We start from the raw sequence: 230,000 nt of genomic DNA on the forward strand, positions 1-230,000 counted from the left end.
AAGACCCCGTGAACCTTTACTACAGCTTGGCACTGAACATTGAACCTACATGTGTAGGATAGGTGGGAGACTTTGAAGATGAGACGCTAGTCTTGTTGGAGTCGTCCTTGAAATACCACCCTTGTAGTTTTGATGTTCTAACGTTGGCCCCTGAATCGGGGTTACGGACAGTGCCTGGTGGGTAGTTTGACTGGGGCGGTCTCCTCCCAAAGAGTAACGGAGGAGCACGAAGGTTGGCTAAGTACGGTCGGACATCGTACGGTTAGTGTAATGGTAGAAGCCAGCTTAACTGCGAGACAGACACGTCGAGCAGGTACGAAAGTAGGTCATAGTGATCCGGTGGTTCTGAATGGAAGGGCCATCGCTCAACGGATAAAAGGTACTCCGGGGATAACAGGCTGATACCGCCCAAGAGTTCATATCGACGGCGGTGTTTGGCACCTCGATGTCGGCTCATCACATCCTGGGGCTGAAGTCGGTCCCAAGGGTATGGCTGTTCGCCATTTAAAGTGGTACGCGAGCTGGGTTTAGAACGTCGTGAGACAGTTCGGTCCCTATCTGCCGTGGGCGTTTGAGAATTGAGAGGGGTTGCTCCTAGTACGAGAGGACCGGAGTGAACGAACCGCTGGTGTTCGGGTTGTCATGCCAATGGCATTGCCCGGTAGCTACGTTCGGAACTGATAAGCGCTGAAAGCATCTAAGCGCGAAGCAGGCCTCGAGATGAGTTCTCACTAGACTTTTAAAGTCTCTGAAGGGCCGTTGAAGACTACAACGTTGATAGGCAAGATGTGGAAGCATGGTGACATGTTAAGCTAACTTGTACTAATTACCCGTGAGGCTTAACCATACAACGCCAAACGCGTTTTATCATTTACGTCCATGTAAATGACTAAAGCCGCACAAGTGCGTTAAAATCTGTTCCAGACAGATTTTTATGTGACTGTTTAAGCGCAGAAGTTAAGATTGTAGGTCGTGATTTATCGCGACAACTAAAGTAGATTTACTAGCAGCTGTAAGCGATAAGCTTTAAGTTGTAAGAAAACAATTATCAGATTTTCCAGATTTTAATTAATTGGCTCGCAAGAGCGGATTAATACCCAATTTGCTTGGTGACAATAGCGTTTTGGACCCACCTGACCCCATGCCGAACTCAGTAGTGAAACGAAACAGCGCCGATGATAGTGTAGCATTTGCTATGTGAAAGTAGGTCATCGCCAGGCTCCAAATTTAGTTGAAGAACTTTAACCTTAAAAATTAGAATAAGAAAATCGAAAAGAATTTTCTTGGTGACAATAGCGTTTTGGACCCACCTGACCCCATGCCGAACTCAGTAGTGAAACGAAACAGCGCCGATGATAGTGTAGCATTTGCTATGTGAAAGTAGGTCATCGCCAGGATTCAATTAAAAGAAACCCGCTTCAGAAATGAAGCGGGTTTTTTGTTGTTCTAGAATAAAGTATATTAAACCTTCAGCTCTCAGCAGTACGGTGTCAACCTAAACACCGTAACGTGAGTTGAGTATCACGCCACGGAGAAAAGAACGCGACGACCCCCTCAGAGCGTAACGTACACCTTTAAACTGCTTTCCTCTTTAACTCTCCTGCATTTTAATCTTGAAAAACTCGAAACTCGAAACTCGAAACTCGAAACTCGAAACTCGAAACTCGAAACTCGAAACTCGAAACGAAAATACTATCCACAGTCCTCAGGGTTAATTTTAACTATTAGATAAAAACACTGTGAGCTTATCACCTACTTTTAAACGGTCGCCTGAAAGGCTGTTCCATTGTTTTAGTTTAGTGATGCTGACTTTATAATGGTTGGCTATTTTCCATAAGCTTTCGCCAGATTTTACCTTGTGCTCTATTTGTGTATCGGCTAACTGCGGCAGTACCAACTTTTGGCCAATACGTATGGTACTACTTTTTAAATTGTTGAATGCTTTTAGTTGGTTCACGCTCACTTTGTAGCGCTTAGCTATCACACTTAAGCTATCACCACGTTTAACGGTGTACTGTTGCCATTGGCTGTAATCGTTGCTTTTTTGGTTTGCGATCATGGTCTCAAATTGTATTTTCTCACTGGCAGGAACGACGAGATGCGGCGCATCAATAATTGCTGGGAAGCGAATAACCCCGTAGTTTAAAGGCTCTAACAGTTGCCATTGACTTTTATTATCTAAAATGACTGAACCAGAAATGGTCACTGTGGCGATTGCATCTTTATTTGCTATGGCAGGGAACGTCATCTTTTGACTTTTTAATAACTGCGCCGCAGCAAGTAACTTTGGTACATATTGACTGGTTTGTTTCGGTAGTTTTAAGCTAAAAAAATCTGTTGGTTTACCTTGTTTTTTATTGTTACTGATTGCTCTAAGTACACGTCCTTCACCTAAATTATAGGCTGCAATAGCATGATACCAATCACCATCAAAGCGTTTATATAAGTACTCCATAAAATCAAGCGCTGCACGAGTGCTGTCGATCACATCTTGGCGACCATCGTACCAAGGGCTAATTTTTACCTTAAAATATTTAGCTATAGAAGGGGTTAGTTGCCAAAGCCCAGATGCATGTTTGTGCGAATAGGCACTGGCATCAAAGTCACTTTCAATCAGTGGCATTAGTGCTAATTCTATCGGTAGATCCCGCTTTTCAACTTCAGTGACTATGTAGTAAAGGTAAGGCTCAGCACGGCGACTTATTTCATCCATGTAATTTGGGTGGGATAAATACCAAGCAATGCGCTGCTGCACTTCTGGGTGACTAGAATTGGCAAATGTTAGCTGGGCTCGGATACGTTGCCAAACATCATCAAGCTCCTGAGGGCTCAAGGGGGCTATTTGTGCAAGATCTTCGTTTTGTTCACTAAAGATCGTTTTAGGGTTTGCCTTAACTTTCACTTCAGGTTTAGGTTGTGAGGCTGGTTCTTCTTGTGTAGTTTCACAACCGGTTAAAATAATAACTAAAGGCAGAATGCGGATAAATTGACTTGAAAACACGTACTACACTACTCCAAAAATATGAATGTGGCTAACCTAAAGCAGACTAGCTTAACATAGAGTGATTTATACCCAAACGGCAGATGAATTAATCTGTCCCTTAAATTGCTCTTTGTAGCGACGGGATAGGTTAAGTACTTTTCCTGTTATTAACTTTACTTCGCTATCGCCACTGGATAAAGGCGTTATTGATTCAATCGCATCGAGTCTAATAGCATGAGAGCGATGAATCCGGCAAAAGCCTTGTGGCTCTAACCGAGATATAAGATGGGTCATGGTTGCACGTAGCGGGTAAATCCGAGTGCCAATATGCAGGTTTACGTAATTGCCGCTAGACTCAAGCCAGTCAATTTGATCAGTACAGATAATAAATTCTTTACCTAGTTTTTTAACGAGTAATCGGTCGAAATTCAAGTCCTGCGGTGCGTCCTCTGCATGTGTGATTGGTGTGGCTTGACCGGTTAATTGGCCAACAACATATTGATACGTTTTAATAACCACGATTAAAAACAAAAACCCCCATAGGTCTTTACGGTATTCATAGAGTAGCTCAAACCACACTAACCCAAAGTCATACTGCATGCCTTGTACGTTATAAATGATCTTGCGAATAGCGACCATGATCCCTACATGTAGTAATGAAAAAATAACACTCGCAATGAAATAAATGAATAATGAACGTGTTATTTTTTGCCAATTAAGGGGTTGGGCTTGTAATAACCAAACTAAAGCAGGAAACAACAACAAGGTGCCAATAGCGCTGGAATATTCCCATACAAACGGCTCCCAGATCATAAATGGGAGTTCGCCATCGCGCTGAGCTTCCATAATGTTTGAGCTGGCATTAATCGTGTTGTTGATAAAAATATAACTAGATAAAAAAAATGCCGCATACCAAGTTTGGTAGCGTTGAAAGTGCGTTAAGGAGATCATTATTATTGTTACTCTTTAAAAGCCTTATTATCAGATTACCAACATAGTGAACAATCACCAAACTTATCATCCCTGTTATCCACCGTTTATCCCTACTGACTGTTTTCTCAGCCTTTTTTTATTGTAATACGCAGTGTGTTGTTCATAGTTGCTATTAATTAGTCGCAAGTTAAATCTAATATGAAACTTAAAATAGTCATTAAAAACACAGCCCGTATGCTATTACAGCCATGGCTACATGTGTTTAATAAAACCGTTGAATTGCCACTGCGTCGCTATGATTTAGATTGGCTGCGAGTACTTGCCTTTGGTCTACTAATTTTTTATCACACCGGCATGTTATACAGTGAAAACTGGGGTTTTCATTTTAAAAGCCAGTATTTATCCAGCAGCATTGAAAATATTATGCTCTTACTGTCGCCATGGCGGATGGGACTAATTTGGTTTATTTCAGGTGTGGCGCTGCGCTTTATTGTTGCGCGTTTTAACCTAGGTATGTTTTTAACTACGCGCAGTGTAAAAATATTACTGCCTTTATTGTTTGGCATTTGGTTTATTGTGCCTATCCAGCTTTATGCGCAAATGAGCCAAGAAGTTGGTTTATCCATGAGCTTTTGGCAGTTTTATAGCCAGTTTTTTGATTTAACCAATCCGTTATTTGAGCACTACCAAGCAGGTATTTGGCCACACGTTGATGTAAACCACCTGTGGTATTTACGTTCCTTATGGCAATTTACTTTATTGCTGGTGTTAGTGCTGCCGTTGCTTCATCACGCTACAGTGCAAGCAGTTATCACGCGTTTGTGTAATCGCTCGTTACTGATGATTTTCATCACCTTGTTACTGCCGCTGTGTATTTTAAAGTTGAGCTGGCCAAGTGATACATTCAGATACCCCATGGGCGCGCTGTTTTTACTATACGGTTACTTGCTTGCGTGGCAGCCTGCATTTTACAGCCAGCTACTTCGCCATTGGCGAGTGTTACTCGGTGCATTTATTGTTGCTTATTTGCTTGTGGTAGTGGGGTATCACATGATTTGGCAAAACCCTGCTGCTAGCCAATGGCAAATTACCAGCATGGACATGCTGTATACAGCGCAAAGATTAGTGGGGGTGTTATTGATGCTGGCACTCGCACAACGCTTTTTGAATCACGATCACCCTAAACTGGCTTTATTAAACTCAGCCGTATTTTCGTTTTATCTTTTACATCAAAGTGTAATTATTGGTCTTGCGTTTTATTTATCGAAGCTGCAATTAGGTGGTTTTGTGGAGCCATTGCTTATACTGAGCCTCACTTTCATTATTTGTTGGCTAGTATTTATTTTTGCGCGCCGTGTCGACCTATTAAGCCCATTGCTAGGGATTAAAGTCACAGGGAAATATAAAGCATGGCAAGTTAAAGCAGGCTTTTGTTGCGGACTAATATTGGTAAGCCCGCTGATCTTTAGGTTGATTTAACTATCTGTATTACAGACTAATTGTCGCCGTAAACGACGACCCACGAGATATGCTGTGCAATTTTGTAGGTCGTGTTTTAGCGCGAAAGTGCCAATGCTAATGAGTCATCATCTTAAATGGTGCCTACACTCAACCAAACACACATCTAAAGCATGCGCCTTGTGGCTTTTGCACATAAATTAAATCACCTCCGTGGTTGAGCATAATTTGCCTAGATAGGCTTAAACCGATGCCGGAGCCTTGTTGCTTGGTGGTAAAAAATGGCACGAAGATCATATCAACCACATGTTCGCTGATGCCTGGGCCGTTGTCGCTGATTTCTATATAAAGTTGTTGGCTGGTGTTTTGTGCCAAGCTAATTTCAATCCTTGCTTGAACTGCATTCTCAGCGCTGTATTTTTGGCTACTCTTTAGTACTTCAAGTGCATTTTTTATTAAGTTTACTAATACCTGCTCTATTTGGCTGCTATCAAGCATTACTAGCTGGTGATTTTTAATCGACAGTTCAATATGGGTGTGTTGATCGTGTGCTTGTTGCTGATGTAAAGCGACTATGCGCGATAGCATATCAGCTAAATTTGCGGGCGCTAAGTTGGGCTTAGGTAAGCTACTCACTTGGCGAAAACGAGCAATAAAATCACCTAAATGTGCCGTTCTTGATGCTAACGTGCTTAGTGCAAGCTGTAAGTCTTGTTTATCTTCAAGCTCATCAAAACATAACTCTTGTGGTAGTAAATTGCTACAGGTATCAGCTAACGATGAAAGTGGCGTAATAGAGTTGGCAATTTCGTGAGTGAGCACTTTAGTTAAGCGTTTATACGCTTGTTGTTCTTTGAGCTGTAATTGGTCGTGAATTGACTGTAAGCTCACTACACGGCGAACTTTACCTTGTATTTCAGCGATACTAAGTTGAATTGATAGGGTGTCGTGCTGCTCGCCATTTTGCCAGTAGGTAGTGCTGCGGATACTATGTTCGGCGTTTAAAATTAACTCTCCAACAGCGCCTAACTCATGTAAGTGTTGAAAACTCTTCCCCAGTAATTTACTAACGGCTGGGTTTGATTCGATTACCTTACCATTGTCATCACATACCAATACGGCTAAATCCACATGGATGAGTAAAGCTTGTAAAAACTGCGCTTGTTGCTCGGCATTAAACCGTGCTGTTTGCATTTGTGTTTTTACTTGCTCAAATTGCTTAAGCATAGGGTGGTGCTGGCCAAGTCCCAAAGTGCTGTCGCCATTGGCAAGGGCACGAATGACCATTTCAGCTTGTTTTTGTTGGCGCTTAAACAGCGTAAAAATATGCGCTATTAACGCCATGGCGACTAAAATTATTAACAATGTCGTCGCTGAAAAGCCATGTGTTTGTAATACATAGCTAAGCAACGCACTTGCACTTATAAGTGCGATAATATTAAACGAAAGCAATAAATTAGCACGCATGATTACAACCCATATTTTTCAAGGCGGCGGTACATAGCACCGCGGGTTAAACCGAGCGCTTTGGCGGCATGACTAACATTACCTTGATGGTGCTTAAGTGCTGCGCGAACTGTGCGTTGTTCAAGTATCTCTAAATCGAAAGTATCGTACTGCACCTCACTGTTTAATCGCCCAGAGCTTTGCTCTATATTGTTGGCGTTAAGTACTGCTATGTTGCCAACCACTGAGTTTATATCTAGCCTATCTCCTTCAGTTAAAATAACCGCTCGCTCTATTGCGTGGGCTAGCTCTCGGACATTGCCTGGCCATGAATACTGGCAAAGTGAAGTCATGTCATGATCGCTAATGGCTAAGCTGCGTTTATATTTTTGGCAAAAATGATTAAGGTAATAATTTGCTAAAAGCGGAATATCATCACTTCGCTCACGTAATGCTGGTAGGCGAATTTCAACGGTGTTTATTCGGTATAACAAATCTTGGCGAAAACGTCCTTCAATAACTGCTTGTTCAAGATTATCGTTAGTGGCACAAATTAGGCGGATATCAATATCAACTGCTTTACTGCCGCCAACAGGCGTAATTTGCCTATTTTGTAGTGCGGCCAGTAATTTAGCTTGATGCTCTAGGGGTAAATTACCCAGCTCATCTAAAAATAAACTACCGCCTTGGGCAAGTTCAAATTTACCAATTCGATCGGCTTTTGCATCGGTAAACGCGCCTTTTTTATGGCCGAATAGCTCGCTTTCAAATAAATTCTGCGCCACTGCGCCCATGTCTAAACTCATAAAGGTTTGGCTGTGCCGCTTGCTTGCTTGATGAATGGCGTGCGCGGTGAGCTCTTTACCTGTGCCGCTTTCACCGGTTATTAGTATATTGGCATCAGTTTGTGCGGCTTTTTCTATAGTGCTAAATACCTGTTGCATAGCCGCACTTTGGCCCAAAAACTCGAAGCTTGGTGTGTTTAAAGCTTGGTTTAACCCTTGCTTTTGCCGCGTTAATTGACCGACTTGCTGCTTGTCTTTGGCGTGTGAAAATGCGGCGGCGACTGCGCCAAGTAATTGCTCGTTTTGCCAAGGCTTGGCAATAAAGTCAGAGGCCCCCGCTTTAATTGCATCGACTGCCAGTTGAATATCGCCGTAGGCAGTCATTAACAAAACAACGATATTAGCGTCTTGCTCGATGATTTTTTTTAGCCAATAAAAGCCTTCTTTGCCACTGATTGAGTCTTGAGTAAAGTTCATATCAAGCAATACTATATCAATTGGTTGATCAGCTTTGCGTTGCTCGTCAATGATGCCTGCAATCTCAAATGGGGTGTCAGTGGTTTTAACACTTTGATAGTGCTGTTTGAGCAATAACCGTGCAGCAATGAGGATATCCGGGTTGTCATCAACAATTAAAAGTGAGCCTGTGTGTTTCATGATTATTATTTTTATAGGGTTTTATTTAGCCTAAAACAAAAAAGGAACAGTGTCCATAAATGGACGTTCATAAAATAACAAAGTGTTCTATTAGCGGACACTATGAATATGTGAATAATTAAATGTAACTTTAACTAATTGAATTTATTAGTTAAACAAAGTTGGCACAGTGATTGTAATAACTATCGGTAATTAGTTATTAAACCTGTATCAAGGTAGCCAACATGGACAAAAAAATAGAACGCTCATTTACTCAAAAGTATTTAAAAAAATTCACCTTTGCAGCGCTGGCTTTAGGTGTTGCTGCCGCTGCATACGGTTTTACGCAAAGCAGTGATACAGGTCGTAGCCAGAATATTGATCGTAGCAGCCTTACGGTTAGCACGGTTAAACAAGGTGCCTTTAAAGATGCACTGAGCCTACGGGGTCAAGTGGTACCAAAAACCAGCATTTATCTCGATACTATTGCTGGTGGTCAAGTAGAAGAGCGCTTAGTTGAACAGGGCGAGTATGTAGAAAAAGGCCAACCGCTAGTGCGCTTAAGCAATACTAACCTGCAACTAGATGTAATGAGTCGCGAAGCGCAGGTAACTGAACAGCTTAATTTTTTACGCAACACGCAAATGACCATGGAAACCAGCCGTTTAAATTTACGTCGTGACTTATTAGAAATCGAGCTAAAAATAACTCATTTAACACGTCGTTTAAAACAAACAAAGCCCTTGGTTAAAAGTGGCGTATTGGCGCAAGACCAACTTGCAGAGCTAGAAGAAGATTTAAATTATTACCAAGCGCGTAAAGAGCTCACCCTTGAGCGCCAAAAACAGGAAAACTCAATTCGTGAGGTGCAAGTGGCACAGCTTTCAGACAGCGCTAAAATGCTGGAAAAAAACCTGCAGTTTGCGCGCAGAAATCTCGACAACTTATTAATCAAAGCACCCGTTTCAGGTTACCTAAGCGAGCTTGATGTGGAAATTGGTGAATCTAAAAACAGTGGCGCGCGGTTAGGCCAAATAGATATTCCTAATGAATATAAATTAGTGGTGCGCCTTGATGAATTTTATTTAAACCAAGTGCAGCGTGACATGACCGTGATGATTGAACTTGAAAGCGGCACGGTGAATGCCAAAGTGAGCAAAATTGATAGCCGCGTACAGCAGTCACAATTTCAAATTGAAGTGGATTTACCCAGTAACACCAAAAGCATTAAGCGCGGCCAAAGTATTGATATTGAGTTAATGCTGGGAGGCGATAAAAACAATGCCTTACTGCTTAAACGTGGCGCCTTTTTTACCAATTCTGGCGGTAACTGGGTTTATGTAATTGACCCTAATGGTGACAAAGCACTGCGTCGTGATATTCGCTTAGGCAAGAAGAATCAACACTATTTTGAAGTGCTTGAAGGGCTAAACGCGGGAGATCGAGTAATTACCTCAAGCTACAGCAACTTTGATAAAGCACAGCAACTACAATTTTAAGGATAATAACAATGATTAAATTAACTAATTTAAGCCGCGTATTTCGTACTCAAGATGTTGAAACTACAGCGCTCAGTAATATCAATCTAACTGTAAATGAAGGTGATTTTCTAGCGATTATGGGGCCGTCTGGCTGCGGCAAATCAACACTACTTTCTATTTTGGGTATGTTGGACTCACCAAGCTCTGGCAGTTTTGATTTTGCGGGAACTGACATTGCAGGGTACAGCGAAAAGCAATTGTCGGAGCTTCGCAAAGCCTCTATTGGTTTTGTATTTCAAAGCTTTAATTTAATTGACGAGCTAACCGTTTATGAAAACGTAGAGCTGCCATTACAGTATCAAAAAATATCAAAAAGTGAGCGTAAGCAACGCGTTGAAGCGATTTTAAAAAGAGTAGGTATTGATCATCGCGGTGAGCATTTACCTCAGCAGTTATCAGGTGGTCAACAGCAGCGGGTAGCCGTTGCGCGTGCATTAGTGATTAACCCTAAACTTATTTTAGCCGATGAGCCAACTGGTAACCTCGACTCTAAAAACGGTGATGAAGTGATGGCCATGCTACGCGAATTGAATAAAGAAGGCACCACGGTAATTATGGTGACTCACTCAGAAAAAGAAGGTGCCTATGCTGACCGCCTAGTACGCCTACTAGATGGCCAAGTGATGCTTGATAAGGCGAATGTTGTACAGCAAAGTGCTGTTGAGGTTGCTTAACATGTTTATTAATTATTTAGTAACCGCCTTACGGGCATTCAAACAGCAAAAACAGCACTTTTTACTCAATATAATTGGCTTGAGTGTTGGCTTAGCTGCGGCAATTTTAGTGGCTATGTTTGCCTTTAATGAAGCCTCGTATGACGAGCAACAACCTCATGCGGATCGTGTGTATCGTATCTATCAATATTTTCCGTCACTGGGTATGGGAGCACCAGTGGTCAATAAAGATGTGATCGCGTCTTTTAAAGACATGACTGAAATTGAAGACATTATGTCACTTGAAATGGTCCCGCCTGGCTCTGAATTTGTGCGTGATGGCGTTGGCTTTAAATTAGAAAATGTACTCGCGGCGAGTAGTAATGTGGCTGATTTCATCAATATCGATATTGTAGCTGGGGAACTGGCAACAGTACTTGCAACGCCAAATATGATTGCACTCAATGAGCAGTATGCAATACGGATTTTTGGTAGCACAGCGATTATTGGTGAAACTTTAATTCAGGGCAAGAAGCGTTGGCAAGTTGGTGCGGTATTTGCTGATCTGCCAGATAATACTCACTTTTTCTTTCAAGCGTTAATTAAAGAGACTCCTGCAAATAATTACTATCAGAACAATAATGGTTATTCTTACATTCGTGTTGCGCCAGGTACTAAGGTAAATAAATTGGCTAGCACTCTTGAGCAGCGTTATACAGAGGTTGCTTATAATGACTCAGAATATGATTCCACACAATTGGCTCTGCACCCATTAACATCTTTACATTTAACGGCAAGCTCTAGTTATGAAATGAAAATGAATGGTTCACTTTCAACGCTGCGTATTTGTATTGGTTTAAGTATTTTGTTGGTGCTGCTAGCGGCTTTTAATTTTATCAATATGAGTATTGCGCAATCTGCAAAGCGCGCAAAAGAAGTGGGGGTGCGTAAGGCGCTTGGTGCGAGCAAATCACAAATTGTTAGCCAGTTTTTAGTTGAATCACTGCTTATTACCATTATTGCAGCACTGATAGCGTGCATGCTGGTTGAGTTACTTACACCGACTTTTAATCAATTAGTTGACCGTCAGCTAGCGCTTAATTACAGCTCAGCTTTAGGGGCAGCAATAGCCTTTGTTGTCTTGTTGGTAGGTTTACTAGCTGGGATTTATCCAGCGATGTTTATGTCGGCTTTTAGTGCTAAGCGGGTGCTCAGTGGCGATATGCAACGGGGACGAACAGCCATTGTCGTTAGAAAAAGCTTATTGGTTTTACAGGCTGCATTATCGGTTGGGTTGATTATTTCGGCACTGCTATTGCAACAGCAACTAGCGCATTTACAGTCGCTGCCAATTGGATTTGCTAAGGAAGGTAAGTTGATTGTCAGTGATATCGATGCGGGAGATATATTCTACAACCAAAACAATGTGCTGTTAGATCGCATTAACGCTATTAATGGTGTGAAGCAAGCTAGTGTTATAGACATTTCTTTAACGGGTAACTATAACTCATACCGTATGTTTACTGCAGATAATGGTCAGTTTAGTAATCAAACATTACCATTTGTTGCCGCCGGTACAAATATAGTAAGTGCATTGGATTTATCACTAATTGCAGGGCGTGATTTTAGTAAAAAAATGGCAGCTGATTGGTTTAATAAAGTCAGTGATACTCAAGCTACTGCGTCTGCAATATTGACTGAATCTTTAGCTAAGCAGGCGGGTTATGCTACACCCGAAGATGCGATAGGTAGTGTTTGGCACACAGACACGGGCTTTGGTCAGCAACTAACAGTCAACGTTGTTGGTGTGGTTAAAGATATTAAAGTGGGCAGTGTCAAAGATGCGCAACCAGCGACTATTTTTATTTGTGGCTATACCAGCAGCTGGATGGGAAGAATTGTTATTAATTTAGATTTAGCACAGCTCCCCCATGTTAAAACGCAACTTGCTACTATTTTGGCCGAAACGCTTGATATTTATGACCCAAAAATAGAAATGATGGCGGACAACTACCGTGCACTTTATCGTAATGATGAACGTGCAACTGAGTTTGTCACTTTATTCTCCGGCTTAGCTGTATTTTTAGCGTGTGTTGGCACATTTGGTTTAGCATCATTTTCGGTATTACGCCGCCAAAAAGAAGTGGCGGTACGTAAAGTGCTTGGCGCATCACGCATCAGCATTATGAACCTACTGGCAAAAGAATTTTTAATTTTAGTACTGGGAAGTGTAGCCATAGCATACCCGCTAACCTATTGGCTGGTGGGTGATTGGCTTGCCAATTTTAACGAGCGTGTTGATCAAGCGCTGTGGGTTTATTTGGTTGCTGCTTTGAGTGTTGCTGCAATCACTTGGCTGACTGTTGCAAGCCTTGCGTTTAAAGCCGCCAGTACAAGACCATCGCTGACGTTACGGTATGAGTAATTCTGCTTTATTGCTATAACATTCGTGGCGGAAATTAATTTTTATTCCGCAAATCTATTACTTTAATCAGTGAAAACATTATTAATTCACAAGGAATAAAAAGTGCTCGTAAACTATTTTAAAACGGCGATTGGTGCCGCTAAACGTCAACCGTTAATCTACAGTCTCAATCTATTTAGTTTAAGTGTGGGTTTAGTCGCTGTTTTTTTTATGGCGTTATACATTAATTATGAGTTTAGTTATGACCAGCAATGGCAAGATAGCGAGCATGTTTATCGAGTTGAACTACATAATAACCAACAAGGTACTCACTCAGCCTTTGTTAACGCATTGCTGGCTAAAAGCTTTGAGAGTATTAGTAATATTGAATCGGTACAAAAGTTAGCGCCAATGGATTATTGGTTTTGGTTTGAGCAGCAGGTCTCTATTAATAATAAGTCGTTTAAATTAACTAAAACGATAGCCGCAACACAGAATATTACCGATATATTTTCATTCACTATGCTTCACGGAGAATTATCTACAGCATTAAGAAAGCCAAACAGTATTGTTTTATCAAAATCGGAAGCTATCCGTTTATTTGGTGAAAGTAATGTTGTGGGTAAGCGCTTACAACGTGATGTGGATACTTTAATAGTAACTGCTGTTTTTGCCGATTTAGCGCAGAATACGCATCTCGATTTTCGCTCTATAGTGCCGCTATCTGAACGATACCTTGGTTATATTCGAGAATATCATGACGATAGTTTTGTGTATGTAAAGCTCAATGCAAGTGCACAAATTAACGTCATAGAGCAGTCGTTATCGCAGCTTATGAATCAGCGTAAATTAGCAAAAGAGCCTCAGCTAACCGTTAAGCTTAATCATATTAGTAATATACATTTGCAAGGTGCAGGAACCGAAGAAATGAAAGCAGGTGGCGCGATAGAGTCGGTATTGATTTGTATTGCGGTGTGCGTGGTGTTGTTATTAGTTTTAGCTATTAATTTTATTAATATGAGTGCTGCAGCACTAAGTAAGCGCGGTCGAGAAATAGGGATTAAAAAGGCGCTTGGTGTTACTTGGGGGCAATTGTTTGGTCAATTTTCGGTAGAGTCATTTTTGTTGGTAGCTTTCACTATATTATTGAGTGTAGGCGTATGTGAGCAATTGCTTCCTTGGTTTAGTGATCTTGTTGGACGTCCTTTGAGTATCAGTCAGGCTTGGTGGCAAATCGCTATCATCGCATTTTTTACTTTGTTTTTTGGGATGTTGCTCACAGCCTATTCGGTATTTATTGTTGCGAAAAAGCCAATAACCTACTTATTAAGCGGCAGTATGAGCAGTGGTAGAAAAGCATCAAAACTCAAATCAACCTTGATCATATTGCAAACAAGCTGCGCGATTGTACTTATTATTGGTGCAGTTAACCTTAATAAGCAGCTTGATTTTTTACAAAATCTACCTGTTGGTTATGATAGTCAAAATCGCTTGTATATTCCTAATATAGATAGATCCGCCTTTGAGCCACAGAGTTCATTACTCGCTAGAATAAATACGTTACCTGATGTTGATAGTGCCACTTTTGTTGATAGTGATTTAACGAAAGAAATGCCTATTTCTATGCCTATTAGTTGGGTTAATAAGCGAAATAATGAAGCATCAGTGCATTTTTCTGGTGTGGGTTATCAAGCTGCACAAGTATTAGGTTTATCGCTAATAGCGGGGCGTGACTTTTCTGCTGAATTTGGTGGCGATTGGTATCATAAAGTTACCAAGGTTGAGGCTGATAAAAGTTACGCCGCCAGTGTTATTGTTACCCGTAGTTTAGTGGCTCAAATGGGAATAGAAAGCGCTGAGTTGGCTATTGGTCATTCTTTCACGAGTGTTGATTCAGGTAGATTAAACACTTTTACTATTATTGGCGTGGTGAATAACGTAAAAATAGGAAATGTTCGACAAAGCACTAAGCCTTTATTTTTTGCGTGTGGTTTGTCATGGATGGGCAAGGTTGCTATTCAAACACGGTTAAAACCAGCAGCCAGTTATGCTGTTAAAGCCGAAATAAATCAGTTAATAACCAAAAAATTAGCTATGGCCGAGCTATCAATTGAAAATTTGGCTGATAATTACGGCGCTATTTATCAGCAAGAGCAGTTTTTAGGGCGAGTTATTAACCTATTTACAGGGCTATCGATATTACTAAGTTGTATAGGCGTTTTTGCATTAGCGGCTTATGGCGTAAGGTCACGGCAAAAAGAAACCTCAATACGAAAAGTATTAGGGGCTTCGCGCTTAGGTTTAATTAATTTATTCGCACGTGAATATTTATATTTAGTGTTAGTTAGTACTGTTGTAGCCTTACCGATAGCTTACCTCTTTGTTACCGATTGGCTTGCCAATTTTAACGAGCATGTTGATCAGTCGCTGTGGGTTTATTTAATAGCAGCCCTTAGTGTTGCTGCGATTACTTGGCTCACGGTTGCAAGCCTCGCGTTTAAAGCCGCCAGTACAAGGCCGTCGCTTATCTTACGTGATGAATAGATAAGTCATTATATAAAATTAGTTACAATTTTCTAACTAAGGCCTTTCGTTTACCGAGAGGCCTTTTATATTATAGTCGCCATGAATGGCGACCTACGATATAACTCTTTAAATATCTTTAATTTTTACTGCAGGGTTACCAGCAACTACTGTATTTTCGGCAACATTTTTGGTGACGATAGAGCCTGCGCCCACGACAGCATTATCACCAATGGCAACCCCCGCTAAGACTATAACCCCCGCGCCAATCCACACGTTATTGCCGATAGTTATTGGCGCTGCAAAGTTTTCTTTTTGTAGTCTTTGCTTAGGCTCAATTGCATGAGAAACGGCCAATAGCTGAACGTTTGGGCCAATTAAACAATCGTCGCCAATGCTTATTGCACCCTCATTAATTGGTGCATCTAACACAGTGCAGTTAATGTTTATAAAAGTACGATCACCAATTTGCATTTGCGAGCCATAATCACAATGAAAGCCAGCTTCAATGATCACGCCTTCACTACATATTGCAAACAAACTCTTAATACGTTTTAAGTTGCCTTTACTCGGGCTTTTTGAAAATAACCGGCAAGTCTCATGAGCTGTTTTGCGCAGCTCTAAATATGATTTATCAAGGTTGTTGAATTTAGTATTCATTATTACCCTTTATTATTTTTCGTCAGGCAAGCCAATATGGGCGTGGCCATTTTTGTAATCAATAGTTATCAAAAAATGCTTTAGTACATCATAACCTATCAAGCCTTGAACCTTACGTCCTTTAATACGTGACCCTGTCGCTTCGTATTGGCTTTCTAGATACGCTTTTTGTCCTTCAGCAGGTATACTGACTAAAACATTTTCAAGCTCAAAAGGGCCAAACTTTAAAGACGGTATTCGAAAACTTTCTGTTGTTGCTATTGAGTTTGCTCCCATGCTAATGCCTGATGTGATATCTAAATTATCCAACCAACCCATTTGCCGAGCTACTTTACGCTCAATGACTAGACCGCCGTTATTCCCAGTATCAAGTAGCAACCAGACAGATTGACCATCTTGCAAGCCAACTTCGACTATGGGCATGCCTGACCCTTTCTGCGTTTGCATTTTAATATTTTCAAGGTCGCGTAACTTAATAGAATCATGGGTTATTAAACGCATTTTTTGGTTTGGGTAATCAAGCTGCATTACAAACTGATTAAAAAAGCCTGCGCCAAATAGTAGTGAGGTAGTGTGAAATCCCAAATTAACTTCGGTTAAATTATCAAGTTCAGTATTAATGCCAAAAAAGCTAGTTGGTACGTTATTGTAGGATTTCTTATCTTCAATACCATAAATCCCCTTAACCCTGACTTTTTTACCTTTATCAAAACTTAATTGGTGTTTATTGATAAAGCGCGGGTTAATAGCATTGAGTTGCGCACCTGTGTCTAATAGTGCGTAGCCATCTATACCTGCCACAATAACGGGTATTTTTACATGACCACTTTCGAGCGTAAAATCAATCCACTGCGTTGCGCCGGCAATACTATTTACACTGTAGAACAGCATGCTTAATAGAAGTAGCAATTTCATTTTAGTCCTTTAAATTATTGTTATTTATACTAATGAGTGTATATAAGTTACACCCTTAAATCGAGAGTAGTTTGGTAAGATCTGGGTATCAATATCAAAGAGTTTGCTTCTAGTTAGATTAAATAAGCCGGATTTTTATACATTTACTTGCCATTTACTTAGTTTCGTTTAAAATCCCCTAACTTTCGAAACGAAACTTAAATGGTTCACTTAATGACTAAACGAAACACCCAGCAACGTCGTCACCTTATTCTTACTCAAGTTAATGAGTTAGGTGAGGTAGCCGTAGATATTTTAGCTGAACAGTTTCAAACCTCTGAAGTAACCATTCGTAAAGACCTAACTGCGCTTGAAAAAAGCGGCTTACTATTGCGCCGTTATGGCGGTGCAATTGCGTTGCCACAAGAAATCGTTAGTGATGATATTGATTCAAAACGCAAAGTAGCGATTGCCAAAGCCGCAGCAGCACTAATCAAAGATCATAACCGCATAATAATCGACAGTGGCCGCACAACGGCGGCGATGATCCCAGAGCTGGGAAATAAGCGCGGTTTAGTGGTGATGACCAATGCCATTAAGGTCGCCAACCGATTATTAGCGCTGGAAAATGAGCCAACTCTTTTGATGACCGGTGGTACGTGGGACCCGCATTCAGAGTCGTTCCAAGGCCAAGTTGCAGAGAATGTTTTACGCTCGTATGACTTTGATCAGTTATTTATTGGTGCAGATGGCATTGATGTTGAAAGAGGGACTACCACTTTTAACGAGCTGGTGGGTTTAAGCCAAGTAATGGCTGAATCTGCTCGTGAGGTAATTGTACTGGTTGAGTCTGAAAAAATAGGTCGTCGAATACCCAATTTAGAATTGCCTTGGCAGCAAGTCACTACACTCATCACAGATAGCAATTTGGCGCTTGATACCCGCCAAGCAATTGAAGCGTGTGGCGTACAGTTAATTTGCGCTGAGCTATAGATTTTACAAATTCGTGTTTATTGCAGGCCGACAACACCTGTGATGGACCTTTAAATATTAAACAACACATACAAACCCAAAGTTAACGCTTTGGCATGTGCAAAAGGAGAGACTATGTGTGGAATCGTTGGGGCTGTTGCAGAACGTCCAGTAAATAAAATTTTAGTAGAAGGCTTAAAGCGTCTTGAGTACCGTGGTTACGACTCAGCAGGTGTGGCACTTTTAGAAGGTAATACGCTAAATACTGTTAAAGCGGTTGGTAAAGTCGTAAACCTTGAAAACGCGCTAAATGAAGCAGGCGTTAAAGGTACTACCGGTATCGCGCATACACGCTGGGCAACCCACGGCAGCGTAACTAAAGCAAATGCACACCCGCATATTTCAAATAGCGAGATTGCTTTAGTACATAACGGTATTATTGAAAACCACGCAAGTTTGCGCGAAGCGCTTAAAGGCGACGGCTACGAGTTTTTATCAGAAACTGACACAGAAGTAATGGTGCACTTAATCCATCAACTTCGCCAGCAACATACAACTCTATTGGCAGCAGTACAAGCAGCCGTTAAACAGTTTGAAGGCGCCTTTGGTACTGTAGTATTTGATAAAGCTAACGATAACGAAATCATTGTAGCTCGTTCAGGCAGCCCGCTTGTTATAGGCTTAGGCCTTGGTGAAAACTTTATTGCCTCTGATCAGTTAGCATTATTACCAGTAACTCGTAGCTTTATTTACCTTGAAGAAGGTGATGTCGCGCGTATTACTCGTGATAGTGTAGAAATCTTTGATATAGATGGTAATGCCGTTGAGCGTGAAGTGATCGAATCAAACATCACTCAAGATGCATCAGGTAAAGGCGAATACCGTCACTACATGCTTAAAGAAATTTACGAACAGCCACTTGCTGTACGTAATACACTCGAAGGGCGTTTAAATGATGACCGCGTAGCAATTGATGCTTTTGGTGACAGTGCACAGCAGATTTTTAAAGATGTAAAACATGTACAGATCATCGCCTGTGGTACGTCTTATCACTCGGGTATGGTTGCCCGCTACTGGCTTGAGCAATTTGCAGGCGTAAGCTGTAATGTAGAAATTGCCTCTGAATTCCGCTATCGCGAGTCTTTCGTACATGAAAACAGCCTACTTGTGACAATTTCACAATCGGGTGAAACAGCCGATACTTTAGCAGCCCTGCGTTTAGCGAAAGAGCAAGGCTACATGGCCTCAATGACCATTTGTAACGTGCCTGGTTCATCATTAGTACGCGAATCTGATTTAGCCTTTATGACTAAAGCTGGCGCTGAAATTGGTGTTGCGTCGACTAAAGCATTTACCACGCAATTGGTTGGTTTGTTAATGCTTACTGCGTCTATAGCGCAAGAGAAAGGCTTAGATCAAAGCGTAATCGTTAACGCGATTAAAACCTTACCAAACAAGCTAGAAGAAGCATTACTGCTTGCAAATGGTATTGAAGACTTAGCAGAAGAGTTTGCTGACAAGCACCACTCACTGTTTTTAGGCCGTGGTTCACAATACCCAATCGCGATGGAAGGTGCACTTAAGCTGAAAGAGATTTCATACATTCACGCTGAAGCTTATGCAGCCGGTGAACTTAAGCACGGCCCATTAGCGCTTATTGACGCCGACATGCCAATTATTGTTGTAGCACCAAACAACGAATTGCTTGAAAAGCTTAAATCAAACGTAGAAGAAGTACGGGCTCGCGGCGGCATCATCTATGTATTCGCAGATAAAGATTCACACTTTGAGTCAGACGACACAATGCGCGTGATCAACGTAAACCACGTAGATGACGTGATCGCCCCTGTTGTATATACAATCCCACTGCAGTTACTTTCGTACTATGTAGCAGTGATAAAAGGCACCGACGTTGACCAACCACGTAATCTAGCAAAATCGGTTACAGTTGAGTAAAATCAATAGATTGGTAATTACTGTTGTGGGTGAACAATAAAGATTCACCCCATACAATAAAGTATCATACCAAACAATAAAGATTCATACTCAAAGCGCTAGACTAGAGTAGTCATACCAAATGTGCTCTTAAAGTTTTTTCTATGATTACGAATATGAGTTATAAAGACTCAGTGAATGGTTACTTAGCCGGCAAACAATTGCCAGCTAAGCTGTGGTGTTAACTCTGTTAGGAGTAGCGCCGTAAACTTTTTCAAGAATCTCTCCCTTCGTAGGACCTTGTCCGTGTGGGTAAGTTGCCACTTTTAAAGTTTCCCCATACTTCAATTTCAAACTATTGATAACTTCTATGTCTGTTTTATTTGCATCCCGACTGTCAGAGCTGCTTGGATAAAAGCGCCAATCATTATCTCCAAATGCAGCAATAACTCGGCCTTTTACCTCAAGCACAGTATGTTGGTGCACATGGTTTTGGGCGTTTATTTGCTGCTGGTAGTCTTCCATGCCATGCGGTTGTAGTTCTGATACTTTTTTCTTTATATCAACAAGCTCATCTGAAGAAAGCTTTCTTATTTGAGTATACTCAATCGGTATAGGTGTCGAGTTTGCGAGAAAAATAGCCATAAGTTTGTTCCTTTTACTTTATAAAGTAGATAGCAAAGTACATACCAGTTATTAAAAGTTAACAAAGGTCCTTATTCTTTCATAGGATGAGGCATTATGTCTTAGTGGTCATAATATGCTCTCAGTCAGCTTTAAGTCTCGAGTTTTACATTCCTATATTTTCTGGAGCTTTCGTTGCTCCTTTCAAGTTTAAGATTGTTCACTAAAATTGAAAGTCTTGCCCCGAGAGTTATACGCAATATGTTTGGAAAAAGGTGAGCTAAGTTAATTGTATTATTATTAGGGATGGATTATTCTTTAAACACTTAGGGGAGTAGTCTCTTGCATTTAGCAAGGAAACTGTCAACAGTCTCCGAGCAACACCGCTCGTGGCAGTTTCGAACCTTATCAGGTTTTGACAAGACTTAAGGCAATGGATCATTTCGGGCAGAGATGGTTTGTTGTCTTTTTAGTCTAGTCTGCCCTAAGGGTAAATAATGAAACTACGTCACTGCCAAAGCTCACTTCATTTTGCAAATAGACCAGACAACTCTGTCATACGCCTTTCAGGTATTGATATCGTGGGGGTTCAGTCATGCTCTTAGCCATAGCCGCTATTATTGCGGGGTTTATCTTACTCGTATGGAGTGCAGACCGCTTTGTTGAAGGAGCGGCATCTACGGCTGGCCATGCTGGCTTACCTTCAATTTTAATTGGTATGGTCATTGTTGGTTTTGGGACTTCAGCCCCTGAAATGGTCGTATCAGCAATGGCGGCAAGTGATGGAAACCCTGACTTGGCGTTAGGCAATGCTCTTGGGTCCAACATTGTAAATATCAGCTTAATCCTTGGTGTAACAGCCATCATTGCTCCTATCACTGTTCAATCTAAAATTGTTAAAAATGAGCTTCCCTTACTATTAGTTGTCGTACTTTTTTGTGGGTACTTGCTGTATGACGGCGCTTTATCAGCGATTGATGCAAGTCTGTTGTTGGGCGGATTAGTCTTCTTCTTAGCATGGTCTGTCTATTCAGGTATGAAATCACCGAGCGATACCCTCGAAACAGAATTTGATACTGAGCTTAAAAGTCACGCCATGTCTTTAGGGAAAGCAATTTTCTGGCTCATCGTGGGTTTAACATTACTCATAATTAGCTCTCGTATACTTGTTTGGGGAGCGGTTGAAATTGCAACTACGCTGGGTGTCAGTGACCTTATTATTGGCTTAACTATCGTTGCATTAGGGACATCTTTGCCAGAGCTTGCAGCTTCTATCATTGCAGCCAAAAAGGGAGAGCATGACATCGCCATTGGCAACGTTGTGGGTTCGAATATGTTTAACATCTTAGCTGTGATTGGTATCGCCGGTATTATTGAACCTATACCTCATATTTCTACAGACGTATTTTTCAGAGATTGGAGTGTGATGCTTGTACTTTCCGTCATGTTGTTGGTTATGGCTTACGGTTTTGGCCGACAAGACAGAATAAATCGTTGGGAAGGTGGTGTCTTGCTTACTTCCTACATTGCTTACAATGGTTACTTAGTTACCAGTATCATTAGATAGCATTAGTTGTTACACCGTTTAGAGCAAAGCACATACTTTATTTATATTAAAAGGGAAACCACCGATGGAAACCATCATAAACTTTTTTTCTGAGCATCAATTACAACTCATAGCGATAGCCAAGAATACGTTGCTTACTATTTTCATCTTTATAGGAGCTAGTATTTGTTCAAAACTACTTAAACGAGCTGTGCATAAGGGGGTTTACCGATTGAGCAAGCACGATGAAATCATTACAAAGCTGCTTACCACGCTATCAGGCTATGTTGTTTATTTAATTGCTATTGTGATTATTTTAGATTTATTTGGAGTCAACACGGCCAGTCTTGTCGCACTCGTCGGTGTCGCTGGCTTAGCTATTGGTCTAGCGTTAAAAGACACACTCAGTAATGTGGCTGCGGGGGTCTGCTACTTTTCTTAAAGCCACTAAAAAAGGCAGAGTTTGTTGAAGTATCAAGCTATACAGGGAGTGTAAAAGATTTAGGACTATTTACCACAGTTCTTGAAACCGCCGATGGTGTTTTTGTATCAATCCCAAATAGCACGGTTTGGGCAAATGCGATAAAAAACTTTACGAGAAATGAAAAGCGCCGTATGGATATAACTGTGTGTATTTCCTATGGTGATTCAATAGAGGATGGGCTTGCTGCATTAAGGGAGCTTGTCAGTGAAGAATCTCGAATTTTGATTGAGCCGGCCCCTCAATATCTTGTACACACATTAGCAGATAGCTCTGTGAACTTGCAGCTTCGTGCTTGGGTAGCAACGACACATTATTGGGATATATATTGGCAAACACAGCGTAAAATTAAAGATAAAGTACAGAGCAAAGGAATTACTATCCCGTTCCCTCAACGTGATTTACATATTATTGAGTCAAAAAATAACGCTTAAATTACTTACCTCTACTCAGAGCTGTGAGATTATTGCAGGGGCATGCTCCTGCAGTGATTAACACATAAATGGTTAATGAGTTCTAGGATCACATTGGTTTGGATTTAAAGTTCTCTAGTGATTACGACAACTATCCCTTGAACGAAATTATTCAGCTTTAAGTGCTACTATATAGTAGTAAAATGTGTCTTTGTTATTATATGGTAGCGTTGTAGGGGAAGTTTAAGAGGTGGGAATGAGTTTGTATGACGGTCAGTTGCTAGCCAGTGCACGAAAAAAGATGTCACTAACGCAGGAGCAAGCGTCAGAAATTATAGGTTTAGGTAGAAGGCAAATATCTCAAATGGAAAATGGGTTTTTTGATGGGGGAATTAAATATTTCATTCAATACCTTAAACTTTTAAATCTGAAGATAGACATAATATCAACTACTGGGGACATTTGGCGTGATACAAGTATTCTGCAAGATTCTATCTTTAAAGATGAAGATACGTGTAGCACGTGCATTTCTGAAGCTGAGAGAGAAGTGCTCAATAGAAAAATTGATGAGCTGTTTCTAAATAATCAGTAATATTCCACTTTTTGCATAACTAAGCTCAAAGCCTTAATAGCTCTAAAGCTGCCCTTGTAGTCTATGACTATATAAGATTTTGTGTAAAGCAAAACTAACTAATCCACTTGTCATCTGTGAGCTTCTTTTACAAATTTTATAGCGAAATTATCAGTCGGTTGTAACTATGTTTCTTATAGTGTGAGTGGGGGCATGAAATTTCCTAAAATGCTTATACCAAAATAAGTTTGCCAAGGTTATTGTTAATAATTAGGATTTGGGAACTTGCAGCTATTAATTCGGTTCCCAATGGGTTGGTGGATGTAGATAAATTACGGGTATTTTGCATTACTGATTTGATTAGTCTGTGCGCAGAGCCAGATTCAATTGTGCTTGATATTAGTTTTGATAATGAAGAAAAGGTGGTCGTTGGACTGAAGGTAGGTGTGAGCTGGCTGAAATAGCAGACGACTCATATCCTATATAAGTTACTTATAAGAGACGAAAGCTAGGTTACTAACACAGGTAAATAACTAGCGCTGAGATAAACCAAACCTGGGGAGCCCTAAGGTTTAGGTATAAAATTAATGCCACTCCTTCTTTAGTGAGTGGCATTATTGTGGACTCGTAGCTTTCATTTTGAGTTGAGCTGTACTGATCTTCCAACTGAATTAGTCTTCGACATTTTAAACTGCTGCTCTTGTTATGGCAGTGCTTCCTCTCTGGCTAATTCCTGAACTGGTTGTTGTTCTTGTTGAACTGCTGTGAGTGCACGATTGAGCCATAGCAGCCCAGATAAAGACGCAATAACACTGCCAACTACAATAGCTACCCAGACAGTCCAAATTTCTAACGCGAATACGTTAATGGTAATAAAGCTGATAACGAGAGAAATGCCAATTCTTGCAAATGTAATCCAGAAACCTGGCCATGACTTACCTATACCTTGAAAAATACTGGCTTCAATAAAGGCAACGGCAAAAAAGAGATAGCCTAATGGTACGATACGAAAATATTGCAGAGCATACTCTGTGACAAGCGGATCAGCTGTAAAAATGGCTACGATATAAGGAGCAAAGATTAACACGAGCAAGCTAAACAGCAAGGCGGAGCCTGAGCCGTATCGTACAGACATATTTAAAACTGCACGAACTCTGTCGTGATTACCTGCTCCGATATTTTGTCCAATCATCGACATTGCAGCAAAACCAAAGCCAATAGCGGGAATAAAAGCAAAAAACTCTATTCTAAAACCGATAGCAAAAGCGGCAGCCCCAGCTTCTAAAAAAGTGGCTGACACAAGAAACATTAATGCAGAAAAACCTAATGGATTAAGCACTTGATTGAGCGATGCAGGCAATCCAATATCGATGACTTTTTTTACCGACGACCAACTTAGCTGTAAATACTTTAGGTGTAGTGGCACCATCATAGTGGGTTTCATCAACAACCTCAAAGCTAGCACGATAAAAACGGCTTGAGAGATTAAGGTTGCATACGCAGCACCTGCAATCCCCAGCGCTGGGAAACCTGCAAAGCCAAAAATAAAAATGGGATCAAGCACCATATTAATCATAGTGGAAAGGGCGAAGAGTTTAGTCATGGTAAAATTATCACCCTGAGCATTGTAAGAAATCGAGATCATCATCATTAAAAATGTCAGTATCGATCCCGCAGTAATTACAGTGAAATAGGGGGTTGCTAGCGGTAATATGTCGCCAACTGCGCCAGAAATAATCAGAAACTCATTACGGAAACTAAAAATGATCAGGGTAAAAAGCAGTGCTGCAATAACGGTTAATAGAAAACCTTGACCGAGCACTCGCTCAGCGGAGGCTATTCTTTTGGCGCCAATATTTTGTCCAACTAAGACAGATGTGCCAACAGAGATGCCCATTGCCAAACTTATCATTATAAATAAAATTATTTGTGAAATTGATACTGCGGCAATGGCAGAAGCTGAAATTTTCGCAACCCAAAATGCATCCACTAAGTTGTAGAGGGAATGAAAAAACATTGAGAGCATCATAGGCCATGCCAAAGACCATAACTGCTTTGGAATAGGGCCGCTTGTTAGGTTTTGTCCTTGCATTGTTAAACCTTCCTTAATTTAAATGATAATAGATTTTCTACTTAGTCGTATGAGCAGGCGTGCATTCGACATCGTTAAATACTAGATAAGTTTTAGATCCGGCTAAAGCATTGTATTCATTATTATCGTTTTTGTCTTATTTAGGTACATTTATATTGAGGTTATGCGGCATTTAATATTTTGATACATAAACATTTATAAATTATGTAGGACTGATAAAAAGAGATTAGTTAAAACGGCGCGTAGTTTTATTGCTACGCGCGTTTGAGTTGGTTGTTTAGAATATTGCGCGAACGCTTAGCGCGTAACGTCGGTCTGTAGTAAAGCTAAGTGCTTCAGTTTTTGTTCCGTCTTGATCTAATTGATACTGAGTTTTTGTTTCTGTATCGAGTAGATTGCTCGCTTCAAAGCCTATTTTCCAATGATCATTGATTGTGTAGTATAAGCTAGCGTCCATCATGCCTGATGCTTCAGCGTAAGCTGGTACGTATTCTTCAGATTCACGTAGAGTCAACAGATACTCTGAGCGCCAAGTATAAGCGAGACGAAACGAAATGTTTTCGTATTCATACATACCAATAATATTTAAATTTTGGTCTGAATACCCTTGGAGCGGTAAATCACTAAATACACGGAAAGTGTTGCGATTATCTGCGATAGGATTACCATTTTCATCAAAACCAAGAGTACCAGCGGATACCTCGTTGGGGTCTTCTAAACCATCTTGATCTATATAAGTGTAGTTAAACTGCAAACCTAAGCCGCTAAATGCGCCAGGTAACATGTCATAGAATTGAGAATAAGAAAACTCAGCCCCACGGATGGTGCCAGAGCCCGTATTTGCAGGGCCATAAGCAGATACATCGTAGGTTTCATCATTGAATGTCACGTCCAAATCGAAAGCTCTGTTACGAATAATGTTACTTAGTTTTTTATTAAACAATCCCACAGTGACATAGCCTGCTGGAGCAAAATACCACTCCGTTGATAGGTCAAGGTTTATTGATTCTTCAGGTTTTAAATTTGGATTGCCTGATAATGCTGACAGCTCAATATCATCAAGTGCAACAACGGGGTTATTGGCTTCGTCGTAGTCTGCGCCTGGAGTTTGTAGGCGGCGTGTATAATCTAAATTAAGAATACTGATGTTACGGGCGTCTACTAAGCTTGGGTAATAAAGTGCTTTCGATGCACCAAATCGCACAACGACATCTTCGCTTACGCCAAAACTTAAGTTTAGACTAGGTAAAATAGTGTTGTAGTCGGTGCCGTCAACGGTACTTAATTGAGATTCACCATTGGCAATATCGTAGTAACGCTTATATTCATCTTGTTGCATCACTTGGTTTAATGACGTGCCTGGCTCACCGCGTTTAATGACTTGTGGCTGTACAAAGGCACCTGTTGACTCCAATTGATAGCTAACATAGCGCAAGCCAATATTACCAGTGACTGGAATCGCTAAATCTATAAAGTCAAAATCGCTGCGAATATAGAACTCACTTCGCTTTTCATTAGTTGAACTAATGTTATGCGCTGCAAAAGGTCCTTCAACCCGGTTTTCTTTATCTGCATAGGGCACGTAAGTACCGGAGCATGTACCACCGTTAGCTGCGCTATTGGTCGCATTATGCCAACCATCTTGACAACCTTGGCGCAAGGAATCAGCGTAGTTTCTTACTAAATCCATGCTAGGGAATAGAAAGTTATTTACATTACCTTGTAGTACTTGACCATGGTAATAGTCTGAAAAGTCGACACGCTCAAATAGCTCTGGGCGATTAACTGCAGCTGCAGCATTGCGGTCTGCTTGTATCCAAGGGGTACCGATTGCCGACCATCCCTCATAAGCTGTGTCGCGTACTGTTAGGTCTTTATCTGAAACATAGAAACCTGCTTTAATATTTGTAAAATTACCATCAAGTTCATAATTTACATCAAATTTAAAGCTATTTGCCGTTGCTGTATTGTGCTCTTCTTGCTCCATACCACTGCCTAGAAATAAATTAGGCACTGGACCGTCCCAGTCTTCATTTGGCGACCAACCTGCAGTCATTATGTTATCACTGAGAAACTCAACGGTTGGCCTATCGCCGCGCATATCAAGGAAATACGGTGATACAGCATGAACATGATTGCCTCTAGTTTGACCTGACATGCTGTAATTGTGGACTATTTTTTCTGAGTCTACATGTTGGTAATCGAACTCTAAAGTTAGTCTATCGATAGGTTTTAAAACAAGGTTAAAAGAGGTGTCTTCTACGGTGCTTTCATTGTAGTTCCAACGGCTACGGTAAAAGAAAGGTGTTTCAGGGCTAACGCCAAGTGCAATACCTGATGTGACAAAGCCATTCTCTGTCGTTAATGGATAGCCATTTTCTGAGTCATCTTGCCAATTTTGCGATGATCCCATAAAGCCTCTAAAGCCCTGTGCAGCCTGTCCTATTTGACGCTCATCCCACTCTAAAGATGCTTTTGAATTGATGTGCTCAACCGTTGCGACAATTTTGTCATCATCACTTGCCCATTGTAATGAACTGGTTAAGCCCGTTCGTTTTCGGTCATTTGTTGCTGTGCTCATGTGGATCGCTGCAGGCACATACCAGACACTATTTGCAGGTTGACCAGGAAGTGCAGCACCATCTACAGGTGAGCTTGGGTCCACGCCAGTGATGCCTCCCCATTGATCAAGTGTCGGTATGAAGGAGTCACCACGAGCATGAAAGTTACCTAAGCCAACGCCATCACCGCGGGTTTTATATTCGGATTGAGATGCGGCAATTAAAAAGCCAAACTTACCCGCATTGGTTTCCCAATTATCAGAAAAAAGCGCTGAGAAAGAAGGGGTTGTTTCTTCGCGAAAATCACTATAGTTTGCTTTGGCGTTAAAAGAGATGATGCGATCGGTGGAATCAAAAGGTTTACGGGTAATTAAATTTACAGTCCCTGCAACACCACCAGAAATAAGATCGGATGTTTGATTTTTCACTACCTCTACGGCACTGAGTAATTCGGCAGGAAAATCTTCATAGCTTAAGCCACCATTTGGGTTCGCACTGAATGCGTCACGGCCATTTACTTCAGAGCGCACTCGGTCTAAGCCGCGTACCAAAACGCCAGTACCTTCATCAGCATAATGCTTTGGATCACTTGATGATGCAAAACGTTCGATTGTGACACCTGGTACACGTTGTAAGGCCTCTGTTACAGATTTATCAGGCAATGCACCAATATCTGAAGCAGTAATGACATCTTTTACGGTATCGGCATAACGTTTAAGGTTTTGTGCGCTATTGATACTACCTCTGATCCCTGTTACTTCGATGACTTCCATAGCTTCGTCTTTACTTTCAGTGATGACATCGCTGTCATTTTGTTGCGAAGTTTGAGCCGCAAGCAGCAGTGGGCATAAGCCCAATAGCGCATAAGAAATCGCTAAGCTAAGCCGATTTTTAGTGCGTTTTATATTGTTATAATTGCTATCGATGACTAATTTTGACATGGTTTAATCTCTTTTGTTTCTTTTTATAACCAGTGTTAGCTTGACCGACTAAGAGCCAGAGAAGCTATTCCCTTTAACCGACATTACGACCCTAATATGCCCAGTATTTTGTACCATTTTACGAAATGGGTTGTTCACATAAAGGTACAAAAGTAACATTTTATTAAAAATGAACTGTTACTTTTTAACATAAAACAAAATAAAGTAAATGTTTTCGGGTAAAATAATTTAAATAGTACGTGTTGATTATTTAGGCGAGTACAAGAGTTTTTGGTGGTAAGGGAGAAAAAACAAATTACGCGGTGGAGGCTAATTCCGTTTGATCATGAATAATGTTTTGTATTAGTAAACGCAAAACGCCAGCAGATGCTGGCGCTTAAAGTTCGGTTTTAAAGCATGTTACTGTGCTTTTGGCCCTGCATTTTTAATTTCGTCTGACACATCGTATTTAGCGAAGTTTTCAGTGAAATCGGCTGCAAGTTTAGCTGCATATTCAGCGTATTTAGCTTTGTCAGCCCATGTATTAATAGGGTTAAGTAGCTCGCTGTCAACGCCAGGAACTGCAACAGGAACATCGAGGTTTAGAACGTCGATGTGTTGAGTTTCAACACCAACAAGTTTGCCAGATACAATAGCATCAACAACGGCGCGTGTTGTTGGGATATCAAAGCGTTTACCCGTACCGTAAGGGCCACCAGTCCAACCAGTGTTAACTAAGTATACTTTAGCGCCAAACTCACGTACGCGCTTCATAAGAAGCTCAGCGTAAACGCCTGCCGGGCGTGGGAAGAATGGAGCACCAAAACAGGTTGAGAATGTTGATTCAATATCACTTGTTGAACCAATTTCAGTTGAACCTACTTTTGCTGTGTAGCCACTTAGGAAGTGGAATGCAGCAGCTTCTTCGGTTAATACAGATACCGGTGGTAATACACCACTTACATCGCATGTTAAGAATACAACAGCCTTAGGTTCACCAGCGCGGTTTTCTACTTTACGTTTTTCAACATGCTCTAGTGGGTAAGCTGCGCGGCTATTTTGAGTTAGGCTGGTATCGTTAAAGTCGGGTACGCGATTTTCGTCAAGTACCACGTTCTCTAAAATAGTACCGAAGCGAATGGCATCCCAAATAACAGGCTCGTTCTTTTGCGATAAATCAATACATTTAGCGTAACAACCGCCTTCGATGTTAAATACACTGCCAGGTGCCCAGCCGTGTTCGTCATCACCGATTAAAAAGCGAGTTGGATCTGCTGATAAAGTGGTTTTACCTGTACCAGATAAACCAAAGAATAATGCTGTGTCACCAGCTTCACCTACGTTGGCAGAGCAGTGCATTGGTAATACACCTTTTGCTGGTAGTAGGAAGTTCTGTACTGAGAACATTGATTTTTTCATTTCACCGGCATAACGCATACCTGCTAGCAATACTTTACGTTGTGCAAAGTTGATAATAACTGTGCCATCGCTATTTGTGCCATCACGCTCTGGATCACAAACAAACGAAGGTACATTCATTACCTGCCACTCGGGTAAATCAGATGCATTATAAGATTTAGGTTCGATAAACATGTTTTTGGCAAATATATGGTGCCATGCAGTTTCTGTTGTAACAACAACAGGCAAATAGTGCTCAGGATCAGCGCCTACTTCAAGGTGAGAGATGAAGTGGTCATTGCTTTGCACATGTGCTTCTACACGTGCCCATAAAGCGTCAAATTTATCTGCATCGAAAGGGCGGTTTACGTTACCCCATTGAATATCATTTTCAGTGCTTGATTCTTGAACAATAAAACGGTCTTTTGGTGAACGACCAGTTCTGTGACCAGTCTTAGCAACAAAAGCTCCATTTGCGGCTAAAGTCCCTTCGCCACGACGGATCGCGTGTTCGACAAGTTCAGCTGCAGTTAGATCGACAAAACGAGTAGCGCTTGAAGTCATGTTTATACCTAAATTGTGTGAGATTGAACGGGATAGCTCTGGGGTTCTTGTTTCCCTTTAAGCTGTAATTATAGTAACAGATGGATTAAGGATATTCGAGCCTATGAAAGGCCTAAAAACACATATATTTAGTAAAAAACATGAATAATTTCAATGATACCGGTGTCATAAAAACCATTAAATTCATGACACCGGTATCAATTTAATGCACAAAAAAAACACAACAAATTTGCTTGTAGATTATTGAAAAGGTCTAGGTACAAACCTAGGCTTTTTATCACTATCATTATGATGAAATCTGTTAGGCGGTATTTTGAGGGGTTGGGTGTTACCTACCTTTTATAGCATCTACCTTCGCGCTGCTTTGGCAATTTAAAGTAACCTAACTGATCTTTAATTGTTTTTGTAACTAAGCGAGCATTACGCTCAATACGCTTTTTTTGTGTCTAAAAGTCTGTTAGCTTAAGTAACTTATTTTTCTCTAAGGGATTAGTTATGCGGTTATTTGCTGCCATTTGTTTTATTAGCTTTAGTATTTTTATTTTTAGTTCACAAAATGTCCTTGCACAATCTGATACTAAACAACAAAGTGCTGATTACTCTGTGCACACGCATACATTTAAATCGGCTGTTTTAAATGAACAGCGCACAGTTGTCGTTCAGTTACCGAAGAGCTATCAATCTGAGCCAAATAAGGTATATCCAGTTATTTATCGCTTAGATGGCGCGGGTAATATACCGCTTGCCAGTGCGGTAATTGAGCGTTTACAAAATGATAATCGTGCGCCTGAGGTTATTATTGTCGCTATTGAAAACACTAATCGGCTCAGAGATATGTATCCTACAGTGAATAAAGAGCCGCAGGGTCCTGTTGGTGAAGGGGGCGGCGCAGCAAAATTTTTAGCTTTCTTTGAGCGAGAGCTTATTCCTTTAGTAAATAAGAACTATCGTACGCATAATTATAAAGTGATTGCTGGCGCCTCTGCTGGTGGTGTATTTGCGCTGTATGCGTTGCAGGCAAATCCAGAGTTATTCCAAGCGCATATTGCGTATAGTCCTGCGGTTTGGTGGAACTATGGCGCAATGGTAAAAAGCACAAAATCATTTATAACTAAAACTAAAGAGCTTAATAGTTACGTTTATATGAATATCGGCGAAGAAGCCGGCATCATGCGAGAAAGGTATGATGAATTGCTGCAAGCTATGCAATCGCTGCGGGGATTACGCTTTTTTAATGATGCGTTTGATGGTATTTCGCATGGCTTAACCACTGCTGCAGGCGTATTTAATGCCTACTACAACTTATTTTTACCTAAACAAATGCCGATAACTGCTTTAACTGACGATGTAGCCTCTATTGATACTTATTACCAAAACTTATCTCAACAATGGGGCGAGCAGATATCGCCACCAGATCGCGCTGTTAGATCACTAGGTTATAACTTAACGGGCAGCAAACAGTTTACCCGTGCAATTGAGGTGTTTAAGTACAATTTAAAAAACCACCCAAATTCAGTCGATGCGCTTTCAGCCTTATCTTATGGTTATGAAATGCAAGGTAATACTCGCCAAGCACTCGAACAGATGGAATCTGCTTTAGCGATTGCAGACGACTCATATCCTTATATAAATTACTTAAAAGAAACAAAAGCTAGGCTGCAAGCAGAACTGAGTAAGAGCTAATAATATAATGGCTTCAAACTCTATTAAAGCTCAGGATAAACCTGAGCTAACAAATACACAGACATGCTCGTGACTTGCAGATCGAAACTCGTAGCTGTTATCTAAACCACATTAAAATCACTAATCTCTACTTAACGGGCAATAAATACGCTAAAATTGCAGGCTATTTTTAGTAATGAGCCCGCACCTTTTATGACCTCAGCCGCAAACCCTAGCAATTTCAACGAACTTGGCCTTATCCCAGAGCTAATTGCTCGATTGTCTGATCTTGAATACACGCAACCTACGCCGATTCAGGCAAAAGCAATTCCCAGTATCTTGGCGGGAAGTGACTTAATTGCAGGGGCGAATACCGGCTCGGGTAAAACGGCCACGTTTGCATTACCGATGCTACAAATGCTGTTTTTAGCGCAAGGTGCGAATAAAACACCGAGCAAAGGTAACTTTGTTTCAGGGCTTATTTTAGTGCCTACGCGCGAGCTTGCTACGCAAGTGGCTGATAGTGTTAAATCATACTCAGCGAACTTTAATGGCGCGATTAAAACGGTAGCGGTGTTTGGTGGTGTGTCGGTTAATACGCAAATGCAGGCACTTCGTGGTGGTGCTGATATTATCGTGGCAACACCAGGTCGTTTGCTCGATTTAATCTCAAGCAATGCCATTAAGCTGGATAAAGTGAGTACATTGGTGCTTGACGAAGCTGACCGCATGTTAAGCCTTGGCTTTACTGAAGAGCTTGCTGAGCTATTGGCATTAATGCCAGCTAAAAAGCAAACCATGTTGTTCTCAGCGACTTTCCCTGAGCAAGTTAAGCTATTAACGCAAGAGCTGCTAAACGACCCTGTTGAAATTCAAGTGCAAAGCAAAGACGAAAGCACTTTAGTACAGCGTGTATTTACGGTAAATAAAGGCGAGAAAACCACAGTTTTAGCGCATTTAATTAAAACTCATCAATGGCGCCAAGCATTGATTTTTGTCAACGCCAAAAAAGACTGTGAGCATTTAGCGGGCAAACTTGAAAAGCGCGGCGTGAATGCGCAAGTGTTCCACGGTGATAAAGGCCAAAGCGAGCGTACCCGAGTAATCGAAAAGTTTAAAAACGGTGAAATAGACGTGCTAATAGCCACTGACATTGCCGCCCGTGGTTTAGATATTGCCAAGCTGCCAGTAGTTATTAATTTTAACCTACCACGTAGCCCCGCTGATTATATGCACCGTATTGGCCGAAGTGGCCGTGCTGGTGAAGTTGGTTTAGCGTTATCACTGATTGATTATGAAGATTTTCATCACTTTAAGGTGATTGAGAAGAAAAACAAACTACGTTTAGAGCGCGAAGAGGTAGCAGGCTTTGCTGTAAACCAAGCCAACCTTGATGCGGCAGAGGCGCTTAAAAACGACAAGCCAATGGCCAAGCCAGAAGGCACTGGTAAGAAAAAGAACAAAAAAGCCAACCAAGAAGACGATGTATGGAGCGGCTGGCGCCGGAAATAGTTTTTACGTTGTTGCTTAGTAATTATTTGTTAGCTGTTTAATTGTTGACGAAATAGTCATTTTTGACTAGTATTGTTTTTAACAACTAACCCTACTTCCACGCGTAGCATTGAGTCTCCTGGATATAGGGGGGAAAAGCCGACCTTAGTGTCGGTTTTTTTGTCACTAAAATTTAAGGATAAATTTTGAAGACTCGCATATATATTGATGGATATATTTAGACTATTTGACAGCTTTATTCTCCCCAGCTCAACAAATGAAATCCATACTAGTGATAATCTAAGTATTAAGTTTTTTACTGCTGATATTATAGAAAAAGCAGCTATGTCAAAAGATTCATTAGCTGATCAGCAGGCATATCATCGAGCTTTAACTTTTCATAGTCTCAAAAATCAGTTAGAAATCATTAAAGGTTATTACTCTATAAACCCAACCCGCGCATTTAAAATTGACGAAAAAGAACCTAAAAAGCCCCCAAATGAATGTGAATATGTAGATATTTGGAAGTTAGAGGAAAAGCAAACCGATGTAAATATTGCCGTTGAGGCATTATTTGATGTGTTAACAGATGAGTCAATTGAGCAAGTCGTATTCGTCACTAATGATACTGATTTAGAAAGAGCTCTCGAAAAAATAAAATCTCTTAATAAAGTTAAAATTGGGTTAGTGATCCCTACAACGGATAATGTTCGCTACCCTAATGAGAAGTTAGATATACACGCTGACTGGACTCGTAAGAATATTCTTATTGATGAGCTAAAGCTGTCGCAGTTACCGCGAGTGATTCAAGGAGGTAGAAAGCCAGTTACCAAACCTATAGGCTGGTTTGGTCAGCCTGAAATTCTTGAGGAAATAATGCTAACTTTATTAAAAGTTGAAGCTAACCGGACTAAGTGTTGGCGTTGGTTGGAAAAACCATTACCTAGCTTTGATGATTTACCGCCATTAGCTGAGCCACCAATTCAATTACTCGATAATGAAGAAACAGCAAAAATAGTACTGAGTTATGCCAAAAGATACACTCAGTTATTTAAAAGCTAGGCATATAAGACTTTTCGAAATATTCTCGATATCACCTAAATAAAAAATGCCGAATAATAAAATATACTATTCGGCATTAGACTCTTATAATTTAAGCGTTTAATTTAACGGTTAAATATGCTACAAGCTTAATGATCGTGGTCGTGATCTTCTTCCTCTTCTGCAATACCTAACCAAGTGATAGCAGCTGGTGGGAATGTAAGTTCTAGTTCACCTTCAATCTCTAAATCTTCTAGGTGTACTTGTACAACATGTTGAGCGATTGGGTCGGCTACATAAGCAAATTGACCATTTTGCGCTACAGTCATACTAAACTTCATGCCTTCAGGCATGGTTGTTACGTCTTCTTCAGTGATATCAACTTGGCCTGCTAATTCCCAGTGGGTATGGCCGTCGTGTTCATGCGCCTCTAGTACGTTTAAAAAGCCTAAGCTGTCTAATACTAAAAAGTGCTCGCCATTTGCTGAGAAAGAGTAAGAAACAGCACTTGCGCCATCGGCTAGTTGCCATTCTAATTCTTCCATTTCAGCGCTTGCTGGATCTATACTTAAAATCACTGCAGGGCCGCCACCGTGGCCTGATGCAACGCCAATAAAGGTCTCGCTGTCTTCATGACCGTATATAGTGCCAATACGTAAATCACCAACCGCGTCGATATTTGCTATTTTTTCAGCTTCGTACTCGTCATCATGTTGGTGTGCTAATAATACGCCGTCACTACAACCAAAGATTACGTAATCGTGGTTTTGTGCTGCACCATGTAAATCTGGGCAGGTAAGTTCTAAAGTTTGTTCTAGTTCGTATTCGCCATCATGAAAATGATAAACACCTACTTGATCAGGCAAAACTTTAGCAACAGATGTGCTGTCTGCATCATCACGACGAATGGTTGATAGTAAATGTTCGCCACGAGGCTCTGCAACACCATGCATATTTATATCGTAAGTGATGCCAGGTAACGTTGCTGTTGCACTTGTGATGTCGCTATCTGTCAATACTTCAACAGATGCAACTGTGCCAGACGTTGCATCACCATCGTAAAAAATGGCTAATTTACCATCGTGTTTAACAAGGTGGGTTGGGCGGCTACCGTTGGTTAGTTCATAACTACTTGCAGCAGGGCTTTGCTTGTAGTCATGTAAATGCTCACCGTGATCTTCACGCCATAAACCACCATCAATAAAACCTAGGTAGTCTTGTGCGCGGCTAGTAATCACTGCATAACGAAAATCAGGTGATGACGACAACGTGTTTGAATCATTGGTTAGTGTAAATGTGTCAAGCAACGCATTGTCGTCTAAGTCAAAGAAGCTTGCTGTGTTGCTGTCACCTGCAAGTACTACAAGTCGACCTAATGAATCAATGGTGTATTCATCGCCATGGTCGTGATCGTCACCATCACCGTGATCATGGTCATCAGGCACTTCAATAGGATCTTTCTCAACGATATTTGTTTCTGCATCACCACAGGCGGTAATTAATGTACTGCTTATTGCCAGTGCTATGAGTTTTAATTTGAATAGTTTAGTCATGTTAATTTCCTTAATTTATAATTGTTTTAGCGCTTAAAAATAACCGCGAATACCGAGTGCAAAACTACGTCCTGGACGTGGTGCAATATCTTTCAAAAATGAGCTATGTACGCGTGCTTCTGTGTTTGTTAGGTTGGTACCGCGCAGATACAGAGAAAGATCTTGATTTAGCACTGATAAGTCATATGAAACACTGGCATCAAGCATGGTGTAACCGTCTGTAGAGGTTTCTTCTGGTGCAGTACGATCTTGCTCTTGATAGCGAGTTACGTGCAGGTGTGCGCTCAGCTTTTCAGTTTGATAGCTAAGCTCAGTACCAAAACGAAGCGGTGGTGTACGTGGTAAATCGCCACCATCTTTTAGACGAGCGCGAACGTAATCTGAGAATAGATCTACTTTAAACTCATCGGTTAACTGCCATGCAAATTGTGCTTCAAAACCATGTAAAATTACGTCATCTGTTTTAAATAAATAGACAGGTAGTTCAGATGAGTGGTCATGTTCGTCACTATGATCATGGCCGTCTTCATCGCCATGACTATGGCCGCTTTCTGCGTATAACCCGGTGTCGACTTGGTAATAATAGTTATCTACTTGGTTGTAAAAGGCATTAAAAATAAAGCCAATATCACCCTCTGTTTTACGGAAGGTTAAATCAATATTGTTGGCTGTTTCTAAATCGATAGGGTTATCAGATAGTTCAAAATGGCCATCATGAATATCAAATAATGTGCCCACTTCATAAGTACCAGTACCAATGTGTGGACCAAATGATAATAACTCAGAAGCCGACGGCGCACGTTCAGAACGTGAAACTGACAGGCCTAAGTTATAACCAGGGGTAAAGTCCCATACGGCACCTGCTGATAAGCTGACAGGGGTAAATTCTTGCTCAACATCAAATACACGGGTGTACGAGCTTTCAGAACCGTGATCATGCCCATGGTCATGTCCATGACCATCATCGTCATGAGGGTGAGCATCAATGTCTGGCAATAATACATTGTCAGCATCAAGGGTTACACGTTCTACACGGCCACCTAGTTGTACTAAAACGTCACCAAAGTGTTTTTCTTCCATTAATGCGATGGCAATGCTTTCTGTTTCAGATGGAGGTGTGAATGCTTCTGAGCCTTGAGCTTCTACATCACTGTTTTTGTAATGAAAACTTAAACCACCATTCCACTCACTAAATGGGTTATGCATTAAGTCTACGCGGAGCTCGTTGGTTTCGTTTTTAAAGGTTGTACCTACCGCGCCATGTTCAATTTCGGCATGTTCGTAATCAGTGTGACCAACACGTAAGTTAATTTTATTAAGCCACTCATTATCAAAGTTATATTCAGCTAAAAGCTGAACTTTTGTTTGATCTAGGTCAGCGAATACCGCTTCTTCTTCGCTGTGTTCTTCTTCGCCACCGTGAGTGTGGCCTGGGATGCCGTATTGACGGTTGAATTGCTCAACAGCCATGCCCACATAGCCTTGGTCGAAAAAATAGCTGGCACCGACAGTAAAGCCCTCAGATTCTTCATTGCTGTTTTCAACAACGTAATCGCCACTGTGTTCTTCGTGGTCATGATCATCGTGTTCAACTTCAGGGGCTACAGGTACTTCATAGTCATCAGCTTCACGCCAAAATGCATCGGCATAAAATGCGAATGAATCAGTACCAGTGGTGGCATTAAACGAAGCCACTTTTTGATTATCAACAGAGTTGTGTTCAAGATTCCATTCGCCACGAGTTGTGCTGTCTGTTGGTACACGGTTATCAACCACATTAACAACACCACCAATTGCGCCACTACCGTAAAATAATGTTGCAGGACCACGTAAAACTTCAATTTGTTGTGCTGTTGATGCTTCAGAGGCCACAGAGTGATCAGGTCCGACTCGTGATACATCACTGACATCAAGGCCATTTTGAGTAATAAGTACACGGGGGCCGCTTAAGCCACGAATAATTGGCGTACTGGCTACTTTTGCATGAAAGTTGGTATTAACACCAGGCAGCTTTTCAAGGCTGTCGCCAAGAGTTGCAGCTTGTTGACGTCTTAATTGTTCGCCAGATAAAACACTAACAGGAGACGCTGATTCCATTGCAGACATATGAATTGGGGTGGCTTCAATGTCAATCACTTCGATTGGAGAACGTTTTAAATTAAATGTAATAGATTGTTTTTCATTGTTATTTATTGTTATGTTGCTATGGAGGTGAGCATAACCTGGTGCAACAATGTGAAGCCCTTTTAAGCCATTTTTTAAATCTGCGATGACAAATTTGCCGTTTTCATCTGTGGTGACTGTTATATCTGTTCCTTCCACTTCTACAGTTGCGTTGGTGACAGCATTTCCTTGATTGTTTAGAACAATCCCTTCGATGGTTTTTGCAAGCACACTTGCAGGTAACAAAGCTGCTATGAGCACAGCTAATTGAGATCTTCGTTTCATTTGACTACCTTGTTGGATGTTATACTATATCAATTGTGCTTGAAATGTTATATTGTATCAAGTAAAAGTTGAGTGTTGTTAACAAAGGCACCAATCAGGGCTTTAAAAGAAGTATTTAAAACGGCTTATGAGCTCATTACAAAGGACAAGGAATGGGGAAAATAAATTCAAGAAACTCCGATTTAGTGTGGCTTCTATGAATCAACAGCAGTTAAAAAAAACAATTCGTTTTGCAAATATAAAGTGTGCGACTGCTGGAGGAAAGTTCACTGAAAAACGCCAGCAGGTTCTAGAAATTTTATTAAAAGCAAATAAGCCGTTATCTGCTTATGAGCTGACAGAGCAATTTAATAAAGTAATGAGCGTGCCTATTTTGGCTATGTCAGTTTATCGAATTTTAGACTTTTTAGAATCAGTCAGTTTAGTGCATCGCTTGAAGTCAGAAAATAAATTCATGGCGTGTACGCATGTAAATGATGGCTGCTCACATCAATTATCAATGTTTTTAATATGCAGTAAATGTAACAAGGTGATTGAGATGAGCGATGTCGACGACAAAATAAAAGCATTGTTTGCACAAGTAGAGTTATCAGGCTTTTCGCCAAGTGAAACACAATTAGAAATTTCAGGGCTGTGTCGCCAATGTAAGCCAACTATTGAACAATTAGAGGAAAAACAATGAAACCAACGCAAAGTGTGATGGATAAGCTCGCCATAGGGCTGTCAATAATGTGCACAATCCACTGTTTTGCAACACCTATTTTACTCACACTGTTACCTAGCTTTGCAGCACTACAGCTAGATAACGAACAGTTTCATATATGGATATTAGCGGCCGTTATACCGACCAGTGTACTTGCATTGAGTTTAGGTTGTAAAAAGCATAAACGCTTTCGTTATATGGTGTCAGGGTTTGTTGGTGTGATTTTAATGGTACTCGCAGTGACTGCTGGTGAGGCGTTATTCGGTGAGTTGGGTGAAAAGTGGCTTACGCTTGTTGGTGCGGCTTTTATTGCTGTTGCGCATTGGTTTAATTATCGACAATGTTTAGCTAAAGATGATGAAGAGTGCCCATGCACTGGTAGTGTATCGGAGCAAGCAAATTGAATATGACTTTGCCTGATGTTACATCAAAACAACTGCCAACGGCTTCGTTACCTTTAAAATGGGTGGGTATGGAAGGTATTGCGCTGCCTATCACACTCGTTGAGCAACCTAGTTCATCACTATCTGCTAAAGCGAATGTGTTTGTGAGTTTAGATAAGGCGGATGCTAAAGGCATTCATATGTCGCGGCTTTATTTAAAGTTAAAAGAGTCATTAACCAATGAACCTCTCACGATGGATGCTCTAGCAACGTTATTACAGACCTTGGTGAGCTCACAAGAGGGATTAAGTTTAGCTGCAAGGCTACAATTAGACTTTGAATTAACTATACGTAAACCTGCGTTATTGAGCGGCCAGTTTGGTTATCAAACTTATCCGGTGAGTATTCGCTGTGAATATATTAATGAGCAGATAATTACTGAGTTGTCGTTGAGTATTCCCTACTCAAGCACTTGTCCTTGTTCCGCTGCATTATCAAGACAAGCGATGAGTGATGCAATTGCCGCGCAATTTAGTGAAGAAGTCGTATCAAAAGAGGCACTGTTAGCGTGGATCAGTTCGCAACAAGGTTCAGTTGCAACACCCCATAGTCAACGTTCATTTGCTTATTTAAAAATGCAATGGCAGCGTAATACTCTACCCAACTTTTTAGCGATGATTGAACACTTTGAAAGCGTTATTGGTACGCCAGTGCAAACGGCGGTAAAGCGCGAAGACGAGCAAGCATTTGCTAAATTAAACGCCGAAAACCTAATGTTTTGTGAAGATGCCGCAAGGCGGATAAAACAAGCGCTGGAGAATAACGAGCAAATCTCAGATTACTGGTTTAAAGTAGAGCATCAAGAGAGTTTACATGCTCACAATGCAGTGGTGGTTGATCATAAATTTCCACATGGCTACGCAAAGCTATAATGCTTTAAAACACGGCTAAGCAATACTATGTCATACAAATGACATGATCTTGCTATAAATTTATCATTCTTTACGTTGTGTTTAAGTGATATGCAAGGCCGAAATTCATTGCTTGTAAGTAAGTATTTGCTGACTTTTATTGTCTTTAGTATAGCTATTTTGGGGCTTTCAAAGCATCAAGTAAAAGATATTACTATTGGCCAATTATATGTTCAGCAATGCGATGTAGTTAATGCAAAAGGCGACCAGGATTTTAATGTTTATTTACCCGTTAATTTGCGGGTGTCTGAGCTTGCTAAACAATTATGTGAAGACACTTTAAAAGGGAGTATTTATAGTAGAGTCAGTATTTCTTGGCAGCCAAGAGAGTCCCTTACGAGTGATCTGATCATCTCTCAACAGTTTAACCTGATGATGCATAGAGCGCATGCGATCACTGGGTTACTGCCAAACTGGAAAGATTTTTATTTGCAGAGCATAAGCTTACCAAGCTATGAAACTTTTTGGTTTTCGCATAATAAAAACATTAGTGTAACTCCTGACTATTTTACCAATAAGCGTATAGGTTTATTAGCAGATAAAAAAAGTGCCTCCGGGTATTTAATGCCAATGAGTCAGATTACTCAAGCCGGAGTCACCCTTACCAAAGAACAATTACATTTATACCCGAACAGAGAGGTATTAATAGATGATTTTCTTAGAGAAAAAATAGATCTAATGCCTAGCACAATGCATATACAGCAGTTAATGGAATGGCCTGTAGAAAAAAGGCTCTTAATTACAGAACCAAGCGCGCAGTTAAGTTGGTTCATTAGCAATAACACACCGCAAAATCTATCAACTGCACTCACCGTTGCCATTAAAGAGTATCAAACGAAGCTATTTAGCGGGTTACCCAGAACAACTTACGCAAAGCCTAAGGTTAATACGCTATGACATTAAAAGCAGTAGCGATTTATTTAGTGGTCAGTCTTTGTTTGAGTTTGCATGCATGGCACAGTGCATCAAGTTCCTTAAAACAGCTCTTAATGACAGAACTACCTACCTTAACAGATGCATCTTTAAGAAATTCACTAGATGAACAGCAGGAATTAAATCGTATTAGTAAACAGCTAGTTACTACTTTACAGTTTGTAGCTGTAGACAACATATTACCGATTAAATTAATTGAAAGACTTCAAGTAACTCAACTTCAATTGTTAAAAGTCACTGAAAGAAATAGCTATGACTCTGCCTTAAAGTGGACATTCAATGGGCAGAAAATTGCAATGCAAATTAGTACTAAAGCAGACTTCAAGTTGGTAAATATAGCGTTGGTAAGCTTGCTACTAACTTTTGTATTTTGGCAGAGTCAGTTAGTGCTCAATAGACTTTGCACACTAATTAGTAAAGATAGGGATATGACTAAGCACAGTAACAGCATAGATGCTAAAAATAATCTGCAACATGACTGTGCTGCATTTAAATTACTATCGAGTAAAACAACGTTGCCTGCAGATGAACTAAAAGCAATATGTGAAAAAGGTGACGTCAAAATGCTTTCAACCAATCAATTACATTGGTTTAATATCGCTATAAATAATGATTTAAGTATTGAAAGTGCGTTAACGGTGGCTAAGCAACCTGACTCCTTAGTATTTGATCTTGAAAATCAATGCGTCATTATTCATGGCTTACATATTCGCTTAGCTAAAACACCTTTATTTTATTATTACTGGTATGCGCAACGCGAAGTAAATCACCTACCTCCTTATTTAAACCCACCATTAAATAAACCTGATATGGAAAGCGCCCAACAACTATCAAAATTAATGTCTAAATATAAAGGTCACCAAAAAGCGATTAGAGATTTACAAGAAGGAGGCTTAAAAGGAAAAACGCTAGATCAAAACCGTAATAAAATAAAAGCGGAATTACAAAAAGTATTGGGTGAATTAGCTGATGAATACCTTTTTATCAGTGAGCGCGATATTAAAACTGCACGTTATAAGTATCGATTAAATGCACAGGGAAAAAGCATAACAATATAATAAATATATGCTTTTAATTTTAAAGACATCTCTAAAAAGTCAGAGATATCTAATTCACTAAAATGTCATAAGTGCTTTCTATGGTATTGGCAACTAAACCAAACTCAATGGAAGTATCATGAAAACTTACTCTTTATTAGCCGCAGCAATCACAGCTGCAACATTATCAATGCCAGCCAGCGCACTTAATATCGTGCTAACAAATGACGATAGTTGGAGTACTGGGAATATCCAAACACTATTCACTAAACTGACCGAAGCGGGGCACAGTGTGGTGATGTCTGCACCATGTACAGGACAAAGTGGTAAAGGTGGTGCAATTCACTTTATGAAGCCTGTGAATGTTGACCGTTCTAAAGTTGAACAAAATCAGGTTTGTATTGGTGATACAGATGAAACAGTCGCTTTTTCAGACTTTGTTGAAGGCACGCCAGTCATGGCTGCACTTTATGGCGTTGATGTACTTGCACAGGAAAAGTGGGGGCAGTTACCCGATTTAGTTATTTCGGGGCCAAATGAAGGGAATAACTTAGGTTATATGACGAATAACTCAGGTACGTTAGGTGCAGCTAATGTAGTTATTGCACGTGGTATTCCTGCAATTGCAGTAAGTGCATATGATGCAGATGAAGCCAAAGCGCCACTTGTAGCAAACGTGGTTGTTGAGTTAGTGGATGAATTGGTTAAAAACCAACAGCCAAATCAACCCTTACTACCTAAGTTCACGGGCTTAAATGTTAATACTCCAGAAGATATGAGTAATCACCAAGGCTATAAGTTTAGTCAAGTTGGTTGGAATGCGGGTGGCCTTGAAGTGAAGTTTGCAGGTGATATGTCACAAGATCAGCTGGCTATGGGCTATGTAGCACAAGGTATCTTAGCGCAAGGCTACGCGGCAACATTCGAAGAAGCTTATGCCATAGCTCAAGCGCAATATATTGGTAAATCAGGGGTTTCAATCGCTCAAGACCAAGGTTTAGTGAATGATGAAAATGAGCTTAGTGAAGGTGTTTTAATTGAGCAGGGTTACATTACGATCAGTACAATTGAAGCGAATGTTCAAGCTAGCCGTGCAAAAACAGCGCTTAGCCAAATCAAACTTAATAACTTGATTAAGTAGGGCGCTGAAATGAAAAAATTATTATTTTTAAGTGCTATTGCATTGTCACTATCTGGATGTAACTTAGACAATGATCCGACAGAGGAGGAGCTTACACATGAATACCTCTCTGATCACGTAGGTCTATATGAAACAGCCTATGAGCTTGAAGGACACGCAATGTTAGCGCGCCTTGCGGTGAGTGATTTAGGTGCTACTTTGGTGTTAACAAATGATACGGAAGTTTCAATTAGCCTATCCGCAGAAGTTGTAGATCAAAATTTAGAGTTTGCTTCACAGCAAAGTTGTACTGATGTTGGTTCCGGCTTTAGCTGTACTCTTACTTCGCAAACAATTAATTTAGCACGTATTGATACTCGCCATTATACTGCGGTTAACCAATTAGCTGGAGATTACAGAGTTATTGCTGACGAACAAGTAGTCGATATAAACCTTGATAGCCAAGGTACTTTCGTAGCTCAGTTTCAAGGTTGTAATATAACGGGAACAATTAGCACTGAAAATACATTTTTTAGTGTTACCCCAGCTGCCAACTCTTGTGGATCGGAGCATGCTGTTGGCGTTGCTTTCAGTAACAATTATGAGTTTGATCCAACAAGCTTGGAAGTGTATTTACCGGGTAGTGTTTTGTCTGGTGAATGGGTGAAAATGTAATAGCGATAAAAAAGCCGACGCAAGTCGGCTTTTCTATCTAAGTAGCTATTACTTATAAAAAACTTCTACAGTGCCTTTTACTTTCATAAGTAAAGGCTGGCCGCGACGGTCAAGTGCTTTAGGTGCTGCGATTTTGATCCAACCTTCGCTGATACAGTACTCTTCCACGTCAAAACGCTCTTTGCCATTAAGAGTTACACCAATTTCATGTTCGAAAACTTCTTCTACATAAAACTTGCTGCGCGGGTTGATAGATAATTGGTCTGGTAACTCTGGTTTATTTGTATCAGTCATAATTGTGATCTGCATTGAATAGATTGTGCGCTATTGTAGGCAATACAAGCCTTAGGCTCAATATACTGATTAAAATAAATTAACTGCAGACTTGTTCCGATTGCTTGATGCAGTGGTTAATTATTTCATCACGAGTGAGGTCACTTTCAAAGCAGTAATCAAAGCGCATAGTGAGATTAGTTGCTTGTTCTTGCTCAGGCCAATGCCATTTACGCACGAGTTGTCGAGTGGCTGTTTGCAGTTGGCGACCATAACGTTTTGGATCAGTATTATTTATTTTAATATTTTTCACTGTGCCATTTTTTGAAATAACAAAGCTGGTTTCTGCACATCCTTTCCCCTGAATATTTAATAGTTCAAGTGGGTATTCATGATTGGGGATCTTCTGTAGCCGGTGCCACACACCTTGTTGATCTAGGAATTGAGCTTGGATGTCTGCAATGGGCCTTTTATCAGAAATATCATTGCTTTGTGAAGAAGCAGCAAATGAAAAAATTAAGCAGGTGGAGTACACGATAGTTTTCATAATCATCCTTAAATATTGCTCAGAAGTACAACTTTAGCGCATTCTATTTATGATTAATAGCTTGGGTTTTAGGCTGATTTATTTCTTTAAATTGAATGTTATAGTATATCATTAACGTTGCAGTATGTTATATTATATCCAAATTAACCGAGCAATTATAAAAGTGGATCATGAAGTACTCAGCATTAACTCTCACATTTTTAGCAATTTCTTACGGCTCCGCTGCTTCTGAGTCAGATATAGAAACCATCACCATTGCACATAAGCAAGCCTTTCGGGGTGATATTCCGCTTAAAGAGCTACCGCAGTCAATTACCACATTAAGTAAAGAAATGATGGTTGATAATGGCATTACCAAGTTTAGAGATGCTCTGGATTTTTCAGCGAGTATTTCTCGTAAAAATAACGGCGGTGCACTGTGGGATAGCTATTCTATTCGCGGTTTGTCAGGTAATGAAAATATGCCGTCGGGTTACTTAATCAATGGCTTTAGTGGTGGTAGAGGGTTTGCGGGTCCACGTGACGTGTCAAATATTGATTATATTGAAGTACTAAAAGGGCCCGGTTCGGCTTTATATGGTCGCTCTGAGCCTGGCGGCACAATCAACATTATTACTAAAAAGCCGCAGTTTTATCAGCAAGGCCAATTAAAAGCAGAGCTTGGTAGTGATAATCATAAACGTGTGCAAGGTGATTACACTAACGGCCTTACAGATGATATCGCTTTTCGAGTCAACGGGGCATGGCAAGATAGCGACAGTTTTCGTGATTACGTACATCACGATAAGTTTGTGATTACGCCTTCGCTTTATTATCAACTTAACGACAAGTCATCATTAACATACGAATTTGAATATGTTGATCAGCAACAAATGTATGACCGTGGCATTGTCGTTCTTAACGATAATTTTGATACTGTGCCTGAAAACCGCTTCTTAGGTAATCCAAACGATGGCCCTACTAAGGTTCATTCACGTGGTCATCAACTAAGTTATGACTATGATATTAGTAGTGATTGGACATTATTACTGGGTGCAAACTACCGTACAGCAACGTTAAATGGCTATTCTTCTGATGCGGAACTTTCGCCATCACGTCAATCATTGTTTGATGATGGCCACACCTTAACCCGCCAACATCGCTATCGAGATTATGAGTCTGAGGATTTAAGCTTGCGTTTTGAGCTCAGTGGTAACTTTGAGTTAGCGGGTATCACTAATCACGTTTTGCTTGGTGCTGATGCTTATGATTACGAACTTCGTACAGGGCTGTATCGTTATCGTGGTGGCAATGGCACGTATACCATTGATATTTATGAGCCAAATTACAGTACTGGCCCTGGTCCTGATGTTGAAATGCAGTATGAAAACAACGAACAGCAAAACGCATACGGTATCTACATGCAAGATCAGCTAGATATTACCGAGCGCTTTAAAGTGATGGTGGGTTTGCGTTTTGATGAGATTGAACAAGACATCTTCGAAACTAAGTCAGGTGTTGCCTCAAATAGTAAAGAAAACAGAGTCAGTCCTCGCTTTGGTATGGTGTATGAGCTAAACGATGCGATTAATCTTTATACCAGTTATTCAGAAGGTTTTTTGCCATTAAGTGGCACTGACGCACAAGGCGAACCGTTTGGTTTTGAAGAAAGTGACTCGTTTGAAGTGGGCATGAAGTTTAGCTTTGAAAAAATTAGCGGCACTATTGCATTATTCGATGCCAGTAAGAGCAATATGTTGGTTGCCGATCCGGTGAACGTTGGCTATTCCGCACCAGTAGGTAAAGCGACAAGTAAAGGTTTTGAAGTTGATGTAACAGGTAATTTAGGAGCTAATACTGAGTACACAGTGTCTTATGCCTATGTAAAAGCTGAAACAGCGAACGATGTAGTTAATGTTGATTGGTTAGTACCAATTCCCAAAGGCAGCCCTTTAGTTAATGTACCTGAAAATAACTTTTCGCTTTCACTAAATCATGATGCCCGTGTATTTGAACAAGACATCAAAATTGGTGGGCATTATCAATATATTTCAGACCGACTCGGCGACCCTGCTGATTTAACGTTCCGCTTACCGAGTTATCAGTTAGTGGGTTTATTTGCTAAATGGCAAGCAACCGATCGTACGGCAGTGTCACTGAATGCTGATAATGTATTCGATGAAAGTTATATCGCCAGTAGTTACAACGCTTTATGGGCTTATCCTGGTGCGCCAACCCAGTTTAAGCTAGGTTTATCTTATGACTTCTGAGCAAATTAAAAACCGTATTCATAGTATCGACATCATGCGTGGTGTGGTTATTTTACTAATGCTTGTTGACCACGTTCGTGAACGGTTCTTTTTGCATATGCAGGTGTCTGATCCTATGGATGTAGACACCACCAGCCCAGGGCTTTTCTGGAGTCGCTTTGCGGCGCACTTTTGTGCGCCCACCTTCATATTTTTAACCGGACTTTCGGCGTGGCTTTACAGCCACCCAGCGAATGGTGTTGCGCGCTCAGCCCGTAGCTTTTTGATTAAACGGGGGCTGTTTTTAATCGCACTTGAAATCACGGTTATTTGTTTTTCATGGATGGGCTACTTTCACACTATTTGGTTGCAAGTCATGTGGGCAATTGGGTTGTGTATGCTCACGCTCGCGCTGCTTATTAACTTGCCGCAACGGGTGTTATTGATGTTAGGTTTACTCATTGTATTTGGTCACAACTTACTTACACCAATTAGTTTTAGCCCTGATGAATGGGGTTATACCCTGTGGACTATATTGCACGATCGCGGTTATATTTCTCAGGGTGGCTTAATTGATGTAAAAATTAGTTATCCCGTATTGCCTTGGATTGGGGTTATTTTATTAGGTTACTGTGCAGGCCCTATATATGCTCCTAGTCGCGATAGCGATGATAGAAAGCAGTGGCTAGTCGGTTTAGGCTTAGCTTGTGTGGCACTGTTTGCTATTTTACGTGGTTTTAATATTTATGGTGAAACTTTGCCTTGGCAACAGTTTGCAAGCAGTTCTGAAACCTTAATGTCAGTATTTAATGTGACTAAATACCCGCCATCGTTAAGCTTTTTACTTATAACGCTCGCAATGATGTTTTTTGGTTTATGGCTATTTGAGCGACCGTTAAATCGCTTTTTAAATGCACTGCGTACCTTTGGCTCGGTGCCAATGTTCTTCTATATTGTGCACCTTTATGCGTTACTTGTACTTTATGCAATTGGTCATGCCATTTATGGTGCTAATCAAGGGCGTTATTTTGGGGTGGATCACATTGGCTGGATTTGGCTTATCGCCGCCTTATTAGCTCTAGCACTTTATTGGCCCACTCAATGGTTTAGTGCCTATAAACGCAAAAGTAAAAAGCCGTGGTTAAAGTATTTATAAATTACCCGCAATCGTTATAACGCAGCATGTTTATCCATGTGCTATACCTTAGCTTCGGATTAGCCATAACAAGGATAATTAACATGAAGAAATTAAGCCTAAGCTTCGCATTACTGCTACCGTTTGCTGTTAATGCGGGTATTACTGACCCTGATTGCACCGCTGAAAAAGCGGTAAAAAGTGCTGCGACTAAAGCCGCTATTGGGGTGGGTGGGCGTTGTAATCCTGCCGAGACTGCAAAAGATAGCGCTGGCAAAGTGATAGAAAATGCCCTACCAGATGACGGTGTTGCAGGAAAAGCAGTTGATAAAGCAACTGGCCGTAACGACACGCTTAAAGACAAAGCGGCAGATGCTGTTGATGAAAAAGTAGACGAAATTGTGCCAGACAAGCTGCAAAAAGACAACGATGGCAAAAACATCAAAAAGACAGTAAAAAAGAAAATAGAGTAAGCGGTGTTAACACCGCTTAATTTAAACCTTACTGACAAAGCCTTCGTTAAGCACTCTAACTTCGCGTTGTGGGAATGGAATTGCAATATCATGCGCTTTGAGAGTTTCTAATATGATTAGCAATAAGTCGCCACCAACGCGATTTTTACCATCATCTATGCCTTGCATCCAAAATTCCACAAACATATTAATCCCGTTATCTCCAAAGCTATCTATTTCGCAATCAGGGCGTTCTTCAAATGGCACATCAGGGCCACTAATAACTTGAGGGTGCTCAGCAACCGCGTCTTTAATAATCTCGACCATGGCGCGAACATCAGTGGCGTATGCCACACTAAAATCGACACGATAACGTTGTTTAGGATCTTTGTGCGTCCAGTTTGTGAGTAAAGACGAAATGAATGTTTCGTTAGGGACTAGTATGTCTTTACCGTCATAGGTTTCAAGAATAGCATGGCGCATCTTGAACTCTCTTACAAAGCCACTTTTACCGTTTTCTAGCTCAACAAAATCACCAATGGTGAGAGATTTATCGAGCAAAATAATAATACCAGAAATAAAATTAGAGGCGATTGATTGCAGCCCTAAGCCAAGGCCGACACCTAGCGCGCCGCCAAACACTGCCAATGCAGTAAGATTTACTCCCATTATATTCAGTAGCAACAATGCGATAATGCAAAATAAGCCAACTTCAAAGAGTTTCGTAAATACTTCGCGGGTACTGATATCCAGTGTTTGCTGATTACGAATGATAACTTTACCAACATTACTAGATGCTCGGCCTAGCCAAAATAAAATAGCGCCAAAAAATAACACCCGAGTCAGCCCATATAAACTGACTTGAATATTACCTAGGTTTATAGAAACTCCTTCAAGAGCTTTAATAAATACCGGTAAAAAGCCAAGTAAGTGCAATAGTAATATAGGCAAACCAACCAGCTTAAATAGCGCTGACATAAAGGGGCTATTAACAAACTCTTTAATAATAGAGTAAGCAAACAATAAGATGGCAATGCTGAGTGCAGTATTCATTAACCATACTTGCAGATCCGCAGTGAGACCTATAGAAGTAAATATTTTCAGTAAAATGATTGCTGCCAGCGGGTAGACGATATTACTGAGTCGAAACAGCATAATGTTGATCGGATGTTCTGACGCTACTTTAGTATGCTTATCGACTCGCTTCTTTACTGTTTTTGAATAAATCCAGTAGGCTACAGCATAGCTGGCGATGATCACCAGTATCTGTAGATAGGTTGCTGGTTGGCTAAGCATTGATTGGATCAATAACCAAACAGACTCAAATTGTTTGGAAAAAAACTCACTATCCATAAAAAAGACTTTTTTAGGTAAATTCAGATGCTTTACTATGGCTGATAAGTTTGAAAATTTACAGAATAATTAACGACACTTTTAAAGCTTATTATGTTAACTAGATGGCGTGTTTAACAAAACACTGATAAATGACTTAGGATTATAACGCCAGTATTTCATCGCGGTTACTCGGTGACCACGCTTTCTCTGCTGCTTGTTGTTGTGTTAGCCAAACAAAGTCAGTGTGCTCATTAGGATCTAACACAATAGTGATATCATCCGGCACGCAAATACTAAACACATGTTCAGTATTGACTAACGCGTTGGCTTGATAGCGATGTCGCCATGATTCCCTAATCGTATATTGATTCGTTTTTTTGTGATCTTGCATAGTCAGACCCAGCGCGCGGGCATCTATCCCTGTTTCTTCTAAAAGCTCTCGATACGCTGTTGTTATAGGCGTTTCGCCTTCATCAATCCCCCCTGTTACAGATTGCCAAAAGTTGGCATCATCAGTGCGTTGGATCAGTAAGCAATCTTTATTTTTTTTATAAATAACAACCAGTACAGAGAAGGGTTTGCGAAGTGGTTGATTATCTAACAAAGTGGAACCTCAAAGACAGTATGTTCCATGAGTGTACCTGAGCATGAATTATTTAACTAGCCAGATCACTTAGCTAATAACCAGATGCCTAGTAGCAGCAACAGGAAATTCATCATTCTTAAGAACTGTGCGGTATTGAGCTTGCTTTGTAACCAAATCCCTAAACGGTTGCCTATAAAAGCAATAGGCAAGCTAGCTAGGGCTATTAATACCCATTTTACTTCGATTAAACCAAGGCTAATAAAGCCAATTAGTTTGATGGTATTCATCATTGCAAAAATAATCGCAACAGTGGCTACAAAACGTTTTGGGGGGAGTTGAATGGTACTGAAATACATAATCAGTGGCGGTCCTCCCGCATGTATTAAAGTGCTGGTAATACCGGCTAAACCACCCATAGATAACGCACCTATACGGCTATTTAGGGCGCTTAAGGTAAATTGGCTAAAGGCTAAGCTGCGAATAGCAAACACAATACATAAAATAGCAATTGTGGTTTTTATAAACGCCGCATCAAGCCAGCCAATTAGAATGTGAGCCGTTATAACACCAGCTAATAAACCTGGCAGTAAGCGTTTAAGTTGTTTTATATCCCATTGTTGCCAGTAACTTTTTAAGCTAAACACATCGGCAACTATAAGTACGGGCAGCATTAAACCAATTGCAGCCACAGGTGGCATAATAAGCATAAGGATAGGCACAGAGAACACACCAAGCGCACCGGCAAATCCAGATTTAGATACGCCGGTAAGTAATACCACAAATGCGATGATCGCGAGGGTTGTAGCTGTCATTAACTTCCTTATTTAAGCTGGTAAATCAAACCATAATGCCTCTAGCTGGTCTTTAGCTGTGAGTGTTACGCGCTGTTCACTATTTAAGGCAAATGCATCGCCTGAGCTAAAGGTATCAGCATCGGCCTCAACAGAGCCTGATATTACATGAAAATACCCTTTACGATGGTTGGTTTGCAAGTCATATGTTTGCCCAGCAGTTAACTGTAAACGGTATAAACTGGCATCTTGATTTATACTAACGCTGCCTTGTTCGCCGCTTGGTGTGACCAGTGGAGTGAGGGGCGCAGTTTGAATAATGCTTTTTTGTTCATAACTTGGCGTGATACCGCGCAATTTAGGTTGGATCCAAATTTGTAAGAAATGCGCTGTTTCTGAGTTCGAAGCATTATACTCGCTATGCATGATACCACTGCCTGCGCTCATGCGCTGAATGTCTCCTGCGGGCACGCTGTATTCATTGCCTGTGCTGTCTTTATGTTTTAATGCACCCGCAATGACATAAGAGATAATCTCCATATCACGATGCCCGTGAGTCGCAAAGCCTTGACCAGGGCTGAGCTTATCTTCATTAATTACTCTAAGAGTTGAAAACCCCATATGTTTTGGATCAAGGTAACGGCCAAATGAAAAGCTATGCTTACTTTGCAGCCAGCCAAAATTTGCTTGTCCACGTTCGTGTGCTTTGCGTATATAGTGCATAACTTAACTCCTGATCAGATGCTAACTTTAATAACAGCAGTATAAGTTTTATGTGAAAGATTAAAATCGCTTTTAAAAGGACTATTCATTCTATTTAATAGAATGAAAGCCCTTAGTTAATTAACAATCAAGTTCAGCCTGCATTACTTGATAGCGTAACTCACCAATGAATGTACGAGCGGCTGGGCCGAGACGGTCACTGTCTTTAAAGAGCAAGTGAAGCATGGCACTGCGTTTGCTATTGTGGCTAAGGTTTAGGGGTTTGAGTTGATTTTGAGCTAATTGATTGACGATCGCTGTGCTAGGCAGCCAAGCAAAGCCCAAGCCGTTGCTGATCATGTCGATAGAAGTACGCATATGACTGACAGTCCAGCGTTGGTCAGCACCTAGCCAGCCACCGTCTTGCTTATTATGTAAGGCTGAATCGCGGACCACAATTTGCCGGTGCGATTTCAAGTCTTCAAGGGTGATAGGTCGGGTGATGCTATGTAGGGCATGATCTGGGTGTGCAACAGCCGTAAACTCGATATTGCATAACTCTTCACTAAATCCGGCTTTGCCAGTAAACCCCGATATTGCAATATCTACATTGGTGTTCTCTAGTAATTCATTCGCGCCAGTTAACACTGATTCGTGTAGTTCAATGCGTAATAATGGATACATGGCTGAGGTGTTATTGAGCACTTTATAAAGTAGTGCTTGGGGAAATATTTCATCGACTGCAATACGTAGCTTGCTTTCAATCCCTTCACTTAAAGTATGGCCAACGGCTTCGACTTTTGCGGCTTCCTCGAGTAGATAATTGGCGCGGCGAAGTATCATTTCGCCAGCTTCGGTGATCACCGTTTTTCGGCCTGCGATGGTAAATAGTTTGACCCCTAGCGCGGTTTCAATTTTACCAACCGAATTATGAATACTCGATTGGCTTTTATGAATCTTTTGCGCCGCTTGGTTAAAGCCACCATGCTCCACAACGGCTCTAAACATACGCCACTGTTCTAAAGTTATTCTAAGCATTTTTATTATGGTCCTCGCAATCGCCTTGATCACAGGTATTTAATGATTGGCGTGCTTGTTTATCTTGGTTGAGTACTTGCTTTAAGTCTTCAGTACGTTGGCGTACCGCTACACCATAGCTGTGGTCGTCGCCCCATAGTTTGGCCAGTTGTATAACAGAAGCACGGTCATGCTCTCTAAATAAGTGCCCAGCACGTTGTGCATCTTGCGTTGAATTACCTAGCAGTTGCAACGTTTCAACGCCTAAGTTGATAGCTGAATCAACGGTTTCACGGTTAAAGGCGTCGACTTCTAATTGTAGTAACTGATAAGCATGGCGGCGGTCAATTGCACGAGCAACAATTTTTAATTGTGGGAAATGTTTACGCGCAAGTTTCACTATTTCGAGGGTTTTATCCGCATTATCGATAGCAATTACTAATAATTGAGCTGTATCAGCACCTGCTGCTTCGAGCAGCTCTTTACGCGCGGCATCACCATAATGTACGGTGTTACCAAAGCGGCGCAGCAAATCAATTTGGCTCGGACTGTGATCAAGCACGCTGATATCATAACCTTGGGTACTCAATAAGCGTCCTATAATTTGCCCGAAGCGACCGTAACCGGCGATGATCACATGCTTTGCTGGGCTGATTTGCTCAGGTTTATCAAAATCAGGTTTGGTTGTTGTGTTGTGGCGCTTTTGGAGTGTGTCGTAAAGCATTAAAAGTAATGGCGCGATCAGCATGGAAATTGCCACTACCAAAGTAGTTAAGCTGCTTTGCTCTGGCGTTAATATTTGCAATGTATTAGTCATAGTAAGGAGTACAAAGGCAAACTCACCGCCTTGTGCAAGTGCTAAGGTAAATAACAGCTGGTGGCTGTGATGAATTTTAAAAATACGTGCCAGTGTATATAACACCGCAGCTTTAACTAATATCAGAGCAACAACAAGCAATGCCACTATCGCAAACTGGTTAAATAACAAGCCAAAATCAATCGATGCGCCCACTGCTACAAAGAATAAGCCTAGTAACAAGCCTTTAAAAGGCTCTATGTCGGCCTCTAACTCGTGACGAAACTCACTTTCAGCTAACACCACACCGGCTAAAAAAGTACCAAGAGCAGGTGATAGACCAACGTTTTGCATAATAAGCGCAATAGCCACTACTAAAAATAACGCAAATACGGTGAATATTTCCCGCATACGGGTTTCAGCAATGTATCTAAATAATGGCGCTGAAATGTATTTGCCAGCGAGTATTATGGCTGCAATTACTGTCACTGAAGCGCTAACTTGCCCCCATACCGGCCAATCAGCAGTTAGTGAGTGGCTCATATTGGTGGTGTTTAATTGTGGCTCAAACGCCAATAGTGGCAATAAAGCTAAAATGGGAATAACCGCAATATCTTGAAATAACAATACCGAAAATGCGTTTTGCCCAGCTTCATTCTTTAGCCAGCCTTTTTCTTCAAGGCTTTGTAATACAATGGCGGTTGAAGAAAGCGCCAGCATTAAACCGATTGCCAAAGCACTTTGCCACTGCATTGCAAGTAGCCAATAACTTATTGCAAAAATCACGGCTGCAGTAAGAATAACTTGCAGGCCACCAAGTCCTAAAATTGAATGGCGCAGTTTCCATAAACGAGCAGGCTGTAATTCAAGGCCAACGAGAAACAGCATCATCACTACACCAAACTCAGCAAAGTGCATTACTGAAGTTTGATCGCCCACTAAACCTAATATAAATGGGCCGATTAAAATACCAGCTAGTAAATAGCCAAGCACGGAGCCAAGCCCAAGGCGTTTAGCGATTGGCACCGCAACAATGGCTGCAGCTAAATAAATTAATGCAATTTCTAACATGGATATCCTTTGATAATGCAGGCTAACTTATTCCTAGTATGCCTTAAATTTTGCAAAGAAATAGAGCCCAGTGTGGTTATTGCTCTGGACTCTTATTATGTGAAAGGTTAAGACGGACGGTTTAACAATAGATGATCAATACTAAATTTGCCCGCACCGTGACTTGCTAATGCTAAGAAGCCACCGGCTATAGTGATATTTTTATAAAACATTAAAAACTGTATTTGATCATCCAGTTGAAAGTGAAATAACAAGGCACTTACAACACTAAAAGCGGCAAAGGCAATGGCGGTTAGTTGCGTTAAAAACCCCAGTACTATCAATAGACCACCAATTAGTTCAAAGGCGATAACCAGCGGCAACAAAAATTCAGGTAAGCCCGCGGTTGTCATATACTGAGCTGTAGCATCAAAATATTGTATTTTGCTAAAGCTCGTTAAGATAAATAAAGTTGCCAGACCCACACGGGCAAATAAGCTGCTAATATTAGTGAGTGTTGGGTGTTTTGTAATAAGCGTTAAAATGTTCATATTGTTAATTCCTGTTGTTTATTATGCAGTACTACTGCGATGAATTAAGTTTATGTTCATTCTATGAGGATGAAAATTAGTTATTTTATTGTGTATCATTCTGTTTAAGAGAATGTTGCTGGTAAGGGATTAAAATGCACACTACGTTATTTTATAAAATCATACTGATAGCTATGTTTATGCTGGTTGTCTTAACGCAACCGATAAGTGCAGGGCAGCATCAGGTTGTGTTTGATCCTGAGTCCAGTACTCAGCGAGTAGAATTTGAGCAGCAGATCACAGGGAATGAGTTTAACGATTATTTAGTAAGCGGTAATGCTGGTGATATTCTTAATGTAACTCTTACACCTTCAAATTTAAGCAATAATTTTAATATTTTACCCGCAGATAGCAGCCAAGCTGTGTTTATTGGCTCAATTGAGGGGCATTATGTAAAGCATCAACTTGCTAAAGATGGTGATTATATTGTGCGAGTTTATTTAATGCGTAATGCGGCTCGACGTAATGAAAGCAGCAATTACAAACTCACAATTATCAAACATGTGGATGGCAATATGCCCACAAAAACCATGCATCCAAGTTGGGACGGGGATGGTGATGGGATGAATGATTGTGAGAATGATGGCAGTTGTGACCACACGATTGATTACACCAAAGCGCGGCCACAAAAAGGGCTGTAAATTAGTCTAGCTTTACTGGGCCATTGATGTTGTCGATGCTCAAATCACCAGAGCCATCGTCAATAATGGTTAAGCCTTTGGCGTGATTAACACGAATACTGCCAGAGCTATCCTCAATAGTGACTAGGCCATTTACATGTTCAACATAAATATCACCTGATTCATCTTCAATGTTGATGTAACTGCCTAACTGTTCAGCAGAAATACTGCCCGAGTTATCGTCAATATCTACGCTGCCAGTGATATTGGTAAGGGTTATATCACCTGAGTCATCTTCAATAGTCATATTGCCAGCAACGTTACGTGCAGTAATACTGCCAGAGTCATCACTGATCTCGACATTGCCAGTAATATTTTGCAGGTCTATATCGCCTGAATCGTCATCAATCGTGACGTGATGACCTTGATCAATACGAATGCTGCCTGAGTCATCATCGATATCAATATTACCCTGTACACCAGCAATATTGATATCACCGGAATCATCATCAATATCTAAATTAAATGAACTTGGCACAGTAATAACTAAATCAATACTAGGTGAATTGCCTTGGTACACCACCATACCTGATGGGTTGTGGTTTTTGGCGACTAATATTGCTTTGTCGCCTTTGTGTTCAAGAGTTAGCGTATAAGGGTCATCACTTTTTGCTGAATAAATCGTTGCATTTACTGTGATTTCAGTCGCAGTGCTTGAGCCAATGACTTTAAGCGAGCCTGCTTCAGCTTCAATGTCGAGTTGTTGTAATTGTACGGCCGATATTGAGCGTTGCTGCTGTTGCTGCATATTGGCTGATGAGGTTGAGACATGCACAATACAGCCACTGAGTAGTAGTAAGCTGGCGGCGATAGGTAGTGATTTAGTTAGTAAAGACAGAGATTTATTCGTCATTTTAGCGCACTCGTTTTTAGTTAGACATTCCATATACGCTAGTAATAGCAAAAACGAAGCCAAAATTTAAGTTTTTGTTTTATAATTGGTTTTGTTATGTAGATAAAACTTACTGACTATAAAGTAGTGTATAGCGCTAACGAGTAGTGAAAATGAAAGTGGTTAGCAAGCGCTAACCACTCGGTTATAAGTTAATTATTCTGGCGCTACATCTAAGGTAGTAAATAATGAATAGCGTACGCTATCGATACCTTTTTCAGATGAATCTTCGCTCACGCTTGCTTCAATCAGGTATAAACCTGGGTGTTGCCATGTATTAGTGAAAAAGCCGTCTTTATCTGTGGTTACTTTAACTTCGCCACGCTCATTACGGTAACGAGTGTCACCTTTTAAAATAGCAAGTTCTACGTTTGCTGCAGGTTTGCCATCTTTTAATAATTGAAAACGCGCCTCTTCACCAACAAATAAATCATTAGGGTGAGTTGGGCCGCTGATCTCTAAGCCCTGACCAAGTAGCGCTGGTTTTGAAGTACCGTTACGACTTACAAATGTATCTACAGTTGCGATTGATTTTGTCGTTCTAATATCAGTGGCGCCAGCTGGTATATCTTTGCTGTCCTTAGGACCAAATACACGACCGCGCTCGCCTTTTGCATCTTTATAAAAAGTCATTATGCGTGGCTCTTGGCTCATCGCAATATGGTAAGTACCTTCGCTGCTTAGTTTAACTGCAGCAGAATTTTTACGTTGTAGGTAGTAAGCGCGAATTTTATCACTGACAGGCTGACCATCAGGACCAAGTGCCATGATCAGGTTATCATCATATTCTGCGCCTTTTTGCTCAGGGCGATATGCTTTGTCTGGCGCAAAAATTTCATTGGAGATACTGGCATCAATCATTACATAATGGGCTTTATCACCAGAAAGAGATGTATGCGACGGCACTAACCAGCGAGCATGAGCATTAGCATAACTAGATGCGAGGGCAGTAAACGTAAGTGCGCCAATAAAAGCGCTTTTTAGTAAATTGATTTTCATGATCTTTCCTTATTTAAATAATGTGTAGCATTTGTTTTACTTGCTAGTTATTTAATGCTGCTATTTAGCTTTGATAGTGACGAAGCTTTGTGAAAACTCTTTAGTGCCATCAATGGTAATTTTGCCATCTTTACTTAAATCAAGCTCAACACGGGTGTAATCTCGGCCTCCTTCTTCACGTACAACTTCTAAATTAAGTAGGTATGTTCCAGCAGTAACTGCTTTGCCTGCTAAGTCAGTGCCATCCCAGTTAATTGTGTATGTTCCTGGGCGTTTTGTAGCGCCAGTGACACCGTCAAAGTTAGCGTCGCTTTTTCCTGCTTTACGCCACCATTGACGTAGGTCTTTAAACCATTCTGCTTTCTCAACCCATAGTGCAACTGTGGTGACGTGTTTGCGCTCAGGTGTTTCTAACCATACAGCCACATAAGGGCGATGATAAGGCTGTACGTCTAGATCAGGTAGAGTAAGTTCAATTTCAAGCTCTGTAGCATGCGCTTGATGTTGAAATAAAGCGGCTGTAAATAATACAACAGCAGCAATTAGGGTATTAAGTTTTAGCATTAAGACACTCCTTTTAGTTGCGGAACCCAGCATAAATAAATGACTGCCGGTGTCGCGATCCCAAGCACTGTTAGCCATATTCCTACTAAGCGTTTTTTTCTATTTTGAAATAAGATAATCATGCCGGTGATAGCAAATAGAATCATTAATATTGCAGATATATCAATGACCCAACTCCATGCCTCGCCGGTATGGCGACCTTTATGTAGATCGCCAATAAGGCTTAAAAAACCACCTGTTTGATATTCGAGATTCAATTCACCGCTAATAAAATCAAGTTCAGCAAAGGCAAAACCTGCAGGCAGTGGGTAGTCGAGCATTACCAGCGCATCTTCTTTTTCCCAATCAATACTTTTTACTTTTGTTAGGCCATGTTCAGCAGCTAAATAAGCCTCTATTTGCGGGTATAAAGAGGGAAGCGTGTCTATATTTGTTTTTGCTTGTGCGATTAGTTCTGTTGGCAGTTGGATGGTGAGTTGACCATCATCTTTGTCGCCTTCAAGCCAATCTACATGGTTAAGAACAATGCCACTTACACAAAATAAGATCAGTAAAAACAGCAGTGCAGTTGATAGGTAAATATGTAACGCACGGCTGGTGCTATATAAAGTTCGTTTATTTATTAACGGCATAAATAATGTAGTTGCTAAGCTATAATTGCTATATGGTAATCATTTGCATTAGCTATAACAACTTTATTTACGAACTTTACATTTGTGTTGCTATACATACGTTGCTATGTAATAGCGCCAGAGACTGGTTTATAGATGATAATAGCGATAGTAATACCATGGATAAGCACAGCCATAAAAATACACAAAAGTTTAATTTGTTTTTGTTTCATCACGTTACATTGCGGCTGTGTGAGAGCCGAAGGGCGCGATATCAAGTAAATCATCACCACAGACTCGATTACTGCGATAAGGTAAATAACCCAACCCGCAGGATCTGACATGAGTAACAATATAAAGCCTAATGACATACCTAAGCCCGCATACCACTTTGCTTTGGTGGGGACAATTTTGTGATCCTGCCAATGTCGCAATGTTGTGCCATAACGAGGATGGTTCAGCAACCAAGTCGCAAGTTTTGGCGATGAGCGGGTAAAACACGCTAGTGCCAAAATGAAAAAAATAGTGGTGGGCATAACAGGTAAAACAATGCCTACAATACCAAGCCCAACAAGGATTAAACCAAGTAGTTGGTAGCCAATATTTTTATACGTGACTAAAGTTGCCTTTAAATTCATAAATAGACTTAAGCCTGAAAAGTTAAAAATGGGACGATGCGGTTAATCAATAGTACAAGATGACGACATACACTGTCACGCCAAGCCCTCAACACCATAAAGCCACCCTAGAGCTGTGGTAAAACCACAGTCAATACTCAGTATTGGTGTAAATGCACACATTGGCAACGGTTGATTTTTGTGGTTCGAGTTGGATTAATATATAACGGCAGCAATGCTTTGCTGCCGCATAATGAAAATTACAGTTTGATTTCTAAGCCTATGGTGACAGTACGTCCAGGTTCTGGGACAGCAACAATTGAGCCTGCAGAAACAGCGTAACGGTCGGTCACATTGGTGATTGAGGTATAAGCACTAAAGCGTGGGCTAAATGTATAGTCTAAATACATATCAAGCTGATAACTAGCAGGAATATACGCTAGTACATTGGCTGCACCTGTGCCTGACAAAAATCCGCCTGGATGAGACTTATCTGAATGTTTTTTATAAATAAAACCAGCATCAAGAGCATCATCAAAGAGGGTGAAGCCAAGTGTTGCTACATAGTTTTTTTCTGGTGGGATACGCAGTGGAGTTAAGCTGCCTGAAAAACCTAAGTTATTACAAGTTGCTACGCCAGCAAGTTCCGCCATTTGTGCAGAGCAAATTTCAATATTCTGATATTTAGTAATGGATGCCGAGGCATATACGTATTGACTCGTATAGTTAAGCAATACCTCTATACCCGGTAAAGTAAAGCTATCGTAATTGGTAAAGGTTGAGGACGTTTCAAGCCACTCAGGCGCCGCAGGATCTAAGTTGGGTAGATTGGCCGTGGCAATCATATCTTTAATTTGCGTATCAAAATAGTTAGCGGCAATGGTTAATGAATCTGTTGTTACTAGCGCTCCACTGAACTGGCTTTCCACACCGACTTCAAATGAATTAGTTTGCTCTGGGGCAACTGGGTAATAAGGAGAGTATGAGAATACCTCATTTGAAACTGTGGTCTCATACACACTCGGCATTCTATAAGCGTGGCTGTATTTTGCTTTTAAGGTCGTATTGCTAAGTAATTGATAATAAAGCTGCGCAGTAAAATCAGTTTTCTCATCAAATTCTTGGCTCAAGCCGGTTTGATAATCTTCAGTTTCAGCATTGTGGATATTGGCATTAAGTACTAATTCTAGCGCGTCGAAGTCTAGCTGCGCATTGGCAAATAAGCTTTGGCTGGTTTGTTTACCGTTACGTGACGTTGTCGTGCCTGACCAAAAGTTGTCTTCAGAGCCTTCTTTTGGTGTGAGCTTTTCATCTTGCCACGAAAACCCCGTTGTTAGTACGGTAGGAATGGAATCTGCAAGTTTAAAAGTCGCTGTATTATAAACACTGACACCGTGACGTCGGTTTGAGTATTCGTGTAAATACTGCAGTGCATTTGGGCCTAAATTCGATCCTAATGCATTGTATTGTTTAAGCTTTGCATTGGTACTCCACAGATTAACCTTTAAATCAACCTTGTTATTATTGGTGGGTAAATAATGGTAAGTTGCGCTGGCGCTATTTACATGGGCAGTACCTGGCTCCCATTGTGGCATGGCTTCAATGCCTTGTGGAATAATACCAAAAGTACCATCGGGTAAGCGCCAGTAATCACCCTCTGTATATTTTAACCAATACGATGCAAGCATTTCACCGGCTTCTTGTTGATGGTGGCGAGTATTTACTTCTACGCTGTGCTCGTCATTAAAAGCGTAATTAAACTTGGCAAGGTAAGACTCACTGGCAAAGCTGGTGTTAACCACTTCTGCACCTTGATTGACGGGAGGCAGTCGTTCAAAGCCGCTATCGGTTACATCAACAAACTGATCATAACCATGACTCCCAGCAAAATAATTGCCGGTTTCTTTTTTACTGTAGGCAAGTACCCCGCTAAAATCATCGCCTTTGTAAGCTGATGCCAGTACCAAGCCGCCATTTTCAAATTGGCTACTGTCTTGATCTTGAGTTACTTGATAATACTCTTGTTGCCAAGGATCATCGCTTATCTCGGGTGTTTTATTGTTGTTGTAAGTTTTTAATTTCATTAACACACCAAACTCTTGGTTGGCGCTTAAAATATCGCTCGGGTTGAGGGTGCTAATTGTGACCGTACCGCCAATAGCACCTGCACCATAAGGTGAAACTCGACTAGAGGCGCCTTTTTCAACACTGACTGTGCTGATCAAATCAGAATCAATATAGGTTCTGTCAGATGTACCCATATAGCCTCGGTTGGTATGGGTTGACTGCAAACTCCCATCAATAAAAACCGGCACACGGCCTTCCCCCTGTACACCACGAATACCAATATCCAGTGCACCAGCTTCATTACGCAGGTTGTTAGCTTCAATACTGGTATGAGTTGAGAAAATATCAGCGTTGGAACTACCTTTAGTACGCTCTAACTGTTCGCGATTGAGGTTGATTTGATCGCCTTTGACAACAATGACTTCGATGTCGTCAGCGTGTTTTGGCTGCTCTGCTAAATTAGCCTGCAAATCAGCGGGAGCAGTTGTTGTGGCTGTTGTGTTAGTACCTTTGAGAATAATAGTGTTGCCCACTATTTCAGCTATTATTGCCGTGCCTTGCAAGGTTTGCGTTAATGCATCGCGTACTGTTTTTTGCCCATACAAAGCGGGTGCTTGCAAGTTATCAAGTAAATTTGCATCTGCGATTAAGCTCATATCAGCTTGTTCAGCGAGTTGGTTAAGTGCTTGGCTAAGTGGTTGTTGAGCAATATTAAAGGTGACTATATTGCTCTGTGCTTGAGCCGCTAAAGGCTGGCTTAACACTAGCCCTAAAGCAAGCGTGAGAGTGGTTAACTTTGAACAGTGTCGCGAAGTGCTGAGCATTGTAATTGTTCCATATAAAGCAAATTGATTTATATGAAAACGAATGAAAATGAGAATCCCTCAATAAATTTTGAGTTTTTTTAAATTAATTAATTTTCACTCATAACCACATGATTATTATTGTTTTTAATTTCTATAGGCAATACGTGGGGAAGAAGATTTAAAAAATTGTCCAGCTCATTAGCATTAAATGTACCTGAAATCATCATGTTTCTAACGCTGAGTTTGGTAAATTCAAAGTTAACATCGTGATAGCGGGTAAACTCAGCACATACTTCGTATAGGGGCACATTGTTAAAGACTAAGCGGCCGTTACGCCACGCATCGACAAGGTGTGGATTTATATTTTGCACCTCGACTCCTTGTTTTGTCAGTACGGCTTGTTGCCCCTGAACTAGTTCAATGAGGTGCTGTGAGTTATCAGTGCTCTGAACTTTTACACGGCCATGATCAACGCTTATCCGCGTGCTATTGCTTTTACTATCAACACTAAAGCGAGTACCTAACACGGTAATATTTGCGCTGTTAGTATTTACAATAAAGGGGCGCTGTGGATCTTTGGCAATATCAAATAAGGCACGACCTTGCTTTAACTGGCTGACTCTTTGCTTAGCATCAAACACTAATAACAGTTGGCTTTGCGCATCCAAACTGAGCTGACTACCATCGGGTAGTTCAAAGTCGATTTGTTCTCCCCGCGCTGATTGATATTGAGCATGAAAACTTGGCAAGTCACTGTTTGGCCAATACTGATAACTGATAAGGCTGATCACCATCAGTGCTGCACAGGCGGCGATAGCCCATATTTTACTCAAGCCTGAGTGCTTGGTTGCATCATTAACTTTGGCTGTTTGTGCATCGTCAAATTTTGCCAGTAGTAGGTTTACTTGCTGAGTTTCTTGATAAGCTGCGTGGTGTGCTGGGCTTTCATTTAGCCAATGCATAAATGCTTGTTGCTGGGTTTTATTTAAACCAGTTCGTTGTAGCTCGAGCCAGTGGTTAGCCTGCTGTTGAAGTTGCAAAGGTGTTTGATGACGGGTCATGATTGTTATTCTCGCACTTATTTCTTTATTGCATCACGGCATGCAAGCATGGCTGTCGCTAAATGTTTTTCCACCATACTTACTGAAATACCCATTTGTTCGGCTACTTGTTGGTAGCTTAGATTTTTAAATTTATACAGCGTAAAGGCTTGTTTAGTTTTCAGTGGCAGCTGATCAATGCAAGTATAAAGTAATTCGAGCTGTTGTTGGCTAGCTAATTTTGCTTCAGGCTCATAATCACAGGGGGCAACGAGTTCGCATTCTATGGGATCAACGAACTTCTGGTTGCGGCGATAATGATCGATCACAATATTTTTAGCTGCGGTAAAAAATAGTGCCCGTTGGTGATTTTCATCGTAGTTTGTTTGATTAATGCGCCCACGGAGTAATCGAGTATAAGCTTCTTGTACTATGTTTTCGGCTTTATCACGACAGCCCACAGAGCGAGAAATAAAGCTTAGAACTTCAGCGTAATGTCGTTCCAATGTGTACCATCCGTTTCCAAAAAAGAGCCAGATGTTAGCGGTTTATTTAGTAAATAGCAATTATTATCGTTTATAAATATTGTGAATTCTCGATTGTGTGCGGTTATTACTGTGCAGAATGAAAGTAAGCGTAGGTGAGAATGCACCCAGCAAACACGCTGGGTGACTGAATAAGCCTAAAAATAATAGCCTATATTGATATTAAAGCGACGTTCTGTTTCATCGCTATCGCCTGCGACAGAGCCGCCAACAAAAGCTTGGTTTCGAGCATGCACTAAATCAAAGTAGGTAAATAAGCCACCTGCAGCAACGGATACGCCGGTCACATTCATCCAAGTATCTGCGGTATCATCAGACTTGTTATAAACAGCGCTGTAATCATTGTAAAATTGCAGATTGCTCACAGGCCCCCATTCTACCGGTAAACTATACGCGACATTCAAACTGCTGGTGGTTGCATCGGCTGCAATTGAGTCATAAAACGCATAGGCGCCTACCGCGATGCGGTTGGTGTCATCAATGTTGTAATCATATTCTCCATGCTGTAGCTGAATATTCCAGTTATTAATATTGCTATTTACATGCAATGCCCATGCATTGTAACTTCCGGCACGCTCTTGGCCGTCATGTAAGCCCCCAGCTAAGCCAGATACACCCACTTCGGTGATCATGCCTTCACCGTGTTCAAAGTAATAAGCGTAGCGCCCTGTAAAGGTATTGTACTCACCAAGCTCTCTGGTTGGTGTAGCATAAATACCTTCGTCGGCGGTGCGGCTGCCGACAATATCGTACGAATAGCGGTGGCTACGATCTTCTACGTAACCATCAATCCCACCGAGTTCATCGTTTTTGAAAAACCCTAAGTCTAATTGCCAGTTATCAGCCACTTTGCGTTTAAACATTATCCCTAAATCATGGTCATCTTCGAGGCCAAGGTAGTAGTTTGCGCTAAAAAAGTAGTTATGCGAATTATATGGATCGTTACCAAATGGGACTTTTGTTATACCTACCTGCATTTGCCAATCATCAGTAAATTGATACCCTGCCCAAGCTGATTTTATCGCGGTCATGTAATCAAAAAAGCGAATTTCGCCGCCTATCAACACGCCGCCGATATCACCAGAAACATTTAAACGGAAGATATCAAAATCAAAATCGCCACCGCGATTTTTATTACCGTCATCGTAAGAAGTATGGCTGTAGTTGGTACGAATCGCGCCACCAAACTTTACCCCAGATAACGCTGTTTCAGTATTATCCTGCGCTTGCTTTGCAATGATCTCGTTTTGCTGCTCAAGCTGTTGGTTAATTTTTGTTTGTTTGGCTTTTTCAGCGGCTAACTGCTGTTGTAGTTGCTGCATTTGTTGTTGCAGTTGATTTAGTTGGGCTTGCATAGCTTCAATGTTCGAAGAAGCGTATGAGGCGCTAGTTGTAACGCCTAGCATAGTTGCGACAGCAAACTGAGATAGTTTGAGCATGATATATCGCTAATCTAGAAATGGATATAGATAGGATAGACTAATTGTACCTCAAACCCAAGTTGGTCATTTATAAACTATGCTTAAATGTATATTTAATATATTTATTCTGTTATTTTTCCTTCAGCAGCTCGGGTAAGCAGACCCACTTCTAATAATGGTGCCGCGTCGATACTTTGTGCATCCATCATAGTTGCAATGCGCTGCATTGATGAAAGTAACTGGCTTTGTTCCCACTCTTCTAAAGCACTAAATTGTTCGATAAAGTGCTCTTGCAAAGGTTGTGGCGCTGCTAGCAATATAGACTTACCACTTTGTGTTAAATACAGACTGACTCGACGCTTATCTAATTGGCTACGCACACGAGTCACTAAATCCCGGTTCTCTAAGCGGTCTAAAATATTGGTAACAGTTGCGGGGCTTAAATTAACATTTTGCGCGATGCGACTAGCGGTAATACCGTCTGTTTGAGCGACTTCTGTCATAATTAGTAGCTGTGGACCGGTCAGACCTGACGTTTTATTTAACTGCTTAGAGTGCAGATCGATCGCGCGGATCACTTTACGTAAAGAAACCAATAACTCGTCATATTTTTTCATTTTTATCTCATTAGCAGCAGGTTTGCAGTTTAGGTGTGATCGCAACTAATAAATATTACACATCTAATAAATAGAGTTCAAATTAATGAAGAGGATTAATACTGTAATACTGGCTTTACAGAGTGGTTTATATTATTTGAGTTGAAATCAATTTTCTCTAAAACATCGTTGTTAAATTACACGTTATTATCAGATATTTTGCTAATAAGAAGCGACAGAGTGAAAAATTATAGAATTTGACACAAAAACTCACTAAATAATATTTACTAACAGGCCGAGTATTGGGTAAGGTGGGTTAGGCTTTTCATTTTTATGGGACGTATTATGAAGTTATCTCCATCTGTAAGCATAGAACAAACAGACACAGGCTTAGAGTATATTAATGTTGCAAGTGAGTTTTGTAGCGCGAAAATTTTCCTACAGGGCGCGCAGCTCACTGAATTTACACCAACTGACAAAAAACCTTTAATCTGGGTATCAAGCGAAGAAGATTACCAAGAAGGCAAAAGTGTACGTGGTGGTATTCCCATTTGCTGGCCATGGTTTGGGGTTAATGCAAATCCAGATTGGCCAATTCATGGTGTCGCGCGCACAAGCCTATGGCGTGCGAATGAAGTATCTGAGCAAGATGATGAAATACGTGTCAGTTTAACTCTGCCGATGGCTCAAGTGGATGAGACTTATTGGCCGCATAAATCAACGCTTAAAGTGGAATTTATACTAACAACTAAGCTTGAAGTGCGTTTAACAACAACAAATCTAAGCGATCAAACGATTACGTTTACGCAAGCACTGCACACCTACTTCCCAACACCAGCAATTACTGAAACTCAGGTTGATGGACTACAAGGCTCAAAATATATTGAATTTGCTGAGGGCCCATTTGAACAAAATGAACTGGTTGGTTTTGCTCGTGAAACAGACATGGTTTATACCCAAGCTGCTGCGACACAGCGTATCATTACCCCTGATGGTATTATTGAAGTAGGCCGCGAAAATTCAACATCGTGCGTACTATGGAACCCATGGATTGATAAATCAAAACGTTTATCTAATTTTGCTGATGACGAATACCACACGATGTTGTGTTTAGAAGCCGCAAATGTAATGGATGACAGTGCTGTTGTAGCCCCAGGTGCAAGCCATACTTTAGCGACGACCATTCGTTGGGTTTAATACATAGGTTATAGTGGTATTATAAATTGAGCCAACGCCTTACTACGTTGGCTTTTAAGGAATTAAAGTGTTCGAAAACCACCAATTAGACGCCTTGCCTCAACATCAAAAAATTATTTTTAAGCCGCTTGCAGAAAAGGCGTTATTACACGCTCAGCTAAGTTGGCTATTGTTTTATATTCCATTAATGGCTGCCTTAGCGGTGGTTTGCTTTTTTAACCACGCTTTTGCTGCTATTGCGCAAACACCGTTACTCATTGCTTTACCAAGCATTTTGGTTATCTCCTTACTGTATAATATCGTAAGTATACGATTGAAAGGAATTGCTATGCGCGAGCATGATATTGCGTATCGTAAAGGGGTTATCTGGCAACAAGTGACTGTTTTACCGCTGGCACGGATACAACATACTGAAATTCATCGTGGGCCCCTAGAGCGAAAATTGGGCTTGGCGAGCTTGCGATTATACAGCGCGGGTGGCATGAGTGCAGACCTTAATATCAGTGGCTTAAGCCATGACGATTGCAAAGACATTCGTCAATTTATTCAAAAGTACACCGAAGCGAGGCAAACATCTGTCCATAGTTCAGCGCCGCTTAGTGATAATAATGAGTTAGTCGGATGAATAACTTAGTGTGGCAGCGTGTATCGCCCTGGGCGCTTGGTTATTTTGTATTACATTTTGCGTTTCGATTTGTAAAAGACGGTATTTTTAATTTACTGCCAATTTTGGTGGTGTTTGTTACCCAAGTGCAAAACAAGCTGTTTTGGGGGCAGGTAGCTGTCGCAATAGCGGTTGTTGCGTTATTGGTTTATTCGTTTGCCTATTACGTTAACTTCCGTTTTTGTATTTCTGATGAGCATGAGATCTTGCTCAATAAAGGGGTGTTTAAAAAAGAGCGCTTAACGCTTAACTTTTTAAGGGTGCAAAACGTTAATATTACAGAGCCGTTTTATTTTAAACCACTTGGCTTAGTTAATTGTATTTTTGATGCCGCAGGTAGTGTGGGTCAAGAGGCTGTACTACCAGGGGTGACAACTCAATATGCTGAACAAATACGCGAGCAGGTGCTGGCTTTTAAAGAAACGCAGCAAGCAGATGAGTTGCAACCACGTAATGAAGATACACGGCCAAATGCTATGGAACATCACTTAGCGCTAACGAATAAAGAAGTTGCGAAGTTTGGCTTGATGTCGAACATGGCGATTTTAGCGCTGGCTGCGCTTGCGCCATTTATGAATGTGATGCTGGATTTTCTAGAAGAAGTCGTGATCAACCGCCTTGAATCTTTTTATCAGCAAGAAGTTGGCATGTTGGTGGATGCAGCGGCGTTAGCTGTTTTTTCGCTACTTGTGGTGATCGTTGTGATTGCGGTTTTGTTATCGATATTGATGTCGTTAATTCGCTTTTACAATTATCAGTTGTACTTTCAGGGAGGAAAATTTAAACGCATTGCAGGGTTGTTAGAACGTCATCAACTGTCGGTCAGTTTTGAAAAAGTGCAATCGATTGTGATTAAGCAAAACTTAATTGCGCGATTATTAAAGCGTTATACCGTGCAATGTTTCCAAGCTTCTAGCGGTGGCTTTGCGGGCGCTAAGAGTAAACAAAGTTTAGTAATGCCCGTGCTTGATGTTGAGCAAGTTAACCAGGTGTGTCAGTGGTTGTATCCATGGCTTGATTTTAAGGCCCTTAATTTTAAAAGGGTTGAAAGAGCATTATTAATTAAAAATATGTTCGTATACGCCTTAATTCCTAGCTTACTCTTTGCTGGGCTGTGCATGATGAGCGACACGCTAACACCTGCTTATGGAGTATTAAGCTTTTTGCTGTTAAGCGTTTTAGTGTATTTATCATATAGTCGTTATGGTTATTACTTTTACCAACATGAAGGCCGCTTTTATGGAGTATTTCGCAGCGGTATGATTGGCGTACAATATAGAGTCTTTGAGTTATATAAAGCACAAAGCACACACAGTACGAGTACTTTCTTGATGCGTAAAGCGAAGTTGAAGAGCTTGTCTATACAACTTGCAGCAGGCATAGTGTCCTTGCCTTACCTCACGACAGAACGAGCTGATGAGATTATCAACTTTACTTTGTACCAAGCTGAATCAGATCTACGAAGTTGGATGTAAAAAATATGCAATTGCAAATAATTATCAATTGCATTGATCTATTTTAAATTCACTTTATACTTAATCTCATCTTATCTCATTCAATGCGGGGTTATGATGGCATTAGTACTTTGTTTAATCGCCTTTTGTTGTGTATTGCTATTAATGTGTAACATACGTAGCCAGAAAAAAAAATTCACAGTCTTGTATACGTTGTGGGGTGTTTGTTATTGGTAGTTTGATTACCCTTGCTATGTATAGTGCGGGCCTTGGCGTGTTACGTACTATATTGGTATTTGTCGTTTCAATATTCATAGTGAGTTTGTTGATCACTTTAGTACAGCCGTTGGATCTTGACTAGCAAATCAGTTGCACACGCTTTCTTACATTTTTATGCTCTCTTTTTATGCTTATTTATGACCATAATAGTTATAAATAAAATATCAGGGAACATGATGAAAAAAACACTACTGACTTTATCGTTATTCTTAGCCTCCCATGTGCAAGCGGCACCACAATGGCAAACCATCCATACAGAGCATTTTAATATTCATTACAGCGAAGAGAATGCTGATTGGGCACGCTCAGCTGCAAATGAGTTAGAAATAGTGCGCGCTAAGGTGCTCGAGCAACAAAATCGTGCGTTGGATGAAACAGTTGATGTGGTCGTGTTTGATCCGCTCAATGCAGCGAATGGCTTTGCTTTACCTGTGTCTAATAAACCCTTGATGGCACTTTTTACTACACCACCGCAATCAGATACGGTAATTTCTAATAGTAGTGGTTGGCAGCAGTTACTTGTTTTACATGAGTACATTCATTTAGTGCACTTGGCACAACCAACACGCAGTCAATGGCGTCAAAAACTGCGTAATATTTGGGATCTTTATGATATTAGCTACAGCGATATGCCGCGCTGGGTAGCCGAAGGTTACGCAACGTTACTCGAATCAAAAATGACAGGTCGTGGGCGCTTATTCGATAACTACAGTGAAGCAATTTTAACTGAGTTTGCTCAGCAAGGGGCTCTGCCCAGCTATAGCCAGTTAAATAGCACTGATGGTGGTTATTTAGCTGGCTCTATGGCTTATCTAATGGGCTCACGCTTTTTAGATTGGTTAGAGAAAAACAGCTCAACACAAACTCTTGATGCAGTTTGGACCCGCATGCAAGGTGTAAAGCAGCGTGATTTTGATGAGGCTTTTACAGGTGTATTTGGTGACTCTGCAAGTAAGCTATATAGACGTTTTATTGCCGAATATACCTATCAAGCAATGAATAAAGAGCAAAGTGAGCAGTCACTTACTAGTGAGTTGTGGCTCAAATTAGATTTATATGCCAGCAACCCAACATTATCACCTAATAATCAACAGCTTGCAGTTGTGGAACGTGATAAAGAGGGGAAAACACAGTTATCCTTGTATAGCACAGAAGATAACCTCGAGGCGGCTGAAGAGTTTCAAAAAGCACAGCAAGAGTTACTTGCAGACGATCCTAAAGATATAGCCGATAAGCCGCCAGTGATATTTAAACGTAAGCAAAAGCAGCTACTTAATCAGATCAATCGCGCAGGTTTGCAAAACCCTCAGTGGCTAAATGACGAGGTGCTATATTTTTCGGCTTATAGTCGAGTCGATCACCTTGAGCTGCAACGATTATCTGACATATTTAGCTGGCATACAAAAACTGGTGAAGTAAAACAGCTTACCGAGTTAGCAGGATTGAGGCGTTTTACTATTGCTGAAAACGGACAAGTACTTTACGCCGAACAAGTTAAGGGCGGTTACTCGGAGTTAGTGCGAGTTGACTTACAGACAGGACAAAGTCAGCCATTATTTGAAAAGAGTTTAGCAACGGTTTACGACTACCCTGTACTTAACCCAAATCAGCAGCAACTCGCGTTCCTCAAAACGGAGTTTAACCACAATTGGCAGTTGTATATACAAGGTTTGCAAGGGCAAAAAGCCTTGGCTGTGCCTATGCCAAAGGGTTATCAGTATTTATCCCAACCGAGTTGGAGTGAAGATGGTAAGCAGCTCTATTTTGTCGCGGGACTTACTGGTTCTACAGATATTTATCGTTATGATTTAACTTCTCAGCGTTTATTTAAACTAACTCAAGGACAGCAAGCAGTCGCTAATCCGTTACCATTGACAGAGCAAGAGTTGCTGTATTTCTCAATCAGTAGTGATGGCCCCGATATTATGAAGCTACAGCTAAGTGATAGTGAAGAAGTAACAGAGTTTGCAACGACGAGCATTGCACCACTATTACTCGTTAATGAGCACACTTTGCCAAAAGCTAAAGTCTATCAACAGCCTATCGGGGAGCAAATGAGTTATGATTTATGGCAGCAAAAAGCCACGTTTGCGCTAGGTGAGCAATATCACTCTGCTGCTGCGGCTTTACTTTCAGCCAGTGTTAAAGGCAGCGATCTGCTCAAGCAGCTTGATTGGCAACTCGGCTATAGCATTGACTTACATGACACAGCCTTAAAAGGCATTTATGCTCAGGCGCGTTACAGTGCGCTCGCGGTGAAGCTCGATAGTCAGTTATTTTCTTATGACTTGGATGCTAGCAAGCAGTATCAACAAAGCCTATTCGCAGAACAATCAGTACAAGGTGGTTACTTTGCTGCAAGTTTACCGCTGCGTTTTGGTGAATTTAAAGTACAACCAGAGTTGGCTTATAATTACTCTGAAATAGATGATGTAATTTATGACCAAAAGCAAAGTTCACAATGGCTTAGAGTCGCTGTTAAGCAATCGTGGAGTTATGACATACAAGATTTTGCAATTGGCCAGGCGGTTAATGCACGCTGGTACAGTGGTGACAATGAGATACAAAACTGGCAGGGCTATGATCTTGCTGCACAGCTGTTCGGCAAAATATTCGATATTCCTTTATACGCCAATTTCAGCCAACAATATCGAGATGACAGTGAGCTGGCATTGGGTGGGTTTAGCTCGTCTTTATTATCAAAAAACACTCGCAGTGACTATGTTTTTGCACCAGAACTCCCTTTTTATAGCGCGCTCGGTAATCGCTACCAAGGCTATGGAGGGGGGATTAGTTGGGAAGAAGGCATGCCATGGCTTTATTACCAACAACATCAAGTTGATCAACACGTGTATGGCCAAAGTTACGGTATTAAGTGGCAAGGTCCGTTTAGTTTTGGCCTTGGTCCTGCAGGGTTAAATGATCTGCAGTTTGACTTTGGCTTGGTCAAAGTTGAAGGTGATAGTTTTGCCGATGAGCTCAGAGGCTGGCTCGGGTTTTATTATTCGCTGTAAATGTTAATAGAGGCCAGCTTTGCAGCGTAAACATTGCGTTGCTGCTGGTCTTTTTCAAGTTTTATTGCTTGTTTTAATAGTTTGTGAGCATCATTTAAATTACCTTGTTGATAACGAACTTTGGCAAGCGCGACATAAGGTTCAGCTAAATAAGGTGCTTTTTCTATCGCGTCAGTGATGTGCTTTTTAGCACTCATTAATCGACCTCTTAATGCTTCGTTTTCACCCAGCGCAATTAATTCGAAAGGATCTTTTTCTTGTGCGCTTAATAATGAGTCAAGTTGTGCAACTAATATTTCATTCCCAATATCCTCAGCAAGAACTTTATAATTACTCAATAAGTTTAAACTTTGCAGTTGTTGATCGAGTGCCTTTTGATAGATTTGTTGGCTGGTTGTTAAGTCGTTAACACGTCGGTGTAGTATGGCTGCAAGATTAAATAATTCAGGGTTGCTTGGAGTGTATTGATGCGCTTTTAATAGCAAGCTATAGACTAAGTCGTAATCTTGCTTTAGCAAGGCATCAGCTGCTAGATTGCTGTAATACTTAGCAACGAGATCCTCATAACTGGCAGTTCCGACATAAAAACTACCCTGTGAAGGAAAATAATCAATAAGCACGCCTGGTCTAATGAAGTTGATATGACCCTTTTTCTCAATTAAAGGGCGGTATAACTTAGTGCGAAAGTGATTAGCCACAAAGACTAGATTACTTTCTTTACCATAGACCGGTTCACTCGTCATTTCTTGAAAACTAGTCTCAAGGTTAATTAAGTTGGCGTAAGCTTGCGTTAATATCGCTAGGCTTATGCAGTTACCATGGGCTGATTCAATCGTTTGTTGTGCTGTAAGGGTATCACCGTGATAACTAAAATGATTTAAGCTACGCTCAATGTAGTTATAAACAATAATATCGTCGGTTAAATCATTTTGGCGCTGTTTTTCTACATAGGCTAGAAATGTTTGTACTTCATTATTAGCAAGTTGAAAAATAACTTGCTCAGTTGAAACAGGGCGTAACTTAAAAAGCGAGTGATTGAGCAAACTCGTAAGTGATGGAGCTGTGGGAGGGGGCGATTCCGTACTTTTACAAGCCGTTAATAAACATATTAAAAGTAATAAATAGTAGAATTTCATAGTTACCTCAGCGTTTCAATCAAAGTACGCTGAGGTGATTATTTAATCAAGCATTTAATTCGTTTGTTGCGCGCCTGTGCTTACGGTTTTTTTGAGACTGTTTTTTACGATTACGGCGACTCAGCCATAAGTAAAATCCCGTGCCAGCAAGCCATACTGGGCTTAGCCCAATGACGCACCATAAGATTTTACTGAGTAAACCTGCAAAGTAGCCAAAGTGGAGTTTTCTAAAACTATCAATTACTTGCCAACCAATGCCCACTTCGCGAATATCCCAGTTTGCCATATGTTCACCGGTTTGTTTGTTATAACTAACTGTGTTGGCGTATTCGCTTGCCAGCGGGTTACGGCTATCCACTTCGCCGAATAGCGTGATATTTTCATCAGGTTCAAGTGGCATTACTAAAAATGTGCCGTTAAAAGTGGGGATCTGCTTTTTGCTATCATCAAGAATAGCTTGAAAATTAATGTTCTCGCTGTATAAGTTATTAGTGAGTATAAAATGCTCTTCTTCAGCGTGCTCCACGACTTCGTGGTACCACACAGCCCAATTGAAGTAACCACCAGTGATCGCCAATATCAAAATAATCGGTGAACCCAGTACGCCGGTCATTTTATGTATATCACTGAGTACAATTTGCAGCGTTGCACGCCAGCGCACTGAAAATAAACGCTGCCAGAATTTACGATAAATAATTAAACCGGTTACACCGAGTACGAATAAAAATATTGCAAAGAAGAAACCCAAAACAGTACCCGTTTGCCCTGGTAAAGACTTTAAATCATTGAGTAAAAAGGTGTAATGCAGCTCTAAAAACCAATCGGTAAAGTAGTGGCTGGTACCAACGGGTTGCGACAAAACCTCTCCAGTATATTGATTTAAATGAAACTTATACCAAGAGTCAGTACCGCGTTTTACTAAATAAACGCGATCGGCGGTGTTATCATTAAAAATCTCCCAACTACCTACGACATAATCCGGAAATGTGTTTTCTGCCACTGCGATCAGGTTATCAATAGGCTGTCGCTCTAAGGAATTGTTAACAACAAAGTGGCTATCAGGCATCAGCAGGCCATCAATTTCACTTTTAAATACTAATACACTACCAGTAATACTGATCACGATGAGTGGCACTAAAGCGCAAAGGGCAATCCAGCTGTGTATTTTAAAAAGTGTTTTTCTCATGGGCCAACTAGCTATTAACGTAAATTTACTGGCATGATAACAATTCTCAGTGTTATTTCAATTTTAGACGGCAATTTAACCGTCGCTTTTTAGCCGACATAAAAGCATTTCAACTTGGCAACTGTAAGCTTATCTTGCCGCGTTGTACCTGAACTAATTTTGTACTGTTGGTTGCTTGTTTACGTTAGATCTTTACAATGCCGCCCCTTGTATAAAGCACGTAAAAACAGTGCTTTACAATAATTTTCTGTTTTATTCATACATTGCTAACTTATTAATCAATTACTAACGAACGAGGTTTACTTTGGCGCATTACCTGCCTATTTTATCGTCATTTATTTTGGTGTTTAGTTTTTTACCGCTACTCAATAAAATTAGAAAAAACCGCAGTGTATCAGGGTTGTCACTATTGATGATGAGCTTTGGTGTGGCGCAAAGTATTTACTTCATTACTTATAATTTGTATTTTTCGCGCTTTTACATGGTATTACCATTTGTGGTGACGGGGTGTTTGAGTGGATTAATTTTGTATTATTTTGCGCGTTATAACGCAAAGCGTGAAGAGCGAGTGCAACTAGCAGCTATGCTTGGCTTCTCCCTATTACCATTCTTACTGCTGCTCAACCCAGCTCTTGAGGTTGCAACAGTACTTACGTGGCTTACTTTTGTAGGGTTAATTATGAGTTCAGTAAGAGTGATGCCACAAACCTATAAAACATTGCGCAGTGGTGATATTAGTAACCTAAGTGCCCGTTATTTCAGCTTGCAGTTTATTGCTGGTGTTTGTGGCTTATTTGCAGAGCTTGCAATGGCAGCGCCTAGTACTTCGCATATTTTAACGTTTGTAATGATCTTACTCACCAATGCCGCTCAACTTGGTTGTATTCAATATTATAAATTACGCCCTGCTATGATTTAATTTACCTGAATAAAAAACATTCAATTTAAAAGTTACTGGTTTTATGGCAAATTACTCTATCAAAACAAAAAGGATAGAGTATGAACTGGAATCAGCTCGGCTATTTATGCCGATTATTTTTGCCATCAAGTAACCTTACATCAGCGCAAAAAGCTCAATTAAGCAGTGCTAGGCATTTACGTATTTATAAGTGTGGGCAGCCAGACAGTTCACTTGCTACGCAATTATCGGCACATATTATAAATAGTAGTACGGAGCATGAGCAGCAAAAGCTGGCCCTATGCTACGAGCAATTACCCAGTACAATTGACTATCGCGGCTTTGAATACAAAAATAAGGTAAGTTACTTGGCGGTTGTTTTTGCCATTTTTATCGCGATTAATGTTATTTATCAGCTTTACGTAATACCAACCTTTGTAGTTGTATTTAATGACTATCAGGTGCAGCTGAATAGCTCATTTAGTTACGTAACGCAGTTTTGGTACGTATTTGTATTATTACTAGGATGCCTTTTTATAACCACTTGGCTCAGTGCTATACGTTTAAGCCAAATAAGTAATTTACTTAAAGCTGATAACTCCCCCAGTATATTTGATTTTATAATTCCACAAAAAATTAAGCGCCAGCATATTGCCCTTATAGCAATACTTGAGTTTCCAATTAAAGGCTTGAAAGAAAATTCGGATATTCCCGAGCTTGATCACTTACACAGTTGCCAACTACACGGCTTAGATATAAGTAAAGAGTTTGCCTTTTTAGTAAAACAAAAAGCGTTAGAGTTAAAGCAAGATGCCAACGCGCACCTTAATAAACTTATCAGTGTTCTAACTATTGTGATGGTTCTTGTTATCGCACTATTTTTAAAAGACGCTTACCAGCCTATTTTTGCACTTGGAGAAATATTATGAGATACAAGGGATTTACCCTCATAGAGCTGATGGTGGTTATAGCTATAATAGGTATTCTAGCCTCTGTAGCATTGCCGCAATATAGTAAATACATTCAACGTAGTGAGCTTGTAGAGCCACTAGCCATGGCGGCAACCATTCGCGAAGATGTCGCTGCATTTTATTTAGAGCAAGGGCGGTTTCCTGTTAATAATGAACAAGCGGGCGTACCGAACGCTGAGCTTTTGATTGGTAATAGAGTCACAAGCATTACTGTTGAAAGTGGTGCTATTCATATTAACCTTGGTAACAAGGCATCAACCCCATTACAAAAAACAATATTGTCATTTCGTCCAGCGGTTGTGACCGGCAGTCCAACGAGCCCGATCACTTGGTTGTGCGGGTATGATCAGCCAGTAACAGGTATGCAGGCGGTGGGTGAAAACAAAACTAATGTACCCAAAGAACTTTTGCCGTCATCATGTATTAACCGATCTTTTTAGAATTAAAGGACAGCAATGCAACTAACTATCCACCAAATAGATGCGTTTACTAACGAGTTATTTAAAGGTAATTATGCGGCGGTAATCGATTTAGACACTTGGCTTGACGATGAGCTGATGCTTAAAATCGGCGCGGAAAATAATGTCTCAGAAACAGCGTTTACTTGTCGACAAGCCGATGGCAGTTATGCCATTCGTTGGTTTTCACCGTTAATGGAAATTGACTTTTGTGGGCACGCCACTTTAGCGGCTGCTTTTGTATTGTGTGAACAGCATGATTTATCGCAAATTCGTTTTCAGGCAGCTGCAGTAGGCGAGTTAATCATTAATAAAAATAATGATGGCAGCTTTGCTATGACCTTTCCAAAGCAAGCACCGATTGAGGCTGAAAATATACCCGTTGAACTATTAAACGGCTTGTCTATACAACCATGTAAGGTGTTGAAAAGTAAACAGGCTTACTTTGCAGTTTATAAAAGCGAGCAAGATATAATTAATCTTAAAACGGATTCTAAATTACTTAAAACCTTATTCCCACTGGATGTAGTGGCTACAGCGCCGGGCACAGAGTACGACTTTATCTCGCGTTACTTTTGGCCTGCCAGTGGCGGCGATGAAGATTTTGTAACAGGCTCTATCCATACTGGCCTTGCACCTTATTGGGCGCACGTGCTGGGTAAAACCTCGCTTAACGCTTACCAAGCTTCTAGCCGCGGTGGGAATATTTACTGTGAAGTCGCTGATAATACGGTAACGTTAACAGGTCATGCGGTACGCTATATGCAAGGTACACTTTATTTGTAATGTGTTTAAAGATACCGCGGCGGGTTTTAAATACTTGGCTTTGTAGTCAATAACCAGTGTGTCATCGCAAAAAATTAAAGTAAGCGTGTTGTTTCTGTAACAGTTGCTTACAAATGTCACCTTAATGTTTCATCTAGCTCTGGTATTATGGCTCAAGTAGAAAATTAAGGGGTAGTAATTATGCGAACAACGATATTGAAGTGGGCGCTTCCATTTGTTGCGCTAAGCTTAGGGGTTGCTGGTTTTGTAGGGATCAACGCGATTGCCCAAGAGCCAGAAAAAAAGAAGTAGTTGATACACGGCCGGTGGTGAGAGTTGAACCCGTTGCAGCAAATAACCATCAAGTCGTTATAAATAGCTACGGCGAAGTTAAGCCACTGGAGAGCACTCGGTTATCAGCACAGGTGTCAGGTGAAGTTGTCAGCTGGCACCCTAATTTTGTTGCTGGTGGTATTGTTGCTCGTGGTGAGATCTTATTCACAATAGAAAAAGATAACTACCAAGCGGCTTTATTACAAGCGCAAGCTGAACTAGCTCAAGCTCAAGCGCAATTAATTGAAGAACAAGCACAAGCTAAAGTAGCTGAAGATGAAGCTAAGCGCTTTCCAGATAAAGAACGCACCGCACTTTTTTTACGTAAACCACAAGTGCTTAGTGCCGAGGCGTCAGTTAAGTCAGCGCAAGCTAGATTAAAACGCGCGCAACGTGACCTAGATAACTGCGAAGTAACAGCCCCTTATGATGCACTTGTTGTGAGTCGTGAAATTGGTGTGGGCCAATATATCAATATGGGCACACAAGTGGCTGAGTTAAACAATATTGAAACTGCAGAAATTATTATCCCTATCGCTGGTTTTGACAGTGTATTTTTACCAGAACGTGTAAAAGGTATAAAAGCAACTGTTATGAAAACAGGACTGCATGGTTTTAGCCGCGAAGCTAAAATCGACCGTGATTTAGGTGTGGTAGATAACGCAACCCGCATGAGCAGTTTAGTGGTGCGTATCGATGACCCATATGGCCTAATAAACAAGCAACATGCGATTAAGTACGGTACCTATGTGCAAGTAAATTTTGCTGGTGCTATGTTGGAGAATATCTACCGTTTACCGCAAGAGTTAGTCAATAATCAAACTGTGTGGATTGTTAACGCAGAGCAACAGTTAGAGCCTCGTAAAGTAAAAGTGATCCGTGAGGAAGGGGAATATTTTTACATTAGCGATGGTTTAGAAGCGAATGATCAACTCGTACTTACCTTACCTGAGTATCCGCAAAAGGGCATGGCAGTAAAAGTCGCTGGTGTTCAGGATGTTAAAAAAGTGGATGCACTAGATAGTGCCGCCACTGAAAAACTATAAAAGGTAGATTACGTTATGACTAACACTGAACTGCCTAATAATGAAAAACAAAGCGGCCTGATCGCTTATTTTGCTAATAACTCCGTCGCGGCAAATTTAATGATGGTTTTCATTATTGCGATGGGGATCATTAGCTTTTTAACCATTCAAAGGCAGATGTTCCCGAACATTGAAATTAATTACATTACTATAAATGCCAATTACCCAGGGGCATCGCCGCAAGAAATGGAAGAAAGTATCTTAATTAAGATTGAAGAATCTTTAAAAGATATTACTGAAATTAAAAAAGGCACCTATCGGGCATTTCGAAATGGTGGCAGCGCGCAGTTAGAAATTAATACTGATGCTGAGTTAACAGAGGTGCTGGATAAAATTAAGTTGCGAGTTGATGGTATTGCAACTTTCCCCGCGGGAATGGAACCGGTCACTATAAGTCAGATTGAGTTTCGCCAAGATGTAATTGGTATGACGCTTGTTGCCGATTTACCTCTTGATGAGCTAAAACCGATAGCTAACCGCATAGAAGATGAGCTATTGCAGCTATCAAATGTGTCATTGGTGGTTAATGATGTACCTTTAGATGAAATTGCCATTGAGATAGAGCCTGATACATTACGCCGTTATAATCTTACTTTGAGTGAAGTCGCAGCTGCAGTACGCCGCTATTCAGCAAACTTTTCTGCAGGACAACTGAAAACCGACTCAGGTGTCATATCCGTAAGGGTTGAAAACCAACTTTACTCTGGTGAAGAGTTTCGTCAAATACCAGTAAAAATTGGTGCTAATGGTGCAAAAGTATTACTGCAAGATATTGCAGTGATAAAAGATCAGTTCATTGAGGGCGAACGTTACTTTAAGTTTAATGGTGAAAACGCCGTTTACTTATCGGTCAAAGCGACAGAGGAACAAAGTATTATTCCTGTTGCGGATTCAGTAAAAGCATTTATAGATCAAAAAAATAAAGAGTTACCTCCGGGCGTACGTTTAGAGCCATTAATGGATATGACTTATTACTTGAATGCGCGTTTAGAGATGATGCTAAGTAACCTGATCCAAGGTGCTATTTTAGTGGCTATTATGCTGTCGTTGTTCTTGCGCTTTAAGCTTGCATTATGGGTAATGATTGGTCTGCCAGTGTGCTTTTTAGGTGCGATGATGATGATGCCATTGTTTGGCGTCACTATTAATATTTTGTCATTATTTGCCTTTATTATGGTGCTAGGGATTGTGGTGGATGACGCCATTGTCATTGGCGAAAGTGCTTATACGGAAATAGAGAAGAAGGGCGGTGGTGTTGTTAATGTGGTTAATGGCGCTAAAAAAGTCGCCACTCCAGCCACATTCGGTGTACTAACTACTGTGGCGGTATTTGCGCCATTTACCCTGTCTTCAGGCCCTGAGAGTGCATTCTTTTACGGTATTGCAGTGGTGGTTATGCTGTGTTTAATTTTCAGCTTAATCGAGTCAAAACTGATTTTACCAGCACACATTGCACATACTAACTTTTCGCCGATCAAACCAGATAGTTGGCGTGCGCGTTTTAATAAGCGTTTTTTTGGTTTCGTAAATGGACCTTATCGACGTTTTATCGTGCGTTGCGTTGAGTGGCGATGGGCTGTATTTTGCTCATTTATTGCTTTGCTAATTATTACCTTTGCTCTGATTGCATCAAACCAAGTGCGCACTGGTTTTATGCCTAAGATCCCGCACGATTTTCCGCAAATTAATTTAGAAATGAACGATAACGTCTCTGATATGCAAACTATCGAAGCAATACGTGAAATTGAAGCCATGGTGGTGGCGGTCGATAAAGAAACAGAGCGTGAGTACGGGCATAAGTTAGTTCGAGATGTATTAGTGTTTAACCAAGGCCGTACAGAAGCACAGTTATTAGCGCCTTTGGTTGAAGAGGATTTACGTCCTTATAATGCATTTGAGCTGTCTCGTCGCTGGCGTGAACGAATGCCAGTTATTGCCGGCGTTAAGTCGTTAACGATTTATGATGATGTGAACAGTCAAGGCGGTGGTGATGGTGAGTTTGGTTACTTACTGTATGGCTCAGACATTGACACGTTAAATGATGCAGGACGTCGTTTTATTCAACTATTACAGCAACAAGAAGGCTTGTTTGATATTAGTTCGACCATCGATCCTGCCAGTAAAGAAGTGCAAATGAGCTTAAAACCGGTTGCATATGATTTAGGCTTGGATTTAGCGTCGATTGCAAATCAAGTCGGCGCCAGTTTTTACGGTGGTGAGGCACAACGTGTTATTCGCCGTGGCGAAGAAGTACGCGTTATGGTGCGCTACCCTAAATTGACCCGTGAAGCATTTTCATCACTTAAACATGCTGTAGTTACAACACCGCAAGGCAAAGAAGTGCTGCTTGGTGATGTAGTAGAACTGACGGAAACACCTGGGATCAGCTATATTCGTCGCGAAGGTGGTTATCGTACTGTTTATGTTTATGGCAATATTGATGAAGAAGTGATTGAACCAAACGAAGTAATAAATCAAGTCAAAGACAAACTGTTACCGCAGCTTAAAGAAGAATTCCCTACTGTTAAATCGGAGCTAGGTGGCGCAATTGAAGAGCAGCAGGCACAAGCTAATCAACAGGTAATGTTCTTTTGGGGGGGATGATTTTAGTCTATATCTTATTAGCCGTACCGCTAAAAAGTTATGCGCAACCTTTGATTGTGATGTCGGTGATCCCATTTAGTTTAACTGGCGCAGTTTGGGGCCATTACTGGTTTGGCTTAGATCTGACCTTAATGTCTGGTTTTGGTATCATTGCAGCAGCGGGTGTGGTTATTAATGACTCGCTGGTAATGACTGACTTTGTTAATCAAGCGCGCCGAGAGGGGATCGCGATTAAAGATGCGGTAATAGAAGCAGGTTGTGCGCGTTTTAGGCCAATTTTACTGACCTCGATCACAACCTTTGCAGGTGTATTACCGATCATGTTTGAAACCAGCTTGCAAGCTCGATTTGTCATACCAATGGCCGTGGCACTTGGTTTTGCAGTGATGTTTGCAACGCTAATTACTTTAATTTTGGTGCCGTGTTTATACATTATCATGAGTGATATAGGTAAAATGTTTAAAGCTTTTTTTATGAGGGCTGCTCACCTATTAAACCCTAAGGCATATAGCAGTTAAATACTGAGAATTAAAAGCCAATACTTTATGTGTTGGCTTTTTTGTTTTTATAAACCTAAGTATTGGTTTTTATTCACGGTTACATTCTTTAGTTTGATCTTTGTACTGTGTCACATTATACTCACGCTGTTTTGGCAAACTAATCGAAAGGTTAGGACGCAAAGTTTCCGGTCTAAGGTTTTAGCATGCTAAAACTAGGATAGCGGGGCCGTCGCACAGGGTAATATTAACCTCGCTGTGTGTCATTAGCCCTACAACGTATTGAAAAAGTATTTCTTTTATCCAATAAATACTGGATAGTACCTATTAGATGTTCTTAAGGTGTTGCTGTGTTTATGCATACGTCATTGGCCTGTGGTAATTGGATGCCAATAGGTTGTCTAAATCATCATACCCAATTATTTGTTGGTGATATGGTGACGGTGACTTTTTATGATACGCAAGGAGAGCTAGTCGATTTATCATTTAAATATGAAATTATCACTGAGGAACAGGGCGAGCCACATAATTGGCCGCGCTATGTTGCACAGTATATTAATACCCATATACCGCTTGTTGAAGCGGGTAGAATGACAGAGCAAGGCTTGGTTGTTGCTTATCGTTCAAATCAGATTTATGCGCTTGAGGGCTGTGGTATTAACCGAGCTGAATTAACGTTTCAGTGCATTGCTAAATGCGATGACTTTCCTGCTGTGAAGCCCGCATATGATTATATCTACCCTGAAAAATGCAGTACGTATAATGCCGGCGTAAAAGTATTACAGCCGAAAACGGGCTTAATATATAAATGCAAACCTTGGCCTTTCAGTCAGTTTTGCAATGTAAAAGAAGAAAATAACCCGCTTTATGAACCAGGTGTAGGGCAAAGTTGGCACCTAGCTTGGCAGCAAGTTTCCCCTTAATGCTAGTTAGCATTTTCGGCCCACTCTTTGAGTGGGCTTTTTTATGTACTTTTGAAAATTATGGTAAACTCTCGTCATCAAAATTTTTTATTGGTTTTTCTGTGGCTTTATCAAACTTATCGTTGTCTTCTCTTTTAAATGCGCCTGTTGCACGTAAACAGCCGCACGTTTTAACAACGCACCAGCAAACACGCATAGATGATTATTATTGGATGCGTGATGACGAGCGCACAGAGCAAACTATATTGGCGCATTTAGCTGCGGAAAATGATTATTGCGAACAACAGTTAGCACCAATTAAGCCGTTGCAAACGGCTTTGTTTGACGAACTTAAAGACCGCATAGTGAAAGATGACAATACCTTTCCTGTTAAGGATGGTCAGTATTGGTATCACTCTGAGGTTCGCGGTGATGACGAGTACTCTCGTCACTACCGTAGTCGTGAAATAAACGCGACCGATAAGCAATTATTATTAGATGTAAATAGCTTGGCAGCAGGCTTTGAGTTTTATGACTTAGGCGAAGTTGCGATTAGTCCCAATGAGCAGTTGCTCGCTTACTCGCAAGATACTGATGGCCGCCGTATTTATACCGTAAAGTTTAAGACGATTGATAATGATAGGTTACTTGACGACGTATTAGAAAACACCGAAGGTCAGATTGTTTGGGCAAATGACAACAAAACAGTATTTTATGTAAAGAAAGATTTGCAAACTTTACTGGGCTATCAGGTTTATCGTCATGTGTTAGGAACTAAACAAGCACAAGATGTATTGGTTTATGAAGAGCAAGATCGTAGTTTTTTCATGGGACTTGGTAAAAGCCGTGATGAAAGCCTAATTATTATTGATTTAGCCACCACTGAAACTAATGATACTTGGGTATTAGATGCCAATCAGCCTAGCGGTGAGTTTACGCAATTAATGCCGCGTGAAGAAGGCCATGAGTTTGATATTGATAAACTCGGAGATACCTTTTATATCGTGACCAATTGGCAGGCTAAAAACTTTCGTTTAATGACTGCGAGCGCCGCAACAGTTGCTGATAAAACGCAGTGGCTTGAACACACCCCTCACAGAGCTGAAGTACTGCTTGAAGGTGTTGAATTATTTAATGATTTTTTATTGTTAACAGAGCGAGAGCAAGGACAAACCCGCTTTATTGTGATCAATAAGCAACAGCAGCGTATGACCTTAGAATTCGATGACCCCTGTTTTTATGCATCTGTGGCGATAAATCCTGAACCAAACTCTCAATCGGCACGTATCTATTATTCAAGTTTGACTACGCCAGGCTCGCTTTATGAGGTTAATCTAATAACTGCAGAGAAAACCCTGCTTAAACAACAGCAGGTGTTAGGTGAGTTTGATGTTGACAATTACGGCTCGGAGCGATTGATGATCACGGCGCGAGATGGTGTAAAAGTACCGGTGTCATTGGTTTATCGTAAAGAATTATTTAACAAAGACGGCACTAATCCGTTATTTCAATATGGTTATGGTGCGTACGGTATCACCATTGATCCGAGTTTTTCGAGTACTTCACTCAGCTTACTTGATCGTGGCTTTGTGTACGCTATAGCCCATGTTCGCGGTAGTGAAATGTTGGGGCGTCAGTGGTATGAACAAGGTAAAAAACAACATAAGCAAAATAGTTTTAATGACTTTATTGATGTGACTAAGTCACTTGTTGCGCAGGGATATGGTGCGCAAAATAAAGTGTTTGCTTCTGGCGGTAGCGCGGGAGGTTTGTTGATGGGCGCTGTTGTGAATCAAGCCCCTGAGCTTTACTTAGGTGTGGGTTGTCATGTACCATTTTTAGATGTGCTAACCACCATGCTTGATGAGTCTATTCCGCTGACCACTAATGAATATGATGAGTGGGGAAACCCGAATGATCCAGATTATTATGACGTGATTGCAAAGTATTCACCGTATGACAATATTAGCGCTCAGGCTTACCCAAATATCTTAGTTACTACGGGGCTGCATGATTCGCAAGTGCAATATTGGGAACCCATGAAATGGGTAGCTAAAATGCGTGAATATAAAACCGATGATAATATTTTAGTGTTTAAAACCGATATGGATGCAGGGCATGGTGGCGCATCGGGTCGCTTTAAAAGCTTGGCAGAAAAAGCCCTAGAAATGGCATTTTTCATTAGCTTAGCTGAATAACATGGCAGCTGTATGTGATTGAGTTGAGAGGTGTATATATGTTTGAAGTGCATGGAAGTTGGGAATACTCAATAGAGCCGCCAATCATTTATATTAAAGTCATTGGTTGCTTTAACCGAGAAGGGGTCATTGCGTTTGCTAACAGTGTACAAGCCGACTTATCAACATTACCTGCAAACTCAATTGAATATGCTGTAATTAATTTAGCGGAATTTGAATTAACCACCGCAGATAGCTTAGCGGTGGCAACCGAGTATTTTCATGGCGTTAAAGCGCGAGGCTATAAACGCGTTACCTACATACAACCAAGTATTGTAGCTCAAAGTATGTTAGAAAGTGTTTGGCTTGGTAGTGGCATGGATGTGCAATTTTGTATGAATGCTCAGCGTTACTTAGCACAGTACCCTGAGCATCAATATGTAAAAAATTGGCTATGTTAAGTACGCTCTAAAATACTCGTTAAACTATTTTTGTAGCGTCGTGATAAATTTAGCTGCACGCTGTTTTTTAAAGTAATCTTATAATCACCGCTTTCAGTTGCAGCTAACTCAGAGACGGCTCTTTGCTTTACCAGCGTTGAGCGATGAATACGGATAAATCCTGCTGGCGCTAACTGTTGTTCAAGTTTTTTAATCGTTTCACGATGTAAAACAACTTTGTCATGCTCCCAGAAATGCAACTCCACGTAGTTACCAGCACCATTGATCCAAATAATATCGTCAATTTCAATTAATCTTACCTTACCAACATCTTTAATAATTAGATGGTTACGAGCATTAGAGTTTTGGTAGTTGTGTTCCATAGTGCTAGCTAATGGGCATAGGTGGACCAACTTTTCAAAACACTGTCGAATTCTGCTCGAAGGACTTTTGGTTATTAAGAAATCGACTGCGCCAATTTCAAAAGCTAAGTTAGCTAATTGTGCATCATCAGCAATTATCACCAATTTTTTCTGCTTACTTAATTCAATGAGTTGCACTATATGGGCTGGTTCAGGTGTGTCTGTCAACTGAAAGAATATGACATTAAATTGGCTGGTGTCGATTTGACTGAGTTGATCGTAGTTTGCTGAGTGACATCCGTCAAAATGTCGATTTCCAGAAACCTGCATAGTTAGCAAGCTATTGAATTTTTTATCGTTAATGAGCGTTAACGCATTGAAATAAGCAGTAAACATCGGGCAATCCTGTTATACGTGTACAGTAGTAGACCGGAATGTACCGTTTTCTATTTATATTAGATGAAATTAAATTAATTTCTAATTGCGGATTGATGTTGGTCACGCCATACATGCCATTTGTAACAGCTTTTTGGCCACTGAAATCATACTTATAGAGAAGCACTTGCAAGCCCTTTATGTTAGGAGTCGGTAGCAATTTAGTTACTTAAAATAACAATTCAGGGGAATTTCATGAACAGAAGAAGAAAGACAAAAAATAGAGCATTTAAGTATTCAGCGCTTAGTATTGCACTAAGTGGTTCGTTATTAACTGGGGTGTCTTTAAATCTTACAGCAGCAGAGGATGAGGTTAAATCAGTTGAGCGCATCCAAGTTACAGGCTCGCGTATACGCTCAGCTGAAGCGATGTCTTCAGCCCCAATTCAGGTAGTTGATAGTGCAGCAATTGATTCTTCTGGCTCACTAAATATCCAGGACTTATTACTTGAAAACCCAGCCTTTGGTTCTCCGGCAATTAGCCGTACGAATTCTAATTTCAATACCTCAAGCGCGGGCGTGGCGACAGTGGACTTGCGAAATTTGGGCTCAGAGCGAACATTAGTGCTTGTTAATGGACGTCGTTATGTATCAGGTATTCCAGGTAGTTCTGCGGTTGATTTAAATAGTATTCCAAGCCAATTCATCGAACGAGTTGAGATTATGACAGGTGGAGCATCATCGGTTTATGGATCTGATGCAGTAGCCGGTGTTGTTAACTTTGTACTCAAAGATGACTTTGAGGGTATTGAGTTTGAAGGTCAATTTGGTGAATCAAAAGAGGGCGATGATCAGTCTCGTCAGTTTTCATTTACTTCTGGGCTTAGTAGCAGTGATGGTAAAGGCCATGCGATGTTTCATTTGGGCTATTCTGATCAGGGAGCTGTTTTTTCTAGAGATCGTGAGCGCTCCTCAGTGGATCAAATAGCTCAAATTGCGTTTGAAGATCGGAATACAGGTCAAGCAAGTGATATATTTGAAGCTGTTCGCCCGTTCTTTTCATCATTTCCACCACAAGGACGTTTTGATGCTGGAGATACGCGCTTTACTTATGATCAAAATAATAATTTACAAAATGGCTTTAGCACTAATGGTAATGGCACCTTAGGGCCTGATGGATTTAACAGAAATGGTGTTCGTACTATTGCTATTCCAACAGAGCGCTATTTATTTGCCTCCAATGGTAGTTATCAGTTAACAGATAAACATAGTTTCTTTTTCGAAGGCACTTACGCTTCCAGTACAACCAATTCAGAACTCGAGCCATTTCCATTTGCTTCTGACGATATTTATAGCAATGGACGAGTCCCTATTGAATTTTTAGTACAAGATGAAGTACTACGTAACGCATACGTTCCTGATGATATTTATAATGCTGCAACAGACACTGATGGCGACGGATTTAAAGATATATTCTTTGCTAAACGCTTAAGTGATATCGGTAATCGAGGTGCACGAGCAGAGCGAGATACATTTCGATTAGCTATAGGGTTTGAAGGTGAGATTAACGATAGCTGGTTTTACGATACATATTACGTTTACGGTAAAACAAAAGAGTCACAAGTTTCAAGTGGCTTAGTAAATGTGCAAAGTTTTCGTCAAGGCTTAGAAGCCGTAAATGATCGCTTTGATTTAGATGACGATGGTATTACGAATGAAGCAATTTGTATTGATGCGACAGCGCGCAGCTTTAACTGTGCTCCGGTAAATATTTTTGGTTTTAATTCAATGTCGCAAAGCGCAATAGATTTTGTTCGTGCTCCGAGCATGTTATCGACCTCAGTCGAACAAGAAATCATTGGTGGTAATGTATCCGGTGATTTATTTGAGTTACCGGCAGGTGTGATCGGCATCGCAGCGGGCTTTGAGTATCGTGAAGAGTTTTCTCGTAGTGAATTTGATGCGCTACAGCAAGCAGGGTTAAATGCCGGTAATGCGATCCCCGCCACAGAAGGTTCATTTGATGTTACTGAGTATTATGTTGAGGCTAATATACCGTTACTTGATGCTGTAACTATGAATGCTGCAATTCGCCTTTCCGATTACTCTACTGTTGGCAATACAGAAAGTTGGAATGTGGGTATTGATTGGACTGTTACAGATGACCTTCGTTTACGGGCAACACGTGCGCGTTCAACACGAGCCCCGAATATTGATGAATTATTTTCACCACCTTCGCAGACTTTCCCTAGTGGCTTAACTGATCCCTGTGTAGGTGTTGGTAGTACTGGCGGTGGTGCTGCTGATGTTGCATGTCGTGCTGATGTGGGGGTTGCGACTAATATCGCGCAAAATGGTGTATTTACGCTTAATCAATCTGATCTGCAAGGTATCAGTGGTTTTAACCGCGGTAATCCAGAGTTAAAAGAAGAGGTTGGTAACTCTGTTACTGTAGGGATCGTCTATACTCCTGAAGAATTAATTTCAGGCCTTGATATTACTATCGATTATTTTGATATTGAAATTGATGACGCGATTGTGGCAACACCGCGCCAGTTTATTCTTTCACAATGTTATGGTGGGGATGAAAGCTTTTGTAACTTTATTACTCGCCGCAGTGCAGCCGCAGGCAATAATAGCGCTGGTTCATTGGAGTTTATTGATAGTGGTGTATCAAACAGTGGTGGGTTAGGTACTGAAGGTGTTGATTTAACATTGACCTATGCGACTGATATTGGCCCTGGATCATTTCGTACACGTTTAGCGTATACCTATTTAATTGATGGCTATTCAATCCCATTACCTGGTGTAGCTAAAGATACTTTTGCGGGTGAAGTAGGGGCATCAGAACATAAAGCAAACTGGAACTTGGGTTATAAAATTAATGACTTTGATTTTAACTGGAGCATGACTTATACCGGTAGTGCCGACTTTGATGATCAATTTTTAAATGGTTTTGATAATATCCCTGCAGGTTCAGTTGGTGTAGGTTCGGTGACTTACCATGATGTGCAAGCAAGCTACCATATAAGTGACGCTGTTGAATTGTATATGGGGGCAAATAATTTGTTTGATAAAGAGCCGCCGCGAATTATTTCTGGTGTCAGCGGATCAAGCACGGGAACGGAAACTGCTGCTGGAACTTATGATCCAATTGGACAAACTTATTACATAGGGTTTAGAAGTAAGTTCTAATATTGTTAAAAGCCTCATATTAATGAGGCTTTTTATAAATTGTGTCTATAAACAGGCTGCTTACACCCACAAAAACGCCACTTGTAACAGTGGCGTTGCGGTTAGTCGTAGGGTGTTTAATATATAAATTGAATCGCTTATTATTTAACGATTTATCCCTACTTGAGCCCTCTAACGAGGGCTTTTATTTACCTAATCTAAGCGTTGGCATAATTAATTTAAGTATGCTTTTAACATCCAAACTAGTTTTTCTTGCTCAGTGATGTAATCACCCATTAATGATGCAGTACCTTCATCTTGTGCATTACCCGCCTGTTCTAGAATTTCGCGCTGCATGTTAATTAATGTGCTATACCCTGCTAGTAGATTTTCTACAGCAGCCTCACCATCACTAATATTCTTAGCTTCTTTAATTTTGCTGATCTCTAAATAATCAGAAAACGCATGCAGTGGCGCACCATCAAGGGTAAGAATACGCTCTGCTATTTCATCAACTTTTAATAGTAGTAGGTTATAAATTTCTTCAAACTTAACGTGTAACTCAAAAAAGTTACGTCCTTTAATATTCCAATGAAAACCACGAGCATTCATATACTGAATTTGATAACTACTTAGCAGGGTATTTAGTGACTTTACGATATCTTCACTTTTCGCACTGTTAAGACCGATTGCGTTTACCTGTGACATATTACTCTCCTTAAATAAACTGATAAGTTATTTTCGAATGACTGATAGTAAGTATCAGCCATTATTGATGAACTGTAAAATGGTTAGAATCGATGATAGCCATAGCTTTTACCTATCAACAATAAACCACTCAAATAAAACTCGTTACTTTCGTAAGCATTACTGTAATAGAAATGGGTGCCAAACTTTAAAAATCTACCCCTTAGGGGAAAATAACGGATATTTACTTAAAGATAGAACAAAACCATGATCCAGAACAAACTTTATAATTACACTTTTTGACTGTCTACGAGGGTTTGATTTAGGTCAAGAGTTCAATTTTTAGCCGGCGCATAATCAACATAGATTAATTACATGGAGAAAGATCATGCGCGCTAAAACTAACAAAGAGAATAAATTTGAGTTGATAGTTATAGGTATAGCGTTGTTAGCATTTGTAGTTGGCTTGGTTGGCCACTTAGCAGGGGCGAGCTTTGCGAACTTTGCTACGTTTGGTTATATCGCCGCACCAACACCGTTAATCTTGGCAATTATCGCTTTTATTGCTTATAAAATAGCAGCCAGTGCACAAGATTAAGTTATTAGGTCAAGAATATAGCTCATTACCTGGCGTGAGTAGATCATACTGGTGTGGCTTAGGTGAAACACCTTGTGCTCTGCCATGCCATTGAGTTTGGTTTCATCGAGTAACACAGTGCCATCTGATTGACTGCCTTTTGCTATTAGTGGCATCAAGCCTATGGGTAAATCACCAGCAATACTATAAAGCTTAGCATTAAATGGCCAATCGCCATTTTCGGTGAGTAAAAATTCCACACTATTTCTTAAAAACACATCAAAGCCTTTTTGCTGCATCCTGCGCGCAATATGACTGCCTTTGTGAGGAGTGCCTAAGGTAATGACTTTTTCAACGTTTTGACTTTGTGAAGAGTTAGCTGCTAAGTAGGCTCGTGCCACTAGCCCGCCCATTGAGTGGCACACAAGTGCGGTGCTTTTATCATCAATAAAATCATCAATCTGTTTAAAAATAGCGGCACGATCGGGAGACAATGTATTGTAGGAAAGGTTGAGTATGCTCAAGCCTGACTTTTCTAGTTGCGAACATAAAGGGCGCATAACAAAGCCAGACATATACAATCCATGTAATACCACAACTTGCTTAACAGCCATACACCCTCTTTTACTAAATACACTTTACATTAATTGTACTGGTTTTATCTCAATGTTCACTGAATCAGAGCTCACCCATACATCACCATCTTGAATGGTGATCGTCAGTGATATATTGCGATCAACTAATGCCGCCAGCGCTTGAGTTGCAGCAAAGTCTAAACTGAAAATGCTTAGATTTTTAAACTCATACAACTTAGGTTGATGTTTTTGCCACCAAATTGCTTGGTTGTTTTCACCATAAGTGTATAACACCACTTTTTTAGATTTATTACAGGCTTTTTTAACGCGCTTCTCGTCTGGTAAGCCAAGTTCAACCCACAGCTCTATTTCTTCACTGTAGTTTTTATGCCACAGTTCAGGCTCATCATCAGCCGATAAACCTTTTGTGAATTCTAAACCATCACACGCATTGAGTGCATACGCAAGCAAGCGGATCATCAAGCGCTGCTCAGTTTCTGATGGGTGTTGTGCCAAGGTTAAATTAAAGTCTTGGTATACGTGGCGGTCCATATCGCTTAGCGATAACTGCGCCTTAATAATCGTCGATTTAAGAGCCATAATAGTTTATTTGAAAAAATTTGCGCCAGTATAGCGCAATTACTGCCTGAGCCAGTTAAAATAGCGTGAAATTATCTGTAGGAGTATAAAAATGGCTATCCAGTGGTTCCCTGGGCATATGAATAAAGCCCGTAATGAAATTAAAGAAATCATGCCACAGATGGATGTGATCATTGAAGTGCTTGATGCGCGCATTCCTTACAGTAGTGAAAACCCGATGGTGGCTACTTTGCGTGAAGGTAAGCCGGTCATCAAAATTTTGAATAAAGCGGATTTAGCTGATCCTAAAATGACCCAGGCATGGAAGGATTACTTTGAGCAAGAAAATGGCGTAAAGGCGATTGCGTTTGGTAATGATAAAGCAGCTGAGGTTCATCGCATTAATGAGCTGTGTAAAAAGCTAGTGCCGCATAAAGTCGGTGCCGATAAGCAAATTAAAGCCATGATCATGGGTATTCCAAACGTCGGTAAATCAACGCTAATAAATGTGTTAGCCGGTCGCATAGTTGCTAAAACCGGTAACGAACCCGCAGTTACTAAAGCACAGCAGCGTATTAAGCTTGAAGACGGTATTATGCTTTATGACACGCCGGGTATGTTATGGCCAAAAGTTGAAAACGAAAACTCAGGCTACCGTTTAGGTGCGACAGGTGCGATACGTGATACTGCACTTGAATATGAAGAGGTGGCAAGTTATACCGCTGAGTATTTATTGCGTGCTTACCCTGAGCTTTTAAAGGCACGTTATAAAATCGATGAATTACCAGAAAATGATTGGGAATTTGTTGAAATGGCGGGAAAAAAGCGCGGCTGTATTCGCGGTGGCAATCAAATTGATACCTATAAAATGTCGGAAATTCTCATTAATGAATTACGCGATGGCATTATAGGTCGTATCACCATGGAAACGCCTGCGATGCGTGAAGAGGAAGAAATAATGGTTGCTGAGCTTCGTGCTGCAGCTGAGGCTAAAAAAGCGGCTAAAGAAGAAGAGAAAAAACAACGTAGGGCCCGCGCTCGTAAAAATCGCCGTTAATTGTTTTATACCGGTTAGCCTATTAAAATTTAGACATGAAAAAAGCCCGTAAGGGCTTTTTTAGTTTCATATCTACCGTCACCGATATGAGCAATGTAGCAAGTAAAATAGTAGGGCGGTCACCCGTTATCAATATCAAGGGGCGTTGCGATTAATAACAGGTAACCATAGCTTTAACGTGGGCTACACGTGTTTCAGGGTCGAGAAACAAAACAGTTTATTCCGTACAAGCCGTAGTGCTTTATCGTCTTGTTGATATTGATTATCAGTTAGATTTCAAAAAGTGTCAACATCTATTTGAAAATAATTCTCATTAAGTTTGTTTGTTTTATTTTTCTATTAAATTTAGTCGGTTATATAAAAAGTAAATTTTTATATAGGAATTTTTGGCATAAAAAAAGCCCGTAAGGGCTTTTTAGTTTCATATCTACCGTCACCGATATGAGCAATGTAGCAAGTAAAGTAGGGCGGTTACCTGTCACCAACATCAAGGGGCGTTGCGGTTAGAAACAGGAAACCTTAGCAGTTTACGTGCGCCACACGTGTTTCAGGGTCGAGAAACAAATTCAGTTTATTCCGTACAAGTCGTTATGTTTTTCCGTCTTGTTGATATTGATTATCAGTTAGATCTAAATAACTGTCAACACCCAGTTGGAAATAATTCTCATTTATTTGTTTGTTTCTAAATAAATACAAACAAAGCAAAGACTTGGCTGTTAAAATAATTTCTCATATCAAGTAAATATTCATTAGAGATAGGTTTGTTGAATCTATCTCTGGTTGTTGCTATCTAAGCGGCGGTTTATTCGCTTAACTAGCTCTGCATCTGCTTTTCCTTCGCTGCCGACGATAAGTAAGAAATGCTCGCCTTGCTGATCAATAACTTTGATCAGCGTATTATCTAGTTGAGTTTTACCATAAGTCACCTCTATGCTAGTTATATCTTTGAAGTGCTTTAAGTTTGACTCAATTTGCCCTTGTTCATTTTGCCAGTAACTAAATATATAGTTGTCAGTAATGCCATTACCATCACTGCGAAAATCAATAAATGCATCACTATAAAAATATAAGATAGCTTCATCCAGAGGTATTAGTTGCTGACGTTTCATAAATTGCACTTGATATGGCCATAATTTATCACCTTTAACAATTGATGTGCTGGGAATTAAATAGCTCTCTTGGAGTAACCCTAAAAATAAAATAGGTGCCCATATGATGCTGATAATGATGTTTCTTACGCGCCATTTTGAATTGTATGTCAGTGCTTCAGATGAGTGATTTATATGTTGAATATAATTAACCATCGGCAGCCAAATAAATGGAATAATACACAAACCAATCGTTGCATAAGCACTAAAACGCGTTGTCGCGGTAAGCACCATAAGTAGTAACCAGATAATTAACGCCAGCGCATTTGGCATGACTTTATTCTTTTTATGGTGCTCCTGACTGTGCGCGAGGAGCTCTAAAAATAACGAGTAGAAAAAGAACAGTGCAAAAATACCGCGAGCAATTGGCATGATATGACTATTTTGTTGTATTTTAATCGCCCGCCAGTTTCGGTAGCTCCAATAGTTTATAAATAGCCCTAAGGTGAGGATACTATAAAGAATAAACTTAGCATTTGTAACAGGGTAAAACTGTGCATCACTAAATGTCGGGCGTTTTGCTGATTCAATACGCCATGCGACAATAAAAAAGAGCATCGCAAGTAGATAAACAAGTAACACTAAAATGATCCAATCATCTTCTAGCGCAAAGCCGTCAGTGGTATCCGCACTTACATATTTAACAATGCCAAACTGTGTATCGTCGATGAGTTTTGCTCGTTCGCTCAGGTAAAGTTTAATCTGAGCGGCTGGAATATGATCTTGCTTGGCATTAAATGAAAAGTTAAGTGTTAAGGTGTCTTCCACAAAGTGGGTGGTTTTTTTAAAATTAAAAAAAGCATTATCAATTTCGCTTTGCTCATTATCAAAATGCCAATTAGGCTCTAAAAACTTAACCTTAATTACGGTTTCAATATTGTTGGGGTATTTAAAATACAGCGGCGCTGTACGATTAATTTGATCGGGTTCGTAAACGCTATTTTGTATATCTGAGGCATAAAAGTCAGCTCTTAACCCTTCGTCGTCAGGTTGCCAAAAGTCATTAATAAGGTAAAACTCGTCACTTAGAAACTCGCCATTATTTGTGCTTTCAGTCACTGTCATCGGCTTATCGATGGTAATACCTTGAAAATAGCCTTGATAATATTCGTGGTAATCTTTGGCTATTTGATCGAGCCCATTACGGGCTAATGAACTGCGTCTATTTATTGCTTCAAACTGGCTATAAATGTAGCGAGTTTGAAATGTTGCAGCTTGCTCAGGTTCAACGGCGATGGTGTAATTATCATAGCTTTTAATTGCAACTGCATCGACAGGTGGAGTCATAGCCGTGAGACGTGATTCGGAAGGTTTAACTATTAAGGCATAACCATAATTAGGCTGTGCTAAATGTGCTAGGGTTCCGGTTTGATAGTTTATTGTTGGGTCTAGCCAATAGCGTTGCTCTGCATACTCAAGGGTAACGATGACATGATTAAACACACGAGCAGAGGCGGGCAGTTCAATCAGCCGTTTTCCCTCATCTGTGTTTACTAGGGCAGGGTAAGCTTTGATGTCCATTGCTTTTAGTAATGAAATAAGCAGAACGGTTTTGTCTTTACAGTCACCGTAGCGAAGTGCCAGAGTTTCAGAAGCTGAAGTCGGTTGATGGGAGTTTGTGCCCATTTCAAGACCTAAATACCTAACCTCGTCTTGGCTAAATTTTAATGCGGCTGCAATACGGTCAGCAATCGCTGGGTTGTTTAGGGCTATTTCATCGGCAACCTGTGTAATAGAGGGGGTTACTTCTATTGCTGATTCATATAACGGAACTGCCCAATTTGCTACGTCTTGCCATGATTTTAACTCTGAGAAAAATACTTGTTTATAAGGACTATACCAGTGAGGAACTTGGTTTGAAGATGCAACCGTTGGCTGATTTTGCAAACTAATTTGGTAGTCATGCCCGAGCTCTAAAGGGGTGTCGGTTATATCAACTTCGCCATTGACGGTATTGATGTATAAAGGTGCGTCCTTTTGCCATAGCACGCGCATAAACTGCTGCGCCACCGGTACGGACCAGTTTAAGGTGCGAGATGCCGCAAAATGTTGATAAATGGGGTTGCGACCAGTAATAGTGTAACTGTAGTCAAGCTTATCCATCGTACGCATATCATCAACAATAATATTTAACGTTAAACTGCCGTTGTAAATGCGATTAGCTAAATCGGTTTCACGCTGCAATACCTTAAACTGCGCACTGGCTAATTTATCTATGTATTGTCCGTCACGAATAATGCCTAAGCCGTTGAGCTCCAGCGTTTGATAACTTGGATCAAAATCAATATTCAGTTGGCTGATGTAATCAATACCTGATTGATTTACAGCTTGCATAACGGTGCGAGTGTAACGTTGTGAGGGTTGTTGCTCTGTGACCTTTATTTGCGTATCGAGTAATAAATAATAAGTGCCATCTGCGATTTTGTTTGTGGGGATCTCAGTCGTGATCAATGTGCGCTGCTCTATCCAGTCTTCGGCTGGCTGTATTTGGTACTCTTGGCTTGCACTTAAGAAGCTGATCATGAGTAAAAAAGCATAGAACATGCTCGTTGCTAATTGAGTCCATTTCATTATTGTTCTTCTTATTGGTAAAGTTTGAGTGTCCTTTTGGCTACAAGATTACCAAGCAAAGGAATATAAGCCAATAAAATCTAGGGGATTATATTGGCAAACAAATTATGACTTGTGTGCCTCGATCGTGTGGGTTGGCTAATAATTGTAACTGGCCAGCTTGATTACGAATGAGCTCGCGACTGATCACTAAACCTATACCTGCACCTTGGGCTTTAGTTGAGTAAAATGGCACAAAGAGGTTGTCGGAGTTGGCAATGCCTGTGCCGCTGTCAGTCAGCTCAATCACAACGTCATCATTTTGCTGTTGCCAGTTAAGTGTGGGGGGCGTGTTACCGCCCGCTTCAAAGGCATTTTTTATTAGGTTGATAAGTGCTTGCTCAAGCTGACCTAAATCGGCGGTAAAATTCACTGGCTGAGATGAGTGAATTACAAGCTCAGGGAATATTGCCTGTAGCCGTAAGTTCACTTGCTCGCTATTGATTTGCTGTTTGTTTGGCGTGGGGAGCTTTGCAAACGCGCTGTAGCTATTTACAAAATCTAATAAATGTTGCGCTCGCTTTTCAATTACTTGCAGCATATCTTGAGCAAGGTCTGGGCTCGGGGTTATTTGCCCTTGTTGTTTCATGGTTTGTAATGATTGGCTCATGGAGTAAATTGGCGTTAAGGAGTTACGTACTTCATGGTTAAGCACACGAATTAAGCGCTGCCAAATGTCTTGTTCATTTGCGCGCAGCTGTTGTTCGATTGAAAATAGTGTAAGCAGTTCGTAATTTCGCCCTGAGCGCCAAAATGTTTGTGCTGATACGATAAAGCGGCGCTTAAAACGAGACTCTTTCTCTATTTGCCAACTACCGTCGCTATAAACTAACCCTAAATCGGCGCTACTTAACCCCTCAACATTGGGGGCTGTTAAGGTGTTTAAAAATGCTTTATTGGTAAAGTAAACTTGCCCGTGAGGGTCTAAAATAACAATAGGTAAATCAAGCATGCCGGCAAACTCAAACACGAACTCTTCGGTTTGCATATAGTGGCGTTTACTTTGTGCAATTTTGTCACTGAGCTTGGTAAAGTCTTTTTTAAGGTTGGCGACTCGCCCGCTTTGATACTGCGCTAAATGCCAGCTATTACTCTCGTTGTTAGCGTGGGCATCGAGTTGTGTACCAAAGCGCTCGATAACATCAAGGGTCAATTTGTAGCTTTTGACGACTGCAAACAGGCTTACTGCGACGACGGGGAGCATTATACTAATGCTTGCAAACCAATCTAGCTCCCACGTTATGACAAGCAAAATACACAAGGTTAATACAATAAACAAAATTAAAGCGGCATAACCTATTAGGCGCTGTTCGAGCGAGTGAGTGCGAGCCATTAAAAGTCTGCTTCTTTTAAATCAAGTTGGTGTTTGTCGATTCTTCTGTAAATTGCTGACTTACTCAAGCCTAAAAACTCACCCGCGGCAACAACATTCCCATTAAATTGCGCCAGCGCTTTTTGGATCATCTGTTTTTCAAGTTCTTCCAGTGGCAGCAACGGTAATGATTCACTTGTTGCGCTGTTACTTGTATCACTACTGGGTTGTTCAAGAATTAAATCACTGGCGTCAATATTGTCGTTATCGCTCATGATCACGGCACGTTCAATACAATGGCTAAGTTCTCGGACATTGCCCGGCCACGTGTAGTTCGTGAGTGCCTTGGTCGCAGTGGCTGAAAGTGACATGCCTTCACGTTGGTATTTTTTACTGTGCGTTGCAAGTAAGTGATGGGCTAATTCTATAATGTCTTCAGGGCGCTCACGCAGTGGCGGAATATGCAGTTCAATAGTGTTGAGTCTGAACAATAAATCGCGGCGAAATTCACCCGCTTCAATGGCTTTAGCCAGCTCTGCGTTAGTGGCAGCAATAATGCGTACATCCGCTGTTTGGGTGTGGCTTGAGCCTAATACTTCAAACTCTTGGCTTTCTAGCACGCGCAGCATTTTACTTTGTAGCTCTAGGGGTAGCGTGGCTATTTCATCTAAAAACAAGGTGCCGCCATTGGCTATTTCAAAACGGCCAAGGCGGTCTTCTTTGGCGTCGGTAAAGGCGCCTTTTTTGTGACCAAATAATTCGCTTTCAAATAAAGAGGGCGCAATAGCACCAATATTTACGCTCACATAGCGTTGCTCACAGCGATTAGAGTGTTGGTGAATATAGTTTGCGAGTAGACTCTTACCGGTGCCATTTTCTCCGGTGATTAAAATACTGGCGTCGGTTTTTGCGGCGCGTTTAGCGCGTGTTAGTAATTGTTGCATACTGGCTGATAGAGCAATGTAATTAGCATCGCTGGTGCTATGCAATGCTTTTAAACAAGCATTGTCGTGGTTGGTTTTTTTGTTGTTTGAGCTGCTGTTGTACCACCGCCGTTAAGCGCAGGTTGTTCCATGGCTTTTCAACAAAATCAACAGCGCCTAACTGCATGGCTTTTACCGCGACATCGACACTGGCCCAGGCGGTCATTACGACCACGGGAATGGTTGAGCCAAGCGATTGTAGTTGCTTTAAAAATCGCAGGCCTTCTTCACCGGAGGTGGTATCGAGCCTAAAGTTCATATCGAGCAAAATAAGGCTAATTGCTTTACTGTTTATAATTTCGAGGGCTTGCTCAGGGCCTTGTGCTTCAATACATTGCAAGCCAACTTGATTTAAAGCGACGATGGCGGCCATGCGAACATCTGCTTGATCGTCGATAACTAAAATTGAGTCCATTTTGTTCTTCTTGTTGCAAGCAAAAGCAAATTACTTTACTTTTGCTTGGTTATCACATCATATTGTTTAATCGTTACGAAGTGCGGCCATAGGTTTGGCTTTAATTAACAACAAGAGTGGCCTAAAGCAGGCGAACATTGCAATAATCAAAGTGATAAACCATGCCATTAGTTGTAAACGCACGTCTAAAATTAACCACGAAATAAGCTGCTCTTGTAACACTAAGTAACCCGCTAATACGGTTGCTAGGGCTAGAATAAAACCAATGAGTACAGGGATAACAGCTTCTTTACTCATGAGTTTAAATAGGCGTGCTTTTTTAGCCCCAAGTGCCATACGAATACCAAATTCATAACGACGCAGGCCTAAGTTATAGCTAAGTACGCCAAATATACCTATTGCTGCTAATAATAGAGTAAATAATGCCAAGGTACTACACAGTGCAACGGTTAGGTGGCTCATATACAATAAATCATCGTACTCTTGTTGTAAGTCTCTAAATTGCCATAAGGTTAGGTGACTATTGGCTTTTCTTAATAAACTTAAAACGTGCTTGCTGGTAAGCTCAACACCTTGCTCTGTTTCAATAACAAACATATAGCTGCGAGGTTGTGCAGGCCACCATATGTGTCGGCCAAATGATTCGTCGTAGTATTTAGGGTGGTTAAAATCCTCCGTTATGCCGACAATTTCAAACATTTTGTCTTCTAACCCTCTGTAGCTTTTACCGATAATATTTGTATAGTCTTGATCGGGTAGTAGCCATTTTGCGACACTGATAGATACCAATAGCTCGTTAGTTTCACCGCGAATTGCTTGCTCACTAAAGGTGCGCCCAGCGAGTATTTTTGTACCGACTAAAGCAAAATAATCAGAGCCGACCCATTGGCTTGGGAAGAAGATTGAGCTTTTACCTTCAACATCGGTCAAGCTAGTGGCATTTTGCCTTGGTGTCACAGGGCTATGGCCAAGTGCAACATCTTTAATGCCTTCGCTATTTTGTAATACTTTTTGATACTGCTTAACTTGTTCATAGCGCTCAGCTATTGTTGCATCATTATTAGTTTGAAATAACTGTGCAAAGTACAGGTTTTCAGTGTCGCTACCCAGTGGGCGATTAATGGTGTCGAGCGCTTTGCTAACAATCATAATTGAAAAGCTAACTAATAAAGCGGCCACAAACATTTGTGTGCCAATTAGTATACGCACAGTACGTCCAGACACTTGCGACACGCCGCCTTTGCCACTGTTTTGCATTTGGCTGTTTAAAGTTTTGTAGTTAACTAAACGAGCAGTGATCACTGAGAATATATACGCTAAAGCAATACACATAACTACCGCTATCAGCACCAAATTAGTATCAACAGCCAAGCTGTTCACGAGTGGCAAGCGTCCCTCGGCTAATACTTTAAAGAGCCTAATTCCCCAGATAGATAAAAACAGTGCAATACTGACCGATATGCTCATTAAAATAAGAGATTGCAGCAATATACTGTTAAATAACGTTTTACGCTTTGCACCCAGTACAGCTTGTAATGCTAAGGTTTTATGTTGTGCTAACGCGCGCGAGAAGAACAAGGTGCTGACGTTTAGTACAGCGATGATCAATAGCCCCACCGCGCCTGCAAGCATCATTAAACTAAGTTGATCATTATTACCAAGTTCAACTTCGCGATACGGTGTAACAACAGGCTTTACATCAGTTATACCGCCATTATTAAGCCACTCAGATTTTATGCTATCAATTTGGGCTTTTAAGTCGGATTTTACTTGCTCGTTAGTGACGCCAGGTTTTAATACTGCAATTAGTTTTAGGTTTCTAAACGTGTTGGTCCACGGGCTTTGCCAGTTATCATTATGGAAAAACCGACGGTCAGAACTAGTTGGATACCAAACTTCAACAGAGCCTGCTTTAATCATATAGGGGGGCTGAAATTAGCCGCTACAACACCTATTATTATATGCCCATTACCTTCATCTTCGCTGGCTGTTTTTAAGGATTTACCAATTATATCAGGGTCATTATTAAAGTGTTCTTTCCAGAACTTCTCTGAAATGACTACGCTATTATTGGCTTCCTCTATGGTTCCGCCCTTTTTAAAGCCATGTCCGAGTACAAAGGGAGTATGAAGGAGTTCAAAATATTCACCGCCTACATACAGCACATCCTCTTTAGGTTGTCCGTCTAAGTTTGAAAAAACATGTTCAGCGGCATTTATCATAAAGGTGCGCTCAAAGCTTTGATTGTTTTTAAGCCAGTGCACCATCGACTGATAACTTTGAAAGCCAACCGCATCGTAATCGTTATAGGTTAGGCTTTGCTCAACCACCACCATGCGACTTTCATCAAATACATCAAGGGGTTTTAAAAAGTAGCTATTTACTAGGCTTAGTACTACAAATAACGTCGCGAGCGTGAGCGCCAAGGTGGCTACAACGGCGGTAACAAACCCCGGTGCGTTCATCAGTGATGCCCATGCTAAGCGTAATTGGCTGCGTGTTTTAGTTAAACGACTCATGCTAAATTACCTCTGCAGTATCAGCGGGTACGGCGCTTGTATTTTCAGTATGCGCATCTTGGCGTGCTTGCGAATACGAGACAATTTCGCCATCGAGTAGCTTTAGCTGAGTTTTTGCCCGCCCGGCATAACGCAAATCATGGGTTACCATACAAATGGTGGTGCCTTTTTTATTGAGTGCATCGAGTAGGTCCATCACTGCATCACCGTTTTTAGAGTCGAGGTTACCGGTTGGCTCATCGACCAATAAAATGCTGGGTTTACCGGCAAGTGCGCGAGCAATGGCAATACGCTGTTGCTGACCACCAGAAAGCTGGTTGGGCTTATGTTGCGCGCGGTGGCCCATTTCAACTTCATCAAGGGCATGTTTTACTGCACTTTGAATATCAGCTTGGCTCATCGCGGGCTCGCGATAAGTCAGTGGTAGGGCAACGTTATCAAATACTGATAACTCATCGATTAAATTAAATGATTGAAAAATAAAGCCAATATGTAAATTGCGTAGCTCGGCTTGTTGGTCCATATCAAGGGTTTTGGTATCGACGTTTTTAATGGCATATTGGCCGTCTGTTGGGCTATCAAGTAAACCTAATAACGACAGCAAGGTCGACTTTCCGCAGCCCGATGGGCCGCTAATACAAATATAATCCCCCTCATTAATAGTCAGGTCGATATTTTTTAAAGCATAGGTTTCAACATTTTGGCTGCGATAAACCTTGGCGATGTTCTTTAATGAGATAAGCGTATTGTTGTTCATAAACTTTCCTGTTCGATTTTTATAGTTGCCAAATGCTGCCATTTAGTAAGGTCTGAAATGATCAGCTGTTCGCCCACTGTAGCGCCACTTAAAAGTTGAATTTTATTATCACTGAGTGTACCAAATTCAATATTTATCGGGGCGGCTAAATGAGTGTTGGGGTTAAGTTTAAAAAGCATCGCTTTTGAATGAGCTTTTGCTTTTTGCGGTAATTTGATGGTCAGTGCATTCGCTATTACATCGCTTATAACATGGCCTTCAATGCTTAAGTCGGGGCGAGCATTAGCGGGTAATTCACCAATAAGGTCGAGCTCAATCATCACCCGACCATCACTAACAATGGGGTCAATTCGGGTCACTTTAGCTGCCACTTCACCTTGCTTTGAGTTGCTAAAGGTATTTACGCGAGCATCCATATTGAGTGCAATTTTTTCAGCGTCACTTTGTTTAATACTGAGCTCTGCTTTGAGGGCGCTATCAGACCCCACTACCGCTAAACGGGTCCCTGGAGTGAGGTTTTGGCCTAGTTCAACGTTGAGCTCTTGCAGCATGCCATCTATACCCGCAGTGATTTGCAGGTCATCAAAAGCTTGCTGCTGTACCTTATAATTCAACTCAAATTGACGTAATAGTTCTTGTTGGACCTTAATCCTCTGTAAATGCATTTGCGCTAATTGCGCGAGGCGTTTTTGTTCAATCTCAACGCGCTGTTGTAGCTGTTTTACGGTGAGTAAGCTGCGTTTGTAATCAAGGCTTGAGACAATCCCTTGCTCGATTAATTGACTCTCTGCTTCGCTTTTAAGCTGGGCGCTTTCAAGCTCACTTTGTAAAAGGGTGAGGTTAGCTTCGCGCTCTAATAGCTGACTTTGTTGATTGATTTTTTGCTCGCTAAAACTGGCTTGTTGGCGTGCAAGCTCCAGCCTCGCAACCGATAAACGCTGCGCTTGCAGTGGGTTTACTAAGCTGATAATAACCGTGTCTTTGCTAACACGCGTACCTGGATACACATGGATGGCCTCGACCATTGCAACGTCAGTATTGGTTAAATAACGTTGATATTTGGATTTCAATCGGCCAAATCCTTGCACTTTTACAATAAAATCGGCTTGGCTAACGCTGGCAATCTGTAATTGGCTGGCTGGAATTGTGTGCGGTGAGAACCATTGCACTAAGGCGAAGGTGATAAGCATAGCGCCAATGACGACTAAACCAAAAATGAGCTTTTTGGTTGAGACTGTTTTGTTACTACGTTTTAGCGTGCTGTCTATATCCATGATGTGGTTATTGATTTGTAAATAGTTATGGAGACTAAAGCGAGTTATATGCCACATTTAATGCATTGAAAATAAAGTGTATTTTAATTTTGTTTTTATTGCGGCTTCCCATTAATGGGAATATAAGAAGAAAGCGGGAAAGTAAATCGCATAGTAAAGCGGGTTATTTGTTTAGTAATTCTGTTCATTTTATTTATTTGGAAAAACAACGTTACCAGTCTACCTTTTAACTACACGTTGTATCTCTGGTAATGGGCTGCATGTAATTTTTCTTTAATTGGTTAAGTGGTATTTATGAATAGCTTATTAAATAATTTAAGTTTCCGGGCTAAGTTTGCTATCCCAGTAGTGGTTGCGCTGGTGATTTTTTCAGTTTTGTCGGGATATGTTTTATATACTTTTCATTCACAACAAAAACTTAATAACTTTATTAGTTTAGAAGTGAGAACGGTTTTAGATAACTTGGAAGATGGTTATCGTGACTTGTTTCAGGTAAAAACGGCTGGTTTGAGTATGGTGTTGGGTCAGGGGGATCTAGAAAACTACCAAGTGCAGAAACAAGAATATGAAGACAATATAGCTCGTGTTGATGCACGCTTATCTAGTCCACTTAATTTAGTGAAATTGGGTTATATCAGCAATATCAATAATGACCGTATTAACAATATTAAAGCCGATGTGGTGATCTGGGCAGATCATTACAAGCAGTTATTTGCTGATCAAACATTTGCTGCGAGCTATTTAGCATCAAATAAACAAGAGATGGAGGTAGTGCTGGGACGTATTAGAAAAAACGTGACAGCAATGCGTGATGAGATCGATGCTAAATTAGCTGATTCTCTAGTATTTAGTGAACAGCAAGAAGCTACTGCGAGCCGAGTCTTACAGGTTGGTATTATAGTTAGCTTTGTTTTATCGATAGCAGCTACTTGGCTACTATCTAAAATCATATTATCACCGATGATAAAAATGCAAAGCGCACTCGAAGATATAGCCTCAGGGGAGGGGGATTTAACGCAGCGACTGCAAATTGAATCAAACGATGAAATGGGTGCACTTGCGAAATCTTTTAATACCTTTATTAGTAAAATCCATACTACGGTATTGGCTGTGGTGAAATCCTCAGAGCAGGTGCGCAGTGAAACACAAAACCTACAAAGTATTACAGCCAGCGTGCTAAGCGAAGCGAGCAATCAACAAGTTGAGAGTGAGCAAGTTGCGGCGGCTGTAAATGAAATGAGTACCACCAGTGACAATGTCAGTCAAAACGCCAATGATGCTGCAGATGCAACGAGTGATGCGAGTAACGACGCGAATGTAGCTAAAGCGACCATAGAAGAAACAATTAATTTAATTAATGATCTAGTGGCGGAGATCACCAACTCAAGTAATGTAATAAATACGTTAGAGCAAGATGTAGCTAACATAGCAACCGTACTGGATGTGATCCGCGGTATTGCTGAACAAACGAATTTACTGGCATTAAATGCTGCCATTGAAGCGGCTCGTGCTGGTGAGCAAGGGCGTGGTTTTGCCGTGGTAGCCGATGAAGTGCGTTCGTTGGCAAGCCGTACTCAAGAAAGTACGGGCGAAATTAACGATATGATAGAAAAGCTGCAATTAGGCACTAACCAAGCTGTTACCGCTATGATGTCGAGCACTGCCAGCGGCCAGAAAACCATTGAGCATTCTCATGGTGCGGCACAATCGGTGCAACGGATCAACGATGCCGTTACTATTATTAATGACATGAACATGCAGATTGCCACAGCGGCTACTGAGCAAAGTCAAGTAAGTGAAGATGTGAACGTGAATGTACAGCGCATTGCAACCTCAAGTGCAACAATGTTAGAGCGAGTTGATCATGCTGAGCGCTCTTGCCAAGCACTATCAGAGCAGTGTGTGCAATTGGATCAATTGGTGAGTAACTTTAAAGTGTAGTCAAAGTATAAGAACGCACGTTTCAATTTATAGATTGATAGGTAGCCTATGATAAAGCTCGTTGTTTGTTGTTGCTTTTTGGTTAGTTATTCATTATTTGCTCAGTGCAATGCGACGCTGAAAATTGCGATTTTAAACAATTCACCACCTTATAGTTACCTTCAAGGCAGCCAGTATGCAGGAGTCGACGTTGATCTAGCTCGCAAAGCATTACACGCTGTGGGAGTGTGCTTTGAGTTTGTAAAAATGCCGAATGTAGAGCGCGCAAAACGGTATTTAGCGGTGGGAAAAGTGAACATGATGATGGGCATTCAATACACGGACGCATTGAATCGCTCGGCTATTTTCTCATTGAGTTACCGAGATAATGTACAACGGCTGTTTATAAATAAAGCTGAGTTTTTAAAAAAGCGTACTCTGATTGAGTTACTACAATTGCAACCGTTAATTTTATTCGACACTGGTCAATATGCAGGTCCTGAAATTGATTACCTCCGCTTAGAACCTTCCTTTAGCGATAACTTTCAAAGTGTAGCAACGATGCCGCAGCGACTGATGATGTTGAGCCGTAACTACGGTGATATAAGCATCGAAAACGAGTTAGCTGGTCAATACTTTATTCGTGAACAACAATTAACCACTATTATAATGCACCCTTATTTAGTGCATCGTGACCCCGTTTTTTTTATTTTTAGCCGTAAAAAGCCAATTTTAACACAGGAGCAACGCCAACAGTTTGATCAGTTTTTATTGACTGAAACTGAAAAAACACCACGAAAATAGAATAACACTAATTATATCAACCTCTTATTGTGTTCATATTGGTCATGGTTTTTATGGTCAAAAAGCACGAAACGAACATCAATGAAACTTAACTTCTAAACATTTCGTTAATCAAGCGTTAACACTATGCTCGATGTTAGATAGCAGATTGCAGTAGCTCATCTAAACGACAACAAAATTATACACAGGTGTGGAGAAAATAATGAAAGCAAGTAACACACAATTGGCTTTAGCCATTGCCGCAGCACTAGCAAGTACCTCAGCATTAGCTGCCACTGATACTGAAAAATTACAACAGCAACTGGATGAGCTACAAAAAGAAGTCGACTCAATGAAAGGCAATAAAGCCTTCAACCTAGAATTTGGTGGCCGTTTACAAGTGGATTATAACCACTTTGATGGTGCTTACAACGCCGGCCCTAACCGCTCTGGTGAAGATGCCAGCGACTTTTTTGTACGTCGCGCTCGTTTATATGTTGAAAGTGAGCATGGTGACTGGGATAACAAATTGCTATTAGATTTTGCAGATAACAGTGGTGAAATCGTGATGGCACGTTTGCGTTACAGTGGTTTTGGTAATGGCTTAAAAGTGCAAGTTGGTAAATTGCGTGAAGATATCTCGTTAAACGCGTTAACCAGTTCAAAGCATATTGCCACGATTGAGCGTAGCTCATTGGCAGATAACGTATCGCCTTATTTCCAATGGGGTACATCGGTATACCAGTATTTTAAAGGTACCGGTTTACGTTATGCACTAGGTGTTTATAAAAATGAAGCGTTCGGCGCTAATGGTAACAATAATGATGATGGCTCACTCGCACTGTCACTTACTGGTCGTTTGACGTGGCAAAAAGATCTCGATAATGGTGTTCTTCACTTAGGTAGCTGGTATTCGAAACGTGACATGGGTGGCCGTGTATTAACCGGCGCACTGGCTCGTGGCGAAGTACGTAGTACCAATACACGCTTACTTAACTATGCGGCTGGTGGTGAATTAGTTCGTTTGAATAGCTTTGAGCAAATGGGTCTTGAAGCTGCTTACCAAAACAAAGGTTTTAGCGTTGAAGCCGAATACGCAACTCGCGAGTTAGACACATTAGAAGCAAGTTCAGTTCTTAATGGTGAGCGCTTTGATGCTTACGCTGTCACGGCAAGCTACTTTCTTGATGGTTCGCAAAAAAGCTACTCGAAAGGTAGTGCGGTTTTTTCTCAACCTAAAGGTATTAAAAATGCGTGGGAATTGGTAGCACGCGTAAGTGGTGCCGATGCCACCAGTGACTTCCAGGGTACTGAAGTAACAACCTATACCGCAGGTGCAAACTATTACTACTCTTCACAAATTAAGTTTATGGCCAATGTGATCTACTCCGAAGTTGAGGGTCCTGGTGCTGTTGATCTGATTGGCGATGAAGATGATGGGTTAGGCCTTGCAGCACGTATTCAGTATTTATTTTAGGGGTAAGTTTTTATGAAACTATTTAAATCATTTAAAACCACAGTACTGGCGGCATCGCTAGTATTAAGCAGCCCATTTGCGATGGCTGATATTCACTTTTTAGTACCAGGTGGTCCGGGTGGTGGTTGGGATACAACAGCGCGTGGCGTTGGCGAAGGTTTAGTGAAATCGGGTATTGAGGACAATGCTTCATTCCAAAATATGTCTGGCGGCGGCGGTGGCCGTGCAATCGCCTACTTGATTGAGTCTGGTACTAAAAAAGGCGATATTTTGATGGTTAACTCAACACCCATCGTGTTGCGTGCATTAACCGGTAAAATTCCTTACAGCTACCGAGATCTAACACCCGTTGCCAGCATGATCGCCGATTATGGTGCATTCGTGGTACGTAACGATTCACCATATAAAACATGGCAAGATGTGGTTGCCGCCATGAAGGATGACCCAAGCTCTGTAAAAGTGGCGGGTGGCTCGGCACGTGGCAGCATGGATCATTTAGTTGCAGCACAAGCAGTTAAAGCCGCGGGTATTGATGGTCGTCGCCTTCGCTATATCCCTTATGATGCGGGTGGTAAAGCAAAAGCCGGCTTGTTATCGGGCGAAGTTAACCTACTTTCAACGGGTTTAAGTGAAGCGTTAGAAGTGGCCAATGGCGGCCAAGCACGTATTCTAGCGGTCACATCGGGTGAAGCATTACCGGATTACCCAGAAATTCCAACGCTTAAATCATTAGGTTATGACATGGAGTTTATTAACTGGCGTGGCTTTTTTGCCGCACCTAACTTACCTGCTGACAAACTTGCACAATACACCGAGAAGTTACGTAAGTTACAAACGACTCCTGAGTGGGAAGTTGTGCGTGCACGTAATGGTTGGTTAAACCTATTTCAAGAAAAAGATCAATTTATAAAGTCACTTGAGCAGCAAGAAGCACAGCTTAAAGTTGTTATGGAAGAACTCGGCTTTATTCGTACGTTACGTTAATCGAGGCTCTGATGTTGAATCGCGAATTACTAGGGCCAAGTTTATTCTTGGCGCTATTTACACTATACGCCATTGTTGCATGGCAAATTCCATTACTCCCATTTGAAGAGTATGAAACCGTTACCTCCGCCACTTTACCTAAAGTATATGCGGCATTCGGTATTATCGTTTGCTTACTTTCAATTGGAGCTACTTTACTTAAACCAACAGAAAAAACAAATGCGGATGATGTACTTGAAAAATCACATGTATTAAGAACATTTGGCTTGCTGATATTAATGGTGTTGTACAGCGCAATGCTTGAACCAATTGGCTTTTTAATATCAACCAGTGTGTTTTTATTAGTGGGTTTTTTTGTTATGGGAGAGCGTCGCAAGAAGATTTTATTGCTGGCTTCTATTCCTGTTGCGGTAGTGTTTTGGTTCTTAATGACCCAAGTGCTCGGTATTTATTTGGTTCCTGGCAACCTGTGGAGTTAAGTTATGTTTGATGGAATTATGTTGGGTTTGTCGACCGTACTCGACTGGAACAACCTGTTGTATGTGATAGTAGGTTGTTTTGTTGGTACTTTTATTGGCATGCTACCGGGCTTGGGCCCTATTACAGCAATCGCATTAATGATCCCAATTACTTATAGCATCGGTGCCGATTCAGGCATGATCTTAATGGCTGGGGTTTATTATGGTGCAATTTTTGGCGGTTCAACCTCATCTATATTGATCAATGCCCCAGGGGTTGCAGGCACGGTTGCCTCCTCCTTTGACGGTTACCCGCTTGCTAAGCAAGGTCATGCTGGTAAAGCATTGGCGATTGCTGCGTACGCTTCCTTTATAGGCGGAACAGTGGGCGCTATTTTATTGATGGTTGCTGCGCCTTTGTTGGCAAAAGTATCACTGAGCTTTCAATCCCCTGACTATGTCGTACTGATGTTTTTAGGTTTAACAGCGATTGCTGCTTTTTCGAATAAAGGACAATTTTTAAAAGCTATGATGATGACAGTGTTTGGTTTAATGCTTGCAACCGTCGGTATTGATCCATCATCTGGTACAGAGCGATTTACTTTTGGCCAAGCGGATTTACTTGATGGTATTAGCTTTTTACTCGTGGCAATGGCAACCTTTGCCTTAGCTGAGGCGTTAATCAATGTTGTGCGCCCAGAGAAAAAAGAAGTGAAGAGCATTAATGATTCAGATACCCCACAAATTGGTTCAACTAAACTGACTAAAGCAGAAGTTAAAGAGATGGCACCTACGGTGGGTCGTTCATCTATCCTTGGCTTTATTATTGGCGTGTTGCCGGGTGCCGGTGCAACCATTGCTAGCTTTATGGCGTATGCCACTGAGCGCAACTTAGCCCCTAAAGGCTTAAAAGAGAAGTTTGGTAAAGGGTCATTACGTGGTTTAGCAGCCCCTGAGTCTGCTAATAATGCAGCTTGTACAGGTTCGTTCGTACCACTATTAACGTTAGGTATTCCTGGTTCTGGCACTACAGCGATTATGTTAGGTGCATTAATTGCTTATGGTATTCAACCAGGTCCGATGTTGATGCAAGAAAACCCAAGTGTGTTTTGGGCGGTTATCGTTAGCATGTATTTTGGTAATATCGTATTGCTGATTTTGAACTTACCGTTGATCCCATATTTTGCAAAAGTATTAGCGATGCCAAAATCAGTGCTCACTATTATGATTTTGTTCTTCAGCTTAATAGGGGTGTATTTAGTCTCCTTTAATACTTTTGATTTATTTATGATGGTTGGGTTTGCTGTTGTAGCGCTGGTATTACGCTTGCTGGCTTTCCCAATGGCACCATTGCTACTAGGCTTTATTTTAGGTGATATGATTGAACGTAACTTCCGTCGCTCAATGATGATCTCTGATGGTTCATTAAGTTTCTTATGGGAACGTCCATTGACCTTGAGTATTTTTGTAATCTCAATCGTGGTGTTGTTATTTCCATTAAAAGACTTTATAACTCAGCGCCGAGCAGATAAAGTGGCTCTGAAAGAGAAACAAGAGCATGCTTAATTGAGGTAATCATGAGCAACACCAAGAAGCAAAACCCGTTACAAAGCATGGTTAAAAGACCCAAGCGTTTAGAAACGCGACTCATAATTTGGGTAACAGGACTATGTGTATTGCAAGCGGTGTTGTTTGGCGGCTTGGTGTATCAAATTACTGCACAAAGTTTACATAATCACATCGGTGATAAGGCACTTGCTGTAGCGACTAGTATTGCATCAAGCGATGAGGTTGTGAAGGCGTTAAAAAATCCCAGTAACTTGGTGGCAATTAACCAAGAAATAGAAAATCTGCGTCAGCTTACTGACGCAGATTTTATTGTTATTGGCGATAAAAATGCCCATCGGATTGCCCACCCTGATAGTAATAAACTGGGTAAGCGGATGGTTGGCGGCGATAGCCAAGCGGCGTTAAGAGGTGAACGTTATATCTCAGTGGCACAAGGCAGCTTAGGTGAATCTATTCGCGGTAAAGTGCCAGTTTATGATGAACAGCAAAACATTATAGGTTTAGTATCGGTTGGCTTTTTAGTGCAGTCGGTTGAGCCGTTGATCAGAGCGCGCATTGTCGAAATTATGATCTGGGGTTTGCTGTTAGTGGCGTTGAGTATTATTGCCGCTATTTTTATCGGACAGCGAGTACGCAATGCCATTTTTGGTTTGCAACCTGATGAAATTGCACGGTTGTTTTCAGAGCAAGATGCCATTTTAAATACTATGCGCAGCGGCGTGATAGCGCTTGATCCTGATGGTCGCGTGCGAAAGCTAACTCAGCGAGCCTGTGAAATTTTAGATAAACCAGCGGCCTGTAGCAATAAATCACTCACGCTTAAAGATTTACTACCAGAGCATGCTGAATTTTTACTGCGTAACCAACGCCGAAAAATGGTTGGCTTTGAACTATTTGCAGCGGATAAGCGCTTAGTGCTTTCGCGTTTTTCATTGCAAGTGCAAGGACAGGCCGATGGTATTTTACTGACCCTGCGTCCTGCAGATGAGCTTGAATACTTAAGCCAACAACTTACTAAAGTACAAGCCTTTGCAGAGCTTTTAAGAGTGCAAACACATGATTATTCGAACAAGCTAAACTTAATTGGTGCGCTTATTCAGATGGGTAAAAATGAGCAAGCAATCGAATTAATTGGTCAAGAAAGTCAAGGTTCACAAGCGCAGATCCACCACTTGCTAGAGCGCATTCAAGATCCTGTTCTAGCCGGTTTATTAGTCGGTAAATATCATAAAGCACGTGAGTTAAATGTAGTGCTTGAGCTAAATCCAGATAGCTTACTCGGTGCGATAGAGCGGACCGAAATGTTAGAACGGGTAGTGTCAATATTAGGGAATTTAATTGATAATGCCATTGATGCAGCGATCAGAGCCAGTGAAGAACGCACGCCTTATGTACGAGTAACCGTGGATGAAACCAGTCAAACTTTATTGTTTGATGTAGAAGACAGTGGCTTCGGTTTGGGCAGTGATCACGAGGTAATTTTTACCCCGCAATATAGTTCTAAAAGCGGTGCAGAACATGGTATTGGGTTATATTTAGTAAAAACTAATTTGGACTCCTGTGGTGGCAGTTTAGAAATTGGTGAGTCAGATTTAAAAGGCGCTCGACTGAGCGTCTATATTCCTAAGTAACAGCAAGTTATTTAGGGTGATAAGCTGCGACGAAGCAAATTATAACAAAAGTAAATGCGATAGCGCAGCAATGCTAAAAATGAGTAATAAAAAATGACATATTCAGTAGTTATCATCGAAGATGAACTAGAGGTTGCACAGCTGCTTGCGCAATACTTGTTGCTACCTAATGGGGTTGCAGGGAATCAAACTGCGCGACAAAGCTTGCGTCAAGGTCAGTATCAGGTTGTTGGAATTGCCGCTAATCTCAGTACGGCTAACGGGTTATTGCAGGCGATAGAGCCTGATCTAATCTTATTGGATATTCACTTGCCAGACGGTAATGGGCTCGATTTATTAAGTGAATTAAGGGCACGTGCGATTAAAAGCGATGTCATGCTATTGACCGCAGCCAAGGAAGTCGAAACGCTTGAAAAAGCCATGCAGTTAGGTGCTTGTGATTTTTTGGTAAAGCCATTAATGCTTAATCGTCTTGATCAAGCATTAGCACGATTTGAATCACGCCAACAGTGCTTGTCGGATGCCAACGAAGTGACGCAATCAATGGTTGACACCTTATTCGGCTCAAATGAACAAACAAAGGCCCCCGTCAGGTTACCTAAAGGTGTTGATCAACTCACCTTAAGAAAAATTATTGATGCTTTTAAAGAGCATAAAAAAACACCTTTTACAGCACAACAAATGGGCGATTTAGTTGGCGTTAGCCGCTCTACGGCACGGCGCTATCTCGAGTATTTGCTAGAAGCAGAGCAAGTCAGTGCCGACCAAAGCTATGGCAGCATAGGTCGACCTGAGCGTTGTTATAAAATGGGATAACAGTTTATCTATCTGATTTATAGTGTGATCCCTGGTTTTTTTGTTGTTCTAAGTTATGTGAAATTAAGATGTAGAGAACAGCAGTAAAAATATTTTCTAGAATTGATTGCATTTTAAGCGACTTCTATGGTGATGTTCGCATTAAGTAATGCTATACTCCCGCCGAATAATTTTTCGACTTTATTAAGAGTAAAATAATGGCAGATTTATCGAAGTACAGAAACATTGGTATTTTCGCGCACGTTGATGCGGGTAAGACCACGACTACTGAGCGTATCCTAAAGCTTACTGGTCAAATCCATAAAACAGGTGAGGTTCATGATGGTGAATCAACAACTGACTTCATGGAACAAGAAGCTGAGCGCGGTATTACTATCCAGTCTGCGGCTGTAAGCTGTTTCTGGAAAGATCACCGTTTTAACGTTATCGATACTCCTGGACACGTTGACTTCACTGTTGAAGTATACCGTTCACTTAAAGTACTTGATGGCGGCATCGGTGTATTCTGTGGTTCTGGTGGTGTTGAACCACAATCAGAAACTAACTGGCGTTATGCTAACGAATCAGAAGTTGCACGTGTTATTTTCGTAAACAAATTAGACCGTATGGGTGCTGATTTTTACCGTGTAACAGAGCAAGTACGTAAAGTACTTGGCGCAAACCCATTAATCATGACGTTACCAATTGGTATCGAAGATGAGTTCTGTGGTGTTGTTGACGTTTTAACTAAAAAAGCATACATCTGGGACGAAACTGGTCTTCCAGAGAACTACACAGTTGAAGACGTTCCTGCAGACATGGTAGACAAAGTTGATGAATACCATGAAATGCTAATCGAAACTGCTGTAGAGCAAGACGATGATCTAATGGAAGCGTACATGGAAGGTGAAGTACCTTCTTTAGAAGATATCAAGCGTTGTATCCGTAAAGGTACTCGTGACCTTGCTTTCTTCCCTACATACTGTGGTTCTGCGTTCAAGAACAAAGGTATGCAGTTAGTACTTGATGCTGTTGTTGATTACTTACCAGCGCCTACAGAAGTTGATCCTCAACCTCTTATGGACGAAGAAGGTAATGAAAACGGTGAATTCGCAATCGTATCTGCTGACGAACCATTCAAAGCGTTAGCGTTTAAGATCATGGATGACCGTTTCGGTGCATTAACTTTCGTACGTATCTACTCTGGTAAACTTAACAAGGGTGACACTATCCTTAACGCGTTTACTGGTAAAACTGAGCGTGTTGGCCGTATGGTTGAGATGCAAGCAGACGACCGTAACGAATTAACTAGCGCACAAGCTGGTGACATCATTGCAATCGTAGGTATGAAAAACGTGCAAACTGGTCACACTCTTTGTGATCCTAAGCACCCAGTAACACTTGAGCCAATGGTATTCCCAACGCCAGTAATCTCGATTGCTGTACAGCCTAAAGATAAAGGCGGTAATGAGAAAATGGGTGTTGCTATCGGTAAAATGGTTGCAGAAGATCCATCTTTCCAAGTTGAGACTGATGAAGATTCAGGCGAAACTATCCTTAAAGGTATGGGTGAGCTTCACTTAGATATCAAAGTAGATATCCTTAAGCGTACTTACGGTGTAGACCTTATCGTTGGTCAACCACAGGTTGCTTACCGTGAAACTATCACTCGTGAAGTTGAAGATAGCTACACGCATAAGAAACAATCTGGTGGTTCTGGTCAGTTCGGTAAAATCGACTACCGCATCAAGCCAGGCGAAGTTGCTTCAGGCTTCACGTTTAAATCAACAGTTGTTGGTGGTAACGTACCTAAAGAATTCTGGCCTGCAGTTGAGAAAGGCTTCAAGTCAATGATGAGCGAAGGTGTGCTAGCTGGCTTCCCTGTGCTTGACGTTGAAGTTGAACTTTTCGACGGTGGCTTCCACGCCGTGGATTCATCAGCAATCGCATTCGAAATCGCTGCTAAAGGCGCTTTCCGTCAATCGATCCCTAAAGCGGGCGCACAACTTCTTGAGCCAATCATGAAAGTTGACGTGTTCACGCCAGAAGATCACGTTGGTGACGTAATCGGTGACCTTAACCGTCGTCGTGGTATGATGAAAGACCAAGAAGCTGGTTTAACAGGCGTTCGTATTAAAGCTGACGTTCCGTTATCAGAAATGTTCGGTTACATCGGTTCATTACGTACAATGACATCAGGTCGTGGTCAGTTCTCTATGGAGTTCTCACACTATGCACCATGTCCACAAAACGTAGCTGAAACTGTAATCGCTGCAGAAAAAGAGAAAAAAGCAGCTAAGTAATTAGCCTTTTAAATCTTTGAAAAAACCCGCACTTGTTGCGGGTTTTTTGTTTCTATAATCAAAACAAAGCACTCATAAATAAACGGGTACACTTTTTTGATGTTATGACTTTTTGCTGTTGTTATCGCTTAGGTAATTTCTCGTTTAAGCGCTGTAAATGCTACTCAAATATAACTAATCATTTATTCCTTCTTTCTATAATCTGACCAGTTAATAAGTATTATCTGAATGGAGTATTATTCAGAATATTGAAACTAATCGTTTGTACCTAGGGAAAAAGTAGTGCAAATACTTGAATACGATCAACTAAAGCGGGTAAGATAATAGCTTATGGCCATCTTTATGGTTATATAAGGGAAATGGAAGTCTCTCGAAGAAAGAGACATAAACAGGTACTTTTTAGGACGTTTATATGAACGCAATTAAATTGAGCCCAAATTGGTTGTTACAGTTAGTGATAATTTTAATTGTGGCGCTGGTCACTTTTTCATTAACACTTATCTTTACTGTAAATCAAACTGTTTTAGCTTTAGTAATTACGCCGATTATATTTATGATTTCAATTCTAAATATAATCAATTTACGATTTTTGCACTGTTATAAAGCGGGAATTTATTACTCTCAAGGATTTGGTAAGAAATATATCAACGCAGATGAAATAGTTGATATACATTTTCATTCATTCAAATTATTAACTGTGCTTGTCGTAACGTTAGAAAATAACAAGGTCGTTCGCTTTTATAATTGGCAGTTTGATACGCAAACTCAGCAGTCGATTAAGTGTTGGTATAAGAAAAATAAAAGTAGTTGCGATAAACTACAGCAAACACCCTGTAATGCATAAAAAGAGGCCGCTAAATAGCGGCCTTTTTATTAACCTGAACTCTTAAGAGTAAACCTATTACAATCAGAGCTTAGTTCATATTACACTTTTTTACGGCGTAACAACGTTAGCGGCAGTGCTAATAATGTTAGCCAAAATAGTGAGCCGGAGTCATCATCTTCGTCATCTGATTCATCATTGTTGATATTAATATAGACAAGTTGCGCATCTGATAAGTTACCCGCACTGTCTTTAGCTTGTACCATTAACGTGATTTTCTTTTCAAATTCGAAGTCTAAGTCGCCAGCGACGATTAACTGGCCTTGCTGATTAATCGTTACGCCATTGTGACCCTGAACTATAAATTCAACAACCGGTGTGTACTGCGCATCGGCGTCAGTGAACTCCAGCTGACCTATAACTGTACCAATAGCACTGTTTTCTAACACGCTGAAGCTTTGCTCTGGTGATAATACCGGCGCTTGTGGCTCTGGTGTTGGCTGTTCAGCAATAGCAGATTTAATATCTACAATCACAGGATCATGATCCGATGCTCTGTAGGCATCACTAGCATATAAACTTGCTTGTTGTGAATCTGATTTAAACTCAACATTATAGTCTAAGCTGATTGGCTCATCTGCATTGATATGCCAGTCTGTTGCAGCCACTACTTTAGTTAGCAAGCTTGGGCTAGCTACAGCATGATCTAGGCTACCCAGGCGGCCTGAGAAGCTATATGAATAGCTAAAGGTATTGCCGTCTAATTCTGCAACAACATTCTTAAACCCTTTATCAGCAAACGCGCGGATTGGATCTTCCATTGCGTATGCATTCATATCGCCGACTAAAATGATATCTTCATCATCGATACCTGTAGGTGCGGTGTTTAGCCAATCCGCAAAGGCATTGGCACCAGTTACGCGAATTTCATTCCAGCATGCTTGACCATCGCCTAAATCGGCGTTATTGCCATCTGCACTACCGCATCCTTTTGATTTCAAATGTGCAACAGCAACAGTAAACACCTCTTCAGACTCAAGTGATTTGAAGCTTTGCGCGATTGGTGGGCGATTGCTGTAGTCAAATGGATATTCCGTTGTAATTGCAGCAGTGCCGACTTGGGCTACTTTATTCGCGCGATAAATAAGGGCTGTTGTTATTTCATCAGTACCTACTTTATCAACATTGAAATTAACGAATGCATATTCATTAGTGCTATCTTCATCGTTTAACGCATTCACTAAGCTCGCAATAGCGCTATTTGCGCCAAAACCATCATTTTCGATTTCCATTAAACCGATAACATCTGCTTCTAAAGCAGCAATAGCACTAACAATTTTTGCTTGCTGGCGAATAAACTCAGCTTCACTGTCTGCGCCACGACTGGTTGGGAAACCTGCACCTTGGCCATCACCGTTAAAGTAGTTAAGAACGTTAAAGCTTGCAATACGTAGATCGGCATCAGCATGCAGAGCTGGGGCATCTGTGCGCGGATTTGTTGCAATAAAAGCGGGCTGGATTGTTGGGTGAATGCGATAGCGATCAAAGCTGTACCCTAGAACACCTGTAACGGTATTTACAGTATCACCTAAGCGCAGTGTGTTGTATGCGTCCAAGCCTGTACCAGGGTATGAAACTGGATCAAGGTTTTGCTTTGTTGAGCCATCATCAAGTAAAATTTGTTTTTTCTCATTTTCAACTTCTACTGCATTTGCTGCATCCCCAGGTAGGGCTATTTGTGTGCCTTGATATAAACGCTCTGTTGCTAGATCAACTTCACCATAACGCCCTAAGCCATAGTTATTGGTAACAACAAGGGGTTGTTCTAAGGTCACTAGCATGCCTTCATAGGCTTCTAAATCCGCTACCTCAGAAACAGGCAGTGATATTTTTGTTGCAGTGGTTGTCAGGCCCGTAGCACATACTTCTATTTGGCTAACGTTACCAATTTGTGTGGCGTTGTAGTACTCAGCAACACTTCCTTTGATACGTACATGATCACCGACATTGACCTCACTATCAGCAAAGTAAACAAATACCCCTTCAGACGTTAAAGGATTAGTATCAATATCAGCTTCCAGTGATGTAATGAAGAAACCATTTAATTGCTCTGCGCCTTGGAAATCAGCAGTTACAATACCTTCAAGCTCAATTTCTGTGTTCAATAGAGGGCTATCACCGCCTTCACCTTGAATTGCGTTGATAAGGGTTTTAGCTGCACCACATTCAAGTGGTGTAACCGGCTCAGGTTCAGGCTCTGGGTCCGGTTGATTATTTTCCCCATGGAAACCTAAGCCCGAAAAGTCATCTTTATCAAATTGTAGCCATTGCTCACTTGGATCAAATGTCGCAGCGGCATCGGTACGTCCAGACGTGATATCTGATTTACGACGCAAGCTTCTATCTTTAGTGACAACACCACCCGCTGACCATTGACCATTATCAGGGCGCACGCCTATTTGGCCAAAGCTATCAACAATGGTATCACCGAGCGTAAGTGTAAAAGCATCATCACCATTAAAGTTAACAGTACCACTGAATATATTGGCCTTGGCTTTTAGCTCTTCTACAGCTCGATCATCTGACGTGACGATGACATAAGCACTATTTGCGGCAATAGAACCGGATAATTCTTCACTTGTGGAAGGGGCTTCACTGCCGTTTGAATATAAATTGAGGGTATAACCGTCAAGAGATACAGCTGTGGATGTAGTATTATAAATTTCAATTGCTTTATTGTAACCGCCACCTTCAACATATTCTGAGATGATTAAGTTAGCTGAAGCTGGTGCACTGAGGCTTGCAATAACAAGCGCCAATGGCGTTATTTTTGTATTTAACATTATTATTTTTCCCGTGTATTGTGTCCCGAATGGGACAAACAGTTTAAGGGTAATTTATGACAAATAAAATAATAATTGTTAATAAAATGAAAATAAAAAGAGCGTATTAACGCTCTTTTAAAATTAGCGCTATGAGCTGTTATTTATTTAGCCATTGCGCAGCTTGCTTGGCAAAATACGTTAAAATGCCATCTGCACCAGCACGTTTAAATGCCAATAAAGATTCCATTATAGTCGCTTCTTCGGCTAACCAGCCGTTATCAATAGCCGCTTTATGCATAGCGTATTCACCGCTAACCTGATAAGCGAAAGTTGGTACGCCAAACTCATCTTTGACACGACGTACTACATCTAAATAAGGCATGCCGGGCTTAACCATTACCATGTCAGCGCCTTCTTGCAAATCGAGTGCAACTTCACGAATTGCTTCATCAGAGTTTGCAGGATCCATTTGGTAGGTTTTTTTGTCAGCGCCTTTTAAGTTGCCAGCTGAGCCGACTGCATCACGAAATGGTCCATAATAACTTGAAGCGTATTTAGCTGAGTAAGCCATTATACGTGTATGAATATGCCCATTTGCTTCTAACGCTTCACGAATAGCGCCAATACGACCATCCATCATATCCGAAGGAGCAACAACATCTGCACCAGCCTCAGCATGGGATAACGCTTGTTTTACTAAAATTTCAGTAGTGACATCGTTAATCACATAGCCGTCTTCATCAATAATGCCATCCTGACCATGTACCGTAAATGGATCAAGTGCGACGTCAGTGATCACACCAAGTTCAGGGTATGCTGCTTTTAAAGCGCGTACAGTACGTTGTGCAAGTGCATCATCATTGTAGGCTTCTTCGGCTAATAATGATTTTTTGTCAGCAGGAGTAACCGGAAATATAGCGATAGCTGGTACACCTAATGCGACTAGCTCTTTTGCTTCAATAAGGAGTTGGTCGATAGATAAACGCTCTATACCCGGCATTGACTCAATCGCCTCACGACGGTTGTTGCCTTCAAGTACAAATACTGGATAAATTAAGTCATTTACAGTGAGTTGGTTTTCAGCCATTAAGCGGCGAGAGAAATCACTGCGGCGCATGCGGCGCATGCGAGTGTAAGGGAAAAGGTCGAGACCTGATTGGGCCATTATTTGCTCCTAGTCTAAAATTGGAAAGCTAACTACACGATTACGACCACTTTGTTTGGCATGATAAAGTGCTTGATCAGCGCAGCCGGTGAATAATCCAGGGTTATTAATGTCTTCAGCGATGGCGCTATATACACCAGCACTTATAGTAAATTTGATTTCAGTATTTGCAACAGTAATAGCCGTATCCATGATTGCTTGGCGTATTTGCTCTGCTAACTCAATAGCACCACTGAGAACCGTGTTGGGGAGTAAAACGACAAACTCTTCTCCCCCATAACGGACCACTTCGTCGAGAGGTCGTTTTAGGCGGTTTTTTATAATGTCTGCGACAGCACGAATAGTTTGGTCGCCAATTAGGTGGCCATAAGTATCATTAATGCTTTTAAAGTGATCGATATCGAGCATTATGACACTCAATGGAGTTTGTTCGCGACGAGAGCGGCGCAAATCCATGACAAGTTTCTTATCAAAGTAGCGACGATTTTTGATTTTGGTTAATGGATCTTCCATATTGATTTGTTCGAGAGCGCGGTTTTTTTCTTCTAATTCGCGCAGCGTAACTTGTAGCTCAAACGTACGCTCTTCAATATTTGCTTCGAGATCTAATCTGGCTTGTTCTTGTAATGCTAAACGCTCTTGGAGTAAGGCATCATGAGCTTCGCTTTGTGCTATTTTACTTTGTTGGGCGGCGACTTGTGCGTCACGCTCGATTAAGTAATGTTTAATAGTGGCAAAACTTAGACTAAGCGAACAGATTAAAAAGCTAAAGAATACAAATGGTAAACCACGGGTATTAAAATCATAAACATTAAAAACCACGCTGATTAAGTAAAGTAAAGCGGAGAAATACACGATTGCCGCTGTTAACAAAGCTATTAATGGTTGTGTTCGTTTGGTTCTTATATCTAAGGTGATTGCAGTGATATGCATAAACATTACCACTGTCGGAGCTGCTAAGCTGATAATAATCATAGCATTTGGCGGCAGCAACCAAATGAATAACAGGCTGATGCCAAGCAACCTATTACACCAATTATGCACAGGGTGTAGATAAACATTAATATTTTTACGTAGTTGCTCAAGTAACGGCTTAAACAAGTATGCTGTAAGCATTAACATTGTAGGGATTGCAACTTGCTGCAAGGCGGGGACCGAAGGGTGAAAGTAGCGATAGCCAAACCCATATAAATAAATGAGCAGTAACCACAAAGTAATTAAAATGCCACCGCTAAGTGCAAAGTAGTGTTTGCGTGAAAAACCAAACAACACCAAACATGTGATTGCTAACGAGAGAATAAACCCGACGAGCAAGCCGTACATTAGATTAAATTTACTTTTATACTTTAAATATTCATCGTGTTGCCAAAGACTTAAAGGGACTCTAACGCCATTTTTACTTTCAACACGTAGTAATAATTTTGAGTCACTGTTTGGTGGCAGCACCAGCTTAACTAATAGAGACTCTGTTTTAATTTGCCGATTATTCAGTGGTAAAGCATCACCAATCTCTTTAAATAATAAGGTACTTTGCCCGTCATAATGATAGACCGCAACCTTATCTAATAATGGGTTGTCGATTGAGAGCAGTAGCGCTAGAGGTGAGTTTTCAGTATTACTAACTTGTAGACGAAGCCATACAGCTTGGTCTGTTACCCCTAAATTGAGCGCTTGATCTGTGAGTTGTTGCCATTGTGGATTGGGTGCTAACTTAGCTTGGTTGAGTGTTAGGGGCTGCAATGAGTACTCAAAAGGAATATCTTGCAAGCGTTTAAAGTTTTTATCTAAGACGATATTCGTGGCATGAGATGAAAATGAAATCAATAGCAAGCTACATAGCAGCAACCAAACACGCTTCATTATCAGCCCTTATGGTTGAATAACTGTTGGAAGTTAAGTGTAGTTTGCTCTGCAACGGTTGTAAATTCTAACCCTTTTAAGGTGGCAATCGTTTCGCAGATATGTGGTAAATAGCTTGGCTCATTACGATGAGATTTTGGTCTTGGTGTTATCGAACGTGGAATTAAAAACGGCGCGTCCGTTTCTATCAATAACCGTTCAAGTGGAATACTTGGTATAAGTTGTTGTAACTGCTTACCACGGCGCTCATCGCATACCCAACCGGTAATACCAATATATAAACCTAGCGCTAAATATTGCTCAAGTGCATGTTGGTCACCGGTGAAGCAATGTAATACACCACGGATAGAGTATTGTTGCAAGATTGCAAGCATATCTTCGCTGGCATCACGTTCATGTAAATATACCGGAAGGTTTAGTGCTACTGCCAACGCTAATTGTCGGTGTAATACGGAGCGTTGAATCTCGCGAGGAGAAAAATCGCGATTATAATCCAATCCGCACTCGCCAATAGCGACTACTTGTGGGGCGGCTGCCAATGCGCGTAATTGTATTTCTAATTGTTCATCTGCTGATTTGGCATCATGTGGATGAATGCCAGCAGTTGCGAGCAGTTGATATTGCTTTGCTAGCTCTAAGGCGTGTTGGCTAGAATCAATATCGCAGCCAATTAACAGCATTTGACTAACATTGTGTGCTTTTGCACGAGTAATGATAGCCAAATGTTGATCGTCAAATTGATGATTGGTGAGGTTTACGCCAGCATCAATAAGGAGTGTGGTCATTAATTAGTGCGCTTAACGCGGATCGAACGATTCAGACCTTCTTTCTTCAATAAAAAGGAGTTGAACAAACCTCGCTCGATCACAATTGTGTCGTTGGCAGTAAGGCGTAAGCTGTCAGAACCAATTTGGCGCCATTGCTGACCATTATCTAAGTTAATAATTAACTCGCCATACGGTGCTTCTTCAACGCTGGTTACGATGGCAGAAATTTCATCGTCGTTATCTTTAGCTGCTTCTTTATGTTCAAGGCCAAAGTTTTCGTTCTTCGTTTTAACTATCTGCTCACTCGCGACAGCAGTGCCTGTAGTTACGGCAACCGCAGGCGCAGCGCTATTTGTAGCAGGTGTTAACGTTTTCGAGGTGGTTGGCTTACTTAATGATTTACCTGCCATAGTGTTGTCGTAACAAAGTAGGCGGTTAAAATCATTTTCTACAAATGTACAAGCCTGTAAAGCTTGAAGGTTTACATCGTTGGCATGAACCGTTGGAATACTTAGCAAAGCAAGTATTGGCAGTAGTTGTTTTTTCATTTATTCCTCTGACTCATTTTGCTGAGGCTTAGCGCTATAAAAAGACGCTAAAATTAACCCCAATTCAAATAACAGTAGCATGGGCAATGCTAATAATGACTGTGAAAGTACATCGGGCGGTGTTAAAAACATCGCCACCACAAAAACACCTACCACAATATAGGGGCGTTTTTCTTTTAAACTCTGTGTTGTCGTCGCACCGCTGAAGCACAACAGCATAATAGCTACAGGGATTTCAAAGGCCACACCAAAGGCAAAAAATAACTTTAACGCGAAACTTAAGTAACTACTAATATCCGGTGCTAGGGTCATCATTTCTGGGCCGACACTGGTAAAAAACCCAAGAATAATTGGTAGCACTACAAAGTAACAAAATGCGATCCCGCTATAAAAAAGTACAATGCTTGATGCCAAAATAGGCATTAGCATGCGCTTTTCATGCTGGTATAGCCCTGGTGCTATAAAGCCCCATATTTGATGTAATATCACCGGAAACGCTGCAAACAAAGCGACAAATAAGGTTAACTTAAATGGTGCAAAAAATGGTGCCGTTACATCTGTGGCTATCATAGTTGCGGTGCTTGGTAAGTGCGCAATTAAGGGCGCGGCAACAAAACTGTATATATCGTTTGCGAAATAAACCAATGCTATAAAAAATAGCAAAATAGCTAATAAGGCTTTCATTAGCCTGTTTCGCAGTTCGATTAAATGACTTACAAAGCCGGATTTTACTTGTTCAGTCATAATTTAACTCGTTACCGATATATAGACCACAGCTAACAAAAATAATTTCATTTTTGTTCATCAATATTCGCTTTTTTGGTTAGATCCGAAGAGGCTTTTTTATAACTGTGTGTGACGGACTCAGCCGCTTTTTGCAACTCGTCAACCGAGTCTTTTATGGCAGGGTTGAGATCTTGCATGCCTTGCTGTTCAGCTTTTTTTAAATTTTGATGCAACTCATGCACTCTTAACTCTTCGTTGACCTCGGCCTTAACTGAATTTGCTAAAGATTTTATCGTCTTTATCCAGCGGCTTACCGTGCGAACAGCAACGGGCAACCGCTCAGGGCCGAGCACCACTAAGCCGACGATTAACACCACAACCAGTTCCCACATACCCATGCTAATTAAACCTTATGGTCTTCTTTGCTTTTATCAGCAGATTCTTTATTTTGTATAGGGTTATTTGCTTGCTCAATGGGTTCTGCAGGCTTGCTTTGCTCGTCATCAGACACTGCTTTTTTGAAACCTTTTACTGCATTACCTAAGTCACCGCCAATGCCACGTAATTTTTTTGTGCCAAAAAGTAACACAATGATTGCTAGTACAATTAATAATTGCCAAATACTAATACCGCCAAAACCCATGGTTTACTCCAAATTTCATTGTATGTTTACGCTGATTATACTCAGCAGAGTTTAAATAGCACTTAGTTTATGCGTTTCGCCACGCTAAAACAAAGCCAATTAGTGAACAGCTTGCAGCAACCACGGTAGCGATAAAATCATGTTGTAAATAACATAACCCCGAAACTATCATTGCTGCGCCTGCAAATACACCAAGTAACAATGGCTTATGCGATGGTTGTGGCAATGCTGGTTGATTGTGTTGCTGTTGTTGTTTTAGATTCTGATAAATTAAATCAGGTAGCTCGGGCATTTTTTCAGCCCAAAATGGCAAGTTTGCATAGACTTGCTTAAGCACCGACCAAGGACCTACTTGTTGTTTTACCCACTCCTCTAAAAAGGGTTTGGCTGTTTTCCACAAGTCTAGCTGTGGATATAGCTGTCGACCTAAACCTTCAACATACAACAAGGTTTTTTGCAGTAGAACCAATTGCGGTTGAACTTGCATATTAAAGCGACGAGCGGTATTAAATAGGTTAACTAGTACGTGACCAAATGAAATCTCGGCAAGCGGTTTATTAAAGATTGGTTCGCAGACAGTACGAATGGCAAACTCAAATTCTTCAACACTGGTATCTTTTGGTACCCATCCTGAATCAACGTGTAATTGTGCCACTTGACGATAATCACGGTTAAAGAATGCAATAAAATTTTCTGCTAAATAGCGTTTATCTTCTTTATTTAAAGTGCCAACGATACCGCAGTCTATACCAATGAATTTTGGGTTTTCAGGTGTATCGTAAGAGACAAACACATTACCCGGATGCATGTCAGCATGAAAAAAGCTATCCCGAAATACTTGGGTAAAAAACACCTCCACGCCTCGCTCAGCGAGTAATTTCATATTGGTGTTTTGTGCAATGAGTGCATCTGTATCAGACACCGGAATGCCATAGATACGTTCCATAACCAATACATTTACTCGGCTGTAGTCACTATAAACATACGGAATATAAAGGGACTCAGACCCCTCAAAATTGCGCTTTAATTGAATTGCATTAGCGCCTTCACGCAGTAAGTCTAATTCATCAAGTAAGGTTTTTTTATACTCTTTAACAACTTCTACAGGGCGTAACCTTTTCGCTTCATTGATTAATTTGGCGACTACTTTGGCAAACTGTTCCATGAGCGCTAAATCAGCATCAATTTGATTTTTGATATCTGGGCGAATAACTTTGATCACCACATTTTGTGGCTGGTTTTGTTCATCAATTAAGGTCGCAGTATGTACTTGTGCTATGGATGCGGATGCCAACGGTGTTTGATCAAAGTCACTAAAATATTCGCTGATATCCTCTATTTCAAGGGCAGTTTCAATTAACTTTTGTGCTAACACGCCATCAAATGGCTGTACTTGATCTTGCAATAAAGCCAGTTCTAAAGCGATATCCAGAGGTAACAAGTCACGTCGAGTCGATAGCATTTGGCCAAATTTGATCCACACAGGCCCTAATTGCTGTAGTGCTAAGCGCAGCCTTAAACCCGCAGGTTTTTTCGGGGTGTTTGTTTTTCAACCAAAACAAACAAGCGCGACTTACTTTGCCGTACCAAGGTATTTTTTGTGATGGTATTAATTCATCTAAACCATAGTTAAGCAGGGTTTTAGTGATGTTATAAAGCCGAGCAGCTGACACAAATAATCCTTACTGATTTATTTAGCTTGAAGTAATTGGTTAATTCGCAACTCAAGTTGCGCAGTATGACTTTTCAGTTGACGTGTGTGTTGCTTAAATTGTTCCAGCTCTAAAGGGTGAATGGTCACCTTAAGTTCGTCTTGGCATAAAGTTGTTACTGTCGTTGCCAGTTGCATGCTGGTTTTTTTCCCGTGTTGCTGAGCTTGTTGCAACAGCAGCCATAACTGTTGAGCTGCGGCATCACCCAGATAGCCTGATAAGTGCTCAGGCCAGTCGATATCAAGCATTGCAAAGGCATTGCTAAAACCTTGCGCGATATTGAGGTCACCTTGCAAATCAAGCTTGTCTTGGCGAATTAATTGAGTGAGCATGGCTGGGTTTTTAAGGGCCATTAAGGTCTGTATATCAGCACTGATCATGCAATCAAATTGCTGTTCAGTGGTGTTATAGATATGCAGTTGCTGACCAGTAAATACAACTAAAAACTGCTGCTGCCAATCGCGTATATCAATTAATAAGCGCTGTTGAGCAATGGCGGCAAGTCTATTGCTAAGGGTTGGGTCGAGCTTAAGTGCCGTATTTAAAATACGCTCTACGATAGCGACTATAAAGTTATTTAACATACCAATACCTTAGCAATCAATGTGATGAGCTTGGCGACTGTTAATATTTAAAGCCGCGATGCAATGCAACAATTCCGCCAGTTAGGTTTTGATATGTTGTTTGCTCAAACCCTGCGTCGTTCATCATTGCTTTTAGTGTTTCTTGATCAGGATGCATACGAATCGATTCAGCTAAATATTTGTATGATTCACCATCATTTGCAACGAGTTCACCCATTTTTGGTAGCAGGTTGAATGAGTAAAAATCATAGGCTTTACTGAGTACTTCATGCTCTGGTTTAGAAAACTCGAGTACCAGTAAACGGCCACCAGGCTTCAAAATACGGTACATTGAGCGCAGCGCTTTGTTTTGGTCGGTAACATTACGTAAGCCAAAAGCAATAGTAATTAAGTCAAAGCTATTGTCAGGGAAAGGCAGTGCTTCGGCATTCATTTGCACGTAGTCGATATTGCTAACAAGACCTAAGTTATGCAGCTTTTCACGGCCTACCTTAAGCATTGATGAGTTGATATCTCCTAAGACAACTTGCCCTGTATCACCCACTAACTGGCTAAACTTAGCGGTTAAGTCTCCTGTGCCACCGGCTAAATCCAGCACATGATGACCTTTACGAACACCTGAGCTGGCGATAGTTTGGCGTTTCCATAAGCGATGAATACCAAACGACATGAGATCATTCATTACATCATATTTAGTCGCAACAGAATGAAACACATCGGCAACCATGGAGGCTTTTTCTGTTTCGGCAACGGTTTTGTAACCAAAATGCGTAGTCTTTTCTGGATTCTCGTTCATGATTAATCTCTATCGTGGTAATAAAGACTAGTGTACTTGATTGTGCCTGTGGGGTGCAATTTGAATCTAGTTAAATTGCTTGTGGATCAAACTGATTAAGACTATTGACCAGCAATAAAACTACTTTGACCAAGGGATCTCGCTTTATGTGCAGCATTGGAAGCTTTGCGAGCAAGATTATTAAAATCTTTTTCATCTTGATGTTTGGCAATACCTAATGACAGGTTGATTGCTGGCAGCTTGATACCATTTTTAGAGCTGACAAAGCGTAGTTTTTCGACACCATTGCGGACTTTCTCAGCAATAACATTGGCTGTTTCAGGGTCAATATCAGCCAACAAGATGGTAAAGGCATCTTTACTAGTACGCCCCGGAAGGCCGCTTTCAAATACATATTTTTGAATTTGTTTAGCGACTTTACTCAAAATGACTTCACCAATTACATCGCCATAATTATCAATAAAATGATCTAAGTTATCGATTTGGATAGCAATGGCGCACACCGATTTATTTTGGTCTAGCCATAACTGAGTTTGTTGATTTAAATAATGACGTTTAAATAGGCCTGTTTGTTGATCAGTAATATGTTGTTTGCGTAACTGCACAAGTTGCTGTTGGGTTTTTTCTTGTAATCGTTTTGCTTTGATCAGCTCTTGCTTAAATTGTTTGTGTTGAGTGAGTAAATGAGCGGTTTGTTTGTTTAACGTTTCAAGCGCTTGGCGGCTTTGAGAAACATTGTTCTCATCTAGCGAATGTACGCAATCACTAACTTGGCTTGCAAAGCGGATAATATCTTTTTCGGTTGAATGCGCGCTACGTGATAATGAATTAATAATACCGTCGACATTACGAACCATGTTTGTTTCAGCTTTGTGAGCGTGATCCATGTAATCGAAATATAATTGCTCGATATAGACACAATCAATTGCTTGGCCTTGGGCAATTGCGCGATCAATGGTGGTGTTTAAATGAGTATTCGCTTGGCTAACGTAGGTATAAACAACGTGATAATTAAGTGGAGTCGGTGGTAATACGTGATGTTCTAAAAAGATACATACCTTGGTCATTTTTTCTTGAGCAATAGCCATGGAATCATGGAACATCATTGTATACACCAATTAAATATACGTAACAGTGAAATTAAAGAACTCTCTCCATGAGATATTTACGCAATCCTAGCGTTTGACATAACCTTACATTAATCTGTATCGGGAATATTTAAAAGTAAAAAGATGTAATTTGGGGGCGAAAATTCTATTTTTCTCGCTCAATCGCTGGTTTTCTCAGCAATCTGCTTAAGCCTATGGCGCGCTGATTAACTACTAGACAATAGTCGCGGTTAATTTAACCTCGCATTTATCGCCCTTGGTCGCATTTTTTTGGTTATTTTAGTTGCCTAGGTTAGGTTAAACGCCACGTTTTATGTAGCAGATCTCAAATTATGAAAAAATCAGCATCATTCGTTGTGCGACATTCACTATTAAGTATCGCTTTGGCATGCACATTAACAGCTTGTCAAATGACTGCAATTGATGATAATCAACAATTTACGCAAGTTGCGCAATCAATTGTTGATTACCGTAAAAGCATTAGCCCTTATAGCAATCCCGAAGGTGTTGATGGTTATTTGCTCACTAATTTATCAGCAGAATTTCTGGAAAAAAAATACCAGCATAATACTGAGTTGTTAGCACAGTTAGATGCGATTGATAAAGATAAACTCAGTGAAGAAAATCGTATTAATCTCACTATTATTCGTGGCCAAGTGCAAAATAGTGTTGATGAGTATGTATTTAATAGTCATTACATGCCGTTGACTTCAGAGTATGGTTTTCATTCCAGCTTATCGTTTATGGTATCACGTTCAGATTACAAGAAGCAGGCTGATTACCAGCTTTATCTTGAGCGTTTGCAACAAGTTCCACGATTTTTCCAGCAAAATATTGGCTGGATGCGCAAAGGTTTAGAGGTGGGGTTAACACAACCGCAAGCGGTACTCGTTGGTTATCAAGATTCGATCAGTGCCTATATTGTCGATGACGTCACTAAATCTGAGTTTTATAAACCATTTTTAAATAATACCGCAGGCCTTGCTGAAAGTGAGTTTTTTGCTTTGCAACAACAAGCGAAAAAAATCATTAAAGAGCAAGTGATCCCAGCTTACCAAGGCTATTTAACGTTTTTTAATGACGAGTATCAACCTGGTGCGCGTACTGATATTGGTATTTCGTCGACACCTAACGGTGAAGCGTTTTATGCTAATCGTGCAAAATATTACACCACCACAGATATGACCCCGAAAGAAATCCATGAACTAGGGTTAAAAGAAGTGGCACGTATTCGGGCTGAGATGGATGAAGTGATTAAGCAGGTGGGTTTTGAAGGCACATTTGCCGAATTTGTGCATTTTTTACGTACGGATCCTCAATTTTATGCCAAAACACCTGAAGAGCTTTTAAAAGAAGCATCGTATATCGCTAAAAAAATGGATGCGCAATTACCTAAGCTGTTCCATACCTTACCACGTATGCCGTATGGTGTTGCGCCAGTTCCGGCGAGCATAGCGCCTAAGTACACTACTGGGCGTTACTCGGGATCGAGCCGTGATGATCAAGCAGGATACTACTGGGTAAACACTTATGCACTGGATAAGCGACCTTTATATGTACTAGAAGCGCTGACATTTCATGAAGCTGTGCCTGGCCACCATTTACAAATTTCGCTTAATGCGGAGTTAGAAAATTTGCCAAGCTACCGTCAAGATGCTTATTTATCTGCGTTCGGTGAAGGCTGGGGACTATATGCTGAATATTTAGGCATTGAAGCGGGCTTTTATCAAGACCCATATAGTAACTTTGGTCGTTTAACGTATGAAATGTGGCGTGCTGCTCGTTTAGTGGTTGATACTGGAATGCATATGTATGGTTGGAGCCGTGATCGTGCCATGAAGTTTATGAGCGAAAATACCGCGCTTTCATTACATAACGTAAAAACAGAAACCGATCGTTATATTTCATGGCCTGCACAAGCTTTATCGTACAAAATTGGTGAATTGACAATTAAGCGTTTACGTCAAGAGACTGAACAAGCACTGGGCCAAGATTTTGATGTGCGTGAGTTTCACCATCAGATACTTCGCCATGGCTCTGTGCCAATGTCGGTATTAGAAGAGCAAATCCATCAATATATTCAAACTGAGCTGGCTAAATAAACAGCTAGCCTAATCATATCTGGATCACTGTAATAATTGCAGTGATCCATTAAAACATTTTGCTTGAAATTTAATCTGCTTATATGCTCTCTACTGTAATAGAATCCTTATTAATAAATTTTGCTAGCTAGCTTAGGCTATGCGTTTCAGTATTAGTAAGATGAGAAAATAATCAGCAAGGGGTGTTGCGTGAGTAATTTTATTGTTTTTAGTATTGATGTGTTTGCCAGTTTATTTATTGTGGTGCTGGGCTGTTTAGTTTTAGTGGTGATCTATTTTTACATTAGTGATGTTACTCAATCAAAACAAGCAATTAGGCGTAATTACCCAGTAATTGGTCGATTTCGTTATTTTTTTGAACGCCAAGGCGAGTTTTTCCGCCAGTATTTCTTTGCAATGGACCGTGAGGAAATGCCATTTAACCGCGCCGATCGTAGTTGGGTTTATAAAGCAGCTAAAAATGTTGATCGTACTACCGCGTTTGGCTCCACTCAGAGCCTGGAGGTTACCGGCACAGTAATGTTTATGAATTGTGCGTTTCCTACCTTAGATGAAGAGGCGCTCGAACCCAGTGCAGTTACCTTAGGTCCTTATTGCCCAAATCCTTATATTACTAAATCGCTGTTTAATGTGTCGGGCATGAGTTTTGGTGCTTTATCAAAACCGGCAGTGCGTGCATTGTCAAAAGGTGCAAAGCTGGCTGGTTGCTGGATGAACACCGGTGAAGGAGGGTTAAGTCCTTATCACCTTGAAGGCGGTGCTGATATCGTGTTTCAAATTGGCACCGCTAAATATGGTGTACGTGATGAGCAAGGTAAGTTAAGCCATGACAAGCTCAAACAAATAGCTGCCCATGAACAAGTAAAAATGTTTGAAATTAAAATGAGCCAAGGAGCGAAACCAGGTAAAGGCGGTATGCTACCAGGGAAAAAGGTAACCGCTGAAATTGCCGCTATTCGTGGTATCCCAGAAGGTCACGATTCAATAAGCCCAAATGGTCACCCTGAAGTTAAAAACCCTGCCGACTTATTGGATATGATTACTAGCGTGCGAGAAACTACAGGTAAACCGACAGGGTTTAAAGCGGTGATTGGTGCTTATGCATGGCTGGAAACGCTATTTGCCGAGATTAATCATCGCGGCATTGAATCGGCACCTGACTTTATTACTATTGATAGTGCTGATGGCGGCACTGGCGCTGCACCACAGCCACTTATGGATTCTGTAGGGTTACCGCTGAAAGAAAGCTTACCGTTAGTTGTCAATATGCTGGAAAAGCATGGCTTACGAGAGCGGATTAAGGTTATTGCGTCAGGTAAACTGATTGTGCCGTCAAAAGTTGCTTGGGCGTTAGCGCTAGGCGCAGACTTTGTGGTTTCAGCACGTGGTCATATGTTTGCGCTGGGTTGTATTCAGGCGCTGCAATGCAATAAAGATACTTGCCCAACAGGTATTACTACGCATAATGAGCGGCTACAGCGTGGCTTGGATGTGAATGATAAAGCCCAGCGTGTCGCCAACTATAATAAGTATATTCATTATGGAGCGGGTTTAATTGCCCACTCATGCGGAGTATTTAGTGCCCGTGAACTCGGTCGACAACATGTACGCGTTGTGCAAGAAAATGGCCTGTCAGAGCCGCTTGATAAAATGTATGAAAATTATCAGTAATTAGAGAGTAAAAAAGGCGCTTTAAGCGCCTTTTTACTGAATGTTGAAGCTTAATTTAATTGGCTGATCAATAAAGAGAAAAACGCTTCTTTGCTATTGCAGGTATGGGCGTTAAGCACTAATTGCTCACCCAGCGCTAAGGTATGACGTTGCACCTCTAAACGCGCTTGCTCGTCTTCAATGCCATCAATATCAGCAACATGGGCTAAGCCGATGGTACGACGAATAAGCTCTGTGCCACAGTAGCCAATCGCGTCTTGCAATACTTGCTGCATAAAATACTCGCTATAACCGGCGGCCTTTAAATTGTTATCCGTTGTTTGCTCGGCAATTAATGTTAGCCACTGTTGTTCAAATAAAGTGTAGCTCTCTTGTAAGCAGGTCAATAAATGGGAGTGGTAGTTGCGGCGACTAACAAATTCATTAATACGGGCATTTTGAGCGCAGTAGTTTAATAATAAGTTGCCGATAAATGATCCGATATCAAAGCCAACAGGGCCAAAAAAACCAAACTCAGGGTCGATCATCTTAGTCGTATTTTGATCGACAAAAATACTGCCACTATGCATATCACCATGTAATAGAGTTTGTGGGCACGATAAAAACTTAGCTTTTAGTTTTGCGATCGCTAAATGCAGTGCGGCATTATTTTGTAATTTACTAACTGTACTTTGTAGCTCGCTTGGGTAGTTATTACGCTCATGCTCACGCAAAATATCGTTAAAAAATAAGTCTTCTGTAATTTGGCATAACTCAGGATTAGTAAACTGACTGACTTTAGCTTTTTTATCTTGCGCGGTTAAGTAAAAATCTGAGTTATAAAAACCTGTGTGGCTTAGGTAGTGAGCAACATGTTGTCCTAAAAGCGGAAATTGCTCTGCGTTTATTTGTGCACGGCGCAGTATTTGCAAATGGCCGAGATCTTCTAAAATAGTCAGTGCTTGCTCTGGGTTATGGTGCAGTACTTTGGCGGTATAATCTGGACTTAATGCGCTATGGTTGAGCAAAACCTCGGCTTCAATACGTGCTCGGTCTAGTGTCAATGGCCATGACTCACCCACACAGCGGGCATAAGGTAGGGCTTGTTTTAAAATAACGCTATTATTTTGCTCATCACTGATTCTAAATACTAAGTTTAAATTGCCATCGCCAAATTCATAAGCCGATAACGTTTGGTCAGGATCAAACAAATCATAGCCATCTTTAGTTACAAGATTTTTAATATAATCAATTGCATGCTGTGCATTAAAGGCAACGTATTCGGCCATGGGCGTACTCTCAGAAAATGATAAACAATAGCATTCTATACCTTCAACCGTTTAGATGTCTACACTTCTGGGTTGTGCGTTTTGAAAACTACTGTAAAATAACCTCAGCCTAACGATTATTCAGGATCAATCATGCAAGACCTCATAGCGAGCAGCTTAAAATATCAAAACAATACACTCAGCGTGCTAGATCAATACCTGCTGCCACATCAGCAGGTGTGGCATGTGTGTGATGATGTAGCTAGTATGAGGGAATTGATCTTAAATCTAAAAATACGCGGCGCACCCTTGATTGGCTTAGGAGCGAGTTTGCTGGTTGCCCATCTAGCTGAGCAAGGCATGGCTAAAGCAGCATTAGCACAGGCGATTGATGATTTAGAAGCCACGCGACCAACTGCGGTTAATTTAATGCATTGCATGGCAAAGTTACGCATTGCGTTACAGCAAGATGATTATGTAATGGCAATTGTAAGTGCCGCTGTTAGCCTGTTTAATGAAGATATCACCCTGTGTGAAAGCATGGCAAAGCATGGCGCAGCACTGGTTAATAGTGGTGATAATATTCTGACTCACTGTAATACAGGTGCTTTAGCAACAGCTGGGATTGGTACAGCTTTGGGTGTTATTTATAAAGCTCAGCAACGTCATGGCGATATTCATGTGTGGGTGGATGAAACACGTCCGTTATTACAAGGCGGGCGTTTAACCGCATTTGAGCTTGAGCGCTGGCAAGTACCTTACACTTTGATTTGCGATAATATGGCAGCGAGCTTAATGGCTGCGGGTAAAGTGGATAAAATTTTTGTTGGTGCTGATCGTATTGCCGCTAATGGTGATTTCGCTAATAAAGTCGGTACTTATAATTTAGCCGTATTGGCGCATTTTCATAACATCCCATTTTATGTAGTAGCGCCATTAACCACTTTAGATGTAAGTACAGCATGCGGCGCAGACATTGAAATTGAGCAGCGCAATAGCGCAGAAGTGCGCGGTGTAAGTGGCAGTTTTGGTGAGGCGCTGTGGGCACCGACAAATGCTCAAGTATACAATCCAGCATTCGACGTAACGCCCGCAAAGCTTATTACTGGCTGGGTACTAGATACTGGTGTTTATGATCAACAACAAGTGTTAGCTGGTAAACTGAAAGACTTAAATTAAAATTTAAACCAGTAATACACGGCTGAATTCTGAAAGAAATTCAGAAGTGTCATTAAGGTAGTTGGGATAGGCTTTTTCGATAGATTTTAAGTCATTTCCTGCTACTAATAATACGTTGTTGTGAGTTTGTCGCTCTTGCTCTGCATAGTGCGTTAATGTTTCTTGCTTCTTATTCGCTGCGTACAAAAAAAACCGACCCATTTGAGTTTCGGTATTGTGAACAAGTAAAGCAAAACCTGTATCTTTTGATTTATTTTTAATCTCGTCAACTTGAAATGCACGGTTAAATGCATCGAGTTTATGAAATGCTGCGAGCTTTTTATTTAAAGCAGCTAACTCATCAATAAAGCTTTGTGATTGTTCATCGCTTAATTGATTTGAGCCATCTTTAACGGCAAGGGATTCACCCATAATAAAAAATAATCGCTGCCAATCTGTATCAGCGGCTTGTGGGTTGGTTTTCAGTGTTTCTTTTTCAATAATATCGACGATTTCGACTGTAGTTGCCCATAAATGCTGAAGTCGAGTACGTAATTGAACTTCTATTTGAAAACCTTTGTAATCGTGAGACTCTAAATTATTATAGCTTTTATAGACACGATGAATACCCCTATAGCCAGTGGCTTTAGGATTTTTAATATAATCATATGACTTTACGCTATGGACTGTTCGACTTGAATCTAAACTCGTATTGAGCTTATACAGGGTATCTAAATTGTCTAAAATAACTCTGCAACCACCTATATCGTGCATACGTTTGAGGCTGATGGCATTTTCACTTTTACCGTCTAATGACTCACGTTGCAGTTTATCAATAATTGTCGGTAAGCGTTTTAAGCGACGTACAATAGTAGCAGAATCAAGCAGGTTGAGTTTTTTTACGTGTTTCCATATTAAATTTTTGATGATGGTCAGCGGGTATAAATGAGCCGCACGATAATTTTGAATGACTTCGGTAGCAAACTCAAAATCGCCATCTTGTTTACGAAAAATACGGCCAGCTTTTTTCAACTTGCTTACGAGAATACGCAAGTTATTGTTTGGACTTTTGATATTGTTCGTTGACCATTTCACGTTCACTTAATTGAGTAAAACTAACACTGAAAATATACTACAGAGTTAAGTTGTTTAAGTCATCCTTGATATGAGCTTAACCTTTTGCCACGTACACCCAAGCTTTAATGCCGCTATGAAATGACTCTTCTATACGTAGGTAGTCATCAACTTCATAGCTATCTGCGTTAGCAAGTTCTTCTGAGGTAATCGTAAAAATAGTGCCGGTTACGGTATCTGTTGCTAGCCCTGTTTTAATTAAGGCCGGGTGAAAACGCTGGCCGCTGCTTTTTAAAACAGCGGCGTCGGTGATTTCAACTTCGCCCACTATATAACCCGTTAAAATATCGGCTTGGCCCTCGAGCAAGCGGCCAAAGGTATCAAGCTGTACTTGCTCTAATTGCAGTGTGCCGTAGGAAAATAATTTTTCCATTTAAACTCCTTTACTAAATGATGGCTAGTCCAATAAAGGAAATTGCTTAGCAATCTCAGACTCGGTACTTTGTGCAACCCAGCCTTCGGTATTATTGAACAAACGGATCGCAGTAAATTCAGGTTCACTGCCCATATCAAACCAATGCGGGGTTAATTCTGGTACTGAAATTAAATCACCTTGTTGACACAGCACTTGGTAAACCTTGTCGTTAATATGTAGGCAAAATAAGCCTTGGCCTTTTACAAAAAAGCGCACTTCGTCTTCGCTGTGAGTGTGCTCAAACAAAAACTTAGCACGTAAATCAGCCGCTGCTGGGTTGCCTTTAGCCAATGAGATAACATCCACGGTTTGATAACCGCCTTGTTGCTTTAAACGTTCAATATCGACGTTATAAGCGGCAATGATCTCGTCGTGACTGGTATCAGCCGTGATCGCAGCGCTTGCTTGCCATTGCTCAAAGCGGACATTCACTTTATTTAGTTCAGCGGCAATTTGTGTTGCATCTTGAGTGCTTAATAAGGCATTACTGCCGTTACAATCAGCAAAAATAGTTAATTGGCTCATGCTAAATGCTCCGCAGTAAATTGGCTAAAATCATTAATATAGTTATGTTCAGGCGAGCGTGCTTGACCATCACGAATTAAGTGCAACGTTTTTAAACCAGCGGCTTTGGCGGCATTAAGTTCAGCGGCTACATCACTTAAAAACAAGACTTCATTAGCGGCAAGTGGTAGTTGCGCAATAATGTTTTCATATGCTGCTTGTTGTTGTTTTGCGCCAACCTTGGTATCAAAGTAGTCAGTAAATAATGGGCGGATATCACCAAAATCTGAGTATTGAAAAATCAAATGTTGCGCCTTTACTGAACCTGAAGAGTACACATATAGTTGCTGACCAGCTTGTTGCTGCGCAACTAAAAACTGGTAGGCATCTGGGTATAAATGGCCGGTAAAATCGCCATTTTCATAGCCAGTTTGCCAAATGAGGCCTTGCAACTGTTTTAATGGGGTGATTTTTTTATCGTCGCGGATCCATTCAAGTAAGGTGTTAATTACTAGATCAATACTGGCATTGGGTTGTTCTATAATCGTTTTAACAGCATCAATTTGCTCTGCTACCGCGCTTTGTGTCTGATGAGTTTTGACAAATTCAGGGAGCTGGTTTGCGGCATAAGGAAATAGCACCTCTTTAACAAATGAAATGCGGGTAATGGTGCCTTCAATATCGGTCAGTAGTGCTTTGATCATGATTCTAATCCTACTAATTTTAAGCGTTCTAGCTCACATGCAAATAAGAATTCAAGACCTTCTAACTGACGACGAACCTCGCTAATTGTTCGACCCACGACATACAAGCCGTGGCCGCGGATAAGTACGCCATGCTCAATAGGAGTATGTAGGTGGTGATCACTCACTAATAAGCTTAAGCGATCGATATCTTGGTCATTATCAAAGATTGGAATACTCAAGGTTTCTAAATGTGAGGTAATGCCCGTTAATGATTTTTGCATCTCATAGCCGTGTAAATCCAGGCTGTGGCCTTTAATAACTCGTGATAAAACGGTTGCTGCAACCGAATGAGTGTGTAATACAAAGTGAGCTGAAGGAATCAGTTTATACATACTTAAATGTAATTCAGTCTCAGCAGAGGGTTTTGCTGCGTTAGCACTACGTGAACCGGCATGATCAAGTTCAATAAAAGCATGGGGTGCTAATTGGCCTTTATCAAAACCGCTGGCAGTAACCACAAAGCCAGTATTGGTTCGTGCTGAAAAGTTACCACCTGTGGCAGGTACCCAACCACGTTGACTGATCCACTTTCCTGCTTCTATAAGTTCTGAAATAGCGGTATTGTTATGCATACATTCCTCTAGCTAGTTTAGACGGCTATACTTCTGTTAATAGCAATGATAGCATCGCTTTGGGCGCAAAACCATCATTAAGGGTAACCAGTGTTTGAAAGTAAATTGCCAAATTTAGGCACCAGTATTTTTAGTCAAATGACCGCATTAGCAAATCAATTCGACGCGATTAATTTATCGCAGGGCTTTCCTGAGTTTGATGCGCCAGAGCTACTTAAAAAACAACTTAATCATTATGTGCTTGAAGGAGTTAATCAATATTCGCCGTCATCAGGTGTACCGCGCTTGCAGCAACAAATAGCGCAATTGGTTAAGCGTAAATATGCAGCGGAAATAGACGCGACGCAGCAAGTAACAGTCACTTCCGGTGCAACGGAAGCTTTGTTTGTAGCCATTCAAGCACTTGTGCGTGAAGGTGATGAAGTGATTGTGTTTGACCCTGCTTATGACTCTTACCAACCGGCAATAGAATTGGCCGGTGGTAAGTCAGTAAATATTGCACTGCATGCCCCTGATTACGCAATTGATTGGCAAGCGGTTACTGAGGCTGTAAATAGTAAAACCCGCGCTATTATTATCAATACGCCACACAACCCAAGCGGAAAAACGTTAAAACAACACGATATAAATGCCTTGAAAGCGTTGGTAAGCAAGCATGATTTATATGTAATAAGTGATGAAGTTTACGAGCATATTACGTTTGATAACCAGCCCCACTTAAGTGTGCTACGCGATGCAGAGCTGTTTGCTAGGAGCTTTGTGATCTCAAGCTTTGGCAAAACCTTTCATAGCACAGGTTGGAAAATGGGTTACTGTATTGCTCCTGTAGCACTGGCTGTCGAATTTCGTAAAATTCACCAGTACGTGACATTTTCAAGCTTTACCCCCGCGCAGCATGCATTGGCCGATATGCTAGAGCAACAAGGTGAACATGTAGACGAATTGAGTGAGTTTTATCAACAAAAGCGTGATGTGTTGAGCAATGCTCTCAAAGAGAGCCGCTTTACGATTTTACCAAGTGAAGGTACTTACTTTTTACTGCTGGATTACAGTGATGTATCTGATTTGAATGATGTTGAATTTTGCCAGTGGTTAGTCGAGCAAGCGGGGGTTGCGGCAATTCCACTGAGCGTATTTTATCAGCAACCGAGTAACGATAAAGTGATTCGTCTGTGTTTTGCAAAACACGATGCCACACTGCTACAAGCTGCGGAGATTTTATGTCAACTTTAACCCTAGCACTTATACAAACATCGCTTAACTGGCTAGATAAAGATGCTAATTTGGCACATTTTAGCGCTAAAATAGCCAATGTAGACAATTCAGTTGAACTTATATTATTACCAGAAACATTCGCTACAGGGTTTGCTATTAATCTCGATTGTGCCGAACCTGAAAACGGGAACGTACTTGCTTGGATGATTGCGAGCGCAAAGTCAGCGAATGCTGTGATAGCAGGCTCAGTGCTAGTTAAGCAAGGCGACAAAAAAGCCAACCGTTTTTACTGGGTATGGCCTAACGGCAACGTGCAGTTTTACGACAAACGTCATTTATTTTGTTTAGGCAAAGAAGGTGACTTTGTCAGTGCTGGGCAACAGCGTGAAGTATTCGAATTGAATGGCTTTAGAATATTACCGCAAGTGTGTTACGACTTACGTTTTCCGGTTTTTCAACGTAATCGTAATGATTACGATGTCATGGTGAATGTTGCCAATTGGCCAGCAGCACGACGTAAAGTGTGGGACACTTTACTGATGGCACGGGCAATGGAAAATCAGTGTTATGTAATTGGCGTTAATCGCATCGGTGATGATGGTAATGGGATTGCGCATAATGGCGGCACTGCAGTGTATGACTTCAAAGGTGATACGTTAGCTATTGCTAAAGATAATGGCTCGCAAGTTGTAACCGTAACACTTGATAAAGGCCCACTTGAGCTATTTAAACAAAGTTTCCCCGCGCATTTAGATGCAGATGGGTTTAGTTTGCAGGATTAACCGGCGTAACAACCGGAGAGGCTATTTATTTAGCCTCAATACTTCTGATCACTTTACACGGGTTACCCACGGCTACTGAATTAGCAGGAATATTCTTAGTGACCACACTGCCTGCACCAATTACACAGCGATCACCAATGCTCACCCCAGGTAAAACCGAAACGTTGCCACCAAGCCAAACATCATTACCAATAGTAATTGGGGAGCCTGATTCAGTACTGCGCCGCTCGATAGGGTCAATCGGGTGAGTGGCTGTCGATATCATCACGTTTGGGCCAAACATCACATTATTACCAATTGTGACTTTGCAGACATCTAAAATAGTTAAGTTATGATTCGCATAAAAGTTATCGCCCAGTTCAATATTAAAACCATAATCACAATAAAACATCGGCTCAAGATAGGCTTTGCCTTTAAACTTTAGTAATTCGGCAAGAATTTTAATTCGTACATGGGGTGTTGTAGGGTCTGCCAAATTAAATTGATGACATGTCAATTTAGCGAGGCTACGTGCTTTTACCAGTTCAGGCTCTGAGGCTTTATAAGGCAAACCAGCAAGCATTTTTTCAAATTCAGTTATGGTGTTAGTCATAGTTTCTAGCGCTTAAATTGAGTTGTTTTAACACATTAGCAAAAAGAATTCGTGAAGCATAGTTTTCGCCATGAATGACGACATTGCATGAGTTTTATATCATAGAAGGTAGATTAATCTACTGCAGATTGTTGAAAAAGGGCTAGACACAGATCGAGCCCTTTGATCTAATAAGCAGAGTGAATTTGGAGAGTTCATTATGCTTAGAGATAAAACCCCGCAACAACATGAATTAGAAATGGTCGCAATTGACCAACTTGTTCCACAAGACCACTTAGTACGACTCGTAGACTTAGCTATCGACTTTGAATTCATACGTGATGAAGTCGCCCACTTATATTGCAAAAATAATGGCCGACCAGCCGTAGACCCTGTCCGCTTTTTTAAATACCTATTCTTAGGTTACTTGTTTGGTATTCAAAGTGAGCGCCGCCTTATTAAAGAAGTGCAAGTGAATGTTGCATACCGCTGGTTCTTAGGTTTAGGGCTCACCGATGACGTTATCCATCATTCGACACTGAGCCAAAACCGTGTAAAACGCTTTAAAGACAGCGGTATTTATCAATCGATTTTCGACAATATAGTTCGTCAAGCGATGAAGCAAGGGCTCATTGGTGGGCATAGTTTATTTGCAGACAGCACCCATTTAAAAGCCAATGCCAATAAACGCCGTTATGACATTGAAGACTTAAAAGTCAGCCCCTCAGTGTATGTTGAGCAGCTTAATGAAGCCGTGATAAAAGACAGGAAAGCCGAAGGAAAAAAGCGCCTGAAGTATGAGGAAAAGGAGCCTTGTACAAAACCAACCAAAGTAAGCCGAACTGACCCAGACAGTGGGTTTATGGTGCGTGATGAAAAGCCAAAAGGATTTTTCTATTTAGACCATAGGGTTGTGGATGGCAAACACGGAATTATCGTTGATACACATGCCACAGCAGGTAATGTGCATGACAGTCAACCCATCATACAACGCTTAGACCGCGTACTTGATACGTTTGAACTCAACCCCATCGCGGTTGGGTTAGATGCAGGGTACTTTACAGCCGCAGTGTGCCATAATTTAGAAGAACGACAACTCATTGGTGTCTTGGGTTATCGACGGCCAAACAAAAAGAAAGGCTATTTCGCAAAGCGAGAATACAGCTACGACGTAGACACCGATACATACACATGCCCACAAGGCGAAATACTGATTTATAACACCACAAACCGACTAGGATATCGGCAATACCACTCAACCCCGCAGACATGTAAAGACTGTCCAGTGCGGTCGCGATGCACAAACAGTAAAAACCATATCAAAGTAATTACACGGCATGTGTGGCAAGCAAGTGTAGAGGCAGCAAATGAAATACGGCTGAGCGAATGGGGTAAAAAACGATACAAACGACGAGGTGAAACAGTCGAAAGAAGTTTCGCGGATGCAAAACAACATCACGGGCACCGTTATTGTAGATACAGAGGAATAAAGAATGTCAGTGCGCAATGCTTATTGGCAGCAGCCTGTCAGAATATGAAGAAAATGGCGTTAATGAAGGCGGCCTAGCTCAATATGAGCGTAATAAATCTCAAAATCCCTCTAAGACCCCGTCATACGGCGGTAAATTCAAGAAAATTCACATCAGCACTAAAACGCAAAGAATAATAATAACAACAGAAAAATATCGCGATCGCAGCCTTCGGCTGCTCAAAAATAATAAACCCCGCAAAAAAAGCAGGGTTTATCGTCAATCTGAGGTAGATTAATCTACTGATTTATATTGTTATTAAATTCTCTTTGTGAAAAGTAAAATTTAAGTCGATTGGTATTAGAGCTGTGTAAAGATTACGGACATAAAACGATAGGCTTTTTATGCTGATATGTGCGTCAAACGTGGGGATGGGCTTGCTTACGTCCATGTAATCAATCGCGGGAGGCGCTTGCAGCGGCCCCAAATGTTCCTGACATGTGAAAAAAATACATCCCTATATTTTACCCTTCGGGCCGCACTACGTGCGTTTAACTTTGTTCCAGACAAAGTTTGGTCGAACCCTGATCGAGGATTCTCACCCTCCTTCATCGGTGTAACGGTTACGGACATAAAACGATAGGCTTTTTATGCTGATATGTGCGTCAAACGTGGGGATGGGCTTGCTTACGTCCATGTAATCAATTGCGGGAGGCGCTTGCAGCGGCCTAAAATGTTCCAGACATTTTATCGAACCCTGATCGAGGATTCTCACCCTCCTTCATCGGTGTAAAGGTTACGGACATAAAAAAACCGCAATTAAGCGGTTTAATTTAATAAATGGCGGAGAAGGAGGGATTCGAACCCTCGATAGAGCTACAAACCCTATACTCCCTTAGCAGGGGAGCGCCTTCGGCCACTCGGCCACCTCTCCGGCGCATAAACTGTCATTTTGATAGTCGAGTGAACCACCAAAACGTAATAATGGTGGAGAGATAGGGATTTGAACCCTAGAGGGGCTATAAACCCCTGCCGGTTTTCAAGACCGGTGCATTCGACCACTCTGCCATCTCTCCGTTGGGAAAGAATAATACGCAGGTGATTGGGGTGTGTAAATAGGAAAAAGATCGTTTGCTGTTTTTTTGTTCTAAAAAGTGGTTTTTTTTATGAAAAAGGGATTTTTAAGGAGCTTAAATAAGAGGTTGCAGCAAACGAGGGAGCTAAATAAGTGGTTTCATTTAGTGGTTGGGTGTTTGCTGCACCGCTAAAGTAATCATGGTTGGGTGATTACTTGTATTGAACTGCGCCGCCAAGAGCGAGCTTTTTGCCGAAACGGTTAAGTTTAGCAAGCATTTTCGCTTTGCGATTGGTTGGTTTTACGGCAACATGAGTAGCTGCATTTTCGTTTAATGTATTTACTGGGTTCATTACTTTGCTCCGGGTTATGTCTGTTTTGACAACACGGCTATTTTGACTCTAAATTGCACAAAAATAAAACGATAAAAACTAGGGTGGTCGGATAAAAATAACTAATGTGAATTGCTTTTATTAACTTGCGGTTAAGTTTGGTTTTTCCAATTTTTTTGCATGGCTATGAATAGTTAAAATGTATTAACTCTTTAAATATAGTCGCTTTAAGTTTTTAATGTCACTTTTTATGCATTACAAGATACAAAAAGTGATTAAATATTCAGATTAATTTATTTTTTGAAAAGGTCTGTTGTCATGTTTTTAAAATGGCTGGTATCCAGATGCTCATAATTATTAAACCAAGTACGCAAAAAAAACATAAAAAAAATTGTGCTTGGTTGCTAAAGCAATGCCAAAAACGGCAAATTAGTTACACTCTTGTCTACACAACAGGGGATTTTACAGATGACTGCAAAAAAATAACGATGTTGGCTCAATCACAAAAGCGCGTTGTTGTGCTCGGTGGTGACGGTAGCCTGCATTTGGCTGTAAATGCATTAATGGGATTAAACTGTACATTGGCGTTATTACCGCAAGGAACGGGTAATGATTTTGCCCGTGGCTTTGGTTGTACAATCTCAGCTTGGCGTACTGCTATTTTTAGTGATTTCTCAGAAAAAATAGATATTGGACAAATAAATAGTCGTTACTTTATTAATATTGCAGGGATTGGTTTTGATGCCCATGTAGTACAGGCATTGCAAAGCAAACCAGCATTATCTGCATTAGGTTATAGTTTTGCTGGTTTTAAACATTTATTGGGCTATCAGGCTAAATGGCTAGCAGGGCGCTTGGCTGGGCAACCAGTTAAGTATCATAATTTGATTACTGTATTTGCTAACCACCATTATTTTGGAGGGGGGCTGCGGATAGCGCCTAAAGCAGAATTAAATAATGGTTATTTAGAGTGCTACGGTATGCCTGCACGGGGTTTAGTTGGTAATTTATATAGTTTTATCCGTTTATTGCTACGTAATCACCACGCTATGTCAGGGCTTAATTATCAGCGATTAACCACAGCATATATCCAAACCCCTGATTTACCAATAGAGGCAGATGGTGAGCTGGCCGGTGTCTCGCCAGCTAAAGTAACAATTCATCCACAAGCACTACGCTTTTGCATACCCAAGAGCAGCGTTACACAAGTTTAAGGTTGTAAAAAAAGCGCCTAACAAGTAGGCGCTTTGGCGTTAGTTGCGTATATACGCATTCTAACTGGGGATGGAGCTTTTTTGCAGCAATGAACGCGTTGCAAAAAATGCTTTAATTCTTTGTGTGGGGGTCAGTACAATGGCGTTACCTACTAACACCAAGCTAAAGCCTATAAACGTATTGGCCTGCCAAATAAAACCTTCAAACAGTGTGCTTAAAATCACTGCAACTAACGGAAACAGCACAATGACATAACTGGCGCGCTCTGGGCCGATGTTTTTCAATAGTGCAAAGTAACAAGCAAAAGCTATTACGGTGCCAAGTACAGCTAAATAAACTAATGAATACCAGTAACTCGCAGGTGCAGAGAAGCTCAAACTAGCATCGGTTATAAATACATAACATAACAACCCAATCGCACTGTAGAGCATGCCCCAAGCATTGCCTTGCATAACGCCAATTTGCTGTTGAGAGTTACGAACACTCACCATATTACCTAATGAGGCCACAAACGTACCGGCTAAAGCAAGTAGTAAACCGACCAACGCCCCATTACTTAAGTCGAACTGCTGTAATTGTGGCCAAAACAAGCTGACGATGCCAACAACACCAATTAATGCACCGCTGTAAATTCGTTTTGCAATCGGCTTACCAAAGAATAAGCGAGTATTTACGATATTCATAAGTAATAACATTGAAAATGCGATTGACGCCATGGCAGACGTTAAATAATTTTGCGCCCAGTACAGTACTAAGTAGTTTAGACCAAAATTACACAGTGCCAATAATATGAAAAAGCCATGGTCGCGACGGCTATAATTCATTGGTAACTTTTTAACACTTACCCAAACCCACATTAATATGGCCGCTAAACTAAAACGATAAAATAGTGATACTTCTACGGCTATGTCGCCAAGTTGAAATTCGATTGCAAGCCACGTCGAGCCCCAAATCAAAACAGTTATAATATAAAGCGCGATGCTTTTCATGGCCGATCCTAGTATGTCGATTAAGTGTTTATTTTAATACGCTTCTGTATACTTAACATATACAGAAAACTAGAAATGCAACCTATACAGATTTTGACTGTTGATAGGACTATTCTAAGAGGTTCAGATGTCGTTAGTTGTCAGTAAAAGTAATCATGACTTTTTATACTTGCAAGTTATGCAGTTGATCCGTGAATTATCAGAGAAGGGAACTTTACTGCCCGGTGAAAAGCTACCTTCACTGCGCAAAATGGCCGATAAACTTAAAGTAAGTATTCCGACGGTTAAACTGGCTTATCAATCACTTGAAGCACAAGGTCTGGTAGAAGCACGTGAAAAATCAGGCTACTTTTTAAAGTCATCGACTACGCCATTAGCACGGCCTAAGCGAGTCAAACTCAGCCGTGAGCCAGTTGCAGTGAATATGCAAGTGTTGATAGAGCAAGTTTATGATGCTATCCATCAAGCAGATGTGGTGCCATTTGGCATTGCTAATCCGGTGGCGGCGGCACCCACCGATAAAATGCTTAGCCGGACAATGCGCCGAGTTATGTCTATTGCTGGTAGCCGAGCCATTAATTATGGCGCAATTGATGGTTTTGCCCCGCTGAAAAAGCAACTGATCCATCGTTATTTAGATTTTGGGATTGGTGTTGACCCGCAAGAGTTGGTGATCACTAATGGTGCGCAAGAGGCGTTAGCAATCGCTCTTAAATGTGTGACTAAAGCGGGTGATGTGATCGCCATTGAGTCGCCTTGCTATTTCGGCATTATTGAACTGATCGAAAGTTTAGGGTTGAAAGCACTTGAGATCCCATTATGCCCTGATGATGGGATCTGGCTTGATGATCTGAGTCAGGCTTTACAGGATCATGATATTAAAGCGTGTGTTTTCTCTACCTCGATTAATAATCCTGTTGGCAGCTTTATGCCAGATAATAAGCGTAAAGATCTGGTCGCATTATTAGAGTCTCATAATGTGGTATTGATTGAAGATGATGTTTACGGTGACTTACACTTTACTGCACAACGTGGCACACCTGCGCAAACCTATTCAACCAAAGGCTTGGTGCTCACTTGTGCATCGTTTTCAAAAACGGCAGCACCGAGCTATCGCGTTGGTTGGTTGATTGCTGGTAAGTTTGCTGCCCAAGCTCGGCGCTATAAACGTGCATTGAGTTGTTCGACTTCGTTGATCAATCAGTGGACGTTATATGAGTTTGTGCAAAGCGGTGAATACGAGCGTAATCTTAAGCTACTGAAACAGCGTTTACGAAATAACAAAGAGCGGATGATCTGGTGTTTACAACAAGCGTTTCCGAGTACTGCGCGGATCAGCGATCCGCAAGGTGGTTGTGTGATTTGGGTTGAGCTAGGTAGCGGTTATGATAGCGTTAAACTGTTTCAGCTTGCGCTTGAAAATGGCATTAGTATTACTCCAGGCTACATTTTTTCTGCCACCAATAAATACCGTAATTGCATTAGGTTAAGTTATGGTTTGCCGTGGACTGAAAAACTTGAGCAAGCCATAAAAACACTGGGTGAACTTATTCATTTAGCGAAAAAATAAAAAAGCAGCACCTTAAAAAGAGTGCTGCTAAAGGGATATCAAATTTTTGTCGTTAACTAAAGACTCTGCTTAGTTATTTTTTTTATAGCTAAACAGTTGATAATCTTTTAATTCTGGTACTAGTTTCACCAGTTGTTGCTCTTGCTCTGCAATGGTAGAAAAGTTACCACACAGTGCGTCAGCGCGTTTTTCTAATTGATTCGCTTGTTGCTCAACCTTGGCTTCGATTTCTGCGCCCATGTTCTCCATACGTTGTTCAAAGGCTTGCATGTCCCCGCCGGAGCCCATTAGTTCTGAACCTACCGCCATTAAAATACTGCCCATTGATTGCATCATGGCTGATTGCACAGCTGTTTCTATTTGCTCATCAAACTGGCTTTCAAAGTTTTCACCAAACTGCTGAAAACTCTGCTGTCCCATCACAAATGTACCTTGTTGATAAAAGGTATTCTCAACTTCCACTTTAATATCAGCCATTAGCTCATTAATGCTATCTAGGCTATCAATATTAAATGCATTAGCCACTTCTTCAATGGCAACACCAGCAATTTTAACACCGTCAAGGGCAATGTTTGCGACTTCAGGTAATTGGCTGCGTAGGCTATTTGAATACGTCGTAATTGCTTGGCGTTGTTGATTGTTAAGTGCCACTGTTTGGCCATTTATTTTTAGATCGCCTTGCTCGGCAAAACTCATCGTGTTGTTGTCTGCGGTAAAGATTTCTAGCTCATTTGGCTTTATACGCACGTCATTTTTAAATTCGACGTCGCAAGAATCGCCACTGAAAGAAATATTAGTCTCATTATCAGTATGCGCTACTGCCCCTGTGGCAATAAAAAAAGAGCCGATTAATAGTAATTTTTTCATTTTAATATCCTGCAAATTTGTTGATTTTAACGAGTGCGTATTTTTCGTATTTAAAACTTATCAAGTTTGATGCCAATAATTTTTAACATTATAAAACAATGTATTAGTTGTTTTTTTTATATTTTTAATCGTATGAGTAGATAATAATAAAACTACTTTTTAGTCATTTTGACTAACTTTGTTGTATTAATAAAATATGTTTATCGTTTCGATAAAAAACTCTCACTTTCCAGAATTAAAATTTAGCGCTATTTATTCACAATATTGACATGACACCATTTTAAGATTGGGTTGTGGCTTTATTTTGGTGCACTTTCGACGTATGAAATTGTGCTGAACATTTTTAATTTCACCAATGACAGTGATAAAAAATCCTTAATTGGTCTCAAACACTTTATGGAGTGGGTTGTGGGTAAGACATTTAGTTACGATGCGCTAGATGACGATTTTGTTGAAGACGAGTACGAAATGGTCGGGCGTAATCAACACGACAAGAATAAGCAAAAGGTTAAGAAAAAGTTGGAAGACTACCTTGAGCAAAAACGCTTGCGTAAAAACTTGGGCGAAGATGACTTGGATGAGTACTTAAACGACTAAGTGATAATTTAGATAAAGAGGCAGATTGCCTCTTTATTGCTTTTAGTGTTTACGTATTACTGCTTTTAAGGGCTTTAATAATAGCACCTTCGATTTGCTGCGGCTTAGTAAATGGTGCAAAGCGTTTAATTGCCTCGCCATTTCGGCCTATTAAAAACTTAGTAAAATTCCACTTTATTTTACGTGTTAAAAACCCAGGCAAAGCCGATTTTAAGTGCCTAAACACCGGATGAGCGTGTTCACCGTTGACATCTACCTTGCTCATCATCACAAAGTCTACACCGTAATTAATTAAGCACCCTTGCTCAATATCTTTGGCACTGCCTGGTTCTTGCTTGCCAAACTGATTACATGGAAAGCCAATAATGACTAAGCCTTGCTGATGATATTTTTCATGCAGCGCTTGTAAGCCAGCATATTGTGGGGTGAAGCCACATTGACTAGCGGTGTTAACCACAAGCACAACTTTGTTTTTAAAGTCATTAAACTCAATAGATTGCCCTTGCAGGCTGGTGGCGCTAAGCTGATAAAAGTCGTTCATATTGGAGGTTTTTTATTTTTGTTTGTTAAAGTTTATCCTGTGTAGCGACAGACTTAAAGTTTAAATTTTAGTCATTAGAAAAACTAGTTAATAAGTATTCAATTAGTAATCGAACACGGTAGGGCATTAAATCCTTGCGAGGGTACACCAGCCAAGATGCATTATCGGTCACTTGATATTCATCAAGTAAAGTTACCAGCTGACCTTGTTGCACATAGGGCTGAACAATATCACTGGCTAAGTGAGCAATACCTAAGCCAGCTAAAGTCGCGCTGAGTAATGCTCTTGGGTGATTACTACGCCAATTACCATTTATTTTTACTTCTTTTATTTCACCAGCAAAACTAAATCGCCAACGCTTACCCATAGCAACTAAGCAATTATGATCTATTAGTTGTAATGGTGTGGTGGGTGATGTGTAGTGTGCTAAGTATTCAGGGCTGGCAACCAAAGTCATTATGCGTGGGCTAAGTGGTCGTGCTATTAAGTTTGAGTCTTGCATACGACCAAAACGAATAGCGAGATCAAAGCCTTCTTCAACTAAATCGACATTGCGATTGTTAAAGTCCATATCCACTTCCACCTCAGGGTAGCGTTTTACAAACTCAACTATTTTCGGTGCAACATGGCAGGCAACGAATTCACCCGCACCAGAAATTCGAATTAGCCCTTTAGGTTTGCGTTGCTCACCTTGTAATTGATTATTAGCGTCAATTAATTCTTGTTTAATGGCTTTGAGTTTAACGGCATATTCACGGCCAGCATCCGTGAGGCTTATTTTTCGCGTAGTGCGTTGAAACAGTAGTGAACCTAGGCGGTTTTCAAGCTGCTGTACTTGGCGGCTAATATGGGATGTAGATACTTCCATAGCTTTTGCCGCTTGAGTAAAGCTGCCATGTTCAACTACATGTAAAAATTCATCAAGGCCTTGCCACATTTTTAGTTCTCAAAATTTAAGTAATAGTAGTTTATAGCATCTATTGTTGCAGCTGTGCAAAAGTGATTCTCTGATCTTAGTCTTTTAATAAATGATTTAACCCCTACAATTACATGGTCAGCAAATTTTAGCTCATACGAATGAGCACTCTAAGCAATGGAGCAAGCATGTTAAATTTTAGTTTTGCAAACCCCACCAAAATTCATTTTGGTGAACAGCAAATCGCAGCAATTAAAAGTGAGATCCCTGCCAACGCGACAGTATTGGTTACGTATGGCGGCGGCAGTATTAAAAGTAATGGTATTTATGATCAAGTCGCAGATGCCTTGAGTGAACATACTTGGTTTGAATTTTCGGGTATTGAACCAAATCCAAGCTATCAAACATGTATGAAGGCTGTGGCTTTGGTAAAAGAAAAGCACGTAGATTTTATTCTTGCCGTGGGTGGGGGGTCGGTTATTGATGGTAGTAAGTTTATTGCCGCTGCGGCAAACTACGATGGTGAGCCGTGGGATATTTTAGCCAAAGGTGGTGAAGTTAAATCAGCCATTGCATTGGGTGTGGTATTAACCTTACCTGCCACGGGGTCTGAATCAAACTCTTTCAGTGTGGTTTCTAATCTTGATAGCCACGATAAACTGCCATTTTCAAGCCCTTCAGTGCAACCGAAATTTGCTGTGCTTGACCCTGCAGTAACCTACTCATTACCAAAGCGCCAAGTTGCTAATGGTATTGTAGATGCGTTTGTACATACTATGGAGCAGTACTTAACTTATGACGTAGGCGCTAAACTACAAGATCGTTTCGCCGAAGGCATTTTAATGACCTTAATAGAAGAAGGTCCTAAAGCATTCAGTGAGCCAGATAATTACCAAGTACGTGCAAATATTATGTGGTCAGCCACTATGGCGTTAAATGGCTTAATTGGTGCGGGTGTACCGCAAGATTGGTCTACACATATGTTAGGACATGAAATGACGGCGGTTTACGGCCTTGATCATGCTCAAACATTAGCCATTGTTTTACCACGCATGATGGCTGAGCAAAAAGAGACTAAGCGCGGTAAAATTTTGCAATATGCAGAGCGTGTTTTAGGGTTGGATATCACTGATGAAGATGCAGCTATTGAGCAAGCAATTGCTGCTACTGAAGCGTTTTTCCACAGTGTTAATATGCCAACACGTTTAAGTGATTATGAATTGGGTGAAGAAGTGGCTGACAAAATTATTGAGCAACTTGAGCGCCACGGGATGACGGCATTGGGTGAGCGCGAGCAAGTCACTTTAGATAAAAGTCGCGCTATTTTACTCGCTAGCGTTTAATACTGCTAATAGCGCATTAGCACGCTACTAATGCGCTAATTTAATATTAAAAACAAACCCATACCAACCAAGGTCGTGTAATAAATGTTGTGTGTTTTATATGCGACAATAATGGCTGCGATTGCTGCACTAAGATAAGGGTTTTGCCAATCTAAATTTATCCCATCATCTGTTACAAAGACAATTGGTACCCAAATAGCGGTTAACACAGCTGGGGCGCTAAAACTTAAAAACTGCTGCATTTTCGGGCCGACTTTAAAAGGCAAAGCGCGGTGCAAAAATAAGTAGCGAGTAAAAAAGGTAATGCAGGCCATGAGTAAAATAGTGGTCATCATAGGTTATGCTCCGCTTGAGTATTCACACGGCTGATAGCATAGCCTACAGTCATTGCTGTTAATGCTGCGACTACCAACCATAATTCGAATCCGTGGCTTTTAAGTAGTGTTGCCACCACGCCTGCGGTGATCACTGTTGCTAATGTGGCAAGGTTTTTAATCCCTGGGATCACTAGTGCGATAAAGGTTGCCGCTATAGCAAAGTCTAACCCTAAATTAGTTAGATCAGGTAGCAAGCTACCAGCAACAATGCCTATAAAGGTCCATAGGTTCCATGCAATGTAAAAGCTAAATCCAGCACTTAATGCATACACTAACCGTGTTTTTGTGCGGTACGCTTTACGATGATGTGAAAACGCAAATAACTCGTCGGTCAGTACAAAGCTGACCGGTAAGCGCCAGCGCATGGGTTGATCGATTACTTTATGACGCACAGCCAAGCCATATAAAAAGTGCCGTGAGCTAATAATAAAGGTGGTAAATAAAATGGTCAGTAATGGTGTGTTGCCTGCTATTAGTTCAATGGCAACGAGCTGCGCCGAGCCTGCGAATACCAGTAATGACATCGCTTGGGTTTCAACAGCAGTAAAGCCATTCTGGATTGCCAAAGAGCCACATAATATCCCCCACGGGATCACCGCTAAACACAGCGGTAGCATATCTAAGAACCCTTTTAATAACGCCTTTCTCACTGTTTTCCCCTTTATTACTTTAAGCTGATTTAGTCTTGCTGCTTGTTAATGTTGAACTGGTTTTAGATTGTAATAATAACGTTAGTTGATGTTTGCAGGTGCACTTTTGTTAGGACTAAAGAGATTACGATACTGACCCGGTGTTACGCCAAGCCGAGATTTAAAGTGATGATGTAAGTGGCTTTGATCATGAAAGCCACATTCGCTTGCCGTTTGGCTAACATTTAAACCATGTTTTAATAATGTTTTTGCCTGCAGAATACGGCGTTGTATTTGATACGCGTGAGGGGTTAAACCATATTGTTTTTTATATTGGCGAATAAAATGAAATGGACTCATATGGCTAAGTGCAGCTAGTCGCTCTAGGCTAATTTCTTCACAACAAAAAGCATCAAGGTATTGTTGCGCATGTGCAAGATTTGCTTTGGCTTTTAGTTGTTTTAATTGTCGACAGTCTTGTTTAAACGACAGCATTAACTGAGTCATCACACTATAAAATAAGCTTTCTGTGTGCAGTTGGTTATTACCATTGCTGGTTAAGCCGTTTAATAATTGGTTTAACTGACGGGTTAAAGCTTGATTGTTATAAACTGCGCTATCAAAATACGGCGCGCCACAGCGAATACCGTTTAGCTCTTGAGAGAGTGCAGAAAATTGCTCTGGGCGAGGGTACATGGCACGATACGCCCAACCCGATTCAGTGGCTGTTTGGCCGTTATGAATTTGATCTGCATTGACTAAAATAATGCTATTTTTCGGTGCTATATGGTTACTGCCGCTACGATAAAATTTTTGCGCCCCACAATCAATCAAGCCAATGGTATAGCCTTCATGACTATGACGAGAAAAATTTTGACGCGTAAAGCTTGCCTGTAAAGCCTCTAACCCTCCTAATTTTTCATGGTAAAAAAAAGTTGATTGTTCATCTTTCATTCGCACCACTTTTGTTATTTTACATTAATTAAGATTGAGTATATCTAAACTGATATACAAAGCTTGTAAAAAATTGCTCGTTGTTGGCCGCATAATAAACCGCGGTTCGACGAGTTCAATAGGCGTATAAAGTTGTCTGTGGCATTATTACGTAAGAGACGCATTTAAGGGGAATAATTTCGATGGATCAGCAAGTTTTGCAGAAAATTAAAGTATGGGACGGGTTTATCCGCAGTTTTCATTGGTTATTAGTGATTGCTATCGCAACACTCTATTTTAGTGCTGAAGAAGGCATGATGGAGTTGCACTTTGTCGCTGGGTATTTCACATTAGCCTTGCTGTTAACTCGGCTTATTTGGGGAGTAGTTGGTAGCCAAACGGCTAAATTGAGCGCTCTACTTCATTCACCTATTGCTGCACTAAAATCATTTAAGCAAACAGATAATAAACCTGGGCACGGTGCTGCGGGCAGTTATATGGTGTTAGCATTTTTTGCTTTATTGCTAACGCAACTGGTTAGTGGTTTGATGACCACTGACGATATTTTAACTGATGGCCCGTTGGTCCAATATGTTTCAAGCCAAGTGGTTGAGTGGGCAGGCTGGGTGCATCATAAAAACTTCGATCTATTATTCTACGCGATTATTTTGCACGTAGCCGCGATTATTATTTACCGTATCAAAGGTAAAAAGTTAGTAAAAGCGATGGTTACGGGATATGCAGAGCAAAGTGTTACTAATAGCGATGCAAAGTTAACTAAGTCGCCATGGCTGGCGGTTGTTATTTTTGTGCTGTTATTGGCAGGTTTAATGATGACGTGGGGCGCAGAGCCACTCAGTTACTTGTTTAGTTAATGTAAAAGTATATCAAAAACGGCGCTAGTTAAGCGCCGTTTTAGTGTAAAAATCTGCTAGAGACTAATCTTTAAATGAAGAGTGGCAGTCTTTACAGCCTTTAGCCCATGGGCCAAATGCTTTGGCGATTATTTTTTTATCGCCTGTTTGTGCTGCAACAGCAAGCTCATCAGCGTATTGCTGGAAAGCAGTTGCTTTTTTCATAAAGGTTTCGTTATCACTCCAAATAGCAGGGAGCGCTGATGTTTCACCTTTATCTGAATCTGCTACAAATGCTTCCCATGGCATTTTTGATAATGCGGCAGCGTTATTTGCACGGTGTTTAAAGCGCTCTGCATCAAAAGGCACTTTGCCTTTTAACATGTCGCCCATATCACCAATTTGTACACGGATCATTGAAAACGCAGCTTGGCGATATTCAATTGCATCCGATGGTTTTTCAAATGCAGAGTTTGCTGTCGCGCTTAGCGCGAGTGTAGAAAGTGCCGCACCTAAAAATATTTGCTTTAACTTCATTCCTTTTGCCCCTTGTTAGTAATTCATTGCTTGAATAGCTGCTGTTGTATCTCAGCAGGGTCGATTATTCAAGTTTATTGCGGTTAAACTGAACTGCTATTGAATTTAATCACTCAAATCTTTAGTCATTGATATCAATATCGGCAAAGATCATCCCGCGGCGCATACTGCGAGTTGCTAAGAATACTTCTCCAAGTAGCGACATAAAGGCACAAATAAGCAATGCCATCGCGCCTACGAAGCAAATGCCAATAGTAACCCCTAGATTCACAGATTGAATATGCGATAAAAACAGCAGCATAACCACAGCACACACAAGCACTGCACTTAATACACTTAAACTAAAAGCAATATGAATACAGCGAGAGCGTTTTAACAATGCTCGAAGTTCAGTGGTCAGGGACGAATTAAATTCTTCATCCGTGCTGACTTTTAATTTTCGCTCAAGCTGTCTGGCTCGATCAGTGATGCGCGCTAAACGATTGGATAAGACCCCAAGCGTAGCAGCAATACCAGTGATTAAAAAAACCGGCGCAACGGCAGTTTGGATCACTTTTGCCATTGTTAATATATTTATTACATCAGAGTTCATTGTTTCTCTTTTAGGTTACAGGTGCGTATTGGTTACGTTTATTTACAATGGTTTACATTTTGTGTTTTTAAGTTTTAATGTTTATTTACAATGTGTTATAGCTTTTTTTTAGAGTTTTCGCTCGACTTTGTAATTAATATGTAATCGGGTTGTTGTTATTTTGGGTTGTGAAGTCCTATATTAGTTCGGCACTATTTTAGGATCACTAAGTAAGTACAATAATATATAACATATCCCAGGGGAAACTATGTCTAATAATTTAATAAAAAGAACAGCAGTTGCAACTGCTGTCACCAGTGTTTTAATTACTTCATTTGCGAGTGCAAGCTCATTAGCAACTTCTGTAAACTTAAAAAATTATAGCTCAGAGATTACTAAAATCGAGCAGGCAGATGTAAAAGAACAACAACCTTCTGCTCATATGATTGTATTACGGGCGACAACAGCAGCTGATCTTATGGCGCAAGGCACTTATCAGGCTGGTGATAGTCGCGCAACAATTGCACAAATTGAACAAGTGCAAAGTGAAGTGACTCTTGAATTAAGTAGCTTAGATTTTGCTACAAAAATTATTGGTCAAACTAAAGTACTTGCGCCAACATTGATTGTGCAAGCAAGTCCAGCTGCATTAGAAAAAATTGCTAATGACCATCGCGTTGCCAAAGTTCTACCTATGTATGATTATGAGTTACATGTAGCTGCATCGGCCGACTATTTAAAAGCCTCACCGCTGGTTGCTAATGGCACTGTCACCGGTAAAGGTCAAACAGTGGCTGTACTTGATACTGGTATTGACTATACGCACAAAATTTTTGGTGGTGCAGGTACTGTTGAAGCGTATGACGCAGCGCAAGCAGATCCAACATCCGTGGCTTGGCCACAAGGCATCGTACACGGGGGTTATGATTATATCCGTGATGACGCAGATCCTATTGAACACGATCCTGAAGTTGTAATACCTGATGTTGATGAGCCAACAAGTCACGGTACGTCAGTTTCCCACTCTGTTACCGGTATTGCTCCTGAGGTTGAATTATATGTGTATTCAGTGTGTGGTGGTGGTTGTCCAAGTGCGGCACAAGCATCTGCATTAGAAGCGGCAATGGATCCTAATGGTGATGGTGATATCTCTGATCGTGTTGATGTTATTAACATGTCTTTAGGCGGTGAATTTGGGGGGACTTACATAGATGGTGGTGCTCAATACTTAATTCAAAAAGCCGTTGATTTAGGAGTTAATGTTGTTATCTCAGCAGGTAATGACGGTGATAATCCTTTTCGAGTGGGTGGCCCAAGTACGACACCAAACGCATTATCAGTGGGGGCGATGACACATCCAACGTTAGATGTAGGTGTTGCATCAGGTACAGTACTAGGTGAAGAAGTTGTTTTTCAGCCTTCTGGTTTTGGTCCACAAACTGCGTTTGCAATGACAGATACAGATGCTGAACTTGTCTATCCTGCAGAAAATCAAAATGGCTGTGTCGAATTCTCACCAGAGACTGACTTTTCCGGTAAAGCCGTGCTTATAGATCGTGGCGCGTGTAACTTCACTGCAAAAGTGTTGCATGCGCAGCAGCGCGGTGCGTCGTTTGTATTTATTGCAAATAATGTCGATGATGGCACGCCTGCATCAATGGGCGGATTTGACGCAGCGGTTACCATCCCAAATATTGGGATCACTTTTGCGACCGGTACAGCGATGAAAGCTGAACTTGAAGCTGCAAATAAGGTGGCTTATAACGTTGTAGTTGAACGCAAAGTGACATCAGGTGCAGTGGCAACGTTCTCTTCACGTGGACCATCAATGGACGGTTTGTTAAAGCCGGAAATTACCGCTCCAGGTACGAGTATTATGGTGGCTGCAACGGGCACGCAAGATCAATTAGCTCCGGCATCAGGAACGTCTTTCTCTGGTCCTATTACTGCGGGCGCTGTAGCCTTAGTACGCGAAGCGCATCCAGATCGCAATGCTTTTGAAATTAAAGCGACGCTAATGAATACCGCAGATCTCAATGTGACTAATAAGCCACTAAGCACCAATCCAGATTCTGAACTTGCACCGATTAGTATGATTGGTGCGGGTTTAGTTAATGTTGAAAAAGCGGTTAACTTACCGGTAGCGGCATGGGTGGATAATACTGAGTTTAATACTAAGCAAGCAGCATTATCGTTTGGCTTAGAGAACTTGAAAGAGGTTACGGATTTCACTAAAACAGTGACAGTGAAAAACTTCTCGACAGCAGCAAAAACTTATAAGCTCCGTACTGAAGCACGCTATCAAAATGATGAAGAGACAGGTGCAATTAGCTGGGATATTCCAGCTAGTGTGACAATACCTGCAGGTCAGACGACAGAGTTTGATGTAACGCTAAGTGTTGATCCTAGTAAATTACCTGCGTGGAAACTTGAGAACCCAATTGATGGTGAAGCCGTTGCAGCACGTAGTGCAGCTTTGACATTGGTTGAATTTGACGGTGCCTTGGTGTTTGATGATGTGGATGACAGTGAATCAGACTACGCGCTGCATGTTGTTTATCATGCATTACCAAAAGCTGCATCTGAATTAAGTCTTGCTCCAGAGGTTGTGGGTAATGAAATGCAGCTTGTTGTTGAAAATACTGGTGCTACCACCGTTTCAACAATGACAGAAAACATTGTGGCCATTGGCACTGAAAAATCAGCACCAGAAGCGCCATTTAATATTCTAGCTACAACATTTAATGCCATTGCATTAGAAGGGTGTGAATCAGGCGTATTGGTCACAGCATCGATTCAATTACGTGATGAAATCACGCATGTATTCCAAGCGGGTTATCGTTTGGATATCGACATCAATAATGATGGTGCTTACGATTACTTATTACAAAATTATAATGATCGCGGTCGTACGACGCCTACTCCAGGACGCTCACGCACTGTTATTGGCACTATTGATGAAGCTGGTGTTGAAACGCTTCGCTATTTAATGCCGTTATATCAATCAGCTGGCGAAGATACCATTACCTTCTCTGCATGTAGTGAGAGACTAGGGCTAACTCAAGACAATTTAGGTGATCCGTTAAATATTAAAGCCTCTGTAGGTTATGCGTCTTACTCCAGCGGTGTGTATTTTGAAACAGATAGCCTAGTTGGTGCGACTACTTTTAGTACTTCAGCACCAGTGAGCCTCACTTCGCTGGATGGCAGCGATACTGAAGTGTATCAACTCGCTCCAGGTGAAAAAGCAATCGTTAATGCGACAACACCTTTCGCTTTTACATCTGTATCTTTACAAGATGTAGTGAAGCTTGTGACAGCTGAAGATTTAGCACTACCAGAGACACAAGCGCCTAAGCTTGCAAATGCATCATTTGATGTCGCTGAAGATGCTGAAAATGGTCATCGAGTAGGCACTTTACAGGTTGTTGAATCAGATAGAGATTTAGAGATTTCTGAGTTTTACGTACAGTCTCAAACTCATCAAGGTTTTAGTGTTGATAAGACAGGGCAAATTCTTGTATCGAACAGCTCACTTCTTGATTTTGAATCAGGTCAACAAACGGCAGAGTTGGTTATCGTAGCAATTGATACTTTAGGTAATACTTCAGAGCCTGCTTTAGTCACTATCAACATCACTAATGTTGCAGATGAAGCGAGTGAAGTCACTCCAATTGTTAATCCTGGGCAAGTATTTTCTGTAGCAGAAAATACGCCTGTTGCGACTGCATTTGCGCAACTGGCATTCAGCGATCCAGATAACAGTTCAATCACTATGTTTACTGTAACGGGCAGTGATGCAATCACTATTGATAACACTGGTATGCTAACCGTTGCACAACCACTTAATTTTGAAGAGCAAAGTACAGTGGTATTAATGGTTGTAGCGATTGATGAAGACGGTAATCAGTCAGTATCTGAATCTGTGACAATTAACGTGCTGAATGTTGCCGATGAAGGCGCCGAAGTGACACCAGTGATTGAAGCTGGCCAAACCTTCAAAGTGCAAGAGAATGCAGAAGCAGGCACTATCATTGGTCAATTGCGCGCTATTGACCCTGATACAGAAGTAACGCCAATTGAAAGTTACACTGTGGAAGGTCATGACGGTATTACCATTGATGAGCTTGGTCAAATCACGGTTACTGGTGAAATTGATTTTGATGCAACACCAGAAATCAAATTAATGGTTAGCGCAACAGATAGTGCTGGTAATCAATCTACAGCTGTTGAAGTGATTATTACAGTAACTGAAGATGCCTTGGAAAACACGCCAGTGATTGCTGAAAATCAGCGTTTTAGTGTTGATGAAAATGCCGCGCTTGGTACAGTGATTGGTACGCTTAACTTCAGTGATCCAGATGCCGATGTTAGCCCAGTTACTAAGTTTTTAGTATCTGGTACAGACTTGGTAACAGTCAATGCTGCAGGTGAAATAGTTGTTGCAGGTAGCATTGATTATGAATATGAGCGTAACTTTACTTTCAGTGTTATTGCAGTAGATACAGCAGGAAATAGCTCGGAAGCTGTCGCTGTTGAAATCCGTGTGAAAAACATTGTGAGCAATGATGATGATGACAATGATGGTGATAGTGGTTCACTAGCTTGGTTATCATTACTAGTTGCGCCATTTGCGTTTATGCGTCGTCGTAAACAAAAATAATAGTATAACTAGAAAATAGTGATAGTTAGTAGTAAAGGGAGCTTCGGCTCCCTTTTTACATCCCTTTACAAACGCCTATAGGTAACTGCTAAGAAACTAGATATATTATAACTATGGAAAAATAATAACTTTATTTAGGGAATACTATGAAAACTCTCCATTCTTTTGCACTTGCAGCGCTATCTGTCGCTATTTTATCGGCATGCGATAAAGCGCCGGAACAAAAAATACAATCAACAATGAGTGAAACTCAAAGTGTAACCGAGCAAACTCAAGTGACTGCTCCTGTTGCAAAAAAAGTGCCCCATGAAATGACCATACATGAAGATACGCGGATCGATAACTACTACTGGATGCGTGATGATGAACGCAAAGATCCTGCGGTAATAGCGCACCTTAATGCAGAAAATACCTACACTGATGCGATGTTAAAGCACACTGAAACGCTACAAGCGACCTTGTTTGAAGAGCTAAAAGGGCGTATTCAAAAAGATGATGATTCAGTACCAACCAAAAGTGGTGATTATTACTATTCATCACAAACTCGTGGGGACAATGAATACCCAACGTATGTGCGCAGCCTTGATGCTAAAGGCACTGAGCAGCAGATTATATTAGATGTAAATGAGTTGGCTAAAGAGCATGATTATTATGCAGTGACAGGTTTATCTGTCAGTCCAAATGGTAATTTACTTGCTTATGGAGAGGATACTGTTAGTCGTCGCATTTACACCATTTGGGTTAAAGATCTCAGTACAGGTAAATTACTAACAGATAAGCTTGAGGGCACTGATGGTGATATCGTTTGGGCTAATGATAATAAAACCTTTTATTACATTAAAAAAGACTTACAAACGCTGTTAGGTTATCAGGTATACCGCCATACATTAGGTACACCACAAGCGCAAGATGAGCTCGTCTACGAAGAGACGAACACGAGTTATTACACCGGTCTTGGTAAGAGTAAAGACAAGCAAGAAATTTATATTTGGCATGCTAGCACCAATGCGTCAGGCGTATCTGTTATTGATGCGAACGATACCAAGGCACTGCCAAAACGTTTAATTGAGCGTGAAGAAAATCTGGAATATGACATTGCCAAGCTTGGTGATATTTATTACATCGTGACGAACCTAAATGCAGTGAACTTTCAGTTAATGACAGTGCATAAAGATAAAGCACATGATACAGCGAATTGGCAAACGCTGATCCCCGCTCGTGATGATATTAAACTGGAAGGCATTGATTTATTCGCTAATCACTTAGTGTATAAAGAGCGTGAAATGGGGCAATCTCGTGTCACTATCCGTAACCTAACGTCAGGTGATGAGCAGCAACTGAGCTTTAACGACAGCAGTTATATGATCCACGCTTATGGTAATAACGAGTTAGATAGCGACAGCTTACGTGTGTACTACACCAGTATGACTACCCCAGGTACCTCATACGACATTGATTTAGATAGCGCTGAAAAAACCTTACTCAAACAGCAAAAAGTTGTTGGTGATTTTAATGCTGAAAACTATGCATCGGAGCGCTTATTTATAACGGCCCGAGATGGTGTAAAAGTGCCAGTGAGTCTGGTTTACCGTAAAGACAAATTTAAACAAGATGGCAGTAACCCATTATTACAATATGCGTATGGCTCATACGGTGCAACGATGGATCCGAGTTTTTCAAGTGGCCGTTTAAGCTTGCTTGATCGCGGCTTTGTATTTGCAATTGCCCATATTCGTGGCTCGCAAATGCTGGGTCGTCCTTGGTATGAAGATGGTAAATTACTTCATAAGAAGAATACTTTTAATGATTTTGTTGATGTGACCAAGGCCTTAGTTGCCCAGCAGTATGGTGCATCCGATAACATATTTGCTATGGGTGGCAGTGCCGGTGGCTTATTAATGGGCGCGGTGGCAAATCAAGCTCCAGAGCTTTATAAAGGGATGGTTGCGGCAGTACCTTTTGTGGATGTAGTAACCACTATGTTAGATGATAGTTTACCGCTGACGACCAATGAATATGGCGAGTGGGGTAACCCAAATGACAAAGTATACTATGAGTATATGTTGTCGTACTCACCGTATGATCAAGTGAGCAAACAAGCGTACCCAAATATGTTAGTGACCACGGGTTTGCATGACTCGCAAGTGCAGTACTTTGAACCGGCCAAGTGGGTTGCGAAACTACGCGAATTTAAAACAGATGATAATAAGTTAGTGTTTAAAATTGACATGGAAGCAGGTCACGGCGGTGCATCAGGGCGTTTTAAAAGCCTTGAAGATACCGCACTTAACTATGCCTTCATTTTAGATTTAGCGGGAATTAAAAAATAGCGCTAGATGTGAGTACATTACAGCGAAGGCGTGACTAGTTCACGCCTTCGTTTTTTGTGGTAAGTTAAAGCTAAATTGGCTGCCTTTACCGAGCTCACTACGCACCTTAATTTCGCTGTTCATCAGTTGCAGTAAACCTTTGCAAATAGCCAAACCGAGTCCGCCTTGCTGATGACCTACAGTGTTGGAGTTACTTGCTTGATAGTGGGGTTCAAATATCGCGATTAATTCATCTTGTTGGATGCCCACCCCAGTATCACTAATATCTACATAGAGTTGCTCTGCGTCGGCCTGTTGTACTTGAACAATAATTTTACCACCTTTGGGCGTATGTCGAATCGCATTATCAATTAAGTTGCTTATTACTCGCTCCAGTTTGGCGATATCGGCAACCACAGTAAAGTCACAGATCACGGGTTCAACACGTAACGTCACTCCTTTGTTATCGGCTGCGACACAAAACTTAGCAACACAATCATAAATAAGCTCACCTAAATTGAAGGTTTCGGTATGCACTCTCATTTGGCCATTTTCTAAGTTTGCCAGCTCAAATATTTGCTCTATCAATAGCTTTAGTTGCTGACAATTATCGCTTGAAACACTAAGGTAATGCTGACGTTCTTGCTCACTTAATTGACGGTGAGGCTGGCTTAAAACTTCTAAAAAACCTTGCACAGATGCTAATGGTGTTCGTAAATCATGTGATAGGTGAGTGAGCAACTCTCGGCGTTGTTTATCACTTTGTGCTAATGCTTTAAACTGCTCATCAATGCGAGTAAGCATGGCTTGAATGCTTCTACCAAGGCTATCCACTTCATTATTTTTATTTGAGTAACTTGATAATTGATTATCGACTAAGCTGTAATTAGCTGCTTCTATCATGCTTACCTCAGTCGCGAGCTTTTTTATTGGTGCAGTAAAAAAGCGGAATAGAATTAAAAGTGCGATGAGTAAGAATAACAAAGCGCCAGCAAGCCACAGTCCGGCAATCCACACGTTATCATTGGCTTTAATAGTGTTAAGTGTAGTGTCGTAAGCTTCCCCACCGATGATCACATATAAGTAACCTTGTAGTACGTCTTGGTTGTAAACGGGTGCAACTGAAAAGATTTTTTGCCTACTAGGATCGCGTGGATCATCACCGTATAAAGGGGTTAATGTTCTATCTAGAATTAAGCGCTTTAGTGGAGTGAGGTTAATGTGGTCACGCTTTACTTTACCTGGTTCGGCTGAATAGGTGAGGATCGCACCTTGCGGATCCACAAAATAAAATTCAAATGCAGGACCTAACAACATCAACGTATGGAATAAATTTTCAAGAGCTTGATAGTCGTAAATGCCTTGTTGAAGGAGTGGGTTATCTTGGACTAGATGTTCAGCAAGCTGTAGGTGTAAATTTTGTTCGCCATGATGCTTAGAGGTACGCTCAAGCTGTTTGCTCCAGCCATATACTAAGGCACAAATAAAGCAAAAGATAATGACTAACGATGATGCTAATTTTTGATATAAAGATAAATTCATAATTGGCCGTTAATTGTTTAGTTGAGAGGGGTTTAGTTTATAGCCTACGCCCCACACGGTTTCGATAAACGGCGCTTGGTGATCTAGTTCAAGTTTTGCACGGAGCCGGTTAATATGTGAGTTTACGGTATGCTCGTAACCACTATGCTGATAACCCCAGACTCTATCTAACAACTGTTGACGGCTAAAGACATGATTTGGATGGCGGGCAAAATAGGCTAATAAATCAAATTCGGTAGCGGTTAAATTAAGTGCCTTATTTGCTAAATAAACTTGATGGCTAGTAAATTCGATCTGTAACGAGCCCAGTTGAATAGCGTGCTCTGTTGTTGGTGTTTTGGTTTCTTTGAGGTTTGCTGCTAATAGCTGTGCGCGATGACGTAGCTGAGTCTTTATTCGCGCCTGTAATTCACGAGAAAAAAAAGGTTTGCAAATGTAGTCATCAGCGCCCATTTCTAGGCCTATCACTTTATCCATGTCAGAGTTTAATGAAGTAACTAAAATTACGGCAATTGTTGGGTAATGCTCTTTTATTTTTCGGCACAAACTCAAGCCATCCATGTGTGGCAAATTAATATCGAGTAAAATCAAACCATAACTGTGTTTTGTTATTTTTTTCAGCGCGAGTTCTGCACTTTCAACATGATCTATATGTAAATTTAGCGGTTCAAGTTGCGTTATTATGAGTTGCCCAATTGCTTTATCGTCTTCGACGATTAGTACTTTTTCGTGTTGCATACGGTCACCTTATGGGAGGGCGCATCCATGTGCCCTAAAGCCAATAAAATTTACTGTGTCCGTGTGATAACAACTTTAGCGAGTGGGTTATCAAACTTATGTTCACTATATAAGATGGAGCCAGACAGCCCGTCTTGTTGGCTTACAACACCTGGGTGCATAGCAACATAGTTGATATCATCACGCGTTTCATTAAACCCTTCACCGCCATCAGCAGGACCCGGTATTGAGCCTGCAGCTTCAGTATTAGCTTCAGTGCCTGCGTCATACGCGAAAGTAAAGTGTGTTAATGTTTCATCAACAGCCAGTGAGGACACATCAATAGAGTTAAGACCGGTAAAACCATCATTTGTATTCACCATCATAGTTGCTAACGATAATTTTAATACTTCAATGGCATCGGTGGTGATAGTTAGGGTCGTTTGTGCACCCGGCCCCAGTGGTGCCTCCCCGGAGCTGCTGGCAATCGCCGATGTAAAAGTGAGTAACTCAGAGTTATCACCGCCTTCGGCCATCAGCTCCAAGGCTAAAGAGGCGCTTTGACCTATTTGCCATAAGTTACCCTCATGATGTGCAATCAATGCGATAGGCGATAAAGGTTGTCCGGCCGTTAAGTTGCTAACCTGCACGGTAAACTGAAAACTGATTGGTTCAGGAGCAGGGGGAGTTACCACTGTGGGGGTATTGTCATCTGAATCGCTACATGCAGCCAAGCTGGCACCTAGCGCGAGAATGATAAGGCTTTTACTAAAACGTGACATAACTACGCTCCTATTTTACCGTGACGGTGAGTTTCGCAACAGGGTTTAACCATCTATGCACTGTATTGCTTAAATCACTTGTGCCTGCTGTTAAGTCATCGTCGCCTAAATTTCCAGGGTGAATATGCACATTGGTATTTGTTTGAGTGCTGCTTACACCGGCACCACCAGTTCCTGCATCGCCACCCGGCGCCGCTGGGATCCCTGGTGTACCTGGTGCGCCAGAATCGGCAATAATAAGCTCGTCATTTGCTTCTGTGCCCGCATCATAACCATTTAAGTAGACAGTGTAAGTACCTGCCTCTGTAGGGATTTTCCAGCTATCTAGGCCAACAAAGCCATCATTCGTTGGCAGTAGCATGGCGGTTAATGAGAGATATTCATTGCCTTCATTGGTCATCAGTGTGGTCATGGTTGATGCTGTAGGTAGTAATAGACCATTAGCTGGGTTTGCTGCTATATCACTACTAGACGCGGTAGCTTGTGCTATTAATGGCTCCAGGTTGCCACCTTCAGCCATTGTTTGCAGCGCTGTGGAGGCAGGCATTGCAAGTTCAAACAAATGCTCTTCACCATTATGGGCTGTTACTAAAATGGGGGTGAAGTGAATTCCTTGGGTGAGGTTGGTCAGTTGTATTTCTAGTTCAGCGGCTGACGCTGCGTGACTTGCAAACGCAGTTAGAGTAGCAATAGCGAGAGTAGAGATTTTCATGATTCGTTCCTATTATTGATGATTCACAATGAGTATCAAAGAGCGACATCAAGAAAACCTCACGAACTTATCACTTTTTTATCACAACAGTACCAATCAACTTGCTTGATGTTTATCAAGCAAAATTAAGGAGGGCATTTTTTAGCATATTGATCATAAATCAGCCTAGACATGATGCCTTAAAGCAGTCACTATAAACAAAAAACAAGGAGATGATAATAGAAGAAAATCAACAGGTTGAGCCAGTTGTAGCGAGTAAAGATGAACGTATGTGGGCAATGCTTTGTCATTTAAGTGCGTTAGCCGGGTTTGTTGTCCCGTTAGGCGCTATACTCGGTCCGCTGGTCGTGTGGTTAATTAAAAAAGAAGAAATGCCACTAGTGGCAGAGCATGGGCGTAAGTCGCTTAATTTTCAAATCACGATGTTAATTGCTTATATACTGTGTTTTATTCTGATGTTTGCAGTTATTGGCGTCATTTTATTACCCATAGTGGCTATTTTCTCGTTTATTATGGTGGTTATCGGTGCCATTAAAACCAATGATGGCAAACCGTTTAGCTACCCATTTAGTTTAAATTTGATAAAATAAGCCATACTAGATTTTAACAAAAACCCAGCTTTTGCTGGGTTTTTTATATGCTTGAAAAGGCTTAAATGGCTTATTTAACATTATTTCTTACTGCGTTTGTTGCCGCTACTTTGCTGCCTAGCTCATCTGAAATTGTACTGACAGCGATGGTTACAAAAGGTGAGTACACAATTTGGCTGTTGTGGCTTAGTGCTACAGTAGGCAATGTGCTGGGGAGCTGTGTTAATTATTGGCTCGGTACTCAAGTGCTACGGTTTAAAGACCGAAAATGGTTTCCTGTTTCGCAACAGAATATTGATAAAGCTCAGCAACGTTTTGAAAAATATGGGGTGTATAGCTTATTTTTGGCATGGGTGCCGATCATTGGTGATCCGCTGACCGTCGTTGGTGGAATTTTTAAGGTTCGCTGGTGGACTTTTTTATGGATTGTTACCCTTGGCAAAGGGGCACGATATTTAGTGGTGCTCGCCTTTGCCTTAGGTGTAGATAAACTGATTTAACTTTTCGCCCAATCAAGTGTCAGTGATACTGAGTCGGCAAAACGCAAGGCGTGAGGCTTATCAACTCGTACTTTAGCGTAGTTGACGCTAGAATGACGATGACACACTTCGAGTATTTCGGCGACGAGCTTTTCAAGCAGTAAAAAGTGCCCTTGTTCTACCAGCGCAATAACTTCTTTAGTGATCACTTTATAATTTAATGCTTGCTCTACTTGATCAGTCTCGCAGGCTTGATCTGCAGGGTAGTGAATTTCTAAATTAATCACTACATCCTGTTTTTTCTCACGCTCTTCTGGATTAAAACCGATAAAAGTACGCAGCCGTAAATTGGTGACATTTATAATTGCATTACCCATAAGGTTAACCTTTTACAAGCTGCAAAAATTCATTACGGGTTTTTGGGTCTGCTCTAAAGTTACCTAGCATGACGGAGGTACGCATACTGGAATTTTGCTTTTCAACACCACGCATCATCATACACATATGTTTTGCTTCAATAATAACGCCCACGCCTTTAGCACCGGTTACTTCTTCTACCGCTTTAGCTATTTGGTGAGTGAGTTGTTCTTGAATTTGAAAGCGGCGCGCGTACATATCAACAATACGAGCAAATTTAGATAAACCAAGTACCTTGCCGTTAGGGATATAAGCAATATGACAACGACCAACAAAAGGCAGCAAGTGATGTTCGCACATCGAGTAAAGCTCAATATCTTGCACCAATACCATGTCGTCTGCATCAGAAGTAAATACTGCGTTGTTGGTAATTTCGTCAAGTGTTTGACGATAGCCCTTGGTTAAATACTCCATGGCTTTGGCGGCACGCTTTGGCGTGTCTAGAAGACCTTCGCGCTGAGGGTCTTCACCTACGGCAGCGATGATCTCTTGGTAACTATTTTTTAATTCGTTATGCATAAATTTCTCAATTTTAAATTCGTTATTTTAAGTGTCTGCCGCCATCTACGGGCAATGAACGCCCCGTTATGTAATGGCTATTTAGTAATAAATCGACACTATTAATGATTTCACGGCAACCGGGTTCGATGCCCATTAAAGATTTTTTTAACGTTTTAGCACGGTATGCTTCATCGTCATCTTCATTAAAAATAATGAGTGATGGTGCAATTGCATTAACTTTGATTTGTGGTGCATATTTAGCTGCAAACGACTTGGTTAAGTTATCAAGAGCAGCTTTACTTGCAGCGTATGCTAAGTGTTTAGGGCTACCAGTATCGACCACATAATCGGTTAAATGAATAATGTCGGCTGGCGCAGCATGTTGTTCGTAATAACGTTGTAATAACTCACTGCTAGCAAGGTTGATCAAGTAAGGGGTTTTGGCATGGATGCGCATCATATTATCAAAAAGCGCCGCGCTATCAGGATTATTCGCTTCACAATCCCAGCTAGAGGCGTTGTGAATAATCGCTTTAAGACTGCTAGTATGGCTTTTTAATACCGCAATAAACTCTACAATAGCATTATCGTCACTAAAGTCTGCAGCGATACAAATAGCGCCTTGTTGCGCTAATTCATCAATGGCTTTATGACGAGTGCGGTAGGTCACTATGATCGTTTGCCCAGCGGCAATAAAATGCTTAGCAAGTGCTAGACCAATACGCTGGCCTGCGCCAGTGATTAAAATGGGCGATGTCATATAATGCGATGTTCTCTATTTAACGCTAAGTATTAATAAGCTAACTATAAACTAAATTACAGTAATGTTTCACCCATTAGCGTAGCAAACTCATTACTGCATTATTAAGTTGTACATTACGGTTGACGATAAGAGATCGATCATACAAATAAACCGAGCGCAGCTTTTTATATTTGCAGGCACACGCTCAGTTTAGTTAGTAGGCAATTAATCGTAAATTGTTGGGATGGCTTGACGTTTATGTTGAGTGCGCAGATATATAGCAATTAGTTTTTCGCTGACTTCATCACTCACCGATTTACCTTCTAAAAAGTCATCAATTTGTTCATAGCTTAAACCTAGGGCTTCTTCGTCAGTAAGGCCTGGGCGGTCGCATTCTAAATCGGCAGTTGGTGCCTTATTCACTAGTAAGTCTGGTGCACCAAGTTGTTTTGCTAATGCGCGTACTTGGCGTTTTGACAAACCAAATAAAGGGGCTAAGTCACAGGCTCCGTCACCAAATTTAGTGTAAAAACCAGTAATGTTTTCGGCGCTGTGATCAGTACCAACGACAAGTCCTTGGCATAAGCCAGCAATTTCATATTGTGCCACCATACGTTGGCGAGCTTTTACATTACCTTTAATAAAATCAATTTGCGCTTGCTCAGGTAGGCTTTCACCGCTACCTACGACAGCTGCTAAAGCTTGTTCATGCATGCCATCAGCTGCAGGCTTGATGTTTACCGTCATCCGTTTACTTGGTTGAATAAAATCAACGGCTAATTGCGCTTCGGCTTCATCAGCTTGAATACCGTAAGGTAAGCGAACGGCTATAAATTGATATTTTTCAGTTTGTTGTTCAGTATTTAATTCGTTCACGGCAAGTTGGCATAAACGCCCGCAGGTAGATGAATCCACGCCACCACTGATCCCCAGCACTAAAGAGCGTGAATATGCTGCCACAAGGCGGTTTTTTATAAAGTTAACACGGCGTGTAATTTCTTGGTCAACGTCTATAGTTGGCTGGACTTTCATTTCAGCCATTATCTCAGCGCGCATGCTGGGCTCCTAACAGTTCATTATTGTGGTTATAGTCTAATTCAAAGGGTTTAATTTAAAGCCCTAAATGCTGTTTTATTTTTTGTAACTCGGCTTTGAGGTCATCAATTTCAGCAAGTAATTCATTCAGCTCATCAGCTTTGATGTCGGGTAACTCCACTGCTTGCGCAACGACAGTACTTTCAGGATCTGCAAATAAATGACTGTAACGACTTTCACGTTTGCCGGGCTCTCGCGGATGTTTAACGACATGTTCTGCGTTGATTAGCTCGTTCAGTGCAGTTTCTACCTCTGCGACGTTGTTAAACTCAGCAAGACGATTACTACGGGTTCTTAACTCACCTGGAGTTTGTGGCCCGCGTAGGAGGAGCAAACAAATAATCGCGCGTTGTTGCTCAGTCAATTGTAAATTACCAAACTCGGTGTTGCAAAAACGATGTGCAAACTTGGTTACACGGCCAGAAAACCCTTCATCCTGTGTCACTAAGCGTTGAGCAAGCAAGGTGTCTAATGCTTGTTGAACTTGTGTTTCACTGAGAGTTAATACTGGCTCACGGTTTGACTTTTGATTACAGGCATTCGTTAGTGCGTTGAGTGACAACGGGTAATGTTCAGGAGTCGTGCTTTGTTTTTCAAGTAAACAGCCGATCACACGTTGTTCAATAGCTGTGAGTTGCATAATAAATCCTTCTTTTGTTATGCCTAAGCTTACACTTTTATTGTGTATCAAGCCATTGTTGTAACTTTGGCTGAAGCGCTTCAAAATCGAGCGGTTTGGTTAAATAATCACTCATCCCAGCATTCAAGCATTTGTCTCTATCGCCTTGCATTGCATTTGCAGTTAAGGCAATGATAGTTACGTTTTTATAATGTTCTCCGGCATCGCCATTACGGATCGCACGAGTTGCTTGGTAACCGTCCATTTCAGGCATTTGGCAATCCATTAACAATAACTTGTAAGGCTGTGCCATATTATTTTTTAGCTTTTCTATCGCTTCTAAACCATTTTCGGCGATATCGAAATTAACGCCAGCCTGTTTAAGCAAGGCACTGGCAACAACCTGATTGACCTTGTTGTCTTCGACGAGCAGAATTTTCTCTTGATTTGCAGAGTCTACGCTGTTAACTGCAATGTTGGTATGTGGTAGGGGGTTATTTTGCTGCTGCTCAATAAACTTGTCATTAGCCAGTGAGTCAAATAAGTCAGAAGGAGTTAGTGGCTTAAATATCATGCAATTAACATTAACAGGTAAGTTGGTATGTTCTTTTGAGAAACTCATTGGAGCCATGAGTATTAGTTTTACTTGGTGCTCGTCTAGGTAGCCTTGGAGCAGCTTTATTACTTCAGCATCGGCTTGTCTAATAAAGCTATAATCAAGTAATACAGCATCAATCGTTACTTCGCTTGATGTTAGGTGCTTTGTAATGCTTGGGTAGTGGCTAACGATATCTGCATACGCACCCCATACTTGCAATTGTTTATGAGCTATTGCGCCATTTAAAGGGCAGCTATCTACAATTAAAATCCGCTTATTTTTGATTAAATGGCTTGGTAAGTCTTGTTCTCTACTGAGCAATGGTTGTACTTTTATGGAGAAAGTAAAAGTGCTCCCTTCACCGTATACACTGGTAACGTTCACTTCACCATTCATTAAATTACAAAGTTGCTTTACTATCGCCAGTCCCAAACCTGTGCCGCCATATTGGCGAGTCGTTGAGGTGTCTGCTTGAGTAAATGAGTCAAACAAAGCAGCTTGCTTGTCGGCTTTTATACCAATACCAGTATCAATTATTGAACAATTTAAGAAAGTCCCATCTGTGGTGTTATTTAAATCTGCAATAACGATGATTTCTCCATCGTGAGTAAATTTAACAGCGTTGCCGAGCAAGTTATTAAGAATTTGTCGTAGCCTATTTGGATCGCTAATAACTTCGTTTACATCAATTTTAGTGGCGTCTAGAATCAGTTTGGTATTATGCTGCTCTACTTTCAGGGCAAAGGATTCGACGATTTCACCTAGTAATTTAGGTAAGTTAAAGGCAATTTCTTCAATATCTAATTTACCAGCTTCAATTTTAGAAAAGTCCAAAATATCGTTAATAATGTTAAGCAGAGACTGTGCTGATGATTGTGCTAACTCGATATGGTGAGCTTGCTGTGCGTCTAACTGGGTCTGCTGCACAATATTCAGCATCCCGAGTACCCCGTTCATGGGTGTGCGAATTTCATGACTCATGCTCGCTAAAAACTCCCCTTTAGCGGTCACTGCTTGTTCAGCTGCTTCTTTCGCTGTTACTAATTGTTGCTCTGTTTCTATACGTTGTTCACTTGAGTATAAGCTGCCAATTAAGGCAGCCACAGCGATTAGAAAACTTTCTTCGTTACGGGACCATGCACGTGGGAGTTGGCATTGCTCTGCACACACAATACCAATGGCCCCGCTTCCTGCTGGAATCGAAGCACTTAGCATAGATTGGATATTTAAAGGTGCTAAATAATGCTCAGTTAGTGGCGTGGTAAGTTCGTTGCTAAGTGCATTGGCGGCGCTGAGTACTGCTTGATTATTTATGGCGGCAAAAAAACTTGGTAGCTCACTTTGTTGCCATGTTTGCAGTATTGTGTGTTCAGACGCGTGCTTGCCGTGATAGGCAAATAAGAGTAACTGATCTTTACTTTCATTGAATAGCCAAATACTGGCTCGTTCAACATTGAGGGCATCGCATACTGATCGTGTGATGATATCTTTAGATTGCTTTAAATTCCCTGTCAACACTGCGCTGTTAACGGTAAGAGAGGCAAGAGCTTCATTGTGCAGCGCTGTTTTATTGCTTTCTAGTTCAATACATTTACGGGTATGTATATCTTGCAGCGAACCAAAAATTCTGACGCAGCGGCCGTTACGAATTTCAGCTTCACCATGAACTAATACCCACACAGATTGATTAAGAGAATTTATGACTTCGAGTTCGACTTCGTAGCTTTCACCGTATTTTATAGCACGCTCAATAAGTCTTTGCACGGTATCGCGGCTTTCACCAGCTTTAAAGTAATTAAGGTTGGTTGGCCAATCAGGTTGTTCGTCTAGCGGGTATTTGAAAATTTCTTTGGTCATATCAGACCAATACACTTGTTGGGTTTCGAGATTGAATGACCATGCGCCAATTTTGGCAAGGCTACTCATAGTGACTAACATTTTTTCATTTTGTAATTGCCGGTTGAGCATTTTTAAGAACACTAAAAACGCTAAGCAAAGCAACCCGCAAATTGTAAAAATTGCTAACCTTAGCGGCCAGACAGATGAGCCTGGAGGTGCCCAGCCAGCTTTTGGAGAAACAAATAACAGCCATTCCCCACCTTGGAAAGTGAGCGTAAACGCAAGCGGGTTGTGTGTTAAAATTTCAGAGTCGCCATGAAAAAACTCTCCTTTGCTACCTAAGCCATTGCGCCCTTGGATAGCCACATCGTAGTGTTCTTCTAATTCATAGATACCTGCTTTGGTGTACATTTTGTCAATATCGAGTACTACAGAGAGTAATCCCCAAAAGTGTTTATCTGGGGGTAGGTAAACAGGAACTCTAGCAATTAAGGCCTCGCCACCTTGAACCAATGTGAGAGGACCCGCCATCACTATTTCATTATTATCACGTGCGCGAATAGCATCGGCACGTTGCTCTTGGTTTTCTAAAAAGTTTAGGCCAATTGCCTTTTTCATTGCCCGCAAGCGGGTAGGTCATGCGGATCACCATATCAGGTGCACCGCCGATATTACGTAATTCAGATGAAGTGTCGAATAATGGTGCAGCGATTTGTGCAAAACGCTGTTGTTCTAAATTAGGTTCTGCGGCAACAGCGACCGCTAAACCTCGTACTAATTGAATATTTGACACTAAAGTAGATTCAAGTTGCGTACGATAGCTACTGACTTCAGATAGAATCAACAGCCGGTGAGATTGTTTGGCGCGCTCATAGCTGACTTGATCCAGCACTAGGCTAATCAAGAAAATAAACGCGAGCGAACACCAAAATGTCAGTTTGAATTTGTATACCTTTTTATCATCTTGTGTTTTTGGCAATGACATTACGCTTTATGCATTTAAGAATTGGCAGTTCAACTATAGTCAATTTATCGTAGAAATAGAAATGCTTCTGATAAATAGGGGGACATATTTTTTATTTAAATTACGATATGTTAGCTGGCAGATTAACTGTTAATTCAATTATCACTGGGCTGGTTTTGCGGTTTGCAGTAATTAATTTGCTGAGAAACCAATGAAGAACATTATTTTTCATAAAACTATGTTTATGATAGACAGAATTCAAAGTGAAAAGGATTAGTCCATGTTTAAAGTAGTCAAATGGTTGGTGTTGGCAGTGGTTATTTTAGGGTTAGCAGTAACGGCTGTTGTTTACGGGGTGTTGGCAGTCAGTTTACCCGCCTTGGATGGTAAGGGCCGCAGCCATAATGTTAATCATGAGGTGAAAATTTCGCGAGACCAACTTGGACAAGCTGTTGTTTTTGCTGAAAGCCGAAATGATGCTGCTTATGGCTTAGGTTTTGCGCATGGCCAAGATCGATTCTTTCAAATGGATTTATTGCGTCGTAATGCTGCGGGTGAATTGAGTGAGTTATTTGGTAAAGCGGCATTAGATTTAGATAAAAAAATGCGTTTTCATCAATTACGAAAGCGCAGTGCAGCAATTGTTAAGCAATTACCAGAGGCTGATCAGGCACTATTAACAAGCTACGCTGCAGGTGTTAATGAGGGCTTAGCGCAGATCGGTTTTACTAGCTTTGAATATTTACTAACAGGTGCAGAGCAACAGCCTTGGCGCAGTGAAGATAGTTTGTTAGTGATTTACAGCATGTATCTAGATTTACAAACCGCAACTTTTGAGCGTGACCAAGCGTTGATCCAAATTGCCGATATTTATGGCTCTGACATGGTCAGCTTTTTAACTCAACCGAGTCAATATCAAGCAGCATTAGATGGCAGTAAGCTCCCCCCTTACACATTAGGGATCCCTGAGTTACCTAAACAAGCCTTACAGGCAGTATTAAATATAGATGCAAACCAAGAACGTGGCAGTAATAACTGGGCAGTTACAGGGCAGTTAACAAGTACTGGAGCGGGGATGTTGTCGGATGATATGCATTTATCTATGGCGGTGCCTGTTATTTGGTATCGCGCGCAACTTAATTTTACAACTAAGCAAGGTAAACAGCGCCAAGTTACAGGGGTATCTTTACCGGGAGCACCAGCAATTGTGGTAGGTACCAATAATGACATTGCTTGGGGATTTACCAATGGCTATCTCGATACTGCCGATTGGGTAGCCTTAACAGATAGCACTAAAACGTGGCAAGAAGTTGAGCAAATAGCTCTACCGGATGGCACGAGTGAACAATACTCACTTACCCTCAGTGAATTTGGTCCGGTACGAGAAATCAATGGTAACTCTTACGCATTGAGTTGGGTGGGTCATCAGCCATACGCTGTGGATATGGATTTATTGCAGTTAGAACACGCGACGACAGTCGATGATGCGCTACTTATTGCCAGTGACGTGGGGATCCCAGTACAAAATTTAATGGTAGTAGATAGTCAAGGTAATGCAGCATGGAAAAATATGGGGGCACTCCCTGGGCGTACTAATCCAACTGCGCTGGCGGTCTCTGCTAGCGACTATTCAGCGCGCTGGCAACATAATGAACAACAAAGGCCGGCGCTAAAAAACCCGCCTGATGGCCGTTTGTGGACGGGTAATTCACGGGTTGTGTCGGCTCAGGATGATTTACGTTTTGGCAATGGGGGTTATGCATTAGGTGCACGCGCTACGCAAATTCGTGACCGATTATATGAAAAACAGCAGTTTAATGAAGCTGACTTTAACCAGTTACAGCATGATAATCAGGCGCGCTTTTTACAGCCGTGGCATAGCTTACTACTCAAACAGCTTAATAAAAATAGTGTGGTTAATCAGCAATACATCAAAGAACTCGAAAATTGGCAAGGGTGCGCGTGTGCGACTTCAATAGGTTATACCTTGGTAAGACGCTACCGTGATGAGATTATTAATAGTGTATTTTCCGCGATGCAAGCAACCTTGCAAACACAAGGCGGGTCATTAAAGTATGTGAAGCGGGATCTAGAACCTGCAATCTGGCAACTAATCGAACAACAACCTGACAGTTGGTTAAATCCACAGTTTGCTGACTGGGATGCGCAATTAAGGGGGGCATTTAGCCAAGTTGTAAGTAAATTAACAACAGAGTTTGGTGCGAACATGCAAAGTTGGCAGTGGGGTAAAGTAAATGAACTTGTGATTGAGCATCCATTTGCACAGCAAATACCGCAATTGAGCAAATTACTCAATATGCCAACAGCGCCAGGGTTTGGTGATAGTTATATGCCTGCAGTACAAGGACGTAGCTTTGGCGTATCACAGCGGTTTATTGCCCAGCCTGGGCATCTAGAAAACGCCATAATGGCTATTCCCGGGGGCCAATCAGGGCATCCATTATCGCCGTTTTATCGCACCGGGTTTGATGACTATATCGCCGCCAAAGCAACGCCGTTATTACCACAGGCATTAACACATGAAATTATTATAGCGCCTTTAAATACTTTTTAATTCAGCGGTGTAGTCTGTTTCAGTAGTGGCAATGGTTGTTTGATTTCGGCCATTTTCTTTACTCTTATAAAGTGCTGCATCGGCTTGTTGCAGCATTTCCTCAAGACTTGCGTTAGACTGCCACTGGATCAAACCAAAGCTCATCGTTATATTCAAGTTCCCCCCTTGTTCGGCACAGTTAAGGGCTGCAATGTTGTCTCGCATTCTTTCTATTCGAGTAAAAGCATTTTGCTCATTGGTATTAGTAAGTACGATTAAAAACTCTTCTCCACCCCAACGAACAGCAATGTCTTGTTCAGCGATATGTTGGTTTATTACATTCGCAACTCTGACTAAGATCGCGTCGCCTTTGTCATGGCCATAGGTATCGTTAAAGTGTTTAAAAAAATCAATGTCAGCCATAACTAAACAAAGGTTAGTGTTAGTAAACACACTTTTTTGCTGCGCGGCTAAAATAAGTTTTTTTGCAAAACGGCGGTTATATAGTTTAGTTAAGTGGTCTTTAGCGGCCATATCCGTTAGTGCGATGCGTTGTGAAATGCTGATCTCTCGGATCAAGCCAATAGCATAAACCATTGGTAGGCCAGCAATGACTATATTGAGCATATTGATGTAGAGTAAAAAATCCTTGTATGCATAGCTATAAACGACATCACTGAAAAACAAATATAGCGCTGCAAAAGTGAATATAAGCATCAGGCTGTAGATAAAAGCATGTTTGAGTTTGAGCTGATAGTCGACAAGTAGTAAGCATGAAATCGTCCATAAGTAGAATTGGAAGCCCAATTCTAATCCTAACGTTGCGCAGACTAATATAGAGTGTAATAGCACTTCTATTGAAAAAACCTTCAATGCGAGGGAGTGTCGGCCTTTATTGATTAAGTTGATACCACTTGCCCAAGCAAAAACACTAAAAATATTTGCCAGTGCTAGCATAGATGCGCCGAGATGATAAAAAATAAAGATCAATGCCACGTGGATAGCAAGAGCAAAATAGGCCACCCTTTGGATTATTTGAAATTTAATGGTTTCAACATCGTCGAGATTTTGATGTTTAATTTGCATTAGTGCTGGCAAAACAACTCCTGATCTTAGATGCGTAAATACAGAGTATAGGTGAGTTTACTTAGAGTAAAAAATTTCTGTGCGGCTCCTTTTGAGGTTTGTGCGGCTGAAATAATAATGCCGTACGCACAACTTAAATTAAAACAAAAATAAATGCTTACTTTACTTACTTCAACACTGCTGTTGGTGCTATCTTAAAATAAATAATCAGTGCTGAATATGCTTGCTAAGCATGTGTTCAGAGCTAATAACGTATATGTTGGTTTGTTTATCGAATTTAATGTCCTACGCCTAAAGGAGTTGTGTATGTCGGCAGAAAAAACCCATCTTGAGATTTGTAATTTAACCAAAGAGCAGTACCCACAAATAAAAACCTTGATGGATCAAGCCTACCCAGGTTTAGGCGGTGCATGGCCTAGCCATACCATTTTTAGATTAATTGACCAGTTTCCAGAAGGCCAGTTGGGCATGGTGGATGATGGTGTATTAGTGGGGATCGCTTTGAGCGTCCAAGTGGATTATGCACGATTTTCAAATCCACATACTTATGAAGATATAGTTGATGGTCATGATCGGGTATTCAGCGATCCTGATGGTGATGCTTTGTACGGTTTAGATGTGGTTATTTCGCCAACTCATCGTGGTATGCGTTTAGGGCGACGACTGTACGATGCGCGTAAAGAATTATGCCGTCAATACAACTTACGCGCTATTCTAGCTGGTGGGCGGATCCCGCGTTATTACAATCACAGCAATGACATGACACCGACACAATATATTGAGAAAGTTGATCATAAGGAGTTATATGATCCGATTTTAAGTTTTCAATTATCAAATGATTTCCAAGTTAAGCGATTACTAAAAAAATATTTGCCTGAAGATCAGGAGTCGGTAGGTTATGCCACTTTATTAGAGTGGAATAACATTATGTTTGAACCCACGGATACAGTGCTTGAATCTACTAAATCAATAGTACGGGTCGGGGCTGTGCAGTGGCAAATGCGCTGCGTAGATTCGGTTGATGAGCTGCTAAAACAAGTGGAATATTTTGTTGATACTGTTTCTGACTATAAAAGTGACTTTATTTTGTTTCCAGAGTTCTTTAATGCGCCTTTAATGGGGTTAACAGAGCAGAAAAGTCAGACTGAAGCGATCCGCAATTTAGCGGAATACACAGAAACTTTTCGTGATGCAATGTCGCGTATGGCGGTTGAATACAATGCCAATATTATTACTGGCTCTATGCCATTGGCTGAAGAAGATAAAATTTATAATGTCAGCTATTTATGTCATCGCAGCGGTAAAATTGACGAACAACGCAAGATTCATATCACGCCACATGAGCAAAATGATTGGGTGATTCAAGGCGGCGATAAAATCGCTGTATTTGATACTGACGCAGGACGAGTCGGCATTCAAATTTGCTATGACGTTGAGTTTCCTGAGTTGTCGCGAATTTTAGCCAAGCAAGGGCTCGATATTTTATTTGTACCATTTTGGACTGACACTAAAAATAGTTACCTACGCGTACGCCATTGTGCACAAGCACGTGCTATTGAAAACGAGTGTTATGTGGTTATTGCCGGTTCTGTGGGTAACTTACCTGAAGTGGAAAGCTTGGATGTGCAATATTCGCAATCAGCTGTGCTAACGCCATCAGATTTTTCGTTCCCGCATGATGCCGTACTAAACGAAGCAACGCCGAATACTGAAATGTTGTTATTTAGTGATTTAGATATGGATAAATTAAAAATTCTACATAGCGAAGGAACTGTACGAAACTTAAAAGACCGTCGCGAAGATTTATATGACGTAATATTGAAAAAGAGTGTTAATTAATGGCGTGGATTTATTTAATTATCGCCGGTTTGCTTGAAATCGGCTGGCCAGTGGGATTAAAAATGTCGCAAGAGGGAGAAAACCGATGGCTAGGAATTGCTATTGCGGTGGCATTTATGGTCGCGAGTGGTTTTATGTTATGGCTGGCTCAACGGGATATTTCTATGGGGACCTCCTATGCGGTTTGGACTGGTATTGGTGCCGCAGGGACATTCTTAGTAGGGATATTGTTTTATAATGACGCGGCCACATTTGGCCGTATTGCTGGTGTGTTAATGATCATCAGTGGCGTGATCACGTTGAAAATTAGTCATTAACAGCACATTTAAAAATTGCGGTGCGGCCCTATGGGGGCCGCTTTTTTATGCTGAGGGAAACATCACTAAAACTGCAGCTATGGCAATTAATAGCAGTCCTGCGCTGTCTTGACGTTTTAAAGGCTGTTTGAGCCATAATACGGAAATCAAGATGGTAAAAAACACTTCCACTTGCCCTAAGGTTTTAACATAGGCGACATGTTGTAAGCTCATCGCACTAAACCAGCCTATGGAACCAATACAACTGAAAAAACTAACTGCACTGGTGGTTTTTTTATGTATCCACATAGCGCGAAATGTCGGACGTTCTTTCACTGCAATGTAACCACCCAGCATTATGGTTTGTAAGCTAATAATAAGCAGTAAAACCCAGGCTGCTGAATAAGGAAATGTAAGCCCAGAGCTCAAACTTGCTTCTCTGATCCACGATGAAGATAGAGCAAATGCAGTGCCGCAGGCTAAACCTAACAAGGCTGTTTTTAAGCTAAAGTGCTTAACATTAGTAATGCCACTCAATAGCAATACTGCAATGGAGCCAAGAAATACGCCTAACCAACCAAGTAAAGATAAGGTCGCACCAAAAAACAGTACTCCTAAAATAGCGGCGACCAGAGCTTCGCTTTTTGCAAGGCCTGCACCCACTGCAAAGTTATTCATTTTAAATAACTTCACCATTAGCCCAGTGGCAATAATTTGCACAATAGCTGCGCCGATAATATAACCAATAAAATGGAGGTTAAAGGAGGGTAAAGGAGCATCTTGGTAGCTATATAATGCCAGTAAGTAAGCCAACGCTAGCGGGCTTGCTAGTATAAAACGCGCTAAAGTGACTCCCGCAACACTAACATGTGCACTTAGCTGACTTTGCAAAGCGTTGCGCCACGACTGCATAAAAGCAGCTAAAATAGTTAAGAATATCCAGATCATAATAAAAAATGGCAAGTAAGAGGAACCAATACGTTATCAGTGCCAGGGCTCTAAAGCGAACTAAAAATAGCTAAAATGAAAATAACTCAGCTGCGACAATATGTCACAGTTTCATAATGTTTGCACTGAGCTATAGTAAAGGTGATGTTATTGTTAGCCGCCATTGTTTAGTAAGCAACGGCGGCTTTTTTATTACTCGTTTTTACACTACGCGCTTCGCTGTGCTAAGTTGGTGAGGAGTAATAATGACTATTATTAATTTGTGCGCTACTTGCTGTGTGTTTATAGATTAGTTCTGAAAACGCTAAAGCAAGCGGCTTAAACAAGGCGCTTGCTTTAGGGTCTTTGCGGTTTGTGACTTATTTAGCCGCAACTGTTACCTTTTCGATGAGATCATCTGATTTGTAATGCTTATCTATGGCAAAATCCAGTTGTACCAGTACATCTTTAAAGCCAAAGTTCGAAGGCTTATATTGCCACTGCTTTAATGCTCTTTTTGCTTCCCTATTAAATACGCCCTCTGGTTTAGCGTTTACCACTGAGATATTTGCGGTGTTTCCAGCAGGGTCAATGTCGTACTTTAATACCACAGAACCACTGATCCCTTGCTCAGCTGCTTGCTTTGGATAAAGAGGTTCAATGCGCATGATCGGTGAAATTGACTGCTTCTGGGCTTTTGCCTCTGGTTGTTTAGCAATTGCAAAGCTGCTTAACATTCCCGCAGCAAAAATGAGCAGAGCAGCCTTGGCAACCAGTGAGCTGTTGCCGTTATGTTTGATTTGATTGAGTCGTTGTAACATAGTGTTTTTATCTCCATAGTGTGAATAAGCCATCAAGCCTGCGCGACTACTTGCTGCACAATTAATGAGGGCCTTGCTGTATAAAATCCGTTGTTGGGTGTTTTTATTAGCGAGTACTTTTTCGTCACATGAAAGCTCTTGTAGGCGCCTGAAACTCAGGTAGCCAAGCCAAGCAAGTGGGTTAAACCAAAACACCAATGTTGTTATTAGTAACAACATATTTAATAAGTTATCGGCACGTTTTATATGTACTTTTTCATGCTCAATGATGAGCTTTAATGAGACGCTATCGGTTTTTTGCAGATAGCCTGTTGGTAACACTAACTGTGTACGTAATAACCCAATCACCATCGGTGTACTCACTGCATCACTTTGTAGTAACTGAATAGTTGGGTTATCCCTAACAAACGATTTATCGTTTAGAGGCGTTAATTGCAACTGTTTGATAAAACGCTGATGCGTCAATGCGGTGATCACAGCTAATAGGCTGAATATCACGCCGTAGAGTAGCGCCCAACTAATACTAAAATTAGCACCCAACGCTTTATTTGGGGTGATCAACATAGTGCTAATAGCGGCACTTTGTAATGGTTTTAAGTGTGCGGGTAAATTTGCCAGCAGTAGTGCAATGGGGATTAATAGCCACAATTTATAGACAAAATTTGCATTGAGCCATTTTAATGAATAGCGCTCTAACACGAGCAGGCTAACTATCAGTATGCTGAATAAGAGTTGTTGCTCAATAAGCCAATTAAAGGTTATTTCTAGCATGTTGAATCCTTACTTCTGCTGCTTTTCCCACTCATCAATGACTTTCTTAAGTTCATTGATGTCTTGTTGTGAAAGTTGTTCTGATTTAGCAAAACCACTTACCAAAGGTGCAATACGGCCGCTAAAAAATCGCTCTATAAAGTTTTGGCTTTCCTTGAGTGTGTATTCAGCGCGTTCCATACAGGGCGTATAAATATATTGGCGGCCCTCTTTTTCAAAGCTGAGAGCGCCTTTTTTTACCAGTCGTCCAAGTAAGGTTTTAATGGTTTTTTCGTGCCACTGTTTTTCATCGCTTAAACGGTCGATGATCTGGCTTGCTGTTGCTGGGTAATTCAGCCAAAGTGCATCGAGCACTTCAAATTCTGCTTTCGATAATTCAATCATGAATGTCGCCTACAAGTGTAATCTTTAAATTAAGATTACACCTGTAATCATTTTTTGCAACTAGTTTGTGTAAAAATTAATTAATTTTTTAGAATGTCAGACTTGTTTATTTGCTGGTAGCTATTTTCTGCAAGGTTGAGTGGCGTTAATTCGAGATGAGCAATTTGTTCACGGTAAAGGTCGGTAACCTTATAGCCACAGTAGTGTGCCATTTTTCGTATTTGACGGTTAAGCCCTTGTTTTAAAATAATACTAAACTGGTGCTCTGTTATTTTTTCAACTGTGCAAGGTAAAGTAATGTGTTTGTCTACGGGCACACCGTTTGCCATTGTTTGGCAAAAATTATCATCAAGTGGCTTATCTACAGTCACTAAATAACGCTTTGGCTGGTGGAAATCAGGATGGATCAGCTGATTACAAAATTCGCCATCATTGGTCAGTATTAGTAAACCTCGAGAGTCTTTATCTAGCCTGCCAATTGGATACACTCGGGTTGTTTGTGGCAGGTGATGAATCAAGCTGCTGGAGTCGGTTTGATTAAGTTTACAGTCAATACCAACGGGTTTGTGGTAGGCAAAGTAAACCAGTGGGGCCGCACCTTGTATGCGCTCACCATTAACACGTATATCGTCGCTGTCATCTACATGATCAATATGATTCGCGGGGTGGGCGTTCACAGTTACAATGCCTTGATCAATTAATCGAGATGCTTGTTTACGAGAGCAAATCCCCGCATGGGCAAGGTATTTAGCAAGGCGAGTTTTTTCAATCATAGCATAAGCTGGACAGTTAATAATGCTGCGAGTATAACAAGCCACAAGCTAATGATGGGTTATTATTTTTTGAAGGGGTTATGAATGTACTCACTACAGCGAGATGACTCACAGTGTTTGCAAGAGGAATTAAGATCCGCCATGCAGGCTTTTAATCAAGCGCACTTTGATACGCAGAGAATTCCTTTAGGGTTTAAGTTTGTCGATGAAAATCAGCAGCTAGTGGCAGGGATCACAGCTCAGGTATTTGGTAATTGGTTAATGATAAGCTGGTTGTGGTGTGCTGAGACTGCTCGTGGTCATGGTTTGGCGACTCAGCTATTACATACAATTGAGGAGCATGGGCAACAACTTGGCGCTAAATGGGCTCAGTTAGATACGTTAGATTTTCAGGCTAAGCCGTTTTATGAAAAAAACGGCTATGTGGTGAAATACCAATTAAATAATTATCCGCTTTCAGGCACGCGATACTTTATGGAAAAAGAGCTTTAGGCTATTTCTAACAACGGTTGTTGCTCAAAAGTCAGTCCTAAAAATGGCGTGGCTTCGGGTGCGAGCATAAAGGTACGAATGTTCATATGATCGTGACCATCAGGATTTCCTAATACATCCTCTCGGTAAAATGCGCCAAAGCAATCTAAGGTATTTTGTTTGCTTAATTGGTTGAGCTTAGCAAAAGCAAAAATTTTGCACGAGCCGTTGTTTTCACCAGCAGCACTTTTTAAACCGTGGTTATTAAATGCGCTTGGCGTAAAGCGATAATTTGCATCAATCACTGCCATGCAATCGCTAAACTCAAGCTGTTGCGGTTGTTCAGCTAAGCGGCTTAAAAAATCGTTGAGTGTCATGTTTATCCTTAAATTAAGTTATTGTTTTTCTAGTTCAAGCTGATTATCTAGCTGATTAATATTAAATTTAAAATGTTGTAAAAAATTCATTCCTAATAGGCCATAGCCACTATGATTGTTGATCACCAAAATGTCAAAGTTGTGTAAAATTTGTTGGCCAATTTTAATCGACTCAACTTGATAGTGAGCAGCCTTTACTTGGCCATTAGCTGTATTTACGGTCATCTCGTTGATATATTTTGGTTGTGGGTAGAGCGACTCTAACAGTTGCTTTGGTAGTACCGTAAAGCTTGCTCCAGTATCTATCATCAGTTGCGTATTTACATCGTTATTAATAATGATATCAATAAGGTAATGCGCTCCTCGTTTTTCTAAAGGGACTTTATCTAGGCCGTTAATGGCATGGTTAATTTGCTCTTGTAATGCAGCTGCTTGACTTTGCAATGGGTGTTCCAGAGGTAGGCGGTCTAAACTTGACTGTGCACTGGGTAAGTCATTGAGCTGATAATAAGCATGCGCAAGGGCAAATAAATAACGAGGGTTTTCATTATCATAATCAAGCCACGCCAGTGTTTGTTCAGTAATTGTTTGCCATGCCCTACGTTCATTGAGTGCCTGTAGTTGGGCAATAGTAAGCTGGGTTAAGCGCATATTTATGGCTGCTAACTGACTTTCATTGGCAAGTGATTGTAAAGCTAACAATGCCACAATGGCTTGATTGGGTTGTTGGCTTTTTACTAAGCGCTCGGCATCAAGTTGTAACATACTGACATTGTAAGGTTCGCTGGTTAAAAAGGCCTGTAAAAAACGCTCAACGGTCGTCAATTGCCCATCGTTCAGCCAATCCTCTACGCTATTACGCCATTGAAAATATAGCTGCTCAGCTTGTAATGGTTGGGCTGTGTGTAATTGCTGATAACTGGCAACGGCAGCGCTAAACTGTTGCTGGTCAAACTGCCGTATAGCTTGTTGGTAATAAGGGCTAAATAACTCTGAGGGCGGTTGCTGTGTTTTAGATTGTGTAACAGCCTCTTTACTGGGCCTAACGACTTCTGTTGGCCATAATAAATAGCCATTCAACGCAACGGAGGCGGTTAACGCCGTGATGAGTAAGTATGTGGAAAACGTCCTTTTCATTTTAAACCCCCGTTACTTTAAAAAGTACTTTAGCGCTTGAATATCTTTAATTTCAATGTCGGCTAAGCCTTTATATGCATAGTTTGCGGCTTGGTTATTGAGCCATATAGATTGGCAGCCTGCATTATGCGCGCCGTGTACGTCAGTATCTAAACTATCGCCGATATGTAAAATTTGTTGTGGTGCTACGTTTAAATGATTACATGCTTGTTCGAACATAGTGGCATGCGGTTTTGCTTTACCGTGAATGCCCGCTTGCAGCACCAGCTCAAATACACCGTTTAAGTTAAATCGCTCAACTTCAACATTACCATTGGTTATAGCAATTAAACGATAGTGCTTTGTAAGTTTAGCGAGTAGCTCAAGCACTTCATCACTAACCGTAATTTGGCTGCGTGCATCGGCAAATGCTTGGTATGCGTAATTAGCGTGCTGTTCCAGCTCTACTCCTTGGTAGCCGAGCTTGGCAAGTGCCACTCGTAATGTGCTTTTACGCCATTGAGTTACGTTGTCGATGAGTTCAGGGTTGTCAATTACCGCTTGTTCACGGCATTGTTGCCAGTAGTTTTTGCCTTGCGCTTGCCAGTTGGGAAGCGCATTGAGGTAATCTATTTGTGCTTGCACAGCCGCTTTGATGATGGGGTGATTGTTGTATAGTGTGTCATCTAAATCAAAACTGAGTACAGAAAAATGGCTTATGGCACGATTAAAGCGGATCATATCAGCTCCTGGCTAGTCGGTATTTGAGCGCTTTTTAGCGCGAGGGTGAGTGTTGTCGTACACTTTGGCTAAATGCTGAAAGTCTAAATGAGTGTACACTTGGGTTGCTGATAAACTGCTATGACCTAATAACTCTTGTACAGCTCGTAAGTCGCCTGAGGATTCTAAAATATGTGATGCAAATGAATGGCGCAATTTATGCGGATGTACTTGGCTACTAATGCCTTGTTTTATACCCCACTCTTGCATTCTGAGCCGCACGTGACGCGCGGATATACGACATTTTTTACTACTAACAAATATCGCAACTTCATCAGGGTGAGCAAATTGCGGCCGAAGCTTTAACCACTTATTTAGTGATTCTAACGCCTTACCACCAACCGGTAAGAGGCGTTCTTTATTGCCTTTACCGCGGACTAAAATTTCAGCTGAACTGCGGTTAATATCCTGTAAGTTGGCGCCGACTAACTCGCTTATCCTTAAGCCAGAAGAATACATTAATTCCATCATCGCCTGGTCACGTATTGCTAGTGGGTCATCGTCTTGAATATCAAGTAACCGCGTCATTTGATCAACATCGAGATTTTTTGGCAGTGGCTTGGCAAATTTAGGGCCTTTGATTGCCTGTGCTGGATTATGGTAATGGTGTTGTTGATTGGTATTCTTTGTTTTTAAAAACTTATATAAGCTGCGAATACAGCTGAGTTTTAAGCTAATTGTGCGTCCGCTTAATTGTTTGCCTCTGAGCTGCATACTGTAACGACGTATATGTTCACCTTGCACATTTGACCAATCATCGCAGAGTTTACTGAAGTATAAGGCTGCAAAACCAAGCTGGCTGGTGTATTGCGTTATCGTGTGCGGTGAGTATTGTTTTTCAAACTTAAGGTAGTCGCTAAATTGTTGAATAGGTGTGCGCCATGCATCGCTTAGTTGCTCGCAAAGCTCTGCTATATCAGGTGGGAGCTGCTCGCTCATGCAAGTTCCTGTTCTAACTCCAGCAATCTGAGTTGCAATGAGCGCACAAACTCAAGCACAAATAAGCTGTCTTTTGCTGGCTCGAAATGATTCGGATCTGCGCTACCAAATGCCAAAATGGCGATAGGGTGCTGACTGTTGCCAATTAAATACAGTGCACTTGATTGGATATCAATTTTAAACAGTAAATCTCGCTCTTGCTGATTTACGCGACCTAGATAAATCCCGTCTGGTTGTAAACGATGGGCAATTAGCTCATCAAACTTACTTTCATACTTTAGTAAGTGGCATTCACTAATAGCAGGGTTAGTACAAATAATATTACGTAAGTTAATAGCTAAGGTTTTAAAATCGTAGTTAGTCCAAAGCTGACGATGACATTCACTAAATAAGCTATAAATGAGCTCGTTTTCTTTGGCATGCGCAATCAAGGAGGCTATTTTACTTTTTAGCATCGTATTATGCTCACGTAATTGGCGTTGTTGAATATGCACCAATGAGGTTGCACCTTGCGCATGTTGCTGAAGCTCTAATTGCGCTAAAAGGTCACTGTTTTGCTGTAAAAAGCATGGGTTTTCACGTAAAAAATCAGCAACTTGTTCAGGTGTTATTTGACTCATAAAGCAACTTGTCCATCAAATACATGTTCAGCAGGGCCTGTCATTCTTACCGGGTGACCTTCACCTTGCCAGCGAATTTGCAAACTACCGCCAGGTAAATCGACCTGCACTGTGGTAGAGAGTTTACTTTGAATTTGGCCAATCACCATAGCGGCACAAGCACCGGTACCGCAAGCCAGAGTTTCGCTAACGCCGCGCTCCCAAACTCGCAGTTTAATGTGCTCTGGGTTGATCACCTGCATAAAGCCAACGTTAACTCGCTGCGGAAAACGTTCGTGATTTTCAAGTAATGGCCCTAGGGTGTTTACGTCGGCGGTATCTATGTCATCCACCTCTAGTACGCAATGTGGGTTACCCATTGATACAGCACCGCTAAATACGGTGTGTTCTTCAGCGCGGATAATATAAGTGAGTTCACGCTTAGTCGCTTTGAGCGGTATTTTACTTGGCTCGAAATTAGGATGACCCATATTGACTGTTACTTGACCATCTTTTTCAATATATAAAGTCAAGTTACCTGATTTGGTCGATACGGTAACCTTATGCTTGTTGGTAAGGCCTTTCATTCGTACAAAACGAGCAAAGCAGCGAGCGCCATTGCCACATTGTTCGACTTCGTTACCATCGGCATTGAAAATACGATAATGGAAATCAAGATCAGGAGAATAAGGCGCTTCTACCATAAGTAATTGGTCAAAGCCGATGCCGAAATGGCGATCTGCCAGTTTTCTTATTTGATCTCGTGACAGGAAAACGTTTTGTGTAATGTTATCAATTACAACAAAATCGTTGCCTAGGCCGTGCATTTTGGAAAAATTAACTAACATAGCGCTCTAATTCGGGTTGCTCTGCGCTAATCATGCCACAGAGCAGCCGTGTTACAAAAAGTTTATGGTAAAATTTTCTCACCTTGCCATAAGCTTTCAATTGTTTCACGTGCGCGGATCAAATGACTCTGCTCACCATCAACCATAATCTCAGCCACACGAGGGCGAGAATTATAATTTGAACTCATAGTAAAGCCGTATGCACCCGCACTGCGCTGTGCTAGTAAATCACCTTGTTGCAATGCCAACATGCGATCTTTACCTAAAAAGTCACCGGTTTCACACACAGGGCCAACAATATCAAAATTGTGGGTGGGGGTGTCGTCATTGCGTGGGGTTACTGGCACAATGTTTTGCCATGCTTGATATAATGCAGGGCGCAGCATATCGTTCATACCGGCATCAACGATCGCAAAAAACTTATCTTGGTTTTGTTTAATAAACTCAACTTTAGTAACTAAAATACCGGCATTAGCAGCAATTGCACGGCCAGGCTCAAAAATAAGCTCTAGGTGTTGGTAGTCACTTAAACGCTCGGTGATATGTGCCACGTATTCGCTGGGGTGTGGCGGGGTTTCACCGTTATAAGGTACGCCTAAGCCACCGCCAATATCTAAGTGGCTCAGTTCAATGCCATTTGCTTTTAACTCATCAATCAGTGCCAGCACTTTATCGAGGGCTTCTAGGAATGGTTTTATTTCAGTAAGTTGAGAGCCTATATGGCAGTCAACGCCGGTAATTTTTAAACCAGGTAATGATGCTGCATATTGATAAACGCTTACAGCCGTTAGAATATCTATACCGAATTTATTTTCTTTTAAGCCTGTTGAAATGTAAGGGTGGGTTTTAGCGTCAATATCAGGGTTTACACGAATCGAAATCGGCGCGACTAAATTAAGCTCGCTAGCAACGTGTGATATGCGATCTAATTCAGACACTGACTCTACATTGAAGCATTTAATGCCTAGTTTTAGCGCATAGGCAATTTCGTCAGCTGTTTTTGCGACCCCTGAAAAAACTACTTTACTGGGATCACCACCTGCTTCAATAACACGCGCAAGTTCACCTTTAGAAACAATATCAAACCCTGAACCTAAACGCGCAAGCACGTTTAACACGGCAATGTTTGAATTCGCTTTTACAGCATAGCACACTAAGTTTTTATGATTGGTAGCCGCTTCAGCAAAGGCAAGATAATGACGTTCAAATGTTTTGCGTGAATAAATATAGCAAGGTGTGCCGTATTGCGCTGCAAGCTCATTGACAGCGATGTCTTCAGCATGTAGCTGATTATTTTTATAGTCAAAAAAGTCCATTATTGGTCCTGTTTCGATTCAGTAGTTGATGACGGTGTTTTAGTAGCGGCAGGCGCTACTTGTTCTGGTTGATTCGGCTCTGCATTTTCTTCAGGTAAATACAGTGGACCACTTTGTCCGCAACCAGCTAAAGCGATAAGAAGTACACTGAGTGAGGAAAGTCGTGTTAATTGTTTAAGATGCATCTCTTTCATTAGATTAATCGTGTTGCTGGCTTTATAATCGCAGATTAACAGAATATCTAAAAAATGCAGCTATTCGCGGATGAATTTATTCCTGTTACACTAGTTGCACGCAATTCGTACCGAATACCTGGCTAAATGCCCGTAAAAGGAAACAATTATGACTGATCATGAATACCATCAATTAGCCGAAGCACTTATGTTTACCATTGAAGAGCAAGTGGATGACTGTGAAGCCGACTTAGACTATGAATCTGGCGAAGGTATTTTGGAAATTATTTTTGCCGATCGCAGTAAAATTGTCATTAATAAGCAAGCGCCTTTACATCAAGTGTGGGTTGCAACTAAGTTTAATGGTCATCACTTTGAATTACGTGGTGATCAGTGGATTGATAACCGTTCGGGCGCTGAGTTTTGGCAGTTTATGAATGAGGCGACCACGCGTCAGGCCGGTCAAACAGTTGAGTGGCAACCAGCCTTATGAGTTTAGCGTTTGTAGAGTACCCTGCAAAGGGCGAGCATAAAGCAACGATTATTTGGTTGCATGGCTTGGGCGACTCAGGCGATGGTTTTTTGCCTGTTGCATCACAACTTGCGTTACCTGATGAGCTTGGTTTGCGGTTTGTATTTCCCCATGCACCAGTACAGCCGGTCACCATAAATGGTGGTATGGCTATGCGATCTTGGTATGATATTAAATCAATGGATTTAGATAAGCGTGCGGATGAAGCTGGGGTGTGTGAATCAGCGACTAAAGTTGAGTTATTGATCAATCAAGAACTCGAGAAAGGCATTCCAGCAAATAAAATAATATTAGCTGGTTTTTCTCAAGGTGGCGTTATTTCATTACATTTAGCACCGCGCTTAAAGCAAAAGCTGGCTGGTGTGATGGCGTTGTCGACATACATGTGCGTGCCTGAGAAATTAACAGCTGAAGCAAAACAAACAGGTTTAAATGTATTTATGGCTCATGGTAGCCAAGATCCAGTCGTACCTTATGAGGCTGGCCGTCATGCGTTTGATGTATTGGTAGCGCATAACATGGAGGTAAGTTGGCAAGACTATCCTATGGGCCATCAGGTCTGTGGGGAAGAGCTATTGGCTATCCGCCACTGGTTAATTGCCCGCTTAAGTTAATAGTGTTGAGTAGCCGAGGCTAAAATGAAACAAAAAATAGTGATCACCGCAAATATGAGTCGTGCAGCAGCACCTACTGCCCCAGAAGTCACCTATCAATGGCATTGGCAGCGCATTGTGGCTGTTATGTTATTGGTGGTATTTGCGTTAGTTATTGTTGCATATAGCCTATTGGGCTCGGTAAACGCCGAGCAAAATGATCAACAGCCTATTGATAGCTCAGTGGCGGAGGTGGTAACTGACAGTGTAACTGATGACCCGCAGCTAGTTGACCCACGTATTGAGGAAAGTGATACTGAACTTGATTCAGCCTCAGCAATACCAGTTATTGCAGCCGTTATTGAAAACTCCGATATTGATGACCTTGCAGCATCAGCCAGTGAGCCTGAAGCGCAAATTACTGTTCAGGAACAAGAAGTCCGCGAGGAGTTACCTGCTAGCACCACTGTTATTCCTGATACGAATGAGGAATTGGTTGGACAAGAGGTAACCGTTCAACAAACTGATAGCTTTGCACCTTCGGCACATGTGGCCAGCGTTGCGCTTGGTGCGCGAATTGATACCGACAAAGTAAGTCGAGCTGTATTGACGCGTGAAGTCGTAGACCGTGAGCCGGTTAACGTATTTAAAGCAGATGTGCGTTTTAATGAATTTACAGAGACGATGGCATTTTTTAGTGAACTCAAAAACCTGCAAGGGCAAAAAGTTAAGCATGTTTGGCGCTACGAAGATGAAGTGCTAGCCAGCATTGAGCTCGATGTTACTTCGCCTCGTTATCGTACTTTCTCTAATAAAACGATTTTACCTGAACAAGTTGGTAATTGGCGCGTTGATGTTGTTGATGAACATGGCCATTTGTTGGCACAAAAAGAATTTCGCATTTTGGCTGAGTAAGCGTTTAGCGTACTTTGAGACTCAGCAAAGAAAATTAATTGGACTCTATTTATGATTGGAAAAGCGACAAAAAAATCTCAACTAATCCGTATTGCGACTCGTAAAAGTGCCTTAGCACTGTGGCAGGCGGAATTTGTAAAAGCACAACTTGAGCATTTTCATGCTGATCTTACGGTTGAGTTAGTGCCTATGTCGACCCAAGGGGATATCATTCTCGATACTCCGCTTGCAAAAATTGGCGGTAAAGGCTTATTTGTTAAAGAGCTTGAGCAAGCAATGTTAGATGGCCGTGCTGATATCGCTGTGCATTCAATGAAAGATGTACCGGTGGATTTTCCACAAGGGTTAGCGCTGCATACTATTTGTGAGCGCGAAGATCCACGGGATGCGTTTGTATCGAATAGCTTTGATAATATTGCACAGTTACCGCAAGGTGCTATTGTTGGTACATCCAGTCTACGTCGTCAGTGCCAAATACGTGCATTGCGCCCTGATTTAGAAATTCGTGATTTACGTGGTAACGTGAACACGCGTTTAGCCAAGCTTGATGATGGCCAATATGATGCGATTATTTTAGCGGCTGCAGGTTTAATTCGTTTAGAAATGCATGATCGCATTAAAGCCTTTATTGAGCCGGAGCAATCGCTACCAGCTAATGGTCAAGGTGCGGTAGGTATTGAGTGTCGTATTGATGATGAAGTAACCAAAGCATTACTTGCACCGCTAGAGCACAATGAAACGCGTATTCGTGTAAATGCAGAGCGTGCCATGAATCGCCGTTTAGAAGGCGGTTGCCAAGTGCCAATTGGTGCGTATGCATTAGTTGATGGCGAGCAAGTGCATTTACGTGGCTTAGTGGGCGCGATTGATGGCAGCGAAATTTTGCGTGCTGAGATCAGTGGTAATGCCAGCGATGCAGAACAACTAGGTATACAACTGGCCGAGCAATTACTTGCATTAGGTGCAGATAAAATTTTAGCAGACGTATATAGAGACGCATAAATGGCACAGATCCTGATAACTCGCCCACATGGAAAAGGCACCGACCTTGCGCAGCAACTGTCGCAGAAGGGTTATCAGGCGACCTTGTTTCCAGTTTTGAAGATCGATTATTTCACACCAAACAACACCCAGCTAACGCCTCTACTGAATGCAGATAAAGTTATTTTTATCTCTCAAGATGCCGTCAATGCACTGCTGGCTCTAAAACCCGATATTAATACCAAAGCACAGTTTTATGCTGTAGGCGAACAAACTGCTGAAGCCATTTGGCAGGCATTTGGCGTGCGCGCCGCGGTGCCTAAGCAGCATGATTCTGAAGGATTATTAGCGCTGAAGTCATTACAGCAGATTGATGGGCAAAATATTGTTTTAGTGAAAGGCAAAGATGGCCGACCTACTATTGCAAAAACGCTCAAACAGCGTGGAGCATTTTTAAATAATTTAGTTGTTTATCAACGTAGCCCTACTGAGGGAAATTCAGCTGACTGGCTAGACCACTGGCAAAGCATTGATGTTAAAGGTATAGTCATTACAAGTAATGCGGCCGTTGACGCGATTTTTCGCCAGCTGAGCGTGCAACAACTAGAATGGTTAAGACACTGTCAGTTTTATGTTGCCAGTGCTCGCATTAGCGAACACCTTGCGGCGCAGCAGATTGACTCGGCAAATATACACATTGCCGCAGGTGCAAGTGATAGCGCTATGTTTACTTGTATCAGCGAAGGTACCCTTATGAGTGAAGATACAAAGCCAATAGCTGACACTAAAGCAGCACAAAGCAGTACAACCAAAGTGAATACTAAGGTTACAGACTCTCCTTCGGCAACAAAAAAAGACTTTGCTATGAAACAAGAAACGCCCCCAACTAACAAACAAAAAGTAAGTAAAACTGGCAGCTTAGCACTGCTGATCTCGTTAATAGTGGCAGCTGGGGTGGGGTATCAGTTTTATCAAAAATTAAATACGCAGCAGCAAGCTAATCAAGTGATCAATCAACTATCTGCTGACAACCAACTGCTTGGTAAAGAGCTACAAGCCGTAAAAGTCGCCCAGCAAACCTTGCAGCAAGCCTTGTTTAACAGTGAGCAAAAAGTGACGGCAGCTTTAGCTGCAAGCAAAACACAAACACAGCAGCAACTAGAAAGTGCGTTACAGCGTGCAGAGCAACAAGCTTATAGCCTCAACCCCCAAGAAGTTACCAGCTTGCAACGTATGGCTGAGTTTAAATTGTGGGCTGAAAAAGATTATCAAGGTGCAACGGCTGTATTATCTCGCTTAGATGCGCTACTTGCTGAACACCCCGGCACAGGCGCTATTCGCCAGGCAATACATCAAGACTTGCAAGCGCTAAGTACTGTTGAACCGGTGGCAGTAGAAGCCATTTATTTAACGCTGCACGGCGTGCTTGGGCAAGTTGATAAGCTTGTTTTTAACGCGGTGGCATTACCACAAGAAGTGGAACAAGAAGATCAACATGCGTTAAGTGAGAATATCAGTGATTGGCAGCAAAACTTAGCGAATTCATGGCAGCAATTTAAAGATAACTTTATTAAAATTCGCCAACGTGAAGATATTGCTATTGAACCTTTATTAACCGAGCAAGAGCGCCATCTTATCCAACAGCGCTTAAGCTTATATTTATCGCAAGCGCAAGATGCACTGTTGACTAAACAAGCCAGTGTTTATTTTACCGCGTTGAGTCAAGCCGAAGTATTAGTAAAAGATTACTTTAAACATGATGACGCTCTCACTAAAAGTACGCTTAAAACGTTGCAGGAGTTGAGCAAAGAGCAGTTAAACTTTAGTCCAGCTATCACTTTGAAAAGTACTGAGCAGGTCAAGGAGTGGGCACAATGATCCGCTTAATATTGGTTATTTTAGCCGTTGCGCTACTGCTTGCTTTATCGCCGATGCTAATAGGTGAAGTGGGTTATGTATTAATTTCGTTTAATCAAACAACTATTGAAGGGTCTATTGTCGCTTTTTGTGCGACCATTTTGGTTATCGCGCTCGGGCTGTATTTAACTTATAAGTTGATCCGTTATATTTGGTCTATGTATAGCAACACTCGTCATCGTTTTTTTGCCCGTAGTGAAGAGCGTAAGCAAGCTGCGATTGAGCAAGGTGTATGGAGCTTAATTAATGGCGATAGCGAACAGCTTGAACTTGCACTGGCTAACAACAGCGTGGCTGATAATTGGCAAGATGTGCGCTATGCGTTACTAGCCAAAGCGGCTTTACAGCATAATGACCCGAGTAAAGCAATTGGTTTACTTGATCAAATATCACCAGCAAATCAATTGAAGGCCGCGAAACTTTGGCTTGCCAGTGGTGATTGCAGCACCGTAGCGGGAGAGCTAAAGGTGTTGGCTGAGGCTAAGAAAGCCACTGCCTTGGAACTGAAACTCTATGCTGAGGTACTTGTGCAGCAGCAAAAATGGACGGCACTTGAGCAATTTATGCCGCGTTTATTAGCTAAAAAAGCATTAACACAGAGCCAATGGACAGTGTTATTAACCAGCTATTTTATGGCGCAGCCACAGTCGCAATTAACCGATAAATACCAGCAGTTACCCAAGCCGGTAAAAGCAAAAGCGCAGAACTGTTATTTAGCGGCAATGGCCAGTGCCGGATGCTTAAATGAAATAGAGTTAAGCCTGATAAAAATGCTGAAAAAACCAGAGCAACATGCCGAGCTTGCACAGATTTTGAAAGTCTCCGCACCGGGAGACGCGCTAAAATTACAAGCAAGTTTGCAAGATACGTTAAAGAAAGACTCTGATAATCAAGACTTGCTACTTGCGCTTGCTTGTCTTGCGAATGCGCATGGGGAGTATGACCTCGCCGCGCGGGTATTTGATAAGGCCTTAACCCGAGAAAATAGCAAGGCATATTTCGCTCAAGCACAGCTTAGTTATAGTAAAAGTGCGCAGCCACAAAAAGCACTCGATCTTTATTCGTAGAGACCGCGGATCCATACCGGCATAGGAGCGCCAGAGCATTGAAAAATATATTTACTCTGACGTTTAGCATTGCTTTTGCTTATTTTTTAACTGGCTTCTTTAGCAATTCACTGTTGGCAATAGATGGCTATGCAGTGGCCTCGTGGCCACCATCAGGGATCGCGCTTGCTAGTTTTTTATTGTGCGGAAAACGCGCCACCTTCGGCATTTTACTCGGCGCTTTATTGACTAACTTGCTCCATCTTGATCAAGTTGTTGATATTCTCCATTGGCAGGTTTTTCTACAAGCTTTAATTGTCTCGTTAGGGGCGGTGTTGCAGGCTTGGGTTGGTTGTTATCTGATAGTCAAAATCATAAAAGCCCCCCTCGATCTCTCCTCTTTAAAACACAGTATACAAAGCTTGATCGTTGCAGGACCTATTTGCTGTGTAATTTCAGCATCGATCGGCACAAGCTTATTAGTCTTTAATCATGTTATTCCCATGCATGATGCATTTGATAATTTTATAGCATGGTGGATCGGCGACAGTATTGGTGTCTTGATTTTTACGCCACTTATATTAGCTGCTTTCAATTACGCGCAAATGCGTCACCGTTTACAAGTCATTTTGCCTTCGTTATTGATCTATATTGTGATCAGTATCAGTTTTTATGCCGCGGCAAGTGTGAAAAGAGATAAAGAGATTCAAAAGCAAGAAGCGAAAATTGCCGAAATAAAATTGGAGATAAGCCATAAATTAGATGAAATAACCAGCCATTTAACACTACTGTCGACCTTTTTTGCCAGTAGTGATGAGGTTAGTTACGGTGAGTTTGAGCGTTTTACTTCAAAACAACTGAATTATAGCCCTGAAGTACTCGCGTTTGATTGGGTGCCAAATATCTTGTTAGCGGATGTTGAGCACCATCAAGACAAAGTGCGCCAGCAAGGCATGCATAACTATTATATAAAAGAAAAGCCACAGCAGTATTGGCAGGGTGTTACCAAACGTGAAGGCTATTACCCTATACTGTACGTAAACCCTATAGCGGGGAATGAAGAGGTGATAGGTTTTGATTTAGCGTCAAATAGTCAGCGCCGTAGCGCATTAATGATGTCCAAGGAATTGAATGAATTAGTCATTAGTGAACCCGTTAAGCTAATACAAACAAAGAACGATGATAGCGGAGTGTTGTTTTTCTTTCCGGTGTTTGGCGATTTACAAACCCAAGGTGATTTTAGGGGATTTGTGGTAGCTGTTGTTAGCTTGGCACGTTTGGCTGAGGCATTACAATTTAACCATCATAGTCAAATTAGCAGTCATTTCTATGATGTAACTGAGGCTGATGCACGACAATTAATTTATCGCACTTCGCGCACTGATATAGAGCTGTTGAGTGAATACCAACTAACGATAGGCAAGCGAGTTTGGCAAGTACAGATCTTTGAGCCAAAGGCACAAATGTCGTGGTTATTGTATTGGCTTGCGCAAATATTAGGGATGTTATTTGTGTGGTTGTTGATTACATTTTTGATCTCGGTAACGGGGACTAATATTCAGATCCGTGAGCAGGTTGCTCAACAAACACGAATTTTGCGTCAAGAAAAACAAAAAGCCGATAAAGCAAGTCAGACCAAAAGTCAGTTTTTGGCTAATATGAGTCACGAAGTCCGCACCCCAATAAATGGTATTAAGGGGCTGCATTATCTGGCATTACAACAGCAAGATTGGCAGCAAGCACGAGGTTTTATTGAGCAAGCAGATGGTGCGCTTAGCGTCTTGTTGCGAGTATTAAATGACGTACTCGATTTTTCTAAAATGGAAGCAGGTAAACTCGACTTAATGCAAGAGCCCATTGCGCTGAATAAGCTGATTGATGAGCTCGTTAACTTAGTGCAGTTTGAAGTTGATATGAAGTCACTGCAACTTATTGTCGATTTAGAAAATAATGTAGAGCTTCAGCTTGATAGTGACCCAATTCGCTTAAAACAAGTGTTGCTTAACTTATTAAATAATGCGATTAAATTTACTGCTACTGGCGCTATCACGTTAAAGGTGTGGCAACAGCAAGACAGCGTATACTTTAGCGTCAGTGACACGGGTATTGGTATTAGCGAAACAGCTCAACAACAACTATTTCAACCTTTTGCCCAAGCGGATAGTTCTACCTCTCGGCAGTTTGGTGGTACTGGATTAGGATTAAGCATTTGTAAAAAGTTAGTTGAGTTAATGGGGGGAGCAATTAGCCTCGTCAGTAAGGAAGGAGTGGGTTCAACGTTTACCTTCACCCTGCCACGCATCTCACCGCTGGCTAGGGCAGAGCAATTAGAGCCGCAGTTTAATGATATTGATACCAGCACTTTATCGCTTGCTAATTTTAAAATTTTATTAGTTGAAGATAACCCGCTGAATCAACATGTTGCTACCGCTATTTTAAAAACCAAAGGCTGTGTTGCAGATGTTGCCAATGATGGATTTGAAGCCATCGAAAAAGTGTCTGCAGCACGTTATGATTTAGTACTGATGGATATTCAAATGCCGAATATGGATGGTTTGCAAGCCACTAAAGTGATCCGCTATGAGTTATTTATGCATGAGCTGCCGATTATTGCTTTGTCTGCCAATGCTCATGACGACGATGTTAAAAAAGCACTCGCGGTCGGTATGGATGGTTACTTAACAAAACCAATCGATGCTGAGAAACTCTTTAAAACAGTGTGGCACTATTTGCATAAAGATGTTTCACAGCAATAAAGTCACTGTGATTTAACCTTTTATTGTAATGGGCTGACAAATGACCTCAATAATATGAATAAAATCATCTAAACTTGAATTACCGATTTAAGTGCGTATCATCCGCGCAAATTAACTGAACTGAGTGCTCATTATGATCAATAAAAAACTCCCCTTGCTAGATATACATCGCCATTTAGATGGTAATGTCCGTGCACAAACAATTCTTGATTTAGGTCGCCAGTTCAATATCAAACTGCCAGCTGACAATGTTGAAGCACTTATTCCACATGTACAAGTTATTGATCCTGAACCGAACCTAATGGCTTTCTTACAAAAGCTTGATTGGGGTGTTGCAGTACTTGGTGACTATGATGCATGTCGGCGTATCGCCATAGAAAATATCGAAGATGCTCAAGCGCAAGGCTTAGATTATGTTGAGCTACGTTTTAGCCCGTATTACATGGCGCAGAGCTGTGGTTTGCATCCACAAGGTGTGGTTGAAGCCGTTGTTGATGGTATTAAAAGTGCCACTCAAAACAACAGCGTGAAAGCGAATTTAATTGGTATTATGTCGCGCACTTACGGAACTAAAATTTGCCAACAAGAGCTTGATGCCTTGCTAGCGTTTAAAAATGACTTAGTCGCTGTTGATTTAGCGGGTGATGAAATTGGTTTTCCGGGCGAGCTGTTTGTAGAACACTTTAAACAGGTACGCGATGCCTACTTGGCTGCAACAATTCATGCTGGAGAAGCATTAGGCGCTGCCAGTATTTGGCAAGCGATTAATCAGCTTGGTGCTGAGCGTATTGGTCATGGTGTAAAAGCGATTGAAGATGCCAAGTTGATGGATTACCTGCGAGATCAGCGTATTGGTATTGAGTCGTGCTTAACCAGTAATGTACAAACCAGTACGGTAGCAAGCTTAGACGTACATCCTCTGAAGCGCTTTTTAGATCATGGTATTTTGGCTTGTATTAATACCGATGATCCCGCAGTTGAAGGCATCGAAATTGAGCATGAATACGCGATTGCAGCACCCGCTGCGGGGTTAACTCAAGCCGATATAGAAAAAGCTCAAGCAAATGCGCTGGCAATAGCCTATTTAAGTGATACAGAAAAACAGCAACTAATACACGCTGCTGCCGCACGCTAATAAGGGGTAGGCGTTTTTTATACGCCTAATATTTTTATTGGCAGCTCAGATAGTTATCAAACATTGCTTTGAGAATATCACTACGACCAATCATCCCAATTACTTTAGTGCCTTCAACAACAGGGTAGTTTTTTGGCTTCCCTGTTTTCATTTGCTCCGCAAGCTCTATGATGTTGGTGTCGCCGTTGACGGTGATAACCTCTGTCTGCATTAGTTGCGCAACCTTAACCACGCCGTCACAAAAATAACTACTTTGCATTAATGGCCTAAGTAGTTCTTGCTCAGAGATAAATCCTACTAAACATTTATTGTCATCAAACACCGGTGCACCGAGTAATTTAAATTTTTGCAGTTCCGCAATGGCGGTGGTCATTTCAGTCTCTGGTGTGATGTGTGGCAACTTACGTTGCATGAAATCTTTTACTTTTGTATTTAACATTTGGGTCTCTCCCAATTAATGACTTGTACAAAGTATGGTTAAGGATCTGCTTTTTGGGAAATTGTTTATGTTGATTATATTGATAGGTAGAAACAATCATTACTCAATTTAATTGCATTCTACTCATACTAACTTGTTTGATATTTAGCTTTTACTAACTCAATGTAATGAGCTAAATTTTTTTGTGGGTGGGTAACAAATACTTTGCAAACAGGCGTTATAGCTTGGATACGATCTAAACGAAATTCACGATAGTCAGTACGTAATTGGCAATAAGCAATCAGCGTCCATTTTGCTCCCCAGTACACAAGCCCTAAAGGCTCTGCAATACGGTGAGTGGACTGCTGGTTAACATCAATATAGTGAAATTCTATACAGGTTTTATTAGCAATCGCTTGGCGGAGTAGCAAGGTGGTTTGTTGCTGGTTTTTATCATGGCTAAAAGAGGGGACGATATAAGGCAACTCGTCGACTTGTTGTTTTAGTTTTTCAGGTAATACGGCATTTATTTTAGTTATTGCAGCTTGGGCATTTGCAGCTAATTGTGGGTCGGTCCATGCACTCACCATGTTACTACCCAGCAGTAGTGCTTGTAACTCCTCTAGCGTAAACATCATGGGAGGAAGGTCGTATTCAGTAATTAGATAGCCAACACCCGCCTCACCTGCAACAGGAACTCCTGAGCTTTGGAGGTGTTGAATATCACGGTAAATAGTGCGCTCAGACACATCTAACCTAGCGGCGAGATCACTTGCAGTGATCGCAAAGCGGCGACTTTTTAGTATATTTACTAGTTGAAATAGCCGCTCTGATTTGTGCACGAATGGATCCTTTATTTAGTTTAACTTTGCTGGCAAGCTGTTTGGCTCAGTACCTCATAATGAGTTAACTGTACACTTTGTTTTGCTATTAGCGCAGCAAATTGTTGGCAAATGGCATTTTCAGAAAACGCATCACTTATACGCTTTGCATCTGTTGGTGTAGCAAAGTATATGACATCGATGTAAAGCGGGGTATCAGGTTGCTTAGCAAGAGAGCGATAAAATACGCCCGGTTGTTGGTCAATGAAATTTTGAAATGCGTTATTAGCAATATGAAATTGTGCTAAATCGGCGTCAGTGTTGAGTGTGAAATTAACAACTTCGATTACGTTAGTGGTCATAATTATGCTCCTTGTTTAAGAGCGTTCAGTAAATCATAAGGTTTTGTCAGAGAGTGTCAGTAATGTAATCGTTGTTCTACATTAATGTTTTTTGCGCAATTTCTTTGCTGTATGTCTCAAAGTCCGAAAGATGGTTATTAATCACCGCAATGATGATATCACTTGCACTTGCAATACGGTTGATGCCGAGTTTAAGTCAACGAGGTCAATATCGCTATTTTTGTTGGCAGTCCCCTGATTATGAGAGCTAAATAAATAGATCAGTTTTATGCCTTTAATATGTTTAAGTAAAAAAGTTACGATACGCTGTTCGATTGCCGAAGCCATAAAACGGCACTGATTCTATTTATTAAGTGAACTCAGTATAACTTTAATGGATGGGATTTGTATATTTAGTGAGGATTAGTCCATATAAAAAAAGCGCCACCGGCGCTTTAATACGCTACTTTATAAATGCAAAAGCATCGGCATACATGTTTTCGCGGATTGCGCCATGCGCCAAAAAGTCATCACGAACAATGCCAATCATATCAAAACGACCGGCCATGTAGATATCGTATGGTGCAAGTGAAACGATATCTTGCATTACGGCCTTATGTACATAACCGGTGTGCCCTGTCCAACTGTCCGTGGGATTTTCAACCACTGGAATAAAAGTAAAGTTTTCACGGCTATCAGCCCATGCTTGCATTTCGCTATGTGCATAAAGAGCTGACTCTTCACGGACGCCCCAATAAAATAACACTGGGCGGTCACAACCAATTTCACTTAAATGGTCGGCCATCGATTTCACGTATGAGAACCCTGTGCCGCCAGCAAGTAAAATAATTGGGCGTTCGCATTGTATACGTAATTGTGAAATACCAAGGCCAGCTTCGATGGTCACTAAGCTTTTATCAGCATGTGCCGCACGAAGGTGTTCAAGGGTTTGCATTGCGTATGAATCAGCCGCAGATGCACCAATGTGCAGCTCTAGCTGATCACATTGTGAAGGGCGGCTCGCAATTGAAAAGGCACGTTTGTCTTTTTCACCGAGTACAACTTGTAAATATTGGCCTGCTTCAAAAGTAACGCTTTGTGCAGGTTTTAAAATGACCTTGTGAACAAATTCTGTTAATGGGCTGATAGCTACAACTTCAGCGTGTAATGTTTGCATGTTTTACCTTAAATTAGCGGATACGCACTTTATTTGAGCAATACTAGCATATCCGCAGGGTGAGTTTATAGCCTCTAACAGCGCTGTTAGAGAATATCTAGGCTTTGCCAAATTTCATCAACACGATCTTTAGTCGCTTGATCCATCACGATAGGCTCGCCCCATTCTCGAGTTGTTTCACCTGGCCATTTATTGGTGGCATCCATCCCCATTTTAGAACCTAAACCTGATACGGGTGAGGCAAAATCAAGGTAATCAATTGGCGTGTTTTCAATTAACGTGGTATCACGAGCAGGGTCCATACGCGTGGTGATTGCCCAAATGACATCATTCCAGTCTCGCGCGTTGACGTCATCATCGCAAACAATCACAAATTTAGTGTACATAAACTGGCGTAAGAACGACCATACCCCCATCATTACCCGCTTTGCATGGCCTGGGTATTGCTTTTTCATTGTCACAACGGCCATACGGTAAGAGCAGCCTTCAGGGGGTAAGTAAAAATCGACAATTTCAGGGTATTGCTTTTGTAGTACAGGTACAAAGACTTCGTTTAACGCAACACCTAAAATCGCGGGTTCATCTGGCGGGCGGCCAGTAAAGGTACTGTGATAAATAGGATCTTTGCGATGTGTCATGTGTGTAACTGTCATCACTGGAAAGTCATCGACTTCGTTATAGTATCCGGTGTGATCACCATAAGGGCCTTCAGGAGCCATTTCGCCCGGCATAATATAGCCTTCAAGGACAATTTCAGCGCTAGCAGGCACTTGTAAATCATTGGATATGGATTTTACTACTTCAGTTTTGCTACCGCGTAGTAAGCCCGCAAAGGCATATTCGCTTAAGGTATCAGGTACAGGGGTGACGGCGCCTAAAATAGTCGCCGGATCTGCGCCTAGTGCCACCGATACCGGATAAGGCTGGCCTGGGTTTTCTTTGCACCATTCTTGAAAATCAAGTGCGCCGCCGCGATGGGATAACCAGCGCATAATGATTTTATTTTTACCAAGTAATTGTTGGCGATAAATCCCAAGATTTTGGCGCTTTTTATAGGGGCCTTTGGTGACGGTTAAACCCCATGTAATCAACGGGGCTACATCGCCTGGCCAGCAATGCTGAATAGGAAGTTTAGTTAAATCAACATCATCACCTTCAATAATGACTTGTTGGCACGGCGCTTTTTTTACTTCTTTAGCTGGCATGTTTAATACTTGCTTAAACACAGGTATTTGCCCGAATGCTTCTTTTAAGCCCTTTGGTGGCTCAGGCTCTTTTAAAAATGCCAGTAGTTTACCCACTTCTCGTAATTCACTGACATCTTCTTTACCCATCCCCATAGCGACGCGCTCTGGCGTACCAAATAAGTTAGCTAATACTGGGATGTCATAGCCTTTAGGGTTTTCAAACAATAAAGCAGGGCCTTTAGCACGTAAGGTGCGATCGGCAATTTCTGTCATTTCTAAATAAGGATCAACTTCTTGTTGAATACGTTTTAATTCACCTTTTTTTTCGAGTAACTCGATAAAATCGCGCAGATCTTTGTATTTCATTATGGGCCGCTTTAAAGCTGAAAAAGACTGCTGGTATTATACTTAAATTAATACGTTAAGCGAATTAAAGCGGCTTATTAAGTGAGTGTTTAATGAGCATTTTCATTACATTATTAGTGGAGTAAGCTATAGTGTAGAGCAGATGCATAAAATGAGTTTTCAATAAATGGGCGGGCTTATCATAAAGTTATTTATCAAGATCATAGTTGCTTATTTTATAATTACTTGTGCGGGGCATGCAATTGCAAAGTCGTCCTTTGATTCTGTAATTAATGTGTCGCTTTTAAATGATCACAGTGCAGTCATGCTCGTGGTTGAGCCGCAAACAGGTGAGATTAAATTTGCCAATCAGGCTGCAGCATTATTTTATGGTTACAGTGTTGCGCAATTGCAAACAATGCGGATTCAGCAAATTAATATATTTACTGAACAACAAGTTGCGCAAGAGCGTCAAGCCGCGCTCAATAAAGGGCAGAATTATTTTGTCTTTCAACACCGTTTAGCTAATGGTGAAACACGTACTGTAAGTGTTTATTCAGCCCCATTTAGAGTTGAAAATAAAGATTTCTTATTTTCTGTTGTGCATGATATTTCTTCGCAGCGTAGCCTCGAAGCTGCGCTTTGGCATTACCAAGAAAACCTTGAGGAATTGGTTGCGAGCCAAACTAAAGAAATCGAAGAAAAAAGCGCGGACCAATTAATATTAGCGCTCATTTCAATTTCTTTATTGATGATCTTGTTAGCTATTTTAACTTTATTAGCTGCTAGGTTACGCCGTGCTAAAAAGTCGGCACAAAAAGACAGCGCAATGCTAAAAGCTATTTTTAACAGTATTGATGATCTATTGGTTTTCACCGATACCGAGCATGTTGTGATTACCGCTAATACGATGGCTATACAAAAGTTAGCAGCAGGAGAGTCACTGCAAGGGAAAAATATTTACTCATTTACACAGTGCCCAAAAGGTATAATTGGTGTTGATAACGAATGCCAGTTTCATGGTTTAGAAGAGGATTTTTGGGGAGAGGCACGAGTAACAGCTGTAAATGATGAAGCTAATATTAAGATAGGTGAAATACATTTAATTCGCGATATCAGCCAAAAACTGCAAACCCGACAACAACAGCGTTTAGCAAGTACCGTATTCTCAGCAACCAATGAGGGTATTTTGGTATCTAATCGTAACAATGAAATTCAAGCAGTTAATCAAGCCTTTACGCATATTACAGGTTATCAAGAACAGGATGTGATAGGTAAAACACCGGCAATATTAAATTCTGGGCGCCATAAACCTGCGTTTTTCCAAGCACTATATCAACGCTTGAATGAAGAAGGACATTGGGAAGGTGAAGTTTGGAACCGTCGTAAAGATGGCAGTATTTATCCTAGTTGGCTCAATATTTCGGTGGTTTTTGATGATGATAAAGAGATTGAGCAGTATGTTGCTTTATTCAACGATATTTCTTTACGTAAAGAAAATGAGCAAGAGATGTGGTTGCAAACTAATTTTGATAACCTGACAGGGTTAGCGAATAGATACCATTACAACAATAAGCTTGATCAAGAAATGATCCGTGCCAGTGCTGACAATAAACGCTTGGCTATTTGTTTTATAGATTTAGATCGATTTAAAAGCGTGAATGATACGCTAGGGCATAATAGCGGTGATTTATTATTACTTGAGGCCGCTAAAAGGCTAAAAGCATGTATGCGCAGCTCTGATGTTGTTGCGCGTTTAGGCGGTGATGAGTTTGCGTTACTGCTTCCAGGGATCAACACCTTAGCTGATATTGAACGATTAGCCCAAAAGGCACTGCAAGCACTCAATTCCTCATTTAAAATTGGTGAGCAAGATGTGTTTTTGTCGGGTAGTATGGGGATCACTATTTTCCCTGATGATGCTGTTGAACGTAAAATATTACTGCGTAATGCTGACAGTGCTATGTACAAAGCTAAGGAGCAAGGGCGTAATTGTTTTGAATTCTTTACCAGTGGTTTGCATGAACAAGCAACAGCCCGCAGCAAACTTGAGAATGCTCTGCATAAAGCGCTGAGTAATAATGAATTTACTGTTTATTTTCAGCCAATTGTTAGCCATGATAAAAAAACGGTTGGGTGTGAAGCGTTATTACGTTGGCATAGTGCAGAATTAGGTGCTGTGTCTCCTGCGCAATTTATTCCTGTGTGTGAAGAACTGGGGCTAATAATTCCCATTGGCGAGTGGGTGTTAAGAGAAGCGTGTCGGGAAGCGTCTACATGGTGTAATTGTTTTGGTGAGCAATTTTTTGTCACTGTCAATATGTCGAGTGTTCAGTTCATACGCCAGGATATTGAAGCGCTAGTTAAAACTGTACTGCGAGAAACACAGTTATCACCTAAGTGCTTAACGCTTGAAATTACCGAAACGTTACTCGCTGACAACAGTGTGAACACGTTACAGCAGTTGCAAGCCTTACGAGCGATAGGTGTTGGATTAGCAATTGATGACTTTGGCACTGGTTACTCGTCGTTGAGTTATTTAAAACGCTTTCCACTGAGTAAATTAAAAATAGATCGGGAATTTATTAAAGATTTACCTGATGATCTTGAAGACTGCGCAATGGTGAGCGCAATAATTTCAATGGCAAGTAATTTACATTTAGAAGTGGTTGCTGAGGGCGTTGAAACCGCCGCGCAACGGTCTTTTCTTACAGCTTTGAATTGTGATTACATTCAAGGTTTCTTATACAGTAAACCATTACCCGCGGCATCATTTGACAAGTACATTAGAGAGTTTATAGATGGTCAACATCTTAACCAGCATTAGAATTTAAACCTTTCTACTGCGCTGGTAAGAGAGTGAGCGAGCTGTTTCACATCTTCACTTTGAGTTGCTAATGTACTTGCATGTTCAGCATTGCTTTGTGCCTGCAAGGTTACTTGAGTCATGAGCTGTTTTATATCATTGCTGTTATCTAGTTGATGATGTGATGACCCCGCAATTTGTATACTCATCTGATTAATAGTCACTAAGGTACTTTTTATTTTATCTACAGCTAGATTGAGCTCACTGCTATTTTCTACACACTCTGTGGCTTGTTGCTGAGCATCATTAATTTCATGGCCTGCGGTGTTAGCTTGCTGTTGCAATGTTTGGATCATAGCGTGAATTTCACTTGTAGAGCTTTGTGTGCGTGCAGCTAAAGAGCGCACTTCATCTGCGACAACTGCAAAGCCTCGGCCATTTTCACCTGCGCGGGCAGCTTCAATTGCAGCATTGAGTGCGAGTAAGTTTGTCTGCTCTGCAATACTACTAATGGTATCCACAATTGCGCCAATTAATTGTGTGTGTTGAGTGAGTTCATTCGTGCTCTGTACTGCTTGATCAAGACGAGAGAGTAAAGCAACAATTCGTTGACTGTTACGATCAGCTATGTGGTTTACATTGTTAGCAAATTGCGAGGCGTTTGTAACTTCACCGGAAGTGTTATCTGCTTGTTCGCAAACAGCTTGTGAATTGCTAAGCATGTTATGAGCCACTGCACTGGCCTGAGCAATGTGATCTAGTTGCTGTTGTGCAGCCTCAGTCATTTGTTGGCCTTGCTCACTAGTTTGCATTGCTGATTGATCCAAAGTATGGGCGTTGTCACTTATTGCACTGAGTAGTTCACTCAAATCATCACTTAATTGGTTGATATTATTTAAAAGTATGCCAAATTCATCATCGTTCAGTGGTTTTGTACGTTTTGATAAATCTCCTGAGGCGATGCGTGATAGCGCTTTATTAACTGCATTTAATGGTTTTAGCATGGCTCGTGTCGTTAAAAAACAGATCAAGGCTGCGAACGAGATGAGTACTAAAGAGATGATAATAGCGAGTTTTGATCCCGTGCTGATCACTGATTGAGCATCGCTTTGTAAGCTGTTAAAGCGTTTATCAGCTAATTGGTTGAGCTCAATAATAAGTTGTTCAGTAAGTTGGAATTGCTGCTGAAAGGCTGAAAAAGGCTTGCTCAGCCGCTACTTTGCTGCTTAAAAGTGTACTTTGTTGTTGATATAGCGTTATTAGTTGTTGATTTATTAAGTTTAGTAACTCTTTTAGGCTGGTAAAGTTGGTGATATTTTTTAGTTCACTTGCTTGTTGCTGCAGGTAAGTAAAATTAGATTGGATATTATCGAGCAAGAAGCGAGTGTCTTGTTGATGCTCATTAAGTGTTTGTAGGCTGTTTATATGATTGATCCCCTTAACATTGTTCCCCAAGGTGAAAAGCAAATCATCAATGCGGGTCGCGGTACCAACAATCGCGGCTAATAAAGTCTGCTGTTCAGCTGTTACTTCGATTAACTCTAAATCAAGTAGACCATTACTTAAATCTGCGAGGTTGTTAGCGTAATCATTGGCTAATGCAGCCACCTGTGTTTCGGCGGTTAACCCTTGCTGTTTGGCACTAAACATGGTTGTGCTGGTCGTACTAAATAGCTGGTATTGCTGTGCTACTTTTGACAGCAACTGCTGCATTTGCGGTTGGTCACTAAGTTGTGTGTTTAACTCTTTTAATTTGGAGGCAAATAGAGCTTGGTTTTCGCGGGTACTTTGCAGTTGCTGGTGTAAAGCTTCTTCACTTGTTTGGCTATACGCAACGGCATTATATTTAGTTATTGATAATAAAGATAAACGTAGCGCGTTACTTTGTTGTTGTACGGGGACTGCTAACGTTTCGATATCTGAAGTGGCATGGTCAATTTTTCCGAGCGACCAGTAAAAAAAACCACTGCTGGCCAGCATTAAAAAACCAATGGTGGCAAAGGAAAAAATGAGTTTTGTTTTGATAGCAATAGCGCGCATAGCTAACCCGTAAATACTTAATTACTTATGAGTGTAGCAGTGTTTTTATAAATTATAAGTGTGGCGCGCGAATGCTTTACTCTAAGTTACAGTGGTATTTGTTGCCATCAATGATCAACATAGCTTCGTTACCTTTGGTCCAAAACAGCACATCATCATTGCTATACTTTACACCTGAAGCGCTGGTTTGCTGCGTTAACTGGTAAGTAACCTGATTATAGGCTAATGAAGCTGTTTCTTCACTTTCACTGGTGATAACCGCTGTAAGTTGGCTATCGCAGGAGAAAGACTGACTGTTTTGTTGTTCGGTACATGCGCTCAAGCTCAAAACACCGAGTGCAATTAATACGCTTTTATACATAAATTGTTACCTTGGTAAGTGGGTTTGACTCCTAGCATAGCAAACGAAAATTAACCGTTGGTGAAAATGGCTGTTTAGGCTATGTTGATTATTATAAATATTTAAGTACAAGGAAATTTAATGGCAGGTACGAATCTATTAACTTTGTTGGATGACATCACGACGCTATTAGATGATATTGCCACAATGAGCAAAGTTGCGACAAAAAAAACCGCCGGTGTGTTGGGTGACGATTTGGCATTAAATGCCCAGCAAGTTACCGGTGTGAGTGCCGAACGCGAGTTACCAGTAGTGTGGGCCGTGGCTAAAGGATCCTTTCTGAATAAAGCGATTCTTGTTCCTGCCGCTTTGTTGATAAGTGTGTGGCTGCCTTGGCTAATAACGCCATTATTAATGATGGGTGGGTTATTTCTATGCTTTGAAGGTGCTGAAAAGCTCGTTGAAAAGTTCATACCTCACTCGAGCAACGACGATGTTAGTGATAGTGAAAATGTAGATTTAGTGGAATACGAAAAGCAAAAAATTAAAGGGGCAATTAGAACCGATTTTATTTTATCGGCAGAAATAATTGTCATCACACTTGGCACTGTGGCCGGTGCCAGTTTGCTTAATCAAGCGTTAGTGCTGAGCGTGATTGCAGTGATCATGACGATAGGTGTCTATGGTTTAGTGGCTGGAATTGTTAAACTTGATGACGCGGGTTTGTACTTGCTCACTCAAGCACAGCAAACCGGTAACCGATTTAAAGAGTTGTTAGGCAAAGGTTTATTAGCTGCTGCGCCGCGGCTAATGGCATTTTTAGCTTTTGCTGGAACGGTCGCTATGTTTCTCGTCGGCGGTGGTATTTTAGTACATGGCATTAGTGTGTTGCATCATTGGCAAATAACGGTGGCTGAGTTTGGAGCAAACTATTTAGGAGCGACAGGGGGAGTTATTGCCCCTTTACTGTTTGATGGTTTATTAGGCGTATTAGCAGGGGCGGTGGTGGTGTTGATACATCATGCTGTTGTGAGTATGAAAACAAAAAAAGCCGGCAAAGTAAATTTGCCGGCAATGGCTTAGCAAGGGAATGCTATGAAAGTCATTTAATCTTAGTGGTTGTGTTCTTCATCTGATTCTTCAGCAATACCTAACCAGGTTATTTTATTTGGAGTAAAATCAAGATTCAGAATAATTTCAGCCGCTTGTTCATGAGTATCGACACTTAATACGGTTTGGCTGTTTGCCTCTGCGATATATAAAGTATCATCAACTGCCGATGCAGCAAGTGCATAGTTACCTGTTGGGTTTTCTAGTACTTGAAAACGAGCACTGACTTGCCAATCATCTTCAGCGTTTAATATCGATAAGAAACCGTCACTCTCAAGTACGTAAAATTCACCCGTTATACTATCAAGTGCACTTGCTAATAAGGTGTTTTCAGTATCTTGTTGCCAGGCAAGTTGTGTCATTGCACCGGCTTTGGGATCAACGGTGTAAAAGAGTTTGCTTTGCGCGATACCTAAAAAGAGCTCGCTGTGCTCGCTTCCTTTTAGTGTGCCAATACGGGCACCTACAGCAAAGTCGTCCAGGTTATTTATTTTGGCTGCATTAAACTCACCATCTTGTTCAGTGATAATAAGTACGCCATCAGCACAGCCAAATGCAATGTGCTGGTGGTTCTGCGCGCTACCGTGTAGCGCTGGACAATCAAGCTCAAAGCGTTGCTCTTGATGGAAATGATCGCCATGAATATGCAATTGCTCTACATAGTTTGGTAATGTGTTGGTTGTGTCTTCTGTGCGGTAGGTGGTGATCACCGAGTCACCACGAATTTGCGCGGTGCCATGCATAGCGTTAGCAAAATTATGCGTGGCGAGTGTCTCGCCATTTACGATCGATTCATCAGTTAAAATAGCAAAACTTGCGGGAATACCTGCATCTATATTGCCATCAAAGAATAGAGCTGCTTGCTGCTCACTTACATCAAAATGAGTTGGCTTATCGCTTGTTAGAGTAAAACTTGATAAAGATGGTGCTTGTTTGTAATCATGGAGGTGGTCGCCATGATCTTCACGGTATAAACCTCCATCAATAAACTCTACATAGTTATCAGCGCGTTGTATAAGTACCGCAAAGCGATTTGTAGGGCTTGCATATAAGCCGCTAACAATATTTGCTGTATTAAACATCTCAAGTAACGCGTTATCGTCAGTATCAAAAATAGAGACGTTTGCAGTATCGGCATGACTAATAGCTAAACGCCCAGTTGAGGTGACTTCGCTATGATCATGGTGATCAGTTTGTTCGTCATTTTTATTAGCAATGTCATCAATCTCACTATTACAGGCACATAGGATGGCGATCATAGAAGCGAGCAGGCTAGTTTTTAAGTTAGGTAAATACATTAACATTCCAATGTTTTGTTATAATATATCGGTAATGTTATATTGTAACCAAATTAAAGTAAATAGGTACGCCGTGTTCTTTATTTAAGTATTTGGATGGATACCGATGTCAAACTTTATTAGGTACAATTGGTGTAATTATAAAAAGTATAAATTTAAAGGGATGTTTTATGGATAAAATAATGACGTTGATTGTTGTGATTGCGTTGTGTATTGCAAGTTCAATCAGTTATGCAAATCAATCAGCTCCTACAGTCGAGGACTTTAGCCGCAGCAGTGAATATAGCCAAGTGAAAATCTCTCCTAATGGAAGCTACCTTGCAGTAATTATGCAACCTAAAGGTAAGAAAGTGTTGGTTATTTTGGATGCTAAAAAATTCACAGTTCATCATGCTGTTAATTTTCAAGGGAATGCCCAAGTTGGCGCTTATCACTGGGTAAGTGATGAGCGTGTTGTGGTTGCAAAAGAGTATTTGCGCGGTTGGCAGGATCACCCTGAATATTATGGTGAGTTATATGGCGTGAATGCCGATGGCTCGAAAGCTAAGTACTTAGTTGGCTATCAAGGGGAAATGCAAACAGGTTCTCGTCTCAAAAAAGCAACACCGCTTTATGGTACCTCTTATTTGCTAGATCCTTTGCTTCACGATGATAATAAAATGCTTATAGTGACTTATCCGTGGACATCGAGTAGTGAGCCACACACGGTTGTCTATAAGGTTGATGTTTTTACAGGCAAGCGTCGTAAAGTGACGCGTTCACCGTCACGAATGGCCAACTTTTTGACTGATCATGAAGGGAATGTCAGAGTCGCAGTCGCCAGTGATGATTACATTAAACCAACAATCCATACCCGCGAAAAGTCAGGTGGCAATTGGCAACCACTTAACTTAGGTGATTTGAGTTACAGTGATGTGACATTACATGCTTTTGATAGTAGTGGTGACGCTGTTTATGTCACAGCTTCAGTAAGTGGTGAAGCACAAGGCTTATATAAATTGAATCTAAAAACTAAAGTAATTGATTTAATTCATAAGGAAGAGGAAGTATCACCAAAGCAAATATGGGTTGATGAAGCATCAAAAGAGTTATTTGCGATTGAAACCGAACTAGGTTATCCGACTTATGCTTTTGTCGATGGACAATCTGATAAAAGCATGCGTTTAAAAGCTTTAATCTCCGCTTTACCAGGCGAGCAAGTGCAGCTCGTTAGTAGCACTGAAGATGGCGATACGAATGTTATCTATGCTTCGAATGATCGAAACCCTGGGCAATATTATTTATTTGACGCCAAAAATAATAACTTACGATTTTTGTTTGCATCTCGTAGTTGGCTTGATGCAGAGCAAATGGCCCAGACCAAGCCAGTGAGTTTTACTAGTCGAGATGGTTTAACCATTTATGGTTATTTAACAGTGCCGAATAACACTTCAGAGCAAAACTTACCTTTAGTAGTTATGCCACACGGTGGTCCACACGGCCCTCGCGATTGGTGGGGATTTGACCCCGATGCACAGTTGCTTGCAAATCGCGGTATGGCTGTACTAAAAGTTAATTTTAGGGGCTCTGGTGGTTTTGGCCGTAACTTTGAGCATGCGGGGCATCAAAAGTGGGGAGCTGAAATTCAATTTGATATTATTGATGGTGTGAAATATTTAATTGAGCAGGGCACGGTTAATAAAAATAACATCTGCATTATGGGCGCAAGTTTTGGTGGATACTCAGCGCTACAAAGTGCGATTTTAGAACCTAATATGTTTAAGTGTGCGATTGGGGTAGTGGGTGTTTATGACTTACCTTTAATGTTTGAAGAAGGGGATGTTGCAGGGCGCGACAGTGGCCAACGTTATTTACAAAGTGTATTGGGCACAGATGAAGCGCAATTAAAGGCTTTTTCACCTAGCTATAATATTGATAAGTTAAAGGCTCCAGTGTTAATAGTGCACGGTGGCGAAGATAAGCGAGCACCGATTGAACAAGCTGAATCACTGATTGCAGCGCTTAAAAAAGCGAAACACCCCTATATTTATGAGCTACTTGAAGATGAAGGACATGGTTTTTATAAAACAGAACATCGCACTCGTTATTATAAGCAAGTGCTGGCATTTTTAGATCAGCATCTAACATTGTAAAAATCATAGCCTAAATACATGGCAAGCCTTTAGCTTGCCATGTATATTAACAGGTGTGTTCTAGGCACAATTCTTTGAGCTGTATTTTGGCTTTGTGGTTATTCTGCTTAGCTGCTTGTTGATACCAATAAATAGCCTGCGTTATATCTCTCTCTACCCCTTCACCATCGCGATACATTTGTGCTGTATTAAGTTGGCCCCACTGTGAGCCTTCCTTACTGGCGAGTAAAAAGTTCTCAAAGGCATCTTTGAATAAACCATCTTTGTAGTAAAGAATACCTTGTTGGTTATTTTTATTCAGCTTTACCCCTTCGTATAAAGGTTTGGGTCGTGGGGGAAACATCACAAAACCGCCATACAAACTATATGCGTAAGGGCGTAATACATCATAAATCGTACCTTCGTCATACAATCGTTGTACTTCACTTCGGGGTAAGGTTATTGTCTTTGAAGAAAAGTAATCTTTTTGCACCAATAAACTAGTGCGCATCGCCATTGTAATTGCATTATCACGCTTATAGCGATAGTTGCTTATTTGAAAGGTAATAAACTTTTCGTCGAACTCGAGAATTTGCGCCACCTTCAAGTTTTCTGGGCGTAATGGCTCATGAGAGAATTTATCAGCCTTTACTAAATAAGTGTCATAGGCTTGCGGGTTATTGAGGATCGTTTGTTGTAAGGCTAATTTTGCATGATGCTGATTATAAAAAAACACCAATAACCATAGTAATAATAGTGAGCCGATAAAGTATTTCACTAATGATATTTTTTCGAGAATAGGTAAATTTTTTAACGGTACTGCTGCTGTGTATTGGCATTGATTGCACTGAAATTGATAACACCATGCCAAAGGTATTAAGGGGATAATTGCAAAACGTAAAAATCGGCTGTGGTTTTTTAGCTGGTAGTCGTTACTTTGACAGCAAGGGCAGGTTGTTCTTTGACTAAAAGAAGATAATGAATCACAGGTATTAAAAAGTAGCATTAGGGCCCTCCTTGCGTTTACTTATTAAAATAGAGTAAAGAGGGCCCAGAGCAAAGCGGTAAACTGTAAGTAAATATGTTTACTTGGCAGGCTTGGCTTTGATGGTTGTTTTAGCATCTGCTGCCATCAATGCAAATACAGCATACGCCGCGGTATTTTGCTTAAGCTTAGCTGGATCTACTTTATCAAGCGTATCATCAGCAGTGTGATGATAGTCAAAGTAGTCAGTGCCATCTTGATGCAGTTCAAAAATTGGTGCACTGGTGGCATTTTTCAGTGGAATTAAGTCAGGCCCGCCATTGGCGCTATTTTTGCCAATGTACTCTACGTTAAGTGGTGCAAGCTGTTGAGCTATCGCACGTACTACTGGTAGTGATGCTGCAGATACATTTGATTCAAAACCATACACAACATCAGCACCAAAGTCTGACTCAGCCGCCGCAACGATTTTATCAAGATCATCCGCATGCTGTTTAAAGTACGCTTTAGCACCCCATAAACCAAGCTCTTCAGCGGCAAATAACACCACACGTATACTGCGCTTAGGGCGCTTTATTTCGCTGATATGTTTGGCTGCCGCCATTGTTAATGCAACACCTGCACCATCATCTAATGCGCCAGTGCCTAAATCCCAAGAATCTAAATGGCCGCCAATTAATACATATTGTTCTGGGTTTTGCGTACCATTGAACTGGCCGATCACATTGTAACCCGTGCCTTGTCCGCGATCTTCTGTTTGTACATTGATATTAACGGTGACGCTTTTACCGAGTGCGATAAGGCGCGCTATTTGATCAGCATCAGGGTTGGCAATGGTCACATTAGGAATTTTGGTTACGCCATCTTTGTAATGACTGCCGCCGGTATGTGCAAAACGGTGGTGGGCAGTGCTGACTGAGCGCATCATGTAACCAATCGCGCCTTTCTTAGCTGCTTCAACAGAGCCTGTTGAGCGTGCGCGCACAGCAGGACCGTAGCCGTTACCATCAATATGGCGGTTCATACGGTAATTAATATAAGCAATTTTGCCTTTTAAGCTATTTGCAGGCGCTGCGATAAGCTCATCTAGGGTTTCAAACAATACCACTTCAGCAGTAATACCGTCTTTTGGTGTGCTTACGCTGTGGCCAAGTGCGGTTAGATGCAGTGGTTGCTCGCTTGGCGTTAATATTTTGCCGCTTTCGCTAAAGCGTCGCCACTCAGGAAATGTTGCTTCTTCAAGCCATACTTTATCAAATCCTAGCTCTTTAAATTTAGCTTGCGCCCATGCAACGGCTTTTTTATCGTTTTCAGTACCTGGTAAGCGTGGACCAACTTCGGTGGTTAGAGATTCAAGTAATTGATAGCTTAAGTCACTGCTGCTGGCATTTGTTCTAAGCTCTGCAACTTGCTGAAGTTGTTTCTCGGTAAACTCAGGCGCAGCGGCGCTGACTAAAAAACTACTGGTAAGTAGTAATCCTGTGATGATTTTTTTCATTATTGACCTTGGCTTGTTAGATATTTACTGGCTATTTAACCATTAAATGAGTCACTTAAAAAATACAATGAGATAAAAAGCAAAAAAGCCCGCACTTTTCGCAAAGTACGGGCTTTTTAAGGGGTATTAACCTTAGAAGTTAAATTGTGCAGCTAAACGTAAGTTAGTACCTTCGCCAACGGTGACATTATTGTCACCACCACCGCCTAGGTAGTCTGTATCAAATAAGTTTTCTACATTAAGGCGTAGGTTTATATCGGTATTGCTAACATTAAACTTATACGTTGCACCCACATCAACACGCGTGTAGGCATCTTTAGTGATGGTGTTGGCGCTATCTGCGAAGCGTTCGCCTTCATAAAACGCACCTGCATTAAAAGCAATGGCATCGGTTACCTCGTAACGAGTCCAAAGCGAAGCAGACCATTTAGGGACATCTGTAGGGCGAGCGCCTCCTTGAACATATTCAGCATCAAGATACATAGTAGAAGCCATAACAAATAAACGGTCAGTTGCTGCACCTTGCGCACCTAGCTCAAAACCTTTATGACGTTGTTCACCGGCTTGTGTCGTGATTGTTTCAATATCACCCACTGGATTATCTAGTTGCTCGGTGATCAAGGTGCCTGTTTTACTGATATCAAATAATGCACTGCTTAGCATTAAGCGGTCATCAAACAACTGCCACTTGATACCAATTTCTTTTTGTTCAGAAGTTACTGCGTCTAACTTCATACCGTTATTGATATCACTTTCATTAATTAATGTATCACTGCTTTGTGGTTCAAAGCCTTCAGAGTAGCTTCCGTATACAGTAGCTGACGCATTTGGATGATATAACACTCCAAATTTAGGTACGAAAGATTCGTTATCAGCGCCTTCTTTGTTTTGTTTATCAAAACGGCCACCAAGTGATACTTGCCACTCTGGTGAGAAAGTAATTAAATCTTGGAAGTACACGCCGTAAAAATCATACTCAGATTCACTTTTTGTCGGATCTGATTTGTAGCTTATGTCTGGGCGCGTTGGCTCAGTTTGGCCTGCTGAATAAAAAATCGAATCACTTGAAGTACGTAATTGTCCGTAGTAGTAATCAAGAGAGTTGGCGCCAATTAATAATTGGTGCTGAACGCCTGCGGTTTCAAACTCACCGATAAAATCAATAAATGCGGTTGTAAACTGCCAATCGTCAAAACGGTCATAAGGGCGTGATTCATAGCTATCGCCTTCCATAAAGTCTGATGGTTTACGTGCAGCTGATTCAAAGCGTTGATGCTCAAACGTTTGCTCGTTGTAGCCAATATTTACTTGCCAGTTATCAGATAAGAACACCTGGAAATCCACACCAAGGTTTTCAACTGTAATATCAGTAAATGCCCATGACATATCGCGAATGGTTTTATCATCGCCAATTACATTAGCATTGTCATCAATCCATGCACCTGTATCTAGGCCTGCTTCATCATCGGTGCGATCGTAGTGGAAACGGACTAAGGCATTATCAGTGATATCGTAATCAACCACTAACGCACCTAAAAAGCGGTCGCGTTCACGGTTTTCACCATTTTGGTATTCGCGCCAGTAATCAACGTCTTGTTTTACTAAAATACCACGAGCACGTAAATCCTCAGCCTCGGTTAGCGCGCCGCCAGCATCAACCATAAAGCGTGTTGAGCCATGCTGATCCACATCGGCACTGGCATTAAATAATGTTTGCGCAGTTGGTTTTTTGGTGACCATGTTCACTAAACCACCAGGGCCCGATTGGCCATATAAAATACTTGATGGGCCTTTAATTACTTCGACTTGCTGGAGTATTTCAATCGGTTGCTGGTAATGTGACCAGTGCTGGTGGCCGTCACGTAAATAGCCAGTTGATGAACTCAGCTCAAAACCACGTAGATTAAATACTTCACGGTTACGTTGCTGTGAACCTGCAGTCAAGCTGGCATCGTTGGTTAATACTTCACCGAGTGTGGTTGCTAATTGCTCATTGACTATAGTGTCGGTGATTACAGTAACTGATTGTGCTGTTTCTAGTAATGAAGCTGATGTACGCATTGCCCCTGATGCATTATCTACTTTGTAATCATTAAAGTAGCTTCCTTTGACTTCAATTCGTTCAAGGTTGTCGTTGTTTTCTGCTGCGCTTGCTACGCTCGCAGAGGCGATCAGGGCAAGATAAAGTGGACTTAGTTTCATTAATGCTTCCAGCTTAGTGAATATAAAAATAGGTACAGATCTTAATGAAAATGACTTTTATTTACAGTGCCTTTATTGAAGAATTTATAATAAAAGGTGCTGATGGTTGCAAATGCACAACTCTGCTATCATTAACACACTTTCAGCAGGGGCCTTATCCCTTGTTAATTTAATCAAATTTTTTGTTTTGGAATTAATTGTGACTGCAACTGCTTTTTCATCTCTCGCTTTACCAACTGGGTTGGTAGATAACTTATCAACGTTAGGTTATACCCAAATGACGGCCGTTCAGGCACAAAGTTTGCCGCCTGTGTTGGAAGGTAAAGACATTATCGCACAAGCCAAAACAGGCTCAGGTAAAACCGCTGCGTTTAGTCTGGGTGTACTTGCTAAGCTCAATGTGAAACGTTTTCGTATTCAATCGTTAGTACTTTGCCCAACCCGAGAGCTTGCTGAACAAGTTGCCGTGGAAATGCGAAAATTAGCGCGTGGTATTCACAATATTAAAATTTTAACTTTATGTGGTGGTGTATCAATAGGGCCGCAAATTGGTTCTTTGGAACATGGCGCGCACATTATTGTTGGTACACCAGGGCGTGTTGATGATCATATTCGTAAAGGCACCTTACGTTTAGATGATGTTGAAACCTTAGTGCTTGATGAAGCTGACCAAATGCTTGATATGGGCTTCCAAGATACCTTAGATGCTATTATTGATTGCATTCCTAAGCAGCGGCAAACATTATTATTTAGCGCGACTTTCCCACGAGCAATCGAAGCGATTGCTAAACGAGTGTTAAGTAACCCTGTTATGGTGAAAGTAGAAGAAGAGCAAGAAAAAAGCACCATTAAGCAATACTTCTATAAAATGGATAATAACAAACAGCGTTTTAATACTTTAAAACTACTGTTACTTAAATTCCAACCTGAAAGCTGTGTAGTGTTTTGTAATACCAAAGTTGAAACACAGCAGGTGTGTGATGATTTATCCGCTGAAGGATTTAGCGCAGTTGCCTTACATGGCGATTTAGAACAACGTGATCGTGAACGCACACTTATCCACTTTGCCAATAAAAGTGCCTCTATTTTAGTGGCCACCGATGTAGCCGCTCGTGGTTTAGATATTGACGACATGGACATGGTAATTAATTACCACCTTGCTCATGATCCACAAACTCACGTACACCGTATTGGTCGTACTGGTCGTGCTGGTAAAAAAGGTATTGCGTGTTCAATTTATGGTGACGCAGAACAATTTAAAGTGGCGCAAATTGGCGATCACTACGAATGTGATTTTTTGCCTGAGCAACTGCCTCCATTTAGCTTACTTGAAAAGCCACCATATAAACCGCAAATGGTCACCTTGATGATTGATGCGGGTAAAAAACAAAAAGTACGGGCTGGTGATATTTTAGGTGCGCTAACGGGTAAAGATGGCGTTGCAGGGCGTCAGGTTGGTAAAATTAACGTACTTGATAACGTGGCTTTTGTTGCTGTTGAACGTAACTCTTCAAAACCAGCACTACGTAAATTAACAGAAGGTAATATTAAAGGCCGTAAAATTCGTGCTCGCCGCCTAACTCGTTAATAATCAACGGTTGAGCAGCTTGCCTTAAGCTGCTCATATTCACTCTTTAATTTTTTAAATTTCTCTGTATCGCCCGTTTCTTTATCAGGGTGGTATTGCATTGCTAGCTGTCGCCAGCGCTTTTGTATCTCTTTTAAGCTACATTGCTTACTCAATTTCCAGCGTTGTAATAGCTTATTATACGCTTTGCTATCAAGTGTTTGTAGCGACGATCGATTGCCTGCAAAACGTTGCCAGAAGTCACAGAGTAATGCTTCAATTTCATCACTGGAAGTTTCGTAATTTTGCCAGTCAAGATAATAATCTCTCAGCGGATCAGCATGTTGTAAGGACTGATTGGGGGAGGTATCCGTGAGGGTGATTTGTAAGCTGGCAATCGCTAAATGTTGGGAGGGGTGCAGTTGCTGTTGTAATTGATACAAAGCATTCATGATTAAAAAATTACGTTTAAATAAATCACGATCTGGCTGAATGTCGAGTGAGTCGATAGCGCCTTGCTGCTGTAATTTTAATGCTAAAGTATGAACCATCCATGTGTCTTTCGTTAGAATAAGCTCAAAAATCTCATCTATCAGTGGGTTAAGCATTGTTTGCAGTCTAGTTATTAGTGTATCTTGGCTAAATTATCATAGCTTCTACTGTTAACAAAATTCCAAGGAAAAAATTATGCTGGGTCAGTTTAAGCGCCTATTATTTATTTGCTTGATTATTGTGCTTGGTGTTTTTTCTCAATCAGGTAATGCACAACAACAAAGAGCGCTTTTTGAACAGTTTAAAATTACCGATGAGTGGTCAGAAAAGCAGCAGTTAGCTAATCAATTACTTGCCACACAGCTTTCAAATCAACAACAAGTCACGATTTATTCTGCTTTAGCTGAGCTTGCCTTTGAACGCAAGAATTACCCTCAAGCACTGCATTATTATAAGTTGTTAGAGCAACATAGCTCATTTTCAACACTACCTGAGTTGCACTTTAGAGCAATAAAAATGCAAGGGGTGGTGCATTATTTTCAAGGTTTGCTACAGCAAGCTGTTATTGACTATAGTCGGGCTTTAAACTTGGCCGTAAATTTAAAGAGCCCAATAAAACAAGCTAACTTATTGAGTAACATTGGCCTCGCATATTTTAACATGCACAACATGGAGCTGGCCTTAGATTATTACCAGCAGGCAAAAACACTTTATGAAAAGGATGGTAGTGCGCAAGATAAAGCTGACATTCTTCATAATATTGCAGGTATCTACATTCGCTTATCTCGCTATGATTCAGCCCTTGAAATTTACCGTGAAGTAGTGGATGTATTCCAGCAGTTAGGCGATGAAGAAGGCGTTGCGCTTTCCTATGGGAATATGGGGGTGGCTTATACGGAATCGGGTCAAAATCAGTTGGCATTGCATTATTATCAACGTGCTTTACGTTATTACCAAAGTGTAAATGATGCTTATCAGCTGTCAGTACAGCATACAAACTTGGCAAATATAAACTTAAAAATGGATGAGTTAGATGCTGCTTTGTATCATGCAAAATCAGCTCAAAAATTTGCTCAACAGATTGACAACCAATCGCTGTGGTTAGCTTCATTGCATGTATTGGCAAAAATACAACTAGTGATGGGTGATATTGATACTGCAAAACAAAACTTAGAAAAATCAATAGAGTTAGCGAAAGAATATAAAGATGAGCTACGGGTTAAAGATGGCTTAGGGATCCAGGCACTATTAAGTGCCGGTGCCGGTGATTATAAGCGAGCTATTCATTTACATCAGCAGTTTGTTGATTATCAGCGTAGCATGACCAGTGAAGAAGTCATGAAAGCATTGAATGTGTTTCAGTTGCAGTTTAAATCGAATCAGTTAAACCAAGAAATTAAGCAGCTTAAGCAAGAGCGGAGTCTACAAGAATTAAAAATCGAAAAGCGTTCTCAATTAACTGTTTTATTGGCGATCGTATTACTGTTGGTCTTACTTTGTGTGGTTGTACTTTATCGCCGTGCGATAGAAAAGAAAGCTAAAACGCAATTAGAGCAGAAAGTTGAGCAGCGCACCCAAGAACTAGAGTACGTAGCACAAGAGCTGCGTGCTGCAAATCAAGTGAAAAGCCAATTTTTAGCAAATATTAGCCATGAAATTCGTACACCACTTACAGCAATTTTAGGGCAAACAGACGACTTATTACAGGGTTTATATCAGCCACAACAGTTACAAACTGAACTATTAGTAATTAAAAAACATAGCGATCACTTAAAAGATTTGATTAATGATGTGCTTGATATTAGCAAAATAGAAGCAAACCGTTTAGATTTGCACACCAGTGAATTCGATCTTGTTGTGATGATTAATGATGTTTACGCGATGTCGAGTATGCAAGCTAAAAGCAAAGGCCTAACGCTGTTATTAGAGAATCAGCTAGGGGCAAGTTACTGGACTAAGTTAGATTTAATTCGTGTGAAACAAATACTAATTAACTTATTAACGAATGCGATTAAATTTACAGAAGTTGGCAGTGTTACTTTGCATGTTAATACTATAGAGCAAGGGGTGTGCTTTAAAGTTAAAGATACCGGTATTGGTATGAACACCGAGCAAATAAAAAATATTTTTGAATGCTTTCAGCAAGGCGATAATACTATAAGTCGTAGGTTTGGTGGCTCTGGATTGGGCTTGAGTCTGTCGCAGCAATTAGCAATTATGATGGGCGGGTACATTAGTGTTGAAAGTGAGTTTGGTAAAGGCAGTGAATTTATTTTTAATGTACCATGTAAAGAATATACTCCAAGACTCGTTAGCCCAGATATCTCCACCCAACCGCCCTCAACACAGCTTACAGGGCGTGTATTGCTAGCAGAAGATCACCCCGATAATCGCAGACTTATTAGTCGTTTTTTAAAGTCAATGGGTCTCGAAGTGATTGCTGTGTCTAATGGTGAGCAAGCGGTTGAGCAGTGCCTAAGTGAATTTCCAGATATTGTGCTATTAGATATACAAATGCCGGTAATGGATGGTTTAAGCGCGTTTGAACTCTTAAAAAAATGTGGCTTTAATAAACCAATTTTTGCGTTAACTGCCAATGCAATGAGCCATGAGATCGATAATTACTTAGCAATGGGATTTACCGGCTACTTAAGTAAACCAATCGAGAAAGAAACCTTCTATCGTACACTGGCATCACATTTAAGTGAGCCAATAATGTTACCGTTAGCTAATCCAGATATTAGTGATTTGGTAAGCAGTTTTATCGCCAGCTTTGATGACGAAATTAAAGCCTTGGCTCAGCACGTTAAAGAAAAGAATTTTATTGAATTACAGCAAGATAGTCATCGTATTTTAGGTGCTGCGCAGATCTTTTCATTAACGAATGTCGCTAAGGCTGCGATGAATTTAGATAAAGTCTTGTTAGCAAAAGATCAGCAACCGACAGATGTACAGATAACAGAGTTAGTTAACCAATTAATCGAGCAATTATCACAACACTTATCTAGCACTACAACGAGTTAATAACTTAACCCGATTATTATTTAAAACGAAAAAATGCCTGTATTAACAGGCATTTTATAATTTCGTAAATGGAATTACTGACGTTTCATTGAATCAAAAAATTCATCATTGGTTTTACTCATTGAGAGTTTATCAATTAGAAACTCCATGGCATCAATTTCAGACATTTCATGAACGATCTTACGTAAAATCCACATTTTTTGTAGCTCATCTGGTTTCGTCAGCAATTCTTCACGACGGGTACCAGAACGGTTAAAGTCGATTGCAGGGAATACACGCTTTTCAGCAATCTTACGATTTAAGTGTAATTCCATATTACCGGTGCCTTTAAACTCTTCGTAGATTACTTCATCCATCTTAGAGCCTGTATCGATAAGCGCAGTAGCGATAATCGTTAAACTGCCGCCCTCTTCAACGTTACGGGCAGCACCAAAGAAACGCTTTGGTTTATGAAGTGCGTTCGCATCAACACCACCAGTAAGTACTTTACCTGATGAAGGAATAACGGTGTTGTATGCACGTGCTAAACGAGTGATTGAATCAAGTAGGATGATGACATCTTTTTTATGCTCAACAAGGCGTTTTGCTTTTTCGATTACCATTTCCGCAACCTGTACGTGACGGCTCGCTGGCTCATCAAACGTTGATGCAATGACTTCACCTTTTACAAGGCGTTGCATTTCAGTTACTTCCTCTGGACGCTCATCGATAAGTAATACCATCAAGGTTGCATCAGGGTGGTTATGAGTAATTGATTGGGCAATGTTTTGTAGTAGCATTGTTTTACCCGCTTTTGGCGGTGCTACTAATAAACCACGTTGGCCACGGCCAATTGGTGATGCTAAATCGAGTACTCGAGCAGTTATATCCTCGGTACTACCATTACCACGTTCCATACGTAAGCGTTCGTTGGCATGTAGTGGGGTAAGGTTTTCAAAAAGGATTTTAGTACGGGAGTTTTCTGGTCTATCAAAGTTGACTTCGTTTACTTTTAGTAATGCGAAGTAACGTTCACCGTCTTTAGGTGGGCGTATCAGACCCATTATAGAGTCACCAGTACGCATACTAAAACGACGAATTTGGCTAGGTGATATATAAATGTCATCAGGGCCAGCTAGGTAAGAGGCTTCTGATGATCTTAAGAAACCAAAACCATCCTGTAAGATTTCTAGTACACCACCGCCAAAAATATTCTCTCCACTTTTGGCGTGGGCTTTAAGGATAGCAAAGATAATATCTTGCTTTCTTAAGCGGGCTACGTTTTCGAGCCCCATGGACTCAGCTAAGTCTACAAGTTCTTTGATCGACTTGTCTTTTAATTCGCGTAAATGCATATTGGTGGGTTCTTTATTACAGTTATCATGCTCATATAATCGAAATTGATTAGTGAGAGAGGTTCGTTGGTAAACTAAGGATTAGTTGGCTTTATAAACTAGCAGGTCACTGGCTAGGCGTCCAGTCTTTATACAACAAAAAATGTAAAAAAAGGGCAAAAAGCCCTTTTTTTCATCTGCATTTAGATGTTGTTTTCTAAAAACTCAACTAATTGAGTTTTAGAAAGAGCACCAACTTTAGTTGCTGCTACTTGGCCTTCTTTTAAAAGAAGTAGTGTAGGGATGCCGCGAATACCAAACTTAGGTGGTGTGCCAGCATTTTGGTCGATATTTAATTTACCGATCACAACACGGCCATCAAATTCATCTGCTACTTCATTAAGAATTGGTGCGATCATTTTACATGGTCCACACCATTCTGCCCAAAAATCAACTAATACAGGCTTGTCTGATTGTAATACGTCAGCCTCAAAGCCGTCGTCAGTTAATTGAATAATTTTCTCGCTCATTGCGCTCTCCGATAAGTTAGGCGAATTATTTAATGCGTATTTAAACACTCTTGTTTCTTATTGCAAGTTTAAACGTTATGCTTAAACGCTATGACTAAGACACATTTGACCGATAAAAAGTTTTCAGACTTTGCTATTGCACCGGAAGTGGTTGCCGGGTTAACCGAAAGTGGGTTTGAATATTGCACACCCATACAAGCTAAATGCCTACCTTTTATTTGTGATGGCCGCGATATTGCGGGTCAAGCACAAACGGGTACAGGCAAAACGTTGGCGTTTTTAACCGCCACGTGCCATCGGTTATTACAATCTAGCAAAGCACCTAGTAAACATCCAAGAGCCCTGATCATGGCCCCTACTCGGGAGCTTGCGATTCAGATCCACAAAGATGCAAAAATTTTAGCGCCACACTGTAATCTTAACTTAGGTTTAGTATATGGTGGCGAAGATTACGAAAAACAACGTGCACAGTTAGAAAAAGGCGTTGATATTTTAATTGGCACCACAGGTCGCTTAATCGATTTATATAAACAAGGGTGTTATACCCTCAATGAAATCGAAGTAGTGGTCCTTGATGAAGCCGATCGTATGTTTGATTTGGGTTTTATTAAAGATATTCGTTATATGTTTCGTCGTATGCCGGATACATCGCAACGACTTAACTTATTATTCTCCGCCACATTATCGTATCGGGTACAAGAGTTGGCGTTTGAGCACATGACAAATCCAGAGCATGTGCAAATTGAGCCAGATGTAAAAACTGGCAAACGTATTGAAGAAGAACTATTTCATCCTTCACAAGAAGATAAGGTTAAGCTGTTATTAACCTTGATTGAAGAAGAATGGCCTGAAAAAGCGATTGTGTTTGCAAATACTAAGCATAGCTGCGAAACAGTGTATGCCTGGTTAAAAGCGGATGGTCATCGTGTTGGTATGCTTACTGGCGACGTTAACCAGAAAAAGCGTCAATCAATTTTAGCGCAATTCAGCAAAGGTGATTTAGACTTCTTGGTAGCAACGGATGTAGCAGCACGTGGCTTGCATATCCCTGAAGTAAGTCATGTATTTAACTTCGACTTACCAGATGATTGTGAAGATTACGTTCATCGAATCGGTCGTACAGGTCGTGCAGGCGCATCTGGTAAAGCAATTAGTTTTGCATGTGAGCAGTATGCATATAACCTTCATGAAATTGAAGAATACATAGAGCACAGCATACCTTTATCGCATTATGATAAAAGTGCATTGCTTGATGATGTAACTAAGCCTACTATTCAAAGAAAACGTAATTATTCAACAGGCCCGCGTAGCCGTAGTAACAACAACGGACGTAGACCCAATAATAGTTACCAAAAAGCACGGTCGTAGTTACGACCGTCGTTATAGTCGTAGTAGTAACTAGAGGTTTTTGAACGGTGGGGCAACTTAAACCGCAAAAAAATGTTTATGCAGTCATTGATTTAGGATCTAACAGTTTCCACATGTTGATCGCTAAGTCAATTGCTGGCGGCTTGCAAACTATAGGTCGCGTTAAACGTAAAGTTAGATTAGCCGCTGGGCTAAATGAAGATAACTTATTGAGCACACAAGCAATGCAACGAGGCTGGGAATGTCTCGCGTTATTTGCTGAACGCCTTCAAGATATTCCGAAACAGAA

At 41.1% G+C, this 230,000-nt stretch carries 188 protein-coding genes, 2 tRNA genes, 3 rRNA genes, 8 pseudogenes and 1 riboswitch (2 of these 202 cut by a window edge); of the genes and pseudogenes, 89 read left to right on the top strand and 112 right to left on the bottom strand.

Features of this window, described 5'->3' with window-relative positions; translation table 11 throughout:
• The 3 genes from KAN5_RS14520 to rrf (KAN5_RS14530) all read left to right on the top strand — a co-directional run.
• Positions 1–847: ribosomal RNA gene (locus tag KAN5_RS14520) — 23S ribosomal RNA — on the top strand (it extends 2,040 nt beyond the left edge of the window).
• A 258-nt stretch (positions 848–1,105) separates the two neighbouring features.
• Positions 1,106–1,220, top strand: a 5S ribosomal RNA gene (gene rrf, locus KAN5_RS14525).
• Positions 1,221–1,282: 62 nt separating this feature from the next.
• Positions 1,283–1,397, top strand: a 5S ribosomal RNA gene (gene rrf / locus KAN5_RS14530).
• A gap of 320 nt (positions 1,398–1,717) precedes the next feature.
• Here the strand turns inward: rrf (KAN5_RS14530) and KAN5_RS14535 are convergent.
• Together KAN5_RS14535 and KAN5_RS14540 are read right to left on the bottom strand one after the other, a co-directional pair.
• On the bottom strand, positions 1,718–3,001 hold the full coding sequence (locus KAN5_RS14535; RefSeq protein WP_138555091.1) for a LysM peptidoglycan-binding domain-containing protein: 1,284 nt from the start codon (positions 2,999–3,001) through the stop codon (positions 1,718–1,720).
• A 66-nt stretch (positions 3,002–3,067) separates the two neighbouring features.
• Positions 3,068–3,931, bottom strand: a complete 864-nt coding sequence (locus KAN5_RS14540; protein ID WP_138555094.1) for a LytTR family DNA-binding domain-containing protein — start codon at positions 3,929–3,931, stop codon at positions 3,068–3,070.
• Between the two features lie 183 nt (positions 3,932–4,114).
• Here KAN5_RS14540 and KAN5_RS14545 point away from each other — a divergent pair, with 183 nt between their 5' ends.
• On the top strand, positions 4,115–5,395 hold the full coding sequence (locus KAN5_RS14545; RefSeq protein ID WP_244389985.1) for an acyltransferase: 1,281 nt from the start codon (positions 4,115–4,117) through the stop codon (positions 5,393–5,395).
• Between the two features lie 129 nt (positions 5,396–5,524).
• Here KAN5_RS14545 and KAN5_RS14550 read toward each other — a convergent pair whose 3' ends face one another.
• Both KAN5_RS14550 and KAN5_RS14555 read right to left on the bottom strand, forming a co-directional pair.
• Complete coding sequence (locus tag KAN5_RS14550; protein WP_016710462.1) at positions 5,525–6,841, bottom strand: ATP-binding protein; 1,317 nt, start codon at positions 6,839–6,841, stop codon at positions 5,525–5,527.
• A 2-nt stretch (positions 6,842–6,843) separates the two neighbouring features.
• Complete coding sequence (locus tag KAN5_RS14555) at positions 6,844–8,262, bottom strand: sigma-54 dependent transcriptional regulator (RefSeq protein ID WP_244389986.1); 1,419 nt, start codon at positions 8,260–8,262, stop codon at positions 6,844–6,846.
• A 224-nt stretch (positions 8,263–8,486) separates the two neighbouring features.
• On the opposite strand from KAN5_RS14555, the gene KAN5_RS14560 reads away from it, so the two are divergent.
• The 4 genes from KAN5_RS14560 to KAN5_RS14575 all read left to right on the top strand — a co-directional run bounded on the left by KAN5_RS14560 (position 8,487) and on the right by KAN5_RS14575 (position 15,383).
• The gene (locus KAN5_RS14560) at positions 8,487–9,740 is read left to right on the top strand and encodes an efflux RND transporter periplasmic adaptor subunit (RefSeq protein WP_244389987.1); all 1,254 of its coding nucleotides are present in this window, start codon (positions 8,487–8,489) and stop codon (positions 9,738–9,740) included.
• Positions 9,741–9,751: 11 nt separating this feature from the next.
• Entirely contained in the window at positions 9,752–10,456 is a 705-nt protein-coding gene (locus KAN5_RS14565; protein WP_016710465.1) for an ABC transporter ATP-binding protein, read from the top strand.
• A gap of 1 nt (position 10,457) precedes the next feature.
• Positions 10,458–12,860: an ABC transporter permease gene (locus KAN5_RS14570; RefSeq protein WP_244389988.1), complete on the top strand. Its 2,403-nt coding sequence runs from the start codon at positions 10,458–10,460 to the stop codon at positions 12,858–12,860.
• Positions 12,861–12,962: 102 nt separating this feature from the next.
• The gene (locus KAN5_RS14575) at positions 12,963–15,383 is read left to right on the top strand and encodes an ABC transporter permease (RefSeq protein ID WP_244389989.1); all 2,421 of its coding nucleotides are present in this window, start codon (positions 12,963–12,965) and stop codon (positions 15,381–15,383) included.
• Positions 15,384–15,491: 108 nt separating this feature from the next.
• Here the strand turns inward: KAN5_RS14575 and KAN5_RS14580 are convergent, their stop codons facing one another.
• Both KAN5_RS14580 and KAN5_RS14585 read right to left on the bottom strand, forming a co-directional pair.
• Positions 15,492–16,022, bottom strand: a complete 531-nt coding sequence (locus KAN5_RS14580) for a sugar O-acetyltransferase (protein ID WP_244389990.1) — start codon at positions 16,020–16,022, stop codon at positions 15,492–15,494.
• 12 nt (positions 16,023–16,034) lie between these two features.
• Complete coding sequence (locus KAN5_RS14585) at positions 16,035–16,937, bottom strand: pepsin/retropepsin-like aspartic protease family protein (RefSeq protein WP_244389991.1); 903 nt, start codon at positions 16,935–16,937, stop codon at positions 16,035–16,037.
• A gap of 213 nt (positions 16,938–17,150) precedes the next feature.
• On the opposite strand from KAN5_RS14585, the gene KAN5_RS14590 reads away from it, so the two are divergent.
• Complete coding sequence (locus KAN5_RS14590) at positions 17,151–17,909, top strand: DeoR family transcriptional regulator (protein WP_244389992.1); 759 nt, start codon at positions 17,151–17,153, stop codon at positions 17,907–17,909.
• Between the two features lie 114 nt (positions 17,910–18,023).
• Positions 18,024–19,844, top strand: a complete 1,821-nt coding sequence (gene glmS, locus KAN5_RS14595; RefSeq protein WP_244389993.1) for a glutamine--fructose-6-phosphate transaminase (isomerizing) — start codon at positions 18,024–18,026, stop codon at positions 19,842–19,844.
• A 207-nt stretch (positions 19,845–20,051) separates the two neighbouring features.
• Here glmS and KAN5_RS14600 read toward each other — a convergent pair whose 3' ends face one another.
• The gene (locus KAN5_RS14600) at positions 20,052–20,468 is read right to left on the bottom strand and encodes a hypothetical protein (RefSeq protein ID WP_016710473.1); all 417 of its coding nucleotides are present in this window, start codon (positions 20,466–20,468) and stop codon (positions 20,052–20,054) included.
• Positions 20,469–21,042: 574 nt separating this feature from the next.
• Here KAN5_RS14600 and KAN5_RS14605 point away from each other — a divergent pair.
• The 5 genes and pseudogenes from KAN5_RS14605 to KAN5_RS14615 all read left to right on the top strand — a co-directional run bounded on the left by KAN5_RS14605 (position 21,043) and on the right by KAN5_RS14615 (position 23,479).
• Positions 21,043–22,014: a calcium/sodium antiporter gene (locus KAN5_RS14605; protein WP_244389994.1), complete on the top strand. Its 972-nt coding sequence runs from the start codon at positions 21,043–21,045 to the stop codon at positions 22,012–22,014.
• A gap of 64 nt (positions 22,015–22,078) precedes the next feature.
• Positions 22,079–22,435, top strand: coding sequence for a hypothetical protein (locus KAN5_RS17575; protein WP_347881503.1), 357 nt, complete (start codon positions 22,079–22,081; stop codon positions 22,433–22,435).
• Positions 22,420–22,533: pseudogene (locus KAN5_RS17580) on the top strand (mechanosensitive ion channel domain-containing protein); the annotation flags it as partial. The gene KAN5_RS17575 and the pseudogene KAN5_RS17580, both read left to right, overlap by 16 nt.
• A gap of 75 nt (positions 22,534–22,608) precedes the next feature.
• The gene (locus KAN5_RS17585; RefSeq protein WP_016710476.1) at positions 22,609–22,908 is read left to right on the top strand and encodes a mechanosensitive ion channel family protein; all 300 of its coding nucleotides are present in this window, start codon (positions 22,609–22,611) and stop codon (positions 22,906–22,908) included.
• Positions 22,909–23,143: 235 nt separating this feature from the next.
• Positions 23,144–23,479: a helix-turn-helix transcriptional regulator gene (locus tag KAN5_RS14615; RefSeq protein ID WP_244389995.1), complete on the top strand. Its 336-nt coding sequence runs from the start codon at positions 23,144–23,146 to the stop codon at positions 23,477–23,479.
• 682 nt (positions 23,480–24,161) lie between these two features.
• Here KAN5_RS14615 and KAN5_RS14620 read toward each other — a convergent pair.
• From KAN5_RS14620 to KAN5_RS14630, 3 genes are all read right to left on the bottom strand, one after another.
• Positions 24,162–25,550 carry an MATE family efflux transporter gene (locus KAN5_RS14620; protein ID WP_244389996.1) on the bottom strand — a complete coding sequence of 463 codons (1,389 nt, stop codon included), beginning with the start codon at positions 25,548–25,550 and terminating at the stop codon, positions 24,162–24,164.
• Between the two features lie 277 nt (positions 25,551–25,827).
• Entirely contained in the window at positions 25,828–29,052 is a 3,225-nt protein-coding gene (locus tag KAN5_RS14625) for a TonB-dependent receptor (protein WP_016710480.1), read from the bottom strand.
• A 399-nt stretch (positions 29,053–29,451) separates the two neighbouring features.
• On the bottom strand, positions 29,452–30,993 hold the full coding sequence (locus KAN5_RS14630) for a phosphoenolpyruvate carboxykinase (RefSeq protein ID WP_138555081.1): 1,542 nt from the start codon (positions 30,991–30,993) through the stop codon (positions 29,452–29,454).
• Between the two features lie 495 nt (positions 30,994–31,488).
• Between KAN5_RS14630 and KAN5_RS14635 the strand changes: the two genes are divergently transcribed.
• From KAN5_RS14635 to KAN5_RS14645, 3 genes are all read left to right on the top strand, one after another.
• The gene (locus KAN5_RS14635) at positions 31,489–32,676 is read left to right on the top strand and encodes an alpha/beta hydrolase-fold protein (RefSeq protein WP_244389997.1); all 1,188 of its coding nucleotides are present in this window, start codon (positions 31,489–31,491) and stop codon (positions 32,674–32,676) included.
• Positions 32,677–32,868: 192 nt separating this feature from the next.
• On the top strand, positions 32,869–34,167 hold the full coding sequence (locus KAN5_RS14640; RefSeq protein WP_016710483.1) for a DEAD/DEAH box helicase: 1,299 nt from the start codon (positions 32,869–32,871) through the stop codon (positions 34,165–34,167).
• A gap of 207 nt (positions 34,168–34,374) precedes the next feature.
• Entirely contained in the window at positions 34,375–35,208 is an 834-nt protein-coding gene (locus KAN5_RS14645) for an NYN domain-containing protein (RefSeq protein ID WP_244389998.1), read from the top strand.
• Positions 35,209–35,336: 128 nt separating this feature from the next.
• On the opposite strand, the gene KAN5_RS14650 is transcribed toward KAN5_RS14645, so the two are convergent.
• Both KAN5_RS14650 and KAN5_RS14655 read right to left on the bottom strand, forming a co-directional pair.
• A complete protein-coding gene (locus KAN5_RS14650; RefSeq protein ID WP_244389999.1) occupies positions 35,337–36,740 on the bottom strand; it encodes a 5-methyltetrahydrofolate--homocysteine methyltransferase in 1,404 nt (467 codons plus the stop codon).
• 33 nt (positions 36,741–36,773) lie between these two features.
• Entirely contained in the window at positions 36,774–39,188 is a 2,415-nt protein-coding gene (locus tag KAN5_RS14655) for a TonB-dependent receptor (RefSeq protein WP_244390000.1), read from the bottom strand.
• A gap of 196 nt (positions 39,189–39,384) precedes the next feature.
• Here KAN5_RS14655 and KAN5_RS14660 point away from each other — a divergent pair, with 196 nt between their 5' ends.
• The 7 genes from KAN5_RS14660 (at position 39,385) to KAN5_RS14690 (ending at position 45,010) form a co-directional block, all read left to right on the top strand.
• Positions 39,385–39,870 (top strand): Fur family transcriptional regulator, encoded by a 486-nt coding sequence (locus KAN5_RS14660; RefSeq protein WP_244390001.1) that lies wholly within the window; start codon positions 39,385–39,387, stop codon positions 39,868–39,870.
• Positions 39,867–40,295 (top strand): MerC domain-containing protein, encoded by a 429-nt coding sequence (locus KAN5_RS14665; protein WP_016710274.1) that lies wholly within the window; start codon positions 39,867–39,869, stop codon positions 40,293–40,295. The genes KAN5_RS14660 and KAN5_RS14665 overlap by 4 nt, the downstream gene beginning before the upstream one ends.
• Positions 40,292–41,206 (top strand): GTP cyclohydrolase FolE2, encoded by a 915-nt coding sequence (gene folE2, locus KAN5_RS14670; protein ID WP_244390002.1) that lies wholly within the window; start codon positions 40,292–40,294, stop codon positions 41,204–41,206. Before KAN5_RS14665 ends, folE2 begins: the two co-directional genes overlap by 4 nt.
• Before the next feature lie 90 nt (positions 41,207–41,296).
• Positions 41,297–42,142, top strand: a complete 846-nt coding sequence (locus KAN5_RS14675) for a hypothetical protein (protein ID WP_244390003.1) — start codon at positions 41,297–41,299, stop codon at positions 42,140–42,142.
• A complete protein-coding gene (locus KAN5_RS14680) occupies positions 42,139–43,236 on the top strand; it encodes a hypothetical protein (protein WP_244390004.1) in 1,098 nt (365 codons plus the stop codon). The genes KAN5_RS14675 and KAN5_RS14680 overlap by 4 nt, the downstream gene beginning before the upstream one ends.
• Positions 43,237–43,354: 118 nt before the next feature.
• Positions 43,355–44,356 (top strand): 5'/3'-nucleotidase SurE, encoded by a 1,002-nt coding sequence (locus KAN5_RS14685; protein ID WP_016710278.1) that lies wholly within the window; start codon positions 43,355–43,357, stop codon positions 44,354–44,356.
• A gap of 9 nt (positions 44,357–44,365) precedes the next feature.
• Positions 44,366–45,010, top strand: coding sequence for a hypothetical protein (locus tag KAN5_RS14690; RefSeq protein WP_016710279.1), 645 nt, complete (start codon positions 44,366–44,368; stop codon positions 45,008–45,010).
• A gap of 48 nt (positions 45,011–45,058) precedes the next feature.
• On the opposite strand, the gene KAN5_RS14695 is transcribed toward KAN5_RS14690, so the two are convergent.
• Positions 45,059–45,304: a DUF3297 family protein gene (locus tag KAN5_RS14695; RefSeq protein ID WP_171039015.1), complete on the bottom strand. Its 246-nt coding sequence runs from the start codon at positions 45,302–45,304 to the stop codon at positions 45,059–45,061.
• 79 nt (positions 45,305–45,383) lie between these two features.
• Positions 45,384–45,830 (bottom strand): energy transducer TonB, encoded by a 447-nt coding sequence (locus tag KAN5_RS14700; RefSeq protein WP_016710281.1) that lies wholly within the window; start codon positions 45,828–45,830, stop codon positions 45,384–45,386.
• Between the two features lie 170 nt (positions 45,831–46,000).
• Here KAN5_RS14700 and KAN5_RS14705 point away from each other — a divergent pair, with 170 nt between their 5' ends.
• The 3 genes from KAN5_RS14705 (at position 46,001) to KAN5_RS14715 (ending at position 49,666) form a co-directional block, all read left to right on the top strand.
• Positions 46,001–48,079 (top strand): TonB-dependent siderophore receptor, encoded by a 2,079-nt coding sequence (locus KAN5_RS14705; RefSeq protein ID WP_244390005.1) that lies wholly within the window; start codon positions 46,001–46,003, stop codon positions 48,077–48,079.
• Positions 48,069–49,214, top strand: coding sequence for a heparan-alpha-glucosaminide N-acetyltransferase domain-containing protein (locus tag KAN5_RS14710; RefSeq protein ID WP_244390006.1), 1,146 nt, complete (start codon positions 48,069–48,071; stop codon positions 49,212–49,214). The genes KAN5_RS14705 and KAN5_RS14710 overlap by 11 nt, the downstream gene beginning before the upstream one ends.
• Before the next feature lie 83 nt (positions 49,215–49,297).
• A complete protein-coding gene (locus KAN5_RS14715) occupies positions 49,298–49,666 on the top strand; it encodes a hypothetical protein (RefSeq protein ID WP_016710284.1) in 369 nt (122 codons plus the stop codon).
• 21 nt (positions 49,667–49,687) lie between these two features.
• Here KAN5_RS14715 and KAN5_RS14720 read toward each other — a convergent pair whose 3' ends face one another.
• The 7 genes from KAN5_RS14720 to KAN5_RS14750 form a co-directional block, all read right to left on the bottom strand.
• A complete protein-coding gene (locus KAN5_RS14720) occupies positions 49,688–50,998 on the bottom strand; it encodes a mechanosensitive ion channel domain-containing protein (protein WP_016710285.1) in 1,311 nt (436 codons plus the stop codon).
• A 142-nt stretch (positions 50,999–51,140) separates the two neighbouring features.
• Positions 51,141–51,584 (bottom strand): dihydroneopterin triphosphate diphosphatase, encoded by a 444-nt coding sequence (nudB, locus tag KAN5_RS14725; protein ID WP_016710286.1) that lies wholly within the window; start codon positions 51,582–51,584, stop codon positions 51,141–51,143.
• Positions 51,585–51,649: 65 nt separating this feature from the next.
• Positions 51,650–52,378 carry a sulfite exporter TauE/SafE family protein gene (locus KAN5_RS14730; protein WP_244390007.1) on the bottom strand — a complete coding sequence of 243 codons (729 nt, stop codon included), beginning with the start codon at positions 52,376–52,378 and terminating at the stop codon, positions 51,650–51,652.
• 12 nt (positions 52,379–52,390) lie between these two features.
• Positions 52,391–53,080, bottom strand: a complete 690-nt coding sequence (locus KAN5_RS14735; protein WP_244390008.1) for a pirin family protein — start codon at positions 53,078–53,080, stop codon at positions 52,391–52,393.
• Positions 53,081–53,200: 120 nt separating this feature from the next.
• Positions 53,201–54,097 carry a LysR family transcriptional regulator gene (locus KAN5_RS14740; RefSeq protein WP_016710289.1) on the bottom strand — a complete coding sequence of 299 codons (897 nt, stop codon included), beginning with the start codon at positions 54,095–54,097 and terminating at the stop codon, positions 53,201–53,203.
• The gene (locus KAN5_RS14745) at positions 54,090–55,943 is read right to left on the bottom strand and encodes a monovalent cation:proton antiporter-2 (CPA2) family protein (protein ID WP_138555066.1); all 1,854 of its coding nucleotides are present in this window, start codon (positions 55,941–55,943) and stop codon (positions 54,090–54,092) included. The genes KAN5_RS14740 and KAN5_RS14745 overlap by 8 nt, the downstream gene beginning before the upstream one ends.
• Before the next feature lie 107 nt (positions 55,944–56,050).
• Positions 56,051–56,473, bottom strand: a complete 423-nt coding sequence (locus tag KAN5_RS14750; protein ID WP_016710291.1) for a DoxX family protein — start codon at positions 56,471–56,473, stop codon at positions 56,051–56,053.
• Positions 56,474–56,607: 134 nt separating this feature from the next.
• On the opposite strand from KAN5_RS14750, the gene KAN5_RS14755 reads away from it, so the two are divergent.
• Positions 56,608–57,153, top strand: a complete 546-nt coding sequence (locus KAN5_RS14755; RefSeq protein WP_244390009.1) for a hypothetical protein — start codon at positions 56,608–56,610, stop codon at positions 57,151–57,153.
• Position 57,154: 1 nt separating this feature from the next.
• Here KAN5_RS14755 and KAN5_RS14760 read toward each other — a convergent pair whose 3' ends face one another.
• The 10 genes and pseudogenes from KAN5_RS14760 to KAN5_RS14805 all read right to left on the bottom strand — a co-directional run bounded on the left by KAN5_RS14760 (position 57,155) and on the right by KAN5_RS14805 (position 67,371).
• Complete coding sequence (locus KAN5_RS14760; protein ID WP_244390010.1) at positions 57,155–58,045, bottom strand: DUF4097 domain-containing protein; 891 nt, start codon at positions 58,043–58,045, stop codon at positions 57,155–57,157.
• Between the two features lie 195 nt (positions 58,046–58,240).
• The gene (locus KAN5_RS14765) at positions 58,241–59,083 is read right to left on the bottom strand and encodes a DUF4198 domain-containing protein (protein ID WP_016710294.1); all 843 of its coding nucleotides are present in this window, start codon (positions 59,081–59,083) and stop codon (positions 58,241–58,243) included.
• Positions 59,084–59,143: 60 nt separating this feature from the next.
• Positions 59,144–59,647: a DUF2271 domain-containing protein gene (locus KAN5_RS14770; RefSeq protein WP_016710295.1), complete on the bottom strand. Its 504-nt coding sequence runs from the start codon at positions 59,645–59,647 to the stop codon at positions 59,144–59,146.
• Positions 59,647–60,279, bottom strand: coding sequence for a PepSY-associated TM helix domain-containing protein (locus tag KAN5_RS14775; protein ID WP_016710296.1), 633 nt, complete (start codon positions 60,277–60,279; stop codon positions 59,647–59,649). Before KAN5_RS14775 ends, KAN5_RS14770 begins: the two co-directional genes overlap by 1 nt.
• Positions 60,280–60,515: 236 nt before the next feature.
• A pseudogene (locus KAN5_RS14780) lies at positions 60,516–60,896 on the bottom strand (YbaN family protein); the annotation flags it as partial.
• A gap of 239 nt (positions 60,897–61,135) precedes the next feature.
• The gene (locus tag KAN5_RS14785) at positions 61,136–63,766 is read right to left on the bottom strand and encodes a TonB-dependent receptor (protein ID WP_138555060.1); all 2,631 of its coding nucleotides are present in this window, start codon (positions 63,764–63,766) and stop codon (positions 61,136–61,138) included.
• An 89-nt stretch (positions 63,767–63,855) separates the two neighbouring features.
• Positions 63,856–64,809 (bottom strand): FecR domain-containing protein, encoded by a 954-nt coding sequence (locus tag KAN5_RS14790; protein ID WP_244390011.1) that lies wholly within the window; start codon positions 64,807–64,809, stop codon positions 63,856–63,858.
• 17 nt (positions 64,810–64,826) lie between these two features.
• Entirely contained in the window at positions 64,827–65,294 is a 468-nt protein-coding gene (locus KAN5_RS14795) for a sigma-70 family RNA polymerase sigma factor (protein WP_016710300.1), read from the bottom strand.
• Between the two features lie 176 nt (positions 65,295–65,470).
• Positions 65,471–66,772 (bottom strand): porin, encoded by a 1,302-nt coding sequence (locus KAN5_RS14800; protein WP_244390012.1) that lies wholly within the window; start codon positions 66,770–66,772, stop codon positions 65,471–65,473.
• 104 nt (positions 66,773–66,876) lie between these two features.
• A complete protein-coding gene (locus tag KAN5_RS14805) occupies positions 66,877–67,371 on the bottom strand; it encodes a MarR family transcriptional regulator (RefSeq protein WP_016710302.1) in 495 nt (164 codons plus the stop codon).
• 324 nt (positions 67,372–67,695) lie between these two features.
• Between KAN5_RS14805 and KAN5_RS14810 the strand changes: the two genes are divergently transcribed.
• The 4 genes from KAN5_RS14810 to KAN5_RS14825 all read left to right on the top strand — a co-directional run bounded on the left by KAN5_RS14810 (position 67,696) and on the right by KAN5_RS14825 (position 73,958).
• Positions 67,696–68,547: a D-hexose-6-phosphate mutarotase gene (locus tag KAN5_RS14810; RefSeq protein WP_016710303.1), complete on the top strand. Its 852-nt coding sequence runs from the start codon at positions 67,696–67,698 to the stop codon at positions 68,545–68,547.
• A gap of 67 nt (positions 68,548–68,614) precedes the next feature.
• On the top strand, positions 68,615–69,172 hold the full coding sequence (locus tag KAN5_RS14815) for a PH domain-containing protein (RefSeq protein ID WP_016710304.1): 558 nt from the start codon (positions 68,615–68,617) through the stop codon (positions 69,170–69,172).
• On the top strand, positions 69,169–70,686 hold the full coding sequence (locus KAN5_RS14820; RefSeq protein ID WP_244390013.1) for a PH domain-containing protein: 1,518 nt from the start codon (positions 69,169–69,171) through the stop codon (positions 70,684–70,686). The genes KAN5_RS14815 and KAN5_RS14820 overlap by 4 nt, the downstream gene beginning before the upstream one ends.
• 434 nt (positions 70,687–71,120) lie before the next feature.
• Positions 71,121–73,958 (top strand): hypothetical protein, encoded by a 2,838-nt coding sequence (locus KAN5_RS14825; RefSeq protein ID WP_244390957.1) that lies wholly within the window; start codon positions 71,121–71,123, stop codon positions 73,956–73,958.
• On the opposite strand, the gene KAN5_RS14830 is transcribed toward KAN5_RS14825, so the two are convergent.
• A complete protein-coding gene (locus tag KAN5_RS14830; RefSeq protein ID WP_347881504.1) occupies positions 73,946–75,001 on the bottom strand; it encodes a hypothetical protein in 1,056 nt (351 codons plus the stop codon). The genes KAN5_RS14825 and KAN5_RS14830 overlap by 13 nt on opposite strands.
• A gap of 139 nt (positions 75,002–75,140) precedes the next feature.
• Positions 75,141–76,280 (bottom strand): PepSY-associated TM helix domain-containing protein, encoded by a 1,140-nt coding sequence (locus KAN5_RS14835; RefSeq protein ID WP_016710308.1) that lies wholly within the window; start codon positions 76,278–76,280, stop codon positions 75,141–75,143.
• Between the two features lie 304 nt (positions 76,281–76,584).
• On the opposite strand from KAN5_RS14835, the gene KAN5_RS14840 reads away from it, so the two are divergent.
• The 9 genes and pseudogenes from KAN5_RS14840 to KAN5_RS14880 all read left to right on the top strand — a co-directional run bounded on the left by KAN5_RS14840 (position 76,585) and on the right by KAN5_RS14880 (position 87,431).
• The gene (locus tag KAN5_RS14840) at positions 76,585–77,199 is read left to right on the top strand and encodes a SemiSWEET family transporter (RefSeq protein ID WP_016710309.1); all 615 of its coding nucleotides are present in this window, start codon (positions 76,585–76,587) and stop codon (positions 77,197–77,199) included.
• Positions 77,200–77,279: 80 nt separating this feature from the next.
• A complete protein-coding gene (locus KAN5_RS14845) occupies positions 77,280–78,107 on the top strand; it encodes a hypothetical protein (protein WP_244390015.1) in 828 nt (275 codons plus the stop codon).
• Complete coding sequence (locus KAN5_RS14850; protein WP_016710311.1) at positions 78,104–78,589, top strand: pilin; 486 nt, start codon at positions 78,104–78,106, stop codon at positions 78,587–78,589. The genes KAN5_RS14845 and KAN5_RS14850 overlap by 4 nt, the downstream gene beginning before the upstream one ends.
• 15 nt (positions 78,590–78,604) lie before the next feature.
• Complete coding sequence (locus KAN5_RS14855) at positions 78,605–79,393, top strand: PhzF family phenazine biosynthesis protein (RefSeq protein WP_016710312.1); 789 nt, start codon at positions 78,605–78,607, stop codon at positions 79,391–79,393.
• Positions 79,394–79,573: 180 nt separating this feature from the next.
• Positions 79,574–80,751: pseudogene (locus KAN5_RS14860) on the top strand (efflux RND transporter periplasmic adaptor subunit).
• 15 nt (positions 80,752–80,766) lie between these two features.
• Positions 80,767–83,912: pseudogene (locus KAN5_RS14865) on the top strand (efflux RND transporter permease subunit).
• Between the two features lie 123 nt (positions 83,913–84,035).
• Positions 84,036–84,128: riboswitch (cyclic di-GMP riboswitch) on the top strand.
• 119 nt (positions 84,129–84,247) lie between these two features.
• Complete coding sequence (locus tag KAN5_RS14870; protein WP_016710315.1) at positions 84,248–84,814, top strand: hypothetical protein; 567 nt, start codon at positions 84,248–84,250, stop codon at positions 84,812–84,814.
• A 101-nt stretch (positions 84,815–84,915) separates the two neighbouring features.
• The gene (locus tag KAN5_RS14875; protein WP_029216272.1) at positions 84,916–86,991 is read left to right on the top strand and encodes an oligopeptidase B; all 2,076 of its coding nucleotides are present in this window, start codon (positions 84,916–84,918) and stop codon (positions 86,989–86,991) included.
• Positions 86,992–87,029: 38 nt separating this feature from the next.
• Positions 87,030–87,431: a hypothetical protein gene (locus tag KAN5_RS14880; RefSeq protein ID WP_244390016.1), complete on the top strand. Its 402-nt coding sequence runs from the start codon at positions 87,030–87,032 to the stop codon at positions 87,429–87,431.
• On the opposite strand, the gene KAN5_RS14885 is transcribed toward KAN5_RS14880, so the two are convergent.
• Positions 87,428–88,168, bottom strand: coding sequence for a LytTR family DNA-binding domain-containing protein (locus KAN5_RS14885; protein ID WP_244390017.1), 741 nt, complete (start codon positions 88,166–88,168; stop codon positions 87,428–87,430). The genes KAN5_RS14880 and KAN5_RS14885 overlap by 4 nt on opposite strands.
• A gap of 234 nt (positions 88,169–88,402) precedes the next feature.
• Between KAN5_RS14885 and KAN5_RS14890 the strand changes: the two genes are divergently transcribed.
• Complete coding sequence (locus KAN5_RS14890) at positions 88,403–91,342, top strand: TonB-dependent receptor (RefSeq protein WP_244390018.1); 2,940 nt, start codon at positions 88,403–88,405, stop codon at positions 91,340–91,342.
• Positions 91,343–91,555: 213 nt separating this feature from the next.
• On the opposite strand, the gene KAN5_RS14895 is transcribed toward KAN5_RS14890, so the two are convergent.
• Complete coding sequence (locus KAN5_RS14895) at positions 91,556–92,029, bottom strand: Dps family protein (protein WP_244390019.1); 474 nt, start codon at positions 92,027–92,029, stop codon at positions 91,556–91,558.
• Positions 92,030–92,396: 367 nt separating this feature from the next.
• Between KAN5_RS14895 and KAN5_RS14900 the strand changes: the two genes are divergently transcribed.
• On the top strand, positions 92,397–92,606 hold the full coding sequence (locus KAN5_RS14900; RefSeq protein WP_016710319.1) for a hypothetical protein: 210 nt from the start codon (positions 92,397–92,399) through the stop codon (positions 92,604–92,606).
• Here KAN5_RS14900 and KAN5_RS14905 read toward each other — a convergent pair.
• A complete protein-coding gene (locus tag KAN5_RS14905; RefSeq protein WP_138555048.1) occupies positions 92,603–93,199 on the bottom strand; it encodes an alpha/beta hydrolase in 597 nt (198 codons plus the stop codon). The genes KAN5_RS14900 and KAN5_RS14905 overlap by 4 nt on opposite strands.
• A 24-nt stretch (positions 93,200–93,223) precedes the next feature.
• Positions 93,224–93,760 carry a YaeQ family protein gene (locus KAN5_RS14910; RefSeq protein ID WP_016710321.1) on the bottom strand — a complete coding sequence of 179 codons (537 nt, stop codon included), beginning with the start codon at positions 93,758–93,760 and terminating at the stop codon, positions 93,224–93,226.
• A gap of 91 nt (positions 93,761–93,851) precedes the next feature.
• Here KAN5_RS14910 and ylqF point away from each other — a divergent pair, with 91 nt between their 5' ends.
• The gene (ylqF, locus tag KAN5_RS14915) at positions 93,852–94,796 is read left to right on the top strand and encodes a ribosome biogenesis GTPase YlqF (RefSeq protein WP_244390020.1); all 945 of its coding nucleotides are present in this window, start codon (positions 93,852–93,854) and stop codon (positions 94,794–94,796) included.
• A gap of 770 nt (positions 94,797–95,566) precedes the next feature.
• Here ylqF and KAN5_RS14920 read toward each other — a convergent pair.
• From KAN5_RS14920 to KAN5_RS14950, 7 genes and pseudogenes are all read right to left on the bottom strand, one after another.
• Complete coding sequence (locus KAN5_RS14920; RefSeq protein WP_244390021.1) at positions 95,567–98,515, bottom strand: DUF3857 domain-containing transglutaminase family protein; 2,949 nt, start codon at positions 98,513–98,515, stop codon at positions 95,567–95,569.
• Positions 98,516–98,603: 88 nt separating this feature from the next.
• Positions 98,604–99,887: a HAMP domain-containing sensor histidine kinase gene (locus KAN5_RS14925; protein ID WP_244390022.1), complete on the bottom strand. Its 1,284-nt coding sequence runs from the start codon at positions 99,885–99,887 to the stop codon at positions 98,604–98,606.
• Positions 99,887–101,264: pseudogene (locus KAN5_RS14930) on the bottom strand (sigma-54 dependent transcriptional regulator). The gene KAN5_RS14925 and the pseudogene KAN5_RS14930 overlap by 1 nt, the downstream one beginning before the upstream one ends.
• A 66-nt stretch (positions 101,265–101,330) precedes the next feature.
• On the bottom strand, positions 101,331–103,184 hold the full coding sequence (locus KAN5_RS14935; protein ID WP_244390023.1) for an FtsX-like permease family protein: 1,854 nt from the start codon (positions 103,182–103,184) through the stop codon (positions 101,331–101,333).
• Positions 103,181–103,783: an ABC transporter permease gene (locus KAN5_RS14940; protein ID WP_244390024.1), complete on the bottom strand. Its 603-nt coding sequence runs from the start codon at positions 103,781–103,783 to the stop codon at positions 103,181–103,183. The genes KAN5_RS14935 and KAN5_RS14940 overlap by 4 nt, the downstream gene beginning before the upstream one ends.
• Before the next feature lies 1 nt (position 103,784).
• Positions 103,785–104,540: an ABC transporter ATP-binding protein gene (locus tag KAN5_RS14945; RefSeq protein WP_244390025.1), complete on the bottom strand. Its 756-nt coding sequence runs from the start codon at positions 104,538–104,540 to the stop codon at positions 103,785–103,787.
• Positions 104,537–105,871 carry an HlyD family efflux transporter periplasmic adaptor subunit gene (locus tag KAN5_RS14950; RefSeq protein ID WP_244390026.1) on the bottom strand — a complete coding sequence of 445 codons (1,335 nt, stop codon included), beginning with the start codon at positions 105,869–105,871 and terminating at the stop codon, positions 104,537–104,539. Before KAN5_RS14950 ends, KAN5_RS14945 begins: the two co-directional genes overlap by 4 nt.
• 237 nt (positions 105,872–106,108) lie before the next feature.
• Between KAN5_RS14950 and KAN5_RS14955 the strand changes: the two genes are divergently transcribed.
• The 10 genes from KAN5_RS14955 to KAN5_RS15000 all read left to right on the top strand — a co-directional run bounded on the left by KAN5_RS14955 (position 106,109) and on the right by KAN5_RS15000 (position 118,578).
• A complete protein-coding gene (locus KAN5_RS14955; RefSeq protein ID WP_016709917.1) occupies positions 106,109–107,755 on the top strand; it encodes a methyl-accepting chemotaxis protein in 1,647 nt (548 codons plus the stop codon).
• A 48-nt stretch (positions 107,756–107,803) separates the two neighbouring features.
• The gene (locus KAN5_RS14960) at positions 107,804–108,538 is read left to right on the top strand and encodes a transporter substrate-binding domain-containing protein (RefSeq protein ID WP_244390027.1); all 735 of its coding nucleotides are present in this window, start codon (positions 107,804–107,806) and stop codon (positions 108,536–108,538) included.
• Positions 108,539–108,740: 202 nt separating this feature from the next.
• Positions 108,741–109,994 carry a porin gene (locus tag KAN5_RS14965; RefSeq protein ID WP_138555695.1) on the top strand — a complete coding sequence of 418 codons (1,254 nt, stop codon included), beginning with the start codon at positions 108,741–108,743 and terminating at the stop codon, positions 109,992–109,994.
• A gap of 12 nt (positions 109,995–110,006) precedes the next feature.
• Positions 110,007–110,978 (top strand): tripartite tricarboxylate transporter substrate-binding protein, encoded by a 972-nt coding sequence (locus KAN5_RS14970; protein WP_016709920.1) that lies wholly within the window; start codon positions 110,007–110,009, stop codon positions 110,976–110,978.
• A gap of 11 nt (positions 110,979–110,989) precedes the next feature.
• Positions 110,990–111,457, top strand: coding sequence for a tripartite tricarboxylate transporter TctB family protein (locus KAN5_RS14975; protein ID WP_016709921.1), 468 nt, complete (start codon positions 110,990–110,992; stop codon positions 111,455–111,457).
• A gap of 3 nt (positions 111,458–111,460) precedes the next feature.
• Entirely contained in the window at positions 111,461–113,002 is a 1,542-nt protein-coding gene (locus KAN5_RS14980; RefSeq protein ID WP_016709922.1) for a tripartite tricarboxylate transporter permease, read from the top strand.
• A gap of 11 nt (positions 113,003–113,013) precedes the next feature.
• The gene (locus KAN5_RS14985) at positions 113,014–114,636 is read left to right on the top strand and encodes a sensor histidine kinase (RefSeq protein ID WP_016709923.1); all 1,623 of its coding nucleotides are present in this window, start codon (positions 113,014–113,016) and stop codon (positions 114,634–114,636) included.
• Between the two features lie 93 nt (positions 114,637–114,729).
• Complete coding sequence (locus KAN5_RS14990) at positions 114,730–115,452, top strand: response regulator (protein WP_016709924.1); 723 nt, start codon at positions 114,730–114,732, stop codon at positions 115,450–115,452.
• A 197-nt stretch (positions 115,453–115,649) separates the two neighbouring features.
• The gene (gene fusA / locus KAN5_RS14995) at positions 115,650–117,734 is read left to right on the top strand and encodes an elongation factor G (RefSeq protein ID WP_244390028.1); all 2,085 of its coding nucleotides are present in this window, start codon (positions 115,650–115,652) and stop codon (positions 117,732–117,734) included.
• A gap of 412 nt (positions 117,735–118,146) precedes the next feature.
• Positions 118,147–118,578, top strand: a complete 432-nt coding sequence (locus KAN5_RS15000) for a hypothetical protein (RefSeq protein WP_138555696.1) — start codon at positions 118,147–118,149, stop codon at positions 118,576–118,578.
• An 80-nt stretch (positions 118,579–118,658) separates the two neighbouring features.
• Here KAN5_RS15000 and KAN5_RS15005 read toward each other — a convergent pair whose 3' ends face one another.
• The 12 genes and pseudogenes from KAN5_RS15005 to KAN5_RS15060 all read right to left on the bottom strand — a co-directional run bounded on the left by KAN5_RS15005 (position 118,659) and on the right by KAN5_RS15060 (position 131,271).
• Positions 118,659–121,400: an ExeM/NucH family extracellular endonuclease gene (locus KAN5_RS15005; RefSeq protein ID WP_244390029.1), complete on the bottom strand. Its 2,742-nt coding sequence runs from the start codon at positions 121,398–121,400 to the stop codon at positions 118,659–118,661.
• Between the two features lie 139 nt (positions 121,401–121,539).
• Positions 121,540–122,547 carry a porphobilinogen synthase gene (gene hemB, locus KAN5_RS15010; RefSeq protein ID WP_016709928.1) on the bottom strand — a complete coding sequence of 336 codons (1,008 nt, stop codon included), beginning with the start codon at positions 122,545–122,547 and terminating at the stop codon, positions 121,540–121,542.
• 9 nt (positions 122,548–122,556) lie between these two features.
• Positions 122,557–124,407 (bottom strand): diguanylate cyclase, encoded by a 1,851-nt coding sequence (locus KAN5_RS15015; RefSeq protein ID WP_244390030.1) that lies wholly within the window; start codon positions 124,405–124,407, stop codon positions 122,557–122,559.
• Positions 124,408–124,409: 2 nt separating this feature from the next.
• Positions 124,410–125,192, bottom strand: coding sequence for a TatD family hydrolase (locus tag KAN5_RS15020; protein ID WP_138555699.1), 783 nt, complete (start codon positions 125,190–125,192; stop codon positions 124,410–124,412).
• Positions 125,192–125,722: a hypothetical protein gene (locus KAN5_RS15025; protein ID WP_244390031.1), complete on the bottom strand. Its 531-nt coding sequence runs from the start codon at positions 125,720–125,722 to the stop codon at positions 125,192–125,194. The genes KAN5_RS15020 and KAN5_RS15025 overlap by 1 nt, the downstream gene beginning before the upstream one ends.
• On the bottom strand, positions 125,723–126,466 hold the full coding sequence (gene tatC, locus KAN5_RS15030) for a twin-arginine translocase subunit TatC (protein ID WP_016709932.1): 744 nt from the start codon (positions 126,464–126,466) through the stop codon (positions 125,723–125,725).
• A gap of 47 nt (positions 126,467–126,513) precedes the next feature.
• Entirely contained in the window at positions 126,514–126,846 is a 333-nt protein-coding gene (gene tatB / locus KAN5_RS15035; RefSeq protein WP_016709933.1) for a Sec-independent protein translocase protein TatB, read from the bottom strand.
• A 5-nt stretch (positions 126,847–126,851) separates the two neighbouring features.
• A complete protein-coding gene (gene tatA / locus KAN5_RS15040) occupies positions 126,852–127,091 on the bottom strand; it encodes a Sec-independent protein translocase subunit TatA (protein WP_016709934.1) in 240 nt (79 codons plus the stop codon).
• Positions 127,092–127,158: 67 nt separating this feature from the next.
• A pseudogene (gene ubiB / locus KAN5_RS15045) lies at positions 127,159–128,764 on the bottom strand (ubiquinone biosynthesis regulatory protein kinase UbiB).
• 17 nt (positions 128,765–128,781) lie between these two features.
• Positions 128,782–129,387: an SCP2 sterol-binding domain-containing protein gene (locus tag KAN5_RS15050; protein ID WP_016709936.1), complete on the bottom strand. Its 606-nt coding sequence runs from the start codon at positions 129,385–129,387 to the stop codon at positions 128,782–128,784.
• A 40-nt stretch (positions 129,388–129,427) separates the two neighbouring features.
• A complete protein-coding gene (ubiE, locus tag KAN5_RS15055) occupies positions 129,428–130,183 on the bottom strand; it encodes a bifunctional demethylmenaquinone methyltransferase/2-methoxy-6-polyprenyl-1,4-benzoquinol methylase UbiE (RefSeq protein ID WP_016709937.1) in 756 nt (251 codons plus the stop codon).
• A gap of 101 nt (positions 130,184–130,284) precedes the next feature.
• The gene (locus KAN5_RS15060) at positions 130,285–131,271 is read right to left on the bottom strand and encodes a diguanylate cyclase (protein ID WP_016709938.1); all 987 of its coding nucleotides are present in this window, start codon (positions 131,269–131,271) and stop codon (positions 130,285–130,287) included.
• Between the two features lie 353 nt (positions 131,272–131,624).
• Between KAN5_RS15060 and KAN5_RS15065 the strand changes: the two genes are divergently transcribed.
• A complete protein-coding gene (locus KAN5_RS15065; RefSeq protein WP_244390032.1) occupies positions 131,625–133,394 on the top strand; it encodes a DUF885 domain-containing protein in 1,770 nt (589 codons plus the stop codon).
• Positions 133,395–133,583: 189 nt separating this feature from the next.
• A complete protein-coding gene (locus tag KAN5_RS15070; protein ID WP_016709940.1) occupies positions 133,584–135,065 on the top strand; it encodes an FMN-binding glutamate synthase family protein in 1,482 nt (493 codons plus the stop codon).
• A 50-nt stretch (positions 135,066–135,115) separates the two neighbouring features.
• On the opposite strand, the gene mtnK is transcribed toward KAN5_RS15070, so the two are convergent.
• The gene (gene mtnK, locus KAN5_RS15075) at positions 135,116–136,333 is read right to left on the bottom strand and encodes an S-methyl-5-thioribose kinase (protein WP_244390033.1); all 1,218 of its coding nucleotides are present in this window, start codon (positions 136,331–136,333) and stop codon (positions 135,116–135,118) included.
• Between the two features lie 132 nt (positions 136,334–136,465).
• On the opposite strand from mtnK, the gene mtnA reads away from it, so the two are divergent.
• Positions 136,466–137,491, top strand: coding sequence for an S-methyl-5-thioribose-1-phosphate isomerase (gene mtnA / locus KAN5_RS15080; protein ID WP_244390034.1), 1,026 nt, complete (start codon positions 136,466–136,468; stop codon positions 137,489–137,491).
• Positions 137,492–137,494: 3 nt separating this feature from the next.
• Here mtnA and KAN5_RS15085 read toward each other — a convergent pair whose 3' ends face one another.
• From KAN5_RS15085 to KAN5_RS15105, 5 genes are all read right to left on the bottom strand, one after another.
• Positions 137,495–138,565 carry a RelA/SpoT domain-containing protein gene (locus tag KAN5_RS15085; protein WP_244390035.1) on the bottom strand — a complete coding sequence of 357 codons (1,071 nt, stop codon included), beginning with the start codon at positions 138,563–138,565 and terminating at the stop codon, positions 137,495–137,497.
• Between the two features lie 76 nt (positions 138,566–138,641).
• The gene (locus tag KAN5_RS15090; protein WP_244390036.1) at positions 138,642–138,977 is read right to left on the bottom strand and encodes a gamma-glutamylcyclotransferase family protein; all 336 of its coding nucleotides are present in this window, start codon (positions 138,975–138,977) and stop codon (positions 138,642–138,644) included.
• Between the two features lie 24 nt (positions 138,978–139,001).
• Positions 139,002–139,544 (bottom strand): acireductone dioxygenase, encoded by a 543-nt coding sequence (locus KAN5_RS15095; protein WP_244390037.1) that lies wholly within the window; start codon positions 139,542–139,544, stop codon positions 139,002–139,004.
• Positions 139,541–140,227: an acireductone synthase gene (mtnC, locus tag KAN5_RS15100; RefSeq protein ID WP_244390038.1), complete on the bottom strand. Its 687-nt coding sequence runs from the start codon at positions 140,225–140,227 to the stop codon at positions 139,541–139,543. The genes KAN5_RS15095 and mtnC overlap by 4 nt, the downstream gene beginning before the upstream one ends.
• Positions 140,224–140,841, bottom strand: coding sequence for a methylthioribulose 1-phosphate dehydratase (locus tag KAN5_RS15105; protein ID WP_244390039.1), 618 nt, complete (start codon positions 140,839–140,841; stop codon positions 140,224–140,226). The genes mtnC and KAN5_RS15105 overlap by 4 nt, the downstream gene beginning before the upstream one ends.
• A gap of 90 nt (positions 140,842–140,931) precedes the next feature.
• On the opposite strand from KAN5_RS15105, the gene KAN5_RS15110 reads away from it, so the two are divergent.
• Positions 140,932–142,074 carry a methionine aminotransferase gene (locus tag KAN5_RS15110; protein WP_016709948.1) on the top strand — a complete coding sequence of 381 codons (1,143 nt, stop codon included), beginning with the start codon at positions 140,932–140,934 and terminating at the stop codon, positions 142,072–142,074.
• Positions 142,062–142,838 (top strand): amidohydrolase, encoded by a 777-nt coding sequence (locus KAN5_RS15115; RefSeq protein ID WP_016709949.1) that lies wholly within the window; start codon positions 142,062–142,064, stop codon positions 142,836–142,838. The genes KAN5_RS15110 and KAN5_RS15115 overlap by 13 nt, the downstream gene beginning before the upstream one ends.
• A 25-nt stretch (positions 142,839–142,863) precedes the next feature.
• Here the strand turns inward: KAN5_RS15115 and KAN5_RS15120 are convergent, their stop codons facing one another.
• A complete protein-coding gene (locus KAN5_RS15120) occupies positions 142,864–143,430 on the bottom strand; it encodes a sugar O-acetyltransferase (RefSeq protein WP_244390040.1) in 567 nt (188 codons plus the stop codon).
• Between the two features lie 199 nt (positions 143,431–143,629).
• Between KAN5_RS15120 and KAN5_RS15125 the strand changes: the two genes are divergently transcribed.
• Positions 143,630–144,976 (top strand): IS1182 family transposase, encoded by a 1,347-nt coding sequence (locus KAN5_RS15125; RefSeq protein ID WP_244389844.1) that lies wholly within the window; start codon positions 143,630–143,632, stop codon positions 144,974–144,976.
• Positions 144,977–145,719: 743 nt separating this feature from the next.
• Here the strand turns inward: KAN5_RS15125 and KAN5_RS15130 are convergent.
• From KAN5_RS15130 to KAN5_RS15140, 3 genes are all read right to left on the bottom strand, one after another.
• Positions 145,720–145,812: transfer RNA gene (locus tag KAN5_RS15130), tRNA-Ser, on the bottom strand.
• A 51-nt stretch (positions 145,813–145,863) separates the two neighbouring features.
• Positions 145,864–145,954 (bottom strand) — tRNA-Ser (locus tag KAN5_RS15135).
• A gap of 211 nt (positions 145,955–146,165) precedes the next feature.
• Positions 146,166–146,306, bottom strand: coding sequence for a hypothetical protein (locus KAN5_RS15140; protein ID WP_016709951.1), 141 nt, complete (start codon positions 146,304–146,306; stop codon positions 146,166–146,168).
• A gap of 323 nt (positions 146,307–146,629) precedes the next feature.
• On the opposite strand from KAN5_RS15140, the gene KAN5_RS15145 reads away from it, so the two are divergent.
• A complete protein-coding gene (locus KAN5_RS15145) occupies positions 146,630–147,499 on the top strand; it encodes a YegS/Rv2252/BmrU family lipid kinase (RefSeq protein WP_244390041.1) in 870 nt (289 codons plus the stop codon).
• Positions 147,500–147,559: 60 nt separating this feature from the next.
• Here the strand turns inward: KAN5_RS15145 and KAN5_RS15150 are convergent, their stop codons facing one another.
• A complete protein-coding gene (locus KAN5_RS15150; RefSeq protein ID WP_244390042.1) occupies positions 147,560–148,489 on the bottom strand; it encodes a DMT family transporter in 930 nt (309 codons plus the stop codon).
• A gap of 127 nt (positions 148,490–148,616) precedes the next feature.
• On the opposite strand from KAN5_RS15150, the gene KAN5_RS15155 reads away from it, so the two are divergent.
• A complete protein-coding gene (locus tag KAN5_RS15155; RefSeq protein WP_016709953.1) occupies positions 148,617–150,059 on the top strand; it encodes a PLP-dependent aminotransferase family protein in 1,443 nt (480 codons plus the stop codon).
• 69 nt (positions 150,060–150,128) lie between these two features.
• Here KAN5_RS15155 and KAN5_RS15160 read toward each other — a convergent pair whose 3' ends face one another.
• Positions 150,129–150,926 carry a YggN family protein gene (locus KAN5_RS15160; protein WP_138554705.1) on the bottom strand — a complete coding sequence of 266 codons (798 nt, stop codon included), beginning with the start codon at positions 150,924–150,926 and terminating at the stop codon, positions 150,129–150,131.
• A 408-nt stretch (positions 150,927–151,334) separates the two neighbouring features.
• Between KAN5_RS15160 and KAN5_RS15165 the strand changes: the two genes are divergently transcribed.
• Entirely contained in the window at positions 151,335–151,523 is a 189-nt protein-coding gene (locus KAN5_RS15165) for a hypothetical protein (protein WP_029216238.1), read from the top strand.
• Positions 151,524–151,572: 49 nt separating this feature from the next.
• Here KAN5_RS15165 and KAN5_RS15170 read toward each other — a convergent pair whose 3' ends face one another.
• Entirely contained in the window at positions 151,573–152,064 is a 492-nt protein-coding gene (locus KAN5_RS15170) for a glutathione peroxidase (RefSeq protein ID WP_016709956.1), read from the bottom strand.
• Positions 152,065–152,131: 67 nt separating this feature from the next.
• Positions 152,132–153,001 (bottom strand): LysR family transcriptional regulator, encoded by an 870-nt coding sequence (locus tag KAN5_RS15175; protein WP_138554707.1) that lies wholly within the window; start codon positions 152,999–153,001, stop codon positions 152,132–152,134.
• A 167-nt stretch (positions 153,002–153,168) separates the two neighbouring features.
• Between KAN5_RS15175 and KAN5_RS15180 the strand changes: the two genes are divergently transcribed.
• Positions 153,169–154,323: an iron-containing alcohol dehydrogenase gene (locus KAN5_RS15180; RefSeq protein WP_016709958.1), complete on the top strand. Its 1,155-nt coding sequence runs from the start codon at positions 153,169–153,171 to the stop codon at positions 154,321–154,323.
• 35 nt (positions 154,324–154,358) lie between these two features.
• Here KAN5_RS15180 and KAN5_RS15185 read toward each other — a convergent pair whose 3' ends face one another.
• The 3 genes from KAN5_RS15185 to KAN5_RS15195 form a co-directional block, all read right to left on the bottom strand.
• Entirely contained in the window at positions 154,359–154,658 is a 300-nt protein-coding gene (locus KAN5_RS15185; RefSeq protein ID WP_016709959.1) for an AzlD domain-containing protein, read from the bottom strand.
• Complete coding sequence (locus KAN5_RS15190; RefSeq protein ID WP_244390958.1) at positions 154,655–155,317, bottom strand: AzlC family ABC transporter permease; 663 nt, start codon at positions 155,315–155,317, stop codon at positions 154,655–154,657. Before KAN5_RS15190 ends, KAN5_RS15185 begins: the two co-directional genes overlap by 4 nt.
• Before the next feature lie 114 nt (positions 155,318–155,431).
• Complete coding sequence (locus KAN5_RS15195) at positions 155,432–156,283, bottom strand: AraC family transcriptional regulator (RefSeq protein ID WP_138554709.1); 852 nt, start codon at positions 156,281–156,283, stop codon at positions 155,432–155,434.
• 197 nt (positions 156,284–156,480) lie between these two features.
• Between KAN5_RS15195 and KAN5_RS15200 the strand changes: the two genes are divergently transcribed.
• Positions 156,481–157,137 carry a cytochrome b/b6 domain-containing protein gene (locus KAN5_RS15200; protein WP_029216239.1) on the top strand — a complete coding sequence of 219 codons (657 nt, stop codon included), beginning with the start codon at positions 156,481–156,483 and terminating at the stop codon, positions 157,135–157,137.
• 63 nt (positions 157,138–157,200) lie between these two features.
• On the opposite strand, the gene KAN5_RS15205 is transcribed toward KAN5_RS15200, so the two are convergent.
• Both KAN5_RS15205 and KAN5_RS15210 read right to left on the bottom strand, forming a co-directional pair.
• Entirely contained in the window at positions 157,201–157,653 is a 453-nt protein-coding gene (locus KAN5_RS15205) for a cytochrome c (RefSeq protein WP_016709963.1), read from the bottom strand.
• 121 nt (positions 157,654–157,774) lie between these two features.
• Positions 157,775–158,245: a DUF2721 domain-containing protein gene (locus tag KAN5_RS15210; protein WP_016709964.1), complete on the bottom strand. Its 471-nt coding sequence runs from the start codon at positions 158,243–158,245 to the stop codon at positions 157,775–157,777.
• A 247-nt stretch (positions 158,246–158,492) separates the two neighbouring features.
• Between KAN5_RS15210 and KAN5_RS15215 the strand changes: the two genes are divergently transcribed.
• Positions 158,493–162,887, top strand: coding sequence for a S8 family serine peptidase (locus KAN5_RS15215; protein ID WP_244390043.1), 4,395 nt, complete (start codon positions 158,493–158,495; stop codon positions 162,885–162,887).
• A gap of 146 nt (positions 162,888–163,033) precedes the next feature.
• Entirely contained in the window at positions 163,034–165,217 is a 2,184-nt protein-coding gene (locus KAN5_RS15220; protein ID WP_244390044.1) for a S9 family peptidase, read from the top strand.
• A 39-nt stretch (positions 165,218–165,256) separates the two neighbouring features.
• Here the strand turns inward: KAN5_RS15220 and KAN5_RS15225 are convergent, their stop codons facing one another.
• Genes KAN5_RS15225 through KAN5_RS15240 form a run of 4 tightly spaced genes read right to left on the bottom strand, consistent with a single transcriptional unit; the run spans position 165,257 to position 168,949 of the window.
• Complete coding sequence (locus tag KAN5_RS15225) at positions 165,257–166,738, bottom strand: HAMP domain-containing sensor histidine kinase (RefSeq protein WP_244390045.1); 1,482 nt, start codon at positions 166,736–166,738, stop codon at positions 165,257–165,259.
• Between the two features lie 9 nt (positions 166,739–166,747).
• Complete coding sequence (locus KAN5_RS15230; RefSeq protein WP_244390046.1) at positions 166,748–167,476, bottom strand: response regulator transcription factor; 729 nt, start codon at positions 167,474–167,476, stop codon at positions 166,748–166,750.
• Between the two features lie 50 nt (positions 167,477–167,526).
• Positions 167,527–168,237, bottom strand: coding sequence for a spondin domain-containing protein (locus KAN5_RS15235; RefSeq protein ID WP_016709969.1), 711 nt, complete (start codon positions 168,235–168,237; stop codon positions 167,527–167,529).
• 10 nt (positions 168,238–168,247) lie between these two features.
• On the bottom strand, positions 168,248–168,949 hold the full coding sequence (locus KAN5_RS15240) for a spondin domain-containing protein (protein WP_244390047.1): 702 nt from the start codon (positions 168,947–168,949) through the stop codon (positions 168,248–168,250).
• A 218-nt stretch (positions 168,950–169,167) separates the two neighbouring features.
• Between KAN5_RS15240 and KAN5_RS15245 the strand changes: the two genes are divergently transcribed.
• Both KAN5_RS15245 and KAN5_RS15250 read left to right on the top strand, forming a co-directional pair.
• On the top strand, positions 169,168–169,539 hold the full coding sequence (locus KAN5_RS15245; protein ID WP_016709971.1) for a DUF4870 domain-containing protein: 372 nt from the start codon (positions 169,168–169,170) through the stop codon (positions 169,537–169,539).
• Positions 169,540–169,604: 65 nt separating this feature from the next.
• Complete coding sequence (locus KAN5_RS15250) at positions 169,605–170,039, top strand: YqaA family protein (RefSeq protein ID WP_016709972.1); 435 nt, start codon at positions 169,605–169,607, stop codon at positions 170,037–170,039.
• Here KAN5_RS15250 and folX read toward each other — a convergent pair.
• The 6 genes and pseudogenes from folX to KAN5_RS15280 all read right to left on the bottom strand — a co-directional run bounded on the left by folX (position 170,036) and on the right by KAN5_RS15280 (position 176,814).
• Entirely contained in the window at positions 170,036–170,395 is a 360-nt protein-coding gene (folX, locus tag KAN5_RS15255) for a dihydroneopterin triphosphate 2'-epimerase (protein ID WP_016709973.1), read from the bottom strand. The two genes, KAN5_RS15250 and folX, sit on opposite strands and share 4 nt — an antisense overlap.
• 4 nt (positions 170,396–170,399) lie before the next feature.
• Positions 170,400–170,954: a GTP cyclohydrolase I FolE gene (gene folE, locus KAN5_RS15260; protein ID WP_016709974.1), complete on the bottom strand. Its 555-nt coding sequence runs from the start codon at positions 170,952–170,954 to the stop codon at positions 170,400–170,402.
• Between the two features lie 22 nt (positions 170,955–170,976).
• A complete protein-coding gene (gene folM, locus KAN5_RS15265; RefSeq protein ID WP_244390049.1) occupies positions 170,977–171,696 on the bottom strand; it encodes a dihydromonapterin reductase in 720 nt (239 codons plus the stop codon).
• A gap of 207 nt (positions 171,697–171,903) precedes the next feature.
• The gene (gene nadE / locus KAN5_RS15270; protein ID WP_016709976.1) at positions 171,904–172,734 is read right to left on the bottom strand and encodes an ammonia-dependent NAD(+) synthetase; all 831 of its coding nucleotides are present in this window, start codon (positions 172,732–172,734) and stop codon (positions 171,904–171,906) included.
• Between the two features lie 55 nt (positions 172,735–172,789).
• A complete protein-coding gene (locus KAN5_RS15275) occupies positions 172,790–173,413 on the bottom strand; it encodes a YceH family protein (RefSeq protein ID WP_138554716.1) in 624 nt (207 codons plus the stop codon).
• Positions 173,414–173,450: 37 nt separating this feature from the next.
• Positions 173,451–176,814 (bottom strand): annotated as a pseudogene (locus KAN5_RS15280) (ATP-binding protein).
• A 259-nt stretch (positions 176,815–177,073) separates the two neighbouring features.
• Between KAN5_RS15280 and KAN5_RS15285 the strand changes: the two are divergent.
• A complete protein-coding gene (locus KAN5_RS15285) occupies positions 177,074–179,368 on the top strand; it encodes a penicillin acylase family protein (protein ID WP_244390050.1) in 2,295 nt (764 codons plus the stop codon).
• Here KAN5_RS15285 and KAN5_RS15290 read toward each other — a convergent pair.
• Positions 179,354–180,445 carry a GGDEF domain-containing protein gene (locus KAN5_RS15290; protein WP_016709980.1) on the bottom strand — a complete coding sequence of 364 codons (1,092 nt, stop codon included), beginning with the start codon at positions 180,443–180,445 and terminating at the stop codon, positions 179,354–179,356. The two genes, KAN5_RS15285 and KAN5_RS15290, sit on opposite strands and share 15 nt — an antisense overlap.
• Positions 180,446–180,739: 294 nt before the next feature.
• On the opposite strand from KAN5_RS15290, the gene KAN5_RS15295 reads away from it, so the two are divergent.
• Both KAN5_RS15295 and KAN5_RS15300 read left to right on the top strand, forming a co-directional pair.
• Entirely contained in the window at positions 180,740–182,272 is a 1,533-nt protein-coding gene (locus KAN5_RS15295) for a bifunctional GNAT family N-acetyltransferase/carbon-nitrogen hydrolase family protein (protein WP_138554719.1), read from the top strand.
• On the top strand, positions 182,272–182,589 hold the full coding sequence (locus KAN5_RS15300; RefSeq protein WP_016709982.1) for a multidrug efflux SMR transporter: 318 nt from the start codon (positions 182,272–182,274) through the stop codon (positions 182,587–182,589). The genes KAN5_RS15295 and KAN5_RS15300 overlap by 1 nt, the downstream gene beginning before the upstream one ends.
• 45 nt (positions 182,590–182,634) lie before the next feature.
• Here the strand turns inward: KAN5_RS15300 and KAN5_RS15305 are convergent, their stop codons facing one another.
• The 4 genes from KAN5_RS15305 to KAN5_RS15320 all read right to left on the bottom strand — a co-directional run bounded on the left by KAN5_RS15305 (position 182,635) and on the right by KAN5_RS15320 (position 186,244).
• The gene (locus KAN5_RS15305; protein ID WP_244390959.1) at positions 182,635–183,516 is read right to left on the bottom strand and encodes a DMT family transporter; all 882 of its coding nucleotides are present in this window, start codon (positions 183,514–183,516) and stop codon (positions 182,635–182,637) included.
• Positions 183,517–183,875: 359 nt separating this feature from the next.
• Positions 183,876–185,087, bottom strand: coding sequence for a M56 family metallopeptidase (locus KAN5_RS15310; protein ID WP_244390051.1), 1,212 nt, complete (start codon positions 185,085–185,087; stop codon positions 183,876–183,878).
• Positions 185,088–185,096: 9 nt separating this feature from the next.
• Positions 185,097–185,471 (bottom strand): BlaI/MecI/CopY family transcriptional regulator, encoded by a 375-nt coding sequence (locus KAN5_RS15315; RefSeq protein ID WP_016709986.1) that lies wholly within the window; start codon positions 185,469–185,471, stop codon positions 185,097–185,099.
• Positions 185,472–185,551: 80 nt separating this feature from the next.
• Entirely contained in the window at positions 185,552–186,244 is a 693-nt protein-coding gene (locus KAN5_RS15320; protein WP_138554722.1) for a pseudouridine synthase, read from the bottom strand.
• Positions 186,245–186,328: 84 nt separating this feature from the next.
• Between KAN5_RS15320 and KAN5_RS15325 the strand changes: the two genes are divergently transcribed.
• Positions 186,329–186,736, top strand: coding sequence for a GNAT family N-acetyltransferase (locus KAN5_RS15325; RefSeq protein ID WP_016709988.1), 408 nt, complete (start codon positions 186,329–186,331; stop codon positions 186,734–186,736).
• Here KAN5_RS15325 and KAN5_RS15330 read toward each other — a convergent pair.
• The 8 genes from KAN5_RS15330 to KAN5_RS15365 all read right to left on the bottom strand — a co-directional run bounded on the left by KAN5_RS15330 (position 186,733) and on the right by KAN5_RS15365 (position 192,884).
• Positions 186,733–187,092: a HopJ type III effector protein gene (locus KAN5_RS15330; protein ID WP_016709989.1), complete on the bottom strand. Its 360-nt coding sequence runs from the start codon at positions 187,090–187,092 to the stop codon at positions 186,733–186,735. The two genes, KAN5_RS15325 and KAN5_RS15330, sit on opposite strands and share 4 nt — an antisense overlap.
• A gap of 18 nt (positions 187,093–187,110) precedes the next feature.
• Entirely contained in the window at positions 187,111–188,229 is a 1,119-nt protein-coding gene (locus KAN5_RS15335) for a TIGR02281 family clan AA aspartic protease (RefSeq protein WP_016709990.1), read from the bottom strand.
• A gap of 12 nt (positions 188,230–188,241) precedes the next feature.
• Positions 188,242–188,949 carry an HAD-IA family hydrolase gene (locus tag KAN5_RS15340; RefSeq protein ID WP_016709991.1) on the bottom strand — a complete coding sequence of 236 codons (708 nt, stop codon included), beginning with the start codon at positions 188,947–188,949 and terminating at the stop codon, positions 188,242–188,244.
• Positions 188,950–188,961: 12 nt separating this feature from the next.
• Positions 188,962–189,927, bottom strand: coding sequence for a tyrosine recombinase XerC (locus tag KAN5_RS15345; protein WP_016709992.1), 966 nt, complete (start codon positions 189,925–189,927; stop codon positions 188,962–188,964).
• Positions 189,924–190,547 (bottom strand): DUF484 family protein, encoded by a 624-nt coding sequence (locus KAN5_RS15350; RefSeq protein WP_016709993.1) that lies wholly within the window; start codon positions 190,545–190,547, stop codon positions 189,924–189,926. Before KAN5_RS15350 ends, KAN5_RS15345 begins: the two co-directional genes overlap by 4 nt.
• Positions 190,544–191,374: a diaminopimelate epimerase gene (gene dapF / locus KAN5_RS15355; RefSeq protein ID WP_138554726.1), complete on the bottom strand. Its 831-nt coding sequence runs from the start codon at positions 191,372–191,374 to the stop codon at positions 190,544–190,546. The genes KAN5_RS15350 and dapF overlap by 4 nt, the downstream gene beginning before the upstream one ends.
• Positions 191,375–191,436: 62 nt before the next feature.
• Positions 191,437–192,690: a diaminopimelate decarboxylase gene (gene lysA, locus KAN5_RS15360; RefSeq protein WP_016709995.1), complete on the bottom strand. Its 1,254-nt coding sequence runs from the start codon at positions 192,688–192,690 to the stop codon at positions 191,437–191,439.
• Positions 192,690–192,884, bottom strand: a complete 195-nt coding sequence (locus KAN5_RS15365) for a lipoprotein (RefSeq protein WP_016709996.1) — start codon at positions 192,882–192,884, stop codon at positions 192,690–192,692. Before KAN5_RS15365 ends, lysA begins: the two co-directional genes overlap by 1 nt.
• Positions 192,885–193,032: 148 nt before the next feature.
• Between KAN5_RS15365 and cyaY the strand changes: the two genes are divergently transcribed.
• The 8 genes from cyaY (at position 193,033) to add (ending at position 202,738) form a co-directional block, all read left to right on the top strand.
• Positions 193,033–193,356 carry an iron donor protein CyaY gene (gene cyaY, locus KAN5_RS15370; protein ID WP_016709997.1) on the top strand — a complete coding sequence of 108 codons (324 nt, stop codon included), beginning with the start codon at positions 193,033–193,035 and terminating at the stop codon, positions 193,354–193,356.
• Entirely contained in the window at positions 193,353–194,009 is a 657-nt protein-coding gene (locus KAN5_RS15375) for an alpha/beta hydrolase (RefSeq protein ID WP_244390052.1), read from the top strand. The genes cyaY and KAN5_RS15375 overlap by 4 nt, the downstream gene beginning before the upstream one ends.
• 24 nt (positions 194,010–194,033) lie before the next feature.
• Positions 194,034–194,903, top strand: a complete 870-nt coding sequence (locus KAN5_RS15380) for a DUF2914 domain-containing protein (RefSeq protein ID WP_244390053.1) — start codon at positions 194,034–194,036, stop codon at positions 194,901–194,903.
• Between the two features lie 51 nt (positions 194,904–194,954).
• Positions 194,955–195,905 (top strand): hydroxymethylbilane synthase, encoded by a 951-nt coding sequence (gene hemC / locus KAN5_RS15385; protein ID WP_016710000.1) that lies wholly within the window; start codon positions 194,955–194,957, stop codon positions 195,903–195,905.
• Positions 195,906–197,762, top strand: a complete 1,857-nt coding sequence (locus tag KAN5_RS15390) for a uroporphyrinogen-III C-methyltransferase (RefSeq protein WP_138554730.1) — start codon at positions 195,906–195,908, stop codon at positions 197,760–197,762.
• On the top strand, positions 197,759–198,868 hold the full coding sequence (locus tag KAN5_RS15395; protein WP_138554731.1) for a heme biosynthesis HemY N-terminal domain-containing protein: 1,110 nt from the start codon (positions 197,759–197,761) through the stop codon (positions 198,866–198,868). The genes KAN5_RS15390 and KAN5_RS15395 overlap by 4 nt, the downstream gene beginning before the upstream one ends.
• Positions 198,869–198,906: 38 nt before the next feature.
• Positions 198,907–201,603 carry a CHASE domain-containing protein gene (locus tag KAN5_RS15400; protein ID WP_138554732.1) on the top strand — a complete coding sequence of 899 codons (2,697 nt, stop codon included), beginning with the start codon at positions 198,907–198,909 and terminating at the stop codon, positions 201,601–201,603.
• A gap of 133 nt (positions 201,604–201,736) precedes the next feature.
• Complete coding sequence (gene add, locus KAN5_RS15405; protein WP_244390054.1) at positions 201,737–202,738, top strand: adenosine deaminase; 1,002 nt, start codon at positions 201,737–201,739, stop codon at positions 202,736–202,738.
• A gap of 34 nt (positions 202,739–202,772) precedes the next feature.
• Here add and KAN5_RS15410 read toward each other — a convergent pair whose 3' ends face one another.
• From KAN5_RS15410 to ubiD, 5 genes are all read right to left on the bottom strand, one after another.
• Positions 202,773–203,177 carry a CBS domain-containing protein gene (locus KAN5_RS15410; RefSeq protein ID WP_244390055.1) on the bottom strand — a complete coding sequence of 135 codons (405 nt, stop codon included), beginning with the start codon at positions 203,175–203,177 and terminating at the stop codon, positions 202,773–202,775.
• A gap of 128 nt (positions 203,178–203,305) precedes the next feature.
• Positions 203,306–203,998 (bottom strand): YafY family protein, encoded by a 693-nt coding sequence (locus tag KAN5_RS15415; RefSeq protein ID WP_244390056.1) that lies wholly within the window; start codon positions 203,996–203,998, stop codon positions 203,306–203,308.
• A gap of 20 nt (positions 203,999–204,018) precedes the next feature.
• Positions 204,019–204,339, bottom strand: a complete 321-nt coding sequence (locus KAN5_RS15420; RefSeq protein WP_016710007.1) for a hypothetical protein — start codon at positions 204,337–204,339, stop codon at positions 204,019–204,021.
• Between the two features lie 442 nt (positions 204,340–204,781).
• Positions 204,782–205,495, bottom strand: a complete 714-nt coding sequence (gene fre, locus KAN5_RS15425) for an NAD(P)H-flavin reductase (RefSeq protein WP_016710008.1) — start codon at positions 205,493–205,495, stop codon at positions 204,782–204,784.
• An 86-nt stretch (positions 205,496–205,581) separates the two neighbouring features.
• Positions 205,582–207,048, bottom strand: a complete 1,467-nt coding sequence (ubiD, locus tag KAN5_RS15430) for a 4-hydroxy-3-polyprenylbenzoate decarboxylase (protein ID WP_016710009.1) — start codon at positions 207,046–207,048, stop codon at positions 205,582–205,584.
• Between the two features lie 274 nt (positions 207,049–207,322).
• Here ubiD and KAN5_RS15435 point away from each other — a divergent pair, with 274 nt between their 5' ends.
• Positions 207,323–209,854, top strand: coding sequence for a GGDEF and EAL domain-containing protein (locus KAN5_RS15435; protein WP_244390057.1), 2,532 nt, complete (start codon positions 207,323–207,325; stop codon positions 209,852–209,854).
• Here the strand turns inward: KAN5_RS15435 and KAN5_RS15440 are convergent.
• A pseudogene (locus tag KAN5_RS15440) lies at positions 209,851–211,873 on the bottom strand (methyl-accepting chemotaxis protein). The gene KAN5_RS15435 and the pseudogene KAN5_RS15440 overlap by 4 nt on opposite strands.
• 76 nt (positions 211,874–211,949) lie before the next feature.
• Positions 211,950–212,234 carry an MliC family protein gene (locus KAN5_RS15445; protein ID WP_016710012.1) on the bottom strand — a complete coding sequence of 95 codons (285 nt, stop codon included), beginning with the start codon at positions 212,232–212,234 and terminating at the stop codon, positions 211,950–211,952.
• A 120-nt stretch (positions 212,235–212,354) separates the two neighbouring features.
• Here KAN5_RS15445 and KAN5_RS15450 point away from each other — a divergent pair, with 120 nt between their 5' ends.
• Positions 212,355–213,296, top strand: coding sequence for a DUF808 domain-containing protein (locus KAN5_RS15450; RefSeq protein ID WP_244390058.1), 942 nt, complete (start codon positions 212,355–212,357; stop codon positions 213,294–213,296).
• Between the two features lie 29 nt (positions 213,297–213,325).
• Here KAN5_RS15450 and KAN5_RS15455 read toward each other — a convergent pair whose 3' ends face one another.
• Positions 213,326–214,621, bottom strand: a complete 1,296-nt coding sequence (locus KAN5_RS15455) for a hypothetical protein (RefSeq protein WP_016710014.1) — start codon at positions 214,619–214,621, stop codon at positions 213,326–213,328.
• Positions 214,622–214,791: 170 nt separating this feature from the next.
• On the opposite strand from KAN5_RS15455, the gene KAN5_RS15460 reads away from it, so the two are divergent.
• The gene (locus KAN5_RS15460; RefSeq protein WP_244390059.1) at positions 214,792–216,753 is read left to right on the top strand and encodes a S9 family peptidase; all 1,962 of its coding nucleotides are present in this window, start codon (positions 214,792–214,794) and stop codon (positions 216,751–216,753) included.
• A 46-nt stretch (positions 216,754–216,799) separates the two neighbouring features.
• Here KAN5_RS15460 and KAN5_RS15465 read toward each other — a convergent pair whose 3' ends face one another.
• The 3 genes from KAN5_RS15465 to KAN5_RS15475 form a co-directional block, all read right to left on the bottom strand.
• On the bottom strand, positions 216,800–217,738 hold the full coding sequence (locus KAN5_RS15465; protein ID WP_244390060.1) for a sel1 repeat family protein: 939 nt from the start codon (positions 217,736–217,738) through the stop codon (positions 216,800–216,802).
• Between the two features lie 79 nt (positions 217,739–217,817).
• Positions 217,818–219,215, bottom strand: a complete 1,398-nt coding sequence (locus tag KAN5_RS15470) for a M20/M25/M40 family metallo-hydrolase (protein WP_244390061.1) — start codon at positions 219,213–219,215, stop codon at positions 217,818–217,820.
• 132 nt (positions 219,216–219,347) lie between these two features.
• Positions 219,348–221,417 (bottom strand): TonB-dependent receptor, encoded by a 2,070-nt coding sequence (locus KAN5_RS15475; RefSeq protein ID WP_244390062.1) that lies wholly within the window; start codon positions 221,415–221,417, stop codon positions 219,348–219,350.
• A gap of 199 nt (positions 221,418–221,616) precedes the next feature.
• Between KAN5_RS15475 and dbpA the strand changes: the two genes are divergently transcribed.
• Positions 221,617–223,005, top strand: a complete 1,389-nt coding sequence (dbpA, locus tag KAN5_RS15480; RefSeq protein ID WP_029216245.1) for an ATP-dependent RNA helicase DbpA — start codon at positions 221,617–221,619, stop codon at positions 223,003–223,005.
• On the opposite strand, the gene KAN5_RS15485 is transcribed toward dbpA, so the two are convergent.
• Positions 223,002–223,592: a DNA-J related domain-containing protein gene (locus KAN5_RS15485; protein WP_244390063.1), complete on the bottom strand. Its 591-nt coding sequence runs from the start codon at positions 223,590–223,592 to the stop codon at positions 223,002–223,004. The two genes, dbpA and KAN5_RS15485, sit on opposite strands and share 4 nt — an antisense overlap.
• Before the next feature lie 79 nt (positions 223,593–223,671).
• On the opposite strand from KAN5_RS15485, the gene KAN5_RS15490 reads away from it, so the two are divergent.
• Positions 223,672–226,500, top strand: a complete 2,829-nt coding sequence (locus tag KAN5_RS15490; RefSeq protein ID WP_244390064.1) for a tetratricopeptide repeat protein — start codon at positions 223,672–223,674, stop codon at positions 226,498–226,500.
• A gap of 74 nt (positions 226,501–226,574) precedes the next feature.
• On the opposite strand, the gene rho is transcribed toward KAN5_RS15490, so the two are convergent.
• Both rho and trxA read right to left on the bottom strand, forming a co-directional pair.
• Positions 226,575–227,834 carry a transcription termination factor Rho gene (gene rho / locus KAN5_RS15495; protein WP_016710022.1) on the bottom strand — a complete coding sequence of 420 codons (1,260 nt, stop codon included), beginning with the start codon at positions 227,832–227,834 and terminating at the stop codon, positions 226,575–226,577.
• A gap of 182 nt (positions 227,835–228,016) precedes the next feature.
• Entirely contained in the window at positions 228,017–228,343 is a 327-nt protein-coding gene (trxA, locus tag KAN5_RS15500; RefSeq protein WP_244390065.1) for a thioredoxin TrxA, read from the bottom strand.
• A gap of 90 nt (positions 228,344–228,433) precedes the next feature.
• Between trxA and rhlB the strand changes: the two genes are divergently transcribed.
• Together rhlB and gppA are read left to right on the top strand one after the other, a co-directional pair.
• On the top strand, positions 228,434–229,711 hold the full coding sequence (rhlB, locus tag KAN5_RS15505; protein ID WP_016710024.1) for an ATP-dependent RNA helicase RhlB: 1,278 nt from the start codon (positions 228,434–228,436) through the stop codon (positions 229,709–229,711).
• Positions 229,712–229,758: 47 nt separating this feature from the next.
• Positions 229,759–230,000: the 5' portion of a guanosine-5'-triphosphate,3'-diphosphate diphosphatase gene (gene gppA, locus KAN5_RS15510; RefSeq protein WP_016710025.1), read on the top strand. 1,255 nt of this gene lie beyond the right edge of the window; the window shows 242 of its 1,497 coding nt (coding positions 1–242); it begins with the start codon at positions 229,759–229,761; the stop codon falls past the right edge of the window.

This window comes from Pseudoalteromonas sp. KAN5 (assembly GCF_022846535.1).
Taxonomy (GTDB): Bacteria; Pseudomonadota; Gammaproteobacteria; order Enterobacterales; family Alteromonadaceae; genus Pseudoalteromonas; species Pseudoalteromonas haloplanktis.

Coding starts and splice junctions, on each gene's coding strand:
- KAN5_RS14855 (WP_016710312.1), top strand. CDS start 78,605: ATGCAACTAACTATCCACCAAATAGATGCGTTTACTAACGAGTTATTT.
- cyaY (WP_016709997.1), top strand. CDS start 193,033: ATGACTGATCATGAATACCATCAATTAGCCGAAGCACTTATGTTTACC.
- KAN5_RS14745 (WP_138555066.1), bottom strand. CDS start 55,943: ATGTTAGAAATTGCATTAATTTATTTAGCTGCAGCCATTGTTGCGGTG.
- KAN5_RS14600 (WP_016710473.1), bottom strand. CDS start 20,468: ATGGCTATTTTTCTCGCAAACTCGACACCTATACCGATTGAGTATACT.
- KAN5_RS14765 (WP_016710294.1), bottom strand. CDS start 59,083: ATGAAAATCAATTTACTAAAAAGCGCTTTTATTGGCGCACTTACGTTT.
- KAN5_RS14545 (WP_244389985.1), top strand. CDS start 4,115: ATGAAACTTAAAATAGTCATTAAAAACACAGCCCGTATGCTATTACAG.
- fusA (WP_244390028.1), top strand. CDS start 115,650: ATGGCAGATTTATCGAAGTACAGAAACATTGGTATTTTCGCGCACGTT.
- KAN5_RS15310 (WP_244390051.1), bottom strand. CDS start 185,087: ATGCTAGAAATAACCTTTAATTGGCTTATTGAGCAACAACTCTTATTC.
- KAN5_RS14920 (WP_244390021.1), bottom strand. CDS start 98,515: ATGAAATGGACTCAATTAGCAACGAGCATGTTCTATGCTTTTTTACTC.
- KAN5_RS14695 (WP_171039015.1), bottom strand. CDS start 45,304: ATGACTGATACAAATAAACCAGAGTTACCAGACCAATTATCTATCAAC.
- trxA (WP_244390065.1), bottom strand. CDS start 228,343: ATGAGCGAGAAAATTATTCAATTAACTGACGACGGCTTTGAGGCTGAC.
- KAN5_RS14570 (WP_244389988.1), top strand. CDS start 10,458: ATGTTTATTAATTATTTAGTAACCGCCTTACGGGCATTCAAACAGCAA.
- KAN5_RS14580 (WP_244389990.1), bottom strand. CDS start 16,022: ATGAATACTAAATTCAACAACCTTGATAAATCATATTTAGAGCTGCGC.
- KAN5_RS15380 (WP_244390053.1), top strand. CDS start 194,034: ATGAAACAAAAAATAGTGATCACCGCAAATATGAGTCGTGCAGCAGCA.
- KAN5_RS14680 (WP_244390004.1), top strand. CDS start 42,139: ATGACATTAAAAGCAGTAGCGATTTATTTAGTGGTCAGTCTTTGTTTG.
- KAN5_RS15145 (WP_244390041.1), top strand. CDS start 146,630: ATGCTCATAATTATTAAACCAAGTACGCAAAAAAAACATAAAAAAAAT.
- KAN5_RS14770 (WP_016710295.1), bottom strand. CDS start 59,647: ATGCTAAAACTTAATACCCTAATTGCTGCTGTTGTATTATTTACAGCC.
- KAN5_RS14720 (WP_016710285.1), bottom strand. CDS start 50,998: ATGGATAGTGAGTTTTTTTCCAAACAATTTGAGTCTGTTTGGTTATTG.
- KAN5_RS14925 (WP_244390022.1), bottom strand. CDS start 99,887: ATGGCTCGCACTCACTCGCTCGAACAGCGCCTAATAGGTTATGCCGCT.
- KAN5_RS15095 (WP_244390037.1), bottom strand. CDS start 139,544: ATGAGCCAATTAACTATTTTTGCTGATTGTAACGGCAGTAATGCCTTA.
- KAN5_RS15485 (WP_244390063.1), bottom strand. CDS start 223,592: ATGCTTAACCCACTGATAGATGAGATTTTTGAGCTTATTCTAACGAAA.
- KAN5_RS14755 (WP_244390009.1), top strand. CDS start 56,608: ATGCACACTACGTTATTTTATAAAATCATACTGATAGCTATGTTTATG.
- KAN5_RS15465 (WP_244390060.1), bottom strand. CDS start 217,738: ATGCTACTTTTTAATACCTGTGATTCATTATCTTCTTTTAGTCAAAGA.
- KAN5_RS15225 (WP_244390045.1), bottom strand. CDS start 166,738: ATGAATTTATCTTTATATCAAAAATTAGCATCATCGTTAGTCATTATC.
- KAN5_RS14980 (WP_016709922.1), top strand. CDS start 111,461: ATGTTTGATGGAATTATGTTGGGTTTGTCGACCGTACTCGACTGGAAC.
- KAN5_RS14550 (WP_016710462.1), bottom strand. CDS start 6,841: ATGCGTGCTAATTTATTGCTTTCGTTTAATATTATCGCACTTATAAGT.
- add (WP_244390054.1), top strand. CDS start 201,737: ATGATCAATAAAAAACTCCCCTTGCTAGATATACATCGCCATTTAGAT.
- tatA (WP_016709934.1), bottom strand. CDS start 127,091: ATGGGTTTTGGCGGTATTAGTATTTGGCAATTATTAATTGTACTAGCA.
- KAN5_RS14955 (WP_016709917.1), top strand. CDS start 106,109: ATGAATAGCTTATTAAATAATTTAAGTTTCCGGGCTAAGTTTGCTATC.
- KAN5_RS14825 (WP_244390957.1), top strand. CDS start 71,121: ATGAAAAAAACACTACTGACTTTATCGTTATTCTTAGCCTCCCATGTG.
- KAN5_RS14555 (WP_244389986.1), bottom strand. CDS start 8,262: ATGAAACACACAGGCTCACTTTTAATTGTTGATGACAACCCGGATATC.
- tatC (WP_016709932.1), bottom strand. CDS start 126,466: ATGACTGAACAAGTAAAATCCGGCTTTGTAAGTCATTTAATCGAACTG.
- KAN5_RS14630 (WP_138555081.1), bottom strand. CDS start 30,993: ATGACTTCAAGCGCTACTCGTTTTGTCGATCTAACTGCAGCTGAACTT.
- KAN5_RS15190 (WP_244390958.1), bottom strand. CDS start 155,317: ATGCTACCGCTGTGTTTAGCGGTGATCCCGTGGGGGATATTATGTGGC.
- KAN5_RS15175 (WP_138554707.1), bottom strand. CDS start 153,001: ATGTGGCAAGGCCTTGATGAATTTTTACATGTAGTTGAACATGGCAGC.
- KAN5_RS14565 (WP_016710465.1), top strand. CDS start 9,752: ATGATTAAATTAACTAATTTAAGCCGCGTATTTCGTACTCAAGATGTT.
- KAN5_RS14900 (WP_016710319.1), top strand. CDS start 92,397: ATGCGCGCTAAAACTAACAAAGAGAATAAATTTGAGTTGATAGTTATA.
- KAN5_RS15450 (WP_244390058.1), top strand. CDS start 212,355: ATGGCAGGTACGAATCTATTAACTTTGTTGGATGACATCACGACGCTA.
- KAN5_RS15460 (WP_244390059.1), top strand. CDS start 214,792: ATGGATAAAATAATGACGTTGATTGTTGTGATTGCGTTGTGTATTGCA.
- folX (WP_016709973.1), bottom strand. CDS start 170,395: ATGGGTAATGCAATTATAAATGTCACCAATTTACGGCTGCGTACTTTT.
- KAN5_RS15305 (WP_244390959.1), bottom strand. CDS start 183,516: ATGATCTGGATATTCTTAACTATTTTAGCTGCTTTTATGCAGTCGTGG.
- lysA (WP_016709995.1), bottom strand. CDS start 192,690: ATGGACTTTTTTGACTATAAAAATAATCAGCTACATGCTGAAGACATC.
- KAN5_RS14660 (WP_244390001.1), top strand. CDS start 39,385: ATGAATCAACAGCAGTTAAAAAAAACAATTCGTTTTGCAAATATAAAG.
- KAN5_RS15325 (WP_016709988.1), top strand. CDS start 186,329: ATGTACTCACTACAGCGAGATGACTCACAGTGTTTGCAAGAGGAATTA.
- KAN5_RS15090 (WP_244390036.1), bottom strand. CDS start 138,977: ATGGAAAAATTATTTTCCTACGGCACACTGCAATTAGAGCAAGTACAG.
- KAN5_RS14845 (WP_244390015.1), top strand. CDS start 77,280: ATGAACTGGAATCAGCTCGGCTATTTATGCCGATTATTTTTGCCATCA.
- mtnC (WP_244390038.1), bottom strand. CDS start 140,227: ATGATCAAAGCACTACTGACCGATATTGAAGGCACCATTACCCGCATT.
- fre (WP_016710008.1), bottom strand. CDS start 205,495: ATGCAAACATTACACGCTGAAGTTGTAGCTATCAGCCCATTAACAGAA.
- KAN5_RS14965 (WP_138555695.1), top strand. CDS start 108,741: ATGAAAGCAAGTAACACACAATTGGCTTTAGCCATTGCCGCAGCACTA.
- glmS (WP_244389993.1), top strand. CDS start 18,024: ATGTGTGGAATCGTTGGGGCTGTTGCAGAACGTCCAGTAAATAAAATT.
- KAN5_RS15140 (WP_016709951.1), bottom strand. CDS start 146,306: ATGAACCCAGTAAATACATTAAACGAAAATGCAGCTACTCATGTTGCC.
- KAN5_RS15320 (WP_138554722.1), bottom strand. CDS start 186,244: ATGATTGAAAAAACTCGCCTTGCTAAATACCTTGCCCATGCGGGGATT.
- KAN5_RS15315 (WP_016709986.1), bottom strand. CDS start 185,471: ATGATTGAATTATCGAAAGCAGAATTTGAAGTGCTCGATGCACTTTGG.
- KAN5_RS14635 (WP_244389997.1), top strand. CDS start 31,489: ATGCGGTTATTTGCTGCCATTTGTTTTATTAGCTTTAGTATTTTTATT.
- KAN5_RS14645 (WP_244389998.1), top strand. CDS start 34,375: ATGGATATATTTAGACTATTTGACAGCTTTATTCTCCCCAGCTCAACA.
- KAN5_RS15195 (WP_138554709.1), bottom strand. CDS start 156,283: ATGAAAGATGAACAATCAACTTTTTTTTACCATGAAAAATTAGGAGGG.
- KAN5_RS15375 (WP_244390052.1), top strand. CDS start 193,353: ATGAGTTTAGCGTTTGTAGAGTACCCTGCAAAGGGCGAGCATAAAGCA.
- hemB (WP_016709928.1), bottom strand. CDS start 122,547: ATGGCCCAATCAGGTCTCGACCTTTTCCCTTACACTCGCATGCGCCGC.
- dapF (WP_138554726.1), bottom strand. CDS start 191,374: ATGTTAGTTAATTTTTCCAAAATGCACGGCCTAGGCAACGATTTTGTT.
- KAN5_RS15395 (WP_138554731.1), top strand. CDS start 197,759: ATGATCCGCTTAATATTGGTTATTTTAGCCGTTGCGCTACTGCTTGCT.
- KAN5_RS15455 (WP_016710014.1), bottom strand. CDS start 214,621: ATGTATTTACCTAACTTAAAAACTAGCCTGCTCGCTTCTATGATCGCC.
- KAN5_RS15120 (WP_244390040.1), bottom strand. CDS start 143,430: ATGACTAACACCATAACTGAATTTGAAAAAATGCTTGCTGGTTTGCCT.
- KAN5_RS14990 (WP_016709924.1), top strand. CDS start 114,730: ATGACATATTCAGTAGTTATCATCGAAGATGAACTAGAGGTTGCACAG.
- KAN5_RS15150 (WP_244390042.1), bottom strand. CDS start 148,489: ATGAAAAGCATCGCGCTTTATATTATAACTGTTTTGATTTGGGGCTCG.
- folE (WP_016709974.1), bottom strand. CDS start 170,954: ATGCATAACGAATTAAAAAATAGTTACCAAGAGATCATCGCTGCCGTA.
- KAN5_RS14590 (WP_244389992.1), top strand. CDS start 17,151: ATGACTAAACGAAACACCCAGCAACGTCGTCACCTTATTCTTACTCAA.
- KAN5_RS14940 (WP_244390024.1), bottom strand. CDS start 103,783: ATGAGTCGTTTAACTAAAACACGCAGCCAATTACGCTTAGCATGGGCA.
- KAN5_RS15005 (WP_244390029.1), bottom strand. CDS start 121,400: ATGTTAAATACAAAAATAACGCCATTGGCGCTTGTTATTGCAAGCCTC.
- nadE (WP_016709976.1), bottom strand. CDS start 172,734: ATGCGCGCTGAGATAATGGCTGAAATGAAAGTCCAGCCAACTATAGAC.
- KAN5_RS17585 (WP_016710476.1), top strand. CDS start 22,609: ATGGATATAACTGTGTGTATTTCCTATGGTGATTCAATAGAGGATGGG.
- KAN5_RS14710 (WP_244390006.1), top strand. CDS start 48,069: ATGACTTCTGAGCAAATTAAAAACCGTATTCATAGTATCGACATCATG.
- rho (WP_016710022.1), bottom strand. CDS start 227,834: ATGCATTTACGCGAATTAAAAGACAAGTCGATCAAAGAACTTGTAGAC.
- KAN5_RS15115 (WP_016709949.1), top strand. CDS start 142,062: ATGTCAACTTTAACCCTAGCACTTATACAAACATCGCTTAACTGGCTA.
- KAN5_RS15065 (WP_244390032.1), top strand. CDS start 131,625: ATGAAAAAATCAGCATCATTCGTTGTGCGACATTCACTATTAAGTATC.
- KAN5_RS14700 (WP_016710281.1), bottom strand. CDS start 45,830: ATGAAAACTATCGTGTACTCCACCTGCTTAATTTTTTCATTTGCTGCT.
- KAN5_RS14820 (WP_244390013.1), top strand. CDS start 69,169: ATGAATAACTTAGTGTGGCAGCGTGTATCGCCCTGGGCGCTTGGTTAT.
- KAN5_RS14560 (WP_244389987.1), top strand. CDS start 8,487: ATGGACAAAAAAATAGAACGCTCATTTACTCAAAAGTATTTAAAAAAA.
- KAN5_RS15365 (WP_016709996.1), bottom strand. CDS start 192,884: ATGAAAGAGATGCATCTTAAACAATTAACACGACTTTCCTCACTCAGT.
- KAN5_RS15240 (WP_244390047.1), bottom strand. CDS start 168,949: ATGAAAATCTCTACTCTCGCTATTGCTACTCTAACTGCGTTTGCAAGT.
- KAN5_RS15025 (WP_244390031.1), bottom strand. CDS start 125,722: ATGAAAAAACAACTACTGCCAATACTTGCTTTGCTAAGTATTCCAACG.
- KAN5_RS14730 (WP_244390007.1), bottom strand. CDS start 52,378: ATGACAGCTACAACCCTCGCGATCATCGCATTTGTGGTATTACTTACC.
- KAN5_RS14895 (WP_244390019.1), bottom strand. CDS start 92,029: ATGTCACAGGTAAACGCAATCGGTCTTAACAGTGCGAAAAGTGAAGAT.
- tatB (WP_016709933.1), bottom strand. CDS start 126,846: ATGGGTATGTGGGAACTGGTTGTGGTGTTAATCGTCGGCTTAGTGGTG.
- KAN5_RS15170 (WP_016709956.1), bottom strand. CDS start 152,064: ATGAACGACTTTTATCAGCTTAGCGCCACCAGCCTGCAAGGGCAATCT.
- KAN5_RS14665 (WP_016710274.1), top strand. CDS start 39,867: ATGAAACCAACGCAAAGTGTGATGGATAAGCTCGCCATAGGGCTGTCA.
- KAN5_RS14620 (WP_244389996.1), bottom strand. CDS start 25,550: ATGCAAGGACAAAACCTAACAAGCGGCCCTATTCCAAAGCAGTTATGG.
- KAN5_RS14950 (WP_244390026.1), bottom strand. CDS start 105,871: ATGTGGCATATAACTCGCTTTAGTCTCCATAACTATTTACAAATCAAT.
- KAN5_RS14605 (WP_244389994.1), top strand. CDS start 21,043: ATGCTCTTAGCCATAGCCGCTATTATTGCGGGGTTTATCTTACTCGTA.
- KAN5_RS14735 (WP_244390008.1), bottom strand. CDS start 53,080: ATGCACTATATACGCAAAGCACACGAACGTGGACAAGCAAATTTTGGC.
- KAN5_RS15285 (WP_244390050.1), top strand. CDS start 177,074: ATGTTTAAAGTAGTCAAATGGTTGGTGTTGGCAGTGGTTATTTTAGGG.
- KAN5_RS15220 (WP_244390044.1), top strand. CDS start 163,034: ATGAAAACTCTCCATTCTTTTGCACTTGCAGCGCTATCTGTCGCTATT.
- KAN5_RS15205 (WP_016709963.1), bottom strand. CDS start 157,653: ATGAAGTTAAAGCAAATATTTTTAGGTGCGGCACTTTCTACACTCGCG.
- KAN5_RS15250 (WP_016709972.1), top strand. CDS start 169,605: ATGGCTTATTTAACATTATTTCTTACTGCGTTTGTTGCCGCTACTTTG.
- KAN5_RS14640 (WP_016710483.1), top strand. CDS start 32,869: ATGACCTCAGCCGCAAACCCTAGCAATTTCAACGAACTTGGCCTTATC.
- KAN5_RS15390 (WP_138554730.1), top strand. CDS start 195,906: ATGGCACAGATCCTGATAACTCGCCCACATGGAAAAGGCACCGACCTT.
- mtnK (WP_244390033.1), bottom strand. CDS start 136,333: ATGGCCGAATACGTTGCCTTTAATGCACAGCATGCAATTGATTATATT.
- KAN5_RS15210 (WP_016709964.1), bottom strand. CDS start 158,245: ATGAACTCTGATGTAATAAATATATTAACAATGGCAAAAGTGATCCAA.
- KAN5_RS14650 (WP_244389999.1), bottom strand. CDS start 36,740: ATGACTAAACTATTCAAATTAAAACTCATAGCACTGGCAATAAGCAGT.
- KAN5_RS14775 (WP_016710296.1), bottom strand. CDS start 60,279: ATGCCGTTAATAAATAAACGAACTTTATATAGCACCAGCCGTGCGTTA.
- KAN5_RS15215 (WP_244390043.1), top strand. CDS start 158,493: ATGTCTAATAATTTAATAAAAAGAACAGCAGTTGCAACTGCTGTCACC.
- KAN5_RS15180 (WP_016709958.1), top strand. CDS start 153,169: ATGTTAAATTTTAGTTTTGCAAACCCCACCAAAATTCATTTTGGTGAA.
- ylqF (WP_244390020.1), top strand. CDS start 93,852: ATGGCTATCCAGTGGTTCCCTGGGCATATGAATAAAGCCCGTAATGAA.
- KAN5_RS14880 (WP_244390016.1), top strand. CDS start 87,030: ATGTTTGAAGTGCATGGAAGTTGGGAATACTCAATAGAGCCGCCAATC.
- KAN5_RS15475 (WP_244390062.1), bottom strand. CDS start 221,417: ATGAAACTAAGTCCACTTTATCTTGCCCTGATCGCCTCTGCGAGCGTA.
- KAN5_RS15105 (WP_244390039.1), bottom strand. CDS start 140,841: ATGCATAACAATACCGCTATTTCAGAACTTATAGAAGCAGGAAAGTGG.
- KAN5_RS14690 (WP_016710279.1), top strand. CDS start 44,366: ATGAAAAAATTATTATTTTTAAGTGCTATTGCATTGTCACTATCTGGA.
- KAN5_RS15470 (WP_244390061.1), bottom strand. CDS start 219,215: ATGAAAAAAATCATCACAGGATTACTACTTACCAGTAGTTTTTTAGTC.
- KAN5_RS15015 (WP_244390030.1), bottom strand. CDS start 124,407: ATGAAGCGTGTTTGGTTGCTGCTATGTAGCTTGCTATTGATTTCATTT.
- KAN5_RS14975 (WP_016709921.1), top strand. CDS start 110,990: ATGTTGAATCGCGAATTACTAGGGCCAAGTTTATTCTTGGCGCTATTT.
- KAN5_RS14870 (WP_016710315.1), top strand. CDS start 84,248: ATGCATACGTCATTGGCCTGTGGTAATTGGATGCCAATAGGTTGTCTA.
- KAN5_RS15350 (WP_016709993.1), bottom strand. CDS start 190,547: ATGAGTCAAATAACACCTGAACAAGTTGCTGATTTTTTACGTGAAAAC.
- KAN5_RS14835 (WP_016710308.1), bottom strand. CDS start 76,280: ATGAGAAAAACACTTTTTAAAATACACAGCTGGATTGCCCTTTGCGCT.
- KAN5_RS14960 (WP_244390027.1), top strand. CDS start 107,804: ATGATAAAGCTCGTTGTTTGTTGTTGCTTTTTGGTTAGTTATTCATTA.
- KAN5_RS14810 (WP_016710303.1), top strand. CDS start 67,696: ATGAAGTTATCTCCATCTGTAAGCATAGAACAAACAGACACAGGCTTA.
- KAN5_RS15020 (WP_138555699.1), bottom strand. CDS start 125,192: ATGACCACACTCCTTATTGATGCTGGCGTAAACCTCACCAATCATCAA.
- KAN5_RS14655 (WP_244390000.1), bottom strand. CDS start 39,188: ATGAAACGAAGATCTCAATTAGCTGTGCTCATAGCAGCTTTGTTACCT.
- KAN5_RS14740 (WP_016710289.1), bottom strand. CDS start 54,097: ATGCTTAGAATAACTTTAGAACAGTGGCGTATGTTTAGAGCCGTTGTG.
- KAN5_RS14890 (WP_244390018.1), top strand. CDS start 88,403: ATGAACAGAAGAAGAAAGACAAAAAATAGAGCATTTAAGTATTCAGCG.
- KAN5_RS15410 (WP_244390055.1), bottom strand. CDS start 203,177: ATGTTAAATACAAAAGTAAAAGATTTCATGCAACGTAAGTTGCCACAC.
- KAN5_RS14800 (WP_244390012.1), bottom strand. CDS start 66,772: ATGCTCAAACTATCTCAGTTTGCTGTCGCAACTATGCTAGGCGTTACA.
- KAN5_RS14760 (WP_244390010.1), bottom strand. CDS start 58,045: ATGACGAATAAATCTCTGTCTTTACTAACTAAATCACTACCTATCGCC.
- mtnA (WP_244390034.1), top strand. CDS start 136,466: ATGCAAGACCTCATAGCGAGCAGCTTAAAATATCAAAACAATACACTC.
- KAN5_RS14945 (WP_244390025.1), bottom strand. CDS start 104,540: ATGAACAACAATACGCTTATCTCATTAAAGAACATCGCCAAGGTTTAT.
- KAN5_RS15345 (WP_016709992.1), bottom strand. CDS start 189,927: ATGAGCGAGCAGCTCCCACCTGATATAGCAGAGCTTTGCGAGCAACTA.
- KAN5_RS14910 (WP_016710321.1), bottom strand. CDS start 93,760: ATGGCTCTTAAATCGACGATTATTAAGGCGCAGTTATCGCTAAGCGAT.
- KAN5_RS15335 (WP_016709990.1), bottom strand. CDS start 188,229: ATGAAAAGGACGTTTTCCACATACTTACTCATCACGGCGTTAACCGCC.
- KAN5_RS14685 (WP_016710278.1), top strand. CDS start 43,355: ATGAAAACTTACTCTTTATTAGCCGCAGCAATCACAGCTGCAACATTA.
- rhlB (WP_016710024.1), top strand. CDS start 228,434: ATGACTAAGACACATTTGACCGATAAAAAGTTTTCAGACTTTGCTATT.
- KAN5_RS14805 (WP_016710302.1), bottom strand. CDS start 67,371: ATGAAAAAATATGACGAGTTATTGGTTTCTTTACGTAAAGTGATCCGC.
- KAN5_RS15490 (WP_244390064.1), top strand. CDS start 223,672: ATGCTGGGTCAGTTTAAGCGCCTATTATTTATTTGCTTGATTATTGTG.
- KAN5_RS15160 (WP_138554705.1), bottom strand. CDS start 150,926: ATGAAAAAATTACTATTAATCGGCTCTTTTTTTATTGCCACAGGGGCA.
- KAN5_RS14905 (WP_138555048.1), bottom strand. CDS start 93,199: ATGGCTGTTAAGCAAGTTGTGGTATTACATGGATTGTATATGTCTGGC.
- KAN5_RS14785 (WP_138555060.1), bottom strand. CDS start 63,766: ATGCTCAGCACTTCGCGACACTGTTCAAAGTTAACCACTCTCACGCTT.
- KAN5_RS14885 (WP_244390017.1), bottom strand. CDS start 88,168: ATGTTTACTGCTTATTTCAATGCGTTAACGCTCATTAACGATAAAAAA.
- KAN5_RS15300 (WP_016709982.1), top strand. CDS start 182,272: ATGGCGTGGATTTATTTAATTATCGCCGGTTTGCTTGAAATCGGCTGG.
- ubiD (WP_016710009.1), bottom strand. CDS start 207,048: ATGAAATACAAAGATCTGCGCGATTTTATCGAGTTACTCGAAAAAAAA.
- KAN5_RS14715 (WP_016710284.1), top strand. CDS start 49,298: ATGAAGAAATTAAGCCTAAGCTTCGCATTACTGCTACCGTTTGCTGTT.
- KAN5_RS15185 (WP_016709959.1), bottom strand. CDS start 154,658: ATGATGACCACTATTTTACTCATGGCCTGCATTACCTTTTTTACTCGC.
- hemC (WP_016710000.1), top strand. CDS start 194,955: ATGATTGGAAAAGCGACAAAAAAATCTCAACTAATCCGTATTGCGACT.
- KAN5_RS15235 (WP_016709969.1), bottom strand. CDS start 168,237: ATGTCACGTTTTAGTAAAAGCCTTATCATTCTCGCGCTAGGTGCCAGC.
- KAN5_RS15000 (WP_138555696.1), top strand. CDS start 118,147: ATGAACGCAATTAAATTGAGCCCAAATTGGTTGTTACAGTTAGTGATA.
- KAN5_RS15155 (WP_016709953.1), top strand. CDS start 148,617: ATGTCGTTAGTTGTCAGTAAAAGTAATCATGACTTTTTATACTTGCAA.
- KAN5_RS14675 (WP_244390003.1), top strand. CDS start 41,297: ATGCAAGGCCGAAATTCATTGCTTGTAAGTAAGTATTTGCTGACTTTT.
- KAN5_RS14585 (WP_244389991.1), bottom strand. CDS start 16,937: ATGAAATTGCTACTTCTATTAAGCATGCTGTTCTACAGTGTAAATAGT.
- KAN5_RS14935 (WP_244390023.1), bottom strand. CDS start 103,184: ATGATTAAAGCAGGCTCTGTTGAAGTTTGGTATCCAACTAGTTCTGAC.
- KAN5_RS17575 (WP_347881503.1), top strand. CDS start 22,079: ATGGAAACCATCATAAACTTTTTTTCTGAGCATCAATTACAACTCATA.
- KAN5_RS15060 (WP_016709938.1), bottom strand. CDS start 131,271: ATGGCTATTGCTCAAGAAAAAATGACCAAGGTATGTATCTTTTTAGAA.
- KAN5_RS15125 (WP_244389844.1), top strand. CDS start 143,630: ATGCTTAGAGATAAAACCCCGCAACAACATGAATTAGAAATGGTCGCA.
- KAN5_RS14850 (WP_016710311.1), top strand. CDS start 78,104: ATGAGATACAAGGGATTTACCCTCATAGAGCTGATGGTGGTTATAGCT.
- KAN5_RS15420 (WP_016710007.1), bottom strand. CDS start 204,339: ATGACCACTAACGTAATCGAAGTTGTTAATTTCACACTCAACACTGAC.
- KAN5_RS14790 (WP_244390011.1), bottom strand. CDS start 64,809: ATGACCCGTCATCAAACACCTTTGCAACTTCAACAGCAGGCTAACCAC.
- KAN5_RS14615 (WP_244389995.1), top strand. CDS start 23,144: ATGAGTTTGTATGACGGTCAGTTGCTAGCCAGTGCACGAAAAAAGATG.
- KAN5_RS15340 (WP_016709991.1), bottom strand. CDS start 188,949: ATGATCCGCTTTAATCGTGCCATAAGCCATTTTTCTGTACTCAGTTTT.
- KAN5_RS14625 (WP_016710480.1), bottom strand. CDS start 29,052: ATGTCAAAATTAGTCATCGATAGCAATTATAACAATATAAAACGCACT.
- KAN5_RS14705 (WP_244390005.1), top strand. CDS start 46,001: ATGAAGTACTCAGCATTAACTCTCACATTTTTAGCAATTTCTTACGGC.
- KAN5_RS15275 (WP_138554716.1), bottom strand. CDS start 173,413: ATGCAACTCACAGCTATTGAACAACGTGTGATCGGCTGTTTACTTGAA.
- ubiE (WP_016709937.1), bottom strand. CDS start 130,183: ATGAACGAGAATCCAGAAAAGACTACGCATTTTGGTTACAAAACCGTT.
- KAN5_RS15445 (WP_016710012.1), bottom strand. CDS start 212,234: ATGTATAAAAGCGTATTAATTGCACTCGGTGTTTTGAGCTTGAGCGCA.
- KAN5_RS15330 (WP_016709989.1), bottom strand. CDS start 187,092: ATGACACTCAACGATTTTTTAAGCCGCTTAGCTGAACAACCGCAACAG.
- KAN5_RS15230 (WP_244390046.1), bottom strand. CDS start 167,476: ATGCAACACGAAAAAGTACTAATCGTCGAAGACGATAAAGCAATTGGG.
- KAN5_RS15050 (WP_016709936.1), bottom strand. CDS start 129,387: ATGTTAAATAACTTTATAGTCGCTATCGTAGAGCGTATTTTAAATACG.
- KAN5_RS14970 (WP_016709920.1), top strand. CDS start 110,007: ATGAAACTATTTAAATCATTTAAAACCACAGTACTGGCGGCATCGCTA.
- KAN5_RS14750 (WP_016710291.1), bottom strand. CDS start 56,473: ATGAACATTTTAACGCTTATTACAAAACACCCAACACTCACTAATATT.
- KAN5_RS14985 (WP_016709923.1), top strand. CDS start 113,014: ATGAGCAACACCAAGAAGCAAAACCCGTTACAAAGCATGGTTAAAAGA.
- folM (WP_244390049.1), bottom strand. CDS start 171,696: ATGACATCGCCCATTTTAATCACTGGCGCAGGCCAGCGTATTGGTCTA.
- KAN5_RS15295 (WP_138554719.1), top strand. CDS start 180,740: ATGTCGGCAGAAAAAACCCATCTTGAGATTTGTAATTTAACCAAAGAG.